Source organism: Phyllobacterium sp. 0TCS1.6A (assembly GCF_026420825.1).
Taxonomy (GTDB): domain Bacteria; phylum Pseudomonadota; class Alphaproteobacteria; order Rhizobiales; family Rhizobiaceae; genus Phyllobacterium.
Genome location: NZ_JAPMAB010000002.1, coordinates 226,756 through 450,314, shown reverse-complemented (window position 1 = coordinate 450,314; position 223,559 = coordinate 226,756). Strand labels below are relative to the sequence as shown.

The 223,559-nt window shown below is 62.2% G+C and carries 223 protein-coding genes, 1 tRNA gene, 2 pseudogenes and 2 riboswitches (1 of these 228 running past the window's edge); of the genes and pseudogenes, 139 read left to right on the top strand and 87 right to left on the bottom strand.

Annotation, left to right across the window (positions count from 1 at the left end; genetic code table 11):
* Positions 1–882, bottom strand: partial view of a diaminopimelate epimerase gene (dapF, locus tag OSJ75_RS06375; RefSeq protein ID WP_267227282.1) — the 5' portion only. The gene continues 6 nt to the left of window position 1, outside the view; 882 of the gene's 888 nt are visible here — the first part of the coding sequence; its start codon is at positions 880–882; its stop codon lies off the left edge, out of view.
* 87 nt (positions 883–969) lie between these two features.
* Complete coding sequence (locus OSJ75_RS06370; protein ID WP_267227281.1) at positions 970–1,776, bottom strand: siderophore-interacting protein; 807 nt, start codon at positions 1,774–1,776, stop codon at positions 970–972.
* 334 nt (positions 1,777–2,110) lie between these two features.
* Here OSJ75_RS06370 and OSJ75_RS06365 point away from each other — a divergent pair, with 334 nt between their 5' ends.
* From OSJ75_RS06365 to lpdA, 9 genes are all read left to right on the top strand, one after another.
* Complete coding sequence (locus OSJ75_RS06365; protein WP_250016434.1) at positions 2,111–2,653, top strand: protease inhibitor Inh/omp19 family protein; 543 nt, start codon at positions 2,111–2,113, stop codon at positions 2,651–2,653.
* Between the two features lie 97 nt (positions 2,654–2,750).
* Entirely contained in the window at positions 2,751–3,920 is a 1,170-nt protein-coding gene (gene zapE, locus OSJ75_RS06360; RefSeq protein WP_267227280.1) for a cell division protein ZapE, read from the top strand.
* Positions 3,921–4,269: 349 nt separating this feature from the next.
* Positions 4,270–5,232, top strand: coding sequence for a malate dehydrogenase (mdh, locus tag OSJ75_RS06355; protein WP_250016441.1), 963 nt, complete (start codon positions 4,270–4,272; stop codon positions 5,230–5,232).
* A gap of 70 nt (positions 5,233–5,302) precedes the next feature.
* Positions 5,303–6,499 (top strand): ADP-forming succinate--CoA ligase subunit beta, encoded by a 1,197-nt coding sequence (gene sucC, locus OSJ75_RS06350; RefSeq protein ID WP_250016443.1) that lies wholly within the window; start codon positions 5,303–5,305, stop codon positions 6,497–6,499.
* A 3-nt stretch (positions 6,500–6,502) separates the two neighbouring features.
* A complete protein-coding gene (gene sucD, locus OSJ75_RS06345; RefSeq protein ID WP_250016446.1) occupies positions 6,503–7,417 on the top strand; it encodes a succinate--CoA ligase subunit alpha in 915 nt (304 codons plus the stop codon).
* Positions 7,418–7,570: 153 nt separating this feature from the next.
* On the top strand, positions 7,571–10,585 hold the full coding sequence (locus OSJ75_RS06340; RefSeq protein WP_267227279.1) for a 2-oxoglutarate dehydrogenase E1 component: 3,015 nt from the start codon (positions 7,571–7,573) through the stop codon (positions 10,583–10,585).
* A gap of 32 nt (positions 10,586–10,617) precedes the next feature.
* The gene (gene odhB, locus OSJ75_RS06335) at positions 10,618–11,913 is read left to right on the top strand and encodes a 2-oxoglutarate dehydrogenase complex dihydrolipoyllysine-residue succinyltransferase (RefSeq protein ID WP_267227278.1); all 1,296 of its coding nucleotides are present in this window, start codon (positions 10,618–10,620) and stop codon (positions 11,911–11,913) included.
* A 12-nt stretch (positions 11,914–11,925) separates the two neighbouring features.
* The gene (locus OSJ75_RS06330; RefSeq protein WP_267227277.1) at positions 11,926–12,450 is read left to right on the top strand and encodes a hypothetical protein; all 525 of its coding nucleotides are present in this window, start codon (positions 11,926–11,928) and stop codon (positions 12,448–12,450) included.
* Positions 12,451–12,467: 17 nt separating this feature from the next.
* Complete coding sequence (gene lpdA / locus OSJ75_RS06325; protein WP_267227276.1) at positions 12,468–13,874, top strand: dihydrolipoyl dehydrogenase; 1,407 nt, start codon at positions 12,468–12,470, stop codon at positions 13,872–13,874.
* A 30-nt stretch (positions 13,875–13,904) separates the two neighbouring features.
* On the opposite strand, the gene OSJ75_RS06320 is transcribed toward lpdA, so the two are convergent.
* From OSJ75_RS06320 to OSJ75_RS06310, 3 genes are all read right to left on the bottom strand, one after another.
* Entirely contained in the window at positions 13,905–14,198 is a 294-nt protein-coding gene (locus OSJ75_RS06320; RefSeq protein ID WP_250016470.1) for a hypothetical protein, read from the bottom strand.
* 82 nt (positions 14,199–14,280) lie between these two features.
* Positions 14,281–15,339, bottom strand: a complete 1,059-nt coding sequence (locus tag OSJ75_RS06315) for a TraB/GumN family protein (protein ID WP_267227275.1) — start codon at positions 15,337–15,339, stop codon at positions 14,281–14,283.
* The gene (locus tag OSJ75_RS06310) at positions 15,336–16,292 is read right to left on the bottom strand and encodes a tyrosine recombinase XerC (protein ID WP_267227274.1); all 957 of its coding nucleotides are present in this window, start codon (positions 16,290–16,292) and stop codon (positions 15,336–15,338) included. The genes OSJ75_RS06315 and OSJ75_RS06310 overlap by 4 nt, the downstream gene beginning before the upstream one ends.
* Positions 16,293–16,405: 113 nt before the next feature.
* On the opposite strand from OSJ75_RS06310, the gene rimM reads away from it, so the two are divergent.
* The 6 genes and pseudogenes from rimM to leuC all read left to right on the top strand — a co-directional run bounded on the left by rimM (position 16,406) and on the right by leuC (position 21,821).
* Positions 16,406–16,981 (top strand): ribosome maturation factor RimM, encoded by a 576-nt coding sequence (gene rimM / locus OSJ75_RS06305; RefSeq protein WP_267227273.1) that lies wholly within the window; start codon positions 16,406–16,408, stop codon positions 16,979–16,981.
* Complete coding sequence (trmD, locus tag OSJ75_RS06300) at positions 16,978–17,688, top strand: tRNA (guanosine(37)-N1)-methyltransferase TrmD (RefSeq protein WP_250016479.1); 711 nt, start codon at positions 16,978–16,980, stop codon at positions 17,686–17,688. The genes rimM and trmD overlap by 4 nt, the downstream gene beginning before the upstream one ends.
* Positions 17,689–17,987: 299 nt before the next feature.
* Positions 17,988–18,434: a 50S ribosomal protein L19 gene (rplS, locus tag OSJ75_RS06295; RefSeq protein WP_250016481.1), complete on the top strand. Its 447-nt coding sequence runs from the start codon at positions 17,988–17,990 to the stop codon at positions 18,432–18,434.
* A 203-nt stretch (positions 18,435–18,637) separates the two neighbouring features.
* A pseudogene (locus OSJ75_RS06290) lies at positions 18,638–19,366 on the top strand (transporter substrate-binding domain-containing protein); the annotation flags it as partial.
* Positions 19,367–19,381: 15 nt separating this feature from the next.
* Entirely contained in the window at positions 19,382–20,194 is an 813-nt protein-coding gene (locus OSJ75_RS06285) for an amino acid ABC transporter permease (RefSeq protein WP_267227272.1), read from the top strand.
* Positions 20,195–20,411: 217 nt separating this feature from the next.
* Positions 20,412–21,821, top strand: a complete 1,410-nt coding sequence (gene leuC, locus OSJ75_RS06280) for a 3-isopropylmalate dehydratase large subunit (protein ID WP_250016487.1) — start codon at positions 20,412–20,414, stop codon at positions 21,819–21,821.
* Between the two features lie 46 nt (positions 21,822–21,867).
* Here leuC and queF read toward each other — a convergent pair whose 3' ends face one another.
* From queF to queC, 4 genes are read right to left on the bottom strand one after another with little or no spacing between them, the layout of a single operon-like run.
* On the bottom strand, positions 21,868–22,326 hold the full coding sequence (gene queF, locus OSJ75_RS06275; protein ID WP_250016491.1) for a preQ(1) synthase: 459 nt from the start codon (positions 22,324–22,326) through the stop codon (positions 21,868–21,870).
* Positions 22,323–22,709, bottom strand: a complete 387-nt coding sequence (locus OSJ75_RS06270) for a 6-pyruvoyl trahydropterin synthase family protein (RefSeq protein WP_250016493.1) — start codon at positions 22,707–22,709, stop codon at positions 22,323–22,325. The genes queF and OSJ75_RS06270 overlap by 4 nt, the downstream gene beginning before the upstream one ends.
* A 50-nt stretch (positions 22,710–22,759) precedes the next feature.
* Positions 22,760–23,440, bottom strand: coding sequence for a 7-carboxy-7-deazaguanine synthase (queE, locus tag OSJ75_RS06265; RefSeq protein ID WP_267227271.1), 681 nt, complete (start codon positions 23,438–23,440; stop codon positions 22,760–22,762).
* Complete coding sequence (gene queC, locus OSJ75_RS06260) at positions 23,437–24,147, bottom strand: 7-cyano-7-deazaguanine synthase QueC (RefSeq protein WP_267227270.1); 711 nt, start codon at positions 24,145–24,147, stop codon at positions 23,437–23,439. The genes queE and queC overlap by 4 nt, the downstream gene beginning before the upstream one ends.
* A 281-nt stretch (positions 24,148–24,428) precedes the next feature.
* Between queC and OSJ75_RS06255 the strand changes: the two genes are divergently transcribed.
* The 5 genes from OSJ75_RS06255 (at position 24,429) to OSJ75_RS06235 (ending at position 28,693) form a co-directional block, all read left to right on the top strand.
* The gene (locus OSJ75_RS06255) at positions 24,429–24,902 is read left to right on the top strand and encodes a GNAT family N-acetyltransferase (RefSeq protein ID WP_250016514.1); all 474 of its coding nucleotides are present in this window, start codon (positions 24,429–24,431) and stop codon (positions 24,900–24,902) included.
* A gap of 356 nt (positions 24,903–25,258) precedes the next feature.
* On the top strand, positions 25,259–25,657 hold the full coding sequence (gene sdhC, locus OSJ75_RS06250; RefSeq protein ID WP_250016517.1) for a succinate dehydrogenase, cytochrome b556 subunit: 399 nt from the start codon (positions 25,259–25,261) through the stop codon (positions 25,655–25,657).
* A gap of 14 nt (positions 25,658–25,671) precedes the next feature.
* Positions 25,672–26,055: a succinate dehydrogenase, hydrophobic membrane anchor protein gene (gene sdhD / locus OSJ75_RS06245; RefSeq protein WP_250016520.1), complete on the top strand. Its 384-nt coding sequence runs from the start codon at positions 25,672–25,674 to the stop codon at positions 26,053–26,055.
* A gap of 7 nt (positions 26,056–26,062) precedes the next feature.
* Positions 26,063–27,895: a succinate dehydrogenase flavoprotein subunit gene (gene sdhA / locus OSJ75_RS06240; RefSeq protein WP_250016523.1), complete on the top strand. Its 1,833-nt coding sequence runs from the start codon at positions 26,063–26,065 to the stop codon at positions 27,893–27,895.
* A gap of 18 nt (positions 27,896–27,913) precedes the next feature.
* Positions 27,914–28,693 (top strand): succinate dehydrogenase iron-sulfur subunit, encoded by a 780-nt coding sequence (locus tag OSJ75_RS06235; RefSeq protein ID WP_250016526.1) that lies wholly within the window; start codon positions 27,914–27,916, stop codon positions 28,691–28,693.
* A gap of 81 nt (positions 28,694–28,774) precedes the next feature.
* Here OSJ75_RS06235 and OSJ75_RS06230 read toward each other — a convergent pair whose 3' ends face one another.
* On the bottom strand, positions 28,775–29,212 hold the full coding sequence (locus tag OSJ75_RS06230) for an OsmC family protein (RefSeq protein ID WP_250016530.1): 438 nt from the start codon (positions 29,210–29,212) through the stop codon (positions 28,775–28,777).
* Positions 29,213–29,576: 364 nt separating this feature from the next.
* Between OSJ75_RS06230 and OSJ75_RS06225 the strand changes: the two genes are divergently transcribed.
* Positions 29,577–30,617 carry an aldo/keto reductase gene (locus OSJ75_RS06225; protein ID WP_267227269.1) on the top strand — a complete coding sequence of 347 codons (1,041 nt, stop codon included), beginning with the start codon at positions 29,577–29,579 and terminating at the stop codon, positions 30,615–30,617.
* A 6-nt stretch (positions 30,618–30,623) separates the two neighbouring features.
* Here the strand turns inward: OSJ75_RS06225 and OSJ75_RS06220 are convergent, their stop codons facing one another.
* Positions 30,624–31,865, bottom strand: a complete 1,242-nt coding sequence (locus OSJ75_RS06220) for a ubiquinone biosynthesis hydroxylase (RefSeq protein WP_416362524.1) — start codon at positions 31,863–31,865, stop codon at positions 30,624–30,626.
* A gap of 92 nt (positions 31,866–31,957) precedes the next feature.
* Between OSJ75_RS06220 and tesB the strand changes: the two genes are divergently transcribed.
* From tesB to OSJ75_RS06190, 6 genes are all read left to right on the top strand, one after another.
* Positions 31,958–32,827 (top strand): acyl-CoA thioesterase II, encoded by an 870-nt coding sequence (tesB, locus tag OSJ75_RS06215; protein WP_250016552.1) that lies wholly within the window; start codon positions 31,958–31,960, stop codon positions 32,825–32,827.
* Between the two features lie 248 nt (positions 32,828–33,075).
* Complete coding sequence (locus OSJ75_RS06210) at positions 33,076–33,414, top strand: P-II family nitrogen regulator (RefSeq protein ID WP_250016555.1); 339 nt, start codon at positions 33,076–33,078, stop codon at positions 33,412–33,414.
* Between the two features lie 27 nt (positions 33,415–33,441).
* Positions 33,442–34,818 carry an ammonium transporter gene (locus tag OSJ75_RS06205; protein WP_250016572.1) on the top strand — a complete coding sequence of 459 codons (1,377 nt, stop codon included), beginning with the start codon at positions 33,442–33,444 and terminating at the stop codon, positions 34,816–34,818.
* A gap of 179 nt (positions 34,819–34,997) precedes the next feature.
* Positions 34,998–37,610, top strand: coding sequence for a DNA translocase FtsK (locus OSJ75_RS06200; protein WP_267227268.1), 2,613 nt, complete (start codon positions 34,998–35,000; stop codon positions 37,608–37,610).
* Between the two features lie 179 nt (positions 37,611–37,789).
* Entirely contained in the window at positions 37,790–38,443 is a 654-nt protein-coding gene (locus tag OSJ75_RS06195) for an outer membrane lipoprotein carrier protein LolA (RefSeq protein WP_250016577.1), read from the top strand.
* Between the two features lie 103 nt (positions 38,444–38,546).
* Positions 38,547–39,353, top strand: coding sequence for an exodeoxyribonuclease III (locus OSJ75_RS06190; protein WP_267227267.1), 807 nt, complete (start codon positions 38,547–38,549; stop codon positions 39,351–39,353).
* Positions 39,354–39,357: 4 nt separating this feature from the next.
* On the opposite strand, the gene OSJ75_RS06185 is transcribed toward OSJ75_RS06190, so the two are convergent.
* Both OSJ75_RS06185 and OSJ75_RS06180 read right to left on the bottom strand, forming a co-directional pair.
* A complete protein-coding gene (locus OSJ75_RS06185) occupies positions 39,358–39,816 on the bottom strand; it encodes a cyclic nucleotide-binding domain-containing protein (protein WP_250016595.1) in 459 nt (152 codons plus the stop codon).
* A gap of 38 nt (positions 39,817–39,854) precedes the next feature.
* Positions 39,855–40,538 carry a response regulator transcription factor gene (locus OSJ75_RS06180; RefSeq protein ID WP_250016615.1) on the bottom strand — a complete coding sequence of 228 codons (684 nt, stop codon included), beginning with the start codon at positions 40,536–40,538 and terminating at the stop codon, positions 39,855–39,857.
* Between the two features lie 129 nt (positions 40,539–40,667).
* Between OSJ75_RS06180 and OSJ75_RS06175 the strand changes: the two genes are divergently transcribed.
* Complete coding sequence (locus OSJ75_RS06175; RefSeq protein ID WP_267227266.1) at positions 40,668–41,201, top strand: L,D-transpeptidase family protein; 534 nt, start codon at positions 40,668–40,670, stop codon at positions 41,199–41,201.
* Positions 41,202–41,210: 9 nt separating this feature from the next.
* On the opposite strand, the gene OSJ75_RS06170 is transcribed toward OSJ75_RS06175, so the two are convergent.
* Genes OSJ75_RS06170 through tsaD form a run of 5 tightly spaced genes read right to left on the bottom strand, consistent with a single transcriptional unit; the run spans position 41,211 to position 44,681 of the window.
* Entirely contained in the window at positions 41,211–41,891 is a 681-nt protein-coding gene (locus OSJ75_RS06170) for a class I SAM-dependent methyltransferase (protein WP_267227265.1), read from the bottom strand.
* Positions 41,888–42,316 (bottom strand): EVE domain-containing protein, encoded by a 429-nt coding sequence (locus OSJ75_RS06165; protein ID WP_250016626.1) that lies wholly within the window; start codon positions 42,314–42,316, stop codon positions 41,888–41,890. Before OSJ75_RS06165 ends, OSJ75_RS06170 begins: the two co-directional genes overlap by 4 nt.
* Before the next feature lie 8 nt (positions 42,317–42,324).
* Complete coding sequence (locus OSJ75_RS06160; protein ID WP_267227264.1) at positions 42,325–42,615, bottom strand: YciI-like protein; 291 nt, start codon at positions 42,613–42,615, stop codon at positions 42,325–42,327.
* A 3-nt stretch (positions 42,616–42,618) separates the two neighbouring features.
* Positions 42,619–43,602 (bottom strand): NAD(P)H-dependent glycerol-3-phosphate dehydrogenase, encoded by a 984-nt coding sequence (locus tag OSJ75_RS06155; RefSeq protein ID WP_267227263.1) that lies wholly within the window; start codon positions 43,600–43,602, stop codon positions 42,619–42,621.
* A complete protein-coding gene (gene tsaD / locus OSJ75_RS06150; RefSeq protein WP_267227501.1) occupies positions 43,599–44,681 on the bottom strand; it encodes a tRNA (adenosine(37)-N6)-threonylcarbamoyltransferase complex transferase subunit TsaD in 1,083 nt (360 codons plus the stop codon). Before tsaD ends, OSJ75_RS06155 begins: the two co-directional genes overlap by 4 nt.
* A gap of 83 nt (positions 44,682–44,764) precedes the next feature.
* Between tsaD and hemC the strand changes: the two genes are divergently transcribed.
* The 6 genes from hemC to OSJ75_RS06120 all read left to right on the top strand — a co-directional run bounded on the left by hemC (position 44,765) and on the right by OSJ75_RS06120 (position 50,798).
* The gene (hemC, locus tag OSJ75_RS06145) at positions 44,765–45,694 is read left to right on the top strand and encodes a hydroxymethylbilane synthase (RefSeq protein WP_267227262.1); all 930 of its coding nucleotides are present in this window, start codon (positions 44,765–44,767) and stop codon (positions 45,692–45,694) included.
* A complete protein-coding gene (locus tag OSJ75_RS06140) occupies positions 45,694–46,398 on the top strand; it encodes a uroporphyrinogen-III synthase (protein WP_267227261.1) in 705 nt (234 codons plus the stop codon). Before hemC ends, OSJ75_RS06140 begins: the two co-directional genes overlap by 1 nt.
* Positions 46,399–46,554: 156 nt before the next feature.
* The gene (locus tag OSJ75_RS06135; protein WP_267227260.1) at positions 46,555–47,781 is read left to right on the top strand and encodes a COG4223 family protein; all 1,227 of its coding nucleotides are present in this window, start codon (positions 46,555–46,557) and stop codon (positions 47,779–47,781) included.
* On the top strand, positions 47,778–49,451 hold the full coding sequence (locus tag OSJ75_RS06130) for a heme biosynthesis protein HemY (RefSeq protein ID WP_267227259.1): 1,674 nt from the start codon (positions 47,778–47,780) through the stop codon (positions 49,449–49,451). The genes OSJ75_RS06135 and OSJ75_RS06130 overlap by 4 nt, the downstream gene beginning before the upstream one ends.
* 96 nt (positions 49,452–49,547) lie before the next feature.
* The gene (locus tag OSJ75_RS06125; RefSeq protein WP_250017205.1) at positions 49,548–50,024 is read left to right on the top strand and encodes a TerB family tellurite resistance protein; all 477 of its coding nucleotides are present in this window, start codon (positions 49,548–49,550) and stop codon (positions 50,022–50,024) included.
* 12 nt (positions 50,025–50,036) lie between these two features.
* A complete protein-coding gene (locus OSJ75_RS06120) occupies positions 50,037–50,798 on the top strand; it encodes a glutamine amidotransferase (RefSeq protein WP_267227258.1) in 762 nt (253 codons plus the stop codon).
* A gap of 10 nt (positions 50,799–50,808) precedes the next feature.
* Here OSJ75_RS06120 and OSJ75_RS06115 read toward each other — a convergent pair whose 3' ends face one another.
* Positions 50,809–52,050, bottom strand: a complete 1,242-nt coding sequence (locus OSJ75_RS06115) for an MFS transporter (protein ID WP_416362523.1) — start codon at positions 52,048–52,050, stop codon at positions 50,809–50,811.
* Between the two features lie 141 nt (positions 52,051–52,191).
* The gene (gene aqpZ, locus OSJ75_RS06110) at positions 52,192–52,878 is read right to left on the bottom strand and encodes an aquaporin Z (RefSeq protein WP_267227257.1); all 687 of its coding nucleotides are present in this window, start codon (positions 52,876–52,878) and stop codon (positions 52,192–52,194) included.
* Between the two features lie 278 nt (positions 52,879–53,156).
* On the opposite strand from aqpZ, the gene OSJ75_RS06105 reads away from it, so the two are divergent.
* Together OSJ75_RS06105 and OSJ75_RS06100 are read left to right on the top strand one after the other, a co-directional pair.
* Positions 53,157–53,447, top strand: coding sequence for a YggT family protein (locus tag OSJ75_RS06105; RefSeq protein ID WP_250016699.1), 291 nt, complete (start codon positions 53,157–53,159; stop codon positions 53,445–53,447).
* Positions 53,448–53,762 (top strand): DUF167 family protein, encoded by a 315-nt coding sequence (locus tag OSJ75_RS06100; protein ID WP_267227256.1) that lies wholly within the window; start codon positions 53,448–53,450, stop codon positions 53,760–53,762.
* A 69-nt stretch (positions 53,763–53,831) separates the two neighbouring features.
* Here OSJ75_RS06100 and ppa read toward each other — a convergent pair whose 3' ends face one another.
* From ppa to OSJ75_RS06070, 6 genes are all read right to left on the bottom strand, one after another.
* On the bottom strand, positions 53,832–54,374 hold the full coding sequence (gene ppa / locus OSJ75_RS06095) for an inorganic diphosphatase (protein WP_250016703.1): 543 nt from the start codon (positions 54,372–54,374) through the stop codon (positions 53,832–53,834).
* A gap of 191 nt (positions 54,375–54,565) precedes the next feature.
* Positions 54,566–55,072, bottom strand: coding sequence for a GNAT family N-acetyltransferase (locus OSJ75_RS06090; protein ID WP_267227255.1), 507 nt, complete (start codon positions 55,070–55,072; stop codon positions 54,566–54,568).
* A 119-nt stretch (positions 55,073–55,191) separates the two neighbouring features.
* A complete protein-coding gene (gene typA / locus OSJ75_RS06085; RefSeq protein ID WP_250016707.1) occupies positions 55,192–57,021 on the bottom strand; it encodes a translational GTPase TypA in 1,830 nt (609 codons plus the stop codon).
* 128 nt (positions 57,022–57,149) lie between these two features.
* Positions 57,150–58,523: a magnesium transporter gene (gene mgtE / locus OSJ75_RS06080; protein ID WP_267227254.1), complete on the bottom strand. Its 1,374-nt coding sequence runs from the start codon at positions 58,521–58,523 to the stop codon at positions 57,150–57,152.
* 203 nt (positions 58,524–58,726) lie between these two features.
* Positions 58,727–61,168: a GcvT family protein gene (locus OSJ75_RS06075; RefSeq protein WP_267227253.1), complete on the bottom strand. Its 2,442-nt coding sequence runs from the start codon at positions 61,166–61,168 to the stop codon at positions 58,727–58,729.
* Positions 61,169–61,208: 40 nt separating this feature from the next.
* On the bottom strand, positions 61,209–62,096 hold the full coding sequence (locus OSJ75_RS06070; protein ID WP_267227252.1) for a choline/ethanolamine kinase family protein: 888 nt from the start codon (positions 62,094–62,096) through the stop codon (positions 61,209–61,211).
* A 360-nt stretch (positions 62,097–62,456) separates the two neighbouring features.
* Here OSJ75_RS06070 and OSJ75_RS06065 point away from each other — a divergent pair, with 360 nt between their 5' ends.
* Both OSJ75_RS06065 and OSJ75_RS06060 read left to right on the top strand, forming a co-directional pair.
* Positions 62,457–63,224 carry a DeoR/GlpR family DNA-binding transcription regulator gene (locus tag OSJ75_RS06065; RefSeq protein WP_250016715.1) on the top strand — a complete coding sequence of 256 codons (768 nt, stop codon included), beginning with the start codon at positions 62,457–62,459 and terminating at the stop codon, positions 63,222–63,224.
* 73 nt (positions 63,225–63,297) lie between these two features.
* A complete protein-coding gene (locus OSJ75_RS06060) occupies positions 63,298–63,867 on the top strand; it encodes a methylated-DNA--[protein]-cysteine S-methyltransferase (protein ID WP_267227251.1) in 570 nt (189 codons plus the stop codon).
* A gap of 13 nt (positions 63,868–63,880) precedes the next feature.
* Here OSJ75_RS06060 and OSJ75_RS06055 read toward each other — a convergent pair whose 3' ends face one another.
* Positions 63,881–64,621 carry a 3-oxoacyl-ACP reductase family protein gene (locus OSJ75_RS06055; protein ID WP_267227250.1) on the bottom strand — a complete coding sequence of 247 codons (741 nt, stop codon included), beginning with the start codon at positions 64,619–64,621 and terminating at the stop codon, positions 63,881–63,883.
* A 102-nt stretch (positions 64,622–64,723) separates the two neighbouring features.
* On the opposite strand from OSJ75_RS06055, the gene OSJ75_RS06050 reads away from it, so the two are divergent.
* A complete protein-coding gene (locus OSJ75_RS06050) occupies positions 64,724–65,335 on the top strand; it encodes a TetR/AcrR family transcriptional regulator (RefSeq protein ID WP_267227249.1) in 612 nt (203 codons plus the stop codon).
* Between the two features lie 87 nt (positions 65,336–65,422).
* Here OSJ75_RS06050 and rpsP read toward each other — a convergent pair whose 3' ends face one another.
* Genes rpsP through ffh form a run of 3 tightly spaced genes read right to left on the bottom strand, consistent with a single transcriptional unit; the run spans position 65,423 to position 67,762 of the window.
* Positions 65,423–65,866 carry a 30S ribosomal protein S16 gene (gene rpsP, locus OSJ75_RS06045; protein WP_267227248.1) on the bottom strand — a complete coding sequence of 148 codons (444 nt, stop codon included), beginning with the start codon at positions 65,864–65,866 and terminating at the stop codon, positions 65,423–65,425.
* A 16-nt stretch (positions 65,867–65,882) separates the two neighbouring features.
* Entirely contained in the window at positions 65,883–66,191 is a 309-nt protein-coding gene (locus OSJ75_RS06040) for a chorismate mutase (RefSeq protein WP_250016726.1), read from the bottom strand.
* Positions 66,192–66,193: 2 nt separating this feature from the next.
* The gene (gene ffh / locus OSJ75_RS06035; RefSeq protein WP_267227247.1) at positions 66,194–67,762 is read right to left on the bottom strand and encodes a signal recognition particle protein; all 1,569 of its coding nucleotides are present in this window, start codon (positions 67,760–67,762) and stop codon (positions 66,194–66,196) included.
* 478 nt (positions 67,763–68,240) lie between these two features.
* On the opposite strand from ffh, the gene OSJ75_RS06030 reads away from it, so the two are divergent.
* Positions 68,241–69,062: a lytic murein transglycosylase gene (locus OSJ75_RS06030; protein WP_250016737.1), complete on the top strand. Its 822-nt coding sequence runs from the start codon at positions 68,241–68,243 to the stop codon at positions 69,060–69,062.
* 128 nt (positions 69,063–69,190) lie between these two features.
* A complete protein-coding gene (locus OSJ75_RS06025) occupies positions 69,191–70,648 on the top strand; it encodes a sensor domain-containing diguanylate cyclase (protein ID WP_250016739.1) in 1,458 nt (485 codons plus the stop codon).
* A 10-nt stretch (positions 70,649–70,658) separates the two neighbouring features.
* Here OSJ75_RS06025 and OSJ75_RS06020 read toward each other — a convergent pair whose 3' ends face one another.
* The 4 genes from OSJ75_RS06020 to OSJ75_RS06005 all read right to left on the bottom strand — a co-directional run bounded on the left by OSJ75_RS06020 (position 70,659) and on the right by OSJ75_RS06005 (position 74,011).
* Entirely contained in the window at positions 70,659–71,762 is a 1,104-nt protein-coding gene (locus OSJ75_RS06020) for an NADH:flavin oxidoreductase/NADH oxidase (RefSeq protein WP_267227246.1), read from the bottom strand.
* 320 nt (positions 71,763–72,082) lie between these two features.
* A complete protein-coding gene (locus tag OSJ75_RS06015; protein WP_250016743.1) occupies positions 72,083–72,748 on the bottom strand; it encodes a carbonic anhydrase in 666 nt (221 codons plus the stop codon).
* 61 nt (positions 72,749–72,809) lie between these two features.
* On the bottom strand, positions 72,810–73,697 hold the full coding sequence (gene pdxY / locus OSJ75_RS06010; protein ID WP_250016745.1) for a pyridoxal kinase PdxY: 888 nt from the start codon (positions 73,695–73,697) through the stop codon (positions 72,810–72,812).
* A 77-nt stretch (positions 73,698–73,774) separates the two neighbouring features.
* Positions 73,775–74,011, bottom strand: coding sequence for a hypothetical protein (locus OSJ75_RS06005; RefSeq protein ID WP_250016748.1), 237 nt, complete (start codon positions 74,009–74,011; stop codon positions 73,775–73,777).
* A gap of 120 nt (positions 74,012–74,131) precedes the next feature.
* Here OSJ75_RS06005 and OSJ75_RS06000 point away from each other — a divergent pair, with 120 nt between their 5' ends.
* From OSJ75_RS06000 to OSJ75_RS05985, 4 genes are all read left to right on the top strand, one after another.
* Complete coding sequence (locus OSJ75_RS06000; RefSeq protein ID WP_250016750.1) at positions 74,132–74,746, top strand: LemA family protein; 615 nt, start codon at positions 74,132–74,134, stop codon at positions 74,744–74,746.
* A gap of 84 nt (positions 74,747–74,830) precedes the next feature.
* Entirely contained in the window at positions 74,831–75,619 is a 789-nt protein-coding gene (locus OSJ75_RS05995) for a TPM domain-containing protein (protein WP_250017207.1), read from the top strand.
* Between the two features lie 3 nt (positions 75,620–75,622).
* Positions 75,623–76,255: a TPM domain-containing protein gene (locus tag OSJ75_RS05990; protein WP_267227245.1), complete on the top strand. Its 633-nt coding sequence runs from the start codon at positions 75,623–75,625 to the stop codon at positions 76,253–76,255.
* A gap of 108 nt (positions 76,256–76,363) precedes the next feature.
* A complete protein-coding gene (locus OSJ75_RS05985) occupies positions 76,364–81,142 on the top strand; it encodes an NAD-glutamate dehydrogenase (protein ID WP_267227244.1) in 4,779 nt (1,592 codons plus the stop codon).
* Positions 81,143–81,200: 58 nt separating this feature from the next.
* Here OSJ75_RS05985 and purH read toward each other — a convergent pair whose 3' ends face one another.
* From purH to htpX, 6 genes are all read right to left on the bottom strand, one after another.
* A complete protein-coding gene (gene purH, locus OSJ75_RS05980) occupies positions 81,201–82,817 on the bottom strand; it encodes a bifunctional phosphoribosylaminoimidazolecarboxamide formyltransferase/IMP cyclohydrolase (protein WP_267227243.1) in 1,617 nt (538 codons plus the stop codon).
* An 82-nt stretch (positions 82,818–82,899) separates the two neighbouring features.
* Entirely contained in the window at positions 82,900–84,120 is a 1,221-nt protein-coding gene (locus OSJ75_RS05975; RefSeq protein WP_250016758.1) for an MFS transporter, read from the bottom strand.
* 36 nt (positions 84,121–84,156) lie between these two features.
* The gene (locus tag OSJ75_RS05970; protein WP_267227242.1) at positions 84,157–85,212 is read right to left on the bottom strand and encodes an aldo/keto reductase; all 1,056 of its coding nucleotides are present in this window, start codon (positions 85,210–85,212) and stop codon (positions 84,157–84,159) included.
* 151 nt (positions 85,213–85,363) lie between these two features.
* The gene (locus OSJ75_RS05965; RefSeq protein WP_267227241.1) at positions 85,364–87,073 is read right to left on the bottom strand and encodes a heparinase II/III family protein; all 1,710 of its coding nucleotides are present in this window, start codon (positions 87,071–87,073) and stop codon (positions 85,364–85,366) included.
* A gap of 60 nt (positions 87,074–87,133) precedes the next feature.
* A complete protein-coding gene (locus OSJ75_RS05960) occupies positions 87,134–88,510 on the bottom strand; it encodes an RsmB/NOP family class I SAM-dependent RNA methyltransferase (RefSeq protein WP_267227240.1) in 1,377 nt (458 codons plus the stop codon).
* A complete protein-coding gene (gene htpX, locus OSJ75_RS05955) occupies positions 88,507–89,454 on the bottom strand; it encodes a zinc metalloprotease HtpX (RefSeq protein WP_250016766.1) in 948 nt (315 codons plus the stop codon). Before htpX ends, OSJ75_RS05960 begins: the two co-directional genes overlap by 4 nt.
* Positions 89,455–89,565: 111 nt before the next feature.
* Here htpX and OSJ75_RS05950 point away from each other — a divergent pair, with 111 nt between their 5' ends.
* On the top strand, positions 89,566–89,808 hold the full coding sequence (locus OSJ75_RS05950) for a DUF1674 domain-containing protein (RefSeq protein ID WP_250016769.1): 243 nt from the start codon (positions 89,566–89,568) through the stop codon (positions 89,806–89,808).
* Between the two features lie 21 nt (positions 89,809–89,829).
* Here OSJ75_RS05950 and OSJ75_RS05945 read toward each other — a convergent pair whose 3' ends face one another.
* Positions 89,830–91,206, bottom strand: coding sequence for an MATE family efflux transporter (locus tag OSJ75_RS05945; RefSeq protein ID WP_250016780.1), 1,377 nt, complete (start codon positions 91,204–91,206; stop codon positions 89,830–89,832).
* A gap of 533 nt (positions 91,207–91,739) precedes the next feature.
* Here OSJ75_RS05945 and OSJ75_RS05940 point away from each other — a divergent pair.
* The gene (locus tag OSJ75_RS05940) at positions 91,740–93,008 is read left to right on the top strand and encodes an SAM-dependent methyltransferase (protein WP_250016782.1); all 1,269 of its coding nucleotides are present in this window, start codon (positions 91,740–91,742) and stop codon (positions 93,006–93,008) included.
* A gap of 61 nt (positions 93,009–93,069) precedes the next feature.
* Here the strand turns inward: OSJ75_RS05940 and acs are convergent, their stop codons facing one another.
* Together acs and OSJ75_RS05930 are read right to left on the bottom strand one after the other, a co-directional pair.
* On the bottom strand, positions 93,070–95,022 hold the full coding sequence (gene acs / locus OSJ75_RS05935; RefSeq protein WP_250016784.1) for an acetate--CoA ligase: 1,953 nt from the start codon (positions 95,020–95,022) through the stop codon (positions 93,070–93,072).
* 173 nt (positions 95,023–95,195) lie between these two features.
* Positions 95,196–95,861, bottom strand: coding sequence for a YggS family pyridoxal phosphate-dependent enzyme (locus OSJ75_RS05930; RefSeq protein WP_267227239.1), 666 nt, complete (start codon positions 95,859–95,861; stop codon positions 95,196–95,198).
* Positions 95,862–95,996: 135 nt separating this feature from the next.
* Between OSJ75_RS05930 and leuS the strand changes: the two genes are divergently transcribed.
* Both leuS and lptE read left to right on the top strand, forming a co-directional pair.
* Positions 95,997–98,615 carry a leucine--tRNA ligase gene (leuS, locus tag OSJ75_RS05925; protein ID WP_267227238.1) on the top strand — a complete coding sequence of 873 codons (2,619 nt, stop codon included), beginning with the start codon at positions 95,997–95,999 and terminating at the stop codon, positions 98,613–98,615.
* Positions 98,602–99,183 (top strand): LPS assembly lipoprotein LptE, encoded by a 582-nt coding sequence (gene lptE / locus OSJ75_RS05920; protein ID WP_267227237.1) that lies wholly within the window; start codon positions 98,602–98,604, stop codon positions 99,181–99,183. Before leuS ends, lptE begins: the two co-directional genes overlap by 14 nt.
* A gap of 98 nt (positions 99,184–99,281) precedes the next feature.
* On the opposite strand, the gene fsa is transcribed toward lptE, so the two are convergent.
* The gene (gene fsa / locus OSJ75_RS05915; RefSeq protein ID WP_250016794.1) at positions 99,282–99,935 is read right to left on the bottom strand and encodes a fructose-6-phosphate aldolase; all 654 of its coding nucleotides are present in this window, start codon (positions 99,933–99,935) and stop codon (positions 99,282–99,284) included.
* Positions 99,936–100,042: 107 nt separating this feature from the next.
* Between fsa and OSJ75_RS05910 the strand changes: the two genes are divergently transcribed.
* The 7 genes from OSJ75_RS05910 (at position 100,043) to OSJ75_RS05880 (ending at position 108,080) form a co-directional block, all read left to right on the top strand.
* Complete coding sequence (locus OSJ75_RS05910) at positions 100,043–102,226, top strand: primosomal protein N' (RefSeq protein ID WP_267227236.1); 2,184 nt, start codon at positions 100,043–100,045, stop codon at positions 102,224–102,226.
* Positions 102,227–102,261: 35 nt separating this feature from the next.
* Positions 102,262–102,651 (top strand): DUF4345 family protein, encoded by a 390-nt coding sequence (locus OSJ75_RS05905; protein WP_267227235.1) that lies wholly within the window; start codon positions 102,262–102,264, stop codon positions 102,649–102,651.
* Positions 102,652–102,892: 241 nt separating this feature from the next.
* Entirely contained in the window at positions 102,893–103,453 is a 561-nt protein-coding gene (locus OSJ75_RS05900; RefSeq protein ID WP_250016801.1) for a F0F1 ATP synthase subunit delta, read from the top strand.
* Positions 103,453–104,982 carry a F0F1 ATP synthase subunit alpha gene (gene atpA, locus OSJ75_RS05895; RefSeq protein ID WP_250016803.1) on the top strand — a complete coding sequence of 510 codons (1,530 nt, stop codon included), beginning with the start codon at positions 103,453–103,455 and terminating at the stop codon, positions 104,980–104,982. The genes OSJ75_RS05900 and atpA overlap by 1 nt, the downstream gene beginning before the upstream one ends.
* Before the next feature lie 19 nt (positions 104,983–105,001).
* Positions 105,002–105,880 carry a F0F1 ATP synthase subunit gamma gene (locus OSJ75_RS05890; RefSeq protein ID WP_250016806.1) on the top strand — a complete coding sequence of 293 codons (879 nt, stop codon included), beginning with the start codon at positions 105,002–105,004 and terminating at the stop codon, positions 105,878–105,880.
* 18 nt (positions 105,881–105,898) lie between these two features.
* On the top strand, positions 105,899–107,539 hold the full coding sequence (gene atpD, locus OSJ75_RS05885) for a F0F1 ATP synthase subunit beta (RefSeq protein ID WP_267227234.1): 1,641 nt from the start codon (positions 105,899–105,901) through the stop codon (positions 107,537–107,539).
* A gap of 133 nt (positions 107,540–107,672) precedes the next feature.
* Positions 107,673–108,080: a F0F1 ATP synthase subunit epsilon gene (locus OSJ75_RS05880; RefSeq protein WP_267227233.1), complete on the top strand. Its 408-nt coding sequence runs from the start codon at positions 107,673–107,675 to the stop codon at positions 108,078–108,080.
* A gap of 93 nt (positions 108,081–108,173) precedes the next feature.
* On the opposite strand, the gene OSJ75_RS05875 is transcribed toward OSJ75_RS05880, so the two are convergent.
* From OSJ75_RS05875 to OSJ75_RS05855, 5 genes are all read right to left on the bottom strand, one after another.
* A complete protein-coding gene (locus OSJ75_RS05875; protein WP_267227232.1) occupies positions 108,174–108,698 on the bottom strand; it encodes an RNA pyrophosphohydrolase in 525 nt (174 codons plus the stop codon).
* A 166-nt stretch (positions 108,699–108,864) separates the two neighbouring features.
* Positions 108,865–110,190, bottom strand: a complete 1,326-nt coding sequence (locus OSJ75_RS05870; protein WP_250016815.1) for a S41 family peptidase — start codon at positions 110,188–110,190, stop codon at positions 108,865–108,867.
* Positions 110,180–111,550, bottom strand: coding sequence for a murein hydrolase activator EnvC family protein (locus OSJ75_RS05865; RefSeq protein ID WP_267227231.1), 1,371 nt, complete (start codon positions 111,548–111,550; stop codon positions 110,180–110,182). The genes OSJ75_RS05870 and OSJ75_RS05865 overlap by 11 nt, the downstream gene beginning before the upstream one ends.
* Positions 111,551–112,340: 790 nt before the next feature.
* Positions 112,341–112,505, bottom strand: a complete 165-nt coding sequence (locus OSJ75_RS05860) for a DUF1328 domain-containing protein (protein ID WP_027231091.1) — start codon at positions 112,503–112,505, stop codon at positions 112,341–112,343.
* Between the two features lie 81 nt (positions 112,506–112,586).
* The gene (locus tag OSJ75_RS05855; RefSeq protein ID WP_250016820.1) at positions 112,587–113,381 is read right to left on the bottom strand and encodes a response regulator; all 795 of its coding nucleotides are present in this window, start codon (positions 113,379–113,381) and stop codon (positions 112,587–112,589) included.
* A 164-nt stretch (positions 113,382–113,545) separates the two neighbouring features.
* On the opposite strand from OSJ75_RS05855, the gene OSJ75_RS05850 reads away from it, so the two are divergent.
* From OSJ75_RS05850 to OSJ75_RS05840, 3 genes are all read left to right on the top strand, one after another.
* On the top strand, positions 113,546–113,752 hold the full coding sequence (locus OSJ75_RS05850; protein WP_250016822.1) for a NepR family anti-sigma factor: 207 nt from the start codon (positions 113,546–113,548) through the stop codon (positions 113,750–113,752).
* Between the two features lie 14 nt (positions 113,753–113,766).
* The gene (locus OSJ75_RS05845) at positions 113,767–114,318 is read left to right on the top strand and encodes an RNA polymerase sigma factor (RefSeq protein ID WP_250016833.1); all 552 of its coding nucleotides are present in this window, start codon (positions 113,767–113,769) and stop codon (positions 114,316–114,318) included.
* 523 nt (positions 114,319–114,841) lie between these two features.
* Positions 114,842–116,287: a sensor histidine kinase gene (locus OSJ75_RS05840; RefSeq protein ID WP_267227230.1), complete on the top strand. Its 1,446-nt coding sequence runs from the start codon at positions 114,842–114,844 to the stop codon at positions 116,285–116,287.
* On the opposite strand, the gene OSJ75_RS05835 is transcribed toward OSJ75_RS05840, so the two are convergent.
* The 4 genes from OSJ75_RS05835 to OSJ75_RS05820 all read right to left on the bottom strand — a co-directional run bounded on the left by OSJ75_RS05835 (position 116,267) and on the right by OSJ75_RS05820 (position 118,346).
* Positions 116,267–116,734, bottom strand: a complete 468-nt coding sequence (locus OSJ75_RS05835; RefSeq protein WP_250016853.1) for a hypothetical protein — start codon at positions 116,732–116,734, stop codon at positions 116,267–116,269. The genes OSJ75_RS05840 and OSJ75_RS05835 overlap by 21 nt on opposite strands.
* Before the next feature lie 3 nt (positions 116,735–116,737).
* Positions 116,738–117,073 carry a DUF883 family protein gene (locus tag OSJ75_RS05830; RefSeq protein ID WP_250016862.1) on the bottom strand — a complete coding sequence of 112 codons (336 nt, stop codon included), beginning with the start codon at positions 117,071–117,073 and terminating at the stop codon, positions 116,738–116,740.
* 127 nt (positions 117,074–117,200) lie between these two features.
* Positions 117,201–118,061, bottom strand: a complete 861-nt coding sequence (locus OSJ75_RS05825) for a PRC-barrel domain-containing protein (RefSeq protein ID WP_267227229.1) — start codon at positions 118,059–118,061, stop codon at positions 117,201–117,203.
* A 126-nt stretch (positions 118,062–118,187) separates the two neighbouring features.
* Positions 118,188–118,346 carry a DUF3309 family protein gene (locus OSJ75_RS05820; protein ID WP_250016878.1) on the bottom strand — a complete coding sequence of 53 codons (159 nt, stop codon included), beginning with the start codon at positions 118,344–118,346 and terminating at the stop codon, positions 118,188–118,190.
* A gap of 174 nt (positions 118,347–118,520) precedes the next feature.
* Here OSJ75_RS05820 and OSJ75_RS05815 point away from each other — a divergent pair, with 174 nt between their 5' ends.
* From OSJ75_RS05815 to OSJ75_RS05805, 3 genes are all read left to right on the top strand, one after another.
* Entirely contained in the window at positions 118,521–120,515 is a 1,995-nt protein-coding gene (locus OSJ75_RS05815; protein ID WP_267227228.1) for an AI-2E family transporter, read from the top strand.
* A gap of 227 nt (positions 120,516–120,742) precedes the next feature.
* Positions 120,743–120,934, top strand: coding sequence for a CsbD family protein (locus OSJ75_RS05810; RefSeq protein ID WP_250016894.1), 192 nt, complete (start codon positions 120,743–120,745; stop codon positions 120,932–120,934).
* Positions 120,935–121,026: 92 nt separating this feature from the next.
* On the top strand, positions 121,027–121,266 hold the full coding sequence (locus tag OSJ75_RS05805; protein ID WP_250016902.1) for a DUF768 domain-containing protein: 240 nt from the start codon (positions 121,027–121,029) through the stop codon (positions 121,264–121,266).
* A 24-nt stretch (positions 121,267–121,290) separates the two neighbouring features.
* On the opposite strand, the gene OSJ75_RS05800 is transcribed toward OSJ75_RS05805, so the two are convergent.
* Positions 121,291–121,719, bottom strand: coding sequence for an Lrp/AsnC family transcriptional regulator (locus OSJ75_RS05800; RefSeq protein ID WP_267227227.1), 429 nt, complete (start codon positions 121,717–121,719; stop codon positions 121,291–121,293).
* Positions 121,720–121,840: 121 nt separating this feature from the next.
* On the opposite strand from OSJ75_RS05800, the gene OSJ75_RS05795 reads away from it, so the two are divergent.
* Positions 121,841–122,944: a saccharopine dehydrogenase family protein gene (locus tag OSJ75_RS05795; protein ID WP_250016914.1), complete on the top strand. Its 1,104-nt coding sequence runs from the start codon at positions 121,841–121,843 to the stop codon at positions 122,942–122,944.
* A 111-nt stretch (positions 122,945–123,055) separates the two neighbouring features.
* Here OSJ75_RS05795 and OSJ75_RS05790 read toward each other — a convergent pair whose 3' ends face one another.
* Both OSJ75_RS05790 and OSJ75_RS05785 read right to left on the bottom strand, forming a co-directional pair.
* On the bottom strand, positions 123,056–124,306 hold the full coding sequence (locus OSJ75_RS05790) for an aminopeptidase (protein WP_250016930.1): 1,251 nt from the start codon (positions 124,304–124,306) through the stop codon (positions 123,056–123,058).
* Positions 124,307–124,412: 106 nt separating this feature from the next.
* Positions 124,413–124,838 carry a hypothetical protein gene (locus tag OSJ75_RS05785; protein ID WP_267227225.1) on the bottom strand — a complete coding sequence of 142 codons (426 nt, stop codon included), beginning with the start codon at positions 124,836–124,838 and terminating at the stop codon, positions 124,413–124,415.
* Between the two features lie 228 nt (positions 124,839–125,066).
* Here OSJ75_RS05785 and OSJ75_RS05780 point away from each other — a divergent pair, with 228 nt between their 5' ends.
* Positions 125,067–125,357 (top strand): DUF6074 family protein, encoded by a 291-nt coding sequence (locus tag OSJ75_RS05780; RefSeq protein ID WP_250016940.1) that lies wholly within the window; start codon positions 125,067–125,069, stop codon positions 125,355–125,357.
* Positions 125,358–125,423: 66 nt separating this feature from the next.
* Entirely contained in the window at positions 125,424–125,603 is a 180-nt protein-coding gene (locus OSJ75_RS05775) for a hypothetical protein (protein ID WP_250016948.1), read from the top strand.
* A 10-nt stretch (positions 125,604–125,613) separates the two neighbouring features.
* Here the strand turns inward: OSJ75_RS05775 and gcvA are convergent, their stop codons facing one another.
* Complete coding sequence (gene gcvA / locus OSJ75_RS05770) at positions 125,614–126,489, bottom strand: LysR family transcriptional regulator (protein WP_250016963.1); 876 nt, start codon at positions 126,487–126,489, stop codon at positions 125,614–125,616.
* Between the two features lie 218 nt (positions 126,490–126,707).
* On the opposite strand from gcvA, the gene OSJ75_RS05765 reads away from it, so the two are divergent.
* From OSJ75_RS05765 to OSJ75_RS05755, 3 genes are read left to right on the top strand one after another with little or no spacing between them, the layout of a single operon-like run.
* Entirely contained in the window at positions 126,708–127,187 is a 480-nt protein-coding gene (locus tag OSJ75_RS05765) for a carboxymuconolactone decarboxylase family protein (protein WP_250016971.1), read from the top strand.
* Between the two features lie 54 nt (positions 127,188–127,241).
* The gene (locus OSJ75_RS05760; protein ID WP_267227224.1) at positions 127,242–128,003 is read left to right on the top strand and encodes an SDR family oxidoreductase; all 762 of its coding nucleotides are present in this window, start codon (positions 127,242–127,244) and stop codon (positions 128,001–128,003) included.
* Between the two features lie 11 nt (positions 128,004–128,014).
* Positions 128,015–128,431: a cupin domain-containing protein gene (locus OSJ75_RS05755; protein WP_250016994.1), complete on the top strand. Its 417-nt coding sequence runs from the start codon at positions 128,015–128,017 to the stop codon at positions 128,429–128,431.
* Positions 128,432–128,577: 146 nt separating this feature from the next.
* Here the strand turns inward: OSJ75_RS05755 and OSJ75_RS05750 are convergent, their stop codons facing one another.
* Positions 128,578–129,066 carry an RrF2 family transcriptional regulator gene (locus OSJ75_RS05750; protein ID WP_250017002.1) on the bottom strand — a complete coding sequence of 163 codons (489 nt, stop codon included), beginning with the start codon at positions 129,064–129,066 and terminating at the stop codon, positions 128,578–128,580.
* 94 nt (positions 129,067–129,160) lie between these two features.
* Positions 129,161–129,760 carry a TetR/AcrR family transcriptional regulator gene (locus OSJ75_RS05745; protein WP_267227223.1) on the bottom strand — a complete coding sequence of 200 codons (600 nt, stop codon included), beginning with the start codon at positions 129,758–129,760 and terminating at the stop codon, positions 129,161–129,163.
* Positions 129,761–129,806: 46 nt separating this feature from the next.
* On the opposite strand from OSJ75_RS05745, the gene OSJ75_RS05740 reads away from it, so the two are divergent.
* Positions 129,807–130,028 carry a hypothetical protein gene (locus OSJ75_RS05740; protein ID WP_267227222.1) on the top strand — a complete coding sequence of 74 codons (222 nt, stop codon included), beginning with the start codon at positions 129,807–129,809 and terminating at the stop codon, positions 130,026–130,028.
* Between the two features lie 2 nt (positions 130,029–130,030).
* On the opposite strand, the gene OSJ75_RS05735 is transcribed toward OSJ75_RS05740, so the two are convergent.
* The gene (locus OSJ75_RS05735) at positions 130,031–130,633 is read right to left on the bottom strand and encodes a LysE family translocator (protein ID WP_267227221.1); all 603 of its coding nucleotides are present in this window, start codon (positions 130,631–130,633) and stop codon (positions 130,031–130,033) included.
* Positions 130,634–130,749: 116 nt separating this feature from the next.
* On the opposite strand from OSJ75_RS05735, the gene OSJ75_RS05730 reads away from it, so the two are divergent.
* A complete protein-coding gene (locus tag OSJ75_RS05730; protein ID WP_250017026.1) occupies positions 130,750–131,217 on the top strand; it encodes an Lrp/AsnC family transcriptional regulator in 468 nt (155 codons plus the stop codon).
* 183 nt (positions 131,218–131,400) lie between these two features.
* Positions 131,401–132,639, top strand: a complete 1,239-nt coding sequence (locus OSJ75_RS05725) for an MFS transporter (protein WP_267227220.1) — start codon at positions 131,401–131,403, stop codon at positions 132,637–132,639.
* 194 nt (positions 132,640–132,833) lie between these two features.
* On the opposite strand, the gene OSJ75_RS05720 is transcribed toward OSJ75_RS05725, so the two are convergent.
* Positions 132,834–132,923, bottom strand: a tRNA-Ser gene (locus OSJ75_RS05720).
* A gap of 332 nt (positions 132,924–133,255) precedes the next feature.
* On the opposite strand from OSJ75_RS05720, the gene rplU reads away from it, so the two are divergent.
* The 11 genes from rplU (at position 133,256) to OSJ75_RS05665 (ending at position 143,615) form a co-directional block, all read left to right on the top strand.
* On the top strand, positions 133,256–133,732 hold the full coding sequence (gene rplU, locus OSJ75_RS05715) for a 50S ribosomal protein L21 (RefSeq protein WP_267227219.1): 477 nt from the start codon (positions 133,256–133,258) through the stop codon (positions 133,730–133,732).
* 24 nt (positions 133,733–133,756) lie between these two features.
* Complete coding sequence (gene rpmA / locus OSJ75_RS05710) at positions 133,757–134,026, top strand: 50S ribosomal protein L27 (RefSeq protein ID WP_250017043.1); 270 nt, start codon at positions 133,757–133,759, stop codon at positions 134,024–134,026.
* Positions 134,027–134,146: 120 nt separating this feature from the next.
* Positions 134,147–134,767 (top strand): GNAT family N-acetyltransferase, encoded by a 621-nt coding sequence (locus tag OSJ75_RS05705; protein WP_250017045.1) that lies wholly within the window; start codon positions 134,147–134,149, stop codon positions 134,765–134,767.
* A 107-nt stretch (positions 134,768–134,874) separates the two neighbouring features.
* Positions 134,875–135,909: a GTPase ObgE gene (gene obgE, locus OSJ75_RS05700; protein WP_250017047.1), complete on the top strand. Its 1,035-nt coding sequence runs from the start codon at positions 134,875–134,877 to the stop codon at positions 135,907–135,909.
* A gap of 17 nt (positions 135,910–135,926) precedes the next feature.
* Positions 135,927–137,111, top strand: coding sequence for a glutamate 5-kinase (gene proB / locus OSJ75_RS05695; protein ID WP_267227218.1), 1,185 nt, complete (start codon positions 135,927–135,929; stop codon positions 137,109–137,111).
* A gap of 3 nt (positions 137,112–137,114) precedes the next feature.
* Positions 137,115–138,398: a glutamate-5-semialdehyde dehydrogenase gene (locus tag OSJ75_RS05690; RefSeq protein WP_267227217.1), complete on the top strand. Its 1,284-nt coding sequence runs from the start codon at positions 137,115–137,117 to the stop codon at positions 138,396–138,398.
* Between the two features lie 47 nt (positions 138,399–138,445).
* Positions 138,446–139,036 (top strand): nicotinate-nucleotide adenylyltransferase, encoded by a 591-nt coding sequence (locus OSJ75_RS05685; RefSeq protein ID WP_267227497.1) that lies wholly within the window; start codon positions 138,446–138,448, stop codon positions 139,034–139,036.
* Positions 139,037–139,172: 136 nt separating this feature from the next.
* Positions 139,173–139,556 carry a ribosome silencing factor gene (gene rsfS / locus OSJ75_RS05680; RefSeq protein ID WP_250017209.1) on the top strand — a complete coding sequence of 128 codons (384 nt, stop codon included), beginning with the start codon at positions 139,173–139,175 and terminating at the stop codon, positions 139,554–139,556.
* Positions 139,557–139,649: 93 nt separating this feature from the next.
* A complete protein-coding gene (rlmH, locus tag OSJ75_RS05675; RefSeq protein WP_267227216.1) occupies positions 139,650–140,132 on the top strand; it encodes a 23S rRNA (pseudouridine(1915)-N(3))-methyltransferase RlmH in 483 nt (160 codons plus the stop codon).
* Between the two features lie 236 nt (positions 140,133–140,368).
* Positions 140,369–141,637 (top strand): efflux RND transporter periplasmic adaptor subunit, encoded by a 1,269-nt coding sequence (locus tag OSJ75_RS05670; RefSeq protein WP_267227215.1) that lies wholly within the window; start codon positions 140,369–140,371, stop codon positions 141,635–141,637.
* Between the two features lie 31 nt (positions 141,638–141,668).
* On the top strand, positions 141,669–143,615 hold the full coding sequence (locus OSJ75_RS05665; protein ID WP_250017058.1) for a MacB family efflux pump subunit: 1,947 nt from the start codon (positions 141,669–141,671) through the stop codon (positions 143,613–143,615).
* On the opposite strand, the gene OSJ75_RS05660 is transcribed toward OSJ75_RS05665, so the two are convergent.
* Positions 143,616–143,930 (bottom strand): DUF3011 domain-containing protein, encoded by a 315-nt coding sequence (locus tag OSJ75_RS05660; RefSeq protein ID WP_250017060.1) that lies wholly within the window; start codon positions 143,928–143,930, stop codon positions 143,616–143,618.
* Between the two features lie 169 nt (positions 143,931–144,099).
* Positions 144,100–144,981, bottom strand: a complete 882-nt coding sequence (locus tag OSJ75_RS05655) for a LysR family transcriptional regulator (RefSeq protein ID WP_250017063.1) — start codon at positions 144,979–144,981, stop codon at positions 144,100–144,102.
* 113 nt (positions 144,982–145,094) lie between these two features.
* Here OSJ75_RS05655 and OSJ75_RS05650 point away from each other — a divergent pair, with 113 nt between their 5' ends.
* The gene (locus tag OSJ75_RS05650; protein WP_267227214.1) at positions 145,095–146,591 is read left to right on the top strand and encodes a CoA-acylating methylmalonate-semialdehyde dehydrogenase; all 1,497 of its coding nucleotides are present in this window, start codon (positions 145,095–145,097) and stop codon (positions 146,589–146,591) included.
* Positions 146,592–146,654: 63 nt separating this feature from the next.
* Here OSJ75_RS05650 and OSJ75_RS05645 read toward each other — a convergent pair whose 3' ends face one another.
* Positions 146,655–147,308, bottom strand: a complete 654-nt coding sequence (locus tag OSJ75_RS05645) for a GntR family transcriptional regulator (RefSeq protein ID WP_250017067.1) — start codon at positions 147,306–147,308, stop codon at positions 146,655–146,657.
* A 322-nt stretch (positions 147,309–147,630) separates the two neighbouring features.
* Between OSJ75_RS05645 and OSJ75_RS05640 the strand changes: the two genes are divergently transcribed.
* From OSJ75_RS05640 to OSJ75_RS05595, 10 genes are all read left to right on the top strand, one after another.
* The gene (locus OSJ75_RS05640) at positions 147,631–148,869 is read left to right on the top strand and encodes an NAD(P)/FAD-dependent oxidoreductase (RefSeq protein WP_267227213.1); all 1,239 of its coding nucleotides are present in this window, start codon (positions 147,631–147,633) and stop codon (positions 148,867–148,869) included.
* A 7-nt stretch (positions 148,870–148,876) separates the two neighbouring features.
* Positions 148,877–149,878 (top strand): 4-hydroxyproline epimerase, encoded by a 1,002-nt coding sequence (locus OSJ75_RS05635; protein ID WP_267227212.1) that lies wholly within the window; start codon positions 148,877–148,879, stop codon positions 149,876–149,878.
* Positions 149,879–150,146: 268 nt separating this feature from the next.
* Positions 150,147–151,055, top strand: a complete 909-nt coding sequence (locus OSJ75_RS05630) for a branched-chain amino acid ABC transporter permease (RefSeq protein ID WP_250017074.1) — start codon at positions 150,147–150,149, stop codon at positions 151,053–151,055.
* A 4-nt stretch (positions 151,056–151,059) separates the two neighbouring features.
* On the top strand, positions 151,060–152,457 hold the full coding sequence (gene livM, locus OSJ75_RS05625) for a high-affinity branched-chain amino acid ABC transporter permease LivM (protein ID WP_267227211.1): 1,398 nt from the start codon (positions 151,060–151,062) through the stop codon (positions 152,455–152,457).
* Entirely contained in the window at positions 152,457–153,872 is a 1,416-nt protein-coding gene (locus OSJ75_RS05620) for an ATP-binding cassette domain-containing protein (protein ID WP_250017078.1), read from the top strand. The genes livM and OSJ75_RS05620 overlap by 1 nt, the downstream gene beginning before the upstream one ends.
* A complete protein-coding gene (locus tag OSJ75_RS05615; protein WP_267227210.1) occupies positions 153,872–154,603 on the top strand; it encodes an ABC transporter ATP-binding protein in 732 nt (243 codons plus the stop codon). The genes OSJ75_RS05620 and OSJ75_RS05615 overlap by 1 nt, the downstream gene beginning before the upstream one ends.
* A gap of 19 nt (positions 154,604–154,622) precedes the next feature.
* Positions 154,623–154,976 carry a DUF6867 family protein gene (locus OSJ75_RS05610; protein ID WP_250017082.1) on the top strand — a complete coding sequence of 118 codons (354 nt, stop codon included), beginning with the start codon at positions 154,623–154,625 and terminating at the stop codon, positions 154,974–154,976.
* Positions 154,977–155,101: 125 nt separating this feature from the next.
* Positions 155,102–156,220: a branched-chain amino acid ABC transporter substrate-binding protein gene (locus tag OSJ75_RS05605; RefSeq protein WP_267227209.1), complete on the top strand. Its 1,119-nt coding sequence runs from the start codon at positions 155,102–155,104 to the stop codon at positions 156,218–156,220.
* 151 nt (positions 156,221–156,371) lie between these two features.
* Complete coding sequence (gene pyc / locus OSJ75_RS05600) at positions 156,372–159,830, top strand: pyruvate carboxylase (protein WP_267227208.1); 3,459 nt, start codon at positions 156,372–156,374, stop codon at positions 159,828–159,830.
* A 150-nt stretch (positions 159,831–159,980) separates the two neighbouring features.
* Complete coding sequence (locus tag OSJ75_RS05595; protein WP_250017097.1) at positions 159,981–161,174, top strand: MFS transporter; 1,194 nt, start codon at positions 159,981–159,983, stop codon at positions 161,172–161,174.
* On the opposite strand, the gene OSJ75_RS05590 is transcribed toward OSJ75_RS05595, so the two are convergent.
* On the bottom strand, positions 161,163–162,275 hold the full coding sequence (locus OSJ75_RS05590; RefSeq protein ID WP_250017099.1) for a patatin-like phospholipase family protein: 1,113 nt from the start codon (positions 162,273–162,275) through the stop codon (positions 161,163–161,165). The two genes, OSJ75_RS05595 and OSJ75_RS05590, sit on opposite strands and share 12 nt — an antisense overlap.
* The gene (locus tag OSJ75_RS05585; protein ID WP_250017101.1) at positions 162,275–163,054 is read right to left on the bottom strand and encodes a 3-hydroxybutyrate dehydrogenase; all 780 of its coding nucleotides are present in this window, start codon (positions 163,052–163,054) and stop codon (positions 162,275–162,277) included. Before OSJ75_RS05585 ends, OSJ75_RS05590 begins: the two co-directional genes overlap by 1 nt.
* A gap of 186 nt (positions 163,055–163,240) precedes the next feature.
* On the opposite strand from OSJ75_RS05585, the gene ispG reads away from it, so the two are divergent.
* A complete protein-coding gene (gene ispG / locus OSJ75_RS05580; RefSeq protein WP_267227207.1) occupies positions 163,241–164,491 on the top strand; it encodes a flavodoxin-dependent (E)-4-hydroxy-3-methylbut-2-enyl-diphosphate synthase in 1,251 nt (416 codons plus the stop codon).
* A gap of 9 nt (positions 164,492–164,500) precedes the next feature.
* Here the strand turns inward: ispG and OSJ75_RS05575 are convergent, their stop codons facing one another.
* Positions 164,501–165,418 (bottom strand): polyprenyl synthetase family protein, encoded by a 918-nt coding sequence (locus tag OSJ75_RS05575; RefSeq protein WP_267227206.1) that lies wholly within the window; start codon positions 165,416–165,418, stop codon positions 164,501–164,503.
* A gap of 234 nt (positions 165,419–165,652) precedes the next feature.
* On the opposite strand from OSJ75_RS05575, the gene mtgA reads away from it, so the two are divergent.
* The 3 genes from mtgA to OSJ75_RS05560 all read left to right on the top strand — a co-directional run bounded on the left by mtgA (position 165,653) and on the right by OSJ75_RS05560 (position 167,142).
* Complete coding sequence (gene mtgA / locus OSJ75_RS05570; protein ID WP_250017210.1) at positions 165,653–166,312, top strand: monofunctional biosynthetic peptidoglycan transglycosylase; 660 nt, start codon at positions 165,653–165,655, stop codon at positions 166,310–166,312.
* A gap of 162 nt (positions 166,313–166,474) precedes the next feature.
* The gene (rpmF, locus tag OSJ75_RS05565; RefSeq protein ID WP_008121851.1) at positions 166,475–166,657 is read left to right on the top strand and encodes a 50S ribosomal protein L32; all 183 of its coding nucleotides are present in this window, start codon (positions 166,475–166,477) and stop codon (positions 166,655–166,657) included.
* An 80-nt stretch (positions 166,658–166,737) separates the two neighbouring features.
* On the top strand, positions 166,738–167,142 hold the full coding sequence (locus tag OSJ75_RS05560; protein WP_250017107.1) for a hypothetical protein: 405 nt from the start codon (positions 166,738–166,740) through the stop codon (positions 167,140–167,142).
* Here OSJ75_RS05560 and OSJ75_RS05555 read toward each other — a convergent pair whose 3' ends face one another.
* Positions 167,143–167,424 (bottom strand): cupin domain-containing protein, encoded by a 282-nt coding sequence (locus tag OSJ75_RS05555; RefSeq protein WP_267227205.1) that lies wholly within the window; start codon positions 167,422–167,424, stop codon positions 167,143–167,145.
* A gap of 18 nt (positions 167,425–167,442) precedes the next feature.
* Complete coding sequence (gene phaR, locus OSJ75_RS05550) at positions 167,443–168,069, bottom strand: polyhydroxyalkanoate synthesis repressor PhaR (RefSeq protein WP_250017111.1); 627 nt, start codon at positions 168,067–168,069, stop codon at positions 167,443–167,445.
* Between the two features lie 253 nt (positions 168,070–168,322).
* On the opposite strand from phaR, the gene OSJ75_RS05545 reads away from it, so the two are divergent.
* From OSJ75_RS05545 to OSJ75_RS05520, 6 genes are all read left to right on the top strand, one after another.
* Positions 168,323–169,507, top strand: a complete 1,185-nt coding sequence (locus OSJ75_RS05545) for an acetyl-CoA C-acetyltransferase (RefSeq protein ID WP_250017113.1) — start codon at positions 168,323–168,325, stop codon at positions 169,505–169,507.
* Between the two features lie 106 nt (positions 169,508–169,613).
* A complete protein-coding gene (locus tag OSJ75_RS05540; RefSeq protein ID WP_267227204.1) occupies positions 169,614–170,339 on the top strand; it encodes a beta-ketoacyl-ACP reductase in 726 nt (241 codons plus the stop codon).
* Positions 170,340–170,708: 369 nt separating this feature from the next.
* Positions 170,709–173,708: a helicase-related protein gene (locus tag OSJ75_RS05535; protein WP_416362522.1), complete on the top strand. Its 3,000-nt coding sequence runs from the start codon at positions 170,709–170,711 to the stop codon at positions 173,706–173,708.
* A complete protein-coding gene (locus tag OSJ75_RS05530; protein ID WP_250017119.1) occupies positions 173,709–174,110 on the top strand; it encodes an RNA-binding S4 domain-containing protein in 402 nt (133 codons plus the stop codon).
* 294 nt (positions 174,111–174,404) lie between these two features.
* On the top strand, positions 174,405–174,743 hold the full coding sequence (fdxA, locus tag OSJ75_RS05525) for a ferredoxin FdxA (RefSeq protein WP_250017211.1): 339 nt from the start codon (positions 174,405–174,407) through the stop codon (positions 174,741–174,743).
* 316 nt (positions 174,744–175,059) lie between these two features.
* Positions 175,060–175,671: a CarD family transcriptional regulator gene (locus tag OSJ75_RS05520; RefSeq protein WP_250017121.1), complete on the top strand. Its 612-nt coding sequence runs from the start codon at positions 175,060–175,062 to the stop codon at positions 175,669–175,671.
* A gap of 108 nt (positions 175,672–175,779) precedes the next feature.
* On the opposite strand, the gene OSJ75_RS05515 is transcribed toward OSJ75_RS05520, so the two are convergent.
* From OSJ75_RS05515 to pcaD, 5 genes are all read right to left on the bottom strand, one after another.
* The gene (locus tag OSJ75_RS05515) at positions 175,780–177,261 is read right to left on the bottom strand and encodes a M48 family metalloprotease (protein ID WP_267227202.1); all 1,482 of its coding nucleotides are present in this window, start codon (positions 177,259–177,261) and stop codon (positions 175,780–175,782) included.
* Between the two features lie 145 nt (positions 177,262–177,406).
* Positions 177,407–178,159, bottom strand: a complete 753-nt coding sequence (thiQ, locus tag OSJ75_RS05510) for a thiamine ABC transporter ATP-binding protein (RefSeq protein ID WP_267227201.1) — start codon at positions 178,157–178,159, stop codon at positions 177,407–177,409.
* Positions 178,146–179,756, bottom strand: a complete 1,611-nt coding sequence (gene thiP, locus OSJ75_RS05505) for a thiamine/thiamine pyrophosphate ABC transporter permease (RefSeq protein WP_267227200.1) — start codon at positions 179,754–179,756, stop codon at positions 178,146–178,148. Before thiP ends, thiQ begins: the two co-directional genes overlap by 14 nt.
* Positions 179,756–180,739, bottom strand: a complete 984-nt coding sequence (thiB, locus tag OSJ75_RS05500; protein WP_250017214.1) for a thiamine ABC transporter substrate binding subunit — start codon at positions 180,737–180,739, stop codon at positions 179,756–179,758. Before thiB ends, thiP begins: the two co-directional genes overlap by 1 nt.
* A gap of 71 nt (positions 180,740–180,810) precedes the next feature.
* A riboswitch (TPP riboswitch) is annotated at positions 180,811–180,925 on the bottom strand.
* A 41-nt stretch (positions 180,926–180,966) separates the two neighbouring features.
* The gene (gene pcaD / locus OSJ75_RS05495) at positions 180,967–181,764 is read right to left on the bottom strand and encodes a 3-oxoadipate enol-lactonase (protein WP_267227199.1); all 798 of its coding nucleotides are present in this window, start codon (positions 181,762–181,764) and stop codon (positions 180,967–180,969) included.
* A 149-nt stretch (positions 181,765–181,913) separates the two neighbouring features.
* Here pcaD and OSJ75_RS05490 point away from each other — a divergent pair, with 149 nt between their 5' ends.
* The 4 genes from OSJ75_RS05490 to OSJ75_RS05475 all read left to right on the top strand — a co-directional run bounded on the left by OSJ75_RS05490 (position 181,914) and on the right by OSJ75_RS05475 (position 185,407).
* The gene (locus OSJ75_RS05490) at positions 181,914–182,558 is read left to right on the top strand and encodes a thiamine diphosphokinase (protein WP_250017127.1); all 645 of its coding nucleotides are present in this window, start codon (positions 181,914–181,916) and stop codon (positions 182,556–182,558) included.
* An 85-nt stretch (positions 182,559–182,643) separates the two neighbouring features.
* Positions 182,644–182,925, top strand: a complete 282-nt coding sequence (locus tag OSJ75_RS05485; RefSeq protein WP_250017129.1) for a hypothetical protein — start codon at positions 182,644–182,646, stop codon at positions 182,923–182,925.
* Between the two features lie 139 nt (positions 182,926–183,064).
* The gene (locus OSJ75_RS05480; RefSeq protein ID WP_250017215.1) at positions 183,065–183,427 is read left to right on the top strand and encodes a YMGG-like glycine zipper-containing protein; all 363 of its coding nucleotides are present in this window, start codon (positions 183,065–183,067) and stop codon (positions 183,425–183,427) included.
* 153 nt (positions 183,428–183,580) lie between these two features.
* Positions 183,581–185,407, top strand: coding sequence for an ABC-F family ATP-binding cassette domain-containing protein (locus tag OSJ75_RS05475; protein WP_267227198.1), 1,827 nt, complete (start codon positions 183,581–183,583; stop codon positions 185,405–185,407).
* A 10-nt stretch (positions 185,408–185,417) separates the two neighbouring features.
* Here OSJ75_RS05475 and OSJ75_RS05470 read toward each other — a convergent pair whose 3' ends face one another.
* Entirely contained in the window at positions 185,418–185,783 is a 366-nt protein-coding gene (locus tag OSJ75_RS05470; RefSeq protein WP_267227197.1) for a cell division protein ZapA, read from the bottom strand.
* 18 nt (positions 185,784–185,801) lie between these two features.
* The gene (locus OSJ75_RS05465; protein WP_250017136.1) at positions 185,802–186,074 is read right to left on the bottom strand and encodes a DUF4164 domain-containing protein; all 273 of its coding nucleotides are present in this window, start codon (positions 186,072–186,074) and stop codon (positions 185,802–185,804) included.
* Positions 186,075–186,397: 323 nt separating this feature from the next.
* On the opposite strand from OSJ75_RS05465, the gene tkt reads away from it, so the two are divergent.
* The 5 genes from tkt to OSJ75_RS05440 all read left to right on the top strand — a co-directional run bounded on the left by tkt (position 186,398) and on the right by OSJ75_RS05440 (position 192,770).
* Positions 186,398–188,383, top strand: coding sequence for a transketolase (gene tkt / locus OSJ75_RS05460; RefSeq protein ID WP_267227196.1), 1,986 nt, complete (start codon positions 186,398–186,400; stop codon positions 188,381–188,383).
* Between the two features lie 55 nt (positions 188,384–188,438).
* On the top strand, positions 188,439–189,446 hold the full coding sequence (gap, locus tag OSJ75_RS05455; protein ID WP_250017149.1) for a type I glyceraldehyde-3-phosphate dehydrogenase: 1,008 nt from the start codon (positions 188,439–188,441) through the stop codon (positions 189,444–189,446).
* 91 nt (positions 189,447–189,537) lie between these two features.
* The gene (locus OSJ75_RS05450; RefSeq protein WP_250017152.1) at positions 189,538–190,731 is read left to right on the top strand and encodes a phosphoglycerate kinase; all 1,194 of its coding nucleotides are present in this window, start codon (positions 189,538–189,540) and stop codon (positions 190,729–190,731) included.
* Between the two features lie 177 nt (positions 190,732–190,908).
* Positions 190,909–191,934: a class I fructose-bisphosphate aldolase gene (locus OSJ75_RS05445; protein WP_267227195.1), complete on the top strand. Its 1,026-nt coding sequence runs from the start codon at positions 190,909–190,911 to the stop codon at positions 191,932–191,934.
* A gap of 83 nt (positions 191,935–192,017) precedes the next feature.
* Positions 192,018–192,770 carry an SGNH/GDSL hydrolase family protein gene (locus OSJ75_RS05440; protein ID WP_250017157.1) on the top strand — a complete coding sequence of 251 codons (753 nt, stop codon included), beginning with the start codon at positions 192,018–192,020 and terminating at the stop codon, positions 192,768–192,770.
* A gap of 6 nt (positions 192,771–192,776) precedes the next feature.
* On the opposite strand, the gene OSJ75_RS05435 is transcribed toward OSJ75_RS05440, so the two are convergent.
* Positions 192,777–192,941, bottom strand: a complete 165-nt coding sequence (locus OSJ75_RS05435) for a hypothetical protein (protein ID WP_250017159.1) — start codon at positions 192,939–192,941, stop codon at positions 192,777–192,779.
* Between the two features lie 111 nt (positions 192,942–193,052).
* On the opposite strand from OSJ75_RS05435, the gene OSJ75_RS05430 reads away from it, so the two are divergent.
* The 5 genes from OSJ75_RS05430 (at position 193,053) to OSJ75_RS05410 (ending at position 197,642) form a co-directional block, all read left to right on the top strand.
* Positions 193,053–194,969: a propionyl-CoA synthetase gene (locus tag OSJ75_RS05430; RefSeq protein ID WP_267227194.1), complete on the top strand. Its 1,917-nt coding sequence runs from the start codon at positions 193,053–193,055 to the stop codon at positions 194,967–194,969.
* Between the two features lie 31 nt (positions 194,970–195,000).
* Positions 195,001–195,783 (top strand): SDR family NAD(P)-dependent oxidoreductase, encoded by a 783-nt coding sequence (locus tag OSJ75_RS05425; RefSeq protein ID WP_267227193.1) that lies wholly within the window; start codon positions 195,001–195,003, stop codon positions 195,781–195,783.
* A 112-nt stretch (positions 195,784–195,895) separates the two neighbouring features.
* Positions 195,896–196,189 carry a DUF1127 domain-containing protein gene (locus tag OSJ75_RS05420; protein WP_267227518.1) on the top strand — a complete coding sequence of 98 codons (294 nt, stop codon included), beginning with the start codon at positions 195,896–195,898 and terminating at the stop codon, positions 196,187–196,189.
* A 65-nt stretch (positions 196,190–196,254) separates the two neighbouring features.
* Positions 196,255–196,884 carry a DJ-1/PfpI family protein gene (locus tag OSJ75_RS05415; RefSeq protein ID WP_267227192.1) on the top strand — a complete coding sequence of 210 codons (630 nt, stop codon included), beginning with the start codon at positions 196,255–196,257 and terminating at the stop codon, positions 196,882–196,884.
* A 47-nt stretch (positions 196,885–196,931) separates the two neighbouring features.
* Positions 196,932–197,642 carry a helix-turn-helix transcriptional regulator gene (locus tag OSJ75_RS05410; RefSeq protein WP_250017168.1) on the top strand — a complete coding sequence of 237 codons (711 nt, stop codon included), beginning with the start codon at positions 196,932–196,934 and terminating at the stop codon, positions 197,640–197,642.
* A gap of 31 nt (positions 197,643–197,673) precedes the next feature.
* Here OSJ75_RS05410 and OSJ75_RS05405 read toward each other — a convergent pair whose 3' ends face one another.
* On the bottom strand, positions 197,674–198,366 hold the full coding sequence (locus OSJ75_RS05405) for a DUF1013 domain-containing protein (protein ID WP_267227191.1): 693 nt from the start codon (positions 198,364–198,366) through the stop codon (positions 197,674–197,676).
* A 248-nt stretch (positions 198,367–198,614) separates the two neighbouring features.
* Between OSJ75_RS05405 and OSJ75_RS05400 the strand changes: the two genes are divergently transcribed.
* Positions 198,615–200,810 (top strand): esterase-like activity of phytase family protein, encoded by a 2,196-nt coding sequence (locus OSJ75_RS05400; RefSeq protein WP_267227190.1) that lies wholly within the window; start codon positions 198,615–198,617, stop codon positions 200,808–200,810.
* 46 nt (positions 200,811–200,856) lie between these two features.
* On the opposite strand, the gene OSJ75_RS05395 is transcribed toward OSJ75_RS05400, so the two are convergent.
* Positions 200,857–201,861 carry an NAD(P)H-quinone oxidoreductase gene (locus OSJ75_RS05395; RefSeq protein WP_267227189.1) on the bottom strand — a complete coding sequence of 335 codons (1,005 nt, stop codon included), beginning with the start codon at positions 201,859–201,861 and terminating at the stop codon, positions 200,857–200,859.
* A gap of 998 nt (positions 201,862–202,859) precedes the next feature.
* On the opposite strand from OSJ75_RS05395, the gene OSJ75_RS05390 reads away from it, so the two are divergent.
* The 3 genes from OSJ75_RS05390 (at position 202,860) to OSJ75_RS05380 (ending at position 204,699) form a co-directional block, all read left to right on the top strand.
* On the top strand, positions 202,860–203,045 hold the full coding sequence (locus tag OSJ75_RS05390) for a DUF1192 domain-containing protein (RefSeq protein WP_250020112.1): 186 nt from the start codon (positions 202,860–202,862) through the stop codon (positions 203,043–203,045).
* Positions 203,046–203,134: 89 nt separating this feature from the next.
* Positions 203,135–204,376: an MFS transporter gene (locus OSJ75_RS05385; protein ID WP_323748426.1), complete on the top strand. Its 1,242-nt coding sequence runs from the start codon at positions 203,135–203,137 to the stop codon at positions 204,374–204,376.
* Positions 204,377–204,435: 59 nt separating this feature from the next.
* Positions 204,436–204,699, top strand: a complete 264-nt coding sequence (locus OSJ75_RS05380; protein WP_267227188.1) for an ArsR/SmtB family transcription factor — start codon at positions 204,436–204,438, stop codon at positions 204,697–204,699.
* 91 nt (positions 204,700–204,790) lie between these two features.
* On the opposite strand, the gene OSJ75_RS05375 is transcribed toward OSJ75_RS05380, so the two are convergent.
* Positions 204,791–204,970, bottom strand: a complete 180-nt coding sequence (locus OSJ75_RS05375) for a YdcH family protein (RefSeq protein WP_250020114.1) — start codon at positions 204,968–204,970, stop codon at positions 204,791–204,793.
* 225 nt (positions 204,971–205,195) lie between these two features.
* Between OSJ75_RS05375 and OSJ75_RS05370 the strand changes: the two genes are divergently transcribed.
* The 5 genes from OSJ75_RS05370 (at position 205,196) to OSJ75_RS05350 (ending at position 208,080) form a co-directional block, all read left to right on the top strand.
* Positions 205,196–205,399: a YdcH family protein gene (locus OSJ75_RS05370; RefSeq protein WP_250020115.1), complete on the top strand. Its 204-nt coding sequence runs from the start codon at positions 205,196–205,198 to the stop codon at positions 205,397–205,399.
* Positions 205,400–205,465: 66 nt separating this feature from the next.
* Entirely contained in the window at positions 205,466–205,963 is a 498-nt protein-coding gene (gene purE / locus OSJ75_RS05365) for a 5-(carboxyamino)imidazole ribonucleotide mutase (protein ID WP_267227187.1), read from the top strand.
* The gene (locus OSJ75_RS05360; RefSeq protein WP_267227186.1) at positions 205,960–207,039 is read left to right on the top strand and encodes a 5-(carboxyamino)imidazole ribonucleotide synthase; all 1,080 of its coding nucleotides are present in this window, start codon (positions 205,960–205,962) and stop codon (positions 207,037–207,039) included. Before purE ends, OSJ75_RS05360 begins: the two co-directional genes overlap by 4 nt.
* A gap of 166 nt (positions 207,040–207,205) precedes the next feature.
* Positions 207,206–207,331: a type B 50S ribosomal protein L36 gene (ykgO, locus tag OSJ75_RS05355; protein WP_250020118.1), complete on the top strand. Its 126-nt coding sequence runs from the start codon at positions 207,206–207,208 to the stop codon at positions 207,329–207,331.
* Between the two features lie 218 nt (positions 207,332–207,549).
* Positions 207,550–208,080, top strand: a complete 531-nt coding sequence (locus tag OSJ75_RS05350) for a hypothetical protein (RefSeq protein WP_267227185.1) — start codon at positions 207,550–207,552, stop codon at positions 208,078–208,080.
* Positions 208,081–208,127: 47 nt separating this feature from the next.
* On the opposite strand, the gene pyk is transcribed toward OSJ75_RS05350, so the two are convergent.
* Complete coding sequence (pyk, locus tag OSJ75_RS05345) at positions 208,128–209,564, bottom strand: pyruvate kinase (protein WP_250020120.1); 1,437 nt, start codon at positions 209,562–209,564, stop codon at positions 208,128–208,130.
* Positions 209,561–209,953, bottom strand: a pseudogene (locus OSJ75_RS05340) (DUF1036 domain-containing protein); the annotation flags it as partial. The pseudogene OSJ75_RS05340 and the gene pyk, both read right to left, overlap by 4 nt.
* Positions 209,954–210,319: 366 nt before the next feature.
* Here OSJ75_RS05340 and OSJ75_RS05335 point away from each other — a divergent pair.
* The 5 genes from OSJ75_RS05335 to OSJ75_RS05315 all read left to right on the top strand — a co-directional run bounded on the left by OSJ75_RS05335 (position 210,320) and on the right by OSJ75_RS05315 (position 213,028).
* Positions 210,320–210,733 carry an MbcA/ParS/Xre antitoxin family protein gene (locus OSJ75_RS05335; RefSeq protein ID WP_267227184.1) on the top strand — a complete coding sequence of 138 codons (414 nt, stop codon included), beginning with the start codon at positions 210,320–210,322 and terminating at the stop codon, positions 210,731–210,733.
* Positions 210,727–211,425 (top strand): RES family NAD+ phosphorylase, encoded by a 699-nt coding sequence (locus OSJ75_RS05330; RefSeq protein WP_267227183.1) that lies wholly within the window; start codon positions 210,727–210,729, stop codon positions 211,423–211,425. Before OSJ75_RS05335 ends, OSJ75_RS05330 begins: the two co-directional genes overlap by 7 nt.
* Before the next feature lie 65 nt (positions 211,426–211,490).
* Positions 211,491–212,294 (top strand): N-formylglutamate amidohydrolase, encoded by an 804-nt coding sequence (locus OSJ75_RS05325; protein WP_250020170.1) that lies wholly within the window; start codon positions 211,491–211,493, stop codon positions 212,292–212,294.
* Positions 212,291–212,596 (top strand): DUF1244 domain-containing protein, encoded by a 306-nt coding sequence (locus OSJ75_RS05320; protein WP_267227182.1) that lies wholly within the window; start codon positions 212,291–212,293, stop codon positions 212,594–212,596. The genes OSJ75_RS05325 and OSJ75_RS05320 overlap by 4 nt, the downstream gene beginning before the upstream one ends.
* Positions 212,597–212,773: 177 nt before the next feature.
* Positions 212,774–213,028 carry a DUF2312 domain-containing protein gene (locus OSJ75_RS05315; RefSeq protein WP_371929563.1) on the top strand — a complete coding sequence of 85 codons (255 nt, stop codon included), beginning with the start codon at positions 212,774–212,776 and terminating at the stop codon, positions 213,026–213,028.
* A gap of 36 nt (positions 213,029–213,064) precedes the next feature.
* Here the strand turns inward: OSJ75_RS05315 and OSJ75_RS05310 are convergent, their stop codons facing one another.
* Positions 213,065–213,979: a LysR family transcriptional regulator gene (locus tag OSJ75_RS05310; RefSeq protein WP_267227181.1), complete on the bottom strand. Its 915-nt coding sequence runs from the start codon at positions 213,977–213,979 to the stop codon at positions 213,065–213,067.
* A gap of 209 nt (positions 213,980–214,188) precedes the next feature.
* Between OSJ75_RS05310 and OSJ75_RS05305 the strand changes: the two genes are divergently transcribed.
* The 3 genes from OSJ75_RS05305 (at position 214,189) to OSJ75_RS05295 (ending at position 215,826) form a co-directional block, all read left to right on the top strand.
* Positions 214,189–214,533 carry an Atu4866 domain-containing protein gene (locus OSJ75_RS05305; RefSeq protein ID WP_416362529.1) on the top strand — a complete coding sequence of 115 codons (345 nt, stop codon included), beginning with the start codon at positions 214,189–214,191 and terminating at the stop codon, positions 214,531–214,533.
* A 34-nt stretch (positions 214,534–214,567) separates the two neighbouring features.
* Positions 214,568–215,302 (top strand): SDR family oxidoreductase, encoded by a 735-nt coding sequence (locus OSJ75_RS05300; RefSeq protein ID WP_267227179.1) that lies wholly within the window; start codon positions 214,568–214,570, stop codon positions 215,300–215,302.
* A gap of 104 nt (positions 215,303–215,406) precedes the next feature.
* Complete coding sequence (locus tag OSJ75_RS05295; protein ID WP_267227178.1) at positions 215,407–215,826, top strand: OsmC family protein; 420 nt, start codon at positions 215,407–215,409, stop codon at positions 215,824–215,826.
* 29 nt (positions 215,827–215,855) lie between these two features.
* Here OSJ75_RS05295 and OSJ75_RS05290 read toward each other — a convergent pair whose 3' ends face one another.
* Entirely contained in the window at positions 215,856–216,074 is a 219-nt protein-coding gene (locus OSJ75_RS05290) for a hypothetical protein (protein WP_267227177.1), read from the bottom strand.
* 135 nt (positions 216,075–216,209) lie between these two features.
* Positions 216,210–216,869: a peroxiredoxin gene (locus tag OSJ75_RS05285; protein ID WP_250020130.1), complete on the bottom strand. Its 660-nt coding sequence runs from the start codon at positions 216,867–216,869 to the stop codon at positions 216,210–216,212.
* 240 nt (positions 216,870–217,109) lie between these two features.
* Positions 217,110–217,366, top strand: a riboswitch (cobalamin riboswitch).
* 91 nt (positions 217,367–217,457) lie between these two features.
* Here OSJ75_RS05285 and OSJ75_RS05280 point away from each other — a divergent pair.
* From OSJ75_RS05280 to OSJ75_RS05260, 5 genes are all read left to right on the top strand, one after another.
* Positions 217,458–217,697 carry a hypothetical protein gene (locus tag OSJ75_RS05280; RefSeq protein ID WP_267227176.1) on the top strand — a complete coding sequence of 80 codons (240 nt, stop codon included), beginning with the start codon at positions 217,458–217,460 and terminating at the stop codon, positions 217,695–217,697.
* A gap of 58 nt (positions 217,698–217,755) precedes the next feature.
* Positions 217,756–218,727 carry a GAF domain-containing protein gene (locus tag OSJ75_RS05275; RefSeq protein ID WP_250020136.1) on the top strand — a complete coding sequence of 324 codons (972 nt, stop codon included), beginning with the start codon at positions 217,756–217,758 and terminating at the stop codon, positions 218,725–218,727.
* Between the two features lie 177 nt (positions 218,728–218,904).
* Entirely contained in the window at positions 218,905–220,422 is a 1,518-nt protein-coding gene (gene adh / locus OSJ75_RS05270) for an aldehyde dehydrogenase (protein WP_250020137.1), read from the top strand.
* A gap of 57 nt (positions 220,423–220,479) precedes the next feature.
* Positions 220,480–220,833 (top strand): DUF779 domain-containing protein, encoded by a 354-nt coding sequence (locus tag OSJ75_RS05265; RefSeq protein WP_267227175.1) that lies wholly within the window; start codon positions 220,480–220,482, stop codon positions 220,831–220,833.
* A 40-nt stretch (positions 220,834–220,873) separates the two neighbouring features.
* Positions 220,874–221,416: a DNA-3-methyladenine glycosylase gene (locus OSJ75_RS05260; protein ID WP_267227174.1), complete on the top strand. Its 543-nt coding sequence runs from the start codon at positions 220,874–220,876 to the stop codon at positions 221,414–221,416.
* On the opposite strand, the gene OSJ75_RS05255 is transcribed toward OSJ75_RS05260, so the two are convergent.
* Positions 221,417–222,859 carry a TRAP transporter large permease gene (locus tag OSJ75_RS05255; RefSeq protein WP_250020140.1) on the bottom strand — a complete coding sequence of 481 codons (1,443 nt, stop codon included), beginning with the start codon at positions 222,857–222,859 and terminating at the stop codon, positions 221,417–221,419.
* The gene (locus OSJ75_RS05250) at positions 222,856–223,464 is read right to left on the bottom strand and encodes a TRAP transporter small permease subunit (RefSeq protein WP_250020141.1); all 609 of its coding nucleotides are present in this window, start codon (positions 223,462–223,464) and stop codon (positions 222,856–222,858) included. Before OSJ75_RS05250 ends, OSJ75_RS05255 begins: the two co-directional genes overlap by 4 nt.
* Between the last annotated feature and the right edge of the window lie 95 nt (positions 223,465–223,559).

Below are 223,559 nucleotides of genomic sequence, written 5' to 3'. Positions count from 1 at the left end.
TGCTCCAAGCGCGGCGCCATCGCGCTGCCAGGCTCCGGTTTCGGGATCGAATTCACCGGCAAACTCCCATTCGGCCGGCCCGGTCATCAGGACATGGTCGTCCTCCAACCATTCGATGATCAGTGGCCCGCCGGGGACGGTGACCGTGACGGCGCGCTCCGTCCGGTCGGTTCTGGCGGCTGCTACCGCCGCGGCGCAGGCCGCGGAGCCGCAGGCGCGCGTCAGTCCGGCGCCGCGCTCCCAGGTGCGCAGGGTTATGGCATTGCGGCTCGTTACATGCGCGATCGAGATGTTGGCGCGCTCCGGAAAGACCGGGTGGTTTTCGAGCAGGGGACCGAATTTCTCCAGATCATAGGTCCAGACGTCGTCCTCGACCCAGAATATCGCATGCGGATTGCCCATGCTGACTGCCGAGGGGGAGTGAAGGACCGGGGCATCTATCGGCCCGATCTGCAATTCGATGCTGCGCGTATCATCAAAGGGTTCAGCCAGCGGTATTTCCTGCCAGTCGAAGCGGGGCATCCCCATATCGACCGAAATCTGCCCGTCGGCGTGCTCGCGCGCGGTCAAGATCCCGGCGATCGTCTCAAAGGTGAATTCGCGCCGTTCCGTCTCGGTTGCAAGAACCTGCACCACGCAACGCATGCCATTGCCGCAGGCCTGGGCCATCGTGCCATCGGAATTGATGATCTCGACATAGGCGTCGGTTCCGGCCGTGCGAGAACCGTATATCGCCATGATCTGATCGAACTTCGTCGCCGGATCGCCGTTCAGCGCGATTGCAGCGCGCGGCGTGATACGATCGGCGCGACCGCGCATATCGGCAACGATGATTTCGTTGCCGAGACCGTTCATTTTCGCAAAGGCTGCGCGCATTGCCATCGTGCCGGATCCTGCTTTGTAGGGCTTTCGGGCACTATATGGCGGAAAAGCTGCGAAATTGCCAGTCCCGAGGACCAGGCAGGCCGATCAATGCGGCTCATGCGCATCGGCAACGCCGCGCAGCCAGTATCCGGCCGCCTTGATCCATTCGTCCTTGAAGCTGCGCTCGCTCACGAGATGCGCCCTTACGGCTTTCGACATGCTGCTTTCGCCGGCAATGAACGCATAGCAATCGCCATCGGGAAGCTCGGCCGCCTTGATCGCGTCGAGCAGCAAGCCGTTATTGCCGGGCTCCTGCCCGTCGCGGTGCAGCCAATGGATGTCGACCGACGCGCTGGACCGGATGACCTGCTCCTCGTCCTTGCCGGCCACTTCGATAAAGGCGATCGCCCGCGCCGTCGATGGCAGTTCCTCCAGCCGCCGACCGATCGCCGGAAGCGCCGTTTCGTCGCCCGCCAGCAGATACCAGTCGAAATCGTCGGGTACGATGAGCGACCCGCGCGGCCCGCCAATCACGATCTTTTGTCCGACCCTTGCCTGTGCTGCCCAGGTGGAGGCGGGTCCGTCGCCGTGAAGCACGAAATCGACGTCCAATGTCCGCCGCCGCGGATCATGGTAGCGCGGCGTATAATCCCGCATCTCCGGGCGAGGGACGCCTGCCGGGAAAGTCAGTCCTTCCGGACCGAGGACCGGAACGATGATGTCCTCACCGGCCTGAGGGAAGAACACCTTGATATGGTCGCCATGGCCGGGACTGGCGAAGCCTTCGAGATCATCGCCGCCGAGCGTGATGCGAAGCATGAGCGGGGTCACCGGCCGAACCGAGACCACTTCCAATATGCGCAGGCGGGTTTCATGGCGGATGCGTTGGGGAGATTTATTCATGAGTGTCATGTTCAACAAATATACCTCTGTGGCTGCAAGTCAACGGCGCTCATGGCTGGAAACGGCAGTCGCGTGCTGCCGGGCGGTCACTAATACTTTATTCACCTTGACGGGTTTATTGTCGTTAACGAGAAGGGGGCCGATGCGCGATTTGCCGGCTGCGACTGTGACGATATTGCCATGGTAGCGCCGTTTATCGCGGTTCTAATGGCCCCAAGGCCTGCAAACGACCGCTTTCTCCGCCCGCCCGGGTTGAGAAATTCGCTTGGATCGCATTGTATCGGCCGGATCGACCGGAATCACGTTCCAGACTTTAAGACTATGCAGATGGAGAACTGAGGTTATGGGGACTTTAAAAGTCAATTTGCTTGCGATCGCAGCCGTTGGCGTCGTTCTGGCGGGATGCCAGAGCTCGCGGGTGGACGATTCGCAGGGCATGCCGTCAGCCCCGGCGCCCTTGCAGCCGGCGCCATCCGGTTCGGTCAGCCAGAGCCAACTTCCGCCTCCTGGCCAGTTTCCGACCGCGCCGACGACCGGCGCCGCGGCAGCACCCGGCGGCGCCCAGCCTGGCACGCAGGTCGCAGCCTTGCCGCCGGAAAATGCGCCGGACATCACCGCCAGCAGCGTTGCCGGCGTCTGGAACGCCTCGATGGGTGGCCAGAGCTGCAAGATCGCCACGCCGCAGACGAAATTCGGCCAGGGCTATCGCGCCGGTCCGCTGCGTTGCCCGGGCGAACTTGCCAATCTCTCCTCCTGGTCGGTCAGCGGCAAGCAGCTCGTACTTTACGATGCAGCCGGCGGCACCGTGGCGCGGCTCTACTCCTCCGGCGGATCCCGCTTCGACGGGCAGACGTCGGGCGGCCAGAATCTGAGCCTTTCGCGCTAGTGCGGTGGAATTGAAATACGCCTCACTTTGGCGGCAGGGGCCGGAGCGCCCGTTTCGTTAGATTCCGGGCAGACCGCACGCCTGAGGTGCTACCAGCATGTCGCATGACAATCTGAAGCTTTATCCTTCCGTGCGCGAGCGCTACGACGCGCTTGCGCAAGCGGGAGACATCACCGCCGATCCTGCGCAAAGAGCGCTGGCGGCACGGTTCGACAAGCTCATTTCCGATGTCGCGACCCGGCGGGTGGCGACGAAATCCAGCGCGCTCGGCTGGTTGTTCAGCCGCCGTTCGCCCCGCCACGAGACCATCAAGGGGCTTTACGTCCATGGCGAAGTCGGCCGCGGCAAGACCATGCTCATGGACATGTTCCATGAGCTCGTGCCGGTGAAGCGCAAGCGGCGGGCGCATTTCCTCGATTTCATGGCCGATGTCCATGAGCGCATCAATGCCCATCGGCAGGCGCTCAAAAACGGCGAAACCAAGCAGGACGATCCGATTCCTCCCGTCGCAGACGCACTCGCCAACCAGGCCTGGGTGCTGTGCTTCGATGAATTCACGGTGACGGATATAGCCGATGCGATGATCCTCTCGCGCCTGTTCCGCGCGCTGTTCGAACGAGGCGTGGTACTGGTCGCGACATCCAACGTCCAGCCGGACAATCTCTATCGCGACGGCCTGAACCGCCAGTTGTTTCTTCCTTTCGTGGATATTCTCAAGCAGCACGTCGACGTGGTCGATCTCGATGCCCGCACCGACTACAGGCTCGAGAAGCTCAATCGCATGCCGGTCTATCTGCATCCGCTGAACGACGAGACTTCCCGCAAGATGGAAAAAGCGTGGAATGCCGTGGCAGAAGGTGCGGACGTCGCGGAAGACCATGTGACCGTCAAGGGCCGGACCGTGACGATACCGCGTGCGGTGCGCGGCGCGGCGCGCTTTTCCTTCGCCGATCTCTGCTCCAAGCCGCTCGGGGCCAGCGATTATGCGGCGATCGTCGAACGCTACAAGACGATTTTCATCGATGGCGTGCCGGTGCTCGATCATGCGCGCCGCAACGAGGCCAAGCGGTTCATCATTCTCGTCGATATCCTCTATGACCAGCATGTGCATGTGGTCATCACCGCCGCCGAGGCTCCCGACAAGCTTTACAGCGCAAAAAGTGGCACCGAGGCGTTCGAATTCGATCGCACTGCCTCCCGCCTGTTCGAAATGCAGAGCGAGGAGTATCTGCAGGGCGCGGCCGGGGCGGAGCAGCAGCCCGGTTGAAGCCTCTGCCGACGGTGGCGCCAACTGGTATCGCGCACGAGCCCGACGGCAAAAGCAAGGGCGGAAGACGCGGCCGCAAATCCGGCATTTCTTCATAAAGCTGACATGGTTCAGGGCCAGAATGAAGCTGAGTTTTGTCGTGGAAACGTAAAAATCTCTTACGTTTACGTAAATCCCATCAAATCTAAACGATTGAAATAATTGGGCTGAAAATTTTCGGTTGAGTTATTTTTGAAAGAGGCATATTCGAACGTCCCAACGCAGGGGCATATGGTGACAAGTTGCCTATGGCATTCTTGATACCGTCCTTTGGCGTCCGTCAAGACTTCAGATCAAGGAAGCAATCAGAATGGCACGTAACAAAATCGCCCTCATCGGTTCAGGTATGATCGGTGGCACGCTCGCACATCTGATCGGGCTCAAGGAGCTCGGTGACATTGTCCTGTTCGATATCGCAGAAGGTGTGCCTCAGGGTAAGGGGCTGGACATCGCCCAGTCTTCGCCGGTTGATGATTTCGACGCCAAGCTTGTCGGCGCCAATGAATATTCCGCCATCGAAGGCGCGGATGTCGTCATCGTGACGGCCGGCGTGCCCCGCAAGCCCGGCATGAGCCGCGACGACCTTCTCGGCATCAACCTGAAGGTCATGGAACAGGTCGGCGCCGGCATCAAGAAATATGCACCGAACGCCTTCGTCATCTGCATCACCAATCCGCTGGACGCCATGGTATGGGCCCTGCAGAAGTTCTCCGGCCTGCCCAAGAACATGGTCGTCGGCATGGCCGGCGTGCTCGACAGCGCGCGGTTCCGCTATTTCCTCGCCGATGAGTTCAAGGTCTCGGTGGAAGACGTCACGGCATTCGTTCTCGGCGGCCATGGCGATTCGATGGTGCCGCTGGCCCGCTATTCCACGGTTGCCGGCATTCCGCTGCCGGATCTCGTCAAGATGGGCTGGACGAGCCAGGAAAAGCTCGACCAGATCATCCAGCGTACGCGTGATGGCGGCGCGGAGATCGTTGGCCTGCTCAAGACCGGCTCCGCCTTTTACGCGCCGGCTTCTTCGGCGATCCAGATGGCCGAGGCCTATCTGAAGGACAAGAAGCGCGTTCTTCCTGTCGCCGCGCATCTGTCCGGCCAGTATGGCGTCAAGGACATGTATGTCGGCGTGCCGGTGGTCATCGGTGCAGGCGGTGTCGAGCGCGTCATCGAGATCGACCTGAACAAGACGGAGCAGAAGCAGTTCGAGGCCTCCGTGGCGTCGGTCGCCGGGCTCTGCGAAGCATGCGTCAATATCGCGCCGAACCTCAAGTAATTCTGCCAGGGACAATTCTGAAACGATCCGGCGCCAATCCGCTTCGGATTATTCGTAGAGGAACTACCATATGAACATTCACGAATATCAGGCCAAGCGTCTGCTGCACACCTTCGGTGCGCCGATTGCCAATGGCGTTGCCGTCTACTCGGTCGAGCAGGCGGAAGAATGGGCCAAGACCCTTCCCGGGCCGCTCTATGTCGTCAAGAGCCAGATTCATGCTGGTGGCCGCGGCAAGGGCAAGTTCAAGGAACTCGGCCCGGATGCCAAGGGTGGCGTACGCCTCGCGAAATCCGTGGAGGATGTCGTCGCCAATGCCAGGGAAATGCTCGGCAATACGTTGGTGACCAAGCAGACCGGCCCGGCCGGGAAGCAGGTAAACCGCCTCTACATCGAGGACGGCGCCGATATCGATCGTGAACTCTATCTGTCGATCCTCGTCGATCGCGCAGTCGGCAGGCCTTCCTTCGTGGTTTCGACCGAGGGCGGCATGGATATCGAGGCTGTCGCCCACGATACGCCGGAGAAGATCGTCACCGTTGCCATCGATCCCGAAAAGGGCGTGACGGCAGAGGATGCCGCCAAGATCTGCGACGCCTACGGGCTGACCGGCGAAGCGCGCACGGACGGCGAAACGCTGTTCCCGATCCTCTACAAGGCCTTCACCGAGAAGGACATGAGCCTGCTCGAGGTCAATCCGCTCATCGTGATGACCAATGGCCGCCTGCGCGTCCTCGATGCGAAAGTATCGTTCGACGGCAATGCGCTGTTCCGCCACCCGGACGTCGTCGAACTGCGCGACACGACCGAGGAGGACGACAAGGAGATCGAAGCTTCCAAGTACGATCTCGCCTATGTCGCGCTCGACGGCAATATCGGCTGCATGGTCAATGGCGCCGGACTTGCCATGGCGACCATGGACATCATCAAGCTCTACGGCGCCGAGCCTGCGAACTTCCTCGACGTTGGCGGCGGCGCCAGCAAGGAGAAGGTGACGGCGGCCTTCAAGATCATCACGGCAGACCCTGCCGTCGAAGGCATCCTGATCAATATTTTCGGCGGCATCATGAAATGCGACGTGATCGCCGAAGGCGTGATCGCGGCCGTCAAGGAAGTGGGCCTGAAGGTTCCGCTGGTGGTGCGCCTCGAGGGCACCAATGCGGAACTCGGAAAGAAGATCATCAATGAGAGCGGCCTCAACGTCGTTTCCGCCGATGATCTCGATGACGCCGCCCAGAAGATCGTCAAGGCAGTGAAGGGAAGCTAAGGCATGTCTATTCTCGTCAACAAAGACACCAAAGTTCTCGTTCAGGGCCTTACGGGCAAGACCGGAACTTTCCACACCGAACAGGCGCTTGCCTATTACGGCACGCAGATGGTTGGCGGCATCCATCCGAAAAAGGGTGGCGAGACGTGGGAAGGGCAGTTGCCGACCGGCTCCGGCGCCCAGCTTCCGATCTTTGCTACCGTCGCGGAAGGCAAGGACCGGACTGGCGCCAATGCCTCCGTCATCTATGTGCCGCCGGCAGGCGCCGCCGAAGCGATCATCGAGGCGATCGAAGCGGAAATCCCGCTGATCATCTGCATCACCGAGGGCATCCCGGTGCTGGACATGGTTCGCGTCAAGGCGCGTCTCGACCGGTCGAGCTCCCGCCTGATCGGGCCGAACTGCCCGGGCGTCCTGACGCCGGAGGAATGCAAGATCGGCATCATGCCGGGCAATATCTTCAAGAAGGGTTCCGTGGGTGTTGTATCCCGCTCGGGGACGCTTACCTATGAAGCTGTGTTCCAGACGACGAATGAAGGCCTTGGCCAGACGACGGCCGTCGGTATCGGCGGCGATCCGGTGAAGGGTACGGAATTTATCGATGTGCTCGAAATGTTCCTCGCCGACGACGAAACCAAGTCGATCATCATGATCGGCGAGATCGGCGGCTCGGCCGAAGAAGAAGCGGCGCAGTTCCTCGCCGACGAGGCGAAGCGCGGCCGCAAGAAGCCGATGGCAGGCTTCATCGCTGGCCGCACGGCGCCTCCCGGCCGCACCATGGGCCATGCCGGCGCCGTCATTTCCGGCGGCAAGGGTGGCGCGGAAGACAAGATCGCGGCCATGGAGGCAGCGGGCATCCGCGTATCGCCTTCGCCGGCGCAGCTTGGCAAGACACTGGTCGAAGTCCTCAAGGGCTGAGACGACGGGCGCAAGCCCTGACAGACGAGAAGTGTGACGGGGCGACAGGCGCCCCTCACGATCCACGGGGCCAGAGCGGCCTCAACCCGAGCGACGCCGGAGTGGCGGTGCGCTCATATCAAGGGAGACGGAGCGAGTACTCCGGTCACAAATATGGCACGGCAAGAACAGGCCAACGATCTATTTGCCCTCACATCATTTCTATATGGCGGCAACGCCCACTATATCGAGGAACTTCACGCGCAATATGAGCAGGACCCATCGTCGGTCGATGCGGAATGGCGCGAGTTCTTCGCAAACCTGAACGACAGCAAGGACGACGTCATCAAGAACGCCAAGGGCGCTTCCTGGGAGAAGTCGAACTGGCCGATCGCCGGCAATGGCGAACTCGTTTCCGCTCTCGACGGCAATTGGGGCGAAGTCGAGAAGCACATTACCGACAAGCTCAAGGCGAAAGCCAATGGCGCGGCTGCGACGAACGGCGCCACCGCGCCAGCTGCTGCCGTCACCGATTCCGATATCATCCATGCCGCTCGCGATTCCGTGCGCGCCATCATGATGATACGCGCCTACCGCATGCGCGGCCATCTGCACGCCAAGCTCGATCCGCTTGGCCTGGCGGAGGTCAAGGAAGACTATAACGAGCTGTCACCGGAGAGCTATGGCTTCTCGCCGGCGGATTACGACCGCAAGATCTTCATCGACAACGTGCTCGGCCTCGAATATGCGACCATCCCGCAGATGCTCGACATATTGAAGCGCACCTATTGTTCGACCATCGGCGTCGAGTTCATGCATATTTCCGATCCGGTCGAGAAATCCTGGATCCAGGAGCGGATCGAAGGCCCGGACAAGGGCGTGGCCTTCACCGCCGAGGGCAAGAAGGCGATCCTGTCGAAGCTGATCGAGGCGGAAGGCTTCGAGCAGTTCATCGACGTGAAGTACAAGGGCACCAAGCGCTTCGGCCTCGATGGCGCGGAATCGCTCATTCCGGCGCTCGAGCAGATCGTCAAGCGCGGCGGATCGATGGGCCTGAAGGAGATTGTCCTCGGCATGGCCCATCGCGGCCGCCTCAATGTGCTCAGCCAGTTCATGGGCAAGCCGCACCGGGCGATCTTCCATGAGTTCAAGGGCGGCTCCTACGCCCCTGACGACGTGGAGGGCTCCGGCGACGTCAAGTACCATCTCGGCGCTTCGTCGGATCGCGAGTTCGACGGCAACAAGGTGCATCTGTCGCTGACCGCCAACCCTTCGCATCTCGAGATCGTCAATCCGGTCGTCATGGGCAAGGCCCGCGCCAAGCAGGATCTGCTTGCCGGCCGCCAGCGTGACGAGGTGCTGCCGCTTTCCGAGCGCGCCAAGATCATGCCGCTGCTGCTGCATGGCGATGCCGCCTTCGCCGGCCAGGGCGTGGTCGCCGAGTGTCTCGGTCTTTCGGGCCTGCGTGGCCATCGTGTCGCCGGTACGGTACATTTCATCATCAACAACCAGATCGGCTTCACCACGAACCCGCGGTTCTCGCGTTCGTCGCCCTATCCGTCCGATGTCGCGAAGATGATCGAGGCGCCGATCTTCCACGTCAATGGCGATGATCCGGAAGCCGTGGTCTATGTCGCCAAGATCGCCACGGAATACCGGATGACGTTCCACAAGCCCGTGGTCATCGACATGTTCTGCTATCGCCGCTTCGGCCATAATGAGGGCGACGAGCCGGCGTTCACGCAGCCGCTGATGTACAAGACCATTCGCGGCCAGAAGACGACGGTTCAGCTCTATTCGTCCAAGCTGATCGAGGAAGGCCTGATCACCGAGGCGGAAATCGAGAAGGTACGCGCTACCTGGCGCGAGAGCCTCGAGCAGGAATTCGAAGCGGGCCAGCATTACAAGCCCAACAAGGCCGACTGGCTGGATGGTGCCTGGAGCGGACTGCGCACGGCGGACAATGCTGACGAGCAGCGCCGGGGCAAGACCGGCCTGCCACTGAAGACTGTCAAGGAGATCGGCAAGAAGCTCGCCGAGGTTCCCGCGGGCTTCAACGTGCACCGCACGATACAGCGCTTCCAGGACAACCGCGCCAAGATGATCGATAGCGGTGAAGGCTTCGATTGGGCCATGGCCGAGGCGCTTGCCTTCGGTTCGCTGGTCAGCGAGGGGCATCCGGTGCGCCTGTCCGGCCAGGATGTGGAGCGCGGAACGTTCAGCCAGCGGCATTCGGTGCTCTACGACCAGGAATCCGAGCAGCGCTATATTCCGCTCAACAACCTCCAGAAGGGCCAGGCGCTCTACGAAGTCGTCAATTCGATGCTTTCGGAAGAGGCGGTTCTCGGCTTCGAATATGGCTACTCGCTGTCGGACCCGCGTGCGCTCACGCTGTGGGAAGCCCAGTTCGGCGATTTCGCCAATGGCGCGCAGGTCGTGTTCGACCAGTTCATCTCGTCCGGCGAACGCAAATGGCTGCGCATGTCCGGTCTGGTCTGCCTCCTGCCGCACGGCTATGAGGGCCAGGGGCCGGAGCATTCGTCGGCTCGCCTCGAGCGTTATCTCCAGCTTTGCGCCGAAGACAATATGCAGGTGGCGAACTGCACGACGCCTGCGAACTATTTCCATATCCTGCGCCGGCAGATGAAGCGCGACTTCCGCAAGCCGCTGATCCTGATGACGCCGAAATCACTGCTCCGCCACAAGCGGGCTGTATCCTCCATTGGCGATTTCACCGGCGATTCGTCGTTCCATCGCCTGCTTTGGGACGATGCCCAGCTTCTGAAGGACCAGCCGATAAAGCTGCAGAAGGATTCGAAGATCCGCCGTGTCGTTCTCTGCTCGGGCAAGGTCTATTACGACCTCTACGAGGAGCGCGAGAAGCGCGGCATCGACGATGTCTACCTGCTGCGAGTCGAGCAGCTCTATCCATTCCCGGCCAAGGCCCTGATCACCGAACTGTCCCGCTTCCGCAATGCGGAGATGGTCTGGTGCCAGGAAGAGCCGAAGAACATGGGCGCCTGGGCGTTCATCGACCCCTACCTGGAATGGGTGCTCGCTCATATCGACGCCAAGCATCAGCGGGTCCGTTACACCGGACGCCCGGCGGCCGCATCGACGGCGACGGGCCTGATGTCCAAACACCTTGCACAACTCGAAGCATTCCTCGAAGATGCTTTGGGTTCCTAATCAGTCAAGAAGATCAACGGAAGAGCGATAAAATGGCAACCGAAATCCGCGTCCCCACGCTGGGCGAATCCGTTTCCGAGGCGACCATTGGCAAATGGTTCAAGAAGGTCGGCGATGCTATCGCGGTCGATGAGCCGCTGGTGGAACTCGAAACCGACAAGGTGACGATCGAAGTTCCGGCAGCTGCCGCAGGCTCGCTGGCGGAAATCGCGGCCAAGGAAGGCGATACGGTCGAAGTGGGCGCGCTGCTCGGAATGATCGGCGAGGGCGACGGTGCGCCGGCCGCCAAGGAAGCTCCCAAGCAGGAACAAGCAAAGCCCGACGCCACGGCGCAGGCGAGCGGCCCGGCTTCGGCAGGCTCGACCAAGGAAGCGGAGAAAAAGACCGCCGATGTCGCCGGGGAGCCGGCGATAAGCGAGCGCAAGGGCGGCGACATGCCGGCTTCGCCCGCCGCCTCGAAGATCCTGGCCGAAAAAGGCATTGCCACCTCCCAGGTCGAAGGTTCGGGCAAGCGCGGACAGGTGCTCAAGGGCGACGTGCTCGACGCCGTGTCCAAGGGCATCACGTCCCAGCCTGCGGCCGAAGCGCCGAAGGCCGTGGCCCGTCCGGCATCTTCGGAGGAGGATGCAGGCCGCGAGGAGCGGGTGAAGATGACCCGCCTGCGCCAGACGATCGCGCGGCGGCTCAAGGACGCGCAGAACAGCGCTGCCATGCTGACCACCTATAATGAGGTGGACATGTCGGCGGTCATGGATCTGCGCAGCCGCTACAAGGACATTTTCGAGAAGAAGCATGGCGTAAAGCTCGGCTTCATGGGCTTCTTCACCAAGGCAGTTACGCATGCGCTGAAGGAAATCCCGGCGGTCAATGCCGAGATCGATGGCACGGACATCATCTACAAGAACTTCGCGCATGTCGGCGTTGCAGTCGGCACCGACAAGGGCCTCGTCGTCCCGGTCGTGCGCAATGCGGACCAGATGTCCATCGCCGGGGTCGAGAAGGAAATCGGCCGTCTCGGCAAGGCGGCGCGCGATGGCGCGCTTTCCATGGCCGACATGCAGGGCGGGACGTTCACGATTTCGAATGGCGGCGTCTATGGGTCGCTGATGTCGTCGCCGATCCTCAATGCACCGCAGTCGGGCATCCTCGGCATGCACAAGATCCAGGAGCGCCCGGTCGTCGTTGGCGGCCAGATCGTCATCCGCCCGATGATGTACCTGGCGCTGAGCTATGATCACCGCATTGTCGACGGCAAGGAAGCCGTCACCTTCCTCGTGCGGGTGAAGGAAAGCCTGGAAGATCCCGAGCGCCTGGTGCTCGATCTTTAAGGGCCATGATCGATGAAGGGACCGGGTCCAGCAGCTGCCGCAATCATTGCTATCGGCACGATGCTGTCCGGTCCTTCTTTTGCTGCCTGCACCCAGGACCGCGCGATCTATGCGGATGCGGATGATCGCTACACCCTGACATTCCAGCGGCAGGCGGGCGACAGTGCGGAAAACCTGGCGAGCGAGTTCCTCCTGAAGGACGGCGAGAGCCAGCTGCAGCTGAGCGGGGTCGTCATGCGCGAGGGCGCCGCGTCCCGCCCGCAGGCCGCATTGATGCATGACTGCCCTTCCGGCGATGCAACAGGCGCCGAGCTTGCCGCCTGCACGGTCTGGCAAGGCGTTATCTACGGTTTGAAGGAAGGCGCCGATGCCGAACTGCTGCCGCGTGCGGCGGAACCCGCGGCGCAGGCCGTACTCCTGCCGGATCTCGCGGGAACGGCAGCCGGTTTCGACTTCAAGCTCGACAAACCGCTCGGAGCCATGCCGCCGGATGTCTACCGGTTCAAGGAATGCGGGCCGAACAGTGAAAACGAATGAGAACAAAGGAATGAAACATGGCATATGACGTTGTCGTTATCGGATCCGGCCCCGGCGGCTATGTTTGCGCTATCAAGGCAGCGCAGCTCGGGTTGAAGACAGCCGTTGTCGAAAAGCGTGCCACATTCGGTGGCACTTGCCTCAATATCGGCTGCATCCCCTCAAAGGCGCTGCTCCACGCTTCGGAAGTGTTTCACGAGGCGGGCCATTCCCATGCGGCGCTCGGCGTCGAAGTCGGCACGCCGAAGCTCAACCTCAAGGCCATGCTCGGCCACAAGGACGCAACCGTGGAAGCCAATGTCAACGGCGTGGCCTTCCTGTTCAAGAAGAACAAGATCGATACGTTCCGCGGCACCGGCAAGGTGCTGGCAGCTGGAAAGGTCGCGGTGACCTCCGAGGACGGCAAGGTCGAGGAAATCGAAACCAAGAACATCGTCATCGCGACGGGTTCGGATGTCGCCGGCATCCCGGGCGTCGAGGTTGCCTTTGATGAAAAGACGATCATCTCGTCCACCGGCGCGCTGGAACTTTCCGCGGTCCCGGAAAATCTCGTCGTCGTCGGTGGCGGCGTCATCGGACTGGAACTCGGTTCCGTCTGGGCGCGCCTCGGCGCGAAGGTGACTGTCGTCGAATTCCTGGACAAGATCCTCGGGCCGATGGATGGCGAAGTCTCCAAGCAGTTCCAGCGCATGCTGGAAAAGCAGGGATTGGCGTTCAAGCTCGGCGCGAAGGTCACGGGCGTCAAGAAGTCGGACAAGGGTGCGACGGTGACGTTCGAGCCGGTAAAGGGCGGAGACGCCGAAACGATCGAAGCCGACGTGGTGCTCGTGTCGACCGGCCGCAAGCCTTATACGGACGGGGCCGGGCTGAAGGAAGCTGGCGTCGAGGTCGACGATCGCGGCCGTGTTGCGATCGACGATCATTGGCAGACCAATGTTCCGGGCATCTACGCGATCGGCGATGTCGTGAAGGGCGCGATGCTGGCGCACAAGGCCGAAGACGAGGGTATCGCGGTCGCTGAAATTCTCGCGGGGCAGGCCGGACATGTCAATTACGACGCCATCCCGAGCGTCGTCTACACCCAACCGGAAGTGGCATCGGTCGGCAAGACCGAGGAGGAGTTGAAGGCCGCAGGCGTCGAGTACAAGGTCGGCAAATTCCCCTTCACTGCCAATGGACGCGCGCGGGCCATGCTCCATACCGACGGCTTCGTCAAGATACTGGCCGACAAGGCCAGCGACCGCGTTCTGGGCGTTCACATTCTTGGCTATGGTGCCGGTGAAATGATCCACGAGGCCACGGTGCTCATGGAATTCGGTGGTTCATCCGAAGATCTGGCGCGCACCACCCATGCGCACCCGACAATGTCCGAGGCGGTACGCGAAGCCGCGCTGGCGACTTTCGCGAAGCCTATACATATGTAGCAGAGGGCCCGAGCAGGTCGGGCCTCAAGTCTATTGAGCTGGTGCCGGTGTCGAAGGAGCCGGCGCCGGGTCTGCTGGCGACGTCGAGGCTGGCGGCGTAGCCGGAGCCGTGTCGGTTGCAGGTGCCGTCGGAGCAGGCGCGTTCATTTCGGAACTGCCGCTCATGAAGTAATAGCCCGCTATGACCAGCGCAGCGATCAGGATACCGGCGATCAGATAGGTTCCGCCGCTGCTCCTTGTCGGCGTGACCGGTGCATTCGGATTGGCGGGGTCCGCCGGGTCCGAATTCAAAGGCCTGTTCTGCAAGTTGGGATCGTACGTCATTTGATGTCCTCCATGCTTGCGATCTTGGGGGACAACGGTTGCTGACGGGCAAAGTTCCAGTCTTCCCATGTCCGCAGCGCTGCTACTGCGGCGTAACCTGGTAGTTTCGTTGCTGCAGAAGCGCGATCAGCCCCTTTTCTCCCGGCAGGTGCAAGGCGCCGATTGCGATGAAGGCATTTCCGCGGTCAATGATCGGCATTGCGCGTTCCACCATGGTCGCGTTGCGCGTCGTGATCAGCTTTTGTTCAAAATTGGCATAATCCGCGTCGTCCAGAGCCCCTTCGCGGGATACGGAGCGCATCAGCGGCATGATCATGCCTGTATCGCCTCGCGTGTAGAGGATCGTCATCGTTTCAAAGAGATCATCGATTCTGGGCCCGAGGGCGATGAGCTCGACGAGGCTGCCGACGTGAAACCGCACGGGGAGCGCGGCCATGACCTGCAACTGGTCCTTCATGGTCTCGAGCCCGGCCAGCTTTTGCCCGCGGCTCAAAGCGTCCTGCGCCAGCTGGAGATCGAGAAAGGCGGCGCCGCCTTTCTTCCGGGCCAGTTCGCATGCCGGGAGCGCAAGGACGCTGGTCAATACCCATGGCTGCATCCTGTTGACACTGCCGAGCGGCATGCCGCGTTTGGCCAGGCCAGCCCTGACGGCCTCCAGTTGATCCTGTGGCAGCAGTCTTTCCAATGTGCTCCCCGCCGGCAGCATCATAAGGTCCGGCTCCTCGGCCATCAGGCGCAAGGGCGCTTTCGGATCGACGATTTCATCCGTTTCGATCACGACCGTGTCGGCCTTGGTGTAGGCATCCAGCGCGGCGGCAGGAAGCGCCAGAACCCGTGGATCCGTCAGATGCATGGTTCCGTAAAGATAGGAGGCTGCGATGCCGGGTTTTTCGATCTTCCAGAAGATGCCTTTGCCGTTGGCGATCGTGGCCGCTTCCCTGCGAAGGGCCTCCAGCCCGGCGGGATCGCTCGTCGCCATCTCGGCCAGCAGATCCTTGCCGGTGCAATCCGCAGCCCGGGCCCGGGTCACGGGAATTGCGACAGCAAGCCAGCAGAAGAACACCAGCCAGCCTAGATAAGCGAGAAGCCGCAGGGCAATATCCGCGATGCGGTCGATGTAGGGACTGGCGGGCTGCGTCATGCTCGTGGATGCGCCTTCTCATAGATTTCGAGCAGCCTGTCGGTATCGACGCCCGTATAGACCTGGGTGGTCGAAAGGCTGGCATGGCCAAGAAGCTCCTGGATAGTCCGCAGATCGCCGCCCCTGCCGAGCAGATGGGTGGCGAAGGAGTGGCGCAGGGCGTGCGGCGTCGCCGTGTCCGGCAGACCGAGCGCGCCGCGCATCTTCTGCATTTCCCGCTGGATGATGGCCGGCTGCAAGGGACCGCCGCGGCTGCCGCGGAAAAGCGGCTTGCCCGCTTCCAGATGGTAGGGGCAGAGCCGGCGATATTCGGCGACGGCGCGGTGGACGATCGGCAGGAGCGGTACCATCCTGGTCTTGCCGCCCTTGCCGGCGATCGGAATGGAGCGTTCGTCCGGGGCCGTCAGCGCGGCGCCGTCCAGCCCCAGCGCCTCAGAAATGCGCAGGCCGCAGCCATAGAGCAGCGTGAAGACGGCGGCATTGCGCGCCGCGATCCATGGTTCCTCGCTCAATTGCTCGTGCTGTTCGACGACCCGGCGCGCATCGATGGCCGAAAGCGGCTTCGGCAGGGATTTCGGCTGCCGCGGCGCGCGCATGGCGATCGAAGCGGCCGCGTTGGCCATGCCTTTCTTCTCCAGGTGGCGCAGGAACGACCTGATGCCCGCCAATCCACGCCCCAATGTGCGCGGACCGGCGCCATCATTGCGGCGGCGGGCGAGATAGGAGCGCAGGTCGGCGATGCGCAGGGACGAGACATCGCGCAGCGAAGGCGGCTCGCCGAGATGGCCGGTGAGGAACATGAAGAATTGCCGCGTGTCCCGCTCATAGGCTTCCAGTGTATTGACGGCCAGCCGGCGTGTATTCTTCAGCGATTTGAGCCACTCCTCGCGGGCATCGATCAGATCGGCGCGCGCGGATACGAGAAATTCCCCAGCCTGCGATTGGGTACCCATGTCGGTGTTTTCCTTTTGAGCGTCCATGATGTCACGCGAGTCGTTACGGAGTCGTTTCGCCTTGGTTTTGCGCGTGGTTTGTTCTATCCCACAGGGAAAGAAAGAGACGGCAGATGAAGAAACTGAATGATCCTGTACAATTGGCAATCATCGGCGCGGCGCATGGCACGCGCGGCGAATTGCGGGTGAAAACCTTCACGGAAGATGCCCTCGCCATCGCCGACTACGGTCCGCTCTATGATGCGACGGGACGCGCCTTCGAGATACTCGACATAAGGCCGGCGAAAACGGTGGTGGTGGTGCGCTTTCGCGGCGTCAACGACCGCAATGCGGCGGAAGCCCTGAATGGTACCGAGCTCTTCGTCGATCGCTCGCAACTTCCGGCGGATCTCGACGAGGACGAATATTACCATTCCGACCTGATCGGCCTCGATGCGCTGGATGCGCAGGGCCAGCGCTATGGCAGGATTTCCGCCATGTTCGATTTCGGCGGCGGCGACCTCATCGAGCTGACGATTCCAGGCAAGCGCCCGATGCTCATCCCCTTTACGCAGGCCGCCGTTCCGCATGTCGATCTCGCTGCGGGGCACATCATCGTCGATCCTGTCGCCGCCGGTCTCCTGCCCGATGCCGACGATGATGAAGAGCGCAGGAGGCAATTGGGCGACGAAGGCAAGCCGCGTTCATGACAGGCCGCCCCGTCTTCCGCGCATCGGTGCTGACCCTCTATCCGGAGATGTTTCCCGGACCCCTCGGCGTTTCGCTGGCGGGGAAAGCGCTGAACGATGGCGCATGGTCGCTGGAGACGGTGCAGATCAGGGACTTCGCCACTGACAGGCATCGCATGGTGGACGATACGCCGGCCGGCGGTGGGGCCGGCATGGTGATGAAGCCCGACGTCGTGGCGCGGGCAGTCGATCACGTCGCCGACGATGGGCGACCGAGATTGTTCATGAGCCCTCGCGGACGGCCACTCGACCAGAAACGCGTACGCGAACTCGGTGCCGGTCCGGGTGTCGTTCTCCTGTGCGGCCGGTTCGAGGGCGTCGATGAACGCCTGCTCGAGGCTCGCTCCTTCGAGGAGGTGTCTATCGGCGATTATATATTGTCCGGCGGCGAGACGGCGGCCATCGTCGTCCTCGACGCCATCATACGCCTGCTGCCGGGCGTGATGGGCAATTCGCTCTCGGGCGAAACCGAGAGCTTCGAGAGCGGGCTTCTCGAACACCCGCATTACACCAGGCCGCAGGAATGGGAGGGGCGGCGCATACCCGACGTGCTTCTGTCCGGCAACCACGGAGCGATCGACAAATGGCGGCATGAGCAGGCGGAACGCATCACGCGCGAGCGCCGGCCTGATCTCTGGCAGAGGGTGAAGGGGCCGGGCGGGAAATGAATGCCGGCTGCAGGTCGCAGCATCTGGAGCAGAGCACCTGGAGCGTGGACTTGACGAGGCGCAGAGGCTATTCATGCGCCGGCCCGTGCGCGCCCCGGCTGAAAAAGAATCGCACGAATAGGTGACAAAGCGGCTTTTATGGTGTATCTGCCCCGCCAACACGGGGAAACACCCCGGTCCATTAATCAATGAATGGTGAATTCGCTTCTGCCCCGTCGGGCATAGAAACACGGCCATGCTGCTGCGTTTCGAGAGTAGAGCGCTCTGACTGTTCGAGAAGAACGAAAAGGATGAAGACGATGGATATTATTCGTCAGCTCGATCTCGAGCAGAGAGAAAAAATCGAAGCCAAGCGCGTATTGCCGGATTTCAAGCCGGGCGACACGGTCCGTGTAAACGTGCGCGTCACCGAAGGTACGCGTACCCGCGTGCAGGCCTATGAGGGCGTATGTATTGCCCGCAACGGCGCCGGCATCAACGAGAACTTCACCGTTCGCAAGATTTCCTATGGCGAGGGCGTAGAGCGCGTATTTCCCGTGATCTCCCCGCTGGTCGAAGGCGTCGAACTCGTACGCCGCGGCAAGGTACGCCGTGCGAAGCTGTATTATCTGCGCGGCCTGACGGGCAAGGCTGCCCGCATCGCGGAGAAGAAGGACAATCGCAAGGGTAAGACCGCCGTTCCGGCGACCGGCACCAGCGAGACCGTTTCGGAAGCCACCGTTGCTCCGGCACCTGCTGCCGAGTAGTCCCGATACATTCCCTGAAAAGGCGGCTTTCGAGCCGCCTTTTTTGTTGAACTCGGCCTTTTGTGCGGATGCGCCGGGGGCATTGACGTGTCCGCGCCAACGTGGAAAGTCATCAGGACGAGAGTTCGGGGGCCGATATGTCTTGCAGATCATTTCTCTATTCGATCGTCGTCTTGTTTGTGTCGTGCCTGTCGGCGCAATCTGACTCGCTGCCTGATCTCGGCGGCAAGCAGGTGACGGTGGTCACCGAGAACGCCTATCCGCCGCTGCAATTCATCGATCCGAAATCGGGACAGCCGGTGGGCTGGGAATACGACGCGATGAACGAGATCGCGAAGCGGCTCAATTTCAAGGTGGAATACCTGAACACCAGCTGGGATGCGATGATCCAGGCCGTCGCCGACAATCAGTACCAGATCGGGATGACCGGCATCACCATCAATGAGGAGCGCAAGCAGAAGGTGGATTTTTCCGAGCCCTACATGCGGTCGGAACAGTTCATGCTGGTGCGGAGCGACGAGAAGCGGTTCGACGATGCCAAGGGCTTTGCCGCAACGGAGGATGCGCTGGTCGGAGCCCAGCCGGGAACCACGAATTTCTACGTGGCCGCGCATGAGGTGCTCGACGGCAATGAGCAGAATCCACGAATCAAGCTTTTCGAGACGTTCGGAGCGACGGTGGAGGCGCTGAAGACCGGCGATGTCGATATGGTGCTGACCGACAGCACCGCGGGCAGCGGCTATGCCGCGGCATCCGGCGGTGCGCTGAAACTCGTCGGCGGGCCGCTTGGCGCCGAAGAGTTTGGCTTCATATTCCCGAAGGGTTCGGAATTCGTGACGCCCGTCAATGCGGCGATCGCAGCGCTCAAGAATGATGGAACATTCGACCGTTTGAACAAGAAATGGTTCCTGGACTACAAGCTTGGACATTGACGGGCCAGGCAAGCGATGAACCAGCCCGGACGAACACCCCAAGAGCAGGATTTTCCCTGGTGGCTGGTCGTCGCAGGGCTGATCGCGCTGGCTCTTGCCGGCATCATCCTTGTCAGCCCGCTCTATGCGCAGGTTTTCGCCATCGTTTCCAAGGGGCTGTGGATCACGATATGGGTGTCGCTCCTCGCCTTCCTGCTCGCATCGGCCCTCGGACTTTTGCTGGCGATGATGAGTCTTTCGGAACACATCGTCCTGCGGCAGGCGGCGCGCTTCTATGTGGAGATCATACGCGGCGTCCCGCTGCTCGTGCTCCTGTTCTACATCGCCTTCGTCGGCGCACCAGCGCTCATATGGCTCGTCAACCTGGCTGCATCGCCCTTGCAGCAGCGAGGCTGGATGGAACCGCTGCTCGTCCGCGACATACCGCTCATCTGGCGCGCCGTATCAGCGCTGATGCTTGCCTATGCGGCATTCCTGGCGGAGATATTTCGAGCCGGCATCGAGGCTGTGCCGGTGGGGCAGCTTGAGGCGGCGAAGGCCCTCGGGCTGAAGCGGTACCAGCGGTTCCGCCGGATCGTGGCGCCGCAGGCCCTGCGCATCATCCTGCCGCCCTATGGCAATGATTTCATCTCCATGGTCAAGGATTCGTCCCTCGTATCGGTGCTCGGCGTGGTGGACATCACGCAGATGGGCAAGGTCTATGCCGCCGGTTCGTTCCGCTTCTTCGAGACCTATTCCATCGTCGCCTATGTCTATCTGCTCCTGACGATCAGCCTTTCCCTGCTGCTGCGGCGGCTGGAGCGACGCTTGAACAACAGCCGCCGATAGCCGGCGCTCACTGCATATGCAGCGGCGCATTGTCGCCGGATTATTACTTTTGGAGCTTGTTTCTTGACGGAACTGAAGCTCGAGTGCATATGTCCACGACATAATCGGAAAGATAGAGCCATTCCAGTTCCGAGCGGCCCTGTCTGATCATTTGATACGCATTTCCGGACGGAATTCTTCATCACTTCCGGGACTGCTTGAGGCTAGGATATCGAAGATGACTGCGCCACGCACACTTTATGACAAGATCTGGGATGACCATCTGGTCGATCGGCAGGATGACGGCACGTGCCTTCTCTATATTGACCGGCATCTTGTCCATGAAGTGACGAGCCCGCAAGCTTTCGAAGGCCTTCGCATGACGGGCCGCAAGGTGCGCCACCCGGAAAAGACGCTCGCAGTCGTCGACCACAACGTCCCGACCTCGCCGGATCGCGTCAACGGGATCAAGAACGAAGAGAGCCGTATCCAGGTCGAGGCGCTGGCACGCAACGCAGCCGATTTCGGCGTCGAATATTATTCCGAGCGGGATATCCGCCAGGGCATCGTGCATATTATCGGGCCGGAACAGGGCTTCACCCTGCCCGGAATGACCATCGTCTGCGGCGATAGCCACACATCGACCCATGGCGCATTCGGCGCGCTGGCGCATGGTATCGGCACGTCGGAAGTCGAGCATGTGCTGGCGACGCAGACGCTGATCCAGTCGAAGGCGAAGAACATGCTCGTTCGCGTCGATGGCCAGTTGCCGGAAGGCGTGACGGCCAAGGATATCATCCTGGCAATCATCGGCGAGATCGGCACCGCAGGCGGCACCGGCTATGTGATCGAATATGCGGGTGAAGCCATCCGCAGCCTTTCCATGGAAGGCCGCATGACGATCTGCAACATGTCGATCGAAGGTGGCGCACGCGCCGGCCTCATCGCACCGGACGAGACGACATTCGCCTATGTGAAGGGCAAGCCACGGGCGCCGAAGGGCGCGGCATTCGAACAGGCCGTGGAATATTGGAAGACGCTCAAGAGCGACGAAGGCGCGCATTTCGACAAGGTCGTCGTGCTCAATGCAGCCGAATTGCCGCCGATCGTTTCATGGGGCTCGTCGCCCGAGGACGTGGTTTCCGTCACGGGCACCGTGCCCAATCCGGACGAGATCGCCGATGAGACGAAGCGCACTTCCAAGTGGCGCGCGCTGGATTATATGGGCTTGAAGCCCGGCACGCCGATCACCGACATCGCGCTCGATCGCGTTTTCATCGGGTCTTGCACCAACGGTCGCATCGAGGATCTGCGCGCCGTCGCCAAGGTGGTCGAAGGCCGCAAGGTCAGCGAGACGGTCGATGCCATGATCGTTCCGGGCTCGGGCCTCGTGAAGGAACAGGCCGAGGCCGAGGGTCTCGACAAGATTTTCAAGGCAGCCGGTTTCGACTGGCGCGAGCCGGGCTGCTCCATGTGCCTTGCGATGAATGACGACCGCCTGAAACCGGGCGAACGTTGCGCTTCCACGTCGAACCGCAATTTCGAGGGCAGGCAGGGTTTCAAGGGACGGACGCATCTTGTGTCGCCTGCCATGGCCGCCGCCGCCGCGATTGCGGGCCATTTCGTCGATATCCGCAACTGGAAGTGAGCTGGTGGAAGCGATCTGGCGGCTCAGGCAGCCAGATCGACTTGTTTCACCGTCCGCGGTAGGCCGGAACGCCCTGGTCCGGCAGCCAAAGCCCTTCCGGCACCGGTCCCGACTGCCAGAAGACATCGATCGGGATGCCGCCGCGCGGATACCAATAGCCGCCGATCCGCAGCCAGAGCGGTTTGACGGCCTCGACGATGCGCTTGCCGATCCCGACGGTGCAATCCTCATGGAATGCGCCATGGTTGCGGAAACTGCCGAGGAAAAGCTTCAGCGATTTTGACTCGAGCAGGAATTCGCCGGGCGCATAGTCGATGACCAGATGCCCGAAATCCGGCTGTCCGGTCACCGGGCACAGCGACGTGAATTCCGGGCAGGCGAACCGCGCCAGAAACAGCGTACCCGCCTGCGGGTTGGGAACCGCATCCAGCAGGGCTTCGTCCGGATGGGCGGGAAGGGCGACATCCTTGCCGAGCATGGTCGCCTGTTCGGAATAATGGTTCATGCCACGCCTCCGGCGGTTTCGAACTCGCCCTGATATTCGCAGCCTTCGCCGCAACTGTCGCGATAGATGCCGATCTGCGCCAGCAAAGGGATGGCGGGCGCAAGCCGCTGCCATAGCCAGACGGCGATTGTCTCAAGCGTCGGAAGCTCCAGCCCCGGCACTTCGTTGAGGTAGCGATGATCGAGCGAATCGCGAGCCGCGTCCGTAGCGGCATACACCGCGCCGAGATCGGCAATCAGTCCGGTTTTCGGATCGGGCCGGCCTTCCAGCGTCACCCGTACACGGAAACTATGTCCATGCAGGCGCTGGTTGACGTGGCCGTCGGGAAAGGAATGCGGCAGATGATGTGCCGCTTCGAAGGTGAAGTCGGTAAATATTCTCATGGATTTCCTCTTCAGCACTGGCGCAGTACAGGCGCCCGCCACGGACTGCCTCAAGGCAGTCCGATCAATTTGTGGGTCTGCGTGCTCAGCCGCCAGAGCGGATGTGCGAGGCAATAGGCCGCTGCAGAAGCCACATGGGCGGCGGTTTGGGCCGGATCGCCAGTCACGTCAAGTGGCTGGAGGTAAAAATGGTCGAAGGCGAGCCCCACGAAGCGTGAAGGATGCGCCTCGGCCTCGGCTTGCGGAAAGACGAGTTTCAGTTCGCTGCCGGATGTCTGGACCAGCGGCGCGCTTGCTTTGGGCGATACGCAGATCCAGTCCAGCCCCGCCGGCGCCGGCAGGGTTCCGTTGGTTTCGATGCCGACTTCAAAGCCGCGAGCATGAAACGCATCGATCAATGGCGTGTCCAGCTGCAGCAGCGGCTCGCCGCCGGTGCAGATGACATAGGGCCTGCCATTCGTTGCAACGCTCGGGGCGCCGCTGGTAGCTCCGCTGGGCCAATGCGCCGCTACCGCATCCGCCAGGGCGTCCGCATTCTTGAACTTACCGCCGCCGGGGCCGTCGACGCCGATGAAGTCCGTATCGCAAAAACGGCAGACCGCGCGGTGTCGGTCGCGTTCCAGCCCCGACCAGAGGTTGCAGCCAGCGAAGCGCATGAAAACCGCCGCGCGGCCGGTGTGGTTACCTTCGCCTTGCAAGGTCAGGTAGATTTCCTTCACGGCGTAGGTCATGCGGCTTCGGCCTTGAACTTGCGCCAGCCATGCGCCCGCAAATCGCAAGCCGGACAGGTGCCGCAGCCATAGCCCCATTCGTGCCGTATGGAGCGCTCGCCCAGATAGCAGCTATGCGTCTCCTCGACGATCAGTTGCAGCAGCGGCTCGCCGCCCAGGTCGCGAGCCATGGCGAATGTCTCCGCCTTGTCCAGCCACATCAATGGGGTCTCGATCGTCAATCGCCGGTCGAGCCCGAGCGACAGGGCGACCTGCTGCGCCTTCAAGGTGTCGTCGCGGCAGTCGGGATAGCCGGAATAGTCGGTCTCGCACATGCCGCCGACGAGCACCCGCAGCCCGCGACGATAGGCGAGCGCGGCGGCAAGCGTGAAGAAGAGCAGGTTGCGGCCGGGCACGAAAGTATTCGGCAGGCCATTCACGGCCATTTCGATAGCGATCGGATCGGTCATAGCCGACGCGCCCAGTTGCCCGATCACCGTGGCGTCCAGCCGATGGTCGGCGCCCAATCGCGCGGCCCAATGCGGAAAACGAACGGCAAGGCTTCGGCGAAAATCGTCGCGGACCGCCAGTTCGATCCTGTGTCGCTGGCCATAGTCGAAACCGACTGTTTCCACACGGTCGAAATTTGCGAGCGCCCAGGCGAGACAGGTGGCGGAATCCTGGCCGCCGGAGAATAGAACGAGGGCACCCTCTGAATTCCTGGCCATTCGATCATCTTTCCTTGCAAAGCGGCGTGCATACAGCGCTGCCGGGTTGGGCGCAATCGCTTTCGGCGCGGCGCGGTCCAGGCGCGGCCGGCCCGATCGCACCGGGGAATGGACTTCGCCACCACGTTCCCGATCCGTCGCAACCGCGAACATCGACCATCTATCAGGACATCGCTGCCGGCCCGGCAGGTCGTCAAATCGATTTTGGTCCGCCGCCATGGTTGACGCGCGCACCACAATCGACCAATCCTCAGGGCAGGCAGAAACAAGGGACGGAAAACATGACCAAGAATGCTGCAAGCGAACATGCGATCGATATTTCCCTTCTGCACCTCAACGACGCGCATGAATTCGCCCCGCTCCTGGCGAGCTACGCCCAGGCATTGAAGCGCGGCGCGCCGCGCCGTCCGGACGATTATTACGCGGAGAATCTTCTGCGCGACCGGGCAGCGGAAATCGCCGGAGCGCGTCTCGACGGCGTTCTCGTCGGCTTTGTCATCTTCTACGATCTGCCAGAACCCGTATCCGGCATGCGTGCCGGACAGGTCGACCACATTTACGTGCACCACGACCATCGCGGCAAGGGCATTGCCAAGGCGCTGATCGACGTACTGGCCGACAAGGCCGAGGAACGCGGCTGGACCAAGCTGTCGTTGAACGCCCCGCGCGTGCCCGAGGACGGCAGAAAACTCTATGAACAGGTCGCGGCGCCCGCCGACTGGACGAGCTTCATCATCCGCTTCGGCAATCAATAGGCGCTTCTGCAGCGTGCCCGGGAAGCGACCGGATCGGTCGCATATCGGGGCGCGCCAAGGGGCGGCCCATCTTTGCGCTGCGCAATCCGGACAGACTCACTCAACTATTTTTGCCCACGCCGGCGATCAATTTTTATTGCTCGCCAGCGGCCATTTCCGACGTTTAAACGATTGAATTCCCTTGATAAAGCGGAAGCACTTGCTATTGCGGCCAATTCGCCGCATGAGGGTGAGCAAAGGGCCTTTGACGCAGTGCAAAAAGCGCATTAAAACGCTTCTAAATTACCTCGAAGGCCTGTCTGCCTGCCCGTCCTCCGGGACCATCATAAGGCGCCGCGCACATCATTGGGGACGCTATGAGCAAGACCAATTTGCATTCCAACCGGCCATTGTCGCCGCATCTGCAAATATACAAGCCAATTCCAACGATGGTCATGTCCATCGTCCACCGCATCACCGGATCGGCTCTTTACGTCGGCACGCTGCTGGTCGCCTGGTGGCTGATCGCAACGGCGACCAGCGAAAGGCAGTTCGACATCGTCAGCAGCGTCTATTCGTCCTGGATCGGCCTCCTCGTGCTGCTGGGTTATACCTGGGCTCTCATACATCACATGATCGGCGGGATTCGCCACCTGATCTGGGATACGGGCCGGGGGCTCGAAAAGGAAACCACGACAAGGATGGCCTGGGCCACGCTGGTATTGTCTGTTGCGCTGACCGTGCTCGTCTGGGTCGTGGCGTTCACAATAGCTTGAAAGGATATTGAGCGATGAGCGATATGCGCACGCCGCTTGGCAGGGTTCGCGGGCTTGGTTCCGCCAAGGAGGGGACGGAGCATTTCTGGCGCCAGCGCCTGACTGCCGTTTCCAACATTCCGCTGATCCTGTTCTTCATCGGGCTGATCCTTTCGCTGCATGGCGCCAGCTATGAGGAAACGCGAGCGGCCCTCGGACATCCCTTCACCGCATTGGCCCTGCTCCTTGTTCTTCTCTCTGCGCTCTACCACATGCGCCTGGGTATGCAGGTCATCATCGAGGATTATGTTCATGCGGAGGGCACCAAGGTGGTGTTGCTCATGCTGAACACCTTTTTCGCTCTGGCAGTCGGGGTCGTGAGCATATTCGCGATCCTCAAGCTGAGCTTCGGAGGCTAAGGCCATTATGGCAAGTACAGACAGCAAGGCCGGCAAGGCCTATACTTTCATCGACCACAAGTTCGACGTCGTTGTCGTCGGCGCCGGCGGAGCTGGCCTCCGCGCCACGCTCGGCATGGCTGAGCAGGGCTTGAAGACGGCCTGCATCACCAAGGTGTTTCCCACCCGTTCGCACACGGTCGCCGCGCAGGGCGGCATTGCGGCGTCGCTCAGCAACATGGGTCCTGATTCCTGGCAGTGGCATATGTATGACACGGTCAAGGGTTCCGATTGGCTCGGCGATACCGACGCCATGGAATATCTGGCGCGCGAAGCTCCCGCAGCAGTCTATGAGCTGGAGCATTACGGCGTGCCGTTCTCGCGCACCGAAGCGGGCAAGATCTATCAGCGCCCCTTCGGCGGACACATGATGAACTATGGCGACGGTCCGCCCGTGCAGCGTACATGCGCCGCGGCAGACCGGACTGGACATGCCATTCTTCACACGCTTTACGGCCAGAGCCTGCGCAACAACGCGCAGTTCTTCATCGAATATTTCGCGCTCGACCTGATCCAGGACGAGGACGGCACGATTACCGGCGTCGTCGCCTGGAACCTCGACGATGGCACCATCCACCGCTTTGCCGCGAAGATGGTCGTCATGGCTACAGGCGGCTATGGCCGCTCCTATTTCTCGGCGACGTCCGCGCATACATGCACCGGCGACGGCGGTGGCATGGTGGCTCGCGCCGGCCTGCCCCTGCAGGACATGGAGTTCGTACAGTTCCATCCGACCGGCATCTATGGAGCCGGCTGCCTCATCACCGAAGGCGCGCGCGGCGAGGGTGGCTATCTGGTCAATTCGGAGGGCGAGCGCTTCATGGAGCGTTATGCTCCTTCGGCGAAGGATCTGGCCTCCCGCGACGTCGTTTCGCGCTGCATGACGCTTGAAATCCGCGAGGGACGCGGCGTTGGCAAGAACAAGGATCACATATTCCTGCATCTGGATCACCTTGATCCGGCGGTCCTGCATGAGCGCCTGCCCGGAATTTCCGAATCCGCGAAGATCTTCGCGGGTGTCGATCTGACCAAGGAACCGATCCCGGTGCTTCCGACTGTCCATTACAATATGGGCGGCATTCCCACCAATTACTGGGGCGAAGCGCTGAACCCGACGGCGGATGATCCCGACCGCATCCAGCCCGGCCTCATGGCCGTCGGCGAAGCGGGCTGCGCCTCCGTCCATGGCGCGAACCGCCTCGGTTCCAATTCGCTCATTGATCTCGTCGTCTTTGGCCGCGCCGCTGCCATTCGTGCGGGCCAGGTGATCGATCGCAACAGCAAGGTGCCGGATATCAACGAGGCGTCCGTGACGAAGATCATGGACCGCTTCGACCGCCTCCGCCACGCTTCGGGCGGTACGCCCACAGCGGCGCTGCGCGAGAAGATGCAAAGGACCATGCAGGAGGATGCCGCCGTGTTCCGCACGTCGGAATCGCTGCGCTCGGGTGTCGAGCGGATGCACCGGATCTGGGGCGAACTCCCGGACGTCAAGGTGACGGACCGCTCGATGATCTGGAATTCGGACCTGGTGGAGACATTGGAGCTGGAGAATCTGATGGCCAATGCGTTGACGACGGTCGTGGCCGCCGAAGCACGCAAGGAGAGCCGCGGCGCCCATGCCCACGAGGATTTCCCCAATCGCGACGACGTGAACTGGCGCAAGCACAGCCTTGCCTGGCTCAGCCCCGAGGGCAGCGTCTCGCTCGGCTATCGCCCCGTCCACCTTGACCCGCTGGTCAAGGAAGAGGATGGCGGTATCAGCCTTGCCAAGATCGCGCCGAAAGCGCGCGTCTATTGATCCAGGAACCAGAGCACCATGGTTGAACTCGCACTTCCGAAAAACTCAAAAATGCGGCCAGGCAAGACCTGGGACCGTCCGGCAGGCGCAAACAATCTGCGCGAATACCGCATCTATCGCTGGTCTCCCGATGACGGGGAAAATCCGCGCATCGACACCTATTATGTCGATCTCGACGATTGCGGACCGATGGTTCTCGACGGTCTGCTATGGATCAAGAACAAGATCGATCCGACGCTGACGCTGCGCCGGTCGTGCCGCGAAGGCATTTGCGGCTCCTGCGCGATGAATATCGACGGGACGAATACGCTTGCCTGCACGAAAGGCATGGATGAGATCAAGGGCGCGGTTAAAATCTATCCGCTTCCCCACCTGCCGGTGGTGAAGGACCTGGTGCCGGACCTGTCAACTTTCTATGCCCAGCATCGTTCGATCGAACCGTGGCTCAAGACCGTTTCGCCCGAGCCCGCCAAGGAATGGCTGCAGAGCCATGAGGACAGGGCCAAGCTCGACGGTCTCTATGAATGTATTCTTTGTGCCTGCTGCTCGACCTCCTGCCCAAGCTATTGGTGGAATGGCGAGCGTTATCTCGGCCCGGCCGTTCTCTTGCAGGCCTATCGCTGGCTCATCGACTCGCGTGACGAAGCCACGGGCGAGCGCCTCGACAATCTCGAGGATCCGTTCCGGCTTTACCGCTGCCACACGATCATGAATTGCGCGCAGACCTGCCCGAAGGGCCTGAACCCTGCGAAGGCTATTGCCGAGATCAAGAAGATGATGGTGGAGCGCCGGGTCTGACCGCGCCGCCTGTCGTCGCGGACTTCACCCAGGCGCTGCCTGGGTGAATGAATTTCTGCGCAGGGTTGTGCCAAAGCCCCGCTAGGCGAGGCGGGCGTCGAGCGTTACCTCGATGGCGCCCAATGCCTTTGACAGCGGGCAGCTTGCCTTTGCCTGATTTGCGAGTTTCGTGAAGGTCTCGCTGTCGATGCCGGGTACGGTGCCGACCAGCGTCAGAGCGCTCCTGGTGATCTCGAATCCGCCGCCAGCGGCTGGATTGACGGAAACGACGGCCTTCGCGTCGAGATTTTCGGCCGGCGTGCCGTTTTCTGCGAGAAAGTGCGAGAGCTGCATGGCGAAGCAGCCGGCATGGGCGGCAGCCAGCAATTCCTCGGGATTGGTGCCGGAGGTGCCGCTTTCATCCTCGAACCGCGCCTTGAAATTATAGGGCAGACCTTTCAGAGCGCCGCTCTGCGTGTCCAGCGTGCCCTTGCCATCCTTGAGCGCGCCTTTCCAGATTGCCGTTGCCTGTCTATCCATGGGTCCGTCTCCTTCCGTGTGGGATTGTTCGGCGGACGATAGATCGTCCTGACGAAAAATGTGTGACTGCCGGAGTATCCGCCGTCATTTCAGAGATTAGCATTTTTAATGCGAGATTGTTCAAATGCATATTCTTGTCGCATTGCTTGGCCTCGCGAGCAGATTGACAATGCGCTGACGGTTATCGATAAAACCGCACCATTCCTGCGGCGACGGCTAAACGATATGGAAAAGTCCGATCTGATCGATATGATAGGCGAAGCTGCAGCCGCAGTTACAGTTTCGCCCGACTCCAATCAGCGACTGAAGAGGTTCAAGCAAAGGCTCGGCCTCGACGTCACCTGACCAGAACAGGAAAATCCCCTTGAAACAGAGAAAATTGGGCCGCACCGGCCTTGAGGTTACGGAAATTTGCCTGGGCACCATGACATGGGGTGTGCAGAACACCGAAGCCGACGCGCATGAGCAGATCGATTACGCGCTGGATGCCGGCATCAACTTCATGGATACGGCCGAGGTCTATGCGATTCCGTCCAGCCCCGACACCTATGGCAAGACGGAGACCTATATCGGCAGCTGGTTCAAGAAGACCGGCAAGCGCGACAAGTTCATTCTCGCCTCGAAGATCTCCGGCGGCGGCACGAACTGGATCAGGGAGGGAAGGCGGCCGGACCGGCAATCGGTGCGCGAAGCCGTCGAAGGCAGCCTGAAGCGGCTGCAGACGGATTATATCGACCTGTATCAGGTCCATTACGCCTCGCGCGGCCACTATCATTTCGGCACCGCATGGAAATACGCGCCGGAAAATCAGGATACGGCCGATGTGCTGGACAATATCGCCGATACGCTGCAAGGCCTGGACGACATGGTCCGGGAGGGCAAGATTCGCCATGTCGGCCTCTCGAACGAGACCGCATGGGGTATCGGCCAGTGGCTGAAGCTGGCCGAGCAGGGCGGCCTGCCACGGGTTGCATCGGTGCAGAACGAATATAGCCTGATCCAGAGGGTGTTCGATCTCGACCTGGCGGAGCTCAGCCATCACGAGGACGTGGGGTTGCTGGCCTATTCATCGCTGGCATCCGGCGTGCTGACGGGGAAATATCTCGGCGGTCAGGTCCCGCCCGGCACCCGCGCCACGGTCCAGCCTGGCGGGTTGTGGCGTAACAATGATTATTCGGCGCCGGCCGTGCAGGCCTATATCGATCTTGCGGCCAGGCATGGCCTCGATATCGCCCAGATGGCGATCGCCTTTGCCCTGTCGCGTCCGTTCATGACCGCTGTCATCATCGGCGCGACGACGATGGAACAGTTGAAGACCGACATCGCGGCGGCCGATCTGACCCTGTCGGACGAGGTGATATCGGAGATCAATGCGATCTACCGCGCCTATCCCCGTCCGCTCTGAAGGTGCTCAGATAGGCTTGCCCTGAAGCAGCCTGGGCGCGCCGGCCGAAAGGCCGGCGGCCTGGCGTATGAAGAAGCTCTTGATGCGCGGCATGCGCTCGACCAGCCCGAGGCCGAAGTCGCGCAGGGCGCGCACCGGCGTGTGGTCGTTCGAAAACAGCCGGTTCAGGACGTCCGTGGTGACGCCCATCTGCACCGTGTCGAAGCGCCGCCAGCTTTGATAGCCTTCCAGCACCGCCATCGAACCGATGTCGAGGCCGAGACGGTCTGCTTCCACGATCGTCTCGGCAAGCGCCGCCGCATCCTTGAAGCCAAGATTGAGGCCCTGTCCGGCGATGGGATGAATGCCATGGGCGGCATCTCCGGCGAGGGCAAAGCGCGGCTTGACGAAATCGCGCGCTAGAGTCAGTGCCAGTGGAAACGCCTTGCGGCCGCCGACCACGCGCAATTCGCCAAGCTTCAGGCCAAAGCGCTGCTCGAGTTCCGACTCGAAGAGAAACTCGTCCTCCTCGACAAGGCGTCGCGCGTCCTCGGTGCGCTCGGTCCATACCAGCGAAGAGCGATTTCCCTTGAGGGGAAGGATCGCGAAAGGCCCCGCCGGGAGGAAATGCTCCTCGGCCCGGCCATTGTGCGGGCGCTCATGGGCTACCGTGCATACGATGCCGGACTGGCCATATTCCCAGTTGACGGTCTTTATGCCGGCCATGTCGCGCAGCCGCGACCGCACGCCATCGGCCGCCACCAGCAGGCGGGCCGACAGCGTCGCGCCGTCGCCGTAACGCACGGCGAGCGCTTCCGCCGTTTCCTCGAAACCATGGACCGGCACGCCCTCGATCAGGCGCACGCCCAGAACCTCGGCTCGTTTCCGCAGGGCTTCGTTCAGCACGCGGTTCTCGACCATGTGCGCGAAGGGTTCCCCGGCATCGATCTCGCCGTCAAAGGTCAGGAACACCGGCCGCACGGGATCGGAGGTGCGCGAATCGGTAATGATCATTTCGGTGATCGGCTGCGCCTCGGGCAGGATCTCATCCCAGCAACCGAGTTGCTGCAGCATCCGCGAAGCGGCAGCGGCGATTGCCGAAGCCCGGGACTCGTTGCGCCAGACGCCGCTTGGAGCAGCGTCGATCACCGTGACGACGAGGTGCGGCGCCGATGATTTCAGGGCGACGGCCGTGGCCATGCCGACATAGCCGGCTCCCGCGATGACAACGTCCAAAATCTGCGGCTCTGTTGCGTTTTTCTTGACCATTATCGTCTCCGGGTCTGGCTTCCATATGGCGCTTGACTTGTGCGGCGGTTCCTGTTGCAAGCGTTGGAACGCCGCAGAGGAGACGCGCCATCATGTCCGACGCCATGAAAGAGCTTTTGTCCATACTCGACCTTGAAACGCTTGAACACAACCTGTTTCGAGGTCGCAGCCCGCAGGTCGGCTGGCAAAGGGTCTTCGGCGGACAAGTGATCGGGCAGGCGCTGGTCGCGGCGCAGCGGACGGTCGACCCGGCGCGCCATGTCCATTCCCTGCATGGCTATTTCATGCGTGCCGGCGACCCGAAGGTGCCGATCATCTACGAAGTCGACAGGATCCGGGATGGTTCGAGTTTCACCACCCGCCGCGTGGTGGCGATCCAGCACGGCCATGCCATCTTTTCGCTCGAAGCCTCGTTCCAGGTCGATGAAGACGGGCTGGAGCACCAGAAGCCGAAGCCGCTCAATGTGCCGGGTCCTGAAAGCCTGATAAGCGACAAGGACCTGAAGCAGCAATATCTGGAAAACGCGCCGAAGATCATCCGGCAATATTGGGAGCAGGACAGGCCGATCGAGATCAAGCCGCTGTCGTTGACCCATTACATATCACGCGAGAAGCTTCCGCCGGAGCAGAATGTCTGGATTCGAGCGACGGGACCGGTGCCCGAGGACCGGGCGATCCAGGCGGCCGTGCTGGCCTATCTGTCCGACATGACATTGCTCGATACCTCGCTTTATGCCCATGGCAGGACCATATTCGACCGCGACCTGCAGGTCGCCAGCCTCGATCATGCAATGTGGTTCCATCGCCCGTTCCGGTTCGATGACTGGATGCTCTATACGGCCGACAGCCCGAGCACTTCCGGCGCACGAGGCTTCAACCGCGGCGCCCTTTATGGCCGCGACGGCACCCTGATCGCCTCCACGGCACAGGAAGGCCTAATTCGTGTGCATCGGCAAGGTTAAATCTTAAACCACGACCATAACTCGCCCATTTTTTAGGCAGTGTGCACTGGCTCTGTGCGCGAGGTCAACTCTCGCAAAAAATCACTCTTTTGTTTCAATCTGTTAGCCGGGTCATTCGAATCTGGCACAAAACTTGAATCATCCCTGATAGTCACCGATGGCGCGAGCCGAGGCGATGTTTCCAAGCGGTCGGCTGCAGTCCGGTAATTCCACCGGGCGATCACCGCGAAAAGCGCAGGGGTAGATAGATGAAAATTGTGATGGCCATCATCAAGCCGTTCAAGCTGGATGAAGTGCGCGAAGCACTCACCGCTGTCGGCATCCAGGGCCTGACCGTGACCGAAGTGAAGGGTTACGGCCGGCAAAAGGGACATACCGAAATATATCGCGGGGCGGAATACGCAGTCAGCTTCCTGCCGAAGCTGAAGGTGGAAGTCGCGGTCGCATCGGACCTCGTCGACACCGCCATCGAGGCCATCACCACAGCTGCCAAGACCGGCCAGATCGGCGATGGCAAGATTTTCGTTCTCAGCATCGAGCAAGCCGTCCGTATCCGCACGGGCGAGACCGATACCGAAGCGCTGTAAGACATTTTGGGGTTCAAGGAGAGCATAATGAAAATTCCCACCAGTTTGACATCTGCGGCGCGCAGCACCCTCCTGGGGTCGCTGGCCGTCGCCGCGTTCGGCTCGCTTGCGGCCATTGCCCAGGAGGCGGCACCGGCTGCTCCGGATGCTGCCGCTGCCGTGGCCGCCACGGCCAACAAGGGCGATACCGCCTGGATGTTGGTCGCGACCATCCTCGTCCTGTTCATGATCCTTCCCGGCCTCGCTCTGTTCTATGGCGGCCTGGTGCGGGCTAAGAACGTTCTCTCCGTGCTCATGCAGTGCACGGGCATCAGCGCCCTGGTCATGGTGATCTGGGTCCTCTGGGGCTATTCCTTCGCCTTCGGTGGCGGCACCGGAGCCTTCTGGGGCGGGCTCGGCAAAGTGTTCCTGTCGGGCGTGACGCCGGATTCGACGGCCGCTACGTTCTCGGATGGCGTTGTCATCCCGGAACTGGTCTTCATCTGCTTCCAGATGACCTTTGCCTGCATCACGCCGGCGCTCATCGTCGGCGCCTTCGCGGAGCGTATCAAATTCTCCGCGGTGATGCTGTTCGTCGCCCTTTGGGTTTCGCTCGTCTATTTCCCGATCGCCCACATGGTCTGGGATGCAAATGGTCTCATCTTCAACTGGGGCGCGCTTGATTTCGCCGGCGGCACCGTCGTTCACATCAATGCGGGCGTGGCCGGCCTCGTCGGCGCACTCGTCATCGGCAAGCGTGCCGGTCTCGGCCGTGACATGATGGCGCCGCATTCCATGCCGCTCACCATGATCGGCGCCTCGATCCTCTGGGTCGGCTGGTTCGGCTTCAATGCGGGCTCGGCTCTCGAGGCCAACGGCACTGCCGCCCTTGCCATGATCAACACGTTCACGGCCACGGCCGGTGCGATCCTCGCCTGGGTGATCATCGAAGCGCTGGCGCGCAAGACGGCATCCATGCTCGGCGCGGCATCCGGCGTCGTTGCCGGCCTCGTTGCCGTCACGCCTGCTGCCGGTACTGTGGGTCCGATCGGCGCCATCGTGCTCGGCGCCATCGCAAGCGCGATCTGCTACTATATGGTGGCGGTGGTAAAGCCGAAGCTCGGCTATGATGACAGTCTCGACGTCTTCGGCGTGCACGGAATTGGCGGCATCATCGGTGCCATCGGCACCGGCATCTTCACCAGCGCGGCCCTCGGCGGCACCGGCTTTGCCGATGGCGTGACCATGGGCGGCCAGGTCTGGGTGCAGGCCAAGAGCGTTGGCGTGACCATCCTGTGGAGCGGTATCGGCTCGTTCATCCTCTACAAGGTGGTTGACGTGTTGGTGGGCCTGCGTCCAAGCGCCGAAAGCGAATCCATCGGCCTCGACCTCACATCACATGGCGAAGCCGCGTATCACAGCTGATCCTGGCGATCATTCTGCAGAAAGGGCCCGCTCGTCGGGCCCTTTTTGTTGTCCGGCAGCTCGAAGTCCGCGGCTTCCGTTCCATGGTTAATGCCCCCTTAACCATCGCGCCGTAACGTTAGAATCAAACATTGCGGCTCGTCTTGCCGCGTCGATGCTTTCAGGTGGGACCGGATTTCATGCGTCAGGGATATTCAGCCTCTTATGCCATCAATGACGAACGTGGTGGGTTCTCGCACCTGTTCCGCAGGCAGATCAATATTCTCGTTGGCATTGCCATCCTGTGCTTCGTCGCTTTCGCCATCGGCAGCCTGGCGACCTGGAACGTGCTCGATCCCAGCTTCAGCCATGCCACGTCCAATCCCACACGCAATGCGCTGGGCTATCCCGGTGCGGTCTTTGCCGATCTCGGCATGCAGTTCTTCGGCCTGTCGACGGTCGCCGCGCTGGTGCCCGCCGTCATCTGGGGACTGCTGTTCCTGACCGGCCGCGGCGTCGACCGTATGCCGCGCCGTGCCGTCGCCTGGTTCTTCGCCTCGCTTCTGGCGGCTGCCATGGCGGGTTGCTTCACCATTCCTCAAAGCTGGCCCATGCCCATCGGCCTGGGCGGCGTGCTCGGTGATATCGTCTTGAAGATCCCGGCCCTGTTCACGGGATCGTTCCCGCGCGGCGGGCTTGCCATGATTCTCGTCGCGGTGCTGGCAGTGCCGGCGTTGTGGGTCTTCGGCTTTGCCAGCGGCCTGACCTATCGCGGCAGCGAGCCGGTCATTGCCAAGAAAACCAGCAAGCAGGTCGTTCCCGACGATGATTTCGACGAGGACGACGAGGATGAGGAAAGCGAAGGCGGCGGTTTTCTTGCCATTGGCGCGCTCGCCCACTGGTTCTACAGCATCCGCGCATTTTTCCGCCGCATCTTCGGCCGCAGCGCCAGCCTCTATGCCGCCGCCCGCCCGGCGATGCGCGCCGACGAGGTCTTCGCCGAGGCGCCGGTTCGAGGTCGCGGCGCTGCCGAACGGCGCGAGCCGGGCTTCCATGATGACACGGCGCGCGATGCTGCGCCGCCGATCGACATCGGCAATGATGATTTCGACGATGAACGCTTCGATCCGGTGGCCTTCAGCGACGATGGGGAAATGGATGACTGGGGTGCGCAGCAACCGCCTCTCCGTCCTGCGCCCAAATTCGCCGGCACCGCTCGCATCGCCACGCCTGCGCCCGCGCCGAAGACCGGCGTGCGCATACAGCGCGAGGCGCAGACATCGCTGATCAAGCCGGAAGGTTTCGAAATGCCCTCGCTGCATTTCCTCAGCGAACCGAAGAATGTGGTGCGCAATCCAAGCCTTTCGAAGGAGGCGCTGGAGCAGAACGCCCGGCTTCTCGAAGGCGTGCTCGAGGATTTCGGCGTGCGCGGCGAGATCATTCACGTGCGGCCTGGCCCCGTCGTGACCCTTTACGAGCTTGAGCCAGCGCCTGGGATCAAGTCTTCGCGCGTCATCACGCTGGCCGACGATATTGCGCGTTCCATGAGCGCCATCGCCGCGCGTGTCGCCGTGGTGCCCGGACGCAATGCCATCGGCATCGAACTGCCGAACCAGACGCGCGAGATGGTCTATCTGCGCGAGCTGCTCGCCAGCCGCGACTTCGAGCAGACGAAGACGAAGCTGGCGCTGGCGCTGGGCAAGACGATCAATGGCGAGTCGGTGATCGCCGATCTTGCCAAGATGCCCCATCTTCTCGTGGCCGGCACGACCGGTTCCGGCAAGTCCGTCGCCATCAACACCATGATCCTGTCGCTGCTCTACCGGATGACGCCGGAACAGTGCCGATTGATCATGATCGATCCGAAGATGCTCGAACTGTCTATTTATGACGGCATCCCCCATTTGCTCACGCCGGTAGTGACGGACCCGAAGAAGGCGGTCGTCGCGCTGAAATGGACCGTCAAGGAGATGGAGGACCGCTACCGCAAGATGTCCAAGGTCGGCGTGCGCAACATTGATGGTTTCAACCAGAGGGTGGAGCAGGCGCAGAAGAAGGGCGAGCGAATCGCACGCACGGTGCAGACCGGTTTCGATCGTGCCACGGGCGAGGCGGTCTACGAGACGGAGGAGCTCGATCTGAAGCCCATGCCCTATATCGTCGTGATCATCGACGAGATGGCCGACCTCATGATGGTGGCGGGCAAGGACATCGAAGGTGCCGTCCAGCGCCTGGCCCAGATGGCTCGTGCCGCGGGCATTCACGTCATCATGGCGACGCAGCGTCCTTCGGTCGATGTCATCACCGGTACGATCAAGGCCAATTTCCCGACGCGTATCTCGTTCCAGGTCACGTCGAAGATCGACTCGCGCACCATCCTCGGCGAGCAGGGCGGCGAGCAGCTGCTCGGTATGGGCGACATGCTCTACATGGCCGGTGGCGGCCGTATCCAGCGCGTGCACGGTCCCTTCGTTGGCGATGACGAGGTTGAAAAGATCGTCCAGCATCTGAAGCTGCAGGGCGTGCCGGAATATCTCGACGCCATCACCGAGGAAGACGAGGACGAGGATGGCGGCAACGGGCCCGCCGGCACCTCCAATCTGGAGGATTCGGACGACCCCTACGACCAGGCCGTCGCAGTCGTCCTGAGGGACAAGAAGGCCTCGACGAGCTATATACAGCGCCGTCTGGGGATCGGCTACAATCGGGCCGCGTCGATCATCGAGCGCATGGAGGAGGAGGGCCTTGTAGGTCCCGCCAACCATGCCGGCAAACGGGAGATTCTCGTGCCGACACAGGATGACGACTATTGACGTTACGTAACCGCGGGGCCTTGCATGGCACGCTGTTCGAGCCTGCGGAAACGGCGTGACCGGCGAGACGGCCGTTACGTTACGGGTGCGGCGGAACCGATGCCGTAACCTGCCGTTTCTTGGCCATAGTCAAGACAAACTGACCAGCTAGCGTCAGCACAAGTACAGGAGACAGAACCATGATGAGAACGAAGAGATTGTTACGTGCCGCGCGGGGCCTTGTTCGCCACCTGGCCGTGGCGTCCATCGTCGGCATGGGGCTCCTGGTCACCGCCGCTGGCGCACAGAACGCGCCGGCTGTTCCCGCCGCGGCGCAGCAGATCGCCAACCAGTTTTCCAGCGTGAAGACGCTGACGGGCGATTTCGTCCAGTTCGGACCGCGGGGCGAGCAGACGGAAGGTACGTTCTATATCGAGCGTCCGGGCAAGATCCGCTTCAACTACAAGAAGCCGTCGCCGATCCGAGTCATCTCTGATGGCGAATCGGTCGTAATCAACAATCGCAAGCTTGACACGTGGGACGTCATCCCGCTGTCGAAGACGCCACTGAAGCTGCTCCTCAGCGACCAGATCAACCTGACCGGCAATACGGTCAAATCGGTCAAGGAAGAGCCGGACATGACGACTATCGTCCTCGGCGACAAATCGATCTTCGGCAACTCAACCATCACGATGATGTTCGACCCGCGCAGCTATGAGTTGCGCCAATGGACGATCACCGATGCGCAGGGCCGCGATACGACGGTGATGATCACCAATGTCCGCACCGGCGTGCGCTTCGCCAAGGACATGTTCGCCATCGACTACACGCGCATCGCGATGAAGCGGAAATAACAGCTTGCGGGCATGCGGCTGTTTGACAATGGCATGTGCGGTTTTCATACGGCCGCACATGGTTTAGTGTCGGCCGCACGTCCCACCCCAAGAGCCGCTTTTCATGCCCTTTTCCGTTGCTACCTGGAACATCAATTCGGTGCGCCTGCGCCTGCCCTTGGTCCTGCAATTCCTGCAGGATCACCAGCCCGACATATTGTGCCTGCAGGAGACCAAGTGCCCGGACGATCTGTTCCCGCGCGAGGCTTTCCACGAAGCGGGATATGCCCATATCGAGATCAGCGGCCAGAAGGGCTATCATGGTGTTGCCACGCTTTCCCGCCGGCCATTGGCCGAGCCCGCCCGCGTCGGCTTCTGCAACATTGCCGATTGCAGGCATCTCAGCACCGTCGTCGAGGCTGGCGGCAAGCGGATACGCATCCATAATTTCTATGTCCCGGCGGGCGGCGACGAGCCTGATCCCGAGATCAATCCGAAATTCGCCCATAAGCTGGGCTTCATCGACGAGATGAAGGCCATGCGCGCCGAATTCGGTGAAGGATCGGCTTCGTTGCTGGTCGGCGATCTCAACATCGCGCCGCTGGAGACGGATGTCTGGTCGCACAAGCAATTGCTGAGAGTCGTCAGCCATACGCCCGTCGAGACCGAGGGGCTCGAAAACCTGCGCAGAAGCGGCGGCTGGAGCGATCTCATGCGCCATCACATTCCGCCGAGCGAGAAGATCTATACGTGGTGGAGCTATCGCGCCGCGGATTGGAGAGCGGCGGATCGCGGCCGCAGGCTGGACCACATCTGGGGCTCGCCCGACCTGGAAGGCGACCTGCGCGATATCACCGTGCTGAAGGAAGCGCGGGGCTGGGAGCGTCCATCCGACCATGTCCCGGTGATCGCGCGGTTCGATCTAGACTGAGAGCCTAGCTTTCGCTGAACAAGTTGTCGTAGCGGGCGATGGAATCGATCAGTTCCTGGAGATCCAGCGAGATCTTCTCGTAGAGAGACACGGCAAGATCGGGATATTCTTCCAGTATCCTGCGGAAAAGCGAACGATTGAGCCGGATTACCTCGGTTTCCGCGTCCGCCATGGCGCTGGTCAGCCGCTTCGTCTGGGCAATGATGGCCATCTCGCCGAGCACCGCCCCGGGTCCGACCGTTTTCAGGATCACGCGGCCGGAAGACCCTTCGCGAAAAAGCGAGATACTGCCGCGATCGATCACATAGGCGCAGTCGGCCGATTGGCCCTCGCGGTAGAGTTCACGGCCTTCACGCAAGACGAGACGCTCGGTGCCGAAGGCGAGCAGACGCAGCTGATCGCGCGTAAACGTCTCGAACAGCCCCACTGTCTCCAGAATGCGAATATCATCTTCGATTGCCATGCAAGAACAGACATATACCTAGATTGGCCGCCGCAACATCAAGGAATGAGCTTGTATCCCCCGCTTTCCGTGACCAGTATGGTCGAATTCGAGGGATCCTGCTCGATTTTCTGTCGAAGACGATAAACATGCGTTTCCAGCGTATGGGTGGTGACGCCGGAATTATAGCCCCAGACCTCTTCCAGCAGCACGTCACGGGTGATGACCTTGCCGCCCGCGCGATAGAGATATTTTATGATCGCGACTTCCTTCTCGGTCAGCCTGATCTTGCCGCCCTTGGCATCGATCAGCATCTTCTGTCCCGGCTTGAACGTATAGGGGCCGACGACGAAGGTCGCGTCCTCGCTCTGCTCGTGCTGGCGCAGCTGCGCCCTGATACGCGCCAGCAGGACGGCGAACCGGAATGGTTTCGTCACATAATCATTGGCGCCTGATTCCAGCCCGAGAATCGTGTCGGAATCGGTGTCGTGGCCCGTCAGCATGATGACCGGAGCCTTGAAGCCGCCCTTGCGCAGAACCTTTACAGCTTCGCGCCCGTCCATATCGGGAAGGCCGACATCCATGATCAGGAGATCGACGATGCCATTCCTGGCTGCCTGGATGCCCTTGGTCGCATTGTCTTCTTCGATGATCTGAAACTCTTCATAGAGGCCCAGCTGTTCAACAAGGATCGACCGCAGATCGGCATCGTCATCAACGATAAGAATGGTACGTGCTGTCATTTGAACTCCGCCAAGTGGAAACAAGCCGTTGGAATTTAAGTCGAATTGGACAGGAAAGAAAGGGCATCGACTTGATATTGCTTATGTGGCGCATCAGTCTGGCATAAAAATGCGTTTTGTGAGGCAAGCATGCGTGGACGGAAATTGACAACGATCGTGGTACGCCGGCGCCCCGGCAACCCTTCGCAGGGCCAGCTTATCGCGGGTGGACTCGTGTTCCGTTGCGCCCTCGGGCGCTGCGGCATCAGCGCTTCGAAGCGCGAGGGAGACGGGGCTACGCCGCTGTCGACGATGCGCCTGCTTCACGGTTTCAAGCGCCCGGACAAGAAGGTCGCTGCGGCGACGGGCCTGCGCTTGCGCCCGCTGAAGCGCAATGATGGCTGGTGCGAGGTCAGCGGCGACCGCAACTACAACAGGCTGGTGCGCATCCCCTACAAGGTCAGCCACGAGACCATGTGGCGCGCCGACGATCTCTACGACATCTGCATCGTCCTCGACTGGAACATCAGCCCGCGCAAGCGTTCGCGCGGCAGCGCAATCTTCCTGCATCTGGCAAGGCCGGGCTACGGGCCGACCGAGGGCTGCATCGCGCTGAGCCGCCGCGACATGAACCGCCTGCTGCCGCACCTTTCGAACGGCGCGTCCATCCGCGTCGTGCGCTGATTGCACCAACTAGGCGACGGTCGGCCTGAACGCCCAGACGGTGGTCTTCTTCACCTCCGAATCTTCCAGCGCCCGCGTAACGGCGACGGTGTAGGTAGCGAGGGCCTCGAGGTTCGTTTTCGGCAGGTAGGAGCGCCCCGGATCGCCCACCAGCACCACCGCGCCACGCGCTGCCAGCCGGTCGAACCAGGGAGTGAGCCTGTCGGCCAGCGGCTTCTCGTAGAATACGTCGCCCGCCAGGATGACATCCCAGCCATGATCCTTGCCGATCAGATCCTCGGAGCAGAGTTCGAGGCCGACTTCGTTGATCGCTGCATTGATGCCGATGGCCTGGCCGGCGAAGCGATCTATCTCGCAGGAAATCGTCTTCGCAGCTCCCGCCCTGGCGGCAGCGATGCCGACGAGACCCGATCCGGAGGCGAAATCGAGGACGACGAGGCCCGCGACGGTACCCGGATGATCGATCACATAGCGCGCAACAGCCTGGCCACCGGCCCAGGCAAAGGCCCAATAGGGCGGGGGAAGCCCAAGAACCGCCAATTCCTCTTCGGTCTTGTGCCATAGGTCATGGGCTTCATCCGCCAGGCAGAGCCTTATCTCCGGCACGTGCGGAGGGGCCTGCAGTGACGTGTTGTTCAGTACGAATTGCCGAAAACGCTCGCTGTCCGGGTCCAGCGGAGCGTCGTTCATTCGGGTGCCGGAACCAGGCCGCCCATGCGGCAGACCTCTTCCCACTCATCCGGCGTCACCGGCTGGACCGAGAGCCGCATGGATGTCACGAGCGCCATCTTCTCGAGCTTCGGGTTGGCCTTCACGTCCTTCAGCGTCACCGGGGTCGGAACGTCCTTGTAGGCGCGGATGTCCACGCATTCCCAGCGCGGATCGTCGGTGGTGCTGTCATGGTGGGCCAGGGCGCAGACTTCCACTATACCGACGACCTCAAGCCCCTCATTGGAATGGTAGAAGAAGCCCTTGTCGCCGATTTTCATGGCGCGCATGTTGTTGCGGGCCAGATAATTGCGGACGCCGTCCCACTGGGTTCCCTTGGAGCCGGCGGCCTTCTGCTTTTCCCACGACCATTTGTGCGGTTCGGATTTGAATAACCAGAATGCCATGATGTCGCCTATTTCGCTGCTGGATTCTTGATGGCCCAGTTCCATGGGCGGATATCGACCGAGGCGAACAGGCCAGCCTTCGCGTAGGGGTCTTCGCCGGCGATCGCCTGCGCCGAAGCAGCGTCGGCGGCTTCGATGACGACGAGGCTGCCATTCGGCTTGCTGTCGGTATCGAGGAAGGGTCCTGCGAATTTCAGTGCGTCGCCGAGTCCGTCGAGATAGGCGAGATGGGCCGCACGGGTATCGAGGCGCAGCTGGAGCTGGCCCGGCTTGTCGTTGCAGATGAGTGCATAGAGCATGGTTCAGTCCTCATTCTTTAGTGGGCGTGACAGAAGCGCCTCCATGGCCTGGTCGATGGTCACGGAGCCGGCAAGAATGTTTGCGACAGCGCTGAGGATGGGCGTCTCGATGCCACGCGCGGCGGCGAGCTTCACGGCAATTTCCGCCGTTGCGACGCCCTCGGCAAGCGGCCTGGCGGTCAGGTCCTCGCCGCGCCCCAGCGCTATTCCATAGGAATAGTTGCGCGATTGCGGCGTCGAGCAGGTGAGCATGAGATCGCCGAGGCCCGAAAGTCCCATGATCGTTTCCGGGCGAGCGCCGAATGCGCCGGCCAGCCGCCGCAGCTCCACGAAACCGCGCGTGATCAATGCAGCCTGCGCACTGGCGCCGAAGCCGCGCCCGATGGCAGCGCCGGCGGCGATCGCCAGGACATTCTTCAGGGCGCCGCCGATTTCAACGCCCATCAGGTCGTCTGTCGAATAGCAGCGGAAGGTCGGGCCGGACAGCGTTGCGGCGATGCGATCGGCGAGATCGCCATCCTCGGCCGCGACGGTGACCGCCGTCGGCAATCCGCGCGCGAGATCGGTCGCAAAGCTCGGGCCGGACAGGGCGCCGAGCTGGTGATCGGGCAGGATATCGCCGGCAAGCTGCGACATCAGGCGGCCGGTGCTGCGCTCGATCCCCTTTGCACAGATCACCAGCGGCCGGTCGGCAGGGATCACAGCGCCGAGGGATTCGAGCGCCTGCGCCAGCGATTGGGCGGGGATGACGCAAAGGATGAGATCGGCGCCCCTGACCGCTTCCGCTGCATCGGTGCTGGCGGCCAGGCCGGGATGCAGATCGATGCCGGGAAGATAGGCTCCGTTGCGGTGGCTGCGATTGATCTCCTCCGCCACCAGAGGATCGCGCAGGTAGAGCGTCACATCATTGCCGTGGCGGGCGCACATGGTGGCAAGCGCCGTGCCCCAGGCGCCACCGCCGAGCACGGCGATCGTGCTTCCGCTCATGCCTTGGCCCCCCGCCGTCCCGTTCCGATCAGCGGCACCGAGTGCTGGTCGAGCGGCCAGCGCGAGCGCGGCGCGATGTCCAGGCTGTCCGTTGCAAATTGTGCATGCGCCCTTTCCGCTGCTGCCCACGCGATCATCGCGGCATTGTCGGTGCACAGCGCCATTGGCGGCGCGATGAACCGGAAGCCGTTGCGGGCGCACAGAAGCTGCAGGCCATCGCGCAATACGGCATTGGCTGCAACACCGCCGGCGACGACGAGGCAAGGCTCCGATATTTGCGGGAACTGGCTGCGGAAGCGGGCCAGCGAACGCGAAACGCGGTCATCGAGCGTATCGGCGACCGCACTCTGGAAGGCGGCGCAGATATCGTTGATGTCCTGCTGCCACAAAGGCTGCAGGCTGGAAGCAAGCTGCCGCACCGCCGTCTTGAGACCTGAAAACGAGAAATCCAGCCTGCTCTCTCCCTTCATCGGGCGCGGCAGGGCAAAGCGTTCCGGATTGCCTGAACGGGCAGCGATCTCCACCTGCGGCCCACCCGGATAGGGCAGGCCGAGCATTTTCGCCGTCTTGTCGAAAGCTTCGCCGAGGGCGTCGTCTATCGTCGTGCCCAGGCGCTCATAGTCGCCCAGCCCCTTCACCAGCACCATCTGGGTATGGCCGCCGGATACGAGCAGCAGAAGATAGGGAAATGCGATCCCGTCGGTGAGGCGCGGTGTCAGGGCATGGCCTTCGAGATGATTGATCGCGTAGAACGGCTTCCTGGCCGCCATCGCGATCGCCTTGCCGGTCATGAGACCGACGATGAGGCCGCCGATCAAGCCCGGTCCCGCTGTCGCCGCAACTGCGTCGACCTCGTCGAGCGTCATGCCGGCTTCGTCGAGGGCGCGGGCGATGAGGCCGTCGAGAACTTCCACATGGGCGCGGGCGGCGATTTCCGGCACCACGCCGCCATAGGGCGCATGGTCGCCGATCTGGCTGAGAACGACATTGGATCGAATGGCGCCGCCGCCGGCCTCGTCTCTCTCGACAATAGCCGCCGCCGTTTCGTCGCAGCTCGTTTCGATACCCAGTACGCGCATCATACCCTTCGTCGCATTGCCCCTGCAATAAAAGCCCGTTAGTAGAGGGCCGTATTCAAATCGCCTAACACGGACAGCTGCCAATGCAAACAAAAACGCTCAAGATCGGTACACGTGGGAGCGCTCTTGCGCTCGCACAAGCCGGGGAAACGCGTTCGCGCTTGATGGCAGTACATGGTTTCGCGCAGGAGCAGATCGAAATCATCGTCATCTCCACCAGCGGCGACCGCATCCAGGACCGGCCCCTGTCCGAGGTCGGCGGCAAAGGGCTGTTCACGCTGGAGATCGAAGAGCAATTGCTCGACGGCAGGATAGATTTCGCCGTGCACTCGTCGAAGGACATGCCGACCTTCCTGCCGGACGGACTGCATCTTTCGGTCTATCTCGAGCGCGAGGATCCGTGCGACGCCTTCATAGGCCGCCATGCGGGCGCGTTTCTCGACCTGCCGCACGGCGCCACGGTCGGTTCTGCTTCGCTGCGGCGCCAGGCTTTGATCCGGCGGGCAAGGCCGGATCTGAAGGTCGTCAACTTCCGCGGCAACGTGGAGACGCGGCTGCGCAAGCTGGCCGATGGCGATGTGGACGGAACCTTCCTCGCCAATGCCGGCCTGCGCCGGCTGGGGCTCGGCGATGTGGTGACCGAGCTGATGGACGTGGCCGATTTTCCGCCGGCGCCCGGACAGGGCGCCATCACCGTGGAAAGCCGGATTGGGGATAGCCGCATCGACGGGCTTCTCGCGCCGCTCAACCACCTGCCGACATCCACCGCCCTTGCCTGCGAACGCGCATTTCTCGCCGAGCTCGACGGTTCATGCCGTACGCCCATAGCCGGGCTCGCCACCATTGATGGCGACACGCTGCATTTTCACGGCATGATACTCGTGCCGGATGGAAGCGAGGCGCATGAGATACGGCTCGAGGGGGCGTTGTCGGACGCCGCCGACATCGGCCAGGATGCAGCAAGGCGCCTGCGCGCGGTTGCAGGACAACATTTCTTCGCGGACTGGGTGTGATGCGGAAGACGGTTCTGGTGACGAGGCCCGAGCCCGGAGCGACCAGAACGGCCGAAAGGCTCCAAAGGCGTGGTTACCAGCCAATTGTCCTTCCTTTGACGTCGATCGAGGCGATCGCTTGCGAGCTGCCGGGGCTGGACTTCGATGCGGTGGCAGTGACGAGTGCCAACGCCATGCGGCACGCACCGCCGGATATGCTTGCGCGTCTGACCCATCTGCCGCTGTTTGCCGTGGGCGAGGCGACCGCCGACGAGGGGCGCAAGGCCGGCTTCGGGACCGTGACGGAGGGCGCTGGCGACGGGGAGCAACTGGCGGCCGTGTTGCGCGAGGAACTGCCGCGGGGCGCCCGCATCGCCTATCTGACCGGGCGGGTGCGCACGGCGGAATTCGAGCGCCTTGTCATGGCTGGCGAGCGACAGATGATCGCAGTGGAACTCTACGACACGAAATTCATCACCTATCAGGAGAATGACATCCGCTCCATTTTCAAGGACATCGTGCTCGATTTCTGCCTCGTCTACTCCGCCAAGGGCGGCGAAGCATTGGTCGAGCTGGTGCGACGCGCGGCCGGGCCGTTCAGCAATACAAAGTTTCTCTGCCTCTCCGAGAAAATCGCCACAATATTGAACGCCAATGGCCTGACGAAAATCGGTGTCGCGAATCGACCGCAGGAGGAGGCCCTGCTGCGATTGATCGAGGGCTAGCCGGTCGCCGATGTTCGGCCGCGCGGGTGTTTCCTCCATGGAACTTCCTTGCTAGCTTAAGCCTTATCCTTGGTTGGATCCGCCAGCCCTATTGAGAAGAGAGAATTCATGGCCAAATCATCCGTTCCTCGTCATTCCCGACCCGCAAGAAAACCGGTGACGATCGAACTGAAGCCTGAATCCATAGAGACTGCGCGGGCCGCCAACGAAAAGCTTCCCGATCCTGAGCCCGTCGGCTTCGATCCCGCCTCTTCGTCCGGCCCAAGCGTGGCCGCTCCGCCACCGCCGCCGAAAACCGAAAAGCCCAGCGTTTCGCAGCCGGGCGACAACTTTGGAAGACCTGCTGCCGGGCCGGGTGCGGCATCGACGTCAACGCCGGTTCCGCCGGCAAGGGCCGAATCGTCTGCTCGCCTGGTCCTGGCCGGACTTGCCGGCGGCATCCTGGCCTTGCTGGGTGCCGCTGCGCTGCAATGGGGCGGTGTATTGCCTTCGCCGGGGCAGGATATTTCGAAGCTGGAAGCCGATATCGCCCAATTGCGCCAGGCGCCGGCTCCCGCGCTCGATCAGGCCAGTGTGGCCCGGATCGAAGAGGCCGCCGGCAACGCCAGAAGCGCTGTCGAACGCGCCGAGGGCGTCAATGCCGAGATCGCGTCCATCCGGCAGGAGCTTGCCGCGGTCAAGGATGCGGCCACAAATGCTGCTCCCGTGGATACGAGTGCGCTCGACGGCCGTATCGCAGGGCTCGAGAATTCGTTGCCCGAGGCCCGGCAGCAGCTGGAACAGGGCCTGAATGGCCTGACCCAGCGGCTCGACGCCATCGAAGCCAAGGTCAATGATCCGGCTGGACAGGCCGATATGGCGCTGGCATTGGCTGCAACGGGGCTGAAAGCGGCGGTGGACCGCGGTCAACCGTTCAGGGCCGAACTCGATACCTATCTTTCCGTAGCGCCCGAGGACAAGGCGATCCAGTCGCTGGCGCCGCAAGCGGATGCGGGCGTGCCGACCCTTGCCGCGCTTGCCGATCAGTTCGCCGATGTTGCGCCGCGTATCGTCGCCAGTGCCCGCCAGGTCGATCCCAATGCCGGCATTGTCGATCGGCTCTGGGCCAGTGCCGCCAGTCTCGTCGAGGCGCGGCCGGTTGGAATGGTCGAGGGCGAGGGCGTCGATGCGAAATCCGCGCGCATCGAAGCCCATCTCCGCTCTGGAAACCTCCAGGCGGCCATAGACGAATGGAACTCGCTGCCGCCCGATGCGAAAACCGCTTCGCAGGCCTTTGGAGATGCCATGTCCGCGAGGCTCAACGCCAACAAGACGATGTCCGAAGCCCTGACCGGTGCTCTCTCCGGTGTCAAGTCGACGGCGAGCCAGGGAGTCGGGCCATGATGCGCATTCTCTTCTTCTTCATCGTCGTCCTGATGCTGGGCGTCGGTTTCGCCTGGCTGGCGGACCGGCCGGGCGACCTGGTGCTGACTTTCTCCGGCATGCAGTACAAGGTGAGCCTCATGGTGGCAGCGACGGCTGTCGTGGCCATCGTTGCGGCCGTGATGCTGGCCTGGTGGCTCATCAAGAGCATCGTCGCCTCGCCCTATGCCCTGCGCCGCCACTTTCGCGCCCGCAAGCGCGACCGCGGCTACCAGTCGCTTTCAACCGGCCTGATAGCGGCGGGGGCGGGGGATGGTCAAAAGGCCCGCCTGATGATCAAACAGGCCGAGAAACTTCTCAATTCCGACCAGGAACCGCTGATAAAGCTGCTCGATGCCCAGGCTGCGATGCTTGAGGGGCGCACCGATGATGCGAGGCAGAAATTCGAGGCCATGCTTGATGATCCCGAGACACGGCTTCTAGGCCTGAGGGGGCTTTACCTCGAGGCGCAGCGCCTTGGTGCAAGGGATGCCTCGCGGCACTACGCCGAAGAGGCTGCGGCCCTCGCGCCCAGTGTGGAATGGGCGGCGACCGCGGCGCTTGGCCAGAAGGTGACGCATGGCGATTGGGATGGCGCCCTGGTACTTCTCGACAAGCAGAAATCGTCGCGGCAGATCGACAAGGACAAGGCAAAACAGGAGCGCGCCGCCATCCTGACGGCCAAGGCGACAGAATTGTTCGAGACCGACCCGCTCTCGGCCCGGCCGCTGGCCATCGAGGCGAACAAGCTTGCGCCCGACCTCATTCCCGCCGCCATCATTGCCGCGAGGACGCTGTTCGAGCAGGGCGATCTGCGCAAGGGCTCGAAGATAATCGAGCAAAGCTGGAAACGGACTCCCCATCCCGATGCCGCGGACATTTATGTGCATGCCCGTGTCGGCGATTCGGCGGTCGACCGGCTGAAACGCGCCCGCCGTCTCGCCGGCCTCTATCCGAGCCATCCGGAATCGGGCCTCGCTATCGCCCGTGCGGCGCTCGATGCCGGCGAATTCAGGATCGCGCGCGAGGCCGCCGAAGAGGTGGTGCGGAACAAGCCGAGGGAAGGGGCATATCTGCTTCTGGCCGATATCGAAGAGGCGCAGACCGGCGATCAGGGCCGGGTGCGCCAATGGCTCTCCCGCGCGGTAAAGGCGCCGCGCGACCCCGCCTGGACGGCCGACGGGTTCGTTTCACCGCAATGGGCCCCAGCCTCGCCGGTCACCGGCCGGATCAACGCCTTCGAATGGAAGGTTCCGGTAGAGCAGCTCGGACCCGTCATCGACGTCGGCGACGACGATCTGCCGACTATTCCGGATATCGATGCGGCGCCGGCAGCCAATGCCGATGCAAAACCGGAGCCGATATTGCCGCCGCCCGCGCCGGCCAGGTCCCGGGCGCATGAAGCCCCGGCTGAAATCGCCGAGGCAGAGGTCGTCGCATTCGAACCGGCGCGCACCGCCCCGGAACCGAAGAAGGCTGACAAGACCAGCGCCGACCAGCGGCCGGTGGCCTCGGTATTGCCGCGCCTGGCGGAAGACGAACCCGAACAAGGGTCAAGCGACGAAATATTCGTCGCGCCGGTGCCGGACGATCCGGGAGTGCGGCCGGAGCATCAATCGCGCAGTACCGCAAAAAAAGGCCGCCTGTTCTAGGCGTCATTCGGGCTTTTGCGGCAAGATGCACAATGGCGGGAGCGGATTCCGCAGGTTATGAACGAGCAAACTTGCATGAACACGAAAGATGGATGGATGCTGGATCGTCTCGTCACCTTCTTCAAGACCCTCCCTTCAGGCGAAAGCGGAAAGGAGAAATTCTCGCGCTCCGATCCGCGGCTGGCGGCGGCGGCATTGCTGTTCCATGTCATGGACGCCGACGGAGACAGTGGCCGGGAAGAGCGCAAGCGCATCTCCCAGCTGATCTCCGATGCCTATGGGTTGAAGGGCGAGGCATTGCAGCGCCTGCTGAACGATGGCGAGCGTGCCGATCAGGAGGCGGTCGATCTCTACAGTTTCACCAGCATCATCAAGCGCAATCTGGACGAGAAAGCGCGTATCCGCTTCATTGAGCTCATGTGGGATGTCGTCTATGCTGACGGCACGGCGCACGAGCTGGAGGACAATGTCGTCTGGCGCGTTGCCGAACTGATCGGCGTTTCGACGCGCGACCGGATTGCGATGAAGCAGAAAGTGGCTGAGCGCGCCAGTCAGATCGCACAGGACGAATAGGACCGGACTTGCATGTTCCAGAACGGATGGATCGATAGCGATGTGTTGCGCCCTCCGAAGATACTGGCAATTCTACATCAGGAACGCTCCAGCGCCGGCCGGGTTGGCCAGCTTCTCATCCAGGCCGGCTTCGCGCTGGACATAAGGCGCCCGGCGCTTGGCGACCCGCTGCCCGAGACTTTGGCCGATCATGCCGGTGCGGTGATCTTCGGCGGGCCGATGAGCGCCAATGATCCCGAGGAATTCATCCACGCCGAGACCGATTGGTTGAAAGTGCCGCTGGCGGAGAACAAGCCGTTTCTCGGCATCTGCCTCGGTGCGCAGATGCTGGCAAAACATCTCGGAGGCGAGGTCGCGCCCCATCCCGAGGGCCTGGTCGAAATCGGCTGGTATCCGCTGCGGGCCACCGAGGCCGGCAGCGAGCTGATGGAATGGCCGTCGATGGTCTATCATTTCCATCGGGAAGGCTTTGCGCTGCCGGCGAGCGCCACGCTGCTCGCAACCGGCGACAGCTATGCCAACCAGGCGTTTCGCTACGGTGCCAATGCCTGGGGCGTGCAGTTCCATGCGGAGCTGACGCGCGCAATGATGCAGCGGTGGGTGGTACGCGGCTGGGAGAGGTTCTCGCTGTCGGGAGCGCAGCATGGAAGGCAACATCTGGAGGGCCGGATGATCCATGACGCCCTGTTGAAGGCCTGGCTGCAACGCTTCCTCACGCTGGTGTTCGGCAAGCCCGAGCTCGAGGGCAGTCGACAGGAGACAGCCAGGTCCTGACCCGGCGACGTCAGGTGCGGCCCTGCAGGTTGCGCGCCTTGCGCAATTGCGGGAACCAGTAGGCCCACAATCCGGCAACCGCGACAGTGCCGACACCGCCGAACACGACGGCCGGGATGGTGCCGATCAGCGAAGCCATGATGCCGGCACGGAACTCCCCAAGCTCGTTGGAGGCGCCGACAAAGACCATGTTCACCGCATTGACGCGGCCGCGAACATGATCGGGCGTCCACAACTGCAGCAGGGTCTCGCGTATATAGACGCTGATCATGTCGGCGGCGCCCATCAAAGCGAGGAGAACGATCGACAGCCAGCCGATGTTCGAGACACCGAACATGATCGTCAGCACGCCGAACAGCGCGACGAAAGCAAACATCGTCAGCCCGGCATGATCGCGGATCGGGTGACCCGTCAGCCATACCGCAGTCAGGATCGCGCCTATCCCGGGCGCGGCGCGCAGCATGCCAAGCCCCCAGGGCCCGAGGTGCAATATATCGCGCGCATAGACCGGCAGCAGCGCAACGGCGCCGCCGAGAAGGACGGCGAAAAGATCGAGCGAAATGGCGCCCAGAACGACCTTTTCCTTCCAGATATAATGAAATCCGGCCAAAAGCGTCTTCATCGAGCGGTCTTCCGCCAGATTGTGCTGGGCCGGCTTCGGTATGGAGAAGGTGGAGATCATCGCGATCGTCAGCATCGCCGCGGCGACGCCATAGGCGGCTATCGGCGAAATTCCGTAAAGCAGTCCGCCGGCGACCGGGCCGACGATGGTGGCTATCTGCCATGCGGAGGAATTCCACGAAACCGCATTGGCGAAGATTTCCGTCGGCACGAGATTGACCACGAGCGAGGCTGAGGCGGGTCCGAGGAAGGCCCTGCCGATGCCGAAGCCGACGAGCACTGCGAAAACCGGTATCGGGCTGAATTCGCCGGTAATGGTCAGAAGCAGGAGAAGGAAGGCGCAGATGACTTCGAGCCCGAGCGACAACCCCATGATGAGGCGCCGGCCGAAGCGGTCCGAGGCTGCCCCGGTGATCAGCACCAGCAGGAGCGCCGGCGCGAACTGCACCAGGCCGACGATGCCGAGATGGAAAGGATCGCGCGTCAGGTCATAGATCTGCCAGCCGACGGCGACGCTGATGATCTGGATGGCAAAGGAGCCGAAGAAGCGGGCGAGCCAGTAGCGAGCAAATGATGAATTGCGGAACGCCACATAGCGGTCCGTTGCAGCGCTCGTTTCGGAAGGAATCATTTGGACGGATAGCTCCTGGAGGGGGACCTATCTCTTAGGCCTCGGTGGCTGGCAGATCAAGTTGAACTGTGACCCGGTCGGTAGGCGATGGAAACGAGCCGGTTCGGCCGGCTCGTTTCAGGCTTGTGCAACCGCGTCGGATCAATCGCGTCCGAGGAGCGCCTTCCAGATGATGGCGCCAATCGCGGCACCGACCAGCGGCGCGACCCAGAAGAGCCAGAGCTGGCCGAGCGCAGCGGTTTCGGCAAACAGCGCGACGCCGGTGGAGCGGGCGGGATTGACGGAAGTATTGGTGACCGGGATGGATACGAGATGGATCAGCGTCAGGCCGAGGCCGATCGGAAGGGGCGCAAATCCCGCAGGCGCCGTTGCCGAGGTGGCTCCCAGAATGATGATCACGAAGAACGCCGTCAGCGCGATTTCGGTGACGAGTGCCGCGGTCATACCGTATCCGGTTGGCGAAAGTTCGCCATATCCGTTGGAGGCGAAGCCGCCGGGGGCAAAACCTGCCTTGCCCGAGGCGATGAGGTAGAGGACCGCTGCGGCAGCGATCGCGCCGATGACCTGGGCGATCCAGTAGGGAATGAGGTTCCTGGCCTCGAAGCGGCCGGCCAATGCCAGGCCGAGCGATACGGCAGGATTGAAATGGCCACCGGATATGCCGCCGACGGCATAGGCCATGGTGAGAACGGTCAGGCCGAAAGCCAGTGAAACGCCAAGATATCCAATGCCGACATCCGGTATGGCGGCGGCCAGAACGGCACTGCCGCAGCCACCAAGGACAAGCCAGAAAGTACCGAAGAATTCGGCAGAAAGCTTATTGAGCATGGTAAACCCCCTAGAAAAACGGCCCGGGATGGACCGAATCACAAGGAGTAAATTTATTCCGGTTTGCGGATTTCAACAATATTCGGAGTAAAGCAGCGGATATACATGCCGAATGCCGCTTTGCCGGCTTCAATACTTGGCCGTTACAAATGGCGCCTTGGCATCTGGATAGCGCCTTTCGCCGCATCGGATGCCGCACTCGGAGACGGTCCTTCCGGTCACCCCTTGCCCGCGAGCGGCCCAATGGCTACATAACCCAGGGTTTTCAGGAGAAACATATGCTCGCTCTTATTCGCACCATCGATCTGGCCCTTGATATCTACACGTGGATCATTATCGCCAGCGCGATCTTTTCATGGCTTTATGCATTCAACGTCATCAATTCGAGCAACAGATTTGTCGCCTCCATCGGCGAGTTCCTTTACCGCGTGACCGAGCCGGTCCTGCGCCCCATCCGCCGCTTCCTGCCGGATCTCGGTGGTATAGACATTTCGCCGATCGTGCTCTTGCTGTTGATCTTCTTCGCACGGCAATTGCTCTGGACGACGATCGCCCCGCTGCTGCTTTAAGTGCAGGCCGCCGCTTTCTTCCGCAAGGACGCGCAGGGCGTTACGCTTTTTGTAAGGCTGACGCCGAAATCATCGCGCGATTGTCTGGAAGGGCCGGAGCTTGCCGCGGACGGACGTTGCCATTTGAAGGCGCGCGTTCGCGCCGTTCCCGAAAACGGCAAGGCCAATGATGCCCTGATCCGGTTGCTGGCGAAGGAACTGGCGATTGCGCCACGGGAGATCAGCGTGATTGCGGGAATGACGTCGCGGCTGAAGCAAATCAGGCTGCAGGGCGAACCCGGAGAACTGGAGCAGAAGTTGCTCCTGCTGGTCTAATCGAACCTGTGCAATGAAAAATGCGGAGCGATCCAGCCGGCGCGCTCCGCATTTTCGATGTCGTCGGTTTCAGGCGTCGTTGCCCTTGGCCTGGTAGCGCTCGATCGCTTCGGTGATAAGCTGGCGCGCCGCATCTTCATCGCCCCAATCGCCGATCTTGACCCACTTGCCGGGCTCGAGATCCTTGTAGTGCTCGAAGAAATGCTGGATCTGCTTCAGGGTGATTTCCGGCAGGTCCGTGTAATTGTGCACCTTCTCGTAACGCAGCGTCAGGTGCGGCGAAGGCACGGCGATGATCTTCTCGTCCTGGCCCTTGTTGTCCTCCATCACGAGAACGCCGATGGGGCGGACATTGATGATGCTGGTCGGCATCAGGGCGCGGGTATTGCAGATCAGCACGTCGATGGGATCGCCGTCATCGGACAGCGTATGGGGCACGAAACCGTAATTGCCCGGATAGGTCATCGGCGTGTGCAGGAAGCGATCGACGAAGAGGGCACCGGAATCCTTGTCCAGCTCGTATTTGATCGGCTGGCCGCCGACAGGAACTTCTATGATGACGTTGACATCTTCAGGAGGATTATTGCCGACAGGAATGGCATCAATGCGCATAGTCTGGGAGTCCTTGTTGGTTTGTGAAGTGCTGTACTGATTTTTGGCCGGTTGCGCAACAATTGCACGCCTATTGGCCTGGGTAGAATCGATTTGTGGTTGAATTAGGCTAGGGAAAAGGCCGTTCGACAGCGTTCGAGAGCCGCGGCGCGGTGGTGCAACTCACCTCGCCCAGCCATTGCCAGGCGGGCTCAGCTCCAGGCAAAGGCGACTTTCCGCAGCGTGCGCCCTTCGAAACACTCCACGCCTTCCGCAATGTCGCGCCCGCCGGCGCCGATATAGAAGGCGATGGCGAGTTCATTGTCTTCCAGAGCCCAGACAACGGTGCCCTTGAGCCCCTGTCCGGCGAGATTCTGGCGGGCCGCCGCCATCAGGCGGGAGCCGATGCCGGTTCCCTGATATTCGGGGCGAACATAGAGCTCATAGATCTCGCCGCGTTGCGGCAGCTGCCGCGCCCTGTTCGGGCCGAGCGTGGCATAGCCGGCAACGATGCCGCCCACATCCGCCAGCAGGATCTGCGTCGAGCGCATGATCGCCCGGCGCCACCATTCCGGACCGCGCCGCTCCAGCATGGTGTTAAGGGTCTTGTGCGGGATGATGCCGCTATAGGCGCCCTTCCACGCAGCCATATGGATGGCTGAGATCGCCACGGCATCGGCAGGCGCTGCCCGCCGGATTTCGGTGACATGCGTTTTCATCGTCCACGAGCATAAACCCGCCGCCCGGCGGTTCGCAACACGCAATGAACCCGGGTGGAGAAGAAAAAGGGGCAAACCGGGAGGAAAAAAAAAGGCGGTCCGTGGACCGCCTTTCAGGTTCAAGCTGCGCCGGCAGTCTTGCTGCTCTTCTCGAAGCGCTTGCGCTCGTTGGAGTCGAGATAGAGTTTGCGCAGGCGAATGGACTTCGGCGTGACCTCGACCAGCTCGTCATCCTGGATCCAGGACAATGCACGCTCGAGCGTCATGCGGATCGGCGGCGTAAGCTTGACGGCCTCATCCTTGCCGGCGGCACGGATATTGGTCAGCTTCTTGCCCTTCAGCACGTTGACTTCGAGATCATTGTCGCGCGAATGGATGCCGATGATCATGCCCGCATAGACCTTGACGCCGGCATCGATGACCATCGGACCGCGATCTTCGAGGTTCCACATGGCGAAGGCGACGGACTCGCCCTGGTCGTTGGAGATGAGGACGCCATTGTTGCGGCCGGCAATCTCGCCCTTGAAGGGCTCGTAGGCCCGGAAAAGACGGTTCATGATCGCGGTGCCGCGGGTATCCGTCAGAAGCTCGGACTGGTAGCCGATCAGGCCGCGCGTCGGAGCGTAGAAAACCATGCGTACGCGATTGCCGCCGGATGGGCGAAGCTCGACCATCTCGGCCTTGCGCTCGGACATCTTCTGTACGACGGTGCCGGAATATTCCTCATCGACGTCGATCAGGACTTCCTCGATCGGCTCCAGAAGATTGCCGTCCTCGTCCTTCTGCATCACGACGCGCGGACGCGAGACGCCGAGTTCGAAACCTTCGCGGCGCATGTTCTCGATGAGAACCGCGAGCTGCAATTCGCCGCGGCCGGATACGAAGAAGGAGTCCTTGTCGCCGGATTCCTCGACCTTCAGGGCAACATTGCCTTCAGCTTCCTTGAGGAGACGATCGCGAATGACGCGGCTCGTCACCTTGTCGCCTTCGGTACCCGCCAGCGGCGAGTCGTTGACGATGAAGGACATGGTAACCGTCGGCGGATCGATCGGCTGCGCATGCAGCGGCTCGGTCACTTCCGTTGCGCAGAAAGTATCGGCGACCGTGCCTTTCTGCAGGCCGGCAATGGCGACGATGTCACCTGCATGGGCCTCATCGATCGGCTGGCGCTCGAGGCCGCGGAAGGCGAGGATCTTGGAGATACGGCCTGTCTCGAGCTGGGTGCCGTCGGCGCTGAGGACCTTGACCTGCTGGTTCGACTTGACCGTACCGGAATGGATGCGGCCGGTGATGATGCGTCCAAGGAACGGATCGGCTTCCAGGATGGTGCCGATCATGCGGAACGGTCCATCGCCCACCGTCGGCTCCGGTACGTGGTCCAGAACCATGTCGAACAGTGCCGAAAGGCCCTGGTCCTTGGGACCGCTCGGGTCCTTCGCCATCCAGCCATTGCGCCCGGAACCGTAGAGAATCGGAAAATCCAGCTGCTCATCGGTAGCATCGAGCGCCGCAAAAAGGTCGAACACCTCATTGACGACCTCTTCGTGCCGGGCGTCCGGGCGGTCGATCTTGTTGATGGCGACGATGGGACGAAGCCCGACCTTCAGCGCCTTGCCGACGACGAACTTGGTCTGCGGCATCGGGCCTTCGGCAGCATCGACGAGAACGATCGCGCCATCGACCATGCTGAGGATACGCTCCACTTCGCCGCCGAAATCGGCGTGGCCGGGCGTATCGACGATGTTGATGCGTGCATCCTTCCAGACGACGGAGGTCGCCTTGGCAAGAATGGTGATCCCGCGCTCCTTTTCGATGTCGTTGGAGTCCATCATGCGTTCGGCGACACGCTGATTATCGCGGAAGTTGCCGGACTGTTTCAAAAGTTCGTCAACAAGCGTGGTTTTGCCATGGTCAACGTGTGCGATGATCGCGATGTTGCGCAGTTTCATGAGTGTCTCTTTGGAAATATCGGGGCTAAACGGAAGCGCCGCTCTACATTTGCGCGCTCCATACATGTTTTTTCGCATTTGCGAAAGGGGGCGGCGTGCCTTTCTGCCGCCCCCGTCATCGCCGAGGCCTAGAGAAGCGTGCCCGAAAGTATGAGCAGCGCTATGCTGAAATAGATAACGAGGCCCGAAACATCGACGAGAGTCGCCACGAATGGCGCCGATGCACTGGCCGGATCAAATCCCAGCCGCTGCATGACGAAGGGCAGCATCGAACCGGCGAGCGAGCCGAAGGTGACGATGCCGATCAGCGCGGTTCCAACGGTGGCGGCGATCAGTATCCAGTGCGGGCCGTAATCATAGAGGCCGAGCATCTGCCAGGTGGTGATGCGCGCAATGCCGATCGCGCCGAGAAACGAGCCGAGCACCAGCCCGGTCGGTATTTCGCGCAGGGCCACCTTCCACCAATCCCTCAGGCGAATGTCGTTGAGCGCCAGTGCCCGAATGAGCAGAGACGTGGCCTGCGAGCCGGAATTGCCGCCGGAGCTCATGATCAGCGGAATGAACAAGGTCAGCACGACCGCCTTTTCGAGTTCGACCTCGAAATACTGCATCGCGCTGGCGGTGAGCATTTCGCTGAGGAACAGCACGCCGAGCCATCCGGCCCGCTTCCGTATCATCTGGAGGAAGCCGATCTGCATGTAGGGCCGGTTGAGGGCTTCCATGCCGCCGAACTTATGCGTGTCCTCGGTCATCTCCTGCGTCATCGCATCGATCACGTCATCGACCGTCACGATGCCGAGCAGGCGCCCGCTCTTGTTGACGACAGGCACGGCCAGAAGATCGTGTCGCCGGAAGAGGCGGGCGACCTCCTCCTGATCTGTCAGCGGATGCACCGTCACGGGCGTGATATCGCGCCCTGCCTGCATGATCGGCATATCCGGCGCCGCGCTGATCAGGGTGCGCAGGGCGAGTGCGCGAAGAAGGCGCTTCGTCTGCTTGTCTACCACATAGATGGCGTAGACGGTCTCGCGCGAACGCTCCACCTCCTTGATGTGCCGCAAGGTTGCCGCGACCGTCCAATCGGACGGCACGCTGACATATTCGACCGTCATGAGGCTTCCGGCGGTATTGGGCGGATAGCGGAGCAGGTTGCGCAGCGCGGCGATGGTTTCGGGCTGCAGTCCCTCCACCAGTCTTGCCCTCTGCGAGGGGTCGAGTTCGTGGAAGATGTCGGTCACCCGGTCCGTCGACATTGCTTCGATGATCGCGCAGGCGGTGTGTAGCGGCAATCCGACAAGCACGGCCGGAGCCTGCCGCATCTCGGGTTGGTCAAGTATCTGGACCGCCTGATCGAGTGGCAGGGCGGTGAAAATATTGATGATGTCGTCCAGTTCGAGTTCTTCGAAGAGCTCGATCGCATCTGCGGCGTGCATCGCGGCAAGCCGTGCTGCAAGGTCGAAATCGGCGCGCGCCGTCCGTTCGTTGATACGGATTTCGTTCATTATAGCTCGCTTTCTGTCGATCCGCCGTCAAAGGGGACCGAGCGAGCTGATTTTCAATCAGTCCACGGTCGCCATCGACGGCGCAAACAATCGACTACTGTCGTCGTTGGGCATGGATCTTTTCCCGGTTGAAAATGAGCGGTTGCCGGAATGCAGCCGCCCGGGCGTCATTTGGCTCCGCAGGCACCAAAAGTCAAGTTGCGTCATGAGCGGACTGCCTCATTGCGCGGATCATACAATGCGCCTGAATGGATGGTCGCCGGAAAACGGTCGCCGGCCACCGCGAGTTCGTAGGTCCCGGCGGACAGAAACTCGTCGGAAACGCCGTCTGAATTGCGCACATAGCCGAGACCGATGGGCTTTGCGACTGTATATCCGAAACCGCCGCTCGTGAGATAGCCGACCGGCTCGCCATTCCGCAATATGGTTTCGCGCCCCAGGAGTACCACATCGGGATCGTCCACCGTGAAGGTCATCAAGCGCTTCGTCAAAGGCGCTGAACTTGTGGTCTCGCAGGCTTCCCGCCCGATGAATTCCTCACCGCTGCCGAGCTTCACGGCCCAGCCAAGGCCGGCCTCGAAAGGTGAATCATTGGGCGTGATGTCGGCGCCCCATGCCCGGTAGGCCTTTTCCAGGCGCAGCGATTCAAGCGCGCGATAACCGACCGGGCGAATGCCGAATTCCTCGCCGGCCGCCATGAGCGCGTCGAACAGCGTGCCGAGATCGGCCATCGGCGCATGCAGCTCCCAGCCGAGTTCGCCGACATAGGTGACGCGCAAGGCGCGCACGGATACGCCGCCGATAATGATCTGCCGGACATTGCCAAAGGGAAACCCGTCATTGCCGACAGGCAGCGAAACCAGCCGGGCAAGGACGTCGCGCGCCTTGGGGCCCATGAGCGACAGCGTCCCGTATTCCTCGGTGACATCGCTCAGTTCTGCATCGAGGCCGGCCGGAATGTGTTCCTTGATCCAGGTGAAATCATGGGTGCGGAACCCGGTTCCGGTGACGATGTAGAACCGGTCATCGGCCAGCCGCGCAACCGTGACATCGCATTCGATCCCGCCGCGGCTGTTGAGCAATTGCGTGTAGGTCAATCGTCCGGCCGGCTTGGCGACATTGTTGGCGCAGACGAAATTCAAAGCCCGGGCGGCGTCCGTTCCCGCGAGTTCGAATTTGGCGAAGGAGGATTGATCGAAGATGCCGACCGCCTCCCGGACGAGCGCATGTTCCTGCCCCACCGCATCGAACCAGTTCTGGCGTCCCATGGAATAGACGTCCGCCGGCGCGGTTCCGTCGGGAGCAAACCAGTTCGGCCGTTCCCAGCCGAGTTTCGAGCCGAAGACGGCTCCGTGAGCCTTGAGCCGCTCATAGAGCGGGGAAGTGATGGCGGGCCGTCCGGTCGCATATTCCTCGTGCGGGAAGGCGATCGTGTAATGTTTCGAATAGGCTTCCAATGTGCGGTCGCGCACCCAGTTGCGGTCGCGGTGAAGCTCGGAGAAACGACGAATATCTACCGTCCAGAGGTCGAGCGGCGCCTCGCCATCCACCACCCATTGGGCGAGAACCCAGCCTGCGCCGCCGCCCGAGGCGATGCCGAAGGCGTTGAAACCCGCCCCGACGAACATATTCGCGCATTCGGGGCTGCGGCCGAGGATGAAGTTGCCATCGGGGGTGAAGCTTTCCGGCCCATTCACCATCTGTTTGACGCCGGCATCGGCCAATACCGGCACTCGGGCGATGGCCTGGACCATGTGCTGTTCGAAATGATCGTAATCATCGTCGAAAAGGCGGAACTGCCAGTAATTGGGCACGTCGCCCATGGTCCAGGCCTGAGGGTTCGGCTCGTAGCCGCCCATGACGAGGCCGCCGACCTCCTCCTTGAAATAGATGCGCCGGTCCGGATCGCGTAGCGTGGGCGCGTCAGGAGCCAGCCCTTCCAGCCTCTCCGTGATGATATATTGGTGCTTTACCGGCTGCAGCGGCACGCTCACGCCGGCCATCGCGCCCACCTGCCGCGCCCACTGTCCGGCGCAATTGACCACTTTTTCGCAGCCGATGTCGCCCTTGTCCGTCCTGACGCGGACGATGCGGCCGTCTACGAGATCGAAGCCGGTAACCTGCACGTTTTCGACGAGCCTCGCCCCGTGCATGCGGGCGCCACGCGCCAGCGATTGCGTGATGTCGGAAGGGCTTGCCTGCCCATCGGTCGGCAGCCAGCTCGCGCCGATCAGATCGTCGGTGTTCAGCAGCGGCCACATGGCTTTCACCTCGCCCGGCGAGAGCAATTCCATGTCCATGCCGAAGCTGCGCGCCGTGGTCGCCAGCCGCTTATATTCCGTCCAGCGGTCATCATTGGTCGCGAGCCGCAGGCAGCCGGTCATCTTCCAACCGGTCTCGAGACCTGTTTCCTCATGCAGCCGCTTGTACAGATCGACCGAATATTTGAGCACGCGGGTGATCGACGCCGACGAGCGCAGTTGGCCGACGAGCCCGGCAGCATGCCAGGTGGAACCGGATGTCAGCTGCCCCATTTCGAGCAGCAGGACATCGGCCTTGTGGTCTCTTGCCAGATGGTAGGCGGTGGAACAGCCGATAATGCCGCCACCGATGACAATGATTTCCGCGTGGGAGGGCAGGCTCATGTTGTTTTCCGTCATTGTACAGGGATCGATCCGGTAGAGATCAGGATGTGTGGTTCATTCGAAATCGCGCCAGCGCAGCGTGATAGCGGTCGAGATTCTGGTCGGTATAGGCAGCGTAGTCGACGCCGGGGGCGTTCAGGTACAGTTCGGAAACCAGGCTCCACATCACCTCGCGCAGCAGCGACGCGCATTGCATGGCGGCGTGGGCGCGCCTCAGTTCCGGGTCTGGCGGCGCCTGGAAATAGGCACTGAGCAGCGCTTCCGATTCCGCATCGTCGAAACCGGCATTGGATGCAAGGCCCGCGAGGTCGAACATGGCGGTGGAAAAGCCGGCATATTCGAAATCGATCAGCCAGAGCCGCCGGGCATCCTCAAGGATGTTCGCCGGCAGAAGGTCATTATGGCCGAAGACGATGGGCAGCGGCTTCTGCGCCGCCTCAAGCTCCGCTGCGACCCGCAGGAATTCGGGCAATTGATCGGCGAGGCGGCTTTTGCCGGCGATCAGCGTACGGGAATAGTCACGTATCGTATGGAACACCCAGAACATGAATCCCGGGCCCTCGATATGCTCCGGCATGGTATGGTGGAAATCGCGGATCAGGCTGGCGACGCGTTCGATGTTCGCGCGCACATCGGTGGCTTCCCAGGTTTTGGCGCCGAGATATTCGCTGACCATGACGCCATCGCCGGAGTGGCAGAGCCTTGGCGCAAAGCCCGCACGATGCGCGGCTTGCGTGATCATCGCTTCGCGGTGGCGCGAGACGTGGTGGAAGGGGTAGTCCTGGCCGAAACGCACGACATACCTGCCCGTCGCGTCCTCCACCAGATAGCTCTCATTGCTGATGCCGCCCTTCAGCGCCGACACATGCAGCTTGCCTTGCCAAAGCGGCAAGGAGGCAATCCGGCTGTGCGCTGTGGCTTCGGGCATGATCTCACCCGAGCCCGGATACATTGCCTGTCGCATATAAAGCGGGCGGGGCAGCGTGGTTCGGCAGACTCACCATGAGCAACGCATTCGTTTCATGAGGTTGTGAGCTCTCCACGGAACAATGGCGGTGTCTATGGCATTGATAGTTCGTGCATCCGGATCAAGGTCTTTTTGGTTTTACCGGAAACTTCCCCTCATGATGAGCCTGTCGAACCACGCTTCATTTTATGATCCGATGGTCTGCCAAGAAGAATGTATTGTCAACAGAAATATGAGGTATAATGTGGTTTTTGCACCGCTTTTGCTATGATCCTGTGGTAATTAAGGTCATTATAGTCATAAACGGTCAGGATTCGGTCAATGGCATCCAAAAGGCGCGGTGAGATCAAAAAGCTTGTGCAGGAGCATGGCGCCCTGTCGATCTCCGGTCTTGCCGATAGGCTCGGCGTGTCGCTGGAGACGATCCGGCGGGACGTGAAGCCGCTCGTCGATGAGGGTGCGATCGTGCGGACCCATGGCGCGGTGGGCCTGCCGCAGCACCTTGGCGAGGCGCCCTTCGAGGCGCGCATGCGCGAGAATGCGGCGGCCAAACGAAGCATCGCGCAGTTCGTTGCTGCCACTATTCATGATGGCGACTCGATCATGCTGGACACGGGAACCACAACGAGCTTCCTGGCGCGCGAGCTTTTGCAGCACCGCAACCTTACCGTCGTCACCAATTCTTCCGATGTTGCCCGCACGCTTGCCACCATGAACGGCAACAAGGTGTTCATGGCGGGCGGCGAATTGCGCAGCGACAATGGCGCGGCCTTCGGCGTGCTGGCGCTGGAATTCGTCGGCCGGTTCCATGTGGACCACGCCGTCATCTCGGTCGGCGCCATCGATAGGCAGGGCGGCATCATGGACTACGATCTCGAGGAAGCGGAATTTGCGCGGACAGTTCTGTCGCGCGGGGCCCGCAAGCTCGCGGTCACGGACGGGACCAAATTTGGCCGGCGGGGCCTGGTTCAGGTGTGCGGCCTGGGCGGCGTCGATGAACTCGTCACCGAGCGGGAGCCGCCGGCGGAACTGGCGCAGGCGCTGAAGGCTGCCGGCGTATCGGTTCACATCGCGCCTGCACGCGCCTGACGGCAAGAAACGGATTGGCGGCACGGCGGGAGCCTTCTAGCATCGGGGGAGTTCGACGCAGCGGAGCAGATTCGTGCAGCAGATATTGGTGAGCCGCGAGATAGAGACACCGCTTGGGCCCATGGTCGCCATGGCCGGGGAAAGTGGGCTGGTGCTGTTGGAGTTCTCCGATCGTCCCGCCTTGCCACGCGAGAGGGATGAACTCGAACAGCGCTATCGCTATCGGATCAGCCCGGGCGACAATGCTGTTCTCAGGCAGGTGGAATCCGAATTGCGGGCCTATTTCGCCGGCGAGCTGACGGGTTTCCGCACGCCGCTATCGCTTCCGGCGACACAGTTCCAGCAAAGAGTATGGACAGCGCTGCAGGGCGTGCCGTTCGGCCACACGCGCACCTATGGTCAACTGGCGCAGCAATTGGGCAATCCCCACGCCAGCCGGGCGGTCGGTGCGGCCAATGGCCAGAACCGCGTCTCCATCATCGTACCCTGCCACCGCGTGCTCGGCGCGGACGGTTCGCTGACCGGCTATGGTGGCGGCCAGCGCCGCAAACGGTATCTGCTGGACCTCGAGCATCGCATCCGCGCCGCCACCGCCTCAACGCCGGTGTTTCATCCGGTGACGGCGCAGGCCTCGATGTTCTAGTGTCCAATGGGTTTCAGATATTGGCGCCGCCGTCGATGGTGAAGCTTGCTCCGGTGATGGATTTTGCTTCATTGCTCGCGAGGAAGGCGACCAGCGCGGCGACATCGCGCGCCTCGCCGAAACGCGGAATAGCCATGAGTGCGCGCTGGGCATCGGCGTGATCGCCACTGGCGGGGTTCATGTCCGTATCGGTCGAGCCGGGCTGGACGATGTTCGCAGTGATCTCACGCGGACCGAGATCGCGCGCCAGAGCCTTCGTCAGGCCGAGAAGCGCAAACTTGCTGGTCGAATAGGCGACAAGGCCGGGGAACGGCACCTGTTCGCCGAGATTGCTGCCGATGGTGATGATACGCCCGCCGGTCTGCATCTTCGCGGCGGCGGCCTTCGCGGCGACGAAGCTCGCACGGACGTGGATCTCCATCACCCGGTCGAACTCTTCGAGGCTGAGCTGGTCGATCGTATCGACCGAAAACACACCGGCGCTGTTGACGAGAATATCCAGCCCGCCAAGCGTGCGATGAGCCTCGTCAACCGCGTTTTCCACTGCGGCCGCATTGCGATTATCGGCCTTTATGGCGATAGCCTTGCGGCCCAGCGCCTTGATCGAATTGGCGACCGCGTCCGCCTTGTCGGGAGAACTCGTATAGGTCAGCGCAATATCGGCGCCGTCCTCCGCGAGCGTCAAGGCGATGGCGGCACCTATGCCACGGCTTCCTCCGGTGACGAAAGCGGTCTTGTTCTGCAGGCGTGACATCATGTTTCCTTTCTGTAATGATTACTACAGAAGTACATGGCAAGCTTGCAACGCGCCGTCAAGTGATTTATGTATCAATCGTTACAGAAGGAGTTCCACGATATGCCGGCGAGGGGCCGACCACGCGCTTTCGACAGGGAGGCTGCACTTTTCTGCGCCATGCGGGTGTTCTGGGAGCAAGGCTATGAGGGCACGTCCATGGCGGAGCTTACCAGCGCCATGGGTCTCAATGCGCCCAGCGTCTATGCCGCGTTCGGCAGCAAGGCGGAACTGTTCAAGGCCGCAGTCGAAGCCTATTCGGAACATGTCGGCGCTGAAATCTGGGATGCGCTGTCCAAAGCGGAAACCGCCAGACAGGGTTTCGCCGATTTTCTCGACCAGACGGCGCTCGCCTATACGCGGGCGGACCAGCCGCATGGGTGCATGATCGCGCTCGGTGCCCTGCATGGCGGTGCGGACATCGTTCCCGCCTGCGGAATGCTGAGGGAGAAGCGGCTGGAGAATATTCGCCTTCTCCATGAACGCCTTTCGCAGGGCATCGAGGATGGCGACGTGCCCGAGGGCGTGGATTGCCGGCAGATCGCGGAGTTTTACGCCACGGTCCAGCACGGCATGTCGATCATGGCGCGTGACGGCGGATCGCTGGAACAGCTGCGCAGAACCGCAGCGGCGGCCATGGCAGCCTGGGATGGGCTCGCCGGGACGCAATCATAAATGCAATTGGCGGCATAAATGCAAATGGCGGCATAAATGCAAATGGGCGGCCAGGCCGCCCATTCAATCATCATTAGCGCAGCAAGCTTATTCGCTAGCGGCGGTTTCTTCTGCCGGAGCTTCTGCAGCGGCTTCCGCCGGAGCTTCGGCAGCTGCCTTGGCGGCTTCAGCTTCGGCCTCTGCCTTTGCACGGGCATCTTCTTCAGCCTGCTTGGCCAGGGCAACGCGCTCCTGGGCCTTCTTGCCGGGCTGTGCCTTCTCAGGATTGTTGCGGACATCGCGCTTGGCAATGCCGGCCTGGTCGAGGAAGCGCAAAACGCGGTCCGTCGGCTGGGCGCCGTGGCCGATCCAGTATTGGATGCGCTCTTCGTTGAGCTTCACGCGGTCGCCATCCTTCGGCAGCATCGGGTTCCACGAGCCGACTGCCTCAAGGAAGCGGCCGTCGCGCGGTGCGCGAACGTCGGCAACGACGACGTGGTAGTAAGGACGCTTCTTCGACCCTGCGCGGGCCAGGCGGATTTTCAATGACATTCTTGGTCTCCTAGTTTTATCGAGCGCCGTTTTCTCTGGCAGCTGTTGTTTCGTGATGTCTGATCACTTCCTTGACGATGAAGTTCAGGAACTTCTCGGCAAAATCGGGGTCGAGGTCCGCCGATTGCGCCAGACTGCGCAAGCGTTCGACCTGTAGCTTCTCGCGGGCCGGATCGGCGGCCGCAAGACCGTTTCGTGCCTTCAGAACGCCGACTGCCTTGGTGCAGCGAAAGCGTTCTGCGAGCATGTGAATAAGCGCCGCATCGATATTGTCGATGGAAGCGCGCAGTTCGAGCAGTTCCTTCGGGAGAGATGGCGTGCTCATGATCACCCTTTCTTCTTCGGCAGGCCGGGCAGGCCGCCGCCCAATCCGGGCAAGCGCGGCATTCCGCCCATGCCCCCCGGCATTCCGCCGCCGAGACCTGGCAGGCCGGGGCCCTTGCCGAAACCGGCCGCCTCCGCCTGCTTCTGCAGAGCTTCGAGCTGCTTCGGATCCATCTTGGACAGGTCCGGCATTCCGCCCATGCCCCCAAGACCGCCGAGGCCCATCTTGGCTCCGAGCCCGCCCATCATCTGTTTCATGATGCCGCCTTTGCCCTTGCCGCCCATGGCCTTCATCATGTCGGCCATCTGGCGATGCATCTTCAGCAGCTTGTTGATGTCGGCGGCATTGGTGCCCGAGCCCTTGGCGATACGCTGCTTGCGCGAATGTTTCAGCACATCCGGGTTGCTTCGTTCGGCGGGCGTCATCGAAGCAATGATCGCGAGCTGGCGCTTGAATATGGAATCGTCCAGTCCGGCCGCAGCCATCTGGTCCTTCATCTTGCCCATGCCGGGCATCATTCCCATGATGCCGCCCATGCCGCCGAGCTTCTGCATCTGGCCGATCTGGTCGGCAAGATCGTTGAGATCGAACTTGCCGGTCTGCATCTTGCGGGCCATCGCCGCGGCTTTTTCGGCATCGATGTTCTCCGCCGCCTTCTCGACCAGGGAGACGATGTCGCCCATGCCGAGAATGCGGTCGGCGATGCGCCTCGGGTAGAATTCCTCCAGCGCATCCATCTTCTCGCCGGTGGCGATGAGCTTGATGGGCTTGCCGGTGACGGCGCGCATGGAAAGGGCGGCACCGCCGCGTCCGTCGCCGTCCATGCGGGTAAGGACGAGACCGGTAATGCCGACGCGCTCATCGAAGGAGCGGGCGAGGTTGACCGCATCCTGCCCGGTCAGCGCATCCGCGACGAGCAGGATCTCATGCGGGCTTGCCTTTTTCTTGATGTCCGCCATCTCGAGCATGAGCGGCTCGTCGATATGGGTGCGTCCGGCAGTATCGAGGATGACGACGTCATGGCCGCCGAGCTTCGCCGCCTGTACGGCGCGCGCCGCAATCTCGACGGGGCTCTGTCCGGCAATGATGGGCAGGGTATCGACGCCGGTCTGCACGCCGAGCTGGCGCAGCTGCTCCTGCGCGGCGGGGCGGCGCGTATCGAGCGAGGCGAGGAGAACCTTCTTCTTCTGGCGTTCGGTCAGGCGCTTGCCGATCTTGCCCGTCGTGGTGGTCTTGCCCGAGCCCTGCAGGCCGACCATCATGATGACGACAGGGGAGGGAGCATTGAGATCGATGGTGACGCCCTCGGCGCCGAGCATGTCGACGAGCTCGTCATGGACGATCTTGACGACCATCTGGCCGGGCTTGATGCTCTTGAGAACTTCGGCGCCGACTGCCTTGGCGCGCACCTTGTCCGTGAACGAACGCACCACATCCAGCGCGACGTCGGCTTCGATCAGCGCACGGCGCACTTCACGCAATGCAGCAGCGACATCCGCTTCCGACAAAGCGCCACGGCCGGTAAGGCCGTTCAGTATCGAACCCAGTCGTTCCTGTAAGCTCTCGAACATCCGTCTTCCTTTATCCTTTCAGAACTCGTTCCTGAAAGGTAAGCCATCATCCGCGCCAGGCAAGACGCCAAAGCAATATGACATCCGAGGGCGCATTGCGCTGTCGGATGTGGACCGCCGGGATCGTCGAACCCTTGCGGGGTCCCGGTAGGTTGCTCGGAGGACAAGTCTCGTCGCGGTGAATTGGACGGCTTAAACAGGAAATGGCGGCAAGAGTCAAGTTGGCAGGCGGGCCGGCGAATGGGCGTTTCCGGCCCGCGCGCCAGCTTTCATGTTGCTTTATGCACTCTATGCGTGCACTTGGCCGCAGGACTGCGGATCGGTCGTCCAGGGTCCGATTGGTGCAAAAACTGAAATATCGGCGCAATTCGAGACCTAAACACCGAAAATTGGGCATGAACCGGCTCAAACAGCCAGATGACAGCGGTTGAGAAAAATGGCAGATAGAAACGACGATTCAACTTTCAAGGAGATATCCATGGCATTTCGTGCCAAAAGCAGATTTTGCGCGGTCGTGGCCGCCGCCCTTCTCAGCACGGCAGGCATCGCGCAAGCCGCCTCCCAGTGTGGCAATAATTCTGCAGGATTTAAGGAGTGGATCCAGGATTACAAGCAGGTCGCCCAGGCCCAGGGACGCGGCAGCCGCGCCATACGCGCGCTGGACGGTCTCAGCTACGCAACGAAGACCATCAATGCAGACCGCAACCAGAAGAGCTTCAAATATTCGCTCGATCGCTTCATGCAGGTTCGCGGCGCCCAGACGATCATTTCGCGGGGACGCAAGTTCAAGGCGCAGAACGCCGCGCTGTTTGACCGCCTGGAGCAGCGCTATGGTGTACCGGCAGGGCCGCTGATCGCGATCTGGGGCATGGAAACCGGTTTCGGCAGCTATATGGGCAACCAGAATACGCTCTCGGCCGTCGCCACCCTCGCTTATGATTGCCGCCGCAGCGATTATTTCCGCAACCAGCTCGATGCGGCCCTGCAGCTCGTCGACAATGGCACCCTGTCGCCCGACGCGCGCGGAGCGATGCACGGCGAAATCGGCCAGACCCAGTTCCTGCCGGTCAACGTGCTGCGCTACGGTGCCGATGGCGATGGCAATGGCCGCATAGACATGGTTCGCTCGAAGGCAGACGCCCTTGCGTCGACGGCCAACTTCCTCGTCGGCCATGGCTGGCGTCGCGGTGCCGGCTACCAGCCGGGCCAGGCCAATTTCGGCGCCATCCAGGGCTGGAACGCCGCCAGCGTCTACCAGCAGGCGATCGCGATCATGGGCGCGAAGATCGACGGCGAATAAGACCAGCGCGCCGGGTGCCGTCAGGCGCCCGGCCCGATATCGCCGAAGCGGCCATCGGGGCACGCTTCACCAGTTTGTTTCGCAGGCCGCTCCGATCCCAGCGCTGCGCCACCGTCGGAGCGCGACCCATGCCGCATTCAATCGAGAGCCATGGCGAGAACGAAATCTTCGATCTCGCGCCGATTTCGCTCTGGCTGGAGGATTTCAGCGCGGTCCGCAAGCTTTTCGACACATGGCGCGCGGCGGGCGTCACCGACATCAAGGCCTATTTGCAGGCGGATGTGAATCGCATCCGCGAATGTTCGGCGCTGATCCGGGTCATCAGGGTCAACAAGAAGACGCTGTCGCTGTTCGAGGCGGATGATTTCGACCATCTGACTGCCAATCTCGCCACCATCTTCCGTGACGACATGCTGCATTCGCATGTGCAGGAATTGTCGGCGCTCTGGGAGGGCAAGACCGAATTCTCAAGCAGCACCGTCAATTACACGCTTTCCGGGCGCCGGCTGGATATCCAGCTGCGCGGCACGATCCTGCCGGGACATGAAGCGGGCTGGGACCGGGTGCTGCTGTCGATCGAGGATGTGACCGAACGGGAGGAGGCGCGCCGCCGCCTGGTGGACAGCCAGCTTTATGCCGAGGGGCTCTTCGAACATTCGCCTGTTTCGCTCTGGGTGGAAGATTTCAGCCGCATCAAGAAGATGCTGGACGAATTGCGGGAGCGCGGCATCACCGACTTCCGCGTATTCACCGATGTCCATCCGGAATTCGTCGGGCAATGCGCGCGTGAAATCCGCGTCATCGACATCAATCGGGAGACGATGCGGCTGTTCCTTGCGCCGGACAAGGTGACGGTGCTGCGCCGCCTGCCCGATATCCTGCGCGAGGAGGTCAACGCCCATTTCCGCGAGCAGCTGATCGAACTCTGGAACGGCAACCTGTTCCACCAGCGCGAAACGCTGAACTACGCCCTCGATGGAACGGAACGCCACGTGCTGCTGCAGTTCTCCATCCTGCCGGGGCGGGAAGAGGATTGGTCGCTGGTGCAGATATCGCTGACGGATATCACGGCCCGCAAGAAGGCCGAAGCCTATCTCGAATATCTCGGCAAGCACGACGTGCTGACCAAGCTGCACAACCGCGCCTTCTATGTCGACGAGCTGAACAGGCTGGAGCGGCGCGAATATTTCCCGGTCTCGATCCTCATCCTCGACCTGAACGGCCTGAAGACGATCAACGATCAATGGGGACACGGTGTCGGCGACGGCCTGCTGCGCCGGGTAGGCGAAGTGCTCGGCGAGGCAGTGAAACATCCCTCCTATGCGGCGCGCATAGGCGGGGACGAATTTGCCGTACTGCTGCCTGCGGTGGACGAGCTCGGCGCCACCAGCATGATCGACGAGATCCGCAGTCTCATCGAGATCAACAATCAGTTCTATTCGAACATACCGCTCAATGTCTCGATCGGCTGGGCCACCAGCGCCGCCGGCGAGAAGCTGGAGGCGGTGGTGAAGCGCGCCGACCTCATGATGTATGAGGACAAGCACCGGCACTATTCCAGCCTGGAGCGCCTCGAACGAACCTAGCTCCGTTCGGTCACGCCAAGGGCTTGAACAGGTCAGGCTGGCTTCTGGGCTGGCAGCGCAGATATTGGGGCGAAGCCTCGATCCTGCCGCCAAGCGCGGCGGCTGCGTGCCAGGGCCAGCGCGGATCATAGAGGACGGCGCGTGCAATGCCGACAGCATCGGCGTCACCGCCGGCGATGATCGACTCCGCATGTTCGGGCTCGTTGATCAGGCCGACGGCGATCGTCGTCATGCCCGTCTCCGCCTTGATCTTGCGGGCGAGCCCGACCTGGTAGCCCGGGCTGAGCGTCATCTTCTGCAATGGCGAAAGCCCGCCGCTGCTGACATGGATGGCGTCGCAGCCGCGCTGCTTCAGCGCATTGGCGAAGGCGACGCTCATATCGGCATCCCAACCGCCATCGACCCAGTCCGTCGCCGATATCCGGATCCAGACCGGCTTGTCCGGCGAGAAGGCCGCCCGGACCGCGTCGAACACCTCGAGCGGAAAGCGCATGCGATTTTCGAGGCTTCCGCCATATTCGTCCTCGCGCCGGTTGGAGAGCGGCGAAAGGAACTGGTGTAGCAGGTAGCCATGGGCGCCATGCACCTCGATGCCGTCGATCCCCAGCCGGTCCGCGCGCCGCGCCGCCTCGGCGAAGGCTTCGCGCACACGGGCGAGGCCTGCGGCGTCCAGCGCCTCCGGCGCGTCAGATTCAGCCAGGAAAGGGATGGAAGAGGCGGATACCGTCTTCCATCCGCCCGGTTCGTGCGGCGCGATCTGCTTGCCGCCCTCCCAGGGAGCCTTGACCGAGGCCTTGCGGCCGGCATGTGCCAGCTGTAGCGCGATCGGCATCGAGGAGTACTTGCGGATCGACTGAACGACGCGCTCCAGCGCCTGCTCCGTCTCGTCGGAATAAAGGCCGAGGTCCGCCGGTGAAATGCGGCCTTCCGGCGAAACCGCCGTGGCTTCGGTGACCAGCAGGCCAGCGCCCGACTGGGCGAGATTGCCGAGATGCATCATGTGCCAATCGGTGGCGGCACCGTCCTCCGCCGAATATTGGCACATGGGAGCAATGACGATCCTGTTGGCGAGTTGCATTGTGCCGAGACTCATCGGCTGGAACAGTTGGCTCATGAAAATACCTCGGGATTGCCGTCAATGGGAAAGGAACTTCGCCAAGGATGGGGCGGCAATGCCGACGTTTCAAGTCACTGTTTTGTAATTCGGCCGGGCAATGGGCAAAAAAAGAGCCGGACTGAAAAGCCCGGCCTGAGTTTTGAAGGTCAAAAAACCTCCAGAGGGGAACAGCCGACGTGGCAAAATGGGAGGAGTACCGCGCCGGCTGATGTGGACATAGGGCCATTCAGCCGGCGCAACAATGACGAAAAATGCATAGCAGCTATGCAAGGAGGCTAAATTGCCATCAGTGGCGCCCAATCGCTGGGCGTCGTGCTCTATTCGGCAGCAGCGCCGGTTTCGCTTGGGTGAGGCCGGAGAAAATCGCCGGTCTCGGGATTCATCACCCACAATTCGCCTGTCGAAATGTCGAACCAGGCGCCGTGAAGCGTCAGCCTCCCCTTCTTTTCGAGAATATCGACGCAAGGAAACGTGCGAAGGTTCCTCAGGGAATAGCGGATGGAGATGCGCTCCAGCGCGGTCTGGCGCTCGAAAGGCGTCATCAGCTCATTGGCTGAGACGGCCTCCGCCGCCGGGGCGACGAGGCTCATCCATTTGCCGATGAAATCGCCCGGCGAAAGCGGCTGGCTATCCGGGTCCAGGGCGGCCTTGATGCCGCCGCAGCGTCCATGGCCTAGAACGACGATGTTCTTGACCTTGAGGCTCTGGACGGCGAATTCGAGCGCGGCGGACGTCGAGTGATACTCATCGTCGGGGGCGTAGGGCGGCACCAGATTGGCGACGTTGCGCACGACGAAGATTTCGCCTGGCGCAGTATCGAAGATGATTTCGGGCGCGGAGCGGGAGTCGCAGCAGGCGACGACCAATGTCTCGGGAGTCTGGCCCTGCTCTGCCAATTGTCGGTAACGCAAGGTTTCATTAGCATACCGATGCTCCATGAAGTTGCGATAACCGCGGAGAAGTTTCTCGGGAAGCAATGTCATGGCAAGTGGTCTATTCCTGATCCCGGCGAAATTCAATCCACTTCCGTATCGCGTGTCGGGGTCAGGCGCGAACGCCTTTGCTCGGATGCACGAGGCGGCGCATCTGCACCATGGCCATGGGCGAGGCGAGACTGGAGGCGTCGGCCTCGAGCATCAGCTCGTCCGCACCGCGTTTGGCCGAGCGGGCCATGATCTCGAACACGGCCGCTGTCGTGCGTTGCAGCACCTGTTCCAGATCGGAGCCGCCGAGCATCCGTGCGAGGAAAAGCGCCGATGTCAGGTCGCCAAGGCCGTTGCTCGGCCCTGAGACGAGACGATGTTCGGCGAGCAGCGCCAGGGTGTGGTTGACCAGGAGGTTGCCGGTGCCCCCGGCAATCATCGGATGGGCGGAGGTCACCAGCATCGTTGCGGGGCCGGCATGAAGCGCGGCCTGCATCACGGAGCGGTTGTCGGGCAGGTCCGCCCCGGCGAGCCAGGCAAGCTCGAACCGATTGGGCGTGGCCATGTCGGCCAGCGGCATCAGGTGATCGCGGATGGCCACGGCAGTGGCCTCGGGCACATAGAGGCCCTTTTCGTCGCCGATGACCGGATCGCAAAGATATTTCACCGCCGGGTTCCCGGCCTTTATGGTGCGGACCAGCCGGGCGACGGCTAGCGCCTGGTCGGAATTGCCGAGATATCCGGTGAGAATACCGCCGATTTCGCCTATCCAGGGGGCGCGTTCGAGATCGGCGACGAGTTCGTCGAATTGCGCCGCATCGGGCACGATACGCCTGGCCGGGCCATGGCCGGGGTGCCAGGGGAGAATGACCGTCGGCACGGCCCAGACCGGATGGCCGAGCGTCTCCAGCGCGAACACCGCGGCTCTGTTGCCGACGGAACCGCGCACGACATGGCTGGAAATGACGAGGATGGCATTGTTGGATCCATTGGCATTTCCAGTCGTCATTCTTTGCTCACAGAGGTTCGGTGTTCGAAGGGGCGGATCGCTTGCAGCCGGGGTGCGGTGGCGGAATCACCGGCGCGTCAAACATAGCCGAAGATCGAGGCCATCAGCCATACAAACATGGCGATAAGCACGAGCAGCCCGAGCAGCCGGCCGATGCGGGTGCCCCAGACCTCGATCGAATCCGCGGGGTCGGCGTCCCGGGCAGAGAAATGTCCCCTGGTGCGGCTGGCAAGCGAGCGTCCGTCGGATGATGATTCCCTGGCGACGCGATCGAGTATCCGTGCTGCGTCGTTGTCGTTCTTGTCCTCGGCCATCGCTCTTCCCCTGCTACGCGAACAGCATAGCGCTTTGCCAGTTCCTTTTGGAGAAAAAACTGTTTAGATTTCCGGCAGTTCGTCCAAGCGCCAGTCGGCGAGACAAACCGGAGAGGGAACATGCAGCTTATGACCATATCTGTTGCGCCGCGGCGCATGCTCACAATACTTGCGCTCGTTCTGCTGGCACCTCTCGTGTCCGCCTGCGGCTTCAACACGATACCGACCAATGAAGAGCGCGCCAAGGCTGCCTGGAGCGAAGTCCTCAACCAGTATCAGCGCCGGGCCGACCTCATTCCCAACCTCGTGGAAACGGTAAAGGGCTATGCGGCGCAGGAAAAGGATGTGCTCACATCGGTCGTCGAGGCCCGCGCCAAGGCGACGCAGGTCCAGGTTTCCGCCGAGACATTGACCAATCCCGATGCTTTCAAGACCTTCCAGGAAAACCAGGCGCAGCTTACGGGCGCACTGTCGCGCTTGCTGGCGGTGGTCGAGAACTATCCGGACCTCAAATCCAACCAGAACTTCCTCGCGCTGCAATCGCAGCTGGAAGGCACCGAAAACCGCATCGCCGTCGCCCGGCGCGATTATATCGAGGCGGTCCGCGTCTATAATACGTCGCTCAAGACCATGCCGACGATGATCTGGAGCTGGATCTGGTTCACCGGCAACGAGCCTTACCAGACATTTACGATCGATGATGCGGCAACGCAGAATCCGCAGGTGAAGTTCTAAGCCCGGTAGCAGGCGGTGATTGCGCGTCCTTCCGTGCCGTCATGGGCGACGAGGCATTGGCTGTGGCCGATAGCCTCGATCGTCATGCTGTCGCTGCTGGTCGTCGCAGCTCTTGCGGCGGAGCTTCCGGCACTGACAGGACGCGTCGTCGACAGTGCGAATATCATCGATGCGGCGACGGAGCAGGCGATCACCCGCAAGCTTGAGGCGTTCGAGACGAAATCGTCGGATCAGGTCGTGGTCGTCACGGTGCCGGACCTTGCGGGCGAGGCGATCGAACCCTATTCCAACCGGCTCTACCGCAGCTGGGCGCTTGGACAGAAGCAGGAGAACAATGGCGTCCTGCTCGTGGTCGCCCCGAACGACCGCAAGGTGCGCATCGAGGTCGGCTATGGGCTCGAGGGCACGCTGACCGACCTCCTGTCGCGGCTGATCATCGAGAATGCGATCATTCCGGGTTTCCGGTCCGGTGACTATTCAGGCGGCATCGCCAAGGGTGTCGATGACATATTGACGGTCCTCTCCGGCGATACCGCAGAACTGGAAGCTCGGGCGAAACGCAATGTGAAGGAGCCGGAATCCGATATTGACTGGTTCATGGTGGCGTTCATCACCATCTGGGCCACCATATTCTTCGGTGGCTTCGCCATGGCCATTCTCGCCCCCATCTTCGGCCGCAAGATCGGCCCGGGCCGCTATCGCTGGCTGGGCATGAACATCGACACACGTCCATCGAGCAGCGGGCGCGGCGGCGGATGGAGCTCCGGCGGTGGCGGCTGGTCCGGCGGCGGTGGCTGGTCGGGTGGCGGCGGCGGTGGGTTTTCGGGCGGCGGCGGTTCGTCCGGTGGCGGCGGCGCTTCGGGGAGCTGGTAGACCATGAAACTGATGACCGATGACGACCATCAACGCATAGCCGAAGCGATACGCGCCGCGGAGATCCGTACGAGCGGCGAAATCTATGCGGTCGTGGCGCGCCGCAGCGACAGCTATTTCTACGTCGCCGGTTTCACGCTGGCGATATGCGTCCTGCTCGCCTCCGCGATCGTGGCCATCGCCGCGCACTGGTACTGGATCCATATCACCCTGCCGACATTCGGCCTCGCTATCCTGGCTGCCTTCGTTTCCTGCATGCTGGTGCTCTGGCTCCTGCCGGGCGTTTCGCTTTGGCTCGTTCCCCGGCGCATCCGCTACAAGCGCGCGCATCTCAATGCCGTCCAGCAATTCCTGGCGCGGAACGTGCACCTGACCAGCGAGCGCACCGGCATCCTGCTGTTCGTCTCGCTGGCCGAGCGCTATGCGGAAGTCATCGCCGATGCCGGCATTCACGCCAAGGTCGAGCAGGACGAGTGGAATTCCATCGTCTCGGTGCTCGTCGGACACGCGCGGCGCGACAGTCTGGCCGAGGGGTTCCTCATCGCGATCGAAAAGGCCGGCATCCTGCTGGAGAAACATTTCCCCGCGGGCCCCGATACGGCCAATGAACTGGACGATCATCTGGTCGAATTATAATTTTGTTGCGTGTCACACGATTTTCACTCCATTGCGACAGTTTGGGGTCGAAAATGCTTCTCGAAGCGCTATGATCGCCTGAAATCAGGGGATCGGAGGGGATATTTTATGGTTTCCAGCAAGAATTCCGGCACAAAAGCAACAAAACAGGCAAAAGCCGGGATTGTTCAAAACAAGGTGGGACTGTTTTACGAACTGCTCTTTGCCCGCGCCCCCGAAGAAGATCTCGCCGTCTATGATGCCGATGCGCTGAAAGCCTCGGCCAAGCTCGCCGAAGAGGCACTCAGCAGGTTTGAGCCCGGCAAGTCGGTCATCGAATTTTCCGGGCCGGGCACCATCTCCCGTGACGGCAGGCCCGTGACCGTGGTGACGCTGATCAATGACAACATGCCGTTCCTGCTGGATTCGGTTCTTGGCGAAATCAGCGAGCGCGTCAGCTCGGTCTATCTCGTCCTGCATCCCGTCATGGAGATCGACCGCAAGAGCCGCAAGCTCATCGGCGGCGCCGGGCCGGAAGACCCGGGCGAGAACGTCATGCGCGTCAGCGTCATGCAGATTCATGTGCCGGCCGTGGATGCGCCGGTGCGCGAGATCATAACCGCCGCGCTGACGACGTTGCTGAAGCATGTGCGCGAAGCGGTGAGCGACCGCAAGGCCATGGTGGCGCGGCTCGACGATGCGATTGCCGCATATCGCAATGACAAGACCCCGTTCAAGAAGGGCGTGGCCGAGGAAGCCGCTGCCTTCCTCGAATGGCTGCGCAACAATAATTTCACGTTCCTCGGCGTGCGCGAATACGACTATCTCGGCGATGAGAGCACCGGGGAACTGGAGCGTTCCAGCAAGCCCGGTCTCGGCATTCTCGGCGATCCCGACGTTCGCGTGCTCAAGCGCGGCAATCAGGGCGTGACGACCACGCCGCAGATCATAGCCTTTCTCACCGGTCCCGAGCCGCTGATCGTTACCAAGGCCAATACCAAGTCGCTGGTGCACCGGCGCGGCTACATGGATTATATCGGCGTGAAGACCTTCGACCAGAACGGCAGGATCGCCGGCGAACTGCGTTTCGTCGGGCTCTTCACCTCCGGCGCCTATACGAGTTCGGTGCTGAAGATTCCCTATCTTCGCTCCAAGACCGAAAGCGTCATTGCCCGGCTCGGCTTCAACCGGGAGGATCATTCCGGCAAGGCGCTGATCAAGGTGCTCGAAGGCTATCCCCGCGACGACCTGTTCCAGATCGACGTGAAGACCCTTACCCGCAATGCCGAGACCATCCTCGCGCTGGGCGAGCGGCCGCGCGTGCGTGTCCTGCCGCGGATCGATCCCTTCGGACGCTTCGCCTCGATCATCGTGTTCGTGCCGCGCGAACGCTATGATTCCGTCGTGCGCGAGAAGATCGGCTCCTATTTCGCCTCGGTCTATGATGGCCACGTATCGGCCTATTACCCGGCCTTCCCGGAAGGCACGCTGACACGCGTCCACTTCATCATCGGCCATGCGGATAATGACTTTCCCAAGGTCAAGCGCGAGGTGCTGGAAGAAAATGTCCGCGCCATCGTCCGGACCTGGGAAGATGCCGTCGCCGAGGTCGGCGATCGCGCCGGAACGCCGGAATTCACGCCACTGGCCGCGGCCTTTCCGGATTCCTATCGCGAGAATTTCACGCCCGAAGACGCATTGCTCGATGCAAGCCGCATTGCCGGCCTGACCCGCAACAATCCGCTTTTCGTCGATTTCTACCGGCACCATTCGGATGGACCGAACGCCGCTTCGCTCAAGATCTATCATTATGGCGGCGCGGTCGCGCTGTCGCAGCGGGTTCCGCTGCTCGAACATATGGGCTTCCGGGTCATCAGCGAGCAGACTTTCGCGCTGCCGGCCGCCGATGGCAGCCCGCTTTTCGTGCACGACATGGAGCTTGTCAGCGCGTCGGGCGCAGCCATCGATCTTGCCGACAATGGCGATCTTTTCGAGGATGTGTTCCGCAACATCTGGGGCGGGACATCGGATAATGACGCCTATAACGGCCTGGCGCTGGCGGGCAAGCTCACCGCCCGCCAGATCATCATCCTGCGCGCCTACGGGCGTTACCTGCAGCAGGCAGGCATCCCCTATTCGCAGGATTTCATCGCCGGTACGCTCAACCGCTATCCGCAGATCGCCCGCCAGATCTATGATCTGTTCGAACTGAAGCTGGCGCCGGGCAAGGCCGGTGCCTCGACTGCCAAGCGGCGCCAGGCGGATATGCGCGCGCAGATAGAGCAGGCCCTCCAGACAGTGCCCAGCCTGGACGACGACCGGATATTGCGGCGTTTCCTCAATCTCATCGATGCGACGCTGCGCACCAATGCCTTCGCACCGGAAGAAGACGGTTCGGAGCGGCTATCCCTTGCCTTCAAGCTCGACCCCGGCGCGATCGACGAATTGCCGGCGCCGCGGCCCTATCGCGAGATATTCGTCTATGGCCCCGAGGTGGAAGGCGTGCATCTGCGCTTCGGCCCCGTGGCTCGCGGCGGGCTGCGCTGGTCCGACCGCGCCCAGGACTACCGCACGGAAGTGCTTGGGCTGGTGAAGGCGCAGCAGGTGAAGAACGCGGTGATCGTCCCGGTCGGCGCGAAAGGCGGGTTCTATCCGAAACAACTGCCGGTCGGAGGCGACCGCTCGGCCGTATTCGAGGCGGGAAGGGCTGCCTATATCACGTTCATCGCCACACTCCTGTCCGTCACCGACAATCTGCAGGGCGAAACCGTGGTGCCGCCGGACAATATCGTTCGGCTCGATGGCGACGATCCCTATTTCGTCGTGGCGGCCGACAAGGGCACCGCGACGTTCTCGGACACGGCGAACGCGATTAGCCAGGCGCATGATTTCTGGCTGGACGATGCTTTCGCTTCCGGTGGATCGGCGGGCTACGACCACAAGAAGATGGGCATCACCGCGCGCGGCGCCTGGGAGGCGGTGAAACGCCATTTCCGCGAGCTCGGGCGCGACATCCAGACCACGCCGTTCACCGCGGTGGGCGTCGGCGACATGTCCGGCGACGTCTTCGGCAATGGCATGCTGCTCTCGCCGCAGACGCGGCTGATCGCGGCGTTCGACCATCGCGATATCTTCATCGATCCGGAGCCGAACATCAAAGCCACGCTGAAGGAACGCCAGCGGCTGTTCAACCTGCCGCGTTCGAGCTGGCAGGATTTCGACAAGTCGAAAATATCGGCCGGCGGCGGCGTGTTTTCCCGGGCGCAGAAATCGATCACCCTGTCGCGGGAGGCTGCCAAGGCCATCGGCCTCGGCAAGACGACGGCGACGCCGCTGGAGATCATGACGGCCATTCTCAAGGCTCCCGTCGATCTGCTCTGGTTCGGCGGCATCGGCACCTATGTCCGCTCCTCGCTGGAAAACGATGCGGAAGTCGGCGACCGCGCCAATGACGCCATCCGTATCGCCGGCGCCGATATCGGCGCGAAGGTCGTGGGCGAGGGCGCCAATCTCGGCATGACGCAGAAGGCGCGCATCGAGTTCAACCTGCTCGGCGGGCGCTGCAATTCCGACGCCATCGACAATTCCGCCGGCGTCAATACCTCGGACGTCGAGGTCAATATCAAGATCGCTCTGGCCCAGGCCATGCGGTCCGGCAAACTGCAGCGCGATCGCCGCAACGCCATCCTCGAGGCGATGACCGAAGAGGTTGCAGGCCTCGTGCTTCGCAACAATTACCTGCAGACGCTGGCTCTGTCGCTCGCCCAGCGGCGCGGGCTTGCCGACCTTGCCTACCAGGCGCGTTTCATCAGCGATCTCGAGGCGCGCAAGCTCCTGAACCGCAAGGTCGAAACGCTGCCCGACGACAAGGCACTGGCGGAGCGCCAGATCGAGGGTATCCCGCTCACGCGTGCCGAGCTCGGCGTGCTGCTGGCCTATGCCAAGATCGTGCTGTCGGACCAGCTGCTGGCCAGCGACGTGCCGGACGATCCCTATCTCGAACGCGAATTGATGGACTATTTCCCGAAGCAGATGAAGGAACAGTTCGGCGACGAGCTGCGCGCGCATCGGCTGCGCCGGGAGATCATCGCGACGCAGCTCGCCAATGATGTCATCAATCGAGGCGGGCCGACCTTTGTCAGCCGCCTTTCCGATCTGACCGGCCAGTCGGGCCCCGAGATCGTCCGGGCCTATCTGATCGTCCGCGACGGTTACGAGGTCGACAAGCTCTTCGCAGCCATCGATGCGCTCGACAATGTGATGCCGGGCGATGTCCAGAACGGCCTCTACGAGAACGTGGCGCGGATGCTGAACTGGACGACCGCCTGGGTCCTGCGCAATCGTCGTGCCGCATCCATCGGCGATGCCGTCGAGGAAATCCGGGGCGCTCGCAAGGCCCTGCAGCCGCGGCTCGACAAGCTTCTGCCCGCCTCGGCGCTGGCTGCCATCCGCGAGGATACGCTCGGCAACGAAGCGCTCGGTACGCCGCAGGCACTGGCGGCGCAGATGGCAAGGCTCGAAATCGCGCCGATCATTCCGGATATCGCCGCCGTTGCGCAGCAGGCCAATGTCGACATCGGCAATGCGGCCAAGGCCTATTTCGACGTCTCGGAAGCCTTCCGCATCGGCCGCATCGAGGATGCCGCGCGGAATGTCTCCGTCGCCGATTACTATGACGGGCTGGCACTGGCGCGGGCCACCGATCTCATCAGCCAGGCGCGACGGGCGATAGCCGTCGCCGCGCTGACCCAGTTCGGGAAGAATGCCGCGCCAGCCGCCGAGTGGCTGGCAAGCCGTGGCGCGCGTATCGACGAAGTGCGCCAGCGCATGGCCAGCATCGTAGAGGCCGGGGACCTGACGGTATCGCGGCTTGCGGTCGCCGCCGGGCTTCTGTCAGACCTGTCGTAACGGCTTGGCAGTCGCCGCTGGTGCCAGGCACGAGCGGCGATCTGCCGGAAGGGCTAGTCTAGTGCCGGAAATGCCGCATGCCGGTGAAGACCATGGCGATATCATGCTCGTCGGCGGCAGCGATCACCTCATCGTCGCGCATCGATCCGCCGGGCTGGATCACCGCCGTCGCACCCGCGGCCACGGCCGAAAGCAGGCCGTCGGCGAACGGGAAGAAGGCGTCGGAAGCGACCACCGAACCCTTGGTCAGGGGTTGTGCATTTCCGGCGGCTTCCGCGGCATCCTCGGCTTTGCGCGCCGCTATGCGGGCGCTATCCACCCGGCTCATCTGGCCGGCGCCGATGCCGACGGCCGCGCCGTCCTTGACATAGACGATGGCGTTCGACTTCACATGTTTGGCGATGCGGAAAGCGAGCTTCAGATCCGCCATTTCGGCATCGGTCGGCGCGCGCCTGGTAACGACCTTGAGGTCGAGATCGTCGACCACGCCGCTATCGCGCGACTGCACGAGGATGCCGCCGGCAACCGTCTTGGCGCTGATCCCGCCCGCCCGCGGATCGGGCAGGCCGCCGGTCACCAGGAGGCGAAGGTTCTTCTTGGCCGCGACGATGGCCTGGGCTTCGGGCGTGGCATCCGGTGCGATGATGACCTCGGTGAAGATCTTGACGATCTCCTCGGCAGCCTCGGCATCCAGCGTGCGGTTCAAGGCGACGATGCCGCCAAAAGCCGAGACGGGGTCGCAGGCGAGCGCCTTGAGATAGGCCTGCCTCAGGTCCGAAGCCTCGGCCACGCCGCAGGGATTGGCATGTTTGATGATGGCGACCGCTGCGGTTCGTGCCGGATCGAATTCCGCGACGAGCTCGAAAGCCGCATCGGTATCGTTGATATTGTTGTAGGAAAGCTGCTTGCCCTGGAGCTGTTTTGCGGTGGCAACGCCCGGGCGCTTCTCCCCGGTGAGGTAGAAGCCGGCCGACTGGTGCGGGTTCTCGCCATAGCGCATCACCGAATGAAGATGGCCGCCAAGTGCGCGGCGCGAGGGCGTTTCGGTCATGAGCGCCTCGGCGAACCAGCCGGAGATGGCGGCATCATAGGTTGCGGTGCGGGCATAGGCCTTGGCCGCGAGGTGCTGGCGGAAGGAATAGGGCAGCGAGCCCTCATGCTTGTCCAGCATGGCGATGACCATGTCGTAATCGCCAGCCTCGGTGACGACGCCGACATAGGCATGGTTCTTGGCGGCAGCACGGATCATCGCCGGGCCGCCAATGTCGATGTTCTCGACGATATTGGCGTAATCGGCGCCCGAATGGCGGACTTCCTCGAAGGGGTAGAGGTTGATGACGACGAGATCGATGCCGCCGATGCCATGCGTCGCCATGGCCTGCCGATGTTCGGGATCGTCGCGAACGGCCAGAAGGCCGCCATGGACCTTCGGATGCAGCGTCTTGACGCGCCCATCCATGATCTCGGGAAAGTCGGTAATATCCGAGACGTCGATGACCGGGATGCCTTCGGCGGCGATGGCCTTCGACGTGCCGCCGGTCGAGAGGATTTCCACATCATGGCGGTGGAGTGCATGGGCGAGCGCGATGAGGCCGGTCTTGTCGGAAACGGAAAGAAGCGCCCGCTTTACTGGAAACAGGTCGGGAGCTGGAATTGATTTCGCGGCGACGGCCATGGATTCGTCCTCGGTTCATGCGGATTGGGGAAGGATGTGCAGCCGGTTAGCACAGGCTGCCGCGGAATCCTACCCTTTTGCTTCAGGTGCGTTTCTCGGTGAGGAAGATGCCGAGCAGGACGATGCCCATGGCTGCGCCCGCAAGCGCCGTGGTCCACCATCCGCCGTAGAAATAGGTGGCGGCAGCGATGGCAGAGCCGGTCGAGCCCAGCAGGAACACGATCGTCATGTAGACGGCATTGAGGCGGCCGCGGGCCTCGTCATTGAGCGAGAAGACGATGCGCTGGCTCAGTATCTGGTTCGTCTGCACCGCACTGTCGATGAAAATGGCCGCGAGCACCAGCGCGGCGATGGAAATCGCGGTGCCGGCCCAGCCGGCAATGACGAACCATATGGTCAGGGTCAGCATGGCGATCGCCGTTGCCTGGCGCGTATAGCCGCGATCGGCGAGCCGGCCGGCAATGGGCGCCGCCAGTGCGCCGGCGGCCCCGGCGAGGGCGAACAGGGCAATCTGGCGCTGGCCGTAGCCGAATTTCTCGGCCAGCAATAGCGGGATGCCGGTCCAGAACAGGTTGAAGCTGGCAAAGAACATTCCCTGATAGAGCGCGCGGCGGCGCAAGGCGGGCAATGTCACCAGAAGGTGCAGCATGGACCGCAGGATCGCGCCGTAGCTCGCGGCGCCGGTGGGCCGGCGCTTTGGCAGCGCGGCCCGCAGCAGGATCATCACTCCGAGCATCGCGGCGGCGGAGATCCAGAATATGGCGCGCCAGCCGAGCGCGGAGGCGATGAAATTGGCGATCGGCCGCGCCAGCATGATGCCCGTCAGCAGGCCGGCCATGACATTGCCGATAGCCCTGCCGCGACTGGCCGCCGGTGCGAGATGGGCGGCAAAAGGGACGAGGACCTGGGCACCGCAGGCGAAGAAACCGATGAGGAAGGAGCACAGCAGGAAACTCGTCGCCGATTGCGAAAACGCGGCGCCGAGCAGGCCTGCGGCGGTACCAAGCAGCGTTATCAGCACGAGGCGGCGATTCTCGACGAGATCGGCGAGCGAAACCAGGAACAGGAGTCCGGCGCCATAGCCGAGCTGCGTCACCGTCACGATGAAGCCGGCCATGCCGCCATGCAGGTCGAGATCGGAACTGATGAGGCCGATCAGCGCCTGCGCATAATAGATGTTGCCGACCATCGCGCCGCAGGCGAAAGCGAAGAGGAAGGTCAGTGCCGGCGAGAGGCCGGCAGCTTCCGGCAGCGGTTCAGCAGCCGTGACGGCGGGGGAGGACGTCTTTGATGAATATGCCATTATATCTCACTTGTTATCCTCCCTTGTTGCATCACACTAGCTGTTCAGATGCGGCGCGATCAATGAAAGGTCGGCCTCGGACAGCCGGTCCGACGCCGTCATGGCCTGGTGCCAGTAGGGGTAGATCAGCGGCAATTGGCTGACGTGGTCGAGATCGGCCCGTTCCTCCGGCGTCAGGATCACCTCGGCAGCCTTGAGATTGTCGGCGAGCTGGGCATCGGTGCGGGCGCCGACGATGACCGAGGTCACGCCGCGCCGGCCGATCAGCCAGGCGAGGGCGATCTGCGCCGCCGAGACGCCGCGATCCGCCGCGATGCGGACGAGCACGTCGATAATGTCGTAGAGGCGGTTCTCGTCGCGGATCGGCGGCTCCCCCCAATTGGCCAATTGCCGCGTGCCCTCCGGCGCCGCCTGGTCACGACGATACTTGCCGGACAGCAGGCCGCCCGCGAGCGGGCTCCAGACGAGAACGCCAAGCTTCTGGTCGAGCGTCGCCGGTATGAGTTCGTATTCCGCGTCGCGCGCCTCGAGGCTGTAATGGATCTGCTGGCTTATCGGCGCGATGAACTTTTCCATTGCCGCGACGCCCATCGCCTTCATCAGGTGCCAGGCGGAGAAATTGGAGACGCCGGCATAGCGCACCTTGCCGTCCCTGACGAGGCGATCGACGGCTTCCAGCGTCTCGTCCAGCGGTGTCAGGCCATCCCATTGATGCAATTGATACAGGTCGACATGGTCGGTGCCGAGCCGCTTCAGGCTGGCCTCGGCGGCGCGTATCAGATGATAGCGCGACAGACCAGCATCGTTCGGCGCGTCGCCCATGCGAAAACGCGCCTTGGTGGCGAGGATGACGGCATCCCGCTTGCCCTTCAGCGCCTGTCCGAGGATCTCCTCGGATGCACCATTGGAATAGACGTCGGCGGTGTCGAAAAGATTGATGCCGGCGTCGAGCGCCATGCCGACCTGACGCCGGGCGCCTTCGAGATCGGTGTCGCCGGTCTTCACGAATTTACCCTTGCCGCCGAAGGTCATGGTGCCGAGGCTCAAGGTGGAGACCATGAGGCCGGAACGGCCAAGTTGACGATATTCCATGAACCGGAACTCCCTGTTTTAGAGAATGACGCGATAAAGCCGATGGTGACGAGACAGAAATGCCAGCAGAGGTGCGGGCTGGCGGCATGCTAAACCGTCAGGCGGGAAATTGCCATGGCGCGATGTCAAACTTTGGTGATGAAGGCGCCGTTCAATTGTGCGCGCCGAGGCTGGTGCGCGTGAACTGCCATTCGATTTCCGGCCTGTTGGCGGCATTGACCGAGAGCGTTATCTGGCGGGTTTTCACCGGACCGCGGAACCCGGCGAAGAACAGCGAATCCTCGATGAAGGGCTGCACGGTGGAGGAAAACATCCAGACATCGTCGTTTTCCACCTGCAGGATGATCAGGCCGTGATCGTCGATCGATACGCTGACGGCGGGATGGAGATGAAACCGGATGACGATTTCCTCCGCGCCCGTCTGCCGCAACGGGTTGCGCCCGGCGGCGAAGAAGCTGTCGATGCCCTCGATGACGCTGCCATTGTGCGAAAGCACGATCTGGCGCTCGTGGAATATGCCGAAGGGGCGGACATAGCCATTGTGATTGGCGACGAAGCCGACGGCGCCGTCACGCTCGATCCGCTCCACATTGACCTTGGTCGGACCGGCGATGATCGGCGTGCCGATCATGGTGGCGAGGCCGGATGTCGTGCTGAAGCGGCAGGAGGAAGTGTCGTTCACGGTGGCGGTCGAATGCGCCGCGGTGGAGCGCGCCAGTGGCCTGAACTCTTCGGGGCCGTAGCGATCGACCCCGGCATTGACGATATAGCGGTTCCGGCCGGACGACATCTCGAATGACAGGCAGCCCGCATGCGCATCGCGCGACGCGGTGACGGGCGGAGCGAGGCCGGTATCGGCGATGATGGTGGTCGAATCCATCGACAGGCGCTCATAGCCGGAATGGGCCGCATGGACCAGCGGCAGGCCGCCGATGTCGTCATGGCGCAGCACGGCGATGACGCGTTCCGGCATGGTGGCGCCGACGCCGTTGAAAAGCGCCAGGTTTCCATCATGGTGGCGGAAAAATCGCAGGGCGGGCAGCATCCGCTCGATGGCCTCGATCAGCGCTTTCGGCGGTGGCTCGTTGCCGCTGGCATAGGTCTGCCGCAGCGGAAGCAGATCGGCGAGCAATTCGAGAATGGCCAGGGGATTGCGGGAAATATGCCCGCCATCGGGCAATATCTGCCTTGTCAGCTCGATTTCGAGGTTGCGGCGGGCCGAGCGGCTTGTGCTGGCGGCGACGGGAAGGGCAAGCGCGGCCAATGCGAGGGCAATGCGCGCGCGCAGCTTTTCCTCGCCATCGTCCATGACCGCCGCCATGGTGCGCAGATAGCGTACCTGCACGGCCAGCGAACGCATGAAGCGGCGATAGGAGCGCAGATCGGTGCCGGCGAGGATGAGGTTCGAGTGCTGCAGCCACGCTATGATGCGCTGCGCGGTGATTTCCGGCGCCCAGGCCACGCCGCCGATGGAGCGGCCATGCGTTATGATCCAGTCCCCGACCAGGGCGCGTGCATTCGCCGTCGCGAGTTCGGTGCCCGCCGCCCGCAAATGCCGCAGCCAGCCGAAATTGTGCAAGGCCGCCTGCCATGCGGCGTTCGGCGGTTCGACGAGGAAGGGCGACTTGCCGCCGGTCTCGACGACCCGGCCTGCCAGCGCGAATCGGCCATGGTAGAACTCTTCCGCCAGTTGCGGATCGGCGGGGCGGAGATCTTGCGGCGCTATCAGCACGCGTTCCGGCGTGAATCCGGTGAAACGCCAGCGATAGAGCGGGCCCATCCGCACGCGCCGGCGAAAGCGCCGCCACAGTTGCGCTGTGGCCAATCCCCACAATTGCGGTGTTTCGCTCAGAGCGACCATATCAATATTGCTTCATTTTCGTCGACAGGACGCATTTATGCGGCCGATTTGGTTAAGACTTTAGTATTTCCGACGAAAGCGTGCGGCGAAGAAGCCGTCCATGCCCGAAAAAGCGGGATCGTCATGGCGAAGATCGGCCGGCGTCGATCGCACGAAACCTTCCGCCGTGATGAGTTCGGACAGGCCGCCGACCTCCTCCGCCGTCACCGGTACATGCTCGATCGCCGGATTGGCGGCGAGGAGGTTGCGCGCCACATCCTCTCCTTCGAGCGGAGACAGCGAACAATTGGAAAATACGATGATGCCGCCCGGCCGAACGAGGGTAACCGCGTGGTCCAGAAGCTGGGCCTGCAACTTCGCCAGCTTGACGACGTCGTCGGCCGTCTTGGTCCATGGAACGTCGGGATGGCGGCGCACCGTGCCGGTGGACGAGCAGGGAGCGTCGAGCAACACGCCGTCGAGCAGCTCCGCCGGCCGGTAGTCGAGGAGATTGCTTTCCACCGTGTCGGCGCTCAGGCCGAGCCTGTCGAGGTTCGACCGCAGCCGCTTGAGCCGGTTGGCGGAAAGGTCGAGCGCGGTCACATGCGCGCCGGCATAGGCGAGCTGGGCTGTCTTGCCGCCCGGCGCGGCGCATAGATCGGCGATGCGCTTGCCTTCCATGTCGCCAAACAGCCTGGCCGGAAGGCTGGCGGCGGTGTCCTGCACCCACCATTCGCCCTCGGCAAAGCCGTCGAGCGCCGTGAGCGAACCCTGGAACACCGGAAGCCGGACCGAGCCTGTCGGCAGGGCCATGCCGCCCAGTCTTTGCGCAAGGGCCTCGCTGTCGCCCTTGACGGTCAGGTCTATCGGCGGCTCGACGCGCTGGATCTCGATAATGGCGGCGGCCTTGTCCGCGCCATAGGCATCGACCAGCATGCGCTCGAACCATTGCGGCACGTTCGGGGCGGAAGTGTTCGCAACGAGAATCTCCTTCTCCCGCGACAGGCGGCGGAGCACCGCATTGACCATCGAGGCGAAGCGGCGGTTGCGCGGGTCGAAATTGGAGGCGGTGACGGCGAGGTCCACGGCGGCGCGGTCGGGAACGTCGAGATAGAGGATCTGCGCCGCCGCCACATGCAGCAGCTGGCGCAGCCCGACGGCATTTTCGGGCAGCGGGCGATCCACCATGGCGGCGAGAGCGGCTTCGATCGTGCCGCGATTGCGCAGGGCGGCGCCGAGGATCGCCCTTACCAGCGACCTGTCGCGCTCCTCGAGCGCCATATATTGCGGATGACCATTGCCATTGTCGGTCAGCCCGTCGAGCGATGTGCGCTTTTCGATCACTGCGCCGAGAAGGCGAGCGGCGCATTGGCGCGCGGCCAGGCCCGGGCGATCCTCTGCGCCTGCATTCTCTCTCGACGAAAACGAACTGCGCTTGCTGCGATGCTGCTGCCTCATGCCCACGGGCCTTTGCGCCCGCCGCCGTCGCGCCCCCAGGGTGAGGGCCCGTCATCGGTCGCGTCGGGCGCAGGCGCTGCCGGCTGCGCGGGAGCCTGGCGGAATTCGGCGGCCATGGCCTGCAGCGCGGCGATGCGGTTCTCCGTGCTTGGATGCGTCGAAAAGAGATTGTCGGCGCCGCGACCGCTCAGGGGATTGATGATGAAGAGATGCGCCGATGCCGGATTGCGCTCCGCATCCTCGTTGACGATCTGGCCGGCGCCCCTTGCGATCTTGTTGAGCGCCGAGGCGAGCCACATGGGATTGCCGCAGATTTCCGCGCCGCGCCGGTCCGCGGCATATTCCCGGGTCCTGCTGACGGCCATCTGCACCAGCATGGCGGCGAAGGGGGCGACGATCATGGCGACAAGGATGCCGATGAAGCCGAGGGGATTGTTGTTTTCGCGGTTGCCGCCGAAGAACATGGCGAAATTGCCGAGCATCGATATGGCGCCGGCCAGCGTGGCGGTGATCGTCATCGTCAACGTATCGCGGTGCTCGACATGGGCGAGCTCATGGGCCATGACCGCGGCGACTTCCTGCGGGCTCAGCCTTTGCAAGAGGCCGGTGCTGGCGGCAACGGCGGCATTCTGCGGATTGCGGCCGGTCGCGAAAGCATTGGGCTGGTCGTTCTGTATGAGGTAGACCCGCGGCATGGGCAGGTTCGCCCGCGCGGCGAGATCGCGCACGATCGAATAATATTCCGGCGCGTTGCGCTCGTCCACTTCCACGGCATGGTGCATGCGCAGCACCATCTTGTCGGAATTCCAATAGCTGAAAATGTTCATGCCGGCCGCGATCACCAGCGCGATCATCATGCCGCTCGAACCGCCGATCAGAAAGCCCACTCCCATGAACAGAGCTGTCATGAAGGCAATCAGCATCGCTGTGCGCATCACATTCATGGCATAAATCCTTCCATCGCAGTTGAACTCACGGACAAATCGTTCCTTTTAATGTTGGTCCTGCGGTATATGATGGTGCTTCAGGTCGCAAGGTTCAATGAAGAGTATAGCATGAGTGCAACCAAACCAGATGATGCCCGGACAGGAGAAGCTGGCGCAGGAGAAGCCGAGAAAGGCAGATCTTTCGACAGGCTGCCGCCGGCTGCGCAACGCGCCCTGCGGGAAGCCGAGGCCAGGCGGGCGCGCGGCGAGGGCGAGGAGCCGGCCCGCCCGCGCGAGATCGGCGGCCGCGGCGGCAAGGACCCGGCCCGGTTCGGAGACTGGGAAATCAAGGGCCGGACCATCGATTTCTAGTCTGATCGATATGGCCGCAGCTCAGATGCTGCGTCTCAGCCAGCGCCCAAGCAGCAGGAACGATGCCGCGGCGAGGCCGCAAACCAGTCCGAGCCAGATGCCGGCGCCTTCCATGCCGAGCCAGAACCCGAACAGCAGCGATAGCGGCAGGCCGATGCCCCAATAGGCGATGGCCGCATAGATCATCGGCACCGTCGTATCGTGCAGGCCCCGCAGCATGCCGCTGGCGACTGCTTGTGCGCCGTCGAATATCTGGAACAGGGCGGCAAAGGCCAGGAAGCTGACCGCGAGGGCGACGACATCGGCATTGGCCGGATCATGGATGTCGATGAAGGCGCGGATCAGCGTGTGCGGCACGAGGATCATCAGCAGGGCGGTGATCACCATGAAACCGGTGCCGGCCGAGAACGCCACCCAGCCGGCGCGCTTGATGCCGTCGCTGTCCTGCGCCCCGAAGGCGCGGCCGACGCGGACGGTCGCGGCCTGGCCGACGCCCATGGGCACCATGAAGCTGATCGCGGCGATCTGGATGGCGATCGCATGGGCGGCAAGCGGATGCGGGCCGATCAGGCCCATGAGAAAGGCAGCGGCGTTGAAGATCGTCACTTCGAAGCTGAGGATGGCCGAAATCGGCAGGCCGAGCCGCAACAGCTGGAAATAACGGTGCCAGTCGGCGCGCCAGAAACGGCCGAAGAGGCGATAGCGCCGGAACTTCTTGTCCACGACGATGACGATGACGAGGCCGGCGAACAGCATGAAGGACGACAACGTCGTCGCGATGCCCGAACCGACGACGCCGAGCCTGGGAAAGCCGAAATTGCCGAAGATCAGGCACCAGTTCGCGAGCGCATTGAAGCCCACCGCGAGAATGCCGATGACCAGCGCCCAGCCGGGACGCTCCAGCGCGGCGATGAACGACCGCAATATGATGTAGAAGTAGAAGGGCAGCACCGCCCATTGCAGCGCGCGGACATAGGTGCCGGCCTGTTCGGCAAGCGCCGGGTCCTGTCCCAGGGCGCGCAGGATCGGCGCGGCGTTCCACAGAAGCAGCCAGATCGGGACCGATATCGTGACGGCGATCCACAGGCCCTGCCGGACGGTGCGGCGCAGTTCGCGCACGGTGAAGCGGTTGCGTCCGAGCTCGCGCGCCATCATCGGCGTCGTCGCATGCATGAGGCCAAGGCCGAAGATCATCGGCACATAATAGAGGTTGGTGCCGAGCGCCCCGGCCGCCAGCGCATCGGAGCCGATCCAGCCCAGCATCATCACGTCGGTCGCGGTCATGGCGACCTGGGCAAGATTCGTCAGGATCATAGGCCAGCCAAGCCGGAGCATAGCGACTATTTCATCGCGCCAAACCCGCCGCGACACGGCATCTTGAGCACTGAGCGAAACCATTTCTGAAACTTCCGAGGGCCTGCCTAACGAAAAGGCAATTTGCACTGATTAGAGGCATTGCCTCCTATCATTGATTCGACCGGGAAGCAAAGGGCTACAAGGGCCATCGGGGGCTTGCCATCGGGGCTTGGCATGCGGGGCGCCATGGGGCCCCGGGGGAGGGCGCCGCGGGGAGTCGAGAAACGGAAAGGGCCACCCCGAAGGGTGGCCCCGCAATTCCGTCTGGCACAAAGCAGTCTTTGGCCTTGCCCGGCAGGACCGGGCTGCTCACTCAAAGGAGAGACGATCCCCGATGGAAAGCATCAGACGCCTTGTGGCCGTTAGCGAAATCACGAGACATCGGATCACCTCCTTTTCGTTCGTTGAACACGATCTTAGAATGGTGCCATCCTGCCCGGGTTTCAAGGGAAAATATGCAAGCCGGCTCGCGGCGGCTTGCAAATCGGCGACTCCCGCCATAAAGCGGGTCCGATTGTCGCCGTTGAATTAATGGATTTTCACAAAGAGCACTCGCGCGGTGTTTGGAGGCAGGAATGGCAGCTGAGCACAGGGCAGCACGTATAATCCGTACGGCAGTGGATGTTATCCAGCCGCAATTCCCAGTTGAATTATGGGATGGCACGCGCCTCGGCGAGGATACGGACGGCGTGCGTTTCGTCGTGAACGACCCATCGGTCGTCAGGCAATTGGCGCTGCGGCCCAATATCGGAACGGTCGTCGAATTGTGGGTGTCCGGCCAGATCGACGTGCGCAACGGCACCTTGTTCGATCTCGTCGAGCGCGGTCCCAAGGGCAAGCTGAAGCACAGGCTGGACAAATTGCCGAAGTGGCAATTGCTCAAGGACATACCGGCGCTTCTCCTTGCCCGCGGCAAGAGCGCGGCTTCCGGCCTTGGCGGCAAGGACCCTTTCGTCAGCGGTTCGAACAAGGAGGCGATCACGCATCATTACGATGTGTCGAATGCCTTCTATCAGCTCTTCCTCGACGAGCGCATGGTCTATACCTGCGCGTATTTCACCGACTGGAACAACAGTATCGACCAGGCCCAGGCCGACAAGCTGGAGCTGATCTGCCGCAAGCTGCGCCTGAAGCCGGGCGAGCGCCTGCTGGATATCGGCTGCGGCTGGGGAGCGATGCTGATATACGCCGCCAAGCATTATGGCGTCGTCGGGACCGGCGTCTCGCTTTCCGAAGCGCAGACTGCTCTCGCCCGCGAGCGCATCAAGGCGGAAGGCCTCGAGGACAAGATCACCATCCACGTGAAGTCCTATGAGGAACTGGAAGGCCAGTTCGACAAGATCTCGTCGATAGGCATGTTCGAGGCCGTCGGCATCGCCCATTACGACACGTATTTCTCCAGCGTGCGCCGGCTGCTGAAGCCGGGCGGTCTCTATCTCCATCACGCCATCACCCGGCGCATGAAGCGCAACAAGAAGATGTTCAGCCGCAAGAGCGCCGAGCATCTCGCGCTGGTGAAATACATCTTTCCGGGCGGCGAGCTCGACCATCTCGGCATGACGATCGAAAATCTGGAAGGCCATGGCTTCGAGGTTCATGACGCCGAGAACCTGCGCGAGCATTACGGCAAGACCTGCCGCATCTGGGCGGACCGGCTCCATGCGCGCATGGATGAGGCGATCCGCGAAGTAGGCGCGCCCAAGGCCCGTCTCTGGCTGCTTTACCTGACCGGCTGCGCCCTTGCCTTCGAGCGCGGCACCGTCCAGATCAACCAGACCCTGGCTTCGAAGCGCAAGCGCGGCATTTCAGCCGTGCCGCAGACGCGGGCGGATCTTTATCGCTGAGTGAAAAGCGCCGCGTGCCAGCCACGGCACACGGGTCACGGTTTTCGGCGGGGCTTTCCGGTCAGCCCCGCTTGTTCTGGCGATTGGCGATGAGATCGTCGACGACTGCCGGATCGGCGAGGGTCGAGGTGTCGCCGAGCGCACCGAAATCGTCTTCCGCGATCTTGCGCAATATGCGCCGCATGATCTTGCCGGAGCGGGTCTTCGGCAGGCCGGGCGCGAACTGTATCTTGTCCGGCGTGGCGATGGGGCCGATCTCCTTGCGCACATGGGTGACGAGTTCCTTGCGCAGATCGTCATTGCCTTCCAGCCCGGCCATCAGGGTGACATAGCAATAGATGCCCTGGCCCTTGAGGTCGTGCGGATAGCCGACCACCGCTGCCTCCGACACCGTATCATGCGATACGAGCGCCGATTCGACCTCGGCGGTTCCCATGCGGTGGCCCGAGACGTTCAGCACGTCATCGACGCGGCCGGTGATCCAGTAATATCCGTCCTTGTCGCGGCGGCAGCCGTCGCCGGTGAAGTACTTGCCCTTGTAGGTGGAGAAGTAGGTTTCGACGAAGCGCTTGTGGTCGCCATAGACGGTGCGCATCTGGCCCGGCCAGGAATCGACGATGCACAGATTGCCGTCCGCGGCTCCCTCCAAGACATCGCCCTCATTGTCGACCAGCTGCGGCTGGACGCCGAAGAAGGGCCGCGTGGCCGAACCGGGCTTGAGCGCGGTCGCGCCCGGCAGCGGCGTGATCAGGATGCCGCCGGTTTCGGTCTGCCACCAGGTATCGACAATGGGCGAACGCTTGTCGCCGACGACCTGGTAGTACCATTCCCAGGCCTCGGGATTGATCGGCTCGCCGACGGAGCCGAGGACGCGCAGGGATTTGCGCGAGGTCTTCTTCACCGGTTCGTCGCCGGCGCTCATCAGGGCGCGGATTGCCGTCGGCGCCGTGTAGAAGATATTGACCTTGTGCTTGTCGATGACTTCCCAGAACCGCGAAACGGAGGGGTAGTTCGGCACGCCCTCGAACATCAGCGTCGTCGCGCCATTGGCGAGCGGCCCGTAGACGATATAGGAATGGCCGGTGACCCAGCCCACATCGGCCGTGCACCAGTAGATATCGCCGTCCTGATAGTCGAAGACATATTGATGCGTCATCGAGACATAGACGAGATAGCCGGCGGTCGTATGCAGGACGCCCTTGGGCTTTCCCGTCGAGCCGGACGTGTAGAGGATGAAAAGCGGGTCTTCCGCCTTCATCTTTTCCGGCTTGCAGTCCGGTTTAACCGTGCCGATCTCCTCGTGATACCAGAGATCGCGGCCATTGGCCCAGGTGGTCTTGCCGCCGGTGCGGCGCACCACGAGCACGTTCTTCACCATGACGTGATGCTTGGCGGCGATATCGATCGCCTTGTCGGTATTGTCCTTGAGCGGGATCGGCTTGCCGCCGCGCAGTCCCTCGTCGGCGGTTATGACGAATGTGGATTCGCAATCGATGATGCGGCCAGCCAGCGCATCGGGCGAGAAACCGCCGAAGACCACGGAATGAACCGCGCCGATACGGGCGCAGGCGAGCATGGCATAGGAGGCTTCCGGGATCATCGGCATGTAGATCGTCACCCGGTCGCCCTTCTTGACGCCATGCTTCTTCATGACGTTGGCGAGACGGCAGACCTGCTCATGGAGCTCGTTATAGGTGATCTTCTTGTCGATATAGGGATTGTCGCCTTCCCAGATGATCGCCACCTGGTCGCCGCGCTTCTTCAGGTGGCGGTCGATGCAATTATAGGAGACGTTGGTGACGCCGTCCTCATACCATTTGATGGAGACCTTGCCGGTGAAGGAAGTGTTCTTGACCTTGGTGTAGGGCTTGAACCAGTCGATCCGCTTGCCATGCTTGCCCCAGAACTTCTCCGGGTCCTTGACGCTCTGCTTGTACCAGCTGAGATAGGTATCATTGTCGATGAGCGCGTTTTTCTTCGCGCCGGCAAGCACGGGATAAACCTTCTCGGACATTCATTTCCTCCAACGATGCTGCGGGCCTCCACCCGGAAATCCTTTACCGCGGAAGGCGTGGCACCGCGGAAGGCCTGGGTTCATTATCACCAAGCAATTCACCGCGTAAATACGCCAAATGGTGGCAGGCGCTTCCCCGGCGTCGCAGTTTTGCGACATCCGGCGGCAAAAACTCAGGCGCGGCTGCCGAAAATCGCCGACCCGACGCGTACCGACGTCGCGCCGAAGCCGATCGCGGTCTCGTAGTCGCCGGACATGCCCATGGAGAGTTTCGCAATGCCGGCCTCGCGCGCGATCTTGCGCAGAAGCGCGAAATGCGGCCCCGGATTCTCGTCCGCCGGCGGAATGCACATCAGGCCCTCGATCGCCAGTTTGTGGACGTCGCGGCAGCGCTTGACGAAGGCGACGGCCTGTTCCGGCTCTATTCCCGCCTTCTGCGGCTCCTTGCCGGTATTCACCTGCACATAGAGCCGCGGAAATCTGTTCTGCCTCGCCATTTCGGCAGCGAGCACGGCGGCGATCTTTTCGCGGTCGACCGTCTCGATCACGTCGAACAGGGCAACTGCCTCGGCCGCCTTGTTGGATTGCAGCGGGCCGATGAGATGGAGCTCGATATCCTCATAATCGCTGCGCAGTCCGGGCCATTTCGACTGCGCCTCCTGGACGCGGTTCTCGCCGAAAATTCGCTGCCCGGCCTCGAGGACAGGGCGGATCTCGTCGGCGGCGAAGGTCTTCGACACGGCAACCAGCGTCACCCGATCATCGCCCCTGTCCGCCTGCGCGACAGCCGCATCGATGGCGGAGCGAACGGAAAAAAGTTGTTCAACAGCGGTCGACATGGCAGCTTCTCATCCTATTTATCCGTTTGGAGCGGATTTTCGCCCGCTCGCTCAATATCCGGTGGTTGACCCTATCGCCAATACGTGGTGAAGGTCCGCCAACACATTCCTTTCCTTTGCAAGAGAATCCCGTTCATGGCAACCGAACGTTACAATCCGCGTGTAGCCGAGAAGCACTGGCAGAAGGCATGGCAGGACGCCAAGCTCTTCGAGACCAGCAATGACGACCCGCGCGATCCCTATTACGTGCTGGAAATGTTTCCCTATCCCTCCGGCCGCATCCATATGGGCCATGTGCGCAATTATGCCCTCGGCGATGTCGTTGCCCGCTACAAGCGTGCCAAGGGTTTCAATGTCCTGCACCCGATGGGGTGGGATGCCTTCGGCATGCCGGCGGAGAATGCCGCCATGCAGAACAAGGTCCACCCCAAGCAGTGGACGTACCAGAACATCGAATCCATGCGCAGCCAGCTCAAGTCCATGGGGTTGTCGCTGGACTGGTCGCGCGAATTCGCCACCTGCGACGTCGAATATTACCACCGCCAGCAGATGCTTTTCCTCGACTTCGTGGAAAAAGGGCTGGTGACGCGCAAATCCTCGAAGGTCAACTGGGACCCCGAGGACATGACGGTGCTTGCCAACGAGCAGGTGATCGATGGCCGCGGCTGGCGCTCGGGAGCGCTGGTGGAGCAGCGCGAGCTGACGCAATGGTTTTTCCGCATCACCGATTTCAGCGACGAACTGCTGGAAGCGCTGGATGGCCTCGAGCAATGGCCGGACAAGGTGCGCCTGATGCAGCGCAACTGGATCGGCAAGTCCGAGGGCATGCTGATCCGCTGGGCGCTGGATAGCGCATCGGCCAAGGATGGCACCAGCGAGATCGAGGTCTATACGACGAGGCCGGACACGCTGTTCGGCGCGTCGTTCCTGGCGATCGCGGCCGATCACCCCCTGGCGAAGAAGGCGGCAGAGACCAACGACGCCCTGGCGCAGTTCAACGAGGAATGCCGGCGCGCGGGAACGTCCGTCGCGGCGCTGGAAACCGCCGAGAAGAAGGGTTTCGACACCGGCCTCCGCGTCGTGCATCCGCTGGACGACAGCTGGTCGCTGCCGGTCTATGTCGCCAATTTCGTGTTGATGGAATATGGCACCGGTGCCATTTTCGGCTGCCCCTCCGGCGACCAGCGCGACCTCGATTTCGCCAATAAATACGGCCTGCCGGTGGTTCCGGTGGTGATGCCGAAGGAGGCGGATGCCGCGACGTTCCACATTACCGATACGGCCTATGTCGACGACGGCGTGATGATCAATTCGCGCTTCCTCGACGGCATGATGCCGGCGGAGGCATTCGAGGCGGTGGCGGAACGCCTGGAGAAGCAGTCCATCGATGGCCGCCCGCAAGGCGAGCGCAAGGTGAACTTCCGCCTGCGCGACTGGGGCATCTCGCGCCAGCGCTATTGGGGCTGCCCGATCCCGATGATCCATTGCGACGATTGCGGCGTCGTGCCGGTGCCGAAGGCCGACCTGCCGGTCAAGCTGCCGGACGATGTCGAGTTCGACCGCCCCGGCAATCCGCTCGACAGGCACCCGACCTGGCGCAACGTGCCCTGCCCGAATTGCGGCAAGCCCGCACGCCGCGAGACGGACACGATGGATACGTTCGTGGATTCGTCCTGGTATTTCGCCCGCTTCACGGCTCCCTGGGAAAACGATCCCACCGACCCGCGTGCCGCCAATCACTGGCTGCCGGTCGACCAGTATATCGGCGGCATCGAACACGCGATCCTGCATCTGCTCTATTCGCGCTTCTTCACCCGGGCGATGAAGATCGCCGGGCATCTCGATGTCAGCGAGCCGTTCAAGGGCCTGTTCACGCAGGGCATGGTCGTGCACGAAACCTACCGGCACGATGGCGCCTGGGTCACGCCGGCCGAAGTCCGCCTCGAGGAGATCGACGGCAAGCGCCGCGCCGTGCTGATTTCGTCGGGCGACGAGGTCGAGATCGGCGCCATCGAAAAGATGTCGAAGTCGAAGAAGAACGTCGTCGATCCGGATGACATCATCGCATCCTACGGCGCCGATACGGCGCGCTGGTTCGTGCTGTCGGATTCTCCGCCCGAACGCGACGTGATCTGGACCGAGGCCGGCGCCGAGGGCGCGCATCGCTTCGTCCAGCGCGTATGGCGCCTGATCTCGGAGGCGGCGGATGCGCTGCGCTCGGTCGAGCCCGTGGCGGCCAGCGAAGGCGAGGCGCTGCAGGTTTCGAAAGCCGCGCACAAGGCGGTCAAGCTCGTCGGCGAGGATATCGAGAAGCTGGGCTTCAACAAGGCCGTGGCCCGCCTCTATGAGCTCGTCAACCTGCTCTCCGGCCCGTTGCAGAAGATCGCCGCCGGCGAGGCGGACCCGGCGCTGATCGGCGCCTGCCGCGAGGCGACCTCCATGCTGGTGACGATGATCGCTCCGATGATGCCGCATCTGGCGGAGGAATGCTGGAAGGTTCTCGGCGGCGAGGGCTTCGTCGCCCAGCAGCCCTGGCCGGCCCATAGGGAAGAGCTGATCGTCGAGAACGACATCACGCTGCCCGTGCAGATCAATGGCAAGAAGCGCGGGGATTTGACAATTGCCCGCGATGCGGATCAATTGACCGTCGAGAAGGCTGCCCTGGCTCTGGATTTCGTCCAGGCTGCACTCAACGGCAATCCACCGAAGAAAGTCATCATCGTACCGCAGAGGATCGTCAATGTCGTTGCCTGATTACCGGTCGCGGGTCCTGTCCGCAAAGCGCTTCCTGTCCCTTGGCGTCGTCGGACTGTCGCTGATCGCGGCCGGCTGCCAGGTGCGCCCGCTCTATTCGGAGGCGGCGCCGGCGATCGGCAGCGGCGTCGGCGCAAGCGGCAGCGTGCGTTCCAAGCTCAGCACCGTGGCGATCAACCAGCCCGGCGACCGCGTTACGCAGGAAGTGCGCAACCATCTGATCTTCCTCTTCGCCGGAGGCGCCGGCCAGCCGGCAAGCCCGGCCTACAATCTGCAGATGGTCGTATATGCGCGCGATCTTTCGCTGGCGCTCGTCCAGAACGCCATCAACGACAAGTCGGGCCAGCCGACCGCCGGTTCGATCCGCATGACCGGCAATTACGTGCTGACGCGCGTTTCGGACGGGCAGGTGGTGGGCAGGGGTACGCGCATCGTCACGGCCGATTACGACGCGCCGCGCCAGCGTTTCGCCGTTGTCAGGGCACAGCGCGACGCAAACAACCGCGCTGCCCGCGAACTGGCCGAAGCGCTCAATCTGAGCGTCGCCCAGGATCTCGCCAAGTTCTGATCGCCGGCGGGAGGGGCGGCGGCTCTTCCCGTTCCGGCCCAATGAAAAGGGCGCCCGCTGCGATGCAACGGGCGCCCTTTTTTCGACTTCGGATCGGGTCAGGCGATGGACTGGCCGGTCTTCGCCCAATCGGCGAGGAACGATTCCAGACCCTTGTCCGTCAGCGGGTGCTTGACGAGCGCGCGCAGCGTTGCCGGCGGTACCGTTGCGACGTCGGCGCCGATGAGCGCTGCTTCCTTCACATGGTTGACGGTACGGATCGAGGCGGCGAGAATCTCCGTCTTGAAATCGTAATTGTCGTAGATCGTACGGATTTCGGAGATCAGCTCCATGCCGTTGACACCCATGTCGTCGATGCGGCCGATGAACGGCGAAATGAACGTCGCGCCGGCCTTTGCCGCCAGCAGGGCCTGCGGGGCCGAGAAGCAGAGGGTGACGTTGGTCTTGTGGCCGTCGGAGGTGAGGGCCTTGCAGGCCTTCAGCCCGTCCAGCGTCAGCGGCAGCTTGATGCAGATATTGTCTGCAATCTTGGCCAGAACCGCGGCTTCCTTCATCATCTGATCATATTCCGTCGCCGTGACTTCGGCCGAAACGGGGCCCTTCACGATGTCACAAATCTCCTTCGTGACTTCCAGGATGCTGCGGCCCGATTTCAGGATCAGCGAAGGATTCGTGGTAACGCCGTCGAGCAGGCCGAGGTCGTTGAGCTCGCGGATGTCCTTGACATCGGCAGTGTCGACAAAAAACTTCATCGTAGCAGTCCTTCCTAGTATGACAGGTGGCCTATGACGAGAGACGTGGGGCGTCTCCCGAAAATTGGCTTTTCTTTAGCGGAAAGCTGCGCCAAGGTCACGCATATATGACCGAGGATTCGTCCATTCCGCAAAAAATAGTTCCAGTGCTCGTGCCTTTGCCGGCCGAGCGTCCATATAGTTATGTCGTGCCGGCGGGGATGGACGTCAAGGCGGGCTCCATCGTTCGTGTGCCGCTGGGGCCGCGCGAGGTGGCGGGCATCGTCACGGAAGGCGGCACCGACAAGGTCGATGCCAAGAAACTGCGGCCGATATCCGCATTGTTCGATTGCCCGCCGGTGGATGCCGGCATGCTGCGCTTCATGCAATGGGCGGCGGACTACACCATTTCGCCGCCTGGAATGGTGGCGCGCATGGTGCTGCGCGTGCCGGCGGCCTTCGATCCTGAACCGCCCGTGCCCGGCTTGCGCTTCGCGGGCGGCAGCCCGGACCGCATCACCGGTGCGCGGTCGCGCGTGTTGGAGATGGCGGCGGAAGGCATGGCCTGGACGCGCACCGGCCTCGCCCACGCCGCCGGCGTCTCGGCGACGGTGGTGGACGGCCTCGTCGCGCAGGGGCTATTCGAAACGGTGATGATACCGCCGCGCCCGGTCGTGGCGACGCCCGATCCGGCCTATGCCGAGCCGACCCTGACCTTCGACCAGGCGCAGGCGGCCGAAAAGCTCGTCGAAGCCGTTGCGGCGGGCGGTTTCTCCGTGTCGCTGCTCGACGGCGTGACCGGATCGGGCAAGACGGAAGTCTATTTCGAGGCCATAGCCAAGGCGGTGGAGCAGGGCAGGCAGGTGCTCATCCTCCTGCCGGAAATCGCGCTCACGCAGCAGTTCCTGGACCGGTTCCACGACCGTTTCGGCTCGCGGCCGGCGGAGTGGCATTCGGAACTTGCGCCCCGAATGCGCGAGCGTGTGTGGCGGCAGGTCATGGAGGGCCAGGTGCGCGTCGTCGCGGGTGCGCGCTCGGCGCTGTTCCTGCCATTCAGCGAACTCGGGCTCGTCGTCGTCGACGAGGAGCACGATCCTGCCTACAAGCAGGAGGACCGCGTGTTCTACAATGCGCGCGACATGGCGGTGGTGCGCGGCCATATCGGCCAGTTCCCGGTCATTCTCGCCTCGGCGACGCCGTCGATCGAAAGCCAGGTCAACGCCAACCAGGGCCGCTACAGCCGGATAAGGCTCAGCGGCCGCTATGCCGAGGCGGCGATGCCCGACCTGAAGACGATCGACATGCGCCGGTCGCCGCCGCGCCCGGGCGGGTTCCTCTCGCCGGCACTGGTGGAGTCGGTCGAGGCGACGCTGAAGCGCGGCGAGCAATCGCTGCTGTTCCTCAACCGGCGCGGCTATGCGCCATTGACCCTTTGCCGCGTCTGCGGGCACCGGTTCCAATGCCCCAGCTGTTCGAGCTGGCTGGTGGAGCATCGCTTCCGCGGGCAACTCGTCTGCCATCAATGCGGACATCACGAAGCGCGGCCGGAAGCCTGCCCGTCCTGCGGCACGCTCGATCATCTCGTCGCCTGCGGCCCGGGCGTCGAGCGCATCGCCGAGGAAGCCGAGAAATCCTTTCCCGAGGCGCGCATCATCGTCCTTTCGTCGGACCTGATGGGGGTCAAGCGATTGCGGTTGGAACTCGATGCCATTGCCCGGGGCGATGCCGATATCGTCATCGGCACGCAGCTCGTCGCCAAGGGGCACAATTTCCCCAACATGACGCTGGTGGGCGTGGTCGATGCCGATCTCGGACTTGCCAATGGCGACCCGCGCGCGGCGGAGCGCACGTTTCAATTGCTCAACCAGGTCACCGGCCGCGCTGGCCGTACCGGCAAGAAGAGCCTCGGCCTGCTCCAGACCTACCAGCCGGACCATCCCGTCATGCGGGCCATCGTCTCCGGCGATGCGAAGACGTTCTACGAGCGGGAGATCGAGGAGCGCGAGCGTTCCGGCCTGCCGCCCTATGGCCGGCTTGCGGCGCTGATCATATCGGCGCCGACGCGGCAGGAGGCGGAGAGCCACGCCCGCGCGCTGCGCCGCGCCGCCCCCGCTTCGCCGCAGATCGCGGTGCTGGGCCCGGCGGAGGCGCCGCTCGCGCTCATCAGGGGGCGCCACCGGTTCAGGCTGCTCGTCCATGCGGACCGCAAGGCGGATATCCAGGGTTTCATCCGGGCCATGCTGCAGGCCGGGCCAAAAGAGCGTGGATCATTGCGTGTCCAAGTTGATGTCGATCCGCAAAACTTTCTATAAGCAAGTAGCAGGAACTCAGTCGGGGGACGAATATCATGGAACTCTATTGGCCATCGAGCCAGGGCGAATGGCTGGCCTTCCTGTCGGCGGCGGTGACGGTGCTGCTCGGCCTGTTCGCTTTTCTTGCGCCGCGCCTCGCCATGCGCGCCCTGCGGCTGCAGACGGTGCCCGCCCATCCGGAGGCGGTGGCGGCGCTGCGCGGACCGCTCGCCGGGTTCTATGTCGGGCTCGGTTTCAGCGCCCTGATATTCGCGCAGCCCTTCCTCTGGATCGCCCTCGGCGTCGCCTGGGCCTTCACCGTGTTCGGCAGGCTGATCTCGATGATGTCGGATCGCGGCAACACCCTTTATAACTGGGTCTACGTGATCCTGGAACTCGCGCTTGCAGCGGGGCCGCTGCTCTTCGCTTTCGGTTTCGTGGCGTAACGCCGTCACATTCCTGAATCGTTCGCTCATATTACGCAGGTTGCGGCAATGCGCACCGCCATTTTCGGGGATTCGCTTGTTGCGAGTCCAGTGTTCCTATGCTAGACGGCATTCAAATCTCGTCGGGGGCGGCTCTTGAGTTATGTTCTTGGCGGAAAAATAATCAATAACGCCAAAGATTTGACCGTTTCTATCCTTCGGTTTGCAGATTTTTGGCTCCAACACAGAGAGCTTGTCGTTCGTGGCAGAAACTTCGTCGCTCATTTCCGGTGTTGCCCAGCGTTATGCAGGCTCGTTGTTCGACCTCGCGCTGGAGGCAAAATCCATCCCGCAAGTGGAAAAGGATCTCGGCAGGTTCGAGGCTCTTGTCGATGGCAGCGCCGAATTGAAGCGTCTCATTGCCAGCCCGGTATTCTCATCCGGTGATCAGGTGAAGGCGGTCTCCGCCATCCTCACCAAGGCCGGCATCGGCGGCCTCGTCGGCAATTTCCTGCGCGTGGTCGCGCAAAATCGCCGCCTGTTCGCAGTGCCGGCAATGATCCGGTCTTTCCGTCAAATCGCAGTCGCGCATCGCGGCGAAGTTGCCGCCGACGTCATTTCGGCGCATGCACTCACCGCTGCGCAGCAGACAGAACTGAAGGCGGCGCTCAAGGGCGTGGCCGGCAAGGACGTGACAATCAATGTCACTGTTGATCCGTCGATTCTCGGTGGTCTCATCGTCAAGTTGGGTTCCCGCCAGATCGACACTTCACTTCGCACAAAACTTTCTTCGCTTAAGCTTGCACTGAAAGAGGTCGGCTGATGGACATCCGCGCCGCGGAAATTTCCGCAATCCTGAAAGAGCAAATCAAGAACTTCGGCCAGGAGGCGGAAGTCTCCGAGGTCGGGCAGGTTCTGTCCGTCGGTGACGGTATCGCTCGCGTATATGGTCTGGACAATGTTCAGGCCGGTGAAATGGTCGAGTTCCCGGGTGGTACCCGCGGCATGGCTCTCAACCTCGAGAGCGACAATGTCGGCGTGGTTATCTTCGGCTCCGACCGTGACATCAAGGAAGGCGACACGGTCAAGCGCACCGGCGCCATCGTCGACGTCCCCGTCGGCAAGGAGCTGCTCGGCCGCGTTGTCGACGCCCTCGGCAATCCGATCGACGGCAAGGGCCCGATCAAGGCAACCCAGCGTTCGCGCGTCGACGTCAAGGCTCCCGGCATCATCCCGCGCAAGTCGGTGCACGAGCCGATGTCGACCGGCCTCAAGGCCATCGACGCCCTGATCCCGGTCGGCCGTGGACAGCGCGAGCTCGTGATCGGCGATCGCCAGACCGGCAAGACCGCCATCATCCTCGACACGTTCCTCAACCAGAAGCCGGCCCATGATGCCGGCAACGAGAACGACAAGCTGTATTGCGTCTATGTCGCCATCGGCCAGAAGCGTTCGACGGTTGCCCAGTTCGTGAAGATCCTCGAAGAGCGCGGCGCCCTCGAATATTCGATCGTCATTGCCGCGACCGCTTCCGATCCTGCTCCGATGCAGTATCTGGCGCCATTCGCCGGCTGCGCGATGGGCGAGTATTTCCGCGACAATGGCATGCACGCGCTGATCGCCTATGACGATCTTTCCAAGCAGGCCGTTGCCTATCGCCAGATGTCGCTGCTGCTGCGCCGCCCGCCGGGCCGTGAAGCCTATCCCGGCGACGTGTTCTATCTGCATTCCCGTCTGCTGGAGCGCTCTGCAAAGCTCAACGACGAAAATGGCGCAGGTTCGCTGACGGCGCTGCCGGTCATCGAGACCCAGGCCAACGACGTTTCCGCCTATATTCCGACCAACGTGATTTCGATCACCGACGGCCAGATCTTCCTCGAGACGAACCTGTTCTACCAGGGTATCCGTCCGGCCGTTAACGTCGGCCTGTCGGTTTCCCGCGTCGGTTCCTCGGCGCAGATCAAGGCGATGAAGCAGGTTGCCGGTTCGATCAAGGGTGAGCTTTCGCAGTATCGCGAAATGGCGGCCTTTGCCCAGTTCGGTTCCGATCTCGATGCCTCGACGCAGCGCCTGCTCAATCGCGGTGCGCGTCTGACCGAGCTGCTGAAGCAGCCGCAGTTCTCGCCGCTGAAGACGGAAGAGCAGGTCGCGGTGATTTTCGCCGGTGTCAACGGCTATCTCGACAAGCTGGCCGTCAGCGACGTGGGCAAGTTCGAGCAGGGCCTGCTGACCTGGCTGCGCACGGAGAGCAAGGATGTTCTCCAGGCGATCGCCAAGGACAAGCAGATCAGCGACGACACCAAGGGCAAGCTCAAGGCGGCAATCGACGCCTTTGCCAAGTCCTTCGCTTAACCACTGACGGGATGAACGGATGCCTTCGTTAAAGGATCTGAGAAACCGGATCGCCTCGGTCAAGGCGACGCAGAAGATCACCAAGGCGATGCAGATGGTCGCCGCGGCGAAGCTGCGTCGTGCCCAGGAAGCTGCGGAAGCCGCACGCCCCTATTCGCAGCGCATGGCTGCGGTTCTGGCGAACATCGCTTCCAATGTGGATGGTGACGATGCGCCCGCACTGATGAGCGGAACCGGCAGGGACGATGTGCATCTGCTCGTCGTCTGCACGTCCGAACGCGGCCTTTGCGGCGGTTTCAACGCGCAGATTGCGCGTCTGGCCCGCGAACATGCGCGCCGGCTGCTCGCCGATGGCAAGACGGTGAAGATCATCACCGTCGGCAAGAAGGGCGCCGACATACTGCGCCGCGATCTCGGCAAGCACATCATCGATCACGTCAATCTGCGTGAGGTAAAGCAGGTCGGCTTCACCAATGCGGATGAGATCGGACGCAAGATTATCGGTTTGTACAATGAAGGCGCCTTCGATGTCGCGACATTGTTCTACTCCGAGTTCAAGTCGGTCATTTCCCAGATACCGACCGCCCAGCAGCTCATACCGGCGAACTCCATCAACGATGCCGAGCCGGAAACAGCGGGCGATGCAGTTTATGAATATGAGCCGGATCCGGCTGCCATTCTCGGCGATCTGATCCCGCGCAATATTTCCGTCCAGGTTTTCCGCGCTCTCCTTGAAAACGCGGCATCGGAACAGGGTGCGCGCATGTCCGCCATGGACAACGCAACCCGCAATGCCGGTGACATGATCAGCAAGCTGACAATGTCGTACAACCGCCAGCGTCAGGCCCAGATCACCAAAGAACTGATTGAAATCATTTCGGGCGCGGAAGCGCTCTAATCGCGAAGGTAAGGATCGATGGCAAAAGCAGCGACCCCGAAAACACCCGCAGCCGCAACGGCTGCAGCAGCCAAGCCCGCAAAGGCAGCTGCGCCCAAGGCGGCGGCCGCCAAGACCGAAGCCGCTGCAAAGCCGGTCAAGGCTGCCGCGAAGACTGCGCCCAAGGCTGCAGCGAAGCCGGCCGCCAAAACGACTGCCGCCAAGACGACGGCTGCTCCAAAGGCAACGTTGAAGGCCAATGGCGTCTCCGGCCGTATCAGCCAGGTCATCGGCGCTGTTGTCGACGTGACCTTCGATGGCGGTGTTCTGCCGAAGATCCTCAACGCTCTGGAAACCGACAATCTCGGCAACCGCCTGGTTCTCGAGGTCGCGCAGCATCTCGGCGAGAACACGGTCCGCACCATCGCCATGGACTCGACCGAAGGTCTGGTTCGCGGCCAGGTCGTTTATGATACGGGCTCCGCGATCATGGTTCCGGTCGGACCGGAAACGCTCGGCCGCATCATGAACGTTATCGGTGAGCCGGTTGACGAAGCCGGCCCGATCAAGACGACATTGACCCGCGCGATCCACCAGCCTGCTCCGGAATATGTAGAGCAGTCGACGGAAGCGCAGATCCTGGTAACCGGCATCAAGGTTATCGATCTTCTCGCACCCTATGCACGCGGCGGCAAGATCGGCCTGTTCGGCGGTGCCGGCGTCGGCAAGACCGTTCTGATCATGGAACTGATCAACAACGTCGCCAAGGCGCATGGTGGTTACTCGGTGTTCGCGGGTGTCGGTGAACGTACGCGCGAAGGCAATGACCTCTATCACGAGATGATCGAGTCCGGCGTGAACAAGGAAGGCGGCGGCGAAGGCTCCAAAGCCGCACTCGTCTACGGCCAGATGAACGAGCCGCCAGGTGCCCGTGCCCGCGTCGCCCTGTCGGGCCTGACGGTTGCGGAACACTTCCGCGATGAAGGCCAGGACGTTCTGTTCTTCGTCGACAATATTTTCCGCTTCACCCAGGCGGGTTCGGAATTGTCGGCATTGCTTGGCCGTATTCCTTCGGCCGTGGGCTATCAGCCGACGCTCGCAACGGACATGGGCGCGATGCAGGAACGCATCACCACGACCCACAAGGGTTCGATCACTTCGGTCCAGGCCATTTACGTGCCCGCCGACGATTTGACCGACCCGGCGCCAGCGACCTCGTTCGCCCATCTTGACGCCACGACCAACCTGAACCGTGCCATTTCCGAGAAGGGTATTTACCCGGCTGTGGATCCGCTCGACTCCACCTCGCGCATGCTCGATCCGATCATCGTCGGCGAAGAGCACTACCAAGTTGCGCGTCAGGTCCAGTCGATCCTGCAGCGCTACAAGTCGCTCCAGGACATCATCGCCATCCTTGGCATGGACGAGCTGTCGGAAGAAGACAAGATTGCCGTGGCGCGTGCCCGCAAGATCGAGCGCTTCCTGTCGCAGCCGTTCTTCGTTGCCGAAATCTTCACCGGTTCGCCGGGCAAGCTGGTCGATCTCGCCGATACGATCAAGGGCTTCAAGGGCCTTTGCAACGGCGATTACGATCACCTGCCGGAAGCCGCCTTCTACATGGTCGGCTCGATCGACGAAGCCATCGAGAAGGCACAGCGTCTGGCTGCCGAAGCGGCCTGATGAGGTTTCGATAGCGGCTGATGTTTTCAGCCGCTATCCGCTGCCGAATTGCAATTCCAGGTCAGGTTTCACCGCCTGCTCCCGGAACTGCCTGAATTGATCAGGTTACGATCACAGGAACTGAGTGAATATCATGGCTGAAGCCTTCAAGTTCGAACTCGTATCGCCAGAACGCCTGCTGCTTTCCGCGCAGGTTTCCGAAGTCGTGATTCCGGGTACGGAAGGTTACATGACGGTGCTCGCCCATCACGCTCCGCTGATGGCGACGGTCAAGCCGGGCGTCGTTTCGGTCACGACCGCCGATGGCAAGCCGGATAATTACGTCGTGTTTGGCGGCTTCGTCGACATCACGCCGGATGGTTGCACCTTGCTGGCGGAATCGGCGGTACATGTCACCGATATAAAGGCTGACGAATTGCAGCGGCGTATCCAGGATGCCCGCGAGGATTTCGAGGACGCGACGACGCGTGAGGCCAAGGCCAGAGCCGAAGACCTTCTCGGCCAGCTGATGACCTTGCAGGAAGCGATCAAGACAGCCTGATCGCGCGGCGCATATCCAATTGGAAAAGCAGGCTCCAGGCCTGCTTTTTTGTTGTTCGGATGGCCGCTTCCATCGGCCATTCTCCCTGTGACCTCATGCAACCAGATGGCGGAATGCGGCCACGACCTCCTCATAGACCTTGCGCTTGAACGGCACGATCAGGTTCGGGAGCTCGGCCATCGGCTTCCACTCCCAGGAGTCGAATTCGGCGGTGTGGCCGCCGGGCGGCGGGTTGATTGCAATCTCGCTCTCGTCGCCCTCGAAGCGGTAGGCGAACCATTTCTGTGTCTGGCCGCGATATTTGCCCTTCAGCGCCACGCCGACGAGCTGCGGCGGCAGGTCGTAATTGATCCAGTCCGGCGCTTCGGCGAGCAGCTTGACCGAGCGCATCCCGGTTTCTTCGTAAAGTTCGCGCAGCGCGGCGGGTTCCGGCTCTTCGCCGGGGTCGATACCGCCTTGCGGCATCTGCCAAAGCTGCGTCGCACCGTCCATCTCGTCGTTCGGAATGATGATGCGGTGTCCCGCCCAGACCAGCCCATCCCGGTTGAGCACCATTATCCCGACGCAGGGGCGATAGGGCAGAGATGCGGGGTCAACCATCTTGGCTCTCTTGTTCATCATGCACTCCGGATCTGGCTAGTCTTTTCTCAAAGGTGCGGCAAGCGCGGAAAGCAGCCGGCCGTGCCGCCCGAATGCTGCCGGCCCGGGCGGGCGGCACATCGAGGAAGTTTGAAACCGGACGGCTGTCGTGAAAAGGGCCGGATGATGATCCGGCCCTCTGGTCTCAGTTGGGAACGCCTTTTTTCGGATCGGCAGGGAAGGCCGCGTTGGCCTGTTCGCCGCGCAGAAGCTTCATTGCCTGGATCAGCTGCAGGTCGTCCTTGGCCTCCGGCGGCACATAGGCGATGGAGCCGGAACCTTCCGCATCTTCCTCCGCGCCCTTGATATGGCCCTTGAGGCTCGATTCGCTGATGGCTTCGGCCTTGCCCTTCAACTCGTCGGGCAGCGGCTGTTCCACGGTGATGTCGGGCACGATGCCCTTGCCCTGGATCGACTTGCCGGCCGGCGTGTAATAGAGCGCCGTGGTCAGGCGCAGCGCACCATTCTCGCCAAGCGGGATGATGGTCTGCACCGAGCCCTTGCCGAACGAGCGCGTGCCGAGCACGGTGCCGCGACGGTGGTCCTGCAACGCACCGGCCACGATCTCCGAGGCACTGGCGGACCCGCCATTGATCAGCACGATCAGCGGCTTGCCCTTGGTCAGGTCGCCGGCGCGCGCATCGAAGCGCGTGATGTCGTTCGGGTCGCGGCCACGGGTCGAAACCACTTCGCCCTTGTCGAGGAACGCATCGGAGACGTCCACGGCCTGATCGAGCAGGCCACCCGGATTGAGCCGGAGATCGAGCACGAAGCCTTTCAGCTTGTCCTCGGGGATCTTGCTCTGGATGTCCTTGATCGCGCTCTGCAGATCGTCGGAGGTCTTTTCGGTGAAGGAGATGACACGGACATAGCCGATATCGTTCTCGACGCGGTATTTCACCGCCTTCACCTTGACGACGTCGCGCACGATTGTCAGCGTGATCGGCTTGTCGGCGCCCTTGCGGATCAGCGTGAGCTCGATCGGGGTATTCACCTCGCCGCGCATCTTGTCCACCGCGTCGGTCAGGGTCATGCCGCGAACCTCGACGCCGTCGATCTTGGAAATGTAGTCGCCCGAGAGCACGCCGGCCTTGGAAGCGGGCGTATCGTCGATCGGCGCGATGACCTTGACGAGTTCGTTTTCCATGGTGACTTCGATGCCGAGGCCGCCAAATTCGCCCTTCGTCTGCACGCGCATGTCCTGCGCCTGTTCCGCATTCATGTAGGACGAATGCGGATCGAGCGAGGTGAGCATGCCGTTGATGGCGTTTTCGACCAGCTTCTTGTCGTCGGGCGGCGTGACGTACTGGGCTCGCACGCGCTCGAAGATATCACCAAAAATTGAAAGCTGCTTGTAGGTATCGGTGCCCGCAGCTTCCGCGGCGGTGGTGGGCAAAGCACCCTGCACGACGACCATAGCCGTCGCGCCCAGCAGCGCTCCAGCCAAGAGAAGCGACAGTCTACGTATCATTTGCGGTCCTTCCAGCAAGCCTATCCGCCCACCAGGGAGCGGGATTAATGGGTTTTGTATCCTTTCGGAACTCAATGTAAAGCATTGGAGCTCCATTTCTAATTGGAACAGGCGTGCTGCTGGCGATAAGTTGCTCGTTCATCACACCCACCGGTTCTCCCGCCAGTACAAACTGATTCTGCGAGACATTGATCTTAGCCATGCCCGACAAAACGACATGATACCCGTTCCCGGCATCAAGTATCAAGAGTTGTCCATAGGAGCGGAATGCGCCAGCATAAAGGACAACCGCGTCCACGGGCGCTGTAATCGTGGCTCCGGCACCGGTTTCCAGCGTATCTCCCTGGACGGTGCCGCCAAATCCGTCATCATCACCGAAGTGCCGGACCAGCTTGCCGGCCGCGGGAAAGGCGAGCCTGCCGCGCAGCGAGGCGAAATTCACCTGCGACGACAGCCGCTTCTGGTTGGAGGCGAATTCGTCGGCGCGCTTCTGGCTCGCGGCAAGCCGCTCCTGCTCCTGCGCGCTGGCTTCGCTCGCGGCGCGTTCCACCTCGCGCATTTCCTTTTCAATCGAGGCGATGAGGTCCTTCAGCGAATTGGCGCGCCGCGCCAGATCCTCCACCCGCTTCTGCTCGGCCAGGCGGGTTTCCTCCGAACTCTCCTGCAGCTTCTTCTTCTCGGCCAGCAGGAGGTCGAGCTTCTTCCGCTCCTCCGCCTGCCCGGCCAATGCCTGCGTCAGCCGCACCTGTTCCTCCGAAATCGAGGTCTTCACCCGGGTCAGTTCGCGCAGGTCGGCAAGCAGTGTCTCGGTCTCATGCCGCATTTCAGGGACGACCGCGCCAAGCAGCACCGCGCTGCGGACCGATGACAGCGCGTCGTCCGGGCGGACGAGCAGGGCCGGCGGCGGGTTCAGTCCCATGCGCTGGAGCGCGGCAAGCACCTCGGCCAGCGCGCCGCGCCGCTGCCGCAGCGACAGCCTCAGCCCGTCTTCCCGCTCGCGCAGCCCGGTCAGCTTGTCCTGGAAGCCGGCAATATCCTCGCTCATCTTCTTCTCGGTCTTTGCCGATTGAATGAGCGCGGCGGTGAGCGTTGTCTGGTCCTTGCGAAGCCCGGCGATCTCCTGATCGAGCTGCGCCAGCTTTTCCGACGAAACCGACATGGCGTTCGTCAGGTCCTGCAATTCCTTCTGGGTTTCCGCCTTCTTCGCTTCCGCGGGCAGCGTGGCCTGTGCGGGTGGCGGGGGTGGTGCGGGTGTCTGGGCCTGGACGGGCGCGGCGCAAAGCAGGCACAGAAGGGCAATTGCAAGCCGCCGCGAGCCGTGGCCCGCCAAGGGGATCGCCTGATATCGCCTGAAAACCATCACCTGTCCGGACTATGCAAATCGATACGGAGCCTATTCGGCTTCCACTAACGAACCATTAACCATAAGCGGTCCGTTTGGACAGTAGCGTTCTGGGTAAGCGAGATGGCCAAATTGCGGCGGGGCCGTTTGTCGGTTGGGCTGCAGTGACCAGCGTCAGCGGTGGGGAGCGCAGGAGTCATGAGGGTAGAGTGGATTAAATACGGAAAATCCGCACCACGCCCGCGCAATCGCGTCTGGTCATTGAAAATGGGGGGAGACGGGCGGTCTTCAGCGCGTCAGTATTGTATCAGGGTCGAGGTCCGAAGACCGCCCGCGACGTCTTTGCCTGCTATCATTGCGCTTGTCAGACGCAACAACCCGGAAACAAGAGCGCCACCTCCGTTTCCTTCTGCAGTTTGCCAGCCAGTCGGGTTTGTCACTCCCGCCTGTCCGGCAACGCCATCCTTCCCCAGCAATCGAAACAGCACCGGAAGCTGCTCCCCCACTGGAAAGGATTTGTGCAGAATACCCCGGCTTCAAACAGGGGGGATAAGTTTTTTTGCGTGCCGGAAGGAAGAATGAGCGAAATCAGCAGCTTGCAGGGCAAAATATTTTTTGAGGCCGAAAATCTATCCCACCGCGCGGGCCAGTTTGCCCCTGTTCACAGCCCGGAAAACGACAGATGGCGATGATGTGCCGCGAATCACGCAGCAACGATGGTGCAATCCCTTTGTGGGCCCTCTGTGGGCCCCTTTTGGGCAACCAAAAACACCCGCTGCGAGGCGGGTGTCATTGTCGTCAAAGACTATCAGGCACGTCTGATTATGCTTGCGATCAGCGAAATCAGCAGAAGGGCGAGGAATACGTAGAAGATTATTTGCGCAATGCCCGCCGAGGCGCCGGCGATGCCTCCGAAGCCCAGGGCACCCGCCACCAATGCTATGATCAGAAAGATTACCGCGTAATAAAGCATCATCGTCTCCCTTTAATTGTTGAACCGACAACGGTGAAAGTGCCGGATTGGTTCCACGGGGAGACGCCTTCAGCGTTCGGCTCAGACCTTGGCGCGGCTGCTCTCCTTGAAGAACAGCGCCTGGGTGATCAGCGCCTTCACCATGTCCGGGTTGAACGGCTTGGTGACGAGGAAGGTCGGTTCCGGCCGCTCGCCGGTCAGGAGTCGCTCCGGGAACGCCGTGATGAAGATGACGGGGATGGAATCCTGGCTCAATATGTTGTTCACGGCGTCGATGCCGGAACTGCCATCGGCAAGCTGGATATCGGCGAGGATCATGCTCGGCTGCGTCGTCGAATAGATCTTCAGCGCCTCGTCCCGGGTCCGGGCAATGCCGACGACCCGATGTCCGAGACTTTCGACCATGTGCTCGATATCCATGGCGATCAGCGGCTCATCCTCGATGATGAGGATATCGGTGGCGATCTGCTGCGATATGCCGACGGAAGCCTCGTCGAGCAGCGCGTAGAGCTCTTCCTCGCTCACATCGAGGATTTCCATCGTCTCGGCCTGGCTGAAGCCTTCGAGGCTGATGAGCAGGAAAGCCTGGCGCGCCCGTGGCGCGATCGAGGTGAGATTGGCGGCGGCATGCTTCTCCCAGCCGAATTCCGACTGCAGTTCCAATGGCCGCACATTGACCGAGTTGAAATGCTTGATCAGAAGCTTGTAGAGCCCGACCCTGTCGGAGCCCGCCTGGGGAAAGAGCGACACATCCGTGATGAGAATTTCAAGCGTCGCCGCCACATAGGCATCGCCGGAGGATTGGGAGCCGGTGATGGCGCGGGCAAAACGGCGGAGATACGGCAAATGTGGAGCTATCCGGGTGGACAATGACATTATGATGGGTTCCCATGTTCAGATGGTATCGGAATTTTAAAGAGTAGCGGACTTAAACACATTGGTGAAAAAAAAGTTCCATGGCTGGAACTTTTCGCTTCGTTCAGGATTAGGGCATGTATTGTGTCTAGTGAAAAAGCGTTGACATCGGAAAAGATCAGGCAATGAACCCAAAGAACAGCTCTTCTGACGCGCCGGCTTCCGCAGCGCGCATTCGTCGACGTGATACAAAAAATGCAGAAACCGAAATAGGCCTCAAGCTTCGCGCCCTCTACGCCTCCGTGCAGGACGAGGAAATACCGACCCGGTTTCTCGATCTCCTGGAGAAACTGGACGAAGCCGAGCGCAAACATTCACAATCCTCGAAATAGAACGGGACCAGTGAATGGTACATGAATCGAAAGACTTCAAACGGAACCTGATCGCGTCGCTGCCAAAGCTGCGCGCCTTTGCGGTTTCACTCATCGGCAATCCCGACCGCGCCGACGATCTTGTCCAGGACACGATCATGAAAGCCTGGGCAAAACAGGATTCGTTCGAACTCGGCACCAATATAAAGGCCTGGCTCTTCACCATCCTGCGCAATGAATTCTACAGCCAGATGCGCAAGCGCGGGCGTGAAGTGCAGGATTCCGACGGCATATTCACCGAACATCTTTCCGTGCATCCCTCGCAATATGGTTCGCTGGATCTCCAGGACTTCCGCAAGGCGCTCGAGAAACTGCCGGACGATCAGCGTGAGGCGATCATCCTCGTCGGCGCTTCGGGCTTTTCCTACGAGGAAGCCGCCGATATCTGCGGCTGCGCCGTCGGAACGATCAAGAGCCGGGTAAGCCGTGCCCGCACGCGGCTGCAGGAGCTGCTGGAGGTACAGGGCGAGGTGGATTATGGCCCCGATTCGATCGCGACGCAGGTCACTTCCAACAAATTTGCCTAGTGACCCGAAACTGAAATACGCTCTGGCCCCTGCCGCCATAGTGAGGCGTATTTCAATTCCACCACACTAGTGACCCGAATCTGAAGTTCACTCCATTATTGCAGCAGCGTCAGATGAACTTCAGATTCGATAGGGTCACTAGCAATTATATGTATCTAGTGTGGTTTCGGAATTGAAATACGCTCTTGCCCCTGCCGCCATCCGCGAGGCGTATTTCAATTCCACCACACTAGACGGGGATGGCCTTCAGGCCGGAACCGACGGCCGCCTGAAACGTTTGCCAGGGGCAGCAATCCGGGGATGGAACCCGCCAGACCTGCCCGCCGTTTCGGCGGCAGCAGCGGAGTATTGTAACTAAATCACCGAGTTGAGGAACCTTGGCGAAAACGTTGCGTTGAAGACGTGGCGTAGATAACTTAGCCGAAATCAGGGGGCGCCACTGAGCGGGCCGTCATCGAGTATGAAGTCAAACGGAATCTCAGAAAGCACTCAGTCGTTTCTTTCCGCAGAGTCGCGGCAGGATGTGATTTCGGCGCTGCTCGCAGCAACGAATGAAAACGATGCGGACCTGAAGAACCTTTGCAGCATGGCCCTCGCCATGTTTTCGGTCGATGGCGTCAGCATATCACTCGTGGACAAGGACATCAGCCACCGGCTTGCATCCGCCGGCACGGCGCAATTGCCCGATCTCTGGCCGCTCGAAGCCGAGGCGCTGACCGGCGCGCGCTGCCTCGTTCGCCGCGACGGCTCCGGCAATCCGGGCTTTGTGGCGACGGCGCCCTTCACGGTGGCCCGCGAACCGGTCGGCGTCATCAGCATCCTCTCCGCCGTGGACAAGCCCACTTTCGAATCGGACGATCAGGGACCAGGGCAGGGGCAGGGGCAGCAGCAGGGGCAGCAGCAGCTCGAGCGCTTAGCGAAGCTCGCAGGCTCGCTCGTCGAGCTCAAGCGCAATGCTCGGCTTGGAAGATCGGCAATGGAAGCGCTTCACCGCGAGGAGGATCGCAACGCCGTGGCGCTGGAAGCCGGCCATGTCGGCAGCTGGGTCTGGGACCTCAAGACCGGTCTCTTCACCGGCAACAAGATGGCCTATTCCATGCTTGGCCTCAGCGAGGAGAATCCGGTCACCGGCGAGGACGTGTTCCGCGCCATGCATCCCGACGATTTTCCGCTCATGAAAATGGCGATCACGCGGGCAATGGCTCATAATGAGGATTATGTCGGCGAGTTCCGCGCGGCTTCCTCCGGCCAGTGGCTGCTTGGCCGCGGGCGCATATTCGAGCGCGACGAGACCGGCCGGCCGGCCGTGGCGGTCGGCGTCAATATCGATATTACCGAGGCGAAGAGCGCGGGAGAAAAGACCCGGCTCCTGCTGCGCGAGCTCAATCACCGGGTGAAGAATACGCTGGCGATGCTGCAATCGCTGGCGCGGCAGACGCTCAACCGGACATCCGATCCCGCCGAGTTCATGGAGGCCTTTTCCGGCCGGCTGCGCGCCATTTCAGAAGCGCATACGCTGCTTTCCGACCGCGAATGGAGCGGCATCAGCCTGGTGGATCTCGTGACCAGGCAGGTCGAACCCTATGCGCTCTACGATTCGCATCAGCTGGAGCTTGTCGGCGAGGATATGATCCTGCCGCCGGACCATGCGCTCGGGCTCGGCATCGCCCTGCACGAACTGGCGACGAATGCCGCCAAGCACGGGGCTTTCTCGGCCGCGGCAGGCAAGGTGCGGGTGTCGTGGCAGACGGAGCGGGGGCTGGACGGTTCGCGCGTGGTGATCCAATGGACCGAGATGAACGGCCCGCCGGTCATGCCGCGGGGCGAACGGGGGCTCGGCGAGCGATTGATCGAGCGAAGCCTCGACAAGGTCATATCGAGCAGCGTGCGATTGAGCTATCCGCCGACCGGCATGGAAGCGCTTATCTCCATGCCGATCGAGGATGGGTCAAGTACCGTCACCGGCTGAGCGCTTGCGCCGCGCCCGGCGTTCGGGCTTATCGCCGAGGAACATCAACGCACCCAATGCAATGGCCGGCACGGCCAGCAATGTCAGGCCGCGCGATTTGAGCAAGGCGGGGGCCGCGGCGACTGCCGCGACCGTGAGCAGCGCGGACGTATCGACCTTCGCCCGTTCCTTCTGGCGCTTGCGGGCCGCGGCCGCCGTTACCTTCATGATCACGAACAGGATCAACGCCAGCACCAGCGCCCCGATGCCGATGGAAAGGGAGGCGTAGAGCGGCCCGTAGCGTTCCGACAGGGCGATATAGGCGGCGACCAGAAGGAAGACGACGCCAATCGCCCCGAGAACGGCGATCACAGCCATGTAAAGCGCATTGCGCTTGATACGGTTGACGGCTGTGCCAACTTCGCCGGCGGCGACGCTGGTCAGGAATGGTGTCAGCAGCTTCAGCATTTTCTAGCGGCGGGTCAGGCAGGCAAGAAGGAACCCGATGCCGGCGGCGACGGCAACCGTCGTCAGCGGATTTTCCCGCACCGTTTCGGCAAGCTGTTCTTCGAGATCCTTTGCGCGCAGCCGCAGGTCGTCAAGGGCTTCCTCGCCCTTCAGGCGCGCAGTTTCCAGGGTTTCGGCGGCATTCGCCCGCGCGCCCCGGGTGGAATCCTTGCCGATCCTGGAAAGGGTCGCGGCGATATTGGCTATGTCCTCTTTCAAGGCCGCAACCTGCGCCTGCAGATCCTGGTCGGTCTGGGCTTCTTTAACTGCTTTGTCGATCTTGGAGGACACAGTGGCCATACGATAACTCCTGAGAGAGGTTGCAACTCATGGGTTCGGAACGCTCATGGGTTTGGAACGCAGGTGAATTTCATTTGTTCCACGCTGCGCTGCCGAGGGCAATATATGGCGGCGCCGGTTCCGCCTATTATTCCGCGGTTCCCCGCAGCAATATCCTGTCCCGGTCGGCATTATAGGCTTCGGCGCTATAGGCCGGATGAGCCTCCAGTTCCTGTTTGGTGAATGGCGTGAACACCGAAACCTTGCCCGCCTCGTCGGCCAGAAGGTCGAGATTCTCTATGGAGATGGCGATGGGCTTCTTGCCGATGCCGAGAAAGCCGCCCACGTCGACCACCAGCGCTTCCACCTGTCCGTCGGGCATCATCAGCGCGTCATTGACATTGCCGAGCGATTCATCCTCGGGTCCGAACACGGCCGCACCGATCAGCCGGTCCGCACTGACTGCGGCGGAAGGCACCGCCTTCAGCGCGCTGCGATCGGCAGGCTCCGGCTCCGCGGCGGGCGAGGCGCCGGCAAGCGGCTCCGTCTTGGTGAGGGCGCTGCGGTCGAATGCGGGCGCGGCCTGCAATTCCTCCTTGCCGGCTGCGACCACGAGCCGGGCCTGGTCGCCTTCTCCCGCCCAGGAAAGCTCGCCGATGCCGATTGCGACTTCCTTGTCGCCGATCCCGAGGAAGCCGCCGACGCCGATGATGGCCGCCAGCGGTCCATCTGCGCCGACGAGAATATCCGTGACCTTGCCGATGGCGGCCGCATCGCCGCCTGTTCCGTTATAGACATCCTGGCCGATCAGGTTGGAGACGAGAACCTGTCCAGCCTCGCCGGTGAGATACTGGTTCTGCTGCGGGTCCGCCTTCTCCGGCATCTGCCCGAACAGCCCGCGCGTCTCCTTCGTATCCTGAGCCGCGGCATTGGCGGCAAGCAGGGCGAGCGCAGCGGCGACGAAGGCTGACTTCGTGGCCGCGCCTCTCAGGGGTCTGTTGTCGCTCAAGACAGATATCCAAGCAGCCAGAGGATCAGGATGATCGGTAGAGGAAGGCCGATAAGCCATAGCAGGACACCGCGGAACATGCGCATTCTCCTTTCGATGCGTTCGATTAAGCGAAATCGGGCTCGATCAGATGCGGCCCATCAATATCAGGATGAGAAGCACCACCACGACGATGCCGAGCAGGCCGGACGGTCCATAACCCCAGTTCCGGGCGTGAGGCCAGGTCGGGAATACGCCGATGAGGGCCAAAATCAGTATGATAACTAGGATTGTGGTAATGGACATGATGTCTCCCGGCGGTTGAACCTGTTGTGTCATAAAACACGCCGGCGCCGGTTTCGTTCCAGGCCGCGGCGCTGGCCGGGCGAATGGCGAGACTGCAACCAAAAGGCGCGATCCGCGTTGCAGCACCGGGGTTGAGGGAGATACTGCCGATGGCTTACGAAGTGGGGACCGATCATGCCTGCGGATGAACCGGAAGTCGTGCCGCAGCGCGCCGTCGAGCGCGTGACCCGGCGCGCCGCCTATGTGGCCGTGCCGGCGGAGCCCGATGGCGGCACGCAATTTCCGCCGGTCATCGTCGCCATCGCCATCGTCGCGGCGCTTTACTGGGCAAGCGATGTCTTCGTGCCCCTCGCTCTGGCGCTGTTGCTGACATTCGCCCTCTCGCCGCTGGTGACGCGCCTGCATCGAAGCGGCGTGCCGAAGGGCGTCGCGGTGGTCGGCGTGGTCATTGCCGCCTTCCTTGTCATTGCGCTCTTCGTTGCGGTGCTTGTCAGCCAGTTGAGCGTGCTGGCGCAGAACATACCGAGCTACCAGTACAATATTCAGGCGAAGATCAGGACGGTGAAGGATGCCCAATCCGGAAACAGCATCTTCGACCGGGCCTCGCGCACGTTCAGGCGGCTCAATGAGGAGATCGGTCGATCGGACGAGGTCGAGCGCTTCTCGCCGGCGACGGAGCCGGCGCCTGAACCAGCCGAAGCGCAGCGGCCGCCGCAGAACGTGACCTCGGACCCGCCGGCGCAATCTGCACCGCTCCGGCCCGCCGAGGCAGGCAAGCCGGTGCCGGTGGAGATCCGCACGCCGCCGCCCGATCCTCTGCAGGTCCTGCAGACCGTGGCCGGGCCGCTGGTGCAGCCGATGGCGACGGTGGGCATCGTCATCGTCTTCGTGATCTTCATGCTCATGCGGCGCGAGGACCTGCGCGACCGCTTCATAAAGCTGGTCGGTGCGAGCGATATCCATCGAACGACGACCGCGCTGCACGATGCGGGCAAGCGTGTCGGCCAATATCTGCTCATGCAGCTCATCATCAATATCAGCTATGGCGTGCCGGTGGGCATCGGGTTGTGGGTCATCGGCATTCCCAATCCGGTTCTCTGGGGCCTGCTGGCGATCCTGTTCCGCTTCGTGCCCTATGTGGGGCCGATCATCGCGGCGGCGTTTCCCCTGCTTCTCGCGATCGCGGTCGATCCCGGCTGGATGACGCTCGTGTGGACGGCGGCGCTGTTCATCGTGCTCGAACTTCTGAGCAACAATGTCATGGAGCCGCTGCTCTACGGCTCGCGTACCGGGCTGTCCCCGGTGGCGATCCTGGTCGCCGCCATCGTGTGGACGTGGATATGGGGTCCGATCGGCCTGATCCTCTCGACGCCGCTCACCGTGTGCCTCGTGGTGCTCGGGCGGCACGTGCCGAAATTCGAGTTTCTCGACGTTCTGCTCGGCAACGAGCCGGTGCTGATGCCGCCGCAGCAGCTCTACCAGAGGCTGCTTTCCGGCGATCCGGACGAAGCGACGGAGAAGGCGGAGGAATATCTGCAGACGGCTCCGATCCTCGAATATTACGGTTCGGTCGCCATTCCGTCGCTGCAACTGGCCGAGCACGATCGAAAGCGCGGCGTCCTCGATGTGCCGCGTCGCAACCGCGTCGCCCAGGGCATGGCCTTCCTCGTCGAAAATCTTTCCGATCATGACGATGACGAAGCGGAAGAGCAGGAGCCGAAGGAGGAGAAGGAGCAGAACGGCGGGAAGACCCGGGCGGCCAGGACGAAGGCCGGGTCGGCTGCCGCACCGAAGCCGAAGATCGTGCTTTCGGGTGGCGGGCGCAGCAATCTCGACGATGCAGCCGGCTTCATCATCGGCGATATACTGGAGCGGCGCGGCTTCGAGGTGCGCGATATAACCCATGACGAGCTGGTTGCCGCCAACATAGGCAAGCTGGACCTGAGCGGGGTCAGTGCCATCTGCATCAATTACCTGGACTCGGCTTCCGTGGCCCATGCGCGCTATCTGGTACGGCGCCTGCGCCGGCGTCACGCGCGCATGAAGATCGTCCTCGGATTCCTCGGCGACGACAGCGATACGATCGACGGCGAGAAGATCGTCGCTTCGACCCGCAACTGCGTTTTTGCCGCCTCGATGGAGACGGTCATCGATGAAATGTCGACCTGAAGCGAATTCTCGAGGCATGGCCGCGCGGGGCGGGAACCAAGCCCGGTCTACTTCGTTGTTGCCCACGCTAGCCGAGTTTCGGCCGGCAACTCCAGACCCGGTGCCTGTTCCCCCGTGGGCGCCGGGTCGTCCCCCAGATTTTTCCTTGCACCCGAGGCGGACGATCCGGAACAAGCTGCGCCTGCCAGCGTTCTAGGACGTGGTCGTTTCAGGAAAGGAAGTTTTCCATGGGAAGCACGAGTGACAAGATGTCCGGCATGGCCAACAAGGCAGCCGGAGGCGCCAAAAAGGCAGTGGGACAGGCAACCGGGTCCCGGCAAATGGAGGCGGAGGGCAGGGCGCAGCAGATGAAGGGCGACGCCCAGCACGCAAAAGGCAAGGCCAAGGACGCAGTCAAGAAAGTCATCGACAAGGCCTGATGCCGATCGGGAACCGGCTACGGCCGGTTTCCAGCCGCTGACTGCAACCTATGCCCGGCGCGGCCGAAATCTATGAACCGGAGCAGCAGACAATGAGTCAGAGAGCAATCGACTTCGTCAACAATTGGATAGACGCCAATGTGGATACGAGTCGCCCGGCGGACATGGAGCACCATGACAGCCGGCCAAAGAAGCTGGCGGAACAATGCGCCGCGGCCGCGGCAGCTGCCGGCATCAGCGAATCCGAGATCAAGGACGGGCTGGGCGATCTGGAGATCTGCATGATCACCGCCATCGACCGCGCCGCCCTCGCCAGGGGCGCAGGCGGCTAGTGTGGTGAACGTCAGCTTCGGCCGCTAGCGTTCGATCCGCGTCGACAGGATGATGGACGACATCGTCCTTTCGACACCCTCCAGCGCGCCGATCTCATCGAGAAGGCGATCGAGTTCCTGGATCGACGGAGCCTCGACGATGACGATCATGTCGAATTGCCCGCTCACCGAATGCAGGGTGCGGACCCATGTGATCTTGCGCAGCGCGTTCTCGACCCGCGGTGCGAGCTTGGGCAGCGCCGTGACCAGCACATGCGCCTTGACGAGGTTCTCCTGATACTCCGGTGAAAGCTGGACGCCATAGCCGCGAATGACGCCGCGCGCCTCCAGCCTTTCGATGCGGCTCTGCACCGTGGTGCGCGAAAGGTCGAGCCTGCGGGCAAGCTCGGCGGTGGAGGCGCGGGCGTTCTCGCGCAGCAGGGACAGGAGCGCGTGATCCGCGTCGGACAGCATTATGTAAAATCCTCTCGGCAATATGCGCAAAATGCGTCGTTGTTTCGTCAGTATAGAGGCTTCAAAGCGCAGGGCAATATGGTAGAATCGGCAGATCGCATATCAATCCGGGGGATTCCACATGAAGGACATCGTAGTCGTCGGCGCGGGCAAGATCGGCGCAACCATTGCCAATCTTCTGGCCGATTCAGGAGATTATCGCGTTACCGTCGTCGATCGGTCGCAGGCGCAGCTCGATGCGCTGGAAGTGACGTCGGCGGTGGCGACGGCCATGGTCGAGATCACGGAGGCGGGCGCGCTCGAAGCCCTGCTCGCCGGGAAATTCGCTGTCCTCAGCGCCGCTCCGTTCCATCTGACGACCCACATCGCCCAGGCTGCGGCGAAGGCCGGCGTGCATTACCTCGATCTTACCGAGGATGTCGCCAGCACGCGGATCGTCAAGCAGCTTGCCGCCACGGCCGCCGGCGCGTTCATCCCGCAATGCGGCCTTGCCCCGGGCTTCATCTCGATCGTCGCCAACGATCTGGCGAAGCGCTTCGACTCGCTCGAAAGCATCCGCATGCGCGTCGGCGCCCTGCCACAATATCCTTCCAATGCCTTGAACTACAATCTCACCTGGTCCACCGATGGCGTGATCAACGAATATTGCGAACCTTGCGAGGCGATCGTCGATGGCGAGCTGACGGAGGTTCCGGCGCTCGAGGAGCGCGAGGAATTCTCCCTCGATGGCGTTACCTACGAAGCGTTCAATACGTCGGGCGGCCTCGGTACGCTTTGCGAGACGCTGCTGGGCAAGGTCCGCACGCTCAATTACCGCACCATACGCTATCCCGGCCATGCGGCGATCATGAAGGCGCTGCTGAACGATCTCGGCCTGCGCGACCGGCGTGAAATATTGAAGGACATCCTGGAAAACGCCCTGCCGACGACGATGCAGGACGTGGTGGTCATCTTCGTGACGGTCAGCGGCCGCAAGAAGGGCAGGCTGTTGCAGGAGACCTATGCGAACAAGGTCTATAGCGGCCATATCGGGGCGCGGCTCTATAGCGGTATCCAGATCACCACCGCTTCCGCCATCTGCGCCGTGCTGGACATGCTCGCCAATGGCGACCTGCCGCAGCAGGGTTTCATCAGGCAGGAGGACATCGCCCTCGATACCTTCCTCGCCAACCGTTTCGGCAAGGCCTATGCGCAGGTGGAAGCAGCCGGAAGGCTCGTTGCCTGACCTAACCCGAGCTGGGCCTGATCTAACCCGACCTGGGTCCGACCTGGCCTGGGCCTGAATCAGGACGGATCACTCGCCGTCGTGGCTACAACGGCGAGCGAGGCGATTGTTTCAGACCCATTCGCCCTTGCGCATGACAGGGATGGCCGCGCCGTTCCTGTCGATGCCGTCGACATCGATCTCGCCCGAGCCGATCATCCAGTCGATATGAATGAGGCTGCTATTGCCGCCGCGCGCGGCGACTTCGTCAGCGGAAAGCTTGCCGCCATTGACGAAACATTGCGAGTAGCATTGGCCGAGCGCGATGTGGCTGGCGGCATTCTCGTCGAACAATGTATTGTAGAACAGCAGGCCGGAGGCCGAGATCGGCGAGGAGTGCGGAACAAGCGCGACTTCGCCGAGCCGCCGCGACCCCTCATCCGTGCCGAGCACCTTGTTGAAGACTTCCTCGCCACGCGTGGCCTTCGCCTCGACGATCTTGCCGCCCTCGAACCGGACCCTGATATTCTCGATCAGGCTGCCCTGATGCGACAGCGGCTTGGTGCTTGAAACATGGCCATCGACGCGCAGGGCGTGCGGCGTGGTGAAGACCTCTTCCGTCGGAATATTCGGGTTGCAGCTGATGCCGTTCTTGGCCGTCGCCGCCCCGCCATGCCACTCGTGCTCATCGGCTAGCCCCACGGTAAGGTCCGTGCCCGGCCCCTTGAAGTGGAGCGCCGAAAACGCATGCTCGTTCAGCCAGAGCGTGCGCTTGTTCAGCGTCGCATTGTGCTCCCGCCAGGCGCTGACAGGATCGTCGATATCGACGCGGGACGCCGCGAAGATCGCATCCGCAAGTTTGGTCACCGCGACTTCGACGTCGTCGTCCGGGAACATCTGCTTGGCCCAGGAAGGATTGGGGTAGGAGACGATGTTCCAGTTGATGTCGAAGCCCGCGATCTTTTCCAGCGCCGGCTTGTAGGCCCTGGACTGCGCCTTGTTGGCGCGCGAAACCTTGTCCGGGTCTTCGTTGGCGAGCAGCATCGGATTGTCGCCGGCGACGGCCAGCCGGGCCGTATTGGCGGAGAATGCCTGCGCCATGCCGTCATACAGCCAGGAGGGCGAGCGGTCGAAACTGTCGTCCGGCGCATTGCGGTAGCGCATGAGGGTGGCTTCCTCATCGCTGTAGAAGGTCGTCACCAGCCCGGCGCCCGCCTTGTAGGCATGTTCGGTGATGCGGCGCACCAGCGGCAGCGCCGGCAATGGCGCCGTTATCAGCAGGTCCTGGCCGGGCTGCAGCTGAAGGCCGATCCTGACGGCAACTTCGGCCAGGCGGTCCAGCTTGATCGGGTCGACATTGAAAATCTTGGTCGGGGAAGTCATCGCAAATCCATGCTGTTACGTTTGCAGGCCAGGCATGGCCCGCGCCAAGCATAGCCCGGCCCGTCACAACATCAAGCAATGATCCAGCGGCAGCGCGGGATTCGGATCAACCGAAATTCGGCACCCGGACGAAATGCGGGAGAGGCGTGAACTGGTCCCGCGGCTGCGCCTCCTTGCGGGCAAGCGCCCTCTGAACCTTCTGGCGCCGGGCCTCGAGGATCTCCCGTTCCGAGCTTTCGCCCATGCACAGCGCCTTGAGCAGCACCATGCAGGCGGCATCGGCTATGCCCGACTGGTCTTCATTGAGCGCGATATCGAGAATGACGCGGCGAAAATCCGTCAGCTCCGCCGGCCGGTCCGTTACGGCACGCTGGCGCTCGGCATTTTCCTCTTCGATGAGCTTGTAGAGCCTGTCGCGCAGGTCCGCTCCGACGTTCTCGTACTGGGCATCGAGATCAGGCGCCACCGCGGCCAGCTTCTGCTTTTGCCGGGCTCGATGCCTTCTCTGCCGTTCTGCGTTGCTAAGAGCCATTGTGCAAATATGTCGTTACAACCCGAATCACTACCCATTCAGGGATAGGCCTCCCTGCCGTTACGAGCAAGTTTCGGCTGCCGTTACGCACAGATGACCGCCGGTTACGTAACGCCCGGCGGCGGCCGATCGCTATCATGCTGAACAAATTGTTAGGAACCTCGGCCCTATTCTTCCGGCGAATCAGAATGCAACGCGGCGATTCGGCCGCATTGGAAAGTACCGCACATGAACGACGCCGAAACTGCCGCCCCCTGCCGGATCATCGCCTTTCCGCTCGCCCGCCGCGCGGCCAAGATACGCGAAGTCGCCGCGAGGCTCATGGAAAAGACGAGCGAGCGCAACGCCGAGGCCTACAGGAACCAGGTGGCGAACGCGCTTTTCCGGCAGTTGAGCAAGTCCGGCGTGTGCGAGGACGAGCAGGACGAACAGATCGGCGCATTCTTCACCGCCGTCGAATATGAGCTCGACCGGCTGTTCGCCTCGCGCGGCATATATGGCGACCTGTCTTCCTACTGAGGCCCTTCCGCCAAAACCGGGATGCCGCCATTTGCATTTTGATGCCGGGCGGCCGAAGATGGCCGCATGACCAGCGAGCAGACCTGCCTTGTCCAGACCCATCAGAAAAGCGATGGCAACTGGTATTATGTCCTCGTCATCGATGGCGAGACCGGCGCCGTGAGCGGGCCGCACGATACCGAAGACGATGCGCGAACGGCAGGCGAACGCGAATTGCGCGAGCTCGGCATGCTCGAAGACGAGTAGCCGAACAGGCTCACTCCGTGGCGGCGTCGAGCAGCCAATGTCTGAACGCCGCCATGGCCCTGGTCTCGGCGCGCGATTTCAGCGAAGTGAGCCAGTAGCTGCCGCGTGAGACGAAGACGTCGAATGGCCTGACGAGCGCGCCCGAGGTCAGCAGGCGGTCGAACATTTTCGGCGGCGCCAGCGCCACGCCCGTGGCCTGGATCGCTGCTTCCACCATGGCCAGCGACGAATCGAACGTCATGCCCCGTGCGATCGGCGGGTCGCTTCGCATGCCGGCCGCCTCGAACCATCCTGCCCATTCGTCGGCGCGATAGGAGCGGAGCAGGGTTTCACCCGCCAGATCCTCCGGCCGCTGCAGCCGTTCGGCGATTTCCGGCACGCACAACGCCGAAAGCGGCGCTTCGAACAGCCGTTCCGCATTGGTGTCGTGCCACGCACCGCTGCCAAAGCGGATCGCGTAGTCGAGGCCCTCGGCTGCGATATCGACACGATTATTGTTGGTGGACAGCCGCAGGTCGATGTGGGGATGCCTCTCATGAAACGCGCCGAGGCGCGGCAGCAGCCAGCCGACGGCGAAGGTTCCGACGACGCCGACCGTCAGCACTTCGCGCACATAGCCATTCTCGAAGCGCTCCAGCATGTCGGCCATGCGATCGAAGGAATCGCGCACGACCGGCAGCAGCGCCTCGCCTTCCGCCGTCACCTTGAGGCCGCGCGGAAGCCGCTTGAAGAGACTGACCTTGAGCCGTTCCTCCAGCAATTTGACCTGATGGCTGATGGCAGCCTGGGTCACGCAGAGTTCGATCGCGGCCCGCGTGAAGCTCAGATGCCGGGCAGAGGCTTCGAAGGCGCGCAGGGCGTTCAAGGGAAGATGTGGGCGGACCATGGCAGCCTTGGTTCAGTTCGTCATCGCCACTTAGCGTGCTTCCGCCGCGGCGATCAAGGGCGTCTGGCAGGCAACGTCTGGCAAGCCGCGCCTGCCAGGCCGCGCCGTGATCATGAGCCTCATGTGCAGGCCGAAACGAAATCCGCTTTACATTCTCTAATTCGGATATTAGATATCCATAAGGATAACAAATATCCTTAATACCAGGAGGGACTAAAATGACACAGCGTTTGAACTACTCCCAGCAATCGGCCGACCTGCTCAAGAAGTTCATGGATTTCAGCCTCGCCCTGCGCGACGGCGCCATCGAGCCGCGCCTGCGCGATCTCGTGAACATCCGCGTTTCGCAGCTGAACGGCTGTGCCTTCTGCGTCGACATGCATGTCAAGGAAGCGAAGATCCATGGCGAGAGCGAACTGCGGCTCTATCACGTGGCGATCTGGCGCGAATCGAATCTCTTTGCGCCCAAGGAAAGGGCGGCGCTCGCCTGGGCGGAAGTGCTGACCAGGCTGCCCGAAGGCGGCGTACCCGACGAAACCTATGAGCGCGTGAGAGGCCAGTTGTCGGAAAAGGAAATTTCCGACCTCACCTTCTCGATCATGGCGATCAATGGCTGGAACCGCGTCAGCATCGGCTTCAAGGCCGTACCGGGCTCGGCCGACAAGGCCTTCGGTCTCGATAAGGCGGGCCTGAACTAGAGGGCCTGAACCAGGGGTAACCATTGCGGCTGCGGCTGCGGAAGGGGAAACATCATGAAATTCGTGATTATCGGCGGAACCGGCCTCATCGGTTCGAAAACGGTGGAGCGCCTGCGCAAGCGCGGGCATGACGTCGTGGCGGCCTCGCCCAATACCGGCGTCAACGTAATGACCGGGGAGGGGCTGGCCGAGGCGCTCGAAGGCGCCGATGTCGTCATCGATCTCGCCAATTCGCCATCGTTCGAAGACAAGGCGGTGCTGGAATTCTTCGACACGGCCGGACGCAACCTGCTTGCGGCCGAACGGAAATCCGGTGTCCGGCATCATATCGCGCTTTCGGTCGTCGGCACGGAAAGGCTGCAGGAGAGCGGGTATTTCCGCGGCAAGCTGGTGCAGGAAAAGCTGATCAGGGAATCGGGCATTCCCTTCACCATCATCCATTCCACGCAGTTCATGGAATTCCTTGCCGGCATAGCGCAGTCGGGAACGGTCGGCCAGACCGTTCGCCTCTCGCCTGCCTATGTCCAGCCGATCGCCTCCGACGACGTGGCCGACGCCGTAACCGAGATCGCACTGTCGGCGCCGGCCAATGCGACCGTAGAGATCGCGGGGCCGGAACGGTCGAAACTGAGCGATCTCGTCGCCCGCTACCTGCGCGCCTCCGGCGATGCGCGCACGGTCGAACCCGACCCCGAGGCGCGCTATTTCGGGGCGCGGCTCAGCGACAATTCCCTCGTCACCGACGACGCGCAGCGCCTTGGCTCGATCACGTTCGAGCAATGGTTCGCGGCGCAGAAACAATCTCGAACCGCGTAAAGGACATCCAAATGTACGGAAGAATAGCAGCCGCATTGCTTTGCGGTCTCATCGGCATCTCGCCCGTCGCCGCGCATGATAGCGGCAAGGCGGCCAAGGTCACGCTCGTCTACGATCATGTGCTGCCCAACGTGCCGGGCAAGAGCATGCGCGGCGTCCTCGTCGAATACGGTCCCGGCGGATCGTCCGAGGGCCATACGCATCCGAGCAGCGCCTTCATCTACGCCACGGTGCTGGAAGGCGCCATTCGCAGCCAGGTCAATGACGGGCCGGTCAAGGTCTACAAGGCAGGCGAGAGTTTCTCCGAATATCCAGGCGACCGGCACGGCGTGAGCGCCAATGCCAGCGATGACAAGCCTGCGCGCTTGCTGGCGGTGTTCGTCGTCGACACCAATCAAAAGGAACTGACGTTCCCGTTGAAGGACTGATCTGGGAAGGACTGATCTGGGAAAGATTGAGCGGCCAACCTCCCTCGTGTGCCGCGCTTGTCGGGGATGCAGTCATGTGCTTCGACATGCCCAGCATGAGGAAGGTTGGCCCAGCATGAGGAAGGTTGGCTCGATGCGATCAATATTCAACCGGCGCGCTTGACCACCCAGTCATAGGTGCCCTTCCAGATGTCGTCCGGCACCTCGTCCGTCAACGTATCGACAAGGTCCGACAGCCAGACCTTCTCCAGCGTGCCGCGCCAGGCGGCATCGGCCTGCCACATCACCCTTGCGACCGCGCAGGGCTTGTCATCGCAAAAGCCCGCCGGCCTGCACGGATTGTTGGCGCGGATGTTGGTGCAGACAAAGGTGCTCGCCTTGCCCTCCACCGCTTCGACGATCTGCAGGAAATTCACCTCCGACGGCGGCCGCGCCAGCCTGTAGCCGCCGCTCGGGCCGAGCGTGGTTTCGACGATCCCCGCCTGCGACAGGCTCTGCAACGCCTTTGAAAGATATTCCTTCGGCAGGCCGTGAAATTCGGCCAGTGCCTTGGTGGAGAGGTAGCGGCCGGGCGGCACGCTGGCCAATATGGCGCAGCAATGCAGCGCCCACTCCACCTGGCTCTTGAGGATCATTGCGTATCTCGTCTCATGCTGCGGCGCCGGCGAATTGGCGCGGGCCAATATTATGGATATACTATATCCTTAAAGCCGCGCTGTAAACTTTGGCTCAGCCCGCACGGGCGGGATGCGGCGGCGCTCCCGAAATGGCGTGCCCGGCGACGATCATGCCCACCGCCTCGTGAAACGGCTCGCGCGACTTGAAGATGCGCGCCATGATCCAGGCTCCCTCCAGCGAGACGAGGATTCTCATTGCCAGCGCGCGCGGGTCTTCACCGAGATCGAAACGCCGCGTCGCCTCGCCGAAGGCGGCGATCCATTCATCGGTCACGCTCCGGATCGCCTGCGACAAGCGCTCCGAGTAGGGCGCCGTGTCGAGCAATATGCTGGCGATGGGACAGCCTTGCGTCCAGTTGGAAGCTTCGAAAGCCCGCGCGAGATGGCCGACCAGCGCTTCGATGCCGGTCCTGAAATCCGGAGCGTCGCGCAAGCTCTTCTGCAGCATGTGGGGCAGGTAGCCGCCGGCATGGCGAATGGCGCATTCGGCCAGTTCCTCCTTGCCGCCGGGAAAATGAAAGTAGAAGGAGCCCTTGGGAGCCTTGGCCTGTGCGATGATCTCGGCGAGGCCGACGCCATGATAGCCGTGTTCCCTGAAGAGAATGACGGCGGTGTCGATAAAGCGGGCTTTTGCATCGGAGGGGCGTGCCATTGCGCGATTATGCCAGTTGTATGGCGATCGGTCTAGTGGTAGTTCTATGGCGATCACCATAGAACTACCACGGGGAGGATTGTCCATGGTCGATGAGGAGCAGATATCGCTGCCGAGCACTCCCGAACAGAGGCCGGTGGCGCATGATCACGGCGTCATCCGGCGGCTGATGCGGCGCTTGCGTCCCGCGCCCGTCCGCACCGATCCAGGCTGCGATGGCCTGGAGCCGCTGGATCTGCTGCGCGGCTGGGATGGCGGCAGGCGATAGCGCTATCCAAGGACCGCCATCGCGGCGGCGGCGATCATCAGCAGGCCGCCACCGCTGCCCTCGACGATCCGGCGGCGGCGATTGTCGATTGCGCCAAGCGTGCGGATTCTGCCGAGCACGAGGCTCAGCGCCGCATAGACGATGCCGCACCAGGCGATGAAAACAAGCGAGAGCAGCACTGCATGCCATGCGACACTGGCTCGATCGATGATGAACTGCGGCAGTATGGCGAAATAGATCATCATCCCCTTGGGATTGAGAACCGAGGTCAGGAAGCCACGCCGGATCTGCCGCGCCGAAGTAACGGCGGCGGCGTCCGCCTTTGTGTGGCCGAGCGCGGAGCGGATGAGGGTCGAGGCAAGGTAGAGCAGATACAGGATCCCGACCCAGCGCAGCGCTTCGAACAGGATCGGCGACGCCGCGATGATTGCGGCCAGGCCCGCTGCGACCAGGCCGGAATGCACGCCATAGCCGAGACAGATGCCGAATGTGGCGCGCAGGCCGGCCGCAATTCCGCCCGACAAGGCCTGTGACGTAACGAAAATCATGTCCGGACCGGGCGTGCAGATCAGGGGGAGGACGGTGAGGGTGAAGAGTAGGATCATTTGTGGTTCCATGGGCGAAGCCTAGCTCGGAACCGGTGCCGCAGGGTTGCAAAGATAGCGCAATTTGAGATATTACTGGCATATTCTGCCATGAAATAACCCTGATATAGCAGGAGATACCAATGATCCTCGACGACATCGACAAGCGGATCCTGCGCGCGCTGCAAAGGGATGCGCGGATGCAGAATGTCGATCTGGCGAAGGAGGTGGGCCTGTCCCCGTCGCCCTGTCTCCGGCGGGTGCGTCTTCTCGAAGAGGCCGGCATCATCGATCGTTACGTCGCGGTGCTGAACCCCGGCAAGGTCAATCTTTCGCTGTCGATGTTCGCGCGCGTCTGGCTGGTTTCCCAGGATGCGGAAACGATCGATCGTTTCATGGCGGCAATGAAGCGGCTGCCGCAAGTGGTCGAATGCTACATCATGCTGGGCGAGAGCGACGCGCTGCTGCGGGTTGTGGTCGCCGACCTTGATGACTACCGGCGGTTTCAATCGACGCATCTGACCCGGATAAATGGCATACAGAATGTGAAAACCGACGTGCCCAGCCAGATCGTCAAGCAGACCTACGCCTTGCCGATCGATTGAGGCGAAGCGGGGCCATCAAAGCCTTCAAACATCGCGCTGCGAGCGGCTTGTCGCCGCAATAACCGATTTCGCATTGTGCGCCGCACAATTTCCGGACGGACAGTCATGGATTTCGGATTTTAAGATACAGATCATCCGAGGGGGCTCGTCTATTACTATCTCCCAAACCTTGGAGATTCTGCCATGACGGACACAACATTACAGCTCAATGATACAGCGATAGACATTGAGGCCCCAGACCTTGAGGCTCCAGACCTTGAGGCAACTGCACCGACCACATGGAGCGCCGGCACCTGGTGCGCGGTTCTTTCGATGGCGGCCGCCAGCTTTGCGCTGGTGTCGGCCGAGTTCCTGCCAGCCGGCCTGTTGACGCCAATGGCGCGGGACCTCGGCATCAGCGAGGGCACGGCGGGACAGGTCGTCACCGCAACCGCTTCCGTCGGTGCCGTGACAGCCCTGTTCAGCAATGTTCTCATCGGGCGCCTGAACCGCAAGGCGGTTCTGGTTGGCCTCAGCGCATTGGCGATCGCTTCCAATATTCTGGCGGCGGTGGCGACCGATTTCTGGCTGCTGCTGCTGGGCCGGGCCGGACTGGGCATCGCCCTCAGCGCGTTCTGGGCGCTTTCAGTCGCCGTCATAGCGCGGCTGGTCGGCGCCAGTGCAACGGGTCGCGGCATGGCGATCGTCACGCTCGGCGTTTCCCTTGCCACCATCGCCGCGCCGTCGATGGGTGCGCTGATCAGTGACTGGCTGGGCTGGCGCACTGCCATGGCGATGACGGCGGGACTGGCCGCGGTGGCCATGCTGCTGCAGTTTCTCAGCCTGCCGACGCTGCCGGCAACCACGAGCAACAGCCTTGCCGATGTATTCCGGTTGACGCGGCGCCGCGGCATTCAGATCGGCATGCTCGCCATCCTCCTGCTGATGACGGGGCATTTCGCCGGCTTGGTCTATGTGCGCCCCTTCCTCGAACAGGTTACGCTCCTGGCGACTGGCCCGATTGCCCTGGCCCTGCTCGGCTTCGGCGTCGCCGCCGTGATCGGCAATATCGCCGGCGGTCGTCTGGCCGATGCCGATATCCGCATGGCGCTGGTTGCCACCGCCGGGTTGATGGGATTTGCGGCGCTCGCCCTGGTGCTTTGGGGCGTGAACATCGTCGCGGCCTTCAGTTTTGCGACATTGTGGGGCTTCGCCTTCGGCATGGCGCCGGTCGTGCTGCCCACCAACCTGTCGCGCGCCGCGCCCGACGCGCTGGAGGCCGCGGGCAGCCTGATGGTCACCTCGTTCCAGGTTGCGATCACCATTGGCGCTGTCGTCGGCGGCTATGCCGTGGATACCTATGGCGCCACGGCCCCGTTGACGCTGACCGCGCTACTCGCCGCATCGACACTGGTGCTGGCGCTGTTGCAGCGCCGCAGCTAGTTCTTGCTGCTGCACGGCAGTCATTGAGACAGCCAGCTCCAGCCAGGCCGCGCCATGTCCCCCGCTTCAAGCCGGAGCGGGGGCGAAATTCGGACAGCTTCGCCGCGTCGCAGCTTTGCGAAGGCGGTTTTTGCTTTGTGTATCGGCGGGCTGAAGGGTGGCACGCAGGCGCAAAATCAAAGACCCAGATTAAATGGCGGAGAGGGAGGGATTTGAACCCCCGATGGAGTTGCCCCCATGCCGCATTTCGAGTGCGGTGCATTCAACCACTCTGCCACCTCTCCGCGTCAAGGATCGGGATCCTGGGGTTGGCGGGATCATGGATCCTGCCCGGCGCGCTGCCCTAAGGGCATTGGCTTGAGTGTGCGACGCGCTAGATAGCGGGCAAAGCGCGCAGATACAAGAGCATTTTGCGTTAAATTTCTTGACTCGGCGCCAAAGCTTCGCCTATATGCGGCCAAACGACCGGCGTGGGGCTTTCCCGCGCCATTTGTTTTGTGAGTGTGGGCGTTGCCTTTACCGGTAGAACGCCTTTCGATCAATCTGTCACGACTGACAAAAAGACGGTTATTGCCATCAAGGCAGAAAACCGGACCGAACGCCGAAAGGGCAAAAAATGTTCGCAGTCATCAAGACCGGAGGCAAGCAGTATCGCGTTGCCGCCAATGACCTTCTCAAGGTCGAGAAAGTTACCGGCAATGCCGGTGATATCGTTGAATTCCCCGAGGTGCTCGTCGTCGGCGTCGGAGCAGACGCAACGATCGGAGCGCCGGTCGTCGAAGGTGCGCTGGTCACCGCCGAGGTCGTCGAGCAGGGTCGTGCCCGCAAGGTCATCGCCTTCAAGAAGCGCCGCCGCCAGAATTCGAAGCGTACGCGCGGTCATCGTCAGGAACTGACGACGATCCGTATCGCCGAGATCCTCACCGGTGGTGCGAAGCCTTCCAAGAAGGCTGCTGAAAAGCCGGCCAAGAAGGCAGAGCCGAAAGCTGAGGCCGCCGCCGCCGAGGCAACCGAGACGAAAGCCGCCCCCAAGGCCAAGGCAGCGCCCAAGAAGGCAGCTGCCAAGGCTGAGAAGCCCGCCAAGGGCGAGTAAGAGAGAGTTTGAAGGAGCAATCCAATGGCACACAAAAAAGCTGGCGGTTCTTCGCGTAACGGTCGCGATTCAGAATCAAAGCGTCTTGGCGTGAAGAAGTTTGGCGGAGAGCGCGTGCTCGCCGGCAACATCATCGTGCGTCAACGCGGCACCAAGTGGCATGCCGGCGTCAATGTCGGCATTGGCAAGGATCATACTCTGTTTGCGCTCGAAGCAGGCACAGTTTCTTTCCGCACCAAAGCCAACGGCCGTAGCTACGTGTCGATCAACCCGATCGCCGAAGCAGCAGAATAGCCGGTCCTGCTCGAAGCACCGGCGTCCCATCGGACCCGGGCTCAATGGCAACCGCCAAAAGATCAAAAGGGGAGATGGGATTGATGCCCGTCTCCCTTTTCGTATCTGGAGGATAGAAAAATGGTTGCTGAAATAGCCGAGGACAGTGAAGAACGGCTGGATCTGATAGATTGTCCCGTCCTGGTAACGGAGCGCCTGGTTCTGCGTGCCCCGCACTTCGAAGACGTCGATGCAATTGCCAATCTCGCCGATAATATTCGTGTGGCCGAAATGCTTTCCCGCATGCCCCACCCCTACACGAAAGAACATGCGGTGGATTTCGTGCGCCGCGCCAATGCGGGCGAGATCGGCAAATGCGTCTATGCGGTCACCCTCGCGCAATCCGGGACTTTCGTCGGCTGTTGCGGCATAAATTACAGGCGCAACCGGGACGACCATGCCGGTGACGGCAGGGATACGCTCGAGATCGGTTACTGGCTGGGCGAACCCTTCTGGGGCAAGGGCTATGCGACCGAGGCCGCACATGCCCTGGTGGATCTGGTGTTCCGGGCAACGCAGGTGGAGAAGCTCTATGCTTCCTGCCGCGTCTCGAACATCGCTTCGCGCCGGGTGCTCTACAAGAGCGGGTTCCAGTACATGACAACCGGCATGATGGATTCGATCAATGCCGGCAACGTGCCGGTCGAACGCTATACGCTCGACCGGCGCACATGGATCGGACTGCGCAGCTGGAGCTCGTGACGCCGACCGCCCCGGTCTGGCCGGGGCGGCTTCCGGCTATGACAATATGTTTTCATCTGTCTGAAATTGCTGTAATGGCTCGGACGATAAAAAAGGACTGAACCTTCATGAAATTCCTCGATCAGGCGAAAGTCTATATCCGCTCGGGTGATGGCGGCGCCGGTTCGGTTTCGTTTCGCCGCGAAAAGTTTCTGGAGTTCGGCGGGCCGGATGGCGGCGATGGCGGACGCGGCGGCGATGTCTGGGCCGAGGCGGTGGACGGCCTGAATACGCTTATCGACTATCGCTACCAGCAGCATTTCCGCGCCAAGATCGGCATGCACGGCATGGGCCGCAACATGACGGGCGGCAAGGGTGACGATGTCATCCTCAAGGTTCCCGTCGGAACCCAGATATTCGAGGAAGACAATGAAACGCTGATCTGCGATTTCACGGTCGTCGGGCAGCGCTACAGGCTCGCGAAAGGCGGCAATGGCGGCTTCGGCAATGCGCATTTCAAGACATCGACGAACCAGGCGCCGCGCCGCGCCAATCCCGGCCTCGCCGGCGAGGAGCGCACGCTCTGGCTGCGGCTGAAGCTGATTGCCGATGCCGGTCTGCTTGGAAAGCCCAATGCCGGCAAATCCACGTTCCTCGCTACCGTCACGGCGGCGAAGCCGAAGATCGCCGATTATCCCTTCACCACGCTGCATCCGAATCTCGGCGTCGCGCGTGTGGACGGGCGGGAGCTCGTCATCGCCGACATTCCCGGATTGATCGAAGGCGCGCATGAGGGCGTCGGCATCGGCGACCGCTTCCTCGGCCATGTGGAGCGGACGCGCGTGCTTCTCCATCTCGTCTCCGCCCAGGAAGAGGATGTCGCCGGCGCCTACCGCACCGTGCGCGGCGAACTCGAAGCCTATGGTCACGGCCTTGTGGACAAGCTGGAGATCGTCGCCCTCAGCCAGGTCGATATTCTTGATGCAGCCACGCGAAAGAAGAAGCTTGCGGCGTTGAAGAAGGCTGCCGGCGTCGAGCCGATGCTGCTTTCCTCCGCCACGCGCGAAGGCGTCGAGCAGGTCCTGCGCGCTCTCTCGGCGATCATTGTTCAATCCCGGGAGGCCGAGGCGCCTGTCGAGGAAGATACCCGTTTCAAACGATAGTCCCGTCAGGTCGCAGCATGTCCGTGAAATCCGCAAACGTTCTGGATGAGTTCGACAGGGTGGTTCAGCGACCGAAACTGAGTTCCTATCGCCGGATCGTCGTGAAGATCGGCTCCGCGCTGCTTGTCGATCGCGCCAGCGGCCTGAAACAGCAATGGCTTGCCAGCCTCGGCGCGGATGTCGCCGCGCTCGCCGCCGCCGGCGTCGAAGTGCTGATCGTATCGTCGGGAGCCATCGCGCTGGGGCGCAATGTCCTCGGCCTGCCGAGAGGCGCGCTGCGGCTGGAGGAGAGCCAGGCTGCGGCGGCTGCCGGCCAGATCGAACTCGCCAAGGCCTATGCCGAGGTCCTGAGCGGCCACGGGTTGCGCGCCGGGCAGATATTGCTCACCCTTTCGGATACTGAAGAGCGCCGCCGCTACCTCAATGCCCGGGCCACCATCGGCACGCTGCTGCGGATGAAGGCGATCCCCGTGATCAACGAGAACGACACGGTCGCGACCACGGAAATCCGCTATGGCGACAATGATCGCCTCGCGGCCCGTGTCGCCACGATGCTGCGCGCCGACCTGCTCATCCTCCTGTCGGATATTGACGGGCTCTATACCGCTCCGCCGCATCAGAACCCCGATGCGCGGTTTCTGCCGCTCGTCGAAGCGATCACGCCGGAAATCGAGGCGATGGCAGGGGCTGCCGCGTCGGAATATTCCCGCGGCGGCATGAAGACCAAGCTCGATGCGGGCAAGATCGCCAATGCCGCCGGCACTGCCATGATCATTGCTTCGGGCAATCGTCTCAATCCCCTCGCGGCCATAGATGCGGGCGAACGCTCCACATTGTTCGGGCCGAGTCCCACGCCGGTCAATGCCTGGAAGACGTGGATCTCCGGCAATCTCGAACCTTCCGGGCGCCTCGTCATCGATGCGGGCGCGCTGGCTGCGCTGCGTTCGGGAAAATCGCTGCTGGCGGCCGGCGTGCGCGAGGTCGCGGGCGATTTCATGCGCGGCGATACGGTCGCGGTCTATGGGCCGGACGGACAGGAGGCGGCGCGCGGGCTGATCGCCTATGATTCAGCTGACGCTGCCCGGATCGCCGGCCACAAGACCAATGAAATCTCCACCATTCTGGGATATGATGCCCGCTCTGCCATGATACATCGCGATGATCTTGTGGTACGCGCCAAGCGGCCAAGCGCCGGGGAGTGAACAATGTTGATACGTGCCGAGGCAGAGATTTCCGTCGCTGGGCTTATGGCCGAGATCGGGCGCAGGGCACGGGCTGCCGCCGGGCCGCTCGCCATCGCTGCGGCGGAGACGAAGACGTCCGCACTTCTGGCGATGGCCGATGCCGTGACGCGGCGCATGCCGCAGATCCTCGAAGCGAACCTCATCGACATGGCCAATGGCCGGGCGGCCGGAATGACCGAGGCACTGCTGGATCGGCTGAAGCTTGACGAGGCAAGGGTTCTCTCCATCGCCGCGAGCATAAGGACGATTGCAGAGCTGGACGATCCCGTCGGCCAGATCATCGCCGAATGGGACCGCCCGAATGGGCTGCATATCGAGCGCGTGCGGACGCCGCTTGGCGTCATCGGCGTGATCTATGAGAGCCGGCCCAACGTCACGGCGGATGCAGGCAGCCTCTGCCTGAAATCGGGCAATGCCGTCATCCTGCGCGGCGGCTCGGATTCGCGCCACAGCGCCGCCTCCATCCACGGCGCCTTGCTCGAAGGGCTCGCGGCAGCGGGCCTGCCGGAGGATGCGATTCAGCTCGTACCGACATCCGATCGCGCGGCCGTCGGCGAGATGCTGCAGGGGTTGGATGGAAAGCTCGACGTCATCATTCCGCGCGGCGGCAAGAGCCTCGTGGCGCGCGTGCAGTCGGAGGCCCGCGTACCGGTCTTCGCTCATCTCGAAGGCCTGTGCCATGTCTATGTCGATGCTTCGGCCGATCTCGACATGGCGCGCCGGATCATCGTCAATGCCAAGATGCGGCGCACCGGCGTTTGCGGTGCAGCCGAGACCCTGTTGATCGACAAGCTCATCGCGCCAACGCATCTCGTTCCCTTGCTGCAGGACCTGGCGAAGGCGGGCTGCGAGATAAGGGGCGATGAGTCGGTCAAGCAGCTCTTCCCCGCTGCCCTGCCTGCATCCGAAAGCGACTGGTCCACGGAGTATCTGGACGCGATCATCTCGGTACGCACCGTCGATGGCATCGATGGCGCGATCGAACATATCGACAGATATTCGTCTCACCATACGGAGGCGGTTATTGCCGAGGATCCTGCCATCGTCGAGCGCTTCTTCAATGAGCTCGATTCGGCCATTCTCCTGCACAATGCTTCAACCCAGTTTGCCGATGGCGGCGAATTCGGCATGGGCGCGGAAATCGGCATTGCCACAGGCAAGATGCATGCGCGTGGCCCGGTCGGCGTCGAACAGCTGACCTCGTTCAAATACCGCGTTCGCGGCAGCGGCCAAATCCGCCCGTGAGTTTCAGGCGGGAGGAATATCCAGGCGTCAGCGCCCGGCATCTGCGCATGCCGCACGTGGAAAAAGGCATGGCGGTCGGCCTGTTTGGCGGGTCCTTCAATCCTCCCCATGCGGGCCATGCCCTGGTCGCCGAGATCGCATTGCGGCGGCTCAAGCTCGACCAGCTCTGGTGGATCGTAACGCCCGGCAATCCGTTGAAGGATACGCGCGAACTGGCGCCTCTCAGCGAACGGCTGACGCTTTGCGAGACGATGATTCACGACCCGCGGGTGAAAGTCACCGCTTTCGAGGCGGCGCACCAGATCCGCTACACCGCAGATACGCTTGCATTGATCAAGGCACGCAACCCGGGCGTACATTTCGTCTGGATCATGGGTGCCGACAATCTGGCGAATTTCCACCATTGGCAGCGATGGCGGACGATCGTCTCGACGTTTCCCATCGCCGTCATCGACAGGCCCGGCTCGACGCTGGCGTTTCTTTCGTCACGCGTCGCCAAGACGTTCGATTTCGCCCGCATCGACGAGGACGATGCCCCCCTGCTGGCCCGTTCGCGGGCGCCGGCCTGGACATTCATCCATGGTCCGCGGTCGCTCCTGTCCTCGACGGCGATCCGCAATGGACGCGGTAAATCGTGATCGCACTATTACCTGGGCCCGTCTTGAAACTGCCATGCGACTCTGCCTATCTTATAGTGACAGTCAGTAAGACTGTTCGCGTTGTTCTTAAGAGAAAGGAAATACACTGAGAACAGCAATTCAAAAGAGGGATGCCATTGCTCCTTCGACGGCGGAAGTCAGCGGAATCAATTCCGTAACTCTTGCCCTTCAGTCAGTTCTTGCCAGTCTCGACGACTCCAAGGCTGAAAACATCGTACCCATCGACCTTCGAGGCAAATCCGTGATCGCTGACCACATGGTCATCGCTTCAGGGCGTTCGCACAGGCATGTGACGGCGGTCGCCGATCAGTTGCTGCGATCCCTGAAGGAAAGCGGCCATGGCCACAATGCAAGGGTCGAGGGCCTGTCGAGCGGTGATTGGGTGCTGATCGACACCGGAGACATCATCATCCATATTTTCCGTCCGGAAGTTCGGGAGTTCTACAACATCGAAAAGATGTGGCAGGCGCCGGAATTGGACGGGGAGACCGTACACTAAGAGATCGCCGTCCTGCAGGACGGGCGATGGAACATTTGGCGGGAGGCCTGGAGCAGCCCGGCATGATGTTTGTGCCTTTGGCCGGGAGCCTGAATGCGTATCGGTATATTTGCCGTCGGCCGGATGAAATCCGGGCCCGAACGAGAGCTGGCCGATCGCTATTTCGACCGACTGAAAAAGACCTGCGGTCCGCTTGGCCTCGAATTTACCGGCGTCTCCGAAATCGCCGAAAGCCGGGCACCACAAGCGCAATTGCGCAAGCGGGAAGAGGCGGAACGGCTGCTGGCCGTCCTCGAGCCCGGCGCCGTGCTCGTCCTGCTCGATGAACGCGGCAAGACATGCACTTCCGAAAAGTTCGCCGACGATCTCGGTCGGTTCCGTGACGAGGGCAAGCGCCAGCTTGTCGTCGCTATCGGCGGTCCTGATGGCCATGATGCTTCGCTGCGCGACCGTGCGGACATCGTGCTGGCGCTCGGCGCAATGACCTGGCCGCACCAGATCGTTCGCATACTGGTGGCCGAGCAGCTTTACCGCGCAACCACGATTCTCTCCGGTCATCCATATCACCGGGCCTGAGCCCATGACGCGCCCGGCTGGCGCAACAATGACGTCATTCATGGCGGGTTCAGGCGCTTCGGCCATAATCCGCCGCGGCGATCATTACGAAAATATAATGATCTCAAAGGTTTTTGCTGTGCGATGGATCACTATCTCACTGTTAGAATGGGCTCACTGGTAGAACGGGGCTCACCGATAGAATGGGCCTCACTGATTGAACAGGCGTGTGAACAAGTTTCGGAGTTGAACCGTCAATGGACAAGGCAACAGGATCAGCCAAGGAAGCCGTCCCCGGCCAGTCGAATGTGACCTTCATACCGGTCACCGACAAACCGCGCGGCAAACGGCGCAGGCGAGGCAGATGGTTCTGGCTGCCGGTCGTACTGCTCGTGGCCGTTGGCGGCGCCTATTACGGCTGGCAGCAATATGGTGCATCGGCAACGACCGTGGCTGCCGTCACGCAACCCGTAGTCAGGGGTGACATCGAAAATGCCGTCACCGCCGTAGGCACGCTCGACTCGATCAAATCCGTCGATGCCGGCGCGCAAGTATCGGGCCAGCTGAAAGTGCTGCATGTCGAAATCGGCGACAAGGTGACGCAAAACCAGCTCATCGCCGAGATCGATCCGGCGACGATCCTGAACCGTATCGAGATCGACCAGGCCGAACTCGCCAATCTTCAGGCACAGCTCGTCTCCAAGAATGCCCAGCTCGTTCTCAAGAAAGCCAATATCGAACGGCAGCGCTCGCTCGTCAGCACGAGATCGGCAGCGCAATCGACGCTGGACCAGGCAATCGCCGACCTTGCGGTCGCCGAAGCGGATGTGAATGCGCTCGAAGCGCAGATACGCAAGCAGCAGGCAACGCTGGCGGGCGATCAGGTCGATCTCGGCTATACCAAGATCTACGCGCCGATGACGGGCACCATTGCGGCCGTGCCGGTCAAGGAGGGGCAGACCCTCAATGCGGTGCAGACGGCGCCGACCATCGTCACCATTGCCGATCTGTCGACCATGACCGTGAAGGCGCAGGTTTCGGAGGCCGATGTGGGCAAGCTGAAGCCAGGCATGGACGCCTATTTCACCCTGCTCGGCCAACCCGGCAAGCGCTATGCGGGCAAGCTGCGGCAGATCCAGCCGACGCCGGACATCCAGAACAATGTCGTGCTCTACTACGCGCTGTTCGACGTGCCCAATCCCGATGGCGAGCTGATGATATCGATGAGTGCGCAGGTGTTCTTCGTCGAATCCGCCGCCCGGGACGTGCTTCTTGTGCCGGCTTCCGCCGTTCGCCCTGTCAAGGCGGCAGACGGGACAGGCGCCAGAACCTTTGAGGTCACTGTCGTCGACGGCGCGGGCCAGAGCGCAGCGCGCCAGGTGGAGACTGGCATCCGCAACAGGGTGAGCGTCGAGATCGTCAGCGGGCTGCAGGAAGGCGAAAAGGTCGTCGCAGCACCCGCCGGCAATCCGCAGGCCAATGGCGATGGCGGCGGAAGGCGAACACGCATGCCGAGGATGTTCTAGTGCAGGCCGGGTGCAGAAAGGGTTTGCGGCAATGGCATCGCCGGTAGTCTCGCTGAAGGATATCACCAAGACCTATCACAATGGCGATATCGCCGTTGAGGTTCTGCACGGGATTTCGCTCGACATAGAGGCTGGAGAATTCGTCGCCATCATCGGCCAGTCCGGGTCGGGCAAATCCACCCTGATGAACATACTCGGCTGTCTCGACCAGCCCACCAGCGGCGATTATCTGCTGGATGGCGAGCATGTATCGGGGTTTACCGCCGACGCGCTTGCTGCGCTGCGCCGGCGCACCTTCGGCTTCGTGTTCCAGAACTACAATCTCATCCCGACTGCCAGCGCGCAGGAGAATGTCGAGGTTCCGGCGGTCTATGCGGGGTTGTCGCTGCGGGATCGGCAGGAACGGGCGGAAACCTTGCTGACCTCGCTCAAGCTCGGCGACCGGCTGGACCATCGTCCCAATCAATTGTCCGGCGGGCAGCAGCAGCGCGTGTCGATTGCCCGGGCGCTGATGAATGGCGGCCGCATCATCCTGGCGGACGAGCCGACGGGAGCCCTCGACAGCCAGAGCGGCGAAGACGTGATGGCGCTGCTGCGCAAGATGAACGAGGACGGCCATACGATCATCGTCATCACCCACTCACGCGAGATCGCCGAGCAGGCCGACCGGCTTATCGAATTGCGCGACGGCCGCATCATTTCGGACCGCACCAAGAAGGGGCGGAGCAACCCCGAGGCGGCGGGCGTGCTGGCGCGGCAGATGGGCGAGGGCGCCGCAGCGCTCGCCGATGTTTCCGAAGCCGTGAAGATGGCGGTAAGGGCGCTGCGCGCCAATCTCTTCCGGACGATCCTGACGCTGCTCGGCATCGTCATTGGCGTCGGCTCGGTCGTCGCCATGCTGGCAATAGGCACGGGCGCGCAGAATTCGGTGCTCGACCGCATATCTTCGATGGGTTCGAACCTGCTTATCGTGCGGCCGAACATGGCGAATTTCCGCGGCGGGGAGGGCGGCAGCATCGTTTCGCTCGTACCTGCCGATGCCGATGCCATCCTTGAAGTACCCAACGTGGCGTTCGCGGTGCCGGAGATGACGAGCACGGTGACCGTGCGCTACGGCAATATCGACTACCAGACCACCGTCAACGGCACCGTTCCGCAGTTCACCGAAGCCAAGTCGTGGAAGGTCGGTGCGGGAGAATTCATCAATCCGCGCGACATGAGCACCTATGCGCCGGTCGCCGTTCTGGGGCAGACCGTGGCGAAGAAGCTGTTTGCCGATGGCGAGAGCCCGCTCGGCAAATATGTGCTCGTCAGCAAGATACCGTTCCAGATCATCGGCGTGATGAGCGAGATGGGCGCAGGTCCCGGAGGCAACGACCAGGACGACACGGTGCTCATTCCATTGACGACCGGGAGCAACCGGCTCTTCGGCCAGCGAAACGTGCGAACGATCACCGTTCAGGTGGAGGACGGTTCGGCTATCGACGCTACGCAGACGGCGATCCAGGGCCTGCTCGACCAGCGTCACAAGCGCGAGGACACGCAGATCGTCAACATGGCGTCGATCCGGGAAGCCGTCACCGAGACGTCGAATACCCTGAAGCTCTTTCTGGCGGCGGTGGCGGCGATATCGCTGCTGGTCGGCGGTATCGGCGTGATGAACATCATGCTGGTCAGCGTCAGCGAACGAACGCGCGAAATCGGCGTGCGCATGGCCACGGGCGCACGCCAGCGCGATATCCTGCTGCAGTTTCTTATCGAAGCACTGGTGGTTTCCGCCGTCGGCGGCGCAATAGGCGTGGTGGCAGGCCTCGGGACGGGCGTTCTCGCCAAGGCGCTTGGCGCTCCGATCAGCTTCACGCTCGGACCGGTCGTGCTTGCCTTCGCCTGCTCGTTCCTGACGGGCCTCGTCTTCGGCTATCTGCCGGCAAGAAACGCTTCCCGTCTCCAGCCGGCAGTCGCCCTCAGTTCGGAATGATCAATAATCGTCGTCGTAGCGATCATCGTCGCGACGGCGGCGCCGATTGTCGTCCCAGTTGCCCTCATGCCTGTCGCGGTCGCGCCAGCGCGGGCGATCACGGTCGCGGTCCCGCCGAGAATCGCTGAACACGGCCGCGCAGCCGCGATCGACCCAGATGCGGCCCCGCTGGAAGCCCCAGGTTTCGCCGGCAATGCAAGGCGTCTTGGAAATCTGGCGCGCCACGCGAGGGCGCCGAATATCGGTGCGGCATTCCCTGTAGTCGAACTTGCGGGATTCGCACTTCACATCGTCCGCCTGTGCCGGAAGTGTCATGAACGTCGCTCCGGCAAGCGCAACGCTCAGCGCTAATATTGCTCGATACATTTAACCCTCTCCAACGCGATTCGAACGCTTCGACAATGCACCAAGAGGCGCGGCCAACGTCAATCTGCATTCGTTGAGCGACCATCACAAATCAACGTCAGGTTGATATACGCCGTGTTTATGCAAACCTGCCGGCTTCGTTGCCGACGAGATCGGATATGAAGCTCGATACCGAGATGATCCGGCGCAGCGTGCGGACCGACTCGTGATAGGAGAGCCAGTAGGACCGGTCGATCCGGCGCTCCGGCAGCACCGGGACGAGCTCGGAATATTCCCGCGCGATGAAATTGTGCAGGATCCCGATCCCGGCACCCGACCGCACCGCCTCGACCTGGCCGAGCGCGCTCGAAACCTGGAAGGAGGCACGCCAGTCGCGGCTGATCTCTGGCGCGTAGTTCAAGGACGGGCTGATGATGAGATCGTCGACATAGCCGACGAGCCTGTGCCGGTCGAGTTCCTCCACGGCGCGTGGCGGCGGGTTCTGCTCCAGGTACGCCCTGCTCGCATAAAGGCACAGGCTGTAGTCGACGAGCTTGCGGGCCACCAGCCGCCCCTGGTCCGGGCGATCGACGGTGATGGCTATGTCGGCTTCGCGCCGCGAAAGCGAAAAGGAGCGCGGCACGGGCACGAGCTGGACCTTGAGATCGGGGTATCTTGCGGTGAAGGCGCCGAGGCGCGGTGCAAGGAATGCGACGCCGAAACCGTCCGGCGCGCCTATCCTCACTGATCCGGCGATCGCCACATCGGCATCGCCGAGGGAGGAACGGATGCCAAGCATCTCCGCTTCCATGCGCTCGGCCGATAGCAGGAACTCCTCACCCGCCTGTGTGAGTTCGCAGCCATTGGTCCTGCGGGTAAGAAGCTTGGTGTTGAGATCGGCCTCGAGCGCGGTCAGCCTTCGGGCGACGGTGGCGTGATTGACGCCGAGCCGCCTGGCGGCGCCGAGAATCTGGCCCGCTCGCGCCACGGCCAGGAATATGCGTACATCGTCCCAGTTCATCAGCCTTCTTACATCGATTTTTGCACAACGGCTACGCTTTTGCGGCTCTTGCCATATGTATTTTCAAGCGCAATGATGGTGCAACTCGATTTTTCTCAGGGAGGTTGCTCGCAATGCGCGAAGTCGGACATTTCATTGGTGGCAAGCATGTCGCCGGCACCAGCGGCCGCACGGCCGAAATCTTTCAGCCAATGGACGGAACCGTCCAGGGGCGTGTTGCCCTCGCCGGCAAGGACGAGGTGCGCGCGGCGGTCGAGAATGCCAGGGCGGCACAACCCGGCTGGGCGGCGACGAACCCGCAGCGCCGCATCCGCGTGATGCGCAAGTTCCTCGATCTGGTGGAAGCGGAATACGACTCGCTGGCGGAGCTTCTGGCGCGCGAGCACGGCAAGACGATTCCGGACGCCAAGGGCGACATCCAGCGCGGGCTTGAGGTCGTCGAGGTCTGTCTTGGCGCCGCCCATATGCTGAAGGGCGAATATTCCGACAATGCGGGCACGGGCATCGACGTCTATTCCATGCGCCAGCCGCTCGGCGTCGTCGCCGGCATCACGCCGTTCAACTTTCCGGCCATGATCCCGCTGTGGAAGGCCGGTCCGGCGATCGTTTCGGGCAACGCCTTCATCCTGAAGCCTTCGGAACGGGATCCGGGCGTGCCGATGCGTCTTGCCGAACTCTTCATCGAAGCGGGTCTGCCGGCGGGCATCTTCAACGTCGTCAATGGCGACAAGGAAGCCGTCGACACGCTGCTGGACGATCCCGACATCAAGGCCGTCGGCTTCGTCGGGTCGACGCCTATCGCACAATATATCTATTCGCGCGCAACGGCGAACGGCAAGCGCGCGCAATGTTTCGGTGGCGCCAAGAACCACATGATCATCATGCCGGACGCCGACATGGACCAGACGGTGGATGCCCTGATCGGTGCCGGTTATGGTTCGGCCGGCGAAAGATGCATGGCCATTTCGGTGGCCGTTCCCGTCGGCAAGGAGACGGCGGACCGGCTGGTGGAGCGGCTCATCCCACGGGTCGAGAGCCTCAAGGTCGGTCCTTCGACCGACACGTCTGCCGACTACGGTCCCGTGGTGACCAAGCAGGCGCTGGAGCGTATCCGCGATTATGTCGATCTCGGCGTGCAGGAAGGCGCGAAACTGGTCGTCGATGGCCGCGGCTTCAAGATGCAGGGCTACGAAAACGGCTACTATATGGGCGGCTGCCTGTTCGACCATGTGACGCCGGACATGCGCATCTACAAGGAAGAGATTTTCGGGCCGGTCCTCGGCATTGTCCGGGCCGACACCTATGAGGATGCGATACGCCTCCCCAACGAGCATGAATTCGGCAATGGCGTTGCCATCTTCACCCGCGATGGCGATGCCGCGCGTGATTTTGCCTCGCGGGTCCAGGTCGGCATGGTCGGCGTCAATGTGCCGATCCCGGTGCCGATCGCCTATTACACGTTCGGCGGTTGGAAGGCTTCCGGCTTCGGCGATCTGAACCAGCACGGCCCTGACGCCTTCCGCTTCTATACCAAGACCAAGACGGTCACTTCCCGCTGGCCATCGGGCGTCAAGGACGGCGCGGAATTCGTTATCCCGACCATGAAATAGGGCCGACGATGAAATAAGGAATGGCAACCGCCGCGCCCCAGGTGCGGCGGTTTTCGCTTGCCTTCAGGGTGCCAAAGCTCGCAAATGTTCAATCAGGCGCGACACCGCGGCCACCGCACCATCGACGTCGCGCCGGATGACCGCATCGATCAATGCCCTGTGCGCATCGACCGAATGCTGCAGGCTACCCGGACGCTGAAGGCGGAACCAGAAGCGCCGGCTATGGGTCTGCAGCGGTGCCGCAAGCCGTGCCGCGAAGACGTTTCCGGCGGCCTGTCCGAGAGCGATGTCGAGAGTCTTGTCCGCCACGAGGAAGCCGCCGACGTCATTCGTGGCAACGGCGGCCGCCATGGCAGCGGCGGATTGCTTGAGCCTGTTGAAATGAAGTTCGGCGCCGAACTGGGCCGCGCCTCGAGCCAGCACCTTCTCCGCGCCCTCGCGCGCATCGAGCACCTTGCCGAAATCCTGCGGGTTGAGCGCTGCGATGGCTATGCCGGAGCGTGGCCGCACTTCCATCAGCCCCTCCCATGCAAGCTTCTGGACCGCCTCCCGCACCGGCGTGCGGCCCATTTCGGTGATATCGATGAGCGCGCGCTCGTTGACGACGGCTCCGGGCTCGAGCTGCAAGGTAACGATCAGTTCCTCGATCTGCCGATAGGCGAGTTCCGCCTGGCTCTCTCCCGTCTGAACGGTGGTTTCACCAATATTCTGCAGCATTGATCCAATCCCCCGTGGATTGACACTAACATCAGTATAGATATATTTCTGATATATCAACAGCGGCCCGGTTACCATGGTCAGGCACGAACAAAAATGCAAACCCAATACGCCGCCCATGATATGCCTCATCATGCGGAAATGGAACGGCGCTTTCCCGTGCTTGATGTCGTGGTAAATCTCGTGCAAAAGACAGGCGCTGCTAGGCGTTGTGCATCCGGTGCAACGGCCGGTGCTGCGGATCGAAGCGCAGCGAGCGGCAGCCGGAACCCGTTTTGCGCCCCGACGCTCGTCGCAACTATTTCCATGGGATGTCTCCGCCTTGGACAGTGAGATCCTCATCATTGGTGCCGGCATTGTCGGCATTGCCACGGCCGCCCGTCTTGCCGAGGAAGGCCACCGCGTGCTTGTCGTCGACGAGCAGGGCATCTGCGAGGGCACGAGTTCGGGCAATGCCGGGGCGTTGGCCTTCTCCGATATCCTGCCGATGGCTTCCAAAGGCATTCTTGCGAAAGTTCCGGGATGGCTCGTGGACCCGCTCGGGCCCTTCACCATAAGGCCGTCCTACATGCCGCAGCTGGCGCCATGGCTCTATCGCTTCTGGCGGGCGAGCCGTCCAGCAATGCTGGCGGCAACGGCGCGGACGCAAGGGGAAATGATGCGCCTCGCGGAGCCGGAATTCCTCGAACTGGCCGAGCGCGCCGGTATTGCCGGGATGATAAGACATGACGGATCGCTGGAGCTTTACGAAAGCGAAAGGGAATGGAACGCTTCCCTTCCGGGCTGGGACGTCCGCCGCGAGGCCGGGATAAGTTTCCGGCATCTGCGTGGCAATGCGCTGGAAGAATGCCAGCCCGGGCTCGACAAGCGTTTCATCATTGGTACCTTCGTCCCCGGCTGGAAGACCGTCAGCGACCCGAAGCAGATCGGCAAGGGCCTGTGGGACCATGCGCAGCGTCTCGGCGCGGTATTTCGCCAGGCGCGGGTCGTGTCGGTGGAGCACGCGCCAGCGGGGGCACAGGCGACGATGGCGGATGGCAGCATCCTGCGCGCAGGCAAGATCGTCGTCGCGGCAGGGGGCTGGTCGCACCGTCTCGCAAAGGGGCTTGGCGATATCATACCGCTCGAAACGGAGCGGGGTTACAATACGACGCTTCCCGCCGGTGCCTTCGACCTGCGCAGGCAATTGATCTTTTCCGGCCATGGCTTTGTCGTTACCCCGCTGGAAACCGGCATTCGCGTCGGCGGAGCGGTCGAGCTTGGCGGATTGGCGCTTCCCCCGAATTACGCCCGTGCGGCCGCGATGCTGTCCAAGGCGCAGAAATTCCTGCCCGGCCTCAAATCCGAGGGCGGGCGCCAATGGATGGGCTACAGGCCGTCCTTGCCGGATTCGCTGCCGGTCATCGGCCGCTCCCGCAATTCGCCGCACGTGCTCTATGCCTTCGGGCATGGGCATCTCGGGCTGACGCAATCGGCCGCGACGGCGCGGCTCGTCGGCGATCTTGTTGCCGGCAGGCAGCCGGCGATCGCACTCGATCCATTCAATCCGCAAAGGTTCTGAGGTTCCCATGGCACGACATTCCTTCTTCTGCGTAGACGGCCATACCTGCGGCAATCCCGTCCGGCTCGTCGCCGGCGGCGGACCCAATCTCCAGGGCGCGACAATGATGGAAAAGCGGGCGCACTTCCTCAGGGAGTTCGACTGGATACGCACGGGCCTGATGTTCGAGCCGCGCGGCCACGACATGATGTCCGGCTCCATCCTCTATCCGCCGACGCGCGATGATTGCGACGTCGCGATATTGTTCATCGAGACTTCCGGCTGCCTGCCGATGTGCGGTCATGGAACGATCGGCACCGTGACCATGGCCATCGAGCACGGTCTGGTCCAGCCCAAGACGCCAGGTGTCCTGCGGCTCGATACGCCGGCAGGGCTCGTCGTCGCCGAATACGAGCAGGAGGGCCAATACGTAACCCGCGTCCGCCTGACCAATGTGCCGGCTTTTCTCTATGCCGAAGGGCTCGAAGTCGAGTGCCCGGACCTCGGGCGGCTGGTCGTCGATGTGGCCTATGGCGGCAATTTCTATGCCATCATAGAACCGCAGGAGAATTATCGGGACATGGCGGACTACAGGGCGATCGACCTGATCGGCTGGAGCCCGGTGCTGCGCGAGCGGCTCAATGCGGCCTACAAATTCCAGCATCCGGAAGAGGCCGATATCAACGCCCTCAGCCACATCCTGTGGACCGGCGCGCCGACCAATCCCCAGGCGCATGCGCGCAATGCGGTGTTCTACGGAGACAAGGCCATCGACCGCTCGCCATGCGGCACGGGCACGTCGGCCCGGATGGCGCAACTGGCCGCGAAGGGGAAACTCGCGGTTGGCCAGGAGTTCGTCCATGAATCGATCATCGGTTCGCTGTTCCACGGCCGGGTGGAGGGCGAGGCCGGCGTGGGCGAAAAAGGCGCCATCATCCCCTCGATTGCAGGCTGGGCGTGCATGACCGGCTACAACACAATCTTTATTGACGACAGGGATCCTTTTGCCCACGGTTTTGTGGTCAAATGACCGAATGTTGGCCGGTGTCTGAAATTAAGGCAGTGCTGGTGAATTAATCTCATATCCGTCCATTCATAGGGCAAAAAACTATAAGGCATGTCAAATTTGGTGAAAAAATTCTTCAAATGTGTGCAAGCAAATAAATGTGTGCCGAATGGGGCAAAAAATGAGTTGCTTTCTTTAGCGCAAAGGGTAGGTGTATCGCGTGGGGCAAAAGACAAATCGGATAAGAAAATCCGAATAAGAATTTCCCAATAAAACGAGGGGTATCGTTGCAATGGAGTATTTCATCCAGCAATCGATCAATGGGTTGACGCTTGGTTCCATCTACGGCCTGATCGCCATTGGTTACACGATGGTTTACGGCATTATCGGCATGATCAACTTCGCGCATGGCGACGTTTTCATGCTGGGCGCCTTCATGGCCATGATCGTTTTTCTTGCTCTTGTCACATTCCTCGGCGGTGTGCCGGTCGTCATAGCGCTGCTGCTGATGATGATCGTGGCAATGCTGCTGACGGGCCTGTGGAGCTGGACCATCGAGCGGCTGGCCTACAGGCCGTTGCGCGGATCGTTCCGGCTGGCGCCGCTCATCACTGCCATCGGCATGTCGATCGCGCTTTCGAACTTCGTCCAGGTCACGCAGGGCCCGCGCAACAAGCCGATCCCCCCGCTGGTCAATGGCGGCATCATCATTCCCGGCACCAGCATCAGCATCGCCTACAAGCAGATGGTGATCATCATCGTCACGGCAGTGCTGCTGGCGGCCTTCTGGTATCTGGTCAACAAGACCACGCTCGGACGCGCGCAGCGCTCCTGCGAGCAGGACCGCAAGATGGCGGCATTGCTTGGCGTCGACGTCGACAAGACAATCTCCATGACCTTTGTCATGGGCGCCATGCTCGCCGCCGTCGCCGGTACGCTTTACCTGATGTTCTACGGCGTCATCTCGTTCACGGACGGGTTCACCCCCGGCGTCAAGGCGTTCACGGCGGCTGTTCTGGGCGGTATCGGCTCCCTGCCCGGCGCGGTCATAGGCGGATTGCTGATCGGCCTGATCGAGGCGCTGTGGTCGGCATATTTCTCGATCGACTACAAGGACGTTGCAGCCTTCTCCATTCTCGCGATCGTGCTCATCTTCCTGCCGTCCGGCATTCTTGGCCGGCCTGAAGTCGAAAAGGTTTAAGCGCATGGCCGATACTCAAGTTTCAGGTCGGAGCCCCGTATTCGCCAAGGCGATCAAGGAGGGCTTCGTCGCCGGTGCGCTTGCCCTCGGGCTCTTCCTTCTCATCGTCGGCTTCAGGACCGACCAGAACATCCGCAACGAGCTGGTGCTGACGCAGAGATGGGGTCTCCTCGCCATCTTCGTCCTCATCGCCGCTGTCGGTCGTTTCCTGCTGACTGCCTATATCACGCCATGGTTTGCTGCCCGCAGCAGGACGAAGCGCGTTGCGGTCGCCAGGGAGCCGTCGAGCCTACGGAAATACTTCCCGAAGATCGGCCTGCTGCTGCTGTTTCTCTATCCCTTTGTCGTGATCGGCGTCCTTGCCGCCTATAATGGCTCCTGGATGGGCGGACTGCAGGGTTCGCTGAAATATGTCGACAATTTCGGCATCCAGATCCTGATCTATGTGATGCTGGCCTGGGGGTTGAACATCGTCGTCGGCCTCGCCGGCCTGCTGGATCTCGGCTACGTGGCCTTCTACGCCGTCGGCGCCTATTCCTATGCGCTGCTTTCGGCCCAGTTCGGCCTGTCCTTCTGGCTGCTTCTGCCGATGGCCGGCATATTCGCGGCCTTGTGGGGCATCATGCTCGGTTTCCCCGTGCTGCGCCTGCGCGGCGACTATCTTGCCATCGTCACGCTGGCGTTCGGCGAGATCATCCGTCTCGTGCTGATCAACTGGACGGTGGTTACCAAGGGCACGTTCGGCATCTCCGGCATCGCCAAGGCAACGCTGTTCGGCATCCCCTTCACTGCTGGCGACGGCGGTTTCGCCAAGACCTTCGGATTGCCGATGTCCGGCGTCTACTACAAGATATTCCTCTACTACCTGATCCTTCTGCTTGCGCTGCTGACCGCCTGGGTCACGATCCGGCTGCGGCGCATGCCGATCGGGCGCGCCTGGGAAGCATTGCGCGAAGACGAGATCGCCTGCCGCTCGCTCGGCATCAACACGACCACCACAAAGCTGACCGCCTTCGCCACCGGCGCCATGTTCGGCGGTTTTGCGGGGTCGTTCTTCGCAGCCCGCCAGGGCTTCGTCAGCCCGGAAAGCTTCGTCTTCCTCGAATCCGCCATCATCCTGGCCATCGTCGTCCTTGGCGGCATGGGTTCGCTGGTCGGCATCGCTGTCGCCGCTGCGGTAATGATCGGCGGTACGGAGCTGCTGCGTGAACTTGAATTCCTGAAGCGCATATTCGGCAATGATTTCACGCCCGAGCTTTACCGCATGCTGCTCTTCGGTCTCGCGATGATCGTGGTGATGGTGTGGAAGCCGCGCGGCTTCGTCGGCAATCGAGAACCGAGCGCGTTCCTGCACAAACGCAAGATGGTTTCGAGCGAATTTACGAAAGAAGGGCACGGCTGATGGTGTCTGAAGTTCAAGTCAATAGCGGTCCCATACTGCGTGTCGAACGCCTGTCGATGAAATTCGGTGGCCTTGTCGCGGTCAACAGCCTCAATTTCGAGGCGAAGCGCGGCGCCATCACGGCGCTGATCGGGCCGAACGGCGCCGGCAAGACGACGGTGTTCAACTGTATCACCGGCTTCTACAAGCCGACCGAAGGCATGCTGACGCTGACGCGCCAGGGCGGCGAACAGTTCCTGCTCGAACGCATGAGCGATTTCGTCATCACCAAGAAGGCGAAGGTCGCCCGTACCTTCCAGAACATCCGCCTGTTTTCGGGATTGACCGTCCTGGAAAACCTGCTTGTCGCCCAGCACAATGCGCTGATGCTGTCGTCGGGCTTCACCATTCTCGGCTTGCTCGGCCTGCCGACCTACAAGGCGGCTGCGGCGCAGGCGATCGAGAAGGCAAGGTTCTGGCTCGAAAAGATCAATCTTGTCGATCGCGCCGACGATCCCGCCGGTGACCTGCCCTATGGCGCCCAGCGCCGGCTGGAAATCGCCCGCGCCATGTGCACGGAGCCGGAGTTGCTTTGCCTCGACGAGCCCGCTGCCGGCCTCAATGCCCGCGAGTCCGCCGAGCTGAACAAGCTGCTGCTCGACATTCGTGACGAGACCGGAACATCGATCCTTCTCATCGAGCACGACATGTCGGTGGTCATGGAGATTTCGGATCATGTCGTCGTCCTCGAATACGGCACGAAGATCGCCGACGGCACGCCCGAGATGGTCAAGAACGACCCGAAGGTCATCGCCGCCTATCTCGGCGTCGAAGACGAGGAGATGGAAGAGCTGATCGAACAGGCCGAAGCGGCCGGTGCCGACGACATCACGGCCGCCGTGGACCTTCTGTCGACCGACGCCATTCATGAGCTCGAAGAGACGAAAGCCGATGTCGCGCCGGTCGAACTCGTCGCGACGGGACCGGTGGCGCCATTGAAGCCAACGAGCCCGTCCTCGGCACAGCGGGCGGCAAAACCGGCAGTCAAATCTGCGGCAAAGCCTGCGGCGAAGCGGCCTTCGACCGCCAAGGCGCCGGCGAAGCCATCATCCGGCGCTGCGGAACCGGTCAAGAAAGGCGCGACATCGAACGCGATCGCCGCGCCGCGCGGCGGCGTGCCGGATCGCCTGATCGACATCAAGGGCATCGGGCCGGTCAATGAGCGCAAGCTCAACGAACACGGCATCTATCATTTCGACCAGATCGCAGCCTGGAAGAAGGCGGACATCGTCGCCGCCGAAGCCTATCTGGCATTTGACGGGCGCATAGCCCGCGAGGACTGGATCGGTCAGGCCAAGAAGCTCGCCAAAGCGGCCAGTGCGAAGCCAGCGGGGAACGCGAAACCAGCGGGGAAAAAGACTGGGGGGGCTAAATAATGTCACAGGAAAAAGCCCTTCTCAGCGTCGAGAACGTCGAGACCTATTACGGCAATATCCGCGCCCTGAGCGGCGTGAGCGTCCACGCCGATCCCGGCGAGATCGTCACGCTCATCGGCGCGAACGGCGCCGGCAAGTCGACCCTCATGATGACCATATTCGGCATGCCGCGCGCGCGTACCGGCCGCATTGTCTTCGACGGCAAGGACATCACGCAGCTGCCGGCGCATGAGATCGCCAGGCTGCGTATCGCGCAATCGCCCGAAGGAAGGCGCATTTTCCCGCGCATGACGGTGCAGGAAAACCTGCAGATGGGTGCCGGCCTCGACAAGATGGAATATTATGACGAGGACGTGCGCATGGTCTTCGATCTGTTCCCGCGGCTCAAGGAGCGCATCAACCAGCGTGGCGGCACATTGTCCGGCGGCGAGCAGCAGATGCTGGCGATAGGGCGGGCGCTGATGGCGCGGCCGCGGCTGCTCCTGCTCGACGAACCCTCGCTCGGCCTTGCGCCGCTCATCATCAAGCATATTTTCGAGGCGATCAAGGAACTGAACAAGAATACCGGGCTCACCGTGTTCCTCGTGGAGCAGAACGCATTCGGCGCATTGAAACTGGCGGATCGGGGATATGTCATGGTCAATGGAATCGTCACGATGAGCGGTTCCAGCAAGGACCTCCTCGCCAATCCGGAAGTTCGTGCAGCCTACCTCGAAGGCGGACGCCACTAGAAGCCGCAAGGAGAAAGCCATGCAAGGCATTTTGTACGAAGAACCCTCCATCTGGCTGTTCATCCTCGTTACCTGCATCATGGGCGGCTGGGCCGCGTGGATGGCGGGGCGCGCCTGTGCCAAGACATGGCGGCCGCTTCCCATCCTGCTGTTCTACATGCTGCTGCTGGGCGTCGGCGTGCGGTTCATCCATTTCGCCCTCTTCGGCGGCACCATGCTCACGCTGCACTATTACATAGTCGATACGATCGTGCTCCTGATCATCGGAACACTCGGCTATCGCTATACCCGCACGAACCAGATGGTTCGCCAGTATCATTGGCTCTACGAGAAAACTTCTCCATTCGGATGGAGAGAAAAAACAGGAGCTTGATCTATCTCGCTGGTGCGAAATGAATCAGCGTGACAACGGCCGGGAAATCGGCAAATGTAATCTTCAAGCGATGCGGAACCATCGCGAGGGGTTTGGCAAATAGCTAGGAAAATGGGAGTTTTCAAATGAAGAAGTCACTGTTCTCAGGCGTAGCGCTTGCTGCGATGCTCGCCCTGAGCGGTCAGGCCTATGCTGACCTTCTGATCGCGGTCGGCGCTCCGCTGACGGGTCCGAACGCAGCATTCGGCGCACAGATACAGAAGGGCGCGGAAGCAGCGATCGCCGAGATCAATGCAGCCGGCGGCATCAATGGCGAGCAGGTCAAGATCACGCTTGGCGACGACGTTTCCGACCCGAAGCAGGGCATCTCGGTCGCCAACAAATTCGTCGCGGACGGCGTGAAGTTCGTCATCGGTCACTTCAACTCGGGCGTTTCCATCCCGGCGTCGGAAGTCTATGCCGAAAACGGCATCCTGGAGGTAACGCCTGCCGCAACCAATCCGGTGTTCACGGAACGCGGCCTGTGGAACACGTTCCGCACATGCGGCCGCGATGACCAGCAGGGCATCGTCGCCGGCGGCTACATCGCCGATAAGTTCAAGGACGCGAAGATCGCCGTCGTCCACGACAAGACGCCTTATGGCCAGGGCCTGGCTGACGAAACCAAGAAGACCTTGAATTCCAAGGGCGTCACCGAGGCTCTCTACGAGGGCGTGAACGTCGGCGACAAGGACTTCTCCGCCCTTATCGCCAAGGCAAAACAGGCCGGCGTTACCGTTCTCTACTGGGGCGGCCTGCACACAGAAGCCGGCCTGATCATCCGCCAGTTGGCCGATCAGGGCCTCAAGGTCACCTTCATCTCCGGTGACGGCATCGTTTCCAACGAACTCGCCTCGATCGCCGGCGACGCAGTGGAAGGCACGCTCAACACGTTCGGTCCCGACCCCAGCAAGAACCCGGCCAACAAGGAACTCGTCGAGAAGTTCCGTGCCCAGGGCTTCGAGCCGGAAGCCTACACGCTCTACTCCTATGCTGCCGCACAGGTCATCGCTGCCGCTGCAACCGCAGCCAAGTCCAATGACCCTGAGGCTGTCGGCAAGGCGATGAAGGAAAGCGGCCCGTTCAAGACCGTTCTGGGCGACCTCGCCTTCGACGAGAAGGGCGATCCCAAGCTTCCGGGCTACGTCATGTATGAGTGGAAGAAGGACGCCGACGGCAAGTTCTCCTACCAGCAGCAGATGTAATTTTCATCCTGCCACTTAAAAATGCCCGGCCATTGCGCCGGGCATTTTGCTATTGGAAAATTCGATTTCCTCAATATAGTTTGTTTGCACTGCAACATAGTGTCGGCGCCATTGCCGTCTGCCTTATATCATTGCGCCCCGGAGTTCCGTTTTGCCCATCAAGAAAATTCTCGTTGCCAATCGTTCCGAAATCGCCATCCGGGTTTTCCGCGCCGCCAATGAGCTCGGCATGAAAACCGTTGCCATCTGGGCTGAAGAGGACAAGCTCGCCTTGCACCGCTTCAAGGCGGACGAATCCTACCAGGTTGGACGGGGACCGCATCTGGCGAAGGATATGGGGCCGATCGAAAGCTATCTCTCGATCGAGGAGATCATCCGGGTGGCAAAGCTTTCCGGTGCGGATGCGATCCATCCGGGTTACGGGCTGCTTTCCGAGAGTCCGGAATTCGCCGAAGCCTGTGCTGCGGCCGGCGTGATCTTCATCGGGCCGAAGCCCGAAACCATGCGGCGGCTGGGAAACAAGGTCGCGGCGCGCAACCTGGCAATCGAGATTGGCGTTCCCGTCGTTCCGGCGACCGACCCGCTTCCCGACGACATGGACGCGGTGAAGGAACTCGCCGAAAAGATCGGCTATCCGGTCATGCTCAAGGCCTCATGGGGCGGCGGCGGGCGCGGCATGCGCGCAATCTTCAAGCCGGAGGACATTGCCCGGGAAGTCACCGAAGGCAAGCGCGAGGCCAAGGCTGCGTTCGGCAAGGACGAGGTCTATCTCGAAAAGCTGGTCGAGCGGGCGCGGCATGTCGAGGTGCAGGTTCTCGGCGATACCCATGGAAATGCGGTCCATCTGTTCGAGCGCGACTGCTCGATCCAGCGGCGCAATCAGAAGGTGGTGGAGCGTGCTCCCGCGCCTTATCTGACGGAATCGCAGCGGGCGGAACTCGCGGCCTACGGGCTGAAAATCGCCAATGAGACGAAATATATCGGCGCCGGAACGATCGAATTCCTCATGGATGCCGATACCGGCCAGTTCTATTTCATCGAGGTCAATCCGCGTATCCAGGTCGAGCATACCGTAACGGAGGAAGTGACCGGCATCGATATCGTCAAGGCGCAGATCCGCATCCTGGAGGGTGCAGCGATCGGAATGCCCGAATCCGGCGTTCCCGCGCAGAAGGATATCAAGCTCAACGGCCACGCCCTGCAATGCCGCATCACCACGGAAGATCCCGAGCAGAACTTCATTCCGGATTATGGCCGCATCACAGCCTATCGCGGCGCGACCGGCTTCGGCATCCGGCTCGACGGCGGCACTGCCTATTCTGGCGCGGTCATCACCCGCTATTATGATCCGCTGCTGGAGAAGATCACCGCATGGTCGCCGACGGCGGAAGAGACCATCCACCGTATGCACCGTGCGCTGCGGGAGTTCCGCATCCGCGGCGTCGCCACCAACCTCACCTTCCTCGAAGCGATCATTACGCATCCGAAATTTACCGATAATTCCTATACGACCAAGTTCATCGACACGACGCCGGAGCTGTTCGAGCAGGTCAAGCGCCAGGATCGGGCAACGAAGCTGCTGACCTATCTGGCCGACGTTACGGTCAACGGCCATCCCGAGACCAAGGGCAGGGCCAAGCCGCCGAAGGAGGCCGCCCTGCCACGGGTTCCTTTCGTCGAATCCTCCATACCGGACGGCACCAGGCAACGGCTTGATGCTTTGGGTCCGAAGAAGTTCGCGGAATGGTTACGTAACGAAAAGCAGGTGTTCGTAACGGATACGACGATGCGTGACGGCCACCAGTCGCTGCTGGCGACGCGCATGCGCACCTATGATGTCTCACGCATCGCCGGCACCTATGCGCGGGCGCTTCCGCAGCTGTTCTCGCTCGAGTGCTGGGGCGGCGCTACATTCGACGTGGCCATGCGGTTTCTGACGGAAGATCCCTGGGAGAGGCTGTCCGCCATCCGCGAGCAGGCGCCAAACATCCTGCTGCAGATGCTGCTTCGCGGCGCCAATGGCGTCGGCTACAAGAGTTATCCCGACAATGTGGTGAAATATTTCGTCCAGCAGGCGGCGCGCGGCGGCATCGATGTGTTCCGGGTGTTCGACAGCCTGAACTGGGTGGAGAACATGCGGGTCAGCATGGATGCCGTGCTTGAGGAGAACAAGCTCTGCGAGGCGGCGATCTGCTATACCGGCGACCTATTGAATTCCGCCCGCCCGAAATACGACCTCAAATATTATGTCGGCCTCGCCAAGGAAGTGGAGAAGGCCGGCGCGCACATCATCGCGGTGAAGGATATGGCCGGCCTGTTGAAGCCCGGCGCGGCGACCCTGTTGTTCAAGGCCTTGCGCGAAGCGACGGACCTGCCGCTGCATTTCCACACGCACGATACCTCGGGTATCGCCGCTGCGACGGTACTGGCCGCCGTCGATGCGGGGGTGGATGTGGTCGATGCCGCCATGGATGCCCTGTCCGGCAATACCTCGCAGCCTTGCCTTGGTTCCATCGTCGAGGCGCTGAAGGGGACGGAGCGCGATCCCGGCCTCGACACAGAGTGGATCCGCCGGATTTCGTTCTATTGGGAAGCGGTTCGCACCCAATATGCCGCCTTCGAGAGCGATCTGAAGGGACCGGCATCGGAGGTCTACCTCCACGAGATGCCGGGCGGGCAGTTCACCAATCTGAAGGAACAGGCGCGCTCGCTTGGGCTCGAAACGCGCTGGCACGAGGTCGCGCAGGCCTATGCCGATGTGAACCAGATGTTCGGGGACATCGTGAAGGTCACGCCTTCGTCGAAGGTCGTGGGCGACATGGCGCTGATGATGGTCAGCCAGGACCTGACCGTGGCGGATGTGAAGAACCCGGAAAAGGACATCGCATTTCCGGATTCCGTCGTGTCCATGATGCGCGGCGATCTGGGCCAACCGCCGAAGGGATGGCCGAAGGATATCCAGAAGAAGGTGCTGAAGGACGAGAAGCCGTTCACCGAGCGGCCGGGTTCGCTGCTGCCGCCGGCCGATCTTGATGCCGAGCGCAAGGAGATCGAGGAAAAGCTGGAGCGGAAGATCAGCGACCAGGAATTCGCTTCCTATCTCATGTATCCGAAGGTCTATACGGATTTCGCCGTCACCCACAATACCTACGGGCCGACCAGCGTATTGCCGACGCATGTCTATTTCTACGGCCTTGCCCAGGAAGAGGAAGTGTTCCTCGACCTCGAGAAGGGCAAGACGCTCGTCGTGCGCAACCAGGCAGTCGGCGAAGCGGATGAAAAAGGCATGTGCACGGTCTTTTTCGAGATGAACGGACAGCCAAGGCGGGTGAAGGTGCCGGACCGCGCCCGCGCGGCCGGCGGTGCCGGGGTGCGCCGCAAGGCGGAACTCGCCAATGACAAGCATGTGGGTGCGCCGATGCCGGGCATCATCTCGACGGTCGGCATCTCCGCCGGGCAGAAGGTGAATGCCGGCGACGTCCTGCTCTCGATCGAGGCCATGAAGATGGAAACGGCCCTGCGTGCCGAACGCGATGGCGTGGTCGGCGAAGTCCTGGTGAAGTCAGGAGACCAGATCGATGCCAAGGATCTGCTCATAATCTACGAATAAGGCGTGGATTTCGAACCGGGTCGCGGCCACGCCGGACCCTGGCAATCCATGTCAAATTGCGTATGAGAAGATCAAAAAGAGTGAATTGACTTCGCCTTCAACCGATTTAAGGGTGCAGGAATCCTCCTGTCGAACGGTGAAGCAATAATCATGGATGCCTCGGTCTATCAGAAACGTGCCGTTTACGGGCGGTGGGCTGTTGCCTCCGCGTTTTTCTTCAACGGCTTTCTCATTGGCAGCTGGGCGCCGCAAATCCCGGTCTTCATGACGCGCCTTCAGATAAGCGAGTTCGTGCTTGGACTGCTCATCCTCGTTTTCGGCATTGGAGCTTTGTGCTCGATGCCCTGGTGCGGCTATCTGATCGGCCGTTTCGGATCGCGCAGCGTCGTCCTTGCCTTCGCGGCGCTGTGCAGCTTCTCATTGCTGCTTGTCGTTCTCGCACCCAATCCGGCAATCGCCGTGCCGGCGCTGTTCTTCTTCGGCGCGGTCATCGGCGGCATGGATGTGGCGATGAATGCCAACGCCGTCGAGGTGGAGAAGCGGCTTTCCCGGGCCGTCATGTCGTCTTCGCACGGTTTCTGGAGCCTTGGCGGCTTTGCCGGCGGCGGCCTCGGCGGCCTGCTGATCGAAGCGCAGGGCTATCTTGTCCATGCGATCGTGGCGACGCTCATCGCCGCTGCCATCGGCCTGCTGGCGTTTCGCCACATGATCACCGAAACCAAGCCGGTCGTTCACGAACGCCAGAAACTGGCATTCCCATCCAATCCGCTGATCTACCTGCTGGGCCTGATGGCGCTGTTCTCCATGGTGCCGGAGGGTTCTGTTCTCGATTGGGCCGCGCTCTACCTGCAGCAGGAGCGGGGCGCCGACATAGCAACCGCCGGCTTTGCCTTTGCCGCCTTCTCCGGCACGATGGCGGTGATGCGGTTCCTCGGCGATGGCGTACGCAATCGTTTCGGCGCCGTAAGGACGCTGCGCGCCTCCGCTTTGATCGGTGCGGTGGGCCTTTTCGGCGCCAGCTTTGCTTCGACCGATTGGATCGCCGTACTGGCCTTCGCTTTCTCCGGCCTCGGTATCGCAAATATGGTGCCGATTGCTTTTTCCGCCGCCGGCAACCAGCCGGGGACCTCGTCCGGTGTCGCGCTCAGCATGGTGACGCTGATGGGCTATTCCGGCATCCTCGTCGCCCCATCGGCGATCGGTTTCGTCGGCGGCAAGACCGGCTTCGGACCGATTTATATGGTTCTGGCCGGCCTGCTCGTCATTGTCGCCATCATGGCAAGGCTAGCGGCGACGGCAGACCGCCCGGTAGACGAGACTTCCCAGTCCGGACTAGCGCCGTGATGCGACCGCCGGCTTTGCGCGCCGGGTGAGGAAATCGGTGACGCGGCGGCCCGGCCGCGACTGTCGCAGGCCGATATTCATCTCGGGCGCCAGTTCGTCGGAAAGGTCGAGCGTCGCGGTCTGGCCGATGGCGTCGTAATTCTCTTCCAGCCAATCCTCGGCGGCGGCGCGGCCGAGGTCACGCAGATATTCGAGGAATGCCCATTCGGCATTCACCTTTGACGACGCCGACAGCCCCTTGAAAGCCTCATCGGCGTCGATCCGGTGCATGCGGATATTCCTGTATTCGCCATGCTCGATCCGCCCCGCCTTGATCAGCGAATTTATGAATGCAATGGAGCGGAATTCGCGAAGAAGCGCGGCATTGAACGTGATTTCGTCGATGCGATCGCTGATTTCCCGCGCGGTTTTCGGCGTTCCGGCCCGTTCGATCGGGTTGATCTGGATGAGCAGAACATCCTCGCTTGCGCTGGAATAGAAGAACGGAAACAGCGCCGGATTGCCGCCATAGCCGCCATCCCAATAGGGCTGGCCATCGATCTCCACCGCCTGGAAGATATAGGGGAGGCAGGCGGAAGCCATGACCACGTCTGCGTTCAATTCGGACTGCGAGAACACCCGCAAGCGGCCTGTCTCGACATTGGTCGCCGAAATGAAGAGCTTGAGCGCCGAGCAGGACTTGACCCGCTCGAAATCGATCTCGCGTTCGACCAGGTCGCGCAATGGATTGATGTTGAAGGGGTTATATTCGTAGGGCGACAGCATGCGGGAAACCATCTCGAAGAGATTGTAGCCTATGCCGTTCTCGACGGACCAATTGCCGAAGAACACATCCCATGGCGCCCGCTGGACCGGGCTGAAGCGGCCTGTCCGGCCGACCGCCCGCCAGAACTCGTAGAGCTTGGCGCGTGCGCCATCGGCGCCGTTCCTGGACCAGCCATCGGCCATGGCAACGGCGTTCATTGCGCCGGCGCTGGTTCCGGATATGCCTTCGATGGTGAGCCGGTCGTCCTCCAGGATACGGTCCAGCACGCCCCAGCTGAAAGCGCCGTGCGAGCCCCCGCCCTGCAGGGCGACATTGATCTTCTTGGTCGTCTTCATCAGGCTGCCGTCCAGCCGCCATCGACCGAGATCGTCGTGCCGGTGATCTGGGCCGCGGCATCGCTGGCAAGGAACACCACTGTCGCGCCGATCTGCTCGACGGTGGCGAATTCCTTTGTCGCCTGCTTGTCGAGCATGACCTCGCGGATGACCGTCTCGCGATCCATGCCATGGGCCTTCATCTGATCGGGAATTTGCGCCTCGACCAGCGGGGTCAGCACATAGCCGGGACATATGGCATTGCTGGTAATGTGCTTTTCAGCCGTTTCCAGCGCCACGGTCTTGGTGAAGCCGACAATGCCGTGCTTGGCGGCAACATAGGCGGATTTGAACGGGGAAGCCCTGAGGCCATGGGCCGAGGCGATATTGATGATGCGTCCCCATCCGGCCTTCTTCATATGCGGCAGCACGGCAGCGGTGGTGTGGAAGGCCGATGTGAGATTGATCGCGATGATGGCGTCCCATTTTTCCGCCGGGAACTCGTCGACAGGTGCGACGAACTGGATGCCGGCATTGTTGACCAGCACATCGGCGGATCCGAATGCCGCCACGGCCTTGTCGATCAGCGAGCGGCACTCGGCCCCGTTCGACATGTCGGCCTTGATATAGGCGACGCCGGTCGAGTGCCTTTCGGCGATCTGCTGGGCCAGGGCGTGGTCCTCCGGCCGATCGGTGAATGAGTTGACCACCACATTATAGCCGGCAGCGGCCAGCGCCTCGGCGGCGCCCAGCCCGATGCCAGAATTCGAACCCGTAACGATAGCTGTCTTCCTGCCCATGATATTTCTTTCTTGTTCGGCGACATTGCCTGTTAGGATAGTCTAAATATATTGCGTTGCAGCAAAAATGCTAGGGCGGTGCAAATCCGGCGATGATTCCGCACCTCGTGCCGTGGGCGGGTGCAAGCGCAGTGTTGACAAATGGCCATGGCTGCGCCACCTGATCTGCATCTCTGGAGCTCGATGATGACAGAATATCACCCACACCCCTTTGCCCGGCGCAGCTCGGTCGGCGTCGATGTCGGCGGTGTGATGGTCGGCGGCGGTGCACCGGTCGTGGTGCAGTCCATGACCAATACGGACACGGCCGATATTGACGGCACGGTGGCGCAGGTGGCGGCATTGTCGCGCGCGGGTTCGCAGATCGTCCGCATCACCGTGGACAGGGATGAATCCGCCAGGGCGGTGCCGCGCATACGCGACAGGCTGGACCGGCTCGGGCTTGACGTGCCTCTCGTCGGCGATTTCCACTATATCGGCCACAAGCTCCTCGCCGATAATCCGGATTGTGCCGAGGCTTTGGCGAAATACCGCATCAATCCGGGCAATGTCGGGTTCAAGGACAAGAAGGACGCCCAGTTCGGCGCGATCATCGAAATGGCGATCCGCTACGACAAACCGGTGCGTATCGGCGTCAATTGGGGATCGCTCGACCAGGAGCTGCTGACAAGCCTGATGGACCGGAACAGCGCGGCGGGCTCTCCCCTGACGGCTGCCGCCGTCACGCGCGAGGCGATCGTCCAGTCGGCGCTGATCTCGGCCCAGCTTGCCGAGGAGATCGGCCTGGCGCGCTCGAAGATCATACTTTCCGCGAAGGTCAGCCAGGTGCAGGACCTGATCGCCGTCTATGCCGAACTTGCCAGGCGATGCGACCACGCGTTGCATCTCGGGCTCACGGAAGCCGGAATGGGCACCAAGGGCATCGTGGCTTCGTCCGCGGCCATGGGAATCCTGCTGCAACAGGGCATCGGCGACACTATTCGCATCTCGCTGACGCCGGAACCCGGCGGTGACAGGACGCGCGAGGTCCAGGTCGCACAGGAATTGCTGCAGACGATGGGCTTCCGGCAGTTCATTCCGATCGTCGCCGCCTGCCCCGGATGCGGGCGGACGACCTCGACCGTATTCCAGGAACTCGCGCAGTCGATCCAGAGCGACATCCGCAAGAACATGCCGGTCTGGCGCGAAAAATACCCCGGCGTCGAGGCGCTGAACGTGGCCGTGATGGGCTGCATCGTCAATGGACCGGGCGAATCCAAGATGGCCGATATCGGCATATCTCTTCCCGGCACGGGCGAAACGCCTTCCGCCCCGGTCTTCATCGATGGGCGGAAGGTCGCGACGCTGCGCGGCGCCGGCATTGCCGCCGAATTCCAGAAGATGGTGGCGGACTATATCGAAAACCGTTTTGGGCGGGGCGCACAGGCGGCGGAATGAGCCGTCCTCTCAGCTTTCCCTCTCCGCGATGAAGCTGGCGGCGGCGTTGAGCAGGCCGGCCTTTTCACCGAAGGGCGACAGCAGCTCCTGCGCCTGATCGACCAGCCCGGCGAGTTGCCGGCGCGTCCATTCGATGCCGTGGACCGAGACCAGCGTCGCCTTGCCCGCGGCTGCGTCCTTGCCGACGGCCTTGCCCAATTGCCCTGCATTGGCCGTCACGTCGAGCAGATCGTCGGCGAGCTGGAAGGCGAGGCCGATCGCCGAGCCATATTCGGCCAGGCGCTGGCGGTCGCCATCGGAGGCTCCCGCGATGATCGCGCCGGCCTCGCAGGCGAAGCGGATGAGCGCGCCGGTCTTCATCGCCTGCAACCGGATGATGCCCTGCTCGTCAGGCTTGACGGTCTCGGCTTCGAGATCGAGCGCCTGTCCGCCGGTCATGCCGCCGACGCCCGCTGCACGGGCCAGTTCATGTACCAGGGTCAGTCGCGCTTTCGCCGGCAATTCCGTCTCGTCGCTGGCGATCAGTTCGAACGCATAGGTGAGCAGGCTGTCGCCGGCAAGGATGGCCGCCGCCTCGTCGAATTTGCGATGCACCGTCGGTTGGCCGCGCCGGAGATCGTCATTGTCCATCGCCGGCAGGTCGTCATGGATCAGCGAGTAGCTGTGGACGCATTCGAGGGCCGCGGCCACGCGCAATGCAGCCATGGCGTCTCCACCCAGCAAAGCGGCGCTCTCCATGACGAGGAAGGGCCGAAGGCGCTTGCCGCCATTGAGCACGCCATGCCGCATGGCCGCCATGAGGCGGGCCGGACGGTAGATTTCCCCGCTGCGCGTCCTGTCGGAAAGAACCTCGTTCAGAAGCGTTTCGACGGCAAGAGCGTGCTGCTGCAAGCTGAGCTGAAAGAGAGCAGTGTGTTCTTCGGTCATGCCGCCAATGATCAATAAACGCTGCGCCGGTCAATGGGGGAGCTCGGTTCGGGCGCAAAAAATATCCGCCACGAAAGTCGCAGAGTGTCGAGAAAGAATTCCATTCCCGCCCGGTTTGCTCTATGTCCCATGCAGGGCGTTAGATGGAAGGTGGGCGTGGCAAGAGTTCTGGTCAGAAACAAGCGAGGCAGGGGTTATCTTGTGGACCCCGGGCGTTCGCCATTCGGGCGCGTCATGCGCTATCTGATCCTGACCGCCATCGTCCTGGCGATATTGCCGATCGTCCTGCTCATGCTCTACCGGCTGCCGTTCGTCCACCCGATATCGACGCTGATGGTCAAGGACCTCGCCACCTTTTCGGGCTATGAGCGGCAATGGGTCTCGCTCGACGAAATCTCGCCAGTGCTGGTGAATTCCGTCATGATGTCCGAAGATGCGAAATTCTGCTCCCATGCCGGTATCGACTGGGATGCGCTGAACTCCGTGGTCTCGGATACGATCGACGGGGAGCAGACGCGCGGAGCCTCCACCATACCCATGCAGACCGCGAAGAACCTGTTCCTGTGGAACGGACGATCTTTCATCCGCAAGGGGCTGGAGATACCGCTCGCGGTCATGACCGACCTCATGCTGCCCAAGCGGCGCCTGATGGAAATCTATCTCAACATCGCGGAATGGGGTCCCGGAATATATGGAATAGAAGCTGCCGCCCGGCACCATTTTCGCACCAGCGCCGCCAGGCTCTCCTCCAGGCAGGCGGCCTATCTTGCGGTGACGCTGCCAAATCCGAAGATCAGGAACCCGGCAAAGCCCGGGCGCGGGCTGCAGACGCTGGCCCGCGTCAATGAACGCCGAGCGCGCGGTGCGGGGGCATATGTCGGCTGCGTGAGCTGATGGCAGGGCCACCTGCGCGCCAGCTTGCAAAAAATACGACTCGCATCTGGTCAAAAGCCCTCAAGCGGTGTATAGCCCAGCCGAACTTTCCGGAATTTTGTCCATTGTGACAGGCTCAATCGGGCCAGTGCCGGATTTTGACTGAGTTACTGGAGCTGAACAATGGCTGTACCTAAACGAAAGACTTCGCCGTCGAAGCGCGGCATGCGCCGCTCGGCTGACGCCCTCAAGGCCCCGACCTATGTGGAAGACAAGAACTCCGGCGAACTGCGCCGCCCGCACCATGTCGATCTGAAGACCGGCATGTATCGCGGCCGTCAGGTGCTGACGCCGAAAGAAGGCTGATTCTTCCTGTTCTTTCATGCTAGAAGGACCGGCCTCGCGCCGGTCTTTCTTTTTGGCGGGAGCATTGAGGGAGAACGCGCATGGTTTCGAACATACCCCTTATGGTAGTGCCACTCATCGTCTTCAATCTGGTGATTGGCGGTTTCGCAGGTGTGAGCGGCCCCGATCCCTGGGCTATGGAACTCTATTCGACGCCGATGCTATCGGGCGGCATCTGGACCATGACGCTCGGCGATCTGATGATCGTGCTGTCGCTGGCGCTGCTGTTCTTCGAAATCATGAAATCGACGCGCACCAGCAATGCCTCGGTGATCGACCATCTTCTGTCCACCTTCGTCTTCGTCGCATTCCTGGTGGAGTTCCTGCTCGTTCCCGCCGCGTCGCACGCGCTGTTCTTCATCCTGCTGGTGATGGCATTCTTCGACATACTGGCCGGCTTCGCCGTCTCGCTGCGCTCCGCCGGCCGCGACGTCAATTTCCGCTGACTATTTCAGCTCGATCTCGATGAAGGCGTATTCGCCTTCATTGGCGTTGACGACATCATGCTCGACGCCCTCGCTGCGGAAATAGGGCACGCCTTTCTTCATCTCGGCAAAGTTCTCTCCGGAATCCGTCACCAGCTTTACCCGGCCGTCCATGAGGGGGACCACGACATAATCCCGCTCATGCCGGTGCCAGCCGGTATTGTCGCCGGCGGCAAATCTGTACTCGGTGACGATCACCTTCTCATTGTCGATGAAGACCGTGGCCTTGGCCGATCCGCTCATGATGCCTTTTCCTGACGCTTATTTGTCGAGGGAGTCGAGCTTGCGCTGCATGGCGGCGATCTGTTCCTTCAGTTCGTCCAGCCCGCTCGAGTCGGAAGCCTTGTCCGTGGCGGCCTCGGCCGGAGCCTGTGCCCCGCCCGGCGTCTTGTTCAGTCCGAAGGGCGCGAACATCTGCATCGCCTGCTGGAAGAGCTCCGTATTGCGCCGTACCTGTTCCTCCACGAGTTTCATCGGCGCGCTCACATTCATCATGTCCATCGGCATCATGTCCATCGGCGTCTTGCCGAAGGCGGCGGTCAGTTGCTCGCGCATGCGCTCCTGCTCCCTGGCGAAGGCGGACATGGACTGTTCGAGGAATGTCGGCAGCACGACCTGCATCTGGTCGCCATAATAGGCGATGAGCTGGCGCAGGAACGGGATGGGCAACATGTTCTGGCCCTCCTTGTTCTCCAGCTCGAATATGATCTGCGTCAGCACCGAATGGGTGATGTCCTCGCCGGTCTTGGCATCCTGAACGGTAAAATCCTCATTGCGCTTGACCATGCCGGCCAGGTCTTCCAGCGTCACATAGGTACTCGTGCCGGTATTGTAGAGTCTTCGATTGGCGTATTTCTTGATGATGATTTCGCCGGTTTTTCCTGCCATTACTTCGCTCCCCACTCGCTCCCATGCCGACATTGTTCCGCAGGTCCCACGGACAGATAAGGAAGGATAGGTGCAAAGCCGCGCAAATCAAAGTGATTTGTGCAGTGCATTCAACTTCATGCAACCCGATTATGCTGCGCCGCAGCGCGGATAAATCGCTACAAAGCATCGCGGGGGCCCTTGTCAAACGGCGTGGGGAAGGGAATTCTGTCATCCAACTGTGCATCCTGCTTTCAGAAATGAGGAATTTCCAATGACCCAGTCCATCGTCATAGCAAGCGCGGCCCGCACGCCGGTCGGCTCGTTCAACGGCGCCTTTGCCAATGTCCCTGCACATGAACTGGGAGCGGCGGTGATCAAGGAGGTGCTGGCACGTGCGGGCGTGGACGCCGCCGACGTGGACGAAGTCATCATGGGCCAGGTGCTCAGCGCCGGCGAAGGCCAGAATCCCGCCCGGCAGGCGGCCATGGAAGCCGGCATTCCGCAGGAAAAGACGGCCTGGGGGTTGAACCAGCTCTGCGGTTCGGGCTTGCGCGCCGTGGCTATCGGAATGCAGCAGATCGCCACGGGCGACGCGGGGATCATCGTGGCGGGCGGGCAGGAATCCATGTCCATGGCCCCGCATTGCGCGCATCTGCGGGCGGGCGTGAAGATGGGCGATTACAAGATGATCGACACCATGATCAAGGATGGCCTGACGGACGCATTCCACGGCTACCACATGGGCATAACGGCGGAGAATATCGCGCGCAAATGGCAGTTGACGCGCGAGGAGCAGGATAATTTCGCCCTCGCTTCGCAGAACAAGGCGGAGGCCGCGCAGAAGGCCGGCCGCTTCAAGGACGAGATCGTCCCGGTCACCATCAAGACGCGCAAGGGCGACGTCGTCGTGAGCGAGGACGAATATATCCGCCATGGCGCCACGCTGGACTCGCTCACCAAGCTGCGGCCCGCTTTCGACAAGGAAGGCACGGTGACCGCCGGCAACGCCTCCGGCCTCAATGACGGCGCCGCGGCGGTGGTACTGATGAGCGAGGAGGAAGCGAGCCGCCGCGGTGTGAAACCGCTGGCCCGCATCGTGTCATGGGCGACGGCGGGCGTCGATCCGGCGATCATGGGAACCGGACCGATACCGGCGTCGCGCAAGGCGCTGGAGAAGGCCGGCTGGAAGGTCGAGGATCTCGATCTCGTCGAGGCGAACGAAGCCTTTGCCGCCCAGGCCTGCGCGGTCAACAAGGACCTCGGCTTCAACACGGACATCGTCAACGTCAATGGCGGTGCGATCGCGATCGGCCACCCGATCGGTGCGTCCGGGGCGCGTGTTTTGAACACGCTTCTTTTCGAACTGAAGCGCCGCAATGGCAGCAAGGGGCTCGCAACGCTCTGCATCGGCGGCGGCATGGGCGTCGCCCTGTGCGTGGAACGCGTCAAGGATTGACGCCGTACTGACCCGGCCCGCCGTTTTCGGGCCGGGTGCCGGCAGGTGGAGGTCTGCGGCACAAGATTTTGTTGATTTGATTTAAGCGTTAATTTGAGGAGGCAAAATGACAAGAACGGCTATCGTAACCGGGGGAACGCGAGGCATAGGCGCTGCAATCAGTACGGCTCTGAAGACAGCGGGCTATAATGTGGTTGCCACATATGCGGGCAATGACGAGGCAGCGCAGAAGTTCAGGGAAGCAACCGGCATCCCGATCTACAAATGGGACGTTTCCAATTATGAGGAATGCGCCGCCGGTATTGCCCGGGTTGAGGAGGAGTATGGCCCGGTCGCCGTGCTCGTCAACAATGCCGGCATTACCCGCGACGCGATGTTCCACAAGATGACGCCCGGCCAATGGAACGAGGTCGTCAATACCAACCTCAACGGGTTGTTCAACATGACCCATCCGGTCTGGAGCGGGATGAGGGATCGGAAGTTCGGCCGCATCATCAATATTTCGTCGATCAACGGCCAGAAGGGGCAGGCCGGGCAGGCTAATTATTCAGCCGCCAAGGCCGGGGATCTCGGCTTCACCAAGGCGCTGGCGCAGGAGGGGGCCAGGGCGGGAATCACGGTCAATGCCATCTGCCCCGGCTATATCGGGACCGAGATGGTGCGCGCCATCGATGAAAAGGTGCTGAATGAGCGCATCATTCCGCAAATTCCCGTCGGGCGCCTGGGCGAGCCCGAAGAAGTGGCGCGCTGCGTGGTGTTTCTCGCCTCCGACGAGGCCGGATTCATCACCGGATCGACCCTTTCCGCCAATGGCGGCCAGTATTTCTGTTGAGACTTTGCCGCGCCGCGAGGCGCGGCATTCCTCCGCCGCCATGGTTAATATTTCATCGCCAATCTCGCTAAATCCTTAAGATCGGCACGAAAACGCCGAAGGACGGCGAAAATTCGATTCAGCATATGGTTGGAATGCGGCTGCGAGATCCATATATAGCGGTGAACAAAACGGGAAACAGAACGCGGAAGCGATTCGTCGCTGATTCGTTCTCCTCGCGTTCTGTTTCTTAACGGTATATTCCGTGAATCGTTTTGTGATTGTTTATCTGGAATGCCCCACCTAGGTTCTGTACACGGTTTAAACGACCCGTTCAGCTGTACTGGCTGCAATTGATGGGTTCCCCAAGTTGCGGATTTGAACTCGCCGATGACTGTGATGCCCATGCCCGAAATTTCCCGGTTTCCGACAGGCCGAGACGTCACTGCCGTTCTCGGTCCGACGAATACCGGCAAGACCCATCTCGCCATCGAGCGGATGCTGGCGCATCGCAGCGGCATCATCGGCCTGCCGCTGCGCCTGCTGGCGCGCGAGGTCTATAACAAGATCGCCGAGCGGGTCGGCACGGCCAATGTCGCGCTGATAACGGGCGAGGAGAAGATCAGCCCGCCGGGCGCGGCCTATGCGGTCTGCACGGTCGAGGCCATGCCGCGCCAGACGGACATGGACTTCGTCGCGATCGATGAGGTTCAGCTCGCCAATGATCTCGAGCGCGGCCATATCTTCACGGATCGCATCCTGCATCTGCGCGGGCGCCAGGAAACCCTGCTTCTCGGCGCTGCCACCATGCGCGCCATATTGGAAAAGCTGCTGCCCGGCATTTCGGTCGTCACGCGGCCTCGGCTGTCCAACCTTCACTATGCCGGGTCGAAGAAGATCACGCGCCTGCCGCCGCGTAGCGCCATCGTCGCCTTCGCCGCGGATGAGGTCTATGCGATCGCCGAACTGATCCGGCGGCAGTCCGGCGGCGCGGCGGTGGTCATGGGCACGTTGAGCCCTCGCACGCGCAACGCCCAGGTGGAATTGTATCAATCCGGCGATGTGGACTATCTGGTGGCGACCGACGCCATCGGCATGGGGCTCAATCTCGACGTCAATCATGTCGCCTTCGCGCAGGATCGAAAGTTCGACGGCTACCAGTTCCGCGATCTCTCGCCGGCGGAGATCGGACAGATCGCCGGGCGGGCAGGGCGCCACCTGCGTGACGGCACCTTCGGCGTCACCGGCCAGGTCGCTGCGTTTTCCGAGCCGCTGGTGCAGAAGGTCGAGTCGCATACATTCGATCCGGTGCGCATCCTGCAATGGCGAACCGCGAATTTCGACTTTTCCAGCATCGACGCCCTCAAGCGCTCGATCGATACGCCCGCTCCGGGCGAGGGGCTGACGCGCGCCTTGCCCGCGGTGGATCAGCAGGCACTGGAGTTCCTTTCGCGCGATCCGGACGTAGCGCCGCTGGCGAGCGGGCCGGAGAGGGTGGCGCTGCTTTGGGATGCCTGTTCGCTACCGGATTATCGCAAGATTGCGCCGGCACAGCATGCCGACATCATCGCAACGATCTATACGGATCTCGTCGAACGGGGCCATGTCAACGAGAACTACATGGCGGAGGAAGTGCGCCGGGCTGATTCCACGGACGGCGATATCGATGCCTTGTCGCGCCGCATAGCGCAGATAAGAACCTGGACTTTTGTGTCCCACAGGCCCGGTTGGCTTGCAGATCAGGCACATTGGCAAGAAAAGACGCGTGAAATTGAAGACAGATTATCCGATGCACTGCATGAACGGTTGACGAAACGCTTCGTAGACCGCAGGACAAGCGTGCTTATGAGGCGCCTGAGAGAGAATACAATGCTAGAAGCCGAAATTAGCCCTACCGGGGACGTCATCGTCGAAGGGCACCATGTTGGACGATTGGATGGGTTCCGGTTTACGGCGGATGCTCACGATGATGGCAGCGACGCCAAGGCGATAAGGTCGGCAGCGCAGAAAGCGCTGGCTGCCGAGTTCGAAAGTCGGGCGGAGCGCTTTGCCGCTTCCGCCAATGGCGATTTCGCGCTGGCCTCGGATGGCACACTGAGATGGATCGGCGCGCCGATCGCCACAGTCGTGGCCGGCGAGCAGCCGCTGCGTCCGCGCGCCGTGCTTCTGGCCGACGAGCAATTGACCGGGCCGGCTCGCGACAAGGTCGCGGCACGGGTGGACCGGTTTCTTGCGCATCACATCGAGACGCTGCTGAAGCCGCTGGTGGACCTGTCGGGCGCCGATGCGCTGACCGGCATCACCAAGGGCCTGGCATTCCGGCTGGTGGAGAATTTCGGCATTCTGCAGCGCCGCGAAGTAGCCGAGGAGGTCCGTGGCCTCGATCAGGAATCGCGCGCGGCGCTTCGCCGCCTCGGGGTGCGCTTCGGCGCCTATCATGTATTCCTCCCGGCCTTGCTGAAGCCTGCGCCGGCCGGTCTCCTGACTTTGCTCTGGGCCCTGAAAGAGGACGCGAAAGATCGCCCCGGCTATGGCGACGTCGTGCAGGTTCTTGCCGCCGGGCGTACTTCCGTGGTCACCGATCCCGGTTTCGATCCGATGTTCTACAAGCTCGCCGGCTACAGGCTGCTTGGGCGCCGGGCAGTGCGGATCGACATTCTTGAGCGTCTCGCCGATCTCATCCGGCCGGCTCTCGCCTGGAAGCCCGGTTCCGGCCCGCGTCCGGACGCGGCCTATGACGGCTCCCGTTTCATCGTCGTGCCGGCCATGATGTCCATACTCGGTGCAACGCCCGACGATATGGAGGAGATACTCAAGAGCCTCGGCTATCGCCAGGAGCCGCTGGAAGCGGCCGCCGTCGCGGCGAAGCTGGCGGAACTCGATGCGGTGCAGAAGGACGCGGCGCCTGCCGCTGCGGGCAATGTTCCCGCTGCCGAGACGGTCGGGCCGATGTGGGCCGATTGGGTTCGCCCGAGCGAAGCCGCGGTGGAAGCGCCGGCGGCCGAACGGCCCGCACCCGCAACCGATGCCGAAGAGGCGCCAAAGCCGGTTCTCGTGTGGAAGCCGGCCCGCTTCGAGGGCCGTGGCAATCATCGCGGCGGGCAGGAAAGGCGCGGTCGCCCGGAGCGCGGCAATGAGCGCGGCAATGAGCGCGGCAATGCTGCAGCGGGTGAACGCAATGCCGATCAGGCGGCGAAGGGGCGTAATGAACGCAACAACCGGAAGGACAACTTCCAGGGCAAGGGCAAGCAGGACGGCAACCGGAATCGTGGTGGCGGCAAGCCTCCGATGACCGCGAAACGGCCCGAGCGCCAGGAACGGCCCGTGAAGATCGACATGGATTCGCCGTTCGCCAAGCTGCTTGCGCTGAAGGAGCAGATGAAGAAATAGATGGCGGCGACCGAACGGCAGCGCATCGACAAATGGCTGTTTTTCGCGCGGGTGGTCAAATCCCGATCACTCGCCGCCAAGCTCGTTACGGGCGGCGGCGTCAGGCTCAATCGAGAGAAAATCGATCTGCCGGCGCAGATCGTGAAGCCGGGCGACGTTCTCACGATCACTCTCGACCGGCGCATTCTCGTCTATGAGGTGGTGGATGGCGGCACACGGCGCGGCCCGGCCGACGAGGCGCGCACGCTTTATCGCGACATCTCACCGCCGGCATTGCCGAGGGACGCGGAGAGTGCGCTCGACACGCTGCCGCGCCGGGATCCGGGCAGCGGCAGGCCCACCAAGAAGGAACGGCGCGAGATCGACCGCCTCATCGACAGGGACGATAATTCCGGCGTGTAATCCATCGCGGTCACTTGCTGGAACAAATTTCCAAGGAATGGGTTAGCGTAGCAACATCCGAGCCGTCATTTGCGCGTTTCGCGGACTACAATTCCTTGTATGGCCGGTATCGGAGTGCGATCAATGCCGCGCGAGCGCAGTGGCGGGATCTTGCGGCGGGATTTGGCCCGGGCCGGCAGTTTTCCTGCCAAGTTGCGTTCTGGTGCCGCAGTTTGTGCTTCCCCCTTGTCAGGCAAGTGGCAAACCGCTACCTCCACTCTTGTACCGCTGACCGTGGTGTTCTGGAGCCTGCAAATGACTTACGTTGTGACCGACAATTGCATCCGCTGCAAATATATGGATTGCGTTGAGGTCTGTCCGGTCGACTGTTTCTATGAAGGCGAGAACATGCTCGTCATCCACCCGGACGAGTGCATCGACTGCGGCGTGTGCGAACCGGAGTGCCCGGCCGAGGCGATCAAGCCGGACACAGAGCCGGGCCTGGATCAATGGTTGCAGCTCAATGCTGAATATTCGGAGAAATGGCCGAATATTTCAACCAAGGGCGATGCACCGGCGGATGCCAAGGACATGGACGGCGTTCCGGACAAATTCGCCAAGTTCTTTTCGCCGGAGCCGGGCGAGGGCGATTGATCGCATCGCCTCCAGGTTGCAAGGGCCTGTGTTTGCTGAGCAAACGCAGCATAATTTGATTCTAGGCACATTTTGTGATATGGTCACAGAAATGTTGATCATTGGACGTCAATTTCGTGGCGCTAAGGCATAAATCACCAATAGGCTAGATTTTTTCCGGACGTAACAGTTCAGGATATGGTCGTGTATTCACCGCATCCAACTGCTCCATCCGGAATGCTTTTGCGCGACATCATAGACGGCCGACAAACCGGGTTTTCCGGCTTCCAGTGGTTGGTTTTTAACCGGTGCGTTTTGCCGGGCGCAGCAGGGAGTAATGAAGCGCATGACAGCAGTTCAGCAGAAAAAGACCGCCCAGCGGATTGGATTCAAGACCGGTGAATTCATTGTATATCCGGCGCATGGCGTGGGTCAAATCGTCAATATTGAAGAACAGGAAGTCGCGGGCCACAAGCTCGAACTGTTCGTTATCGATTTTCAGAAAGACAAGATGCGTCTTAAAGTTCCAGTTGCCAAGGCGACTGCAATCGGCATGCGCAAACTTTCCGAGACGGATTATGTGGAGCGCGCGCTCAAGGTGGTCCAGGGCCGTGCGCGCATCAAGCGCACCATGTGGTCGCGCCGCGCACAGGAATATGATGCGAAGATCAATTCTGGCGATCTGATCTCGATCTCCGAGGTGGTGCGCGATCTTTTCCGCGCCGACAACCAGCCCGAACAGTCCTATTCCGAGCGTCAGCTTTACGAGGCAGCCCTCGATCGCATGGCTCGCGAGATTTCCGCCGTCAACAAGATGTCGGAGACTGAAGCGGTTCGACTGATCGAGGTCAACCTCGCGAAAGGTCCGAAGCGCGGCGCCAAGGCGGATGCCGATGTCGAGGCCGATGCCGACACGCTGGTGGAAGACGAACAGGAAGAAGCAGCGTAAACAACGCCGACTTCTCGAAAAGCCAAGCCTTGAACTGGCCCCCGAAAGTTGGACACCCAACTTCGGGGGCCAGTCCGTTTATGGGGCCGGTTCTGCTGCCGGGCTTTCTTATTCGCTGATGAGCTTCACCTTGTCGCCGACGGAGACCGTACCGCCCGGCGGCATGGCGTTGATCAGCCTGAACAGGTCGAGCTTGCGGTCCGTTCCCATGATGCGGTTGGAAAGGCTGGGCAATGTGTCGCCCGGCTTGACGGTGACCACGCGGATGCGGAGCGGCTTGATCGCCGCCTTTTCCTGGTCCGTCAGGACGCGGAAGCTCTGCGTGACGGCCTGCGATACCGGCAGCAGCGACGTGCTTCCGGTTGGTGCCGCGGTCAGGAACCGGTAAATCCTGTTTCCCGCATTGACGACGAAGATGTCGAATTCCCAACGATCCGCCTTGGCGCGCGCCGTTGCCGCAGGCATGCCGTTGAATGTCGTTGCGGTCACGCTGGCCTCGTCGAGGCCGGTCACCCAGCCGCTGCGCATGTAGTCGGTCATCGACGGCGTGCCGGAAACCTGCGTTCCGTCGAACCGGATGGCGATCTCGCCCGGCCCCGTCGCCATGACCGCGTCGGCGCTGTTATCGATCGTGAAGCCTTCCGGCACCGCGAAACTCACGCCGAGAAGCGGGTGGACGAAGGTGCGGCCGCGCACATAGCCTTCCTCCGGCGTATCGCCATAGAGCACCCCGTCAATCCCCTGCAGGAAGGAATCGCGGTCCGTCGTGCCTATGCCGGGTGCGCCGATGCGGCGGGCATGGCCACGCGCCAGCTCGATGCGCTGGGGAGCCGAGGGATGGCTGGCAAGGAAGTCGAGGCTGGCATCGGTTGCGCCCGAGACATTGCGGAAGTCCGAATAGGACGCCATCGACTGGAGAAAGCGCGGCGCGGCGAAGGGATCATAGCCTGCCTCGCCGATCATCTTGATGCCGATCGCATCCGCCTGGAGTTCCTGGTTGCGGGAGAACTGCGCCATGCGCAACTTGCCGCGGATCAGCGCTTCCTGCGCCGCCCTGTCCCCTTGCAAGACTTCCGAAACGACGCGCCCGGCAATGACGGCTTCCTGCTCGCGCTGCTGGCGCTCTATGCCGTGATTGGCGATCACATGGCCCATTTCGTGGGCGATCACCGCTGCAAGCTCGGCGCTGTCATTGGCGAGCGCCAGCAATCCGCGCGTCACGTAGAGATAGCCGCCGGGCAGGGCAAAGGCGTTGATATTGGGCGAATTCAGGATGGTGATGCGATAGGTATGCGTCGGATTGTCGGACACGGTGGTCAGATTGCCGACGACCTTGGCCACCATCCGCTCGAGCTTGGCGTCCTTGTACTCGCCGCCATAGGTCGCGAGGATGCGCGGATGCTGCTCCGCGCTGAGCCGCGCCAGGCGGTCGTTCTTGTTGACATTGTCGACGGTGACGGGATTCGACGACGGGCCGAGCGCATCTTCCTTGGAAACGTTGAGCACCTGGCAGCCGGAAAGGAAGGCGAGCACCAGCATGGCCGCGGCGGGATTCCGGCTGCGGCTGGCGGGCTGTAACCAGCCCTTCATGGGTGATGCGGTGTGCGGCCTCAGAATCATTTCCTCGTGTGAACGCGTCGGGAGACTCGTATGTCGTTGTTCTTGCTAGCCCGGTAAAGAGTTTGGGGCAAGATTTCATTGCCTTGTCTAAGGGAGGCAAGGCGCCGAAAATATGTCAAACTTCAGACTCCTGCGAACCGAGATATTTTCGCAACAGCGGCGGACCGTCCGGCGAAAGCATCTGTTCGGCGGGCCCCGAGGCGGCGATATGGCCATCTTCGAGGAAAAAAAGCATCGAGGAAAGGCGCAGCGCATCGTCCGGGTGATGCGTCACCATGATCACGGTCATGCCGGTTTCGTCGCGAAGATCACCGATCAGATCGAGCATTTCATGCCGCAGCGCCGGTCCCAGCGAAGCAAAGGCTTCGTCCAGCAGCAGGACCGGGCTGTTGCGCACCAGCGTGCGGGCCAGCGCCACCCTTTGCCGTTCCCCGCCGGACAGCGCCTCCGGCTTGCGCTTCTCCTTGCCGGCCAGCCCTACCTTGGCGATAGCCGACGAGACGGCATCCTCATCGGCGGAACTCAGCTTGAGATCCGGGCGGCGCCCGAGGCCTACATTGGAGAAGACGTCGAGATGCGCGAAGAGATTGTTGTCCTGGAACACCATCGATACCGCGCGGCGGGATGGCGGAAGCAGCGTGACATCCTTGCCGCCGATCCAAACTCGGCCGGACTCCGCCTTCTCGAAGCCGGCGACGAGATTGAGCAGGGTCGATTTGCCGGAGCCGCTCGGGCCGATGATGGCGGCGATCGCGGAGCCTTCGACGGTGAGGTCGAAAAGCATTTCCATCGAACCATAGCGAAAGGTGACATTGTCAAGCCTGACGGCGGCGCCGCCCTTGGCAATATCGGCTCTATCGTCCTGCATCGGCGTCTCCCTGGGCCCGATCCGCAAGCATCATCAGCCCCATGCACAATATTCCGAGGATCAAGGCCAGTCCGGCCGCATCGGCCGTGCGGTAGCTGCCCATCCTTTGCAACAGGAGGTAGGGCAATGTCTGTACGGTATCATTGCCGAAAAGCGCAATCGTGCCGAGATCGCCCAGCGAAAGCGCCATGGCGAAGGCGAAGGCAGCGCCGAGCGATCGCTTCAGCCCCGGCCAGTCGATCAGGCGGAAACGGGTCCAGCCGGCGATGCCAAGCTGGGCGCAGAGCCTGTTGTTCCTGGCTGCCATCGTATCCCATGCCGGGCGCAGCACCCGGAAGGCGAAGGGCACCGCCATGGCGGCATTGACGGCGACGACCATCACCGGAGCGAGGCTGAACGGATCGACATAATGCCGCGAAAGGATGAACCAGCCCGCGCCGATAACGATGGGCGGCACGACGAGGATAAGGCTGGCGCCGAGGTCCAGCACGCGCTCCAGGGGGCGGGCAGGGCCGTAGCCGCGCGCCGTGGCCACATGTTCCCGCGAAGAGACCAGCGCGAGCGCCAGCAGCACCGAGACAAAAGCCGCGGCGGCGCCGAGGCAGATGCTGGTCATGATGGCGCGCCAGACGACAGGCTCGAACAGCAGCCGGCCAAAATCGGCCGAGGCGCCCGAAACCACGGTGCCGGCGATGGGCGCGGCGACGAAGAGCAAGCCGCAGGCGATGAGAACGCCGCCGAAGAGCCGGGTGGATCTCTCCGGGTCGTCGAACCTGCGCGTGGTCGTGCGGAAGGTCTGGCCTTCCTCGGTGGGCCGCCCTGCCAGGCCGAGAAATGCCAGGGTTGCAAGCGTCAGCGCAAGCTGCAGCAGCGTCAGCGCCACGGCCCGGGCAATGTCGAAATCGAAATGCAGCGCCTGATAGATCGCGACTTCGAGCGTGGTTGCGCGCGGTCCGCCGCCGAGCGTCAGCACCACGGTGAAGGAGGTGACGCAGAGCATGAAGATGAGCCCCGCTATGCCGGGCAGGTTGCGCAATATTGCCGGCCATTCGATCAGGCGGAACCGGGTCGATTCGCTCATGCCGAGCTGTGCCGCAAGCTTCCAGTAATCTTCCGGGATCGTATCGAGGCTGGCAAGAATGAGCCGCGTGGCGAGCGGAAGGTTGAAGAATATATGGGCCAGAAGAATGCCGGTCAGGCCGTATATGTCGGGAACCTGGTGCATGCCGAGATAGGCCATGCCGGCCGCGAGCAATCCATTGCGGCCATAGATGCTGGTGATGCCGAGCACCGCCACCAGCGCCGGCAAGGCGAGCGGCAGGGCGAACAGGCGCAGGATCATGCTGCGTCCCGGGAAATCCGGCCGGGCATGCAGCGCGCGGGCCAGCGGCAGCGCGAGGATGACGGACAACAGGGTGGAGAGCGAAGCCTGGAGCAGGGTGAAGCGCGCAATCCGCCAGATATAGGAGTCGAAGCCGGTGAAGCCGCCGACGCCGCCCAGGACTTCGAAGGCGAGACCCATGAGGGCCCCGCCGGCGAGAAGCGAAAGCAAGACCAGAGCGAGGATGCCCGACAATGGTCTCGCCCGGAATGGCATTATTTGCTCATCGCCAGAAGCCACTCGTCGATCCAGTTCTTGCGGTTTTCAAACACCTGCTGCGGGGCAAGCGCAAGCGTCTTGGCGGGTTTCACAAGCTGGTCGAATGCCGGGTTGAGCGGGGCGCTCGTCGCCGCCGCCGGATACATCCAGTTGGTTTCGGGAATTGCATCCTGGAACGCCGTTCCGATCATGAATTTCAGGAATTGCGCCGAAAGCGGGTTCTTGGCGCCATTGACGGTGCGAGCCGCCACCTCGACCTGCAAATAGTGACCTTCGTCGAAGGACGCGGCCTTGTAGCGGTCGCTCTTGTCGGCGATCAGATGATAGGCGGGCGAGGTCGTATAGGACAGCACCATCGGCGCTTCGCCCTTGGTGAACAGGCCATAGGCTTCCGACCAGCCGGGCGTGACCGTGAGTACGCGGCCCTTCAGCTTCTCCCATGCCTTGCCCGCATCGTCGCCATAGACGGATTTCACCCATAGCAGGAGCCCGAGGCCCGGCGTCGAGGTGCGCGGGTCCTGGATTACGATCTTTTCGCCCGGATCGCCCTCGATCAGCGCCTTGAGGCTGGCAGGCGGGTCCTTCATCTTCTCGCTGTCATAGACCACGGCGAAATAGCCGTAATCATACGGAACGAAGACGTCGTCCTCGAAGCCGCCCGGTATCTTGACCGCGCTGACATCGGTTTCGTGCGGAGCGAAAAGCCCGGTCCTTGCCGCTTCGAAGGTGAGGTTGGTGTCGAGGCCGAGAACGATATCGGCCTTGGTCGAGGCGCCTTCGAGCTTGAGCCGGTTGAGGAGGGCGACGCCATCGGCAACGGCCACGAAATCCACCGTGCAGGCGCATTCCTTCTCGAAGGCTTCCTTCACCTTGGGGCCGGGGCCCCATTCGGCGGTAAAGCTCTCATAGGTGTAAACCGTAAGCTTGCCCGCCGCATGGGCGCCGGCATTCGCACCCAGCGTCGCCGCAAGCGCAAGCATGAGTGCATGGATCGTCTGAACTGGCCGCATCAGCGCCTCCTATTCTACGTTTCAAGAGGATAGGCGGGCTGTTCATCGCCGCATCTAATCCCTCCGCCGGTACAAGCCGGATCAGGTTCCGCGGGTTGGCGCGAATGACTCATGCCTCTCAGCCCATCTTGCGGATGGGCACCCCGTTAGAGCATTGCAAAGACTAGAGAAAACCTGTTCCGGGCGCAAGCGCGCTTTCAGGCGGTGTCGACCTCCTGGAGAAAGGCGCGGATCATCGCGGCGAGATGGTCCGGCTGCTCGATACAGGGCATGTGGCCCGCGCCCTTTATGAGCTCGTAGCGGGCATCCGGGACGAGCCGCGCCAGGCCGAGAACCGTCTCGGGCGGGGTCGAGCCGTCCTGGTCGCCCGCCACGCAAAGCGTCGGCACGGCGATGCGCGCCGACGATAGCGTCAGGTCCGCATCGCGAATGGCGGCACAGGTGCCGACATAGCCGGCGACGGGCTGGCGCGCCACCATGTTGCGATAGCCGGCATGTTCGGCATTGCCGGGCTGGCGGAATTCGGGCGTGAACCATTTCTGCATGACATCGTCGAGGATGCTGGCGATGCCATGGGCTTCGACCGCGGCGATGCGGCCATTCCAGCTGTCTGCCGTGCCGATCTTGTGGGCCGTGCAGCAAAGAACGAGCGCATGCACGAGATCCGGCCGCCGCGCATAGACGCCCTGCGCGACCACGCCGCCGGCCGAAAGCCCGCAAATCACCGCATTCCTGACGGCAAGCAGGTCGAGCAGGCCGATCAGATCATCGACATGATCATCCATGGAATAGGGCGAGGTGCCGATATCCGAGAGGCCCTGTCCGCGCAGATCATAGGTTATGATGGGGAAATCGCCGGCGAGGCGGATGACGACATCGCGCCAGATGCGAAAATCGGTGCCGAGCGCATTGGCAAAGACGAGAACCGGCGCGCCGGCCGGTCCGCCGATGAGCTGGTAATGAATGTTGATACCGTTGATATCGGCAAATTGCACGTTGATCTCCCGGATTGAGGCGGCTGGTTGCGGCCATGATACTTGAATTCGCCGCCCGGTGAACCGCAGTTCTTCCGGCATCCTGTTCCTTCGCCTTTGGGGCTGTTCCTTGGCTGGCCCTTGCGCAAAACGCGTGGTAATGGGCCTGCATGAGCAAATTCGTCGTGCTTCTCGGTGGTTCCCTGGTCGTTACGCCCCGTCTCCTCAGGCTGGTGGAGGGTGCGCGGGTGCTGGCAGCCGATGGTGGCGCGGCCCATGCCGAACCGCTCGGACTGGTGCCGGAACTCTGGCTTGGTGATTTCGATTCCACCTCGCCCGAACTCGAACGCCAATATGCCGAGGTGCCGCGCCAGACATTCCCGGCCAGGAAGGACATGACCGATGGCGAACTGGCCGTCGAGGAAGCGTTCCGGCGAGGGGCGACGCATGTCATCCTTTGCGGCGCCTTTGGCGGCGAGCGGACCGATCACATGCTGCTGCATCTGACCATGGCGGTGCGATTCGCCGCCGAGGGAAGGCTGCTGACGCTGTGCAGCGGCACGGAGGAGGCGCATCCGGTCGTTGCGGGCGATTATGATTTCGACTTCGAGGATGGAACGCCGTTCAGCATTGTTGCATTCTCGGAACTACACGGTCTTTTTATCAGCGGCGCGTCCTGGCCGTTGGAAAATATGGAACTTTCCTTCGGTTCATCGCTTACAGTGTCGAATGCCGTATGTGGACGCCTCCACGTATCGCTCCATTCAGGCAAGGCAATCCTGATCGCTGCGCCGCCGATTGCGTCCCGCTTGTAAAGAAAAGCGGAAAATGCAATCTTCGCCGCACAGCGTTGGGGACGCAAGCTGGGTTAGTTTGGTATTAGAACGGGAGAGGTCTTCCATGTTGAAAACATTGTCTACAGTCGCAGTCGCCGCGGTCCTGGCGTTTTCAGTAGCCGGTTGCACAACCAGCGAGCAGCGGACAGCTGGCTATGGCGTGGGTGGTGCTGCTCTCGGCGCATTGGCCGGCGGCGCCATCGGTGGCGGTCGCGGCGCATTGGCGGGTGCGGCAATCGGCGGTGCGTCCGGCGTTGTCGTCGGCGCGGCCACGTCGAATGACGGACGGCGTTACTGCACCTATGAAAATCGTTATGGCGAGCGCTATCGGGCGCCTTGCCGCTGATAACACGATCCATATTGGACCAGGCAGGCCGGGCAACCGGCCTGTTTTCATTGAGAGGCCAGCTTCTACCGATCTTTGTTCTGCCGCATTGGGATTGCAGCATGGATCGGTTGTTATTTGAGAGGGTAATATGATGAATATGCGCATTGCCGCCATCGCGGCGACCGCACTTCTGGCGATTTCGGTCGCCGGCTGCGAGACCACAGAGCAGAACCAGCGAGCCGGGACAGGGGCGTTGATCGGTGCCGGAGCGGGTGCTTTGGCAGGACAGGCGCTTGGCCGCGACACGAAGAGCACCGTCGTCGGTGCCGCTGCCGGCGGTATTCTCGGCGCCGCTGTCGGTACTGCAACGACGCCGCGCCGCGGCAATGAAAATCTCTGCCGCTACCAGCGTCGCGACGGTTCCATCTACAATGCGCCTTGCGAAGGCAATGGCGGCGGGGCCTATGATCGCGGCTATCGCGATGACCGCTATTACCGCGATTCGGACGGCGGCTACTGATCCCGACAATTCAGCATTTGTGCAGACAGGCCGGGTAAAACCGGCCTGTTTCGTTTGACAGACGATGAAATCTCGCCGAGAAGCGGCTTGATCTCCGCCCATGATCTGCGCCCAGGGCATTTAGACCCATAGCTTTTTAGAATAGTATCCCCGATGGCCTCTCCACCGCTTCTTCGCCTTGACAAGATCGCTCTCACATTCGGTGGGACGCCGCTCCTGACCGATGCTGCCCTGTCGGTGAGCGAGAATGAGCGCATAGCGCTTGTCGGTCGCAACGGCTCGGGCAAATCGACATTGCTGAAGATCGCCGCCGGCATGGTGACGCCGACCGATGGAGAAGTGTTCAAGCATCCGGCCGTCACGGTCCGCTACCTGGCGCAGGCGCCGGACATGGAGGGCTTCGACACGGTGAGGGCCTATGTCGAAGCGGGCCTCGGGCCGGCCGACGATATCTACCGGGTTTCCTACCTGCTCGAACATCTCGGGCTCAGCGGCGACGAGGCGCCAGGCCAGCTCTCCGGAGGCGAGGCCCGCCGCGCGGCACTTGCCAAGGTGCTTGCGCCGCAACCGGACATCCTGCTGCTCGACGAGCCGACCAACCACCTCGACCTGACCACCATCGAATGGCTCGAGGACGAGTTGCGGCAGATCCGCTCCGCCATGGTGGTCATTTCCCATGACCGGCGCTTCCTGGGGAATGTCAGCCGCTCGACGGTCTGGCTCGACCGCGGCGTTACGAAACGGCTGGAGCGGGGCTTTGGCGCATTCGAGGAATGGCGCGACAAGATATTGGAGGAAGAGGAGCGCGATCTGCACAAGCTCGGCCGCCAGATCGTGCGCGAGGAACACTGGTTACGTTACGGCGTTACGGCGCGGCGCAAGCGCAACATGCGGCGTCTCGGCGAACTTCAATCGATGCGCACCGAGTTCCGCACCCATCGCGGCGCGCAGGGCAAGGCGGTCCTGAAGGCCAGCGATGCGCGGGAATCCGGAAAGCTCGTCATCGAAGCGGAGCATCTGGTGAAAGCCTATGGCGACCGCGTCCTGGTGAACGATTTTTCGACGCGCGTGCAGCGCGGAAACTGCGTCGGCTTCGTCGGGCCGAACGGAGCGGGCAAGACGACGCTGCTTTCCATGCTGACCGGCACGCTGCAGCCGGACAGCGGCACGCTGCGTCTCGGCACGAACCTTGAAATAGCGACGCTCGACCAGAAGCGCGAAAGCCTGGACCTCGACCAGACGCTATCGGATTATCTCACCGATGGCCGCGGCGAGAATGTCATCGTCAATGGCGAGCAGCGGCACGTGGCGTCCTACATGAAGGACTTCCTGTTCCAGCCCGAGCAGTTGCGTACGCCGATCCGGGAATTGTCCGGGGGCGAAAGGGCGCGGCTGATGCTTGCCCGCGTGCTGGCCCGCCCGGCAAACCTTCTGGTGCTGGACGAGCCGACCAACGATCTCGACATGGAGACGCTCGACCTGCTGCAGGAACTCGTCGCCGGCTTTGCCGGAACCGTCCTGCTCGTGAGCCATGACCGCGATTTCCTCGACCGTACCGTAACGTCGGTCATCGCGCCGGAGGGCAATGGGCGCTGGCTCGAATATGCCGGCGGCTATACCGACATGCTGGCCCAGCGCAAGGAGGCGCTTGCCACGCGCAAGGAATTGCGCGGCGGCAAACAGGCCAGCATATCCGAGGCGGCCGCGACGCCGGCGAATGCGGCTCCGGCGCGCGAAGAGAAGCGCAAGCTCTCCTACAAGCAGAAATTCGCGCTGGAATCCCTGCCGGGCAAGATCGAGGCATTGCAGAAGGAATTGGCGGTCCTCGAAAAGCGACTGGCGGACCCGGAGCTTTTCAGCAAGGATCCGACGCTTTTCCAGAAAACCGTTGCGGAATCGGCCGCGAAACAGGCCGATCTGGAGAAATTCGAGCATGAATGGCTCGAACTGGAGATGCTTCGCGAAGAAATCGAAGGCTGAGGCGACCGGCTCAGCTTGCCTTGGGCGCCACTCGTGCCGCCAGATTCTCTATCCTGGTCGCCACTTCGGACAGGACGCCGGTGATGGCCGTATCGTTCTTGTCCGCCTTGGCCAGTGCCTCGTCGCGGCTCTTGCGCAGGGCGTCCGCCTCGTTCTCGAGGCCCGTCACCCGCATCTGCAATTCGTGAAATTCGTCCATGACCATGATGCCGGCCATGACGGTGAGCCTGAGGTCGCCGATCTCGCCGAAGGATGATTTCAGATGCGTAACGTAACGGTCGAAACGTTCCGCGAGCCCGGTCAGATGCTGCTCCTGGCCCTCGTCGCAGGCCATTCTGTAAGCTTTGCCGTCGATCGTTACCGTAACAGTTGCCATGACTCTTCTCTTTCAGCGCTAGCGGTCGAGGACCGTTCGGATCGATTCCATCGCGGCGACGAGCCTGCGGGAGACCTCCTTGTTCGCCGCTTCGAGGCGCTCTGCCCGCCCCTCGGAAGCATCGAGTTCCTGGGCGAGCTTGCGCCGATCCATGTTCATGCGCTGAACTTCCTCTTCGGCTTCGGCAAAATCACCCTCGCGCTCAAGACGCAGGTCCACCGCGTTCTCAAGGGTTGAAAGTGCCTTTCCCAATCGTTCGAGCACCTGTTTGAGGGTGGCTTCCGATGCCATTTTCAGCGTTTCCCCTTGTCTTCTATCTTCCGGGCGATGCTCAGCGAATCGCAAAAAGACGAACAACTTATGACGCCGAAGTCTAGAGGCTGGTGCGGCGTCGCGTCAATCAAGCCGGGGCGTCACACGCTGTTCATGCACCGATAATAATCCTTTGCCGAAACAGCACTCGTCGCCGGAGGGAGCTTTGCCATGGTTTGACCCAATTTTGATTTAGGTTTGATTGACTCCCTCAAGACACCTGCTATGTGTCGCGTGCCTTTTGGATTTTGTCTGACCGGCGTCCAGAAACGGCATCCTTCTCACTTCGAAAGACGGTGGCTATGACCAATTCTGAGAAATCCAACCAAATGGCCAATGCGATCCGCTTCCTCTCGGCGGATGCAGTGGAAAAAGCAAATTCGGGACATCCGGGCCTGCCCATGGGCGCGGCCGATATTGCGACGGTGCTTTATACCCGCTTTCTGAAGTACGACCCCAAGGCGCCGCATTGGCCCGACCGGGACCGTTTCGTGCTGTCCGCCGGTCATGGTTCGATGCTGCTCTATTCGCTGCTCTATCTTACCGGCTATGACGACATGCCGATCGAGGAGCTGAAGAATTTCCGCCAGCTCGGTTCGCGCACCGCCGGCCACCCGGAATATGGTCATGCCGCGGGCATCGAGACGACCACCGGTCCGCTCGGCCAGGGTCTCGCCACTTCCGTCGGCATGGCGCTGTCGGAGCGCATCCTCAATGCCCATTTCGGCGACAATCTCGTCGATCACTTCACCTATGTCATCGCCGGCGACGGCTGCCTGATGGAAGGCATCAGCCAGGAGGCGATCGCGCTTGCCGGCCATCTGCGCCTCAACAAGCTCATCGTGTTCTGGGACGACAACAATATCTCGATCGACGGCCCGGTCTCGCTGTCGGACAACACCGACCAGTGCGCGCGGTTCGAAGCTTCCGGCTGGAACACGATCCGCGTCGACGGACACGACCAGGATGCTATCGCTGCCGCCATCGAACGCGCGCAGAAGTCCGACAAGCCGACGATGATCGCGTGCAAGACCACGATCGGCTTCGGTGCGCCGACCAAGGCCGGCACCAACAAGGTGCATGGATCGCCGCTCGGCGCCGAGGAAATCGCCGGTGCCCGCAAGGCGCTCGGCTGGACGTCGGAACCCTTCGTCGTGCCGTCCGAAATCCTCGACGAATGGCGCCTTGCCGGCTTGCGCTCGGCCAAGGAACACACGGCGTGGCAGGAGCGGCTGGCGAAGGTCGATTCCGAGACGCGCGCCGAATTCGAACGCCGTATCCGCGGCGACCTGCCGGCGAGCTTCGACGCGGCCATCATCGAATACAAGAAGAAGCTGTCCGAGGAGAAGCCGAAAGTCGCGACGCGCAAGGCTTCGGAAATGGCACTGGAAGTCATCAATGGCGTCGTCGCCGAAACGATCGGCGGTTCGGCCGACCTGACCGGCTCGAACAATACCAAGACGAGCCAGACGAAGAGCATCAATGCCGGCGATTATGGCCAGCGCTACGTCCATTACGGCATACGCGAGCATGGAATGGCGGCGGCCATGAACGGAATCGCGCTGCATGGCGGCCTGATCCCCTATTCCGGCACCTTCCTGACCTTCTCCGACTATGCGCGCGGCGCCATGCGCCTTTCGTCGCTGATGGGCATCCGCGTCGTCTATGTCATGACGCATGATTCCATCGGTCTCGGCGAGGATGGCCCGACGCACCAGCCGGTCGAGCATCTGGCGGCATTGCGGGCGATCCCCAATAATTACGTGTTCCGCCCGGCCGACGTGGTCGAGACGGCCGAGTGCTGGGAAATCGCGCTCAAATCGCGCAAGACGCCCTCGACCATCGCGCTGACCCGCCAGAACCTGCCGACGGTGCGCACGGTCCACTCCGACGAGAACCGCTCTGCCTACGGCGCCTATGAACTGTCGCCGGCAAGCGGCGAGGCGAAGGTGACCATCTTCGCAACCGGCTCCGAAGTCGAGATCGCACTCAATGCCCAGGCGCAGCTGGAGAAGAACGGCCACGCGACGCGCGTCGTTTCGGTGCCCTGCTTCGAGCTGTTCGAAGCCCAGAGCGACGAATACAAGCGCACCCTCATCGGCAATGCGCCGGTCAAGGTCGCGGTGGAAGCGGCGATCCGTCTCGGATGGGACCGGTTCATCGGCGTCGATGGCATCTTTGTCGGCATGAACGGCTTTGGCGCCAGCGGCCCGATCGAGGCGCTGTACGAACATTTCGGCATCACGCCGGGACACATCGTCACTGCGGCAGAAGCGCGGTTGAAGTAATTTTCTCGGAATTGAAGAATAGAACGGGCGCCATCGAGCCTAGGGAGACACAGATATGACAGTTCGCGTTGCTATTAACGGATTTGGGCGCATCGGGCGGAACGTTCTTCGCGCCATCATCGAGTCGGGCCGTACCGACATCGAGGTGGTGGCGATCAACGATCTCGGACCCGTGGAGACCAATGCCCATCTGATGCGTTATGACAGCGTTCATGGCCGCTTTCCCGGCACGGTGACCGTCGCCGGCGATACGATCGATGTCGGCCGCGGCCCGATCAAGGTAACCGCCGTCCGCAACCCGGCCGAACTGCCGTGGAAGGAACTCGACGTCGATATCGCGCTGGAATGCACGGGCATCTTCACTGCCCGCGACAAGGCTGCGGTCCATCTCGAGGCCGGAGCCAAGCGCGTCATCGTCTCGGCGCCGTCCGATGGAGCCGACCTCACGGTCGTCTATGGCGTCAATGACGACAAGCTGACCAAGGAGCATAAGGTCATTTCCAATGCTTCCTGCACCACCAACTGCCTGGCGCCCGTCGCCTATGTGCTGCATGAAGCCCTCGGCATCGACCATGGTTTCATGACGACGATCCACAGCTATACGGGCGACCAGCCGACGCTCGACACGATGCACAAGGATCTCTACCGCGGCCGCGCTGCGGCGCTGTCGCTGATCCCGACATCGACCGGTGCGGCAAAGGCCGTCGGCCTCGTGCTGCCGGAACTCAACGGCAAGCTCGATGGAACGTCGATCCGCGTGCCTACCCCGAACGTCTCGGTCGTGGACTTCAAGTTCATCGCCAAGCGCTCCACCACCGTTGCCGAGGTCAATGATGCGATCCGGGCAGCGGCCGATGGCAAGCTCAAGGGCATTCTCGGCTATACCGATGCGCCGAATGTCTCGGTCGACTTCAACCATGATCCGCATTCGTCGATCTTCCATTTCGACCAGACCAAGGTCATGGACGGCACGTTCGTGCGCGTGCTTTCCTGGTACGACAATGAGTGGGGCTTCTCGAACCGCATGGGCGATACCGCCGTTGCCTTCGGCAAGCTGATCTGAGCATGGCCTTGCCGCTTTGACTGATCAATGGCGGGTCGACATACCCGCCATTTTTGTTTTTGATACCTGTTCCGTTGACGAGGATTGCCCCATGACTGCTTTCAAGACGCTTGATGATGCCGATGTCGCCGGAAAGCGCGTATTGCTGCGCGTGGATCTGAATGTTCCGGTGGCCGATGGCATCGTGACGGATTCGACGCGCATCGAACGGGTCGCCCCGACCATATTGGAGCTTGCGCAGAAGGGGGCCAAGGTCATCCTGCTGGCGCATTTCGGCCGGCCGAAGGATGGTCCGACGCCCGAATTCTCGCTCAAGCCCATCGCCCACGCCGTCGCCAAGGTCATCGACCGCAGCGTTCACTTTGCCGAGGACAGCATCGGCGAGAAAGCCGCCGAAGCGGTCGCGAAGCTCAAGGATGGCGGAATCCTGCTATTGGAGAATACCCGCTTTCACAAGGGCGAGGAAAAGAACGACCCGGAATATGTGAAGGCGTTGGCGGCCAATGGCGACATCTATGTCAATGACGCCTTCTCGGCCGCCCACCGGGCGCATGCCTCGACGGAAGGCCTCGCCCATCTGTTGCCCGCCTATGCCGGACGCACCATGGAGGCGGAATTGCTGGCGCTGGAAAACGGTCTCGGCTCGCCCAAGCGGCCGGTCGTGGCGATCGTCGGCGGCGCGAAGGTCTCTTCCAAGCTCGATCTTCTCGGCAATCTCGTGCAGAAGGTCGATGCGCTCGTCATCGGCGGCGGCATGGCCAACACCTTCCTTGCGGCGCAGGGCGTCGGCGTCGGCAAATCCCTGTGCGAGCACGACCTCGCCGCGACAGCGCGCGAGATCATGGCCAAGGCCAATGCCGCGAACTGCAGCATCATCCTTCCCGTCGATGCCATCGTAGCCTGGCACTTCCAGGCGGATGCTCCGTCGCAGGCCTATGGGCTCGATGCCATTCCGGCTGACGGCATGATCCTCGATGTCGGCCCGCAATCGATCGAGCGCGTCAAGGGCGCGATCGACGATGCCGCCACGCTGGTCTGGAACGGGCCGCTCGGCGCCTTCGAGCTTTCGCCCTTCGACAAGGCGACGGTTGCGGCGGCGCGCCATGCGGCGCAACGCACCAAGGCCGGTTCGCTGGTCTCGGTCGCCGGTGGCGGCGACACGGTTGCTGCCCTCAATCATGCGGGTGTCGCCGATGATTTCAGCTATGTTTCGACGGCTGGCGGCGCGTTCCTGGAATGGATGGAAGGCAAGCCGCTGCCCGGCGTGGAAGTATTGAAGAAATAGCGGTTTCGAGCCTCGATCGGGCCCGCTGCAGGGCCCGATTTACAAACCAAAAGAAAATGTTATCTCCTTAAATCGTTTGAAAAAATTTCAATCGTTTCAATTAGTTGGATCGCCATTCCGTTTATCCCGGGCTTCTGTTATGGCCAGATGAACCTTGAAACTGGAGTGGAGTATTCGATGAGCGAACGCATTGAGGATATCGCGATTGCAATGGTTGCTGATGGCAAGGGACTGCTTGCCGCAGACGAAAGTTCAGGAACGATCAAGAAGAGATTCGACTCGATCGGTCTGGAATCGACGGCCGATAGCCGCCGCGACTACCGCGAGATGCTCTTCCGTTCCGAAGACGCGATGAAGAACTACATCTCCGGCGTCATTCTCTACGACGAGACGATCCGCCAGCAGGCGAAGGACGGCACGAGCCTGGTCAAGGTCATGCAGTCCTATGGCTGCATTCCGGGCATCAAGGTCGATGCGGGCGCCAAGCCGCTGGCCGGCTTCCCCGGCGAAACCATCACCGAAGGACTGGACGGCCTGCGCGAGCGCCTTCAGGAATATTACAAGCTCGGTGCGCGCTTCGCCAAATGGCGGGCGACCATCGCCATTGCCGAAGGCCTGCCGACCTGGGGCGCCGTGAAGCAGAATGCGCAGGCGCTCGCCCGCTATGCGGCGCTGTGCCAGGAAGCCGGCATCGTGCCGATCGTCGAGCCGGAAGTGCTGATGGACGGCACGCCGGGCACGCATTCCATCGATCGCTGCTATGAAGTGAGCGAATGGACGCTGAAGACGGTGTTTGCCGAACTCTATGACGCCCGCGTCGTGCTGGAAGGCATGATCCTGAAGCCGAACATGGTGATCGACGGCAAGAATGCCCGCAAGGCTTCCGTCGAGGAAGTTGCCGAAAAGACCGTGCGGCTGCTGAAGTCGACCGTACCTTCGGCGGTGCCGGGTATCGCCTTCCTGTCGGGTGGCCAGAGCGACGAGGAAGCGACGGCGCATCTTTCCGCGATGAACGCCAACTACACCATGCCGTGGAAGCTGACCTTCTCCTATGGCCGTGCCCTGCAGGCCGCTGCGCTCAGCGCCTGGAACGGCAAGTCGGAGAATGTCGCCGCCGGCCAGCGCGCCTTCGCCCACCGGGCAAAGATGAACGCGCTCGCAGCCACGGGCGGCTGGAAAAAAGACCTGGAAATCGCCGCTTAAGCGTTTCTTATCCAAAAACCTGTCTCATGGAGCCCGGGCTGGAATCAGTCCGGGCTTTTTCTTTGGAGGTATTTCGCCGCGCCATGAAACCAGAACCCTTTCATCCGCTGGTGAGCTGGCTGCTTTTCCCGCTCTATGCGTGGCAGGGCCTGGGCGTGCGCAGGAGCAGGGAGCGGCTGCTTCCGCCGACCGGCCTGCCGGTGGGTGAGATAGCCGGCAAGGACCCGGCGATCCGGCTTCTCGTGCTTGGCGATTCCTCGGCGGCGGGCGTCGGCGTGACCGATGCCTGGCACGGCATCTGCGTCCGGCTGGCGGTGCATCTGCAGGGCCGCACCGGCCGCAAGGTGATCTGGCGGGCGGCGGGGTTCAATTCGGCGACGTCCGGCCAGCTGCGCGATCATGTGGTGCCCAATCTCGAGCGCGGGATGTGGACCCATATCGTGCTGACCATCGGCACCAACGACGCCAAGAACTTCCACTCCCTGCCGCGCTTCAAGCGCGATTTCGGCGGATTGCTCTACGCCGTCCGCGCCAAATGGCCCGATGCCCATATCGTCTGGTCGCAGATCATCGATTTCCGCGACGTGCCTGCCATGCCGCCGCTGCTCGGCCGGATACTGGAGGGGCGCGCCTCGGCGATCAATGCGCTCGGTACCGCCCTGTGCCGCGAACGCCGCGCCGTGCCCGCCTCGCGGCTCCCCGTCGAAGCGGCCGAGGGCTTCTCCACCGATGGTTTCCATGCCTCGGCGCTAGGCTATGATGCCTGGGCGCGGCATCTGGTGCCCTATGTGCTCAACATGCCGGATTCCGAGGCTGCCGCTCCCATGGGCAAGTGAGGCCCCTCACAGCCCCGCATGGCTCAGCAGCACCATGGCCAGCATCGCCAGTATGGCAAAGGCCGCGATCTTCCAGAAATCGCCACGCTTTTTCAAGCCCGGCCAGCCGAGGGGCTTCACGATGTGAAGCGCCATCAGGATCAGTAGCAGCAGGGGAATGATCTTGAGCATGTTCGGCTCCGGCAGGACAGGCCAGAGCTGTGGGTCAGAGCACCGGATTTGTCAATTCGCCCTTTGACTTCGCGGCCTCTATTGGGGATGCTGGCCGGCGGGAGGACGTCCATGACATCGAAATATTCTGAAGTTTATCGGGAGTGGCAGGCCGATCCGATGGCCTTCTGGGCCAAGGCGGCGCAGGCCATCGACTGGTTCAGGCCCTGGGAAACGATCTTCGACGCCAATACCGGCCCCTATGGCCGCTGGTTTCCGGGTGCGGAGTGCAATACGTGCCACAATGCCGTGGACCGGCATGTCGAGCGGGGCCGCGGCGACCAGCCGGCGCTGATCCACGACAGCGCCATCACCGGAACGAATCGCACCATCACCTATTCGCAGCTACTTTCGGAAGTCGAGGCGCTGGCCGCGGTTCTCATCGACAAGGGCGTTGCGAAGGGCGACCGCGTCATCATCTATATGGCCATGGTGCCCGAGGCGATCGTCGCCATGCTGGCCTGCGCGCGGATCGGCGCCGTTCATTCGGTGGTCTTCGGCGGCTTTGCGGCCCATGAACTGGCGACGCGTATCGACGACGCCAAGCCGGTCATGATCATCGCGACCTCCTGCGGCCTGGAGCCGGGGCGGGTGGTGGCCTACAAGCCGATGCTGGACAAGGCGATCGAGCTCGCCAGTCACAAGGTCGCCGCCTGCCTCATCCTCGTGCGCCCGCAGCAGCCGCACGAACTCGTGGAAGGGCGCGATCATGATTTTGCCGAAGCCGTCACCGCTGCCGCCGGCCGGCGGGTGCCATGCGTGCCGGTCAAGGCCACGGACCCGCTCTACATTCTCTATACGTCCGGCACGACCGGGCAGCCCAAGGGGATCGTCCGGGACAATGGCGGCCACCTCGTGGCGCTGGCCTGGTCCATGGCCGCGGTCTACGACACCAGGCCCGGCGACGTCTTCTGGGCCGCTTCGGACATCGGCTGGGCCGTGGGCCACTCCTATATCGCCTATGCGCCGCTCTTCATCGGCGCGACGAGCATCGTCTATGAAGGCAAGCCCGTCGGCACGCCCGATGCCGGAACCTTCTGGCGCGTCGTCAGCGATCATAAGGTAAGGGTGCTCTTCACCGCACCGACGGCCTTCCGCGCCATCAAGAAGGAAGACCCGAACGGCACCTTCATCCGGAATTACGACCTTTCATCGCTGAAATATCTCTTCCTCGCCGGCGAAAGAGCCGATCCGGATACGATCAGATGGGCGGAGGAGAAGCTCGGCGTCCCGGTCATCGACCATTGGTGGCAGACGGAAAGCGGCTGGCCCATGGCGGCCAATCCCGCCGGGCTCGGCATGCTCCCGGTGAAGCATGGTTCGCCCACCGTTCCGATGCCGGGCTATGACGTGCAGGTGGTGGACGATGCGGGCCATCCCGTCGCCGCGGGCGAACTCGGCAATATCGTCGTGAGGATGCCGCTGCCGCCGGCCTGCCTGCCGACGCTGTGGAACGCCGATGCGCGCTTCCACGAGGCCTATGCCAGCGAGTTTCCGGGTTATTACAAGACGGCGGATGCCGGCATCATCGATGAAGACGGCTATATCTACATCATGAGCCGCACCGACGACATCATCAATGTCGCCGGCCATCGCCTGTCGACCGGCGCCATGGAGGAGGTGCTTGCCAGCCACAGGGATGTTGCCGAATGCGCCGTCATCGGCATCGCCGATCCACTGAAGGGCCAGGTTCCCTGCGGGTTCCTCGTTCTCAAGGCCGGGGTGGAGCGCAAGGCCGAGGATATCGAGGCCGAGTGCATCGCGCTGGTCAGGGACAAGATCGGCCCGGTTGCCGCCTTCAAGACGGCGATCACGGTCAAGCGGCTGCCGAAGACGCGCTCCGGCAAGATCTTGCGAGGTACCATGCAGAAGATCGCCGACGGGCAGGACTGGACGATGCCCGCGACGATCGACGATCCGGCGATCCTCGACGAGATTTCGGAACAGCTGCAGCAGCGCGGCTTCGGGCGGGCGCCGGCAAGCCCATGACGAGACGGCCAAACATGCGAAAGGAAGCCGAATGCTGGAAGGCAAGATAGCAATCATCACCGGTGGCGCGCAGGGTATCGGTGCGGCGATCGCCAAGCGCTACCTCCACGACGGCGCGCGGGTCATGATCGGCGACACCAATCAACAGCGCGGCGAAGCGACGCTCAGGGAACTCGCCGCCATCGGCGATGCCCGCTTCATGGCGGCGGATGTCAGCAGCAGGCTCGACGTGCACAATCTGGTGGCCGCCACCGTGGAGGCCTTCGGCGATGTCGATATCCTTGTCAACAATGCCGGCGTCGTGCATGCGGCGGATTTCCTCGATCTTGCCGAGGAAGATTTCGACCGCGTGCTGCGCATCAATCTGAAGGGGCCGTTCCTGTGTTCGCAGGCGGTGGCGCGCCACATGGTCGAAAGGGTCAGGAATGGCGGGGTCCCCGGCTCGATCATCAACATGTCGTCGATCAATGCGGTCGTCGCCATCCCCGATCAGGTGCCTTATTCGGTGTCGAAGGGCGGCATCGCCCAGTTAACGCGGGTTCTCGCGCTGTCGCTGGCGGAATATGGCATCCGCGTCAACGCCATCGGCCCGGGTTCGATCCGCACGGACATGCTGGAGGATGTCCTGTCCGATCCGGCCGCCAAGGAACGCATGTTGTCGCGCACGCCGCTCGGACGCGCCGGCGATCCCGCGGAGATCGCCGCGATTGCCGCCTTTCTCGCTTCCGACGATGCAAGCTACGTCACCGGCCAGACGATTTTCGCCGATGGGGGCAGGCTGCCGCTCAATTATATGGTCCCGGTCAACACCTGAGGCTGGCCGCCGCCGAGGTTCGACTTTTGTACCCCCTCATGACATGCTCCTGACAGAAGGTTGTCAGCAGCCCTGTGTCATAGTCTTCACTGTAAGCAGAGGAGATAGGGATATGGCAAAGGATCTATTCGGAATGTTTCGCACGGTCGCTCGGTGGTATTCTGACATCGCCGCCTATCGGGAAGAGCTGCGGACGGAACGGCATATCAGCGAACTTCCGGAACATCTGTTGAAGGATATCGGCTGGCCGGACGCCTATGCGGAACGGCTGGCACGGCGGGAAGGCGATGCTGCGGAGACGCAGAAGGCGGATAGCGCCGGGCATCAGCCGTGGAGCCTCGACTGGCCGCATCAATATGAACGCCTGCGGCGGCGCAAATCGAATACCGTCGAGATAGGCTGCTGAGCGGAATGGCCGGCGCCAATAGGGCAGACCGGATGGCAGGAGCCCGAACGGGAGGAACAATGTCCATGGACCACAGGAAGACGATCGGCTTTGTTTTCATCGATGGCTTCGCGGACTGGGAGTTCGGCATGCTGTCGGGCGCCACAGCCGATTGGTTCGGCGGTCGCGCGGTGGCATTGTCTCCCGTCTTGGGGTCTCCTGGCTCGGGGTCTCCTGAACCCGGCCCGCTCAGATCCATAGGCGGCTTTCGTCTTCTGCCGGATCGCGGCACCGACCTTGCCGACAATGAAGATCTCGACGCGGTTGCGGTCATCGGATCGGATAAATGGTCCGATGAAGACGCGCCCGACATCGGCGAATTGCTGAAGACCGTGCTGTCGCGCGGCGGGATCGTCGGCGGCATTTGCGCGGGAACCCTGGCGCTGGCGCGTGCCGGCCTGTTCGAGGGGCGCAAACATACCAGCAACGGGCCGGGCTGGCTCGAATCCAGGATCGGCCGCTATGTCGGCGCGCAATTCTACCAGGACGTGCCCTACGCCATACGCGACGGGCATGTCGTCAGTGCCGCGGGCACGGCTCCGGGCACTTTCGCCACCACATTCCTCGAAGCTGTCTTTCCCGAACAGGCGGCGCAGGTCGCCGAGATGCGCCAGCTGGTCGGGCGCGAATATGAAGCGGGTGAAGAACGGGCATAGCGCCACAATGGCCGAACTGGCCCTCGAATGGATTTGAAGGATATCCCATGCGCAGAGCAGACCGTCTATTCCAGATCGTGCAGAGATTGCGGGGCGGCAGGCTGGTCACCGCGCGCCAGCTGGCCGAAAAACTCGAAGTATCGGAGCGCACGATTTATCGCGACATAGCCGACCTGCAATCCACCGGCGTGCCGATCGACGGCGAGGCCGGTGTCGGCTATCTGCTGCGCGAGGGCTTCGACCTGCCGCCATTGATGTTCACCCGCGACGAAGTCGTCGCACTGGTCGCCGGCGCGCGGCTGATCACTGCCTGGGGCGGGGCATCGATGGCGCGGGCTGCGGAAGAAGCGATCATCAAGATCGGCGCGGTGCTGCCGAAGGAAGAGCGTCCGCGCATCACCAATACGCATATCCACGCCTCGGGCACCAATATCAGCGACCGGGACCGGGACCTGATCGATCTGGCGGAGCGGGCGGCGGACCAGTGCCGCGTGCTGACCATCACCTATACCGACCTCGAGGGCAATGAGAGCCAGCGCGACATCCGTCCGCTGGGATTGTGGTTCTGGGGCAAGGTCTGGACCCTGATCAGCTGGTGCGAACTGCGCAATGATTTCCGCACGTTCCGCATCGACCGTATCGCCAGGGTGGACAAGGCCGACCGCATCTTCCGCCCGGAGCGCGGCAAGACGCTGGCGGATTTCTACCGGCGGGTGGAATTGAGCGAAACGCCCGATACGGAAGCCCGCGCTTCGTGAAAAAGGCCCGGCAGAACCGGGCCCTTTTGTCTTATTCTTCGTCTTCGTCGTCTTCCTGCCGTCCCTTGAGCGAGGACAGCTTGGCGAACACCTTGTCCGCATCGAGTTCCTCGTCCTCTTCGCGGGGCGCCGGCTGGATATCGAGGTTCTCGGTGGCGGAAGCCGGCAGCAGCGTATCGCCGGTCTCGACCTGCGCAGGGCGGCCGCGCGAGGAACGCTCGACTTCGATGTCGAGATCGATCTGCGAGCAGAGGCCGAGCGTTACCGGATCCATCGGCTGCAGATTGTTCGAGTTCCAGTGGGTGCGGTTGCGGATCTGCTCGATCGTCGATTTCGTCGTTCCGATCAGGCGCGAGATCTGGGCATCCTTCAGTTCCGGATGGTTGCGGACCAGCCACAGAATGGCGTTCGGGCGGTCCTGACGCTTGGAAAGCGGCGTATAGCGCGGGCCTTTGCGCTTGGTCTCCGGCACGCGTACCTTCGGATCGGAGATCTTGAGCTTGTGATTGATGTCGGCTTCGCCCCTGGCGATTTCCTCGCGCGTCAGCTGGCCGGTGATCAGGGGATCGAGACCCTTGATCCCCTGCGCCGCCTCGCCATCGGCAATGGCTTTTACTTCCAGCGGATGCAACTTGCAGAAGGCTGCGATCTGGTCGAAGGAGAGCGCGGTGTTGTCGACAAGCCAGACGGCCGTTGCCTTTGGCATAAGAAGCTGGGTGGCCATGAATATAGTCCTCTTGTTCGTCCGCTCCGGTGGCGCGGGACGTGGGTTCAACCACAATTTCCGGGAATTCGGGCCGTTATATAGCGGTATTTTCGCCAATGGGCAAGAAAGCCTTTTGGCTGCGCACCGGGCTCGCGAATGTTCATCAAACTGTCACGCATCCGTCATCAGATTGAAATAGAGCCGCGAGAACAGTCACTCCATCTTATTGGCCATCTTGATGGCAATCTTCAATGGAGCACGGACCCATGTCGCACAAGACAGTTTCACTCGCCCTCCTTGCCGCGCTTGCCACTTCCGTGGCGCTGCCGGCGGCGGCCGACCCGGTTTTCAACCGCATCGCGAGCTTCCCCGTCATCGATAATCTGCCCGAAAGCGCCGACCGGTCGAAGCCGACTTCGGCGGAGATCATCACCGCTTCGGAGGACGGCATGACGCTCGTCTATTCCGACAGTCCGAACGAGGCGATCGGCTTCGTCGACATCACCGATGCGGCCCATCCGAAGCCGGGCGGCCAGCACAAGGTGGATGGCGAGCCGACCTCCGTCGCCATCGTCGGCGGCAACATCTTCGCCGCCATCAACACGTCGAAGGACAAGGCCAATCCGTCCGGCAAGCTCGAAATCATCGACCTCGCGTCGAAGAAATCGGTGCTGAGCTGCGACCTTGGCGGCCAGCCGGACTCGGTGGCGATTTCGCCCGACAAATCCTTCGCCGCCATCGCCATCGAGAACGAGCGCGACGAAGAGCAGAACGAGGGCGCCCTGCCGCAGCTGCCGTCCGGCAATCTGAAGATCTTCGCGCTCAAGGACGGCCTGCCGGATTGCGCGGCGGCCAAAACCGTCGATCTTACCGGTATTGCCGAGATCGCCCCTGAAGATGCGGAGCCGGAATTCGTCTCCATCAATGCCGGCAACCAGATCGCCGTGACGCTGCAGGAGAACAATCACATCGCCATCGTCGATGCGGCAAGCGGCAAGATCGCCTCGCATTTCTCCGCCGGCGCGGTCGATCTTGACGGCATCGACACCGGCAAGGACGGCGCGCTGCGTTTCGATGGCAGCATCAAGGGCGCGCTGCGCGAGCCGGACGCGGTAAAATGGCTGGATGAGGAGCGCCTCGTTACGGCCAATGAGGGCGACTACAAGGGCGGATCGCGCAGCTTCACCATCTTCACCAAGGACGGCAAGGTCGCGTATGAATCAGGCGCTTCGCTCGAACACCGGATCGCCGCCGCCGGGCATTATCCGGACAAGCGCAACAAGAAGGGCGTCGAGCTCGAAGGCGCGGAAGTCGGCCGTTTCGGCGAGACGAACTATCTGTTCGTGGCCAGCGAGCGCGCTTCGATCGTCGGCGTCTACAAGGATACGAAGGCGGAGCCGGAATTCGTGCAGCTTCTGCCCTCGGGCGTCGGCCCGGAGGGCATCCTCGCCATCCCGTCGCGCAATCTGCTGGTGACGGCCAATGAGACCGATCTGGTGGAGGATGGCGGCGCCAGGGCGCATGTCATGGTCTACGAGCTGAAGGAGCAGGCGCCGAACTATCCGCAGATCGTTTCCGAAGCCACCGGCGATGTTCCGCTCGGCTGGGGCGCGCTGTCCGGATTGTCGGCCGATGCGGAGAAGCCGGGCAGGCTCCACGCCGTCGCCGACTCGTTCTATTCCGCCGCGCCGACGATCTTCACCATCGAGGCGGACCGCAGCCCGGCCCGCATCACGCAGGCGCTGCCTGTCACGCGCGGCGGCGCTGCCGCGCAGAAGCTCGACCTCGAAGGCATCACCACCGATGGCGATGGCGGCTACTGGCTCGCCAATGAGGGCGATGCGGCCAAGCTCGTTCCCCATGCGATCCTCAACGTCAATGCCAAGGGCGAGATCAAGCAGGAGATCGCGCTTCCCGCCGAGCTTCTCGCGCATCAGACGCGATTTGGCCTCGAGGGCATCACGCGGGTCGGCGAGGGCGATGATGCGGTGTTGTGGATGGCGATACAGCGCGAGTGGTCCGACGACGAAAAGGGCTTCACCAAGCTGCTTCGCTACGACATCAAGGACAAGAGCTGGAGCGCCGTGGCCTATCCGCTCGACAAGACGGATGCCGGCTGGGTCGGCCTGTCGGAGATAACCGCCCATGACGGCCAGCTTTACCTGATCGAGAGGGACAACCAGATCGGCGGCAAGGCGGCCAACAAGCGCCTCTATCGCGTGGCGCTGGAAGAGCTGAAGCCGGTCAAGCTGGGTGAAAAGCTGCCCGTGGCCAAGAAGGCGCTCGCCCATGACTTCCTCGGCGACCTGAAGGGCACCAATGGCTATGTCGCCGAGAAGCTCGAAGGCTTCGCGATCGACGCCGACGGCAATGGCTTCGCGGTGACCGACAATGATGGTGTCGACGATTCATCCGGCGAAACGCTGTTCTTCAACATCGGCAAGGTAGCGGCGACGCATTGAGCCCTGCAAGGCGAGGGGCGGCCCGGCCGTCCCTCCTTTGTCTCCACTAGCTGACGTCGAGGACGATCTTGCCGATATTGCTGCCGTCCTCCATGCGCTCGTGCGCGCGCCATGCCTCGTGCAGCGGGTAGACCATGTCGATGATCGGCGCCACGCGCCGTTCCACCAGCAGCGGCCAGACCTTCAATTCGAGTTCGCGCGCAATGCCGGCCTTGAACTCCACGGGCCGGGCGCGCAGCGTCGAGCCGGTGTGCTGCAGGCGCTTTACCATGAGCCTGGTGAAATCCGCATTGGCCTTGGCGCCGTTCAGAAACGCGATCTGGACGATCCGCCCGTCCATCGCGGCTGCGTCGTAATTGCGGCCGATATAATCACCGCCGACCATGTCGAGGATGAGATTGGCGCCCCGGCCCTCGGTGACGCGCTTGACCGCATCGACGAAATCCTCCGTCCGGTAATTGATCGCCGTATCGGCGCCGAGCTTGCGGCAGGCCTCGCATTTCTCGTCGGAGCCCGCCGTGGTCATGACGCGCGCGCCAAAGGCGGCGGCGAGCTGTATCGCCGTGGTGCCGATGCCCGATGAACCGCCATGGACGAGGAAATCCTCGCCCTCCTGCAATTGGCCGCGCTCGAACACATTGTGCCAGACGGTGAAATAGGTCTCCGGTATCGCAGCCGCCTCGATGAAGCCGTAGCCGGCCGGGATGGGCAGCGCATTGGTTTCGTGGACGGCGCAATATTGGGCATAGCCGCCGCCGGCGACGAGCGCGGTCACGCGTTCGCCCGGCCGGAAGCGAGTCACGCGGCTGCCGGTGGCGACGATCTCGCCGGCGATTTCGAGCCCGGGAATATCCGACGCGCCGGGCGGCGGCGGATAATGCCCCTGCCGCTGCAGAACGTCGGGGCGGTTCACGCCGGCGGCGCGGACCCGGACCAGGATTTCATTGTCGCCCGGCTCCGGCACTGCGCGCTCCGCCGCCTTCAGGACGCGCGGCCCGCCTGGCGCGGTGATTTCGATTGCCGTCATCTCGGTGGGGATCGTCTCGCTCATATTCGCTTCCAGCATCGCTTTCATTGACTGCTTGCATTGATTGCTTGCATTGACTCGGCGAAATCGTAGGAGCCCGCTTGCGTGGACACAAGGCACAAATCGCCGTGGAGACGGCAATGGTCGGACCCGGCCGCTCCACACTGCCATCCTGCAAGCCTCTACTTCCCTCATGCTGAGTCGAAGCACCCACTATCTTGATGCAACCCAAAAAGCGATTGCGCCACCGTTGCTGCGTGCTTCGTGGTTCGGCTAGCTCACCATGAGGGCTCAGGATGAGGGAGAGTGGAGTTTTGCAGGGGGATAATTCTGCGAGGTTGCAAACCTGGGCTCTCTGCTTTTCTGCAATCAAATCAATCATTCTCATCCTGAGCCCCTCATGCTGAGCTTGTCGAAGCACGAAGGACCCCGCGACGGCAATACAACACACGCCCCTCCTTGGGGGATAAGTGGAAACTTATCCCACCACTTTGAAACCGGGTTATTTTGATTCGGTCCTTTCCAGTGGGGGAGCAGCTTCCGGTGCTGTTTCGATTGCTGGGAAAGGATGGCGTTGCCGGACGGTCGGAAGTGACAACCCCGATTGGCCGGCAAACTGCAGAAGGAAACGGAGGTGGCGCTTCGTTTCCGGGTTGTTGCGTCTGACAAGCGCAGGAACAGCAGGCAAAGACGTCGCGGGCGGTCTTCGGACCTCGACCCTGATACCACTACGACGCGCTGAAGACCGCCCGTCTCCCCCCATTTCAATGACCAGACGCGATTTTCGCGGGCGTGGTGCGGATTTTCCGTATTCAACAGGTGTTGCACGACCACCACCTCCCTCATGCTGAGCCTGTCGAAGCACGCAGCAATGGTGATGCAATCAATCGGAAAGTTGGCTCAGCATGAGGGAGGTGGATTGATCGCCGGGTAGCAGATCAGCTGGCAGCTCAGGAAAATATTTGCGGTTCCAAGCGGTTGCGCTGTATCCTGACCGCTTCGGACGGCAAGCGGAGGAGACGATGTCAGTTTTCGATGAAGAGCCAAGGCGCAAGGTCGCTCACGAGATCGGCCAGGACCTGTCCCTGTTGTCCGTTGCCGAACTTGACGAGAGGATCGAACTGCTCAAGACCGAGATCGTCCGCCTGGAAGAGGAGCGCGGCCGCAAGGGCAGCAGCAAGCTTGCCGCCGAAGCGCTTTTCCGCTGAATGTTCATGCGGCCATCAACTCTCCGCAATACATGTAGATGAACGTGATCGGCCACCGGTCAGTTTGATTCGCCAGAGGGGATTCTCCCGTGTTCCGTTCGTTCGTACAGGTCTTCGCGTTGCTCTGCGGCACATCCTTCCTCGTCATGGCATCGGGCCTGCACGGCCTGCTGCTGCCGTTGCGCGGCGGCGTCGAAGGCTTCTCCACCACGTCGCTCGGCCTGCTCGGCACCGCCTGGGCAGGAGGGTTCATCACCGCCTGCCTGCTGGCGCCGCGCCTCGTCCAGCGGGTCGGGCATGTGCGTGCCTTCAGCGCCTTCGCCTCCATCGCCGCCATCGTGGCGCTGATGACCGGATTGCTGGTCGATTCGACCGCCTGGATCGCCCTGCGCGCCCTGACGGGATTTGCCATGGCCGGTTCCTACATGGTCATCGAGAGCTGGTTGAACGAGCGGGCGAGCAACGCCAATCGCGGCCAGATCTTCGGCCTCTACATGGTGGTGAACTTCGGTTCGATCACGGCGGGGCAATTGATGATCGGCTTCGGCGACGTGCGCAACGGAACCTTCTTCATGCTGACCGGCATCCTGTTCTGCCTGGCCCTCATCCCGACGGCGATTTCCACCGCGAGCAGCCCCAAGCCGCTGACGGAGGTGCAATTGGACCTGAAGGCGCTCTACCGCAATTCGCCGGTGGCATTTCTCGGCTGCATCCTCATCGGCGTCGCCAATGGGGCATTCGGCACGCTCGGCGCCGTCTATGGCGCCGCGACCGGCATATCGACGGCCGAGATCGCGCTGATGATGAGCGCCGCGGTCCTCGGCGGCGCGCTGATGCAGATCCCCGTCGGGCGCATGTCCGACCGCACCGACCGGCGCTACGTGCTTGCCTGCGTCGGCGGCGCGGCGGCGCTGATCGGCCTGATGATCTTCGCCTTCGCCCCGCATAATGCGACGCTGATCCTGATCATGACCGCGATCTATGGCGGGCTCGCCTATACGCTCTATCCCGTCGCCGTCGCCCATGCGAACGACTTTTCCGATTCGGAGAATTTCGTGAAGGTGACGAGCGGCCTGCTGCTGCTCTATGGCTTCGGCACGATGATCGGGCCGGTTCTCGGCGCCTGGGCGATGGAGGCGGTGAAGGCGGAAGGCCTGTTCGCCATAACCGCGCTGGCGCATGCGGCCATCATGGTCCACGCCATCATCCGCTCGCGGATGCGCGCTCCCGTGCCGATCGACCAGCGCGACAATTTCCAGACCGCGCATTCGGAGCGGGCGACGCCGGAGGGCGTACGCCTCGATCCCCGGGCTGAAAGCGCGCCTGAATAGAAGGATCGACACAAGGCGCATTGACTCCGGGGCAGGATTGAACCGAAACTTGGCGCATCATGGTTCAAACCGACCCGTTCCTGGCCATTGCCGATCCAAATCGCCGCCATCTGCTGGAGGAGTTGCGCCGCGCGCCGAGGACGGTGAGCGAGCTTGCGGCCGGACTGCCGATTTCACGCCCGGCCGTATCGCAGCATTTGCGCGCGCTGCTGGATGCAGGGCTGGTGAGCGTCGCCGCCGAGGGCACGCGCAGGATCTATTCCGTCGACAATGACGGTTTTCTCCACCTGAATATCTGGCTGGACCAGTTCTGGAGCGAATAGGGCCCGGCTCACGCAATGCGGAGCCGGGCCCTTTTTATGGCGCGTGCCGGAAGCACGCGAAATTCCTTGGTCGAGCCTGTCGGCCTTGTCATCAATGATGGGTGACGATTGATCTCAGCTTTTCGATTTGATCCTTCAGAACAAGCTTTCGCCGCTTGAGGTCGGTGATTCTGAGGTCGTCGGTGGCGGGACTTAGAAGCGCGTCGGAAATCTCTTTTTCGAGTGCGCCATGCTTACGTTCAAGCGTTTCAAGATGAGACTCAATGGCCATGCAGCTTCTCCCTTGTTGGTGTCCTTGCTCGTAAATGCTCTGCCCGCCGCGTGGCGACTTTATGACAGAGCCGTGACACTGTGCCACCACTTTGCGCGAATGTCGAATTTGTTTCGTAGGATTTTCTTGTGGTGTAAAATATGATATGGCAGCGCGCCGGTAAGGAACAGGAATTGGTCCATGCCGAACACGATTCCTTTACTATAAATGATCGGGATTCACTGCATGTCCGACCAGGATCAGGCTGACATTCGACTGGCAGTCGCAAGATTGAAACAAGAGCATCTCGATTTCGATGCCGCGATACAGGCGATGATTCAGGTGGGTTGCGACCAGCTTCGCATTCAGCGCATGAAGAAGAAAAAGCTGGTGATCAAGGACAAGCTGATCGAGCTTGAAGACAAGATCATTCCCGATATCATCGCATGATTTCATCAGGAGGCGCCGGGCGCGCCTTTCACTCCGTTTCCCAAAGCAATGATTGAAGGATGCTCAATGGCAGACACCCGCGCTGACGTCGCAATTATCATGGGGAGCCAGTCCGACTGGGCCACCATGCGCCATGCAGCGGAAACGCTCGACAGTCTCGGGGTTTCGCATGATGACAGGATCGTTTCGGCGCATCGCACGCCGGATCGGCTGGTTGAATTTGCCAGGGGCGCACGCGACGCGGGTTTCAAGGTGGTCATAGCCGGCGCCGGCGGCGCGGCGCATCTTCCGGGCATGGCGGCCGCGATGACGCCCTTGCCGGTCTTCGGCGTCCCGGTCGAATCCAAGGCGCTGTCGGGGCAGGATTCGCTGCTCTCGATCGTGCAGATGCCGGCGGGCATACCGGTTGGAACGCTTGCGATCGGCCGGGCAGGCGCGGTCAATGCGGCGCTGCTGGCGGCGGCGGTGCTCGCCCTTGGCGATGAGGACCTGGCCCGGCGGCTCGATGCGTTCCGCCAGGCGCAAAGCGAAAAGGTCGCCCTGCGGCCATCAGACGAGGCATGACGATGATACTACCGGGCGCGACGATCGGCATAATCGGCGGGGGACAGCTGGGACGCATGCTGGCAATGGCGGCGGCAAGGCTTGGCTATCGGACGGTGGTGCTCGAGCCGCAGCCGGATTGCCCGGCGGCGCAGGTTGCGAACCAGGTCATCACCGCCGCCTATGACAATCCGCAGGCGCTCGACCAGCTGGCGGAACTCAGCGACGTCATCACCTATGAATTCGAGAACGTGCCGGTCGATACCGCCGAGCAGCTCAGCGACAGCAAGCCGGTATTTCCGCCCTGCGAAGCCTTGAAGGTTTCGCAGGATCGCGTCACCGAGAAACGCTTCCTGGCGAAGGCCGGCATCAAGACGGCGCAATGGCGGGTGGTGGAAACCGAGGCCGAGCTCGAGGCGGCGCTGCTGGCCTTCGACGGCAAGGGCATCCTCAAGACCCGCCGCTTCGGCTATGACGGCAAGGGCCAGTACAAGTTCAGCGGCGCGGCCGGCGAAACCGCTGCGGCCGGGTTCGCGGCCGTCGGCAATGCGCCCTCGATCCTCGAGGCGATGGTGGAGTTCACCCATGAGATCTCGATCATCGCGGCGCGCGACCAAGCCGGCAATATCCGCATCTACGATGCCGCCGAGAATGTCCACAAGGACGGCATCCTCATACGGTCCACCGTGCCGGTCTCCGTTTCCTCGACCATGGCGGGCCTCGCGGCCGATGCGGCGCGCAAGCTCCTGGAAGCGCTGAATTATGTCGGCGTGCTCGGCGTGGAATTCTTCGCGCTGGCCAATGGTACGCTGCTGGCGAACGAATTTGCGCCGCGCGTGCACAATTCCGGCCATTGGACGGAGGCGGCCTGCGCGGTTTCGCAGTTCGAGCAGCATATCCGCGCCATTGCCGGCCTGCCGCTCGGCGATACGAGGCGGCATTCGGATTGCGTGATGGACAATCTGATCGGCGACGAGTGGAAGAGCGTGCCGAGCCTCCTCGGCGAGCCCGGCGCGGTCGTGCATCTCTACGGTAAGGCGGAATCGCGCCCCGGCAGGAAAATGGGCCATGTCACCCGCATCACCAAGCGGCTCTGACGCGACAATTTGCCGAAAGCGCAAGGAATCGCACGCTGGATCGCTACTCGGGAGTTGACAATCCAGCCATTCCTTGGCTATTTCCCCGCAACGTGTTTGTGGCGCGCTGATTGAGGCGCGCTTTTTCGTAATGCCCGGTTTCGGGCGTAAAGATACCGGTGCTAAAATGAAGATCAAGAATTCGCTCAAGGCCCTGAAGGCCCGTCATCGTGGCAACCAGCTGGTTCGCCGCAAGGGTCGCATCTACATCATCAACAAGACGGCTCCGCGCTTCAAGGCGCGCCAGGGCTGAGCCCAAGCTCACGCTTATTTGCATTTGACGTTTCGCTGACAGGAACTAACATTCCTGCCATGTGGAACGTTTTTGCTTTTTTTGCCCTCATTCTCCTTCTGGCCGTGCCGGGCCTGGCTACGGCGCAAGAATCGTCTGACCCCCAATCGTCTGGCCCCCAATCATCAGCTCCAGAATCGCCGGCTCCGGAAGCGCTGAACCAGCAGGTTCAGGAAGCCGTGAAGGCGGCTGCGCTGGCCACGCCGAACATGACGCTGGCGCAGAAGAAGGCCGCCCGGCTGGACGAGCTCTTTGCCTCGCTCAAGCGCGAGAGCAATGCGGTCAAGGCTTCGCGCATCGCCACGCAGATCCAGTCGCAATGGCAGAATTCCGGCAGCGCGACGGTCGATCTGATGATGGGCTGGGCGGCGAAGGCCATCGAGGACAAGAAATATGCGATGGCGATGGATTTCCTCGACCAGGTCACCGTCATGCGTCCCGATTATGCCGAAGGCTGGAACAGGCGGGCGACGGTGAATTTCCTCAACCGCGATTATGGGCGCTCGATGGCCGACATACGGCGAACGCTGGCGCTGGAGCCGCGCCATTTCGGCGCCATCACCGGCATGGCGGCGATCCTGAAGAGCAATGGCCAGACGGAAGCGGCGTTCCATGCACTGGAGCGCGCGCTTGAAGTCTATCCCATGCTGCGCGAGGCGCAGCGGGAAGCCGGGGAACTCGCCGAGCAACTGGCCGGCCAGCGCACCTGAACCGGCGCCGGCAGCGGGCGCCGGCACCAGCTCCTTTTCGCGGCAGATCAGATGCCGGTCAGCCCATCCGAACCGATATAGGCGATGCGCAGCATGTTGGTCGAGCCGGGGGTGCGCAGCGGCACGCCGGCCGAGATGATGATGCGATCGCCGGGATTGCCGAATTCTTCCTGATAGGCAATGTGGCAGGCACGATCGACCATGTCGTCGAGGTCGGTGGCATCCTCGGTCACGACGCAATGCAGGCCCCAGACGAGCGACAGCCGGCGGGCGGTCTCGACGACCGGCGACAGGGCGATGATCGGCAGCAGCGGCCGCTCGCGCGCGGCGCGCAGGCCCGTGGTGCCCGATGCGGTATAGGTGACGATGGCCGAAAGGTTGAGCGTCTCGGCGATCTGGCGGGCAGCGAGCGAAATGGCGTCCGCCCCGGTCGCGTTCGGCTCCGGGCGCTGGGCGTGGATGATGCCGGGATAGTTCGGATCGAGTTCGACTTCCTCGGCGATGCGCGCCATGGTGGCCACGGCTTCGACCGGATATTCGCCGGCGGCGGATTCAGCCGAGAGCATGACGGCGTCGGCGCCTTCGAACACGGCGGTCGCGACATCCGACACTTCGGCGCGCGTCGGCACCGGCGCGGTGATCATCGATTCCAGCATCTGGGTGGCGACGACCACGGGCTTGCCGGCACGGCGGCAGGCGCGGATGATCTGCTTCTGGATGCCGGGAACCGATTCCAGCGGCATTTCGACACCGAGATCGCCGCGCGCCACCATCAGCGCATCGGACAATTCGATGATCTCGTCGAGACGCGCCACGGCCTGCGGCTTCTCGATCTTCGAAAGGAGAGCGACGCGGCCACGGGAAATCTTGCGCACTTCGGCAAGATCCTCGGGCCGCTGGATAAAGGACAGCGCCACCCAGTCGATTTCCTCCTGCAGCACGGCATCGAGATCGCGGCGATCCTTCTCGGTCAGCGCACCGACGCCGAGCGTCGTGTCAGGCAGGCTGACGCCCTTCTTGTCGGAAATCTTGGTGCCGGAAACGACGCGGCAGCGGATGGATTTGCCGTCGGTCGCCTCGGCGATCAGCGCCAGCTTGCCGTCGTCGATCAGCAGCCGGTGGCCGGGCTCGACCCCCGCCAGAATCTCCGGATGCGGCAGGTAGACGCGCGTTTCGTCGCCCGGCGCTTCATTGTCGTCGAGCGTGAAGGTCTGGCCGGGCACGAGGTCGACCCGCGTATTGGCGAATTTGCCGACGCGCAGCTTCGGGCCCTGCAGGTCGGCGAGAATGCCGATCGGGCGGCCGAGTTCCTTCTCGACATTGCGGATGCGCCGCACCAGCTCGCGCATCAATTCGTGGCTCGCATGGCTCATATTGATGCGGAACACGTCGGCACCGGCTTCGAAAAGCTTGCGAATCATCGCTTCGTCGGAGGAAGCGGGGCCAAGGGTGGCGAGTATCTTTACCTTACGGCGGCGTCTCATTGAGGAGGGGTATCCGTTACAATTGGGGAGGAGGGAGGGGTTTCTTCGGTCAGCTGGACCATCCAGCTCGTCTGTTCGCCGGTATCGTATTCCTGGAAGCCGGCGCGCTGGAACCCGCGCGCGAAGCAATCATTGATCCCGGTGATCTTGAACTGGTTTTCGGCAACGCACATGTTGATCTTGCCGTCCCAGCGTCCGCCGCTCTGGGCGTCTTCTGCATAGAGATAATAATAACGCGATGTCAGCGGCCCGACAAGCAGCGTGGTGCAGGAGGAGGCATTGACATGCCACCAGCCTTCCGTGATCCAGCCCGACTTGGCGCGGTAACCGATAGCGACACCCACGAGGTTCTGCGTCGTGTTGCAAACGCGGAAATCCGCCCTCGCTTCACTCGGCTTGAAAATACTGCCCGCAATGAGAATGAATAGAAATGCCGCGAGGAAAGTGCCCGATCTCGCCTTAATACCCCTACTCAATATTGCCTCCGTCCGGTCTTTGACCTTCTTTTCGGTAGTTTCGCACCCATTGTCAACGCGGGAATAAGTCGTATAGCCTTTCTTGCCTTGGGTGCACCATTTATCTCGCAATCCGCTGGTTTTCGCGCGCTGCAATCACCCCGCTTTCCCTCATGCCGAGCCCACCGCATCGCGGGCCTGCTTCGCTCATGCCGAGCCTGTCGACGCAGCACCTCTCACGGCACGCATCTTGCCAAATGGCAATAATGTGCTATTTTTATGCCAGAAAGAGAGGGTGCCATGCAGCTCCAGCCCATTGAGTCGACCCCATCCAGCAAATCTTCGGCCGAAATCACCGAGGAGGAAGCCGGCGCGCTCGCCCGCACGGCGGTCAATCTCTTCAACGCGTGGAAGCTCACCGATTCACAGGCCTGTACCTTGCTCGGCGGTTTGTCGGCTCGCACCTGGGCGCGCTGGAAGGAAGGCAATATCGGGCGTGTCGATCGCGACCTGAAGATGCGGCTGGCTCACCTGATGGGTATTCACAAGGGGCTGCGATACCTGTTCAAGGACCCGGCCAGGGGCTATGCGTGGATCAAGGCGCCCAATGCGGCTTTCGGCGGCAAGTCGGCGCTCGAAATGATGCTGCAGGGCGAGCTTTCCGATCTTGCCGTGATGCGGGAGTGGCTCGATGCGGAGCGGAGCGCATGGTGAGCGGGCTTGCCGTCCGATCCCCAGTACGATGGCCCGGCACCTACCGCATCATCCGCTCCATATATCCGCCGGTGGACCTGTTTGAAGACATCGCCGATCCCCGCGACTGGGAGGCGCTTGTCGCCGTCGAGGCGAAAACCAATCCGCGTCTTCGATTCGAGGTCGGCGATCTCGGCAAGGTGCCGGCGAACCGCCGCGTTTCGGGCACCGGCGCCAGCCTTGTCATGGCCCCCTTCGTCCATTGTTCGACCGCGCGACCGGGCCGCTTCTCCGACGGAAGCTATGGCATCTATTATGCCGGCGAGAGCGAGGAAGTCGCCGTCGCCGAAACCATCCATCACCACCAGAAGTTCATGCGTTCGACCGACCAGCCGCCGGGCTGGACCTCGGATTTTCGCGTGCTGGTGAGCAGCATCGACCGGGCACTGGACGATGTGAACGCGGTGCCGGGCGTCCTTGACCCGCATGATTATGCGGCTTCCCACATCGAGGGCCGCGAGCTCCGGGCCGCGGGCAGCGATGGCCTGTTGTGGAACAGCGTGCGAATGCGCGGCGGACGCTGCATCGGCATCTTCTGGCCCGACGTCATTCCCATTCCTGTCCAGGGCCGGCACTATTGTTATCACTGGAACGGCACGCGGGTGGATTTCGTGCGCCAATACGATACCGAAGCGGTGCTGGCGGTGAGTTGAAGGCTTGCAAAGCGGGGCGGCGCGTGGAAAACAGGACCGACCTGCCATGGATACAGAGTAGCCGCATGTCCTTTGCCCCTTTTCACCATGTCGATGGCGACGATGCCAGGGGAATGGTCCTGCTCGCGGATCACGCGCGGCGCGATCTGCCGGAGGAATATGGTTCGCTCGGCCTGCCCGCGGCGCAGTTCGACCGCCACATCGCCTATGATATCGGCGTCGAGGACCTGACCCGCAAGCTCGCCGCGCGGCTCGGCGTGCCGGCGGTGCTGGGCGGCTTCTCGCGCCTGCTGATCGATCCGAACCGCGGCGAGGACGATCCAACGCTGATCATGCGGCTTTCGGACGGTGCCATCATTCCGCGCAACAATCCGATGCCGCCGGAAGAACGGCGGCGGCGCATCGAGCGCTATTACCGCCCCTATCACGATGCCGTGTCCGCCGCCATCGCCCGCGTCGCGGCGGCGAGCGGCGCAGCGCCGCTGGTGATCTCGGTCCATTCCTTCACCGCCTTCTGGAAGGAGACGCCGCGCCCCTGGCATGCGGGCATATTGTGGGACAGCGACCCGCGTGCTGTGCTGCCGCTGCTGGCCGGGCTGCGCGCCGATCCGCTGCTGGTGGTAGGCGACAACGAGCCCTATGATGGCGCCCTGCGCAACGATACGATGTTCCGCCACTGCGTGGTGCCGGGCTATGCGCATGCGCTGATCGAAGTGCGGCAGGATCTCATCGGCGACGATGCCGGCACCACGCGGTGGCGCGATTTGCTGGCGCCGATCCTTGAAGGCATGAACGCAACGCCCGACATCCATGTGGTGCGGCATTACACGTCGCGCACCGGGCCGATGGAAGATGGAACTGGAACATGACTGAACTGACCGAAAGGCAGAAGATCGAACTCGAAGCCGCGGCGTTTCGCCGGCTCGTCGAGCATCTGCGCAGCCGCAGCGACGTGCAGAATATCGATCTGATGAATCTCGCCGGCTTCTGCCGCAATTGCCTCGCCAACTGGTACAGGGAGGCGGCCGAGGCTTCCGGCATCGCGCTTGGCAAGGATGAATCGCGCGAGCTGATCTATGGCGAACCCTATGCGCAGTGGCAGGCCAAGCACCAGCGCGAGGCGAGCGACGAACAGAAGGCGGCCTTCGAGACCAGCAAGCCTTCGCACTGAGTCCCCTTGGCACTGATCCCTTCGCGATCCCTTCGCACTGATCCCCGGCATGAGAAACCGCCGTCGCGGACTCTATTGGCTTGACTCCGCGGGTCGTGGTCGGGCATCGGAACGTCGAGCGCGGCCAGTCGAGTCGCCAGTTGAATGATCACGGAGCATGAGATGACCATGGATGATATGTCGGCGCCGGCGGGTGTAGAAGGTGTTGCCGCAGCGGAATTGCGGCAGTTCATCGAGCGCATAGAGCGGCTCGAGGAAGAAAAGGCTACGCTGCAGGATGACATCAAGGAAGTCATGGCCGAGGCAAAGGGCCGGGGCTACGACACGAAGATCATCCGCACCATCGTGCGCCTTCGCAAGAAGGACGCCAATGAACGCAAGGAAGAAGAAGCGATCCTCGAATTGTACATGAACGCCCTCGGCATGGTTTGACGACCCGAGGGTCGCCATGAGAGAGCGGGCCGCTCATCATGAATCGGGCTGATCGGGCCGGCGATTCCAGCGCCGCAGATAGTCCACGAGCGCCCGCAGCTTGGCCGGCTGGTGCTGCCGGCGCGGGTAATAGAGATGAAAACCCGGAAACGGCGCGCAGAAGGGCTCGAGCAGCGGCACGAGCTCGCCCCTTGCCATGTAGGGCCGCATGGTTTCCTCCATGCCGAAGGTGATGCCGCCGCCCGCGCAGGCCGTGCGCAGCATCAGTTCCATGTCGTTCGTCGTCAGCCGGGGCTGCACCGCCACATCGAAGTCGCGCCCGTCCTCGGTGAATTCCCAGCGATAGGGCGCGGTGTCCGGCCGCGGGCGCCAGCCGACGAGACTATGGTCGAGGAGATCGCGCGGATGCAGCGGCGCGCCCCGTGCCGCGATGTAATCCGGTGAAGCCACCGCGAACTGGCGCTGCCGGGACGAGACCGGCACGGCGATCATGTCCTGCTCGATCACTTCCTCAAGGCGCACGCCCGCATCATAGCCGGCAGCGACGATGTCGAATGTTTCGTCGGTAATCGTGATATCCATGTCGATCGCCGGATGGAGCGCGAGGAAGTCCGCAATGAACGGGCCGGAGAGAAAACTCTCGGCGATGGAGGAAACGGCAAGGCGCAGCATGCCGGATGGCTCCTGGCGCAATTCCCGTGTCGCCTGCAGCGCCGCCGCGAGATCGAGCAGCGGCGGACGCGCGCTTTCATAAAGCTTTTCGCCGGCCTCGGTCAGGCGCACGCTTCGCGTCGTGCGCTGCACCAGCGCCACGCCCAGCCGGTCCTCAAGCCGTTGCAGCGCCTGGCTGACGGCAGAACGCGTCACGCCCAGCCTTTCGGCGGCGAGCCGGAAGCTGTCCGCTTCCGCAATCGCCATGAAGACCGAAATACCATCGAGATCATTGTTCATTGGTTAGCATCACTAACCAGTCTGTTTGGAATTGGCAACTTTTTCAGCCGCAGACCGCGACCTATCTTGTGCCTGCGGGCCTGCCGGAAGGCGGCCCCGAACAAGCAACAAGCAAGACAGGTGAGGTCGAAATGTTCATCGAAACGTTCATCGAGACGTTCATCAAGACGTTCAGGGCACCGAAACGCAATTCACCGGCGCGGCGCGCCATGCTTCGCGCGGCCATCCTTGGCGGCACCGCGCTGGTTCTGGCCGGAACGGGCCATGCCGGGCAGGCCTTGCCAGTGCAACAACAATCCGAAAACGAGGAAGCAATGTCTCAACATCCCTATATCGGCATGTGGGTCACCGATGACGGCCATGTGCGCCAGGAACTCCTGGAGAATGGCCGCTATGACGAAGCGCGCGGCACGCGCCAGAGCGCCTATCAGGGGCGCTACGAGGTGAGCGGCAACGAAATCCGCTACTGGGACGATACCGGCTTCACCGCCGACGGCACCTTTGTCGATGCCGATACGCTGCATCATGGCGGCATGGTCTTCAGGCGCCGCTAGAATCCCGTTCAGAAACAGATGATGGAGAAGCAAAATGGTTGGAATTGAAGGAAAGGTCATCGCGATCACCGGCGCCAGCAGCGGCATCGGCGAAGCAACGGCAAGGCTTCTGGCGACGGAGGGCGCGCGGCTCGTCATCGGCGCCCGGCGGACGGACCGGCTGGAAAAGCTGGCCGAAGAGATTTCGTCGCGCGGCGGATCGGTGCGCTTTCTCGGCGTGGATGTGACGCGGCGGGCCGATGTGGAGCAATTCGCCGCCCTTGCGCTGTCGGAGTTCGGCCGGCTGGACGTGTTCGTCAACAATGCGGGCATCATGCCGCTTTCACCGCTCGCCGCGCTGAAGGTGGATGAATGGGACAGCATGATCGACGTCAATGTGAAGGGCGTGCTCTACGGCATTGCCGCCGCGCTGCCGATCATGCAGGAGCAGGGCAGCGGCCATATCGTCAATATCTCGTCGATCGCCGCCCATATCGTCTGGCCGATGAGCGCCGTCTATTGCGGCACGAAATTCGCGGTGCGGGCCATTTCCGACGGGCTGCGGCAGGAAACGGACAGGCTCCGCGTCACCGTCGTCTCTCCCGGCACGACGACATCCGAGCTTGCCAATACCATAACCGATCCTGCCGGACGCGATGCCGTGGCGCCGTTCCGGGCCATCACCATCAGCGCCGAGGCGATCGCCCGGGCCATCGCCTATGCGGTCAGCCAGCCGGACGATGTCGATGTGAGCGAGATCATCGTGCGGCCGACGGCGAGCCCCTTCTGAGGCCGAAGCCGCGAGGTGCTCCTGTCCGGGGCGCCTTGCGGCGGCGGTACTTTCATGGAAAGACTGAAGCCTGAAAACAGGCTCGTTCGGCAGGCAATCAAGGGATGGCAGCGTTGAAGATTCGAACCCGCGCGGTGGGCGCGCAGACGGCCATGGCGCCCGGGCGACTTCCGGTCGTCACCTCGGATACCGGCGGCGTCCTCGATATCGTCACCGCCGTGTCGGAACCCGGCTTCAGCCCGCTCGACCTCATCTATGCCTCGCTGTCGGCCTGCATCGCGCTCAGCGCGCGCATGGCGGCGGCGCGGCTCGGCGTCGCCGAACGGCTCGGCGAGGTGAGGGTGCGGGTGACGGGCGAGAAGGCCGCCGACGAGCCGTCGCGGGTCGAACGCTTCATCATCGAGATCGAGATCGACGGGCAGCTCGACGACGAGACGAAACACAGGATCGTCGAGGCCGCCGAGGAAATCTGCACCATCAGCAACACGCTGCGCGGCGCGCCGCAATTCGTCACGCGGGTCTAGTTGCCGGGGCAGGCTTCACGGGCCCAACCCTAGCTCACGGGTTTTACCGGGGGATCGTCATTGGCGGCGTCGTTGCGGCCGGGAAGTGCCAGGCGCGTCAGCGAAAAGGAAATGGCGTCGCGGATGATCGCCAGTTCGCGTTGCGCGCTCGCGCTGTCCGGCTCGATCGCCTGCAGCATGTCGCGCAGTTCCCGCAGGCGCAGATACAGGTCCCCGTCGGAATATTTCACCTTCTTGCACGGCTTCATCGGAGACATCCCTCCACGGATCTTCCGACGTTGGGTTAGACCATGTTTCGGCCCGCCCGTCAGGGCATGTCATTGCGCGGGAGCGGCCTGCGGGAGAATTTTCTCCCGCAAGCCATCAAGTCGCGATGATGCCGCTCAGCCTGCCGGCTGCCTGGTCTTGCGCAGATAGGGCAGGACGCGCTCGAAACCGCCGAAGCGTTTTTCCGCGTCTTCGTCGGAAACGGCGGCGGTGATGATGACATCCTCGCCCTGTTTCCATTGCGCCGGAGTCGCCACCTGGTGCTTCGCCGTCAGCTGGATACTGTCGATGGCGCGCAGGATCTCGTCGAAATTGCGTCCGGTCGTCATCGGATAGGTCAGGATCAGCTTGATCTTCTTGTCGGGGCCGACGACGAAAACCGAACGCACGGTGGCATTGTCGGCGGGGGTGCGGCCCTCGGAAGAATCGCCGGCTTCGGCCGGCAGCATGTCGTAGAGCTTGGCGACCTTCAGGTCCTTGTCACCGATAAGGGGATAGTCGACCTCGTGTCCGGTCGCCGTCTTGATGTCGTTCTTCCATTTCGAATGGCTCTCGACCGGATCGACGGAGATGCCGATGATCTTGGCGTTGCGCTTCTCGAATTCGGGCGCAAGACCGGCCATGTAGCCGAGTTCGGTGGTGCAGACCGGGGTGAAATTCTTCGGATGGCTGAAAAGCACCGCATAGCTGTCCCTGATCCAGTCGTGGAACCTGATCTCGCCCTGGGTGGTGTCGGCAGTGAAATCCGGCGCAGTGTCGTTAATGCGTAAGCCCATCGCTGTCTCCATTTTCGCTGAGTTCAGGCACCAGAACGGAAGGATTTGACGCGTTCCTCGCGCAAAAAGCTCCCGTTCACGCCAATTTCGCCGGGATTGTAGCGCGAGAGAGGCAAGAAGCAATGGCAAAGGCGGAGAATGGGGCGGCCTCCGGGAGCGCCGCAAGGCCGGCCGGTTCCGCCATGGCCGAGTTTCCCCGGTATATCGCCGATGCTCCCTTGACGGATCGGCCGGCGGTGGTTCTTATAGCGCCGTTCCGGTTCTTCCTGCCGCAAGGCAGGGAGCTAAGAGGGAAGTCCGTGAGGCAGGTTTGAACGCCTGCCGAAGCCGACGCTGCCCCCGCAACTGTAAACAGCGAGTTGCTGTCCCCGTCCATTCGCAAACCCTGGGTTTCGCGGATGGTGCGGTAAGCCACTGAAGCAATTTCCGCTTCGGGAAGGCCGGCCAGCAATGATGACCTGTGAGCCAGGAGACCTGCCGAAACATGTTGAATGTCCACGGGCGGGGTGTCCTGTGTCGCTTTGCATCGGCCCGCTGCTGCAATTCAGACGCAAAGCCCCGTCCATCACGATGATCGGGGTTTTTATCATGGGTCTTTCCTTCTGCCAGAACAGGAGCGGCATCCGCCGCGATGTCGATGCCTCCACCGCGCCCGAGGATGTTTTCATGCGCTGGCTGCTGTCGCGCCCGCAGGGCTCGGATATTGCCGAGGCGGCGCGGCGCGAAGTGGCGCGGCTTGAATCTCCCGCCAGCCGGCATGAAGGGGCGCGGCGGCTGCACGAATTGTTCCGTGCGCTCATCGAGGCTGAGCGGCCCGTCAGGGCTTGACCTGCGGCGGTTCTGGCCTAGTGTTGAAGTTGATGACCAAGACTTCGGGAGGAGGGACTTGGAGAAAAGTCAGAACGGCTTGCATGCCGAACAGATTCAGACGGCGCTGACCGGCAATGCAGCGGCGAAATCGGCGCTTGTCGCTTCATGGGGGCGATCGATGCGCCTCTATGGCTTGCAGCCGGATGACGAGCGCAGGCCGACCATCATCCTCACCGACCGCGAATTGCGCGAAGCGCGCGAAAGGCTCGGCTCCCTGATATCCACCGCCTCCGCTTCCCTCGACCGCCTCTATTCCGCCGTCGGCGGCGCCGGCTGCTGCGTGCTGCTTGCCGACAAGAACGGCGTGCCGGTCGACCGGCGCGGCTATGAGGGCGATGACGCGACTTTCTCGAAGGTCGGCCTGTGGACCGGCGCCGTATGGAGCGAGGAAAGCGAGGGCACCAACGGCATTGGCACGGCGATCGCCGAACAGCGGCCGCTGACGATCCATCGCGACCAGCATTTCCGCAGCCGCAACACGGCGCTTTCCTGCACGTCGGCGCCGATCTTCGATCATTGCGGCCGGCTGATGGCCGTCATCGACGTTTCCTCGGCGCGCGCCGACCTGACCGAGGGCGTGGTGCGGCTGATCGGCATGGCGGTCTCAGACGCGGCGCGGCGGGTGGAGGCCGAGAATTTCCGCCTGGCCTTCCCGCGGGCGCGCATCGTCATGGCCGAGGGCGACCCCGGCAGCGAGCGCGCGCTGAATGCGCTGATCGCGGTCGACCAGGACGATCTCGTCATCGGCGCGTCGCGCTCCGCCCGGCAATTGCTGGGCCTCACCGACGAGAACCTGCGGACGCCGCTGCCGGCAGCCAATCTGCTGGGCCATGAACGCGACGCCGCCGCCGATTTCGCCGCGGCGGAACGCAGCGTCATCCAGCGCGTGCTGCGCCGGGCCAATGGCAATGTCTCCGTTGCCGCCAGCATGATGGGCATGAGCCGCGCCACGCTGCACCGCAAGCTGAAGAAGCTCGGCCTGAACTAGTGTGGGACGATCGCCTGTCGCAGATATGCGACAAATGCCGGCATCAACTCGCCATGGCGGGATGACAGCCGCGCCAGAGCGCGCGAAGCTCTCCATAGCCGCAGGAGGCGGCCCGGAAATTCGCGCGTATTGCATCTGCAGCAGTCCGCTGCAGGAGCCGGCGCAAGGGAGGAAACCATGAACAAGGTAGAATTCAACCGCACTGTAAAACCCAACTTCAAGGCCAGATACGGCAATTTCATCGGCGGCAAGTTCGTCGAACCGAAGGCCGGCAGATATTTCGAGAACACCTCGCCGGTGAACGGCCAGGTCCTTTGCGAGGTGGCGCGATCGGACGCCAGCGACGTGGAAGCGGCGCTCGACGCCGCCCATGCCGCCAAGGAAGGCTGGGGCCGCACCAGCGCTGCCGAACGCAGCGTCATGCTCAACAGGATCGCGCAGGTGATGGAGGACAATCTCTCCGTCCTGGCCCAGGCCGAGACCTGGGACAATGGCAAGCCGATCCGCGAGACGACCGCGGCCGACATCCCGCTCGCCATCGACCATTTCCGCTATTTTGCCGGCGTCATCAGGGCGCAGGAGGGCGGGATATCCGAGATCGACCATGATACGGTCGCCTATCATTTCCATGAACCGCTCGGCGTGGTGGGACAGATCATCCCGTGGAATTTCCCCATCCTCATGGCGGTGTGGAAGCTTGCCCCGGCGCTGGCGGCGGGCAATTGCGTGGTGCTCAAGCCTGCCGAGCAGACCCCGGCGTCGATCCTCGTCCTGATGGAGCTCATCGCCGACATCCTGCCGCCCGGCGTCGTCAATATCGTCAACGGCTTCGGCCTCGAGGCCGGCAAGCCGCTCGCATCGAGCCCGCGCATCGCCAAGATCGCCTTCACCGGCGAAACCACCACCGGCCGGCTGATCATGCAATATGCCAGCCAGAACCTCATTCCGGTGACGCTCGAACTCGGCGGCAAGTCGCCGAACATCTTCTTCGAGGACGTCGTTGCCGAAGATGACGACTTCTTCGACAAGGCCATCGAGGGCTTCGTCATGTTCGCGCTCAACCAGGGCGAAGTCTGCACCTGCCCGAGCCGCGCGCTCATCCACGAGTCGATCTATGACCGCTTCATGGAGCGGGCGCTGAAGCGGGTGGAGGCCATCGTCCAGGGCGATCCTCTCGATCCGGCAACGATGATCGGCGCGCAGGCGTCGAGCGAGCAGCTGGAAAAGATCCTCTCCTATCTCGACATCGGCAAGCAGGAGGGCGCGGAAGTGCTGATCGGCGGCGAGCGCAACATGCTCGCGGGCGATCTCGCCGGCGGCTATTACGTGCATCCGACGGTGTTCAAGGGCCATAACCGCATGCGGGTGTTCCAGGAGGAGATATTCGGCCCGGTCGTTTCGGTGGCGACGTTCAAGGATAAGGACGAGGCGCTTTCCATCGCCAACGACACGCTCTATGGCCTTGGCGCCGGCATCTGGAGCCGCGACGTCAACACCACCTATCGCTTCGGGCGGGCGATCCAGGCCGGCCGCGTCTGGACCAATTGCTACCATGCCTATCCGGCCCATGCGGCCTTCGGCGGCTACAAGCAATCGGGCATCGGCCGTGAAAACCACCTGAAGATGCTTGAACATTATCAGCAGACGAAGAATATGCTGGTAAGCTACAGCCCGAAGAAGCTCGGCTTCTTCTGACAGGACCAGCCCGCGCGCCGGCCCGCAGTAGCGGCGCCGGCGCGCGAGGAGGCAGAGATGGAAGACGCAGGCATGGAAGACAAGGTCAGCGCGACACCGGCGGCTCTCGAACTCATCGCGACATTGCAGTCCGAATATGGACCGATCATGTTCCATCAATCGGGCGGCTGCTGCGACGGCTCATCGCCCATGTGCTATGCGCAGGGCGATTTCATCGTCGGCGACAATGACGTGAAGCTCGGCGAGATCGGCGGTGCGCCGGTCTATATCAGCGCCTCGCAATATGATGTGTGGAAACATACGGAACTGATCATCGACGTCGTGCCGGGCAGGGGCGGCATGTTCTCGCTCGACAATGGCCGCGAAGTGCGGTTCCTCACCCGTTCGCGCATCTGCGCCGTTCCCTCTTGAGGCGAGCAGGGCTTCAGGCGGGAGGAGGGGCCCGGCGCAGATGAATCCCGACTTTTTCGACCGTGATGCGGTGGTCGTCGCGCGCGAGCTCATCGGCACGACGCTGCTCGTCGATGGCGTCGGCGGCATGGTCGTCGAGACCGAGGCCTACCGGCAGGACGATCCGGCCTCGCATAGTTTTCGCGGCGAGGGGCCGTCGAACCGCAGCATGTTCGGCCCGCCCGGCCACGCCTATGTCTATCGCTCCTATGGCATTCACTGGTGCCTCAACATGGTGTGCCTGCCGGGTTCCGCCGTGCTCATCCGCGCCTTGGAGCCGCTGGAAGGCTTGGAGCCGATGCGGCTGAGGCGGGGCGTCGAACTGCCGTCGCAGCTCTGTTCGGGGCCCGGAAAACTGGCGCAGGCGCTTGGCGTGACGAAGGCGCATGACGGGCTTTCGCTGTTCGAGCCGCCCTTCGAGCTGATGCCCGGCGCAGCGCGCGAAATCGCGTTCGGGCCGCGCATCGGCATCAGCAAGGGCGCCGAAACGCCGTGGCGCTTCGGGCTGAAGGGCTCGCCTTTCCTCAGCCGCCGGTTCGCCTGATCAGTTGAACTTCGGCGGCTGGCCGAGATCGAACGAGGGCGGGCTGCCGAGATCGTTCCCCGGCGCATTGGGCAGCTCGATCTGAAAATTCTTCAGGTCCACGGGCTCGGCGACATCGAGGAAATAGGTCACCATCTCCGGGAAGGCGATGAGCAGGCCGACCAGCAGCAATTGCAGGCACAGGAAGGGTATGGCGCCCATGTAGATATCGCTGGTCTTGATCGATTTCGGCGCGATGCCGCGCAGGTAGAACAGGGCGAAGCCGAAGGGCGGATGCATGAAGCTGGTCTGCATGTTGGCGCAGATCATGACGCCGAACCAGACGAGGTCGATGCCGAGCGCGCTTGCCGCCGGCGCCAGCAACGGAATGATGATGAAGGCGATCTCGAAGAAATCGAGGAAGAACGCCAGCACGAAGATGAATATGTTGACGAATATCAGGAAGCCGACGATGCCGCCCGGCAGCGAGGTCAGCATGGTCTCGATCCAGTGGCCGCCGCCGACGCCCTGGAAGACCAGGCTGAAGACGCGGGCGCCGAGCAGGATGAAGACCACCATGGCCGTCAGGCGCATGGTCATCGTCATCGCCTGGTAGACGAGATCCCAGGTCAGCCGGCGATTGATCCACGCCATGAACATGGCGCCGACGACGCCCATGGCGCCGGCCTCGGTCGGCGTTGCGAGGCCGAGGAAGATCGTGCCGAGGACGACGAAGATCAGCGCGAGCGACGGGATCATGCCGCGCGCGCAGCGCAGGAACAGCGGCCAGCCGCGCAGGGTGCGCGCTTCCGGCGGCAGCGCCGGCAGATGGTGCGGCCGGATGATGCTGAGGACGAAGACCCAGCCGGCAAAGAGCAGCACCTGCACGATGCTGGCCCCGGTGGCGCCGATATACATGTCGCCGGGCGACCTGCCGAGCTGGTCGGCGAGGACGATGAGCACCAGCGAGGGCGGAATGAGCTGGGTTATGGTGCCGGACGCGGCGATGACGCCGGTGGCATGGCGGATATTGTAGCCGTATTTGGCCATGACAGGCAGGGATATCAGGCCCATGGCGATGACGGATGCGGCCACGGTGCCGGTGATCGCGCCGAGGATGGCGCCGACGAGGATGACCGCATAGGAAAGGCCGCCGCGAACGCCGCCGAAGAGCTGGCCGAAGCCATCGAGAAGATCCTCGGCGAGGCCGCATTTCTCCAGGATGACGCCCATGAAGGTGAAGAACGGGATCGCGAGCAGCAATTCGTTCGAGAGGACCGAGAACATCTGATAGGTCAGGTTGCCGAGGAAATCCGGCCCGATCGCGCCCATCTCGATGGCGACGAAACCGAAAAACAGCCCGACGGCAGCCAGCGAGAACGCAGCCGGGTAGCCGATGACCATGAAGATCACCAGCCCGAAGAACATCAACGGGGCGAGGTTGTCGGAGAAGAATTGCATCATTGAACAGGTTTCTCGTAGGCGAACTCACGCACGTAATCCGTGGTGAGGGCGAGATAGCATTTGATGAGCTCGGACACGCCCTGCAGTCCGACGAGGAAGAAGCCGATGGGCAGGCTGAGCTTGACCGGCCAGAGCGGCAGGCCGCCGGCATTGGACGAACTTTCATTCGTCACATAGGAAAGAACGAACCACGGCCAGGTGAAATAGATCATCAGCGCGCAGATCGGCAACAGGAAGAGCAGCGTGCCGAGAAGGTCGATCCACGTCCGCGTCTTCTCGCTGACCGATCCATAGACGAGATCGACGCGCACATGCTCGTTCAGCTTGAGCGTCCAGGCCCCGCCCAGCATCACCATGCCGGCGAAGAGATACCATTGCAGTTCGGAGAGCGAATTGGAGTTCCTGCCATAGACGGCGAGGATGCCGCGGAAGATGCCGCCGGCGCCGACGGTCTGGTCGAGCCAGATCAGCGTGCCGATGCTGTAGCGCAGCAAGGCATTGAAGGCGCATACGATGGATGCGAACAGTACGAAATAGATGGCAATGATGCCGATGCGACGGTTGAATTCGTCGATCCACCCTGTGACCCTGAGCCACCGCGCCATTGATCCCCTCCCGATTGCCGACATGAAGAGAGCCGGGGCCGACCGTCCCTTTGCTCGTATCGGCCCGTCTTGTGATGGCGACAGAGTTACCCCAT

Coding starts and splice junctions, on each gene's coding strand:
- OSJ75_RS06370 (WP_267227281.1), bottom strand. CDS start 1,776: ATGACACTCATGAATAAATCTCCCCAACGCATCCGCCATGAAACCCGC.
- OSJ75_RS06365 (WP_250016434.1), top strand. CDS start 2,111: ATGGGGACTTTAAAAGTCAATTTGCTTGCGATCGCAGCCGTTGGCGTC.
- zapE (WP_267227280.1), top strand. CDS start 2,751: ATGTCGCATGACAATCTGAAGCTTTATCCTTCCGTGCGCGAGCGCTAC.
- mdh (WP_250016441.1), top strand. CDS start 4,270: ATGGCACGTAACAAAATCGCCCTCATCGGTTCAGGTATGATCGGTGGC.
- sucC (WP_250016443.1), top strand. CDS start 5,303: ATGAACATTCACGAATATCAGGCCAAGCGTCTGCTGCACACCTTCGGT.
- sucD (WP_250016446.1), top strand. CDS start 6,503: ATGTCTATTCTCGTCAACAAAGACACCAAAGTTCTCGTTCAGGGCCTT.
- OSJ75_RS06340 (WP_267227279.1), top strand. CDS start 7,571: ATGGCACGGCAAGAACAGGCCAACGATCTATTTGCCCTCACATCATTT.
- odhB (WP_267227278.1), top strand. CDS start 10,618: ATGGCAACCGAAATCCGCGTCCCCACGCTGGGCGAATCCGTTTCCGAG.
- OSJ75_RS06330 (WP_267227277.1), top strand. CDS start 11,926: ATGAAGGGACCGGGTCCAGCAGCTGCCGCAATCATTGCTATCGGCACG.
- lpdA (WP_267227276.1), top strand. CDS start 12,468: ATGGCATATGACGTTGTCGTTATCGGATCCGGCCCCGGCGGCTATGTT.
- OSJ75_RS06320 (WP_250016470.1), bottom strand. CDS start 14,198: ATGACGTACGATCCCAACTTGCAGAACAGGCCTTTGAATTCGGACCCG.
- OSJ75_RS06315 (WP_267227275.1), bottom strand. CDS start 15,339: ATGACGCAGCCCGCCAGTCCCTACATCGACCGCATCGCGGATATTGCC.
- OSJ75_RS06310 (WP_267227274.1), bottom strand. CDS start 16,292: ATGGGTACCCAATCGCAGGCTGGGGAATTTCTCGTATCCGCGCGCGCC.
- rimM (WP_267227273.1), top strand. CDS start 16,406: ATGAAGAAACTGAATGATCCTGTACAATTGGCAATCATCGGCGCGGCG.
- trmD (WP_250016479.1), top strand. CDS start 16,978: ATGACAGGCCGCCCCGTCTTCCGCGCATCGGTGCTGACCCTCTATCCG.
- rplS (WP_250016481.1), top strand. CDS start 17,988: ATGGATATTATTCGTCAGCTCGATCTCGAGCAGAGAGAAAAAATCGAA.
- OSJ75_RS06285 (WP_267227272.1), top strand. CDS start 19,382: ATGAACCAGCCCGGACGAACACCCCAAGAGCAGGATTTTCCCTGGTGG.
- leuC (WP_250016487.1), top strand. CDS start 20,412: ATGACTGCGCCACGCACACTTTATGACAAGATCTGGGATGACCATCTG.
- queF (WP_250016491.1), bottom strand. CDS start 22,326: ATGAACCATTATTCCGAACAGGCGACCATGCTCGGCAAGGATGTCGCC.
- OSJ75_RS06270 (WP_250016493.1), bottom strand. CDS start 22,709: ATGAGAATATTTACCGACTTCACCTTCGAAGCGGCACATCATCTGCCG.
- queE (WP_267227271.1), bottom strand. CDS start 23,440: ATGACCTACGCCGTGAAGGAAATCTACCTGACCTTGCAAGGCGAAGGT.
- queC (WP_267227270.1), bottom strand. CDS start 24,147: ATGGCCAGGAATTCAGAGGGTGCCCTCGTTCTATTCTCCGGCGGCCAG.
- OSJ75_RS06255 (WP_250016514.1), top strand. CDS start 24,429: ATGACCAAGAATGCTGCAAGCGAACATGCGATCGATATTTCCCTTCTG.
- sdhC (WP_250016517.1), top strand. CDS start 25,259: ATGAGCAAGACCAATTTGCATTCCAACCGGCCATTGTCGCCGCATCTG.
- sdhD (WP_250016520.1), top strand. CDS start 25,672: ATGAGCGATATGCGCACGCCGCTTGGCAGGGTTCGCGGGCTTGGTTCC.
- sdhA (WP_250016523.1), top strand. CDS start 26,063: ATGGCAAGTACAGACAGCAAGGCCGGCAAGGCCTATACTTTCATCGAC.
- OSJ75_RS06235 (WP_250016526.1), top strand. CDS start 27,914: ATGGTTGAACTCGCACTTCCGAAAAACTCAAAAATGCGGCCAGGCAAG.
- OSJ75_RS06230 (WP_250016530.1), bottom strand. CDS start 29,212: ATGGATAGACAGGCAACGGCAATCTGGAAAGGCGCGCTCAAGGATGGC.
- OSJ75_RS06220 (WP_416362524.1), bottom strand. CDS start 31,865: ATGGTCAAGAAAAACGCAACAGAGCCGCAGATTTTGGACGTTGTCATC.
- tesB (WP_250016552.1), top strand. CDS start 31,958: ATGTCCGACGCCATGAAAGAGCTTTTGTCCATACTCGACCTTGAAACG.
- OSJ75_RS06210 (WP_250016555.1), top strand. CDS start 33,076: ATGAAAATTGTGATGGCCATCATCAAGCCGTTCAAGCTGGATGAAGTG.
- OSJ75_RS06205 (WP_250016572.1), top strand. CDS start 33,442: ATGAAAATTCCCACCAGTTTGACATCTGCGGCGCGCAGCACCCTCCTG.
- OSJ75_RS06200 (WP_267227268.1), top strand. CDS start 34,998: ATGCGTCAGGGATATTCAGCCTCTTATGCCATCAATGACGAACGTGGT.
- OSJ75_RS06195 (WP_250016577.1), top strand. CDS start 37,790: ATGATGAGAACGAAGAGATTGTTACGTGCCGCGCGGGGCCTTGTTCGC.
- OSJ75_RS06190 (WP_267227267.1), top strand. CDS start 38,547: ATGCCCTTTTCCGTTGCTACCTGGAACATCAATTCGGTGCGCCTGCGC.
- OSJ75_RS06185 (WP_250016595.1), bottom strand. CDS start 39,816: ATGGCAATCGAAGATGATATTCGCATTCTGGAGACAGTGGGGCTGTTC.
- OSJ75_RS06180 (WP_250016615.1), bottom strand. CDS start 40,538: ATGACAGCACGTACCATTCTTATCGTTGATGACGATGCCGATCTGCGG.
- OSJ75_RS06175 (WP_267227266.1), top strand. CDS start 40,668: ATGCGTGGACGGAAATTGACAACGATCGTGGTACGCCGGCGCCCCGGC.
- OSJ75_RS06170 (WP_267227265.1), bottom strand. CDS start 41,891: ATGAACGACGCTCCGCTGGACCCGGACAGCGAGCGTTTTCGGCAATTC.
- OSJ75_RS06165 (WP_250016626.1), bottom strand. CDS start 42,316: ATGGCATTCTGGTTATTCAAATCCGAACCGCACAAATGGTCGTGGGAA.
- OSJ75_RS06160 (WP_267227264.1), bottom strand. CDS start 42,615: ATGCTCTATGCACTCATCTGCAACGACAAGCCGGGCCAGCTCCAGCTG.
- OSJ75_RS06155 (WP_267227263.1), bottom strand. CDS start 43,602: ATGAGCGGAAGCACGATCGCCGTGCTCGGCGGTGGCGCCTGGGGCACG.
- tsaD (WP_267227501.1), bottom strand. CDS start 44,681: ATGCGCGTACTGGGTATCGAAACGAGCTGCGACGAAACGGCGGCGGCT.
- hemC (WP_267227262.1), top strand. CDS start 44,765: ATGCAAACAAAAACGCTCAAGATCGGTACACGTGGGAGCGCTCTTGCG.
- OSJ75_RS06140 (WP_267227261.1), top strand. CDS start 45,694: ATGCGGAAGACGGTTCTGGTGACGAGGCCCGAGCCCGGAGCGACCAGA.
- OSJ75_RS06130 (WP_267227259.1), top strand. CDS start 47,778: ATGATGCGCATTCTCTTCTTCTTCATCGTCGTCCTGATGCTGGGCGTC.
- OSJ75_RS06125 (WP_250017205.1), top strand. CDS start 49,548: ATGCTGGATCGTCTCGTCACCTTCTTCAAGACCCTCCCTTCAGGCGAA.
- OSJ75_RS06120 (WP_267227258.1), top strand. CDS start 50,037: ATGTTCCAGAACGGATGGATCGATAGCGATGTGTTGCGCCCTCCGAAG.
- OSJ75_RS06115 (WP_416362523.1), bottom strand. CDS start 52,050: ATGATTCCTTCCGAAACGAGCGCTGCAACGGACCGCTATGTGGCGTTC.
- aqpZ (WP_267227257.1), bottom strand. CDS start 52,878: ATGCTCAATAAGCTTTCTGCCGAATTCTTCGGTACTTTCTGGCTTGTC.
- OSJ75_RS06105 (WP_250016699.1), top strand. CDS start 53,157: ATGCTCGCTCTTATTCGCACCATCGATCTGGCCCTTGATATCTACACG.
- ppa (WP_250016703.1), bottom strand. CDS start 54,374: ATGCGCATTGATGCCATTCCTGTCGGCAATAATCCTCCTGAAGATGTC.
- OSJ75_RS06090 (WP_267227255.1), bottom strand. CDS start 55,072: ATGAAAACGCATGTCACCGAAATCCGGCGGGCAGCGCCTGCCGATGCC.
- typA (WP_250016707.1), bottom strand. CDS start 57,021: ATGAAACTGCGCAACATCGCGATCATCGCACACGTTGACCATGGCAAA.
- mgtE (WP_267227254.1), bottom strand. CDS start 58,523: ATGAACGAAATCCGTATCAACGAACGGACGGCGCGCGCCGATTTCGAC.
- OSJ75_RS06075 (WP_267227253.1), bottom strand. CDS start 61,168: ATGAGCCTGCCCTCCCACGCGGAAATCATTGTCATCGGTGGCGGCATT.
- OSJ75_RS06070 (WP_267227252.1), bottom strand. CDS start 62,096: ATGCCCGAAGCCACAGCGCACAGCCGGATTGCCTCCTTGCCGCTTTGG.
- OSJ75_RS06065 (WP_250016715.1), top strand. CDS start 62,457: ATGGCATCCAAAAGGCGCGGTGAGATCAAAAAGCTTGTGCAGGAGCAT.
- OSJ75_RS06055 (WP_267227250.1), bottom strand. CDS start 64,621: ATGTCACGCCTGCAGAACAAGACCGCTTTCGTCACCGGAGGAAGCCGT.
- OSJ75_RS06050 (WP_267227249.1), top strand. CDS start 64,724: ATGCCGGCGAGGGGCCGACCACGCGCTTTCGACAGGGAGGCTGCACTT.
- rpsP (WP_267227248.1), bottom strand. CDS start 65,866: ATGTCATTGAAAATCCGCCTGGCCCGCGCAGGGTCGAAGAAGCGTCCT.
- OSJ75_RS06040 (WP_250016726.1), bottom strand. CDS start 66,191: ATGAGCACGCCATCTCTCCCGAAGGAACTGCTCGAACTGCGCGCTTCC.
- ffh (WP_267227247.1), bottom strand. CDS start 67,762: ATGTTCGAGAGCTTACAGGAACGACTGGGTTCGATACTGAACGGCCTT.
- OSJ75_RS06030 (WP_250016737.1), top strand. CDS start 68,241: ATGGCATTTCGTGCCAAAAGCAGATTTTGCGCGGTCGTGGCCGCCGCC.
- OSJ75_RS06025 (WP_250016739.1), top strand. CDS start 69,191: ATGCCGCATTCAATCGAGAGCCATGGCGAGAACGAAATCTTCGATCTC.
- OSJ75_RS06020 (WP_267227246.1), bottom strand. CDS start 71,762: ATGAGCCAACTGTTCCAGCCGATGAGTCTCGGCACAATGCAACTCGCC.
- OSJ75_RS06015 (WP_250016743.1), bottom strand. CDS start 72,748: ATGACATTGCTTCCCGAGAAACTTCTCCGCGGTTATCGCAACTTCATG.
- pdxY (WP_250016745.1), bottom strand. CDS start 73,697: ATGACGACTGGAAATGCCAATGGATCCAACAATGCCATCCTCGTCATT.
- OSJ75_RS06005 (WP_250016748.1), bottom strand. CDS start 74,011: ATGGCCGAGGACAAGAACGACAACGACGCAGCACGGATACTCGATCGC.
- OSJ75_RS06000 (WP_250016750.1), top strand. CDS start 74,132: ATGCAGCTTATGACCATATCTGTTGCGCCGCGGCGCATGCTCACAATA.
- OSJ75_RS05995 (WP_250017207.1), top strand. CDS start 74,831: ATGCTGTCGCTGCTGGTCGTCGCAGCTCTTGCGGCGGAGCTTCCGGCA.
- OSJ75_RS05990 (WP_267227245.1), top strand. CDS start 75,623: ATGAAACTGATGACCGATGACGACCATCAACGCATAGCCGAAGCGATA.
- OSJ75_RS05985 (WP_267227244.1), top strand. CDS start 76,364: ATGGTTTCCAGCAAGAATTCCGGCACAAAAGCAACAAAACAGGCAAAA.
- purH (WP_267227243.1), bottom strand. CDS start 82,817: ATGGCCGTCGCCGCGAAATCAATTCCAGCTCCCGACCTGTTTCCAGTA.
- OSJ75_RS05975 (WP_250016758.1), bottom strand. CDS start 84,120: ATGGCATATTCATCAAAGACGTCCTCCCCCGCCGTCACGGCTGCTGAA.
- OSJ75_RS05970 (WP_267227242.1), bottom strand. CDS start 85,212: ATGGAATATCGTCAACTTGGCCGTTCCGGCCTCATGGTCTCCACCTTG.
- OSJ75_RS05965 (WP_267227241.1), bottom strand. CDS start 87,073: ATGGTCGCTCTGAGCGAAACACCGCAATTGTGGGGATTGGCCACAGCG.
- OSJ75_RS05960 (WP_267227240.1), bottom strand. CDS start 88,510: ATGAGGCAGCAGCATCGCAGCAAGCGCAGTTCGTTTTCGTCGAGAGAG.
- htpX (WP_250016766.1), bottom strand. CDS start 89,454: ATGAATGTGATGCGCACAGCGATGCTGATTGCCTTCATGACAGCTCTG.
- OSJ75_RS05950 (WP_250016769.1), top strand. CDS start 89,566: ATGAGTGCAACCAAACCAGATGATGCCCGGACAGGAGAAGCTGGCGCA.
- OSJ75_RS05945 (WP_250016780.1), bottom strand. CDS start 91,206: ATGGTTTCGCTCAGTGCTCAAGATGCCGTGTCGCGGCGGGTTTGGCGC.
- OSJ75_RS05940 (WP_250016782.1), top strand. CDS start 91,740: ATGGCAGCTGAGCACAGGGCAGCACGTATAATCCGTACGGCAGTGGAT.
- acs (WP_250016784.1), bottom strand. CDS start 95,022: ATGTCCGAGAAGGTTTATCCCGTGCTTGCCGGCGCGAAGAAAAACGCG.
- OSJ75_RS05930 (WP_267227239.1), bottom strand. CDS start 95,861: ATGTCGACCGCTGTTGAACAACTTTTTTCCGTTCGCTCCGCCATCGAT.
- leuS (WP_267227238.1), top strand. CDS start 95,997: ATGGCAACCGAACGTTACAATCCGCGTGTAGCCGAGAAGCACTGGCAG.
- lptE (WP_267227237.1), top strand. CDS start 98,602: ATGTCGTTGCCTGATTACCGGTCGCGGGTCCTGTCCGCAAAGCGCTTC.
- fsa (WP_250016794.1), bottom strand. CDS start 99,935: ATGAAGTTTTTTGTCGACACTGCCGATGTCAAGGACATCCGCGAGCTC.
- OSJ75_RS05910 (WP_267227236.1), top strand. CDS start 100,043: ATGACCGAGGATTCGTCCATTCCGCAAAAAATAGTTCCAGTGCTCGTG.
- OSJ75_RS05905 (WP_267227235.1), top strand. CDS start 102,262: ATGGAACTCTATTGGCCATCGAGCCAGGGCGAATGGCTGGCCTTCCTG.
- atpA (WP_250016803.1), top strand. CDS start 103,453: ATGGACATCCGCGCCGCGGAAATTTCCGCAATCCTGAAAGAGCAAATC.
- OSJ75_RS05890 (WP_250016806.1), top strand. CDS start 105,002: ATGCCTTCGTTAAAGGATCTGAGAAACCGGATCGCCTCGGTCAAGGCG.
- atpD (WP_267227234.1), top strand. CDS start 105,899: ATGGCAAAAGCAGCGACCCCGAAAACACCCGCAGCCGCAACGGCTGCA.
- OSJ75_RS05880 (WP_267227233.1), top strand. CDS start 107,673: ATGGCTGAAGCCTTCAAGTTCGAACTCGTATCGCCAGAACGCCTGCTG.
- OSJ75_RS05875 (WP_267227232.1), bottom strand. CDS start 108,698: ATGAACAAGAGAGCCAAGATGGTTGACCCCGCATCTCTGCCCTATCGC.
- OSJ75_RS05870 (WP_250016815.1), bottom strand. CDS start 110,190: ATGATACGTAGACTGTCGCTTCTCTTGGCTGGAGCGCTGCTGGGCGCG.
- OSJ75_RS05865 (WP_267227231.1), bottom strand. CDS start 111,550: ATGGTTTTCAGGCGATATCAGGCGATCCCCTTGGCGGGCCACGGCTCG.
- OSJ75_RS05860 (WP_027231091.1), bottom strand. CDS start 112,505: ATGCTTTATTACGCGGTAATCTTTCTGATCATAGCATTGGTGGCGGGT.
- OSJ75_RS05855 (WP_250016820.1), bottom strand. CDS start 113,381: ATGTCATTGTCCACCCGGATAGCTCCACATTTGCCGTATCTCCGCCGT.
- OSJ75_RS05850 (WP_250016822.1), top strand. CDS start 113,546: ATGAACCCAAAGAACAGCTCTTCTGACGCGCCGGCTTCCGCAGCGCGC.
- OSJ75_RS05845 (WP_250016833.1), top strand. CDS start 113,767: ATGGTACATGAATCGAAAGACTTCAAACGGAACCTGATCGCGTCGCTG.
- OSJ75_RS05835 (WP_250016853.1), bottom strand. CDS start 116,734: ATGCTGAAGCTGCTGACACCATTCCTGACCAGCGTCGCCGCCGGCGAA.
- OSJ75_RS05830 (WP_250016862.1), bottom strand. CDS start 117,073: ATGGCCACTGTGTCCTCCAAGATCGACAAAGCAGTTAAAGAAGCCCAG.
- OSJ75_RS05820 (WP_250016878.1), bottom strand. CDS start 118,346: ATGTCCATTACCACAATCCTAGTTATCATACTGATTTTGGCCCTCATC.
- OSJ75_RS05815 (WP_267227228.1), top strand. CDS start 118,521: ATGCCTGCGGATGAACCGGAAGTCGTGCCGCAGCGCGCCGTCGAGCGC.
- OSJ75_RS05810 (WP_250016894.1), top strand. CDS start 120,743: ATGGGAAGCACGAGTGACAAGATGTCCGGCATGGCCAACAAGGCAGCC.
- OSJ75_RS05805 (WP_250016902.1), top strand. CDS start 121,027: ATGAGTCAGAGAGCAATCGACTTCGTCAACAATTGGATAGACGCCAAT.
- OSJ75_RS05800 (WP_267227227.1), bottom strand. CDS start 121,719: ATGCTGTCCGACGCGGATCACGCGCTCCTGTCCCTGCTGCGCGAGAAC.
- OSJ75_RS05795 (WP_250016914.1), top strand. CDS start 121,841: ATGAAGGACATCGTAGTCGTCGGCGCGGGCAAGATCGGCGCAACCATT.
- OSJ75_RS05790 (WP_250016930.1), bottom strand. CDS start 124,306: ATGACTTCCCCGACCAAGATTTTCAATGTCGACCCGATCAAGCTGGAC.
- OSJ75_RS05785 (WP_267227225.1), bottom strand. CDS start 124,838: ATGGCTCTTAGCAACGCAGAACGGCAGAGAAGGCATCGAGCCCGGCAA.
- OSJ75_RS05780 (WP_250016940.1), top strand. CDS start 125,067: ATGAACGACGCCGAAACTGCCGCCCCCTGCCGGATCATCGCCTTTCCG.
- OSJ75_RS05775 (WP_250016948.1), top strand. CDS start 125,424: ATGACCAGCGAGCAGACCTGCCTTGTCCAGACCCATCAGAAAAGCGAT.
- gcvA (WP_250016963.1), bottom strand. CDS start 126,489: ATGGTCCGCCCACATCTTCCCTTGAACGCCCTGCGCGCCTTCGAAGCC.
- OSJ75_RS05765 (WP_250016971.1), top strand. CDS start 126,708: ATGACACAGCGTTTGAACTACTCCCAGCAATCGGCCGACCTGCTCAAG.
- OSJ75_RS05760 (WP_267227224.1), top strand. CDS start 127,242: ATGAAATTCGTGATTATCGGCGGAACCGGCCTCATCGGTTCGAAAACG.
- OSJ75_RS05755 (WP_250016994.1), top strand. CDS start 128,015: ATGTACGGAAGAATAGCAGCCGCATTGCTTTGCGGTCTCATCGGCATC.
- OSJ75_RS05750 (WP_250017002.1), bottom strand. CDS start 129,066: ATGATCCTCAAGAGCCAGGTGGAGTGGGCGCTGCATTGCTGCGCCATA.
- OSJ75_RS05745 (WP_267227223.1), bottom strand. CDS start 129,760: ATGGCACGCCCCTCCGATGCAAAAGCCCGCTTTATCGACACCGCCGTC.
- OSJ75_RS05740 (WP_267227222.1), top strand. CDS start 129,807: ATGGCGATCACCATAGAACTACCACGGGGAGGATTGTCCATGGTCGAT.
- OSJ75_RS05735 (WP_267227221.1), bottom strand. CDS start 130,633: ATGATCCTACTCTTCACCCTCACCGTCCTCCCCCTGATCTGCACGCCC.
- OSJ75_RS05725 (WP_267227220.1), top strand. CDS start 131,401: ATGACGGACACAACATTACAGCTCAATGATACAGCGATAGACATTGAG.
- rplU (WP_267227219.1), top strand. CDS start 133,256: ATGTTCGCAGTCATCAAGACCGGAGGCAAGCAGTATCGCGTTGCCGCC.
- rpmA (WP_250017043.1), top strand. CDS start 133,757: ATGGCACACAAAAAAGCTGGCGGTTCTTCGCGTAACGGTCGCGATTCA.
- OSJ75_RS05705 (WP_250017045.1), top strand. CDS start 134,147: ATGGTTGCTGAAATAGCCGAGGACAGTGAAGAACGGCTGGATCTGATA.
- obgE (WP_250017047.1), top strand. CDS start 134,875: ATGAAATTCCTCGATCAGGCGAAAGTCTATATCCGCTCGGGTGATGGC.
- proB (WP_267227218.1), top strand. CDS start 135,927: ATGTCCGTGAAATCCGCAAACGTTCTGGATGAGTTCGACAGGGTGGTT.
- OSJ75_RS05690 (WP_267227217.1), top strand. CDS start 137,115: ATGTTGATACGTGCCGAGGCAGAGATTTCCGTCGCTGGGCTTATGGCC.
- OSJ75_RS05685 (WP_267227497.1), top strand. CDS start 138,446: ATGCCGCACGTGGAAAAAGGCATGGCGGTCGGCCTGTTTGGCGGGTCC.
- rlmH (WP_267227216.1), top strand. CDS start 139,650: ATGCGTATCGGTATATTTGCCGTCGGCCGGATGAAATCCGGGCCCGAA.
- OSJ75_RS05670 (WP_267227215.1), top strand. CDS start 140,369: ATGGACAAGGCAACAGGATCAGCCAAGGAAGCCGTCCCCGGCCAGTCG.
- OSJ75_RS05665 (WP_250017058.1), top strand. CDS start 141,669: ATGGCATCGCCGGTAGTCTCGCTGAAGGATATCACCAAGACCTATCAC.
- OSJ75_RS05660 (WP_250017060.1), bottom strand. CDS start 143,930: ATGACACTTCCGGCACAGGCGGACGATGTGAAGTGCGAATCCCGCAAG.
- OSJ75_RS05655 (WP_250017063.1), bottom strand. CDS start 144,981: ATGAACTGGGACGATGTACGCATATTCCTGGCCGTGGCGCGAGCGGGC.
- OSJ75_RS05650 (WP_267227214.1), top strand. CDS start 145,095: ATGCGCGAAGTCGGACATTTCATTGGTGGCAAGCATGTCGCCGGCACC.
- OSJ75_RS05645 (WP_250017067.1), bottom strand. CDS start 147,308: ATGCTGCAGAATATTGGTGAAACCACCGTTCAGACGGGAGAGAGCCAG.
- OSJ75_RS05635 (WP_267227212.1), top strand. CDS start 148,877: ATGGCACGACATTCCTTCTTCTGCGTAGACGGCCATACCTGCGGCAAT.
- OSJ75_RS05630 (WP_250017074.1), top strand. CDS start 150,147: ATGGAGTATTTCATCCAGCAATCGATCAATGGGTTGACGCTTGGTTCC.
- livM (WP_267227211.1), top strand. CDS start 151,060: ATGGCCGATACTCAAGTTTCAGGTCGGAGCCCCGTATTCGCCAAGGCG.
- OSJ75_RS05620 (WP_250017078.1), top strand. CDS start 152,457: ATGGTGTCTGAAGTTCAAGTCAATAGCGGTCCCATACTGCGTGTCGAA.
- OSJ75_RS05615 (WP_267227210.1), top strand. CDS start 153,872: ATGTCACAGGAAAAAGCCCTTCTCAGCGTCGAGAACGTCGAGACCTAT.
- OSJ75_RS05610 (WP_250017082.1), top strand. CDS start 154,623: ATGCAAGGCATTTTGTACGAAGAACCCTCCATCTGGCTGTTCATCCTC.
- OSJ75_RS05605 (WP_267227209.1), top strand. CDS start 155,102: ATGAAGAAGTCACTGTTCTCAGGCGTAGCGCTTGCTGCGATGCTCGCC.
- OSJ75_RS05595 (WP_250017097.1), top strand. CDS start 159,981: ATGGATGCCTCGGTCTATCAGAAACGTGCCGTTTACGGGCGGTGGGCT.
- OSJ75_RS05590 (WP_250017099.1), bottom strand. CDS start 162,275: ATGAAGACGACCAAGAAGATCAATGTCGCCCTGCAGGGCGGGGGCTCG.
- OSJ75_RS05585 (WP_250017101.1), bottom strand. CDS start 163,054: ATGGGCAGGAAGACAGCTATCGTTACGGGTTCGAATTCTGGCATCGGG.
- ispG (WP_267227207.1), top strand. CDS start 163,241: ATGACAGAATATCACCCACACCCCTTTGCCCGGCGCAGCTCGGTCGGC.
- OSJ75_RS05575 (WP_267227206.1), bottom strand. CDS start 165,418: ATGACCGAAGAACACACTGCTCTCTTTCAGCTCAGCTTGCAGCAGCAC.
- mtgA (WP_250017210.1), top strand. CDS start 165,653: ATGCGCTATCTGATCCTGACCGCCATCGTCCTGGCGATATTGCCGATC.
- rpmF (WP_008121851.1), top strand. CDS start 166,475: ATGGCTGTACCTAAACGAAAGACTTCGCCGTCGAAGCGCGGCATGCGC.
- OSJ75_RS05560 (WP_250017107.1), top strand. CDS start 166,738: ATGGTTTCGAACATACCCCTTATGGTAGTGCCACTCATCGTCTTCAAT.
- OSJ75_RS05555 (WP_267227205.1), bottom strand. CDS start 167,424: ATGAGCGGATCGGCCAAGGCCACGGTCTTCATCGACAATGAGAAGGTG.
- phaR (WP_250017111.1), bottom strand. CDS start 168,069: ATGGCAGGAAAAACCGGCGAAATCATCATCAAGAAATACGCCAATCGA.
- OSJ75_RS05545 (WP_250017113.1), top strand. CDS start 168,323: ATGACCCAGTCCATCGTCATAGCAAGCGCGGCCCGCACGCCGGTCGGC.
- OSJ75_RS05540 (WP_267227204.1), top strand. CDS start 169,614: ATGACAAGAACGGCTATCGTAACCGGGGGAACGCGAGGCATAGGCGCT.
- OSJ75_RS05535 (WP_416362522.1), top strand. CDS start 170,709: ATGACTGTGATGCCCATGCCCGAAATTTCCCGGTTTCCGACAGGCCGA.
- OSJ75_RS05530 (WP_250017119.1), top strand. CDS start 173,709: ATGGCGGCGACCGAACGGCAGCGCATCGACAAATGGCTGTTTTTCGCG.
- fdxA (WP_250017211.1), top strand. CDS start 174,405: ATGACTTACGTTGTGACCGACAATTGCATCCGCTGCAAATATATGGAT.
- OSJ75_RS05520 (WP_250017121.1), top strand. CDS start 175,060: ATGAAGCGCATGACAGCAGTTCAGCAGAAAAAGACCGCCCAGCGGATT.
- OSJ75_RS05515 (WP_267227202.1), bottom strand. CDS start 177,261: ATGAAGGGCTGGTTACAGCCCGCCAGCCGCAGCCGGAATCCCGCCGCG.
- thiQ (WP_267227201.1), bottom strand. CDS start 178,159: ATGCAGGACGATAGAGCCGATATTGCCAAGGGCGGCGCCGCCGTCAGG.
- thiP (WP_267227200.1), bottom strand. CDS start 179,756: ATGCCATTCCGGGCGAGACCATTGTCGGGCATCCTCGCTCTGGTCTTG.
- thiB (WP_250017214.1), bottom strand. CDS start 180,739: ATGCTTGCGCTTGCGGCGACGCTGGGTGCGAATGCCGGCGCCCATGCG.
- OSJ75_RS05490 (WP_250017127.1), top strand. CDS start 181,914: ATGAGCAAATTCGTCGTGCTTCTCGGTGGTTCCCTGGTCGTTACGCCC.
- OSJ75_RS05485 (WP_250017129.1), top strand. CDS start 182,644: ATGTTGAAAACATTGTCTACAGTCGCAGTCGCCGCGGTCCTGGCGTTT.
- OSJ75_RS05480 (WP_250017215.1), top strand. CDS start 183,065: ATGCGCATTGCCGCCATCGCGGCGACCGCACTTCTGGCGATTTCGGTC.
- OSJ75_RS05475 (WP_267227198.1), top strand. CDS start 183,581: ATGGCCTCTCCACCGCTTCTTCGCCTTGACAAGATCGCTCTCACATTC.
- OSJ75_RS05470 (WP_267227197.1), bottom strand. CDS start 185,783: ATGGCAACTGTTACGGTAACGATCGACGGCAAAGCTTACAGAATGGCC.
- OSJ75_RS05465 (WP_250017136.1), bottom strand. CDS start 186,074: ATGGCATCGGAAGCCACCCTCAAACAGGTGCTCGAACGATTGGGAAAG.
- tkt (WP_267227196.1), top strand. CDS start 186,398: ATGACCAATTCTGAGAAATCCAACCAAATGGCCAATGCGATCCGCTTC.
- gap (WP_250017149.1), top strand. CDS start 188,439: ATGACAGTTCGCGTTGCTATTAACGGATTTGGGCGCATCGGGCGGAAC.
- OSJ75_RS05450 (WP_250017152.1), top strand. CDS start 189,538: ATGACTGCTTTCAAGACGCTTGATGATGCCGATGTCGCCGGAAAGCGC.
- OSJ75_RS05445 (WP_267227195.1), top strand. CDS start 190,909: ATGAGCGAACGCATTGAGGATATCGCGATTGCAATGGTTGCTGATGGC.
- OSJ75_RS05440 (WP_250017157.1), top strand. CDS start 192,018: ATGAAACCAGAACCCTTTCATCCGCTGGTGAGCTGGCTGCTTTTCCCG.
- OSJ75_RS05435 (WP_250017159.1), bottom strand. CDS start 192,941: ATGCTCAAGATCATTCCCCTGCTGCTACTGATCCTGATGGCGCTTCAC.
- OSJ75_RS05430 (WP_267227194.1), top strand. CDS start 193,053: ATGACATCGAAATATTCTGAAGTTTATCGGGAGTGGCAGGCCGATCCG.
- OSJ75_RS05425 (WP_267227193.1), top strand. CDS start 195,001: ATGCTGGAAGGCAAGATAGCAATCATCACCGGTGGCGCGCAGGGTATC.
- OSJ75_RS05420 (WP_267227518.1), top strand. CDS start 195,896: ATGGCAAAGGATCTATTCGGAATGTTTCGCACGGTCGCTCGGTGGTAT.
- OSJ75_RS05415 (WP_267227192.1), top strand. CDS start 196,255: ATGGACCACAGGAAGACGATCGGCTTTGTTTTCATCGATGGCTTCGCG.
- OSJ75_RS05410 (WP_250017168.1), top strand. CDS start 196,932: ATGCGCAGAGCAGACCGTCTATTCCAGATCGTGCAGAGATTGCGGGGC.
- OSJ75_RS05405 (WP_267227191.1), bottom strand. CDS start 198,366: ATGGCCACCCAGCTTCTTATGCCAAAGGCAACGGCCGTCTGGCTTGTC.
- OSJ75_RS05400 (WP_267227190.1), top strand. CDS start 198,615: ATGTCGCACAAGACAGTTTCACTCGCCCTCCTTGCCGCGCTTGCCACT.
- OSJ75_RS05395 (WP_267227189.1), bottom strand. CDS start 201,861: ATGAGCGAGACGATCCCCACCGAGATGACGGCAATCGAAATCACCGCG.
- OSJ75_RS05390 (WP_250020112.1), top strand. CDS start 202,860: ATGTCAGTTTTCGATGAAGAGCCAAGGCGCAAGGTCGCTCACGAGATC.
- OSJ75_RS05380 (WP_267227188.1), top strand. CDS start 204,436: ATGGTTCAAACCGACCCGTTCCTGGCCATTGCCGATCCAAATCGCCGC.
- OSJ75_RS05375 (WP_250020114.1), bottom strand. CDS start 204,970: ATGGCCATTGAGTCTCATCTTGAAACGCTTGAACGTAAGCATGGCGCA.
- OSJ75_RS05370 (WP_250020115.1), top strand. CDS start 205,196: ATGTCCGACCAGGATCAGGCTGACATTCGACTGGCAGTCGCAAGATTG.
- purE (WP_267227187.1), top strand. CDS start 205,466: ATGGCAGACACCCGCGCTGACGTCGCAATTATCATGGGGAGCCAGTCC.
- OSJ75_RS05360 (WP_267227186.1), top strand. CDS start 205,960: ATGACGATGATACTACCGGGCGCGACGATCGGCATAATCGGCGGGGGA.
- ykgO (WP_250020118.1), top strand. CDS start 207,206: ATGAAGATCAAGAATTCGCTCAAGGCCCTGAAGGCCCGTCATCGTGGC.
- pyk (WP_250020120.1), bottom strand. CDS start 209,564: ATGAGACGCCGCCGTAAGGTAAAGATACTCGCCACCCTTGGCCCCGCT.
- OSJ75_RS05335 (WP_267227184.1), top strand. CDS start 210,320: ATGCAGCTCCAGCCCATTGAGTCGACCCCATCCAGCAAATCTTCGGCC.
- OSJ75_RS05330 (WP_267227183.1), top strand. CDS start 210,727: ATGGTGAGCGGGCTTGCCGTCCGATCCCCAGTACGATGGCCCGGCACC.
- OSJ75_RS05325 (WP_250020170.1), top strand. CDS start 211,491: ATGTCCTTTGCCCCTTTTCACCATGTCGATGGCGACGATGCCAGGGGA.
- OSJ75_RS05320 (WP_267227182.1), top strand. CDS start 212,291: ATGACTGAACTGACCGAAAGGCAGAAGATCGAACTCGAAGCCGCGGCG.
- OSJ75_RS05315 (WP_371929563.1), top strand. CDS start 212,774: ATGTCGGCGCCGGCGGGTGTAGAAGGTGTTGCCGCAGCGGAATTGCGG.
- OSJ75_RS05310 (WP_267227181.1), bottom strand. CDS start 213,979: ATGAACAATGATCTCGATGGTATTTCGGTCTTCATGGCGATTGCGGAA.
- OSJ75_RS05305 (WP_416362529.1), top strand. CDS start 214,189: ATGCTTCGCGCGGCCATCCTTGGCGGCACCGCGCTGGTTCTGGCCGGA.
- OSJ75_RS05300 (WP_267227179.1), top strand. CDS start 214,568: ATGGTTGGAATTGAAGGAAAGGTCATCGCGATCACCGGCGCCAGCAGC.
- OSJ75_RS05295 (WP_267227178.1), top strand. CDS start 215,407: ATGGCAGCGTTGAAGATTCGAACCCGCGCGGTGGGCGCGCAGACGGCC.
- OSJ75_RS05290 (WP_267227177.1), bottom strand. CDS start 216,074: ATGAAGCCGTGCAAGAAGGTGAAATATTCCGACGGGGACCTGTATCTG.
- OSJ75_RS05285 (WP_250020130.1), bottom strand. CDS start 216,869: ATGGGCTTACGCATTAACGACACTGCGCCGGATTTCACTGCCGACACC.
- OSJ75_RS05280 (WP_267227176.1), top strand. CDS start 217,458: ATGGGTCTTTCCTTCTGCCAGAACAGGAGCGGCATCCGCCGCGATGTC.
- adh (WP_250020137.1), top strand. CDS start 218,905: ATGAACAAGGTAGAATTCAACCGCACTGTAAAACCCAACTTCAAGGCC.
- OSJ75_RS05265 (WP_267227175.1), top strand. CDS start 220,480: ATGGAAGACGCAGGCATGGAAGACAAGGTCAGCGCGACACCGGCGGCT.
- OSJ75_RS05260 (WP_267227174.1), top strand. CDS start 220,874: ATGAATCCCGACTTTTTCGACCGTGATGCGGTGGTCGTCGCGCGCGAG.
- OSJ75_RS05255 (WP_250020140.1), bottom strand. CDS start 222,859: ATGATGCAATTCTTCTCCGACAACCTCGCCCCGTTGATGTTCTTCGGG.
- OSJ75_RS05250 (WP_250020141.1), bottom strand. CDS start 223,464: ATGGCGCGGTGGCTCAGGGTCACAGGGTGGATCGACGAATTCAACCGT.